The 228,295-nt window shown below is 65.9% G+C and carries 209 protein-coding genes, 4 tRNA genes and 9 pseudogenes (2 of these 222 running past the window's edge); 116 read left to right on the forward strand and 106 right to left on the reverse strand.

Going from position 1 to position 228,295, the window contains the following annotated elements; genetic code table 11:
* The 3 genes from GV044_RS09915 to GV044_RS09925 all read right to left on the reverse strand — a co-directional run.
* A protein-coding gene (locus GV044_RS09915; protein WP_159868858.1) for a LytTR family DNA-binding domain-containing protein crosses the window boundary here: on the reverse strand, positions 1–539 show its 5' portion. It extends 205 nt beyond the left edge of the window; the window shows 539 of its 744 coding nt (coding positions 1–539); its start codon is at positions 537–539; the stop codon falls past the left edge of the window.
* Entirely contained in the window at positions 532–1,815 is a 1,284-nt protein-coding gene (locus tag GV044_RS09920) for a sensor histidine kinase (protein ID WP_159868860.1), read from the reverse strand. The genes GV044_RS09915 and GV044_RS09920 overlap by 8 nt, the downstream gene beginning before the upstream one ends.
* A gap of 209 nt (positions 1,816–2,024) precedes the next feature.
* On the reverse strand, positions 2,025–3,545 hold the full coding sequence (locus GV044_RS09925) for a fumarate hydratase (RefSeq protein WP_159868862.1): 1,521 nt from the start codon (positions 3,543–3,545) through the stop codon (positions 2,025–2,027).
* A 169-nt stretch (positions 3,546–3,714) separates the two neighbouring features.
* On the opposite strand from GV044_RS09925, the gene GV044_RS09930 reads away from it, so the two are divergent.
* The 5 genes from GV044_RS09930 to GV044_RS09950 are packed head-to-tail and all read left to right on the forward strand — an operon-like array spanning position 3,715 to position 7,307.
* Positions 3,715–4,302 carry a protein-L-isoaspartate O-methyltransferase gene (locus tag GV044_RS09930; RefSeq protein WP_236554840.1) on the forward strand — a complete coding sequence of 196 codons (588 nt, stop codon included), beginning with the start codon at positions 3,715–3,717 and terminating at the stop codon, positions 4,300–4,302.
* 2 nt (positions 4,303–4,304) lie between these two features.
* Complete coding sequence (locus GV044_RS09935; RefSeq protein ID WP_159868868.1) at positions 4,305–5,957, forward strand: TolC family outer membrane protein; 1,653 nt, start codon at positions 4,305–4,307, stop codon at positions 5,955–5,957.
* A complete protein-coding gene (locus tag GV044_RS09940; RefSeq protein WP_159868871.1) occupies positions 5,954–6,412 on the forward strand; it encodes a DUF2497 domain-containing protein in 459 nt (152 codons plus the stop codon). The genes GV044_RS09935 and GV044_RS09940 overlap by 4 nt, the downstream gene beginning before the upstream one ends.
* A gap of 59 nt (positions 6,413–6,471) precedes the next feature.
* Positions 6,472–6,906 (forward strand): thioesterase family protein, encoded by a 435-nt coding sequence (locus GV044_RS09945; protein ID WP_159868874.1) that lies wholly within the window; start codon positions 6,472–6,474, stop codon positions 6,904–6,906.
* Positions 6,903–7,307 carry a ferredoxin gene (locus GV044_RS09950; RefSeq protein WP_159868877.1) on the forward strand — a complete coding sequence of 135 codons (405 nt, stop codon included), beginning with the start codon at positions 6,903–6,905 and terminating at the stop codon, positions 7,305–7,307. Before GV044_RS09945 ends, GV044_RS09950 begins: the two co-directional genes overlap by 4 nt.
* A gap of 3 nt (positions 7,308–7,310) precedes the next feature.
* Here the strand turns inward: GV044_RS09950 and GV044_RS09955 are convergent, their stop codons facing one another.
* Positions 7,311–7,604, reverse strand: a complete 294-nt coding sequence (locus GV044_RS09955; RefSeq protein WP_159868880.1) for a hypothetical protein — start codon at positions 7,602–7,604, stop codon at positions 7,311–7,313.
* 150 nt (positions 7,605–7,754) lie between these two features.
* Between GV044_RS09955 and GV044_RS09960 the strand changes: the two genes are divergently transcribed.
* The 3 genes from GV044_RS09960 (at position 7,755) to xth (ending at position 9,395) form a co-directional block, all read left to right on the forward strand.
* Positions 7,755–8,183 (forward strand): CBS domain-containing protein, encoded by a 429-nt coding sequence (locus GV044_RS09960; RefSeq protein ID WP_159868883.1) that lies wholly within the window; start codon positions 7,755–7,757, stop codon positions 8,181–8,183.
* 82 nt (positions 8,184–8,265) lie between these two features.
* Positions 8,266–8,610: an iron-sulfur cluster assembly accessory protein gene (locus GV044_RS09965; protein WP_159868886.1), complete on the forward strand. Its 345-nt coding sequence runs from the start codon at positions 8,266–8,268 to the stop codon at positions 8,608–8,610.
* Between the two features lie 8 nt (positions 8,611–8,618).
* Positions 8,619–9,395 (forward strand): exodeoxyribonuclease III, encoded by a 777-nt coding sequence (gene xth / locus GV044_RS09970; protein ID WP_159868889.1) that lies wholly within the window; start codon positions 8,619–8,621, stop codon positions 9,393–9,395.
* Between the two features lie 43 nt (positions 9,396–9,438).
* Here xth and GV044_RS09975 read toward each other — a convergent pair whose 3' ends face one another.
* The 10 genes from GV044_RS09975 to GV044_RS10020 all read right to left on the reverse strand — a co-directional run bounded on the left by GV044_RS09975 (position 9,439) and on the right by GV044_RS10020 (position 15,895).
* Positions 9,439–10,089: a cell wall hydrolase gene (locus tag GV044_RS09975; RefSeq protein ID WP_159868892.1), complete on the reverse strand. Its 651-nt coding sequence runs from the start codon at positions 10,087–10,089 to the stop codon at positions 9,439–9,441.
* A gap of 189 nt (positions 10,090–10,278) precedes the next feature.
* Entirely contained in the window at positions 10,279–10,611 is a 333-nt protein-coding gene (locus tag GV044_RS09980; protein ID WP_159868895.1) for a DUF1491 family protein, read from the reverse strand.
* A gap of 9 nt (positions 10,612–10,620) precedes the next feature.
* A complete protein-coding gene (locus GV044_RS09985) occupies positions 10,621–11,106 on the reverse strand; it encodes a PaaI family thioesterase (protein ID WP_159868898.1) in 486 nt (161 codons plus the stop codon).
* Positions 11,081–11,542, reverse strand: coding sequence for a PTS sugar transporter subunit IIA (locus tag GV044_RS09990; RefSeq protein ID WP_159868901.1), 462 nt, complete (start codon positions 11,540–11,542; stop codon positions 11,081–11,083). The genes GV044_RS09985 and GV044_RS09990 overlap by 26 nt, the downstream gene beginning before the upstream one ends.
* A gap of 143 nt (positions 11,543–11,685) precedes the next feature.
* Positions 11,686–12,258, reverse strand: coding sequence for a ribosome hibernation-promoting factor, HPF/YfiA family (hpf, locus tag GV044_RS09995; RefSeq protein WP_159868904.1), 573 nt, complete (start codon positions 12,256–12,258; stop codon positions 11,686–11,688).
* Positions 12,259–12,284: 26 nt separating this feature from the next.
* Positions 12,285–12,968: a DNA polymerase III subunit epsilon gene (gene dnaQ / locus GV044_RS10000; RefSeq protein WP_159868907.1), complete on the reverse strand. Its 684-nt coding sequence runs from the start codon at positions 12,966–12,968 to the stop codon at positions 12,285–12,287.
* Between the two features lie 48 nt (positions 12,969–13,016).
* Positions 13,017–13,619 carry a dephospho-CoA kinase gene (coaE, locus tag GV044_RS10005; RefSeq protein WP_159868910.1) on the reverse strand — a complete coding sequence of 201 codons (603 nt, stop codon included), beginning with the start codon at positions 13,617–13,619 and terminating at the stop codon, positions 13,017–13,019.
* Entirely contained in the window at positions 13,616–14,446 is an 831-nt protein-coding gene (locus GV044_RS10010; protein ID WP_159868913.1) for a shikimate dehydrogenase, read from the reverse strand. Before GV044_RS10010 ends, coaE begins: the two co-directional genes overlap by 4 nt.
* Positions 14,443–15,030, reverse strand: coding sequence for a nucleoside triphosphate pyrophosphatase (locus tag GV044_RS10015; RefSeq protein ID WP_159868916.1), 588 nt, complete (start codon positions 15,028–15,030; stop codon positions 14,443–14,445). The genes GV044_RS10010 and GV044_RS10015 overlap by 4 nt, the downstream gene beginning before the upstream one ends.
* Positions 15,031–15,049: 19 nt before the next feature.
* Complete coding sequence (locus tag GV044_RS10020; RefSeq protein ID WP_159868919.1) at positions 15,050–15,895, reverse strand: pyruvate, water dikinase regulatory protein; 846 nt, start codon at positions 15,893–15,895, stop codon at positions 15,050–15,052.
* Positions 15,896–16,258: 363 nt separating this feature from the next.
* On the opposite strand from GV044_RS10020, the gene hemE reads away from it, so the two are divergent.
* From hemE to GV044_RS10040, 4 genes are all read left to right on the forward strand, one after another.
* The gene (gene hemE, locus GV044_RS10025; RefSeq protein ID WP_159868922.1) at positions 16,259–17,284 is read left to right on the forward strand and encodes a uroporphyrinogen decarboxylase; all 1,026 of its coding nucleotides are present in this window, start codon (positions 16,259–16,261) and stop codon (positions 17,282–17,284) included.
* A gap of 182 nt (positions 17,285–17,466) precedes the next feature.
* Positions 17,467–17,907 (forward strand): CopD family protein, encoded by a 441-nt coding sequence (locus GV044_RS10030; protein WP_159868925.1) that lies wholly within the window; start codon positions 17,467–17,469, stop codon positions 17,905–17,907.
* Between the two features lie 297 nt (positions 17,908–18,204).
* Complete coding sequence (gene rho / locus GV044_RS10035) at positions 18,205–19,461, forward strand: transcription termination factor Rho (RefSeq protein WP_159868928.1); 1,257 nt, start codon at positions 18,205–18,207, stop codon at positions 19,459–19,461.
* Between the two features lie 4 nt (positions 19,462–19,465).
* Positions 19,466–20,200: a TerC family protein gene (locus GV044_RS10040; RefSeq protein ID WP_159868931.1), complete on the forward strand. Its 735-nt coding sequence runs from the start codon at positions 19,466–19,468 to the stop codon at positions 20,198–20,200.
* A 124-nt stretch (positions 20,201–20,324) separates the two neighbouring features.
* On the opposite strand, the gene GV044_RS10045 is transcribed toward GV044_RS10040, so the two are convergent.
* The 3 genes and pseudogenes from GV044_RS10045 to GV044_RS10055 all read right to left on the reverse strand — a co-directional run bounded on the left by GV044_RS10045 (position 20,325) and on the right by GV044_RS10055 (position 23,687).
* Positions 20,325–21,293: a quinone oxidoreductase gene (locus GV044_RS10045; RefSeq protein WP_201299045.1), complete on the reverse strand. Its 969-nt coding sequence runs from the start codon at positions 21,291–21,293 to the stop codon at positions 20,325–20,327.
* 25 nt (positions 21,294–21,318) lie between these two features.
* A pseudogene (locus tag GV044_RS10050) lies at positions 21,319–22,904 on the reverse strand (FMN-binding glutamate synthase family protein).
* Between the two features lie 84 nt (positions 22,905–22,988).
* Positions 22,989–23,687 (reverse strand): dienelactone hydrolase family protein, encoded by a 699-nt coding sequence (locus tag GV044_RS10055; protein WP_159868934.1) that lies wholly within the window; start codon positions 23,685–23,687, stop codon positions 22,989–22,991.
* 121 nt (positions 23,688–23,808) lie between these two features.
* Between GV044_RS10055 and GV044_RS10060 the strand changes: the two genes are divergently transcribed.
* The 6 genes from GV044_RS10060 (at position 23,809) to GV044_RS10085 (ending at position 29,645) form a co-directional block, all read left to right on the forward strand.
* On the forward strand, positions 23,809–24,078 hold the full coding sequence (locus GV044_RS10060) for a DUF6489 family protein (protein WP_159868937.1): 270 nt from the start codon (positions 23,809–23,811) through the stop codon (positions 24,076–24,078).
* A gap of 28 nt (positions 24,079–24,106) precedes the next feature.
* Complete coding sequence (mnmE, locus tag GV044_RS10065; RefSeq protein WP_159871212.1) at positions 24,107–25,387, forward strand: tRNA uridine-5-carboxymethylaminomethyl(34) synthesis GTPase MnmE; 1,281 nt, start codon at positions 24,107–24,109, stop codon at positions 25,385–25,387.
* A 61-nt stretch (positions 25,388–25,448) separates the two neighbouring features.
* Positions 25,449–27,299, forward strand: a complete 1,851-nt coding sequence (mnmG, locus tag GV044_RS10070) for a tRNA uridine-5-carboxymethylaminomethyl(34) synthesis enzyme MnmG (RefSeq protein ID WP_159868940.1) — start codon at positions 25,449–25,451, stop codon at positions 27,297–27,299.
* Positions 27,296–27,925 carry a 16S rRNA (guanine(527)-N(7))-methyltransferase RsmG gene (gene rsmG / locus GV044_RS10075; protein ID WP_236554841.1) on the forward strand — a complete coding sequence of 210 codons (630 nt, stop codon included), beginning with the start codon at positions 27,296–27,298 and terminating at the stop codon, positions 27,923–27,925. Before mnmG ends, rsmG begins: the two co-directional genes overlap by 4 nt.
* Positions 27,922–28,698 carry a ParA family protein gene (locus GV044_RS10080; RefSeq protein WP_159868943.1) on the forward strand — a complete coding sequence of 259 codons (777 nt, stop codon included), beginning with the start codon at positions 27,922–27,924 and terminating at the stop codon, positions 28,696–28,698. Before rsmG ends, GV044_RS10080 begins: the two co-directional genes overlap by 4 nt.
* Positions 28,695–29,645 (forward strand): ParB/RepB/Spo0J family partition protein, encoded by a 951-nt coding sequence (locus tag GV044_RS10085; RefSeq protein WP_159868946.1) that lies wholly within the window; start codon positions 28,695–28,697, stop codon positions 29,643–29,645. Before GV044_RS10080 ends, GV044_RS10085 begins: the two co-directional genes overlap by 4 nt.
* 34 nt (positions 29,646–29,679) lie before the next feature.
* On the opposite strand, the gene GV044_RS10090 is transcribed toward GV044_RS10085, so the two are convergent.
* Together GV044_RS10090 and GV044_RS10095 are read right to left on the reverse strand one after the other, a co-directional pair.
* Entirely contained in the window at positions 29,680–30,429 is a 750-nt protein-coding gene (locus GV044_RS10090; protein WP_236554842.1) for a glycine zipper 2TM domain-containing protein, read from the reverse strand.
* 154 nt (positions 30,430–30,583) lie between these two features.
* Positions 30,584–31,066, reverse strand: a complete 483-nt coding sequence (locus GV044_RS10095; RefSeq protein WP_159868949.1) for a GAF domain-containing protein — start codon at positions 31,064–31,066, stop codon at positions 30,584–30,586.
* 60 nt (positions 31,067–31,126) lie between these two features.
* Between GV044_RS10095 and GV044_RS10100 the strand changes: the two genes are divergently transcribed.
* Positions 31,127–32,602: a sorbosone dehydrogenase family protein gene (locus tag GV044_RS10100; protein ID WP_159868952.1), complete on the forward strand. Its 1,476-nt coding sequence runs from the start codon at positions 31,127–31,129 to the stop codon at positions 32,600–32,602.
* A 3-nt stretch (positions 32,603–32,605) separates the two neighbouring features.
* Here the strand turns inward: GV044_RS10100 and GV044_RS10105 are convergent, their stop codons facing one another.
* The gene (locus tag GV044_RS10105; RefSeq protein ID WP_159868955.1) at positions 32,606–33,445 is read right to left on the reverse strand and encodes an ATP-binding protein; all 840 of its coding nucleotides are present in this window, start codon (positions 33,443–33,445) and stop codon (positions 32,606–32,608) included.
* A 51-nt stretch (positions 33,446–33,496) separates the two neighbouring features.
* On the opposite strand from GV044_RS10105, the gene GV044_RS10110 reads away from it, so the two are divergent.
* A complete protein-coding gene (locus GV044_RS10110; RefSeq protein WP_159868958.1) occupies positions 33,497–34,441 on the forward strand; it encodes an L-threonylcarbamoyladenylate synthase in 945 nt (314 codons plus the stop codon).
* Between the two features lies 1 nt (position 34,442).
* Here GV044_RS10110 and GV044_RS10115 read toward each other — a convergent pair whose 3' ends face one another.
* The 5 genes from GV044_RS10115 to GV044_RS10135 all read right to left on the reverse strand — a co-directional run bounded on the left by GV044_RS10115 (position 34,443) and on the right by GV044_RS10135 (position 38,972).
* Entirely contained in the window at positions 34,443–34,769 is a 327-nt protein-coding gene (locus tag GV044_RS10115; protein WP_159868961.1) for a hypothetical protein, read from the reverse strand.
* 135 nt (positions 34,770–34,904) lie between these two features.
* Positions 34,905–35,441: a CarD family transcriptional regulator gene (locus tag GV044_RS10120; RefSeq protein ID WP_159868964.1), complete on the reverse strand. Its 537-nt coding sequence runs from the start codon at positions 35,439–35,441 to the stop codon at positions 34,905–34,907.
* Between the two features lie 296 nt (positions 35,442–35,737).
* Positions 35,738–36,076, reverse strand: a complete 339-nt coding sequence (gene fdxA, locus GV044_RS10125) for a ferredoxin FdxA (protein WP_159868967.1) — start codon at positions 36,074–36,076, stop codon at positions 35,738–35,740.
* On the reverse strand, positions 36,073–36,387 hold the full coding sequence (locus tag GV044_RS10130; protein ID WP_159868970.1) for an RNA-binding S4 domain-containing protein: 315 nt from the start codon (positions 36,385–36,387) through the stop codon (positions 36,073–36,075). Before GV044_RS10130 ends, fdxA begins: the two co-directional genes overlap by 4 nt.
* Before the next feature lie 35 nt (positions 36,388–36,422).
* Entirely contained in the window at positions 36,423–38,972 is a 2,550-nt protein-coding gene (locus GV044_RS10135) for a helicase-related protein (protein WP_159868973.1), read from the reverse strand.
* Positions 38,973–39,233: 261 nt separating this feature from the next.
* On the opposite strand from GV044_RS10135, the gene GV044_RS10140 reads away from it, so the two are divergent.
* From GV044_RS10140 to GV044_RS10175, 9 genes are all read left to right on the forward strand, one after another.
* Complete coding sequence (locus GV044_RS10140) at positions 39,234–40,904, forward strand: M23 family metallopeptidase (protein ID WP_236554843.1); 1,671 nt, start codon at positions 39,234–39,236, stop codon at positions 40,902–40,904.
* A gap of 31 nt (positions 40,905–40,935) precedes the next feature.
* Positions 40,936–41,931, forward strand: coding sequence for a porphobilinogen synthase (hemB, locus tag GV044_RS10145; RefSeq protein WP_159868979.1), 996 nt, complete (start codon positions 40,936–40,938; stop codon positions 41,929–41,931).
* Positions 41,924–42,493, forward strand: a complete 570-nt coding sequence (locus tag GV044_RS10150; RefSeq protein ID WP_159868982.1) for a GNAT family N-acetyltransferase — start codon at positions 41,924–41,926, stop codon at positions 42,491–42,493. Before hemB ends, GV044_RS10150 begins: the two co-directional genes overlap by 8 nt.
* Positions 42,490–44,700: a spermidine synthase gene (locus tag GV044_RS10155; RefSeq protein WP_159868985.1), complete on the forward strand. Its 2,211-nt coding sequence runs from the start codon at positions 42,490–42,492 to the stop codon at positions 44,698–44,700. Before GV044_RS10150 ends, GV044_RS10155 begins: the two co-directional genes overlap by 4 nt.
* Complete coding sequence (locus GV044_RS10160; protein ID WP_159868988.1) at positions 44,697–45,269, forward strand: gamma carbonic anhydrase family protein; 573 nt, start codon at positions 44,697–44,699, stop codon at positions 45,267–45,269. The genes GV044_RS10155 and GV044_RS10160 overlap by 4 nt, the downstream gene beginning before the upstream one ends.
* Positions 45,266–46,261 (forward strand): agmatine deiminase family protein, encoded by a 996-nt coding sequence (locus tag GV044_RS10165; RefSeq protein ID WP_159868991.1) that lies wholly within the window; start codon positions 45,266–45,268, stop codon positions 46,259–46,261. Before GV044_RS10160 ends, GV044_RS10165 begins: the two co-directional genes overlap by 4 nt.
* 36 nt (positions 46,262–46,297) lie before the next feature.
* Positions 46,298–46,426, forward strand: a complete 129-nt coding sequence (locus GV044_RS22520; protein ID WP_256377254.1) for a hypothetical protein — start codon at positions 46,298–46,300, stop codon at positions 46,424–46,426.
* 144 nt (positions 46,427–46,570) lie between these two features.
* Positions 46,571–46,798, forward strand: coding sequence for a hypothetical protein (locus GV044_RS10170; protein WP_159868994.1), 228 nt, complete (start codon positions 46,571–46,573; stop codon positions 46,796–46,798).
* Complete coding sequence (locus tag GV044_RS10175; protein ID WP_159868997.1) at positions 46,795–47,682, forward strand: bestrophin family protein; 888 nt, start codon at positions 46,795–46,797, stop codon at positions 47,680–47,682. Before GV044_RS10170 ends, GV044_RS10175 begins: the two co-directional genes overlap by 4 nt.
* 122 nt (positions 47,683–47,804) lie before the next feature.
* On the opposite strand, the gene GV044_RS10180 is transcribed toward GV044_RS10175, so the two are convergent.
* The 3 genes from GV044_RS10180 to GV044_RS10190 form a co-directional block, all read right to left on the reverse strand.
* Positions 47,805–48,476, reverse strand: a complete 672-nt coding sequence (locus tag GV044_RS10180) for a spermidine synthase (RefSeq protein WP_159869000.1) — start codon at positions 48,474–48,476, stop codon at positions 47,805–47,807.
* Between the two features lie 394 nt (positions 48,477–48,870).
* Positions 48,871–50,862, reverse strand: a complete 1,992-nt coding sequence (gene thrS / locus GV044_RS10185; protein WP_159869003.1) for a threonine--tRNA ligase — start codon at positions 50,860–50,862, stop codon at positions 48,871–48,873.
* Positions 50,863–50,997: 135 nt separating this feature from the next.
* On the reverse strand, positions 50,998–52,419 hold the full coding sequence (locus GV044_RS10190) for a glycosyltransferase family 39 protein (protein WP_159869006.1): 1,422 nt from the start codon (positions 52,417–52,419) through the stop codon (positions 50,998–51,000).
* A gap of 130 nt (positions 52,420–52,549) precedes the next feature.
* On the opposite strand from GV044_RS10190, the gene GV044_RS10195 reads away from it, so the two are divergent.
* Genes GV044_RS10195 through GV044_RS10215 form a run of 5 tightly spaced genes read left to right on the forward strand, consistent with a single transcriptional unit; the run spans position 52,550 to position 57,728 of the window.
* Entirely contained in the window at positions 52,550–53,308 is a 759-nt protein-coding gene (locus GV044_RS10195; RefSeq protein ID WP_159869009.1) for an alpha/beta hydrolase, read from the forward strand.
* Positions 53,309–53,326: 18 nt separating this feature from the next.
* Positions 53,327–54,172: a hypothetical protein gene (locus GV044_RS10200; RefSeq protein WP_159869012.1), complete on the forward strand. Its 846-nt coding sequence runs from the start codon at positions 53,327–53,329 to the stop codon at positions 54,170–54,172.
* The gene (locus GV044_RS10205) at positions 54,169–55,158 is read left to right on the forward strand and encodes an LLM class flavin-dependent oxidoreductase (protein ID WP_159869015.1); all 990 of its coding nucleotides are present in this window, start codon (positions 54,169–54,171) and stop codon (positions 55,156–55,158) included. Before GV044_RS10200 ends, GV044_RS10205 begins: the two co-directional genes overlap by 4 nt.
* Positions 55,159–55,218: 60 nt before the next feature.
* Positions 55,219–56,445 (forward strand): NAD(P)/FAD-dependent oxidoreductase, encoded by a 1,227-nt coding sequence (locus GV044_RS10210; RefSeq protein WP_159869018.1) that lies wholly within the window; start codon positions 55,219–55,221, stop codon positions 56,443–56,445.
* Between the two features lie 2 nt (positions 56,446–56,447).
* Complete coding sequence (locus tag GV044_RS10215; protein ID WP_236554844.1) at positions 56,448–57,728, forward strand: MFS transporter; 1,281 nt, start codon at positions 56,448–56,450, stop codon at positions 57,726–57,728.
* Here the strand turns inward: GV044_RS10215 and queG are convergent.
* Positions 57,718–58,818: a tRNA epoxyqueuosine(34) reductase QueG gene (gene queG, locus GV044_RS10220; protein WP_236554845.1), complete on the reverse strand. Its 1,101-nt coding sequence runs from the start codon at positions 58,816–58,818 to the stop codon at positions 57,718–57,720. The two genes, GV044_RS10215 and queG, sit on opposite strands and share 11 nt — an antisense overlap.
* 46 nt (positions 58,819–58,864) lie before the next feature.
* Here queG and GV044_RS10225 point away from each other — a divergent pair, with 46 nt between their 5' ends.
* The 3 genes from GV044_RS10225 to msrB all read left to right on the forward strand — a co-directional run bounded on the left by GV044_RS10225 (position 58,865) and on the right by msrB (position 61,687).
* Positions 58,865–59,875, forward strand: coding sequence for an ABC transporter ATP-binding protein (locus tag GV044_RS10225; RefSeq protein ID WP_159869024.1), 1,011 nt, complete (start codon positions 58,865–58,867; stop codon positions 59,873–59,875).
* Positions 59,876–59,946: 71 nt separating this feature from the next.
* A complete protein-coding gene (locus GV044_RS10230) occupies positions 59,947–61,119 on the forward strand; it encodes an ABC transporter permease (protein WP_159871224.1) in 1,173 nt (390 codons plus the stop codon).
* Positions 61,120–61,177: 58 nt separating this feature from the next.
* Entirely contained in the window at positions 61,178–61,687 is a 510-nt protein-coding gene (msrB, locus tag GV044_RS10235; RefSeq protein WP_236554846.1) for a peptide-methionine (R)-S-oxide reductase MsrB, read from the forward strand.
* A 25-nt stretch (positions 61,688–61,712) separates the two neighbouring features.
* On the opposite strand, the gene GV044_RS10240 is transcribed toward msrB, so the two are convergent.
* The 4 genes from GV044_RS10240 to GV044_RS10255 form a co-directional block, all read right to left on the reverse strand.
* Positions 61,713–62,261, reverse strand: coding sequence for a PilZ domain-containing protein (locus GV044_RS10240; protein WP_236554847.1), 549 nt, complete (start codon positions 62,259–62,261; stop codon positions 61,713–61,715).
* Positions 62,262–62,523: 262 nt separating this feature from the next.
* Positions 62,524–63,081, reverse strand: coding sequence for a hypothetical protein (locus tag GV044_RS10245; protein ID WP_159869030.1), 558 nt, complete (start codon positions 63,079–63,081; stop codon positions 62,524–62,526).
* Between the two features lie 30 nt (positions 63,082–63,111).
* Positions 63,112–63,196: transfer RNA gene (locus tag GV044_RS10250), tRNA-Leu, on the reverse strand.
* Between the two features lie 82 nt (positions 63,197–63,278).
* Positions 63,279–63,566, reverse strand: coding sequence for an integration host factor subunit beta (locus tag GV044_RS10255; protein ID WP_159869033.1), 288 nt, complete (start codon positions 63,564–63,566; stop codon positions 63,279–63,281).
* Between the two features lie 253 nt (positions 63,567–63,819).
* Here GV044_RS10255 and GV044_RS10260 point away from each other — a divergent pair, with 253 nt between their 5' ends.
* Both GV044_RS10260 and GV044_RS10265 read left to right on the forward strand, forming a co-directional pair.
* A complete protein-coding gene (locus tag GV044_RS10260) occupies positions 63,820–65,475 on the forward strand; it encodes a peptide MFS transporter (protein WP_159869036.1) in 1,656 nt (551 codons plus the stop codon).
* A 67-nt stretch (positions 65,476–65,542) separates the two neighbouring features.
* Positions 65,543–65,995, forward strand: coding sequence for a DUF3429 domain-containing protein (locus tag GV044_RS10265; RefSeq protein ID WP_159869039.1), 453 nt, complete (start codon positions 65,543–65,545; stop codon positions 65,993–65,995).
* 67 nt (positions 65,996–66,062) lie between these two features.
* On the opposite strand, the gene dxs is transcribed toward GV044_RS10265, so the two are convergent.
* The 6 genes from dxs to rpe all read right to left on the reverse strand — a co-directional run bounded on the left by dxs (position 66,063) and on the right by rpe (position 73,413).
* On the reverse strand, positions 66,063–67,985 hold the full coding sequence (gene dxs / locus GV044_RS10270) for a 1-deoxy-D-xylulose-5-phosphate synthase (RefSeq protein ID WP_159869042.1): 1,923 nt from the start codon (positions 67,983–67,985) through the stop codon (positions 66,063–66,065).
* Positions 67,986–68,140: 155 nt separating this feature from the next.
* Positions 68,141–68,806, reverse strand: coding sequence for a peptide-methionine (S)-S-oxide reductase MsrA (gene msrA / locus GV044_RS10275; RefSeq protein WP_159869045.1), 666 nt, complete (start codon positions 68,804–68,806; stop codon positions 68,141–68,143).
* A gap of 2 nt (positions 68,807–68,808) precedes the next feature.
* On the reverse strand, positions 68,809–68,961 hold the full coding sequence (locus tag GV044_RS21835; RefSeq protein ID WP_201299046.1) for a hypothetical protein: 153 nt from the start codon (positions 68,959–68,961) through the stop codon (positions 68,809–68,811).
* Between the two features lie 177 nt (positions 68,962–69,138).
* Complete coding sequence (purH, locus tag GV044_RS10280; protein WP_159869048.1) at positions 69,139–70,731, reverse strand: bifunctional phosphoribosylaminoimidazolecarboxamide formyltransferase/IMP cyclohydrolase; 1,593 nt, start codon at positions 70,729–70,731, stop codon at positions 69,139–69,141.
* 124 nt (positions 70,732–70,855) lie between these two features.
* Positions 70,856–72,745, reverse strand: a complete 1,890-nt coding sequence (locus tag GV044_RS10285) for a heparinase II/III family protein (RefSeq protein WP_236554848.1) — start codon at positions 72,743–72,745, stop codon at positions 70,856–70,858.
* 5 nt (positions 72,746–72,750) lie between these two features.
* Positions 72,751–73,413 (reverse strand): ribulose-phosphate 3-epimerase, encoded by a 663-nt coding sequence (gene rpe, locus GV044_RS10290; protein WP_159869051.1) that lies wholly within the window; start codon positions 73,411–73,413, stop codon positions 72,751–72,753.
* Between the two features lie 265 nt (positions 73,414–73,678).
* Between rpe and GV044_RS10295 the strand changes: the two genes are divergently transcribed.
* Positions 73,679–74,191 (forward strand): DUF2141 domain-containing protein, encoded by a 513-nt coding sequence (locus tag GV044_RS10295; RefSeq protein WP_159869054.1) that lies wholly within the window; start codon positions 73,679–73,681, stop codon positions 74,189–74,191.
* Between the two features lie 107 nt (positions 74,192–74,298).
* Here the strand turns inward: GV044_RS10295 and GV044_RS10300 are convergent, their stop codons facing one another.
* Genes GV044_RS10300 through GV044_RS10310 form a run of 3 tightly spaced genes read right to left on the reverse strand, consistent with a single transcriptional unit; the run spans position 74,299 to position 76,942 of the window.
* Positions 74,299–75,045: a nucleotidyltransferase family protein gene (locus GV044_RS10300; RefSeq protein ID WP_159869057.1), complete on the reverse strand. Its 747-nt coding sequence runs from the start codon at positions 75,043–75,045 to the stop codon at positions 74,299–74,301.
* On the reverse strand, positions 75,045–75,941 hold the full coding sequence (locus tag GV044_RS10305; protein WP_159869060.1) for a hypothetical protein: 897 nt from the start codon (positions 75,939–75,941) through the stop codon (positions 75,045–75,047). Before GV044_RS10305 ends, GV044_RS10300 begins: the two co-directional genes overlap by 1 nt.
* A complete protein-coding gene (locus GV044_RS10310; protein WP_236554849.1) occupies positions 75,938–76,942 on the reverse strand; it encodes an acylglycerol kinase family protein in 1,005 nt (334 codons plus the stop codon). The genes GV044_RS10305 and GV044_RS10310 overlap by 4 nt, the downstream gene beginning before the upstream one ends.
* A gap of 211 nt (positions 76,943–77,153) precedes the next feature.
* Between GV044_RS10310 and GV044_RS10315 the strand changes: the two genes are divergently transcribed.
* The 3 genes from GV044_RS10315 to GV044_RS10325 are packed head-to-tail and all read left to right on the forward strand — an operon-like array spanning position 77,154 to position 79,890.
* Positions 77,154–78,302, forward strand: coding sequence for a CDP-alcohol phosphatidyltransferase family protein (locus GV044_RS10315; RefSeq protein WP_159869066.1), 1,149 nt, complete (start codon positions 77,154–77,156; stop codon positions 78,300–78,302).
* Positions 78,299–78,724, forward strand: a complete 426-nt coding sequence (locus GV044_RS10320; protein ID WP_159869069.1) for an HIT family protein — start codon at positions 78,299–78,301, stop codon at positions 78,722–78,724. The genes GV044_RS10315 and GV044_RS10320 overlap by 4 nt, the downstream gene beginning before the upstream one ends.
* An 11-nt stretch (positions 78,725–78,735) precedes the next feature.
* Positions 78,736–79,890, forward strand: coding sequence for a glycosyltransferase (locus GV044_RS10325; RefSeq protein WP_159869072.1), 1,155 nt, complete (start codon positions 78,736–78,738; stop codon positions 79,888–79,890).
* Between the two features lie 8 nt (positions 79,891–79,898).
* Here the strand turns inward: GV044_RS10325 and GV044_RS10330 are convergent, their stop codons facing one another.
* Positions 79,899–80,639 (reverse strand): sugar phosphate nucleotidyltransferase, encoded by a 741-nt coding sequence (locus tag GV044_RS10330; protein WP_159869076.1) that lies wholly within the window; start codon positions 80,637–80,639, stop codon positions 79,899–79,901.
* A 112-nt stretch (positions 80,640–80,751) separates the two neighbouring features.
* Between GV044_RS10330 and GV044_RS10335 the strand changes: the two genes are divergently transcribed.
* Both GV044_RS10335 and GV044_RS10340 read left to right on the forward strand, forming a co-directional pair.
* Positions 80,752–82,122 (forward strand): lipopolysaccharide biosynthesis protein, encoded by a 1,371-nt coding sequence (locus tag GV044_RS10335; RefSeq protein ID WP_159869080.1) that lies wholly within the window; start codon positions 80,752–80,754, stop codon positions 82,120–82,122.
* Positions 82,123–82,163: 41 nt separating this feature from the next.
* A complete protein-coding gene (locus tag GV044_RS10340) occupies positions 82,164–83,387 on the forward strand; it encodes a M20 family metallopeptidase (RefSeq protein WP_159869083.1) in 1,224 nt (407 codons plus the stop codon).
* A gap of 153 nt (positions 83,388–83,540) precedes the next feature.
* On the opposite strand, the gene GV044_RS10345 is transcribed toward GV044_RS10340, so the two are convergent.
* The gene (locus GV044_RS10345) at positions 83,541–83,861 is read right to left on the reverse strand and encodes a GNAT family N-acetyltransferase (protein WP_236554850.1); all 321 of its coding nucleotides are present in this window, start codon (positions 83,859–83,861) and stop codon (positions 83,541–83,543) included.
* 67 nt (positions 83,862–83,928) lie between these two features.
* Between GV044_RS10345 and GV044_RS10350 the strand changes: the two genes are divergently transcribed.
* Both GV044_RS10350 and GV044_RS10355 read left to right on the forward strand, forming a co-directional pair.
* The gene (locus tag GV044_RS10350; protein WP_159869089.1) at positions 83,929–84,924 is read left to right on the forward strand and encodes a low specificity L-threonine aldolase; all 996 of its coding nucleotides are present in this window, start codon (positions 83,929–83,931) and stop codon (positions 84,922–84,924) included.
* Entirely contained in the window at positions 84,921–85,847 is a 927-nt protein-coding gene (locus GV044_RS10355) for a DMT family transporter (RefSeq protein ID WP_159869092.1), read from the forward strand. Before GV044_RS10350 ends, GV044_RS10355 begins: the two co-directional genes overlap by 4 nt.
* Here the strand turns inward: GV044_RS10355 and GV044_RS10360 are convergent.
* The gene (locus GV044_RS10360) at positions 85,757–86,590 is read right to left on the reverse strand and encodes an SDR family NAD(P)-dependent oxidoreductase (RefSeq protein WP_159869095.1); all 834 of its coding nucleotides are present in this window, start codon (positions 86,588–86,590) and stop codon (positions 85,757–85,759) included. The two genes, GV044_RS10355 and GV044_RS10360, sit on opposite strands and share 91 nt — an antisense overlap.
* A 140-nt stretch (positions 86,591–86,730) precedes the next feature.
* Between GV044_RS10360 and pepN the strand changes: the two genes are divergently transcribed.
* The 6 genes from pepN to GV044_RS10390 all read left to right on the forward strand — a co-directional run bounded on the left by pepN (position 86,731) and on the right by GV044_RS10390 (position 93,481).
* Positions 86,731–89,400, forward strand: a complete 2,670-nt coding sequence (gene pepN / locus GV044_RS10365) for an aminopeptidase N (RefSeq protein WP_159869099.1) — start codon at positions 86,731–86,733, stop codon at positions 89,398–89,400.
* A 27-nt stretch (positions 89,401–89,427) separates the two neighbouring features.
* Positions 89,428–90,192 (forward strand): peptidoglycan editing factor PgeF, encoded by a 765-nt coding sequence (pgeF, locus tag GV044_RS10370; RefSeq protein ID WP_159869102.1) that lies wholly within the window; start codon positions 89,428–89,430, stop codon positions 90,190–90,192.
* A 278-nt stretch (positions 90,193–90,470) separates the two neighbouring features.
* A complete protein-coding gene (petA, locus tag GV044_RS10375) occupies positions 90,471–91,004 on the forward strand; it encodes a ubiquinol-cytochrome c reductase iron-sulfur subunit (protein ID WP_159871233.1) in 534 nt (177 codons plus the stop codon).
* Positions 91,005–91,015: 11 nt separating this feature from the next.
* Positions 91,016–92,332, forward strand: a complete 1,317-nt coding sequence (locus tag GV044_RS10380; RefSeq protein ID WP_159869105.1) for a cytochrome b N-terminal domain-containing protein — start codon at positions 91,016–91,018, stop codon at positions 92,330–92,332.
* Between the two features lie 24 nt (positions 92,333–92,356).
* Positions 92,357–93,205 carry a cytochrome c1 gene (locus GV044_RS10385; protein WP_159869108.1) on the forward strand — a complete coding sequence of 283 codons (849 nt, stop codon included), beginning with the start codon at positions 92,357–92,359 and terminating at the stop codon, positions 93,203–93,205.
* Between the two features lie 78 nt (positions 93,206–93,283).
* Positions 93,284–93,481 (forward strand): DUF1289 domain-containing protein, encoded by a 198-nt coding sequence (locus GV044_RS10390; RefSeq protein WP_159869111.1) that lies wholly within the window; start codon positions 93,284–93,286, stop codon positions 93,479–93,481.
* A 600-nt stretch (positions 93,482–94,081) separates the two neighbouring features.
* Here GV044_RS10390 and GV044_RS10395 read toward each other — a convergent pair.
* Positions 94,082–94,636, reverse strand: a complete 555-nt coding sequence (locus tag GV044_RS10395) for an MmcB family DNA repair protein (RefSeq protein ID WP_159869114.1) — start codon at positions 94,634–94,636, stop codon at positions 94,082–94,084.
* Between the two features lie 75 nt (positions 94,637–94,711).
* Between GV044_RS10395 and GV044_RS10400 the strand changes: the two genes are divergently transcribed.
* A tRNA-Arg gene (locus GV044_RS10400) sits at positions 94,712–94,788 on the forward strand.
* 21 nt (positions 94,789–94,809) lie between these two features.
* Here the strand turns inward: GV044_RS10400 and GV044_RS10405 are convergent.
* The 7 genes from GV044_RS10405 to GV044_RS21840 form a co-directional block, all read right to left on the reverse strand.
* Complete coding sequence (locus tag GV044_RS10405; RefSeq protein ID WP_159869117.1) at positions 94,810–95,232, reverse strand: VOC family protein; 423 nt, start codon at positions 95,230–95,232, stop codon at positions 94,810–94,812.
* An 8-nt stretch (positions 95,233–95,240) separates the two neighbouring features.
* A complete protein-coding gene (locus GV044_RS10410) occupies positions 95,241–96,176 on the reverse strand; it encodes a bifunctional riboflavin kinase/FAD synthetase (protein ID WP_201299048.1) in 936 nt (311 codons plus the stop codon).
* 8 nt (positions 96,177–96,184) lie between these two features.
* Positions 96,185–96,661, reverse strand: a complete 477-nt coding sequence (locus GV044_RS10415) for a dihydrofolate reductase (RefSeq protein ID WP_159871239.1) — start codon at positions 96,659–96,661, stop codon at positions 96,185–96,187.
* A gap of 54 nt (positions 96,662–96,715) precedes the next feature.
* Complete coding sequence (locus GV044_RS10420; RefSeq protein WP_159869120.1) at positions 96,716–97,771, reverse strand: 5-(carboxyamino)imidazole ribonucleotide synthase; 1,056 nt, start codon at positions 97,769–97,771, stop codon at positions 96,716–96,718.
* Positions 97,772–97,967: 196 nt separating this feature from the next.
* Positions 97,968–98,453: a 5-(carboxyamino)imidazole ribonucleotide mutase gene (gene purE / locus GV044_RS10425; protein ID WP_159869123.1), complete on the reverse strand. Its 486-nt coding sequence runs from the start codon at positions 98,451–98,453 to the stop codon at positions 97,968–97,970.
* A 1-nt stretch (position 98,454) separates the two neighbouring features.
* Complete coding sequence (gene gpmA / locus GV044_RS10430; RefSeq protein ID WP_159869126.1) at positions 98,455–99,141, reverse strand: 2,3-diphosphoglycerate-dependent phosphoglycerate mutase; 687 nt, start codon at positions 99,139–99,141, stop codon at positions 98,455–98,457.
* Positions 99,142–99,205: 64 nt separating this feature from the next.
* Entirely contained in the window at positions 99,206–99,382 is a 177-nt protein-coding gene (locus GV044_RS21840) for a hypothetical protein (RefSeq protein WP_201299049.1), read from the reverse strand.
* Positions 99,383–99,498: 116 nt separating this feature from the next.
* On the opposite strand from GV044_RS21840, the gene GV044_RS10435 reads away from it, so the two are divergent.
* The 15 genes from GV044_RS10435 (at position 99,499) to cobA (ending at position 118,234) form a co-directional block, all read left to right on the forward strand.
* Positions 99,499–99,573, forward strand: a tRNA-Thr gene (locus tag GV044_RS10435).
* Positions 99,574–99,781: 208 nt separating this feature from the next.
* A complete protein-coding gene (locus GV044_RS10440; RefSeq protein WP_159869129.1) occupies positions 99,782–100,399 on the forward strand; it encodes a lytic transglycosylase domain-containing protein in 618 nt (205 codons plus the stop codon).
* The gene (locus GV044_RS10445) at positions 100,396–100,710 is read left to right on the forward strand and encodes a TrbC/VirB2 family protein (protein ID WP_159869132.1); all 315 of its coding nucleotides are present in this window, start codon (positions 100,396–100,398) and stop codon (positions 100,708–100,710) included. The genes GV044_RS10440 and GV044_RS10445 overlap by 4 nt, the downstream gene beginning before the upstream one ends.
* A gap of 97 nt (positions 100,711–100,807) precedes the next feature.
* On the forward strand, positions 100,808–101,386 hold the full coding sequence (locus GV044_RS10450) for an ANTAR domain-containing response regulator (protein WP_159869135.1): 579 nt from the start codon (positions 100,808–100,810) through the stop codon (positions 101,384–101,386).
* A 15-nt stretch (positions 101,387–101,401) separates the two neighbouring features.
* A complete protein-coding gene (locus GV044_RS10455) occupies positions 101,402–102,610 on the forward strand; it encodes an ABC transporter substrate-binding protein (RefSeq protein WP_159869138.1) in 1,209 nt (402 codons plus the stop codon).
* 117 nt (positions 102,611–102,727) lie between these two features.
* Positions 102,728–103,474: an HAD-IIB family hydrolase gene (locus GV044_RS10460; RefSeq protein ID WP_159869141.1), complete on the forward strand. Its 747-nt coding sequence runs from the start codon at positions 102,728–102,730 to the stop codon at positions 103,472–103,474.
* 40 nt (positions 103,475–103,514) lie between these two features.
* Positions 103,515–105,149, forward strand: coding sequence for an alpha-D-glucose phosphate-specific phosphoglucomutase (locus GV044_RS10465; protein WP_159869144.1), 1,635 nt, complete (start codon positions 103,515–103,517; stop codon positions 105,147–105,149).
* A 902-nt stretch (positions 105,150–106,051) separates the two neighbouring features.
* Complete coding sequence (locus GV044_RS10470) at positions 106,052–107,440, forward strand: CmpA/NrtA family ABC transporter substrate-binding protein (RefSeq protein WP_159869147.1); 1,389 nt, start codon at positions 106,052–106,054, stop codon at positions 107,438–107,440.
* A gap of 11 nt (positions 107,441–107,451) precedes the next feature.
* On the forward strand, positions 107,452–108,447 hold the full coding sequence (locus tag GV044_RS10475; RefSeq protein ID WP_159869150.1) for an ABC transporter permease: 996 nt from the start codon (positions 107,452–107,454) through the stop codon (positions 108,445–108,447).
* A 12-nt stretch (positions 108,448–108,459) separates the two neighbouring features.
* Positions 108,460–110,139, forward strand: a complete 1,680-nt coding sequence (locus tag GV044_RS10480) for an ABC transporter ATP-binding protein (protein ID WP_159869153.1) — start codon at positions 108,460–108,462, stop codon at positions 110,137–110,139.
* 298 nt (positions 110,140–110,437) lie between these two features.
* Positions 110,438–111,679: an alginate export family protein gene (locus GV044_RS10485; RefSeq protein WP_159869156.1), complete on the forward strand. Its 1,242-nt coding sequence runs from the start codon at positions 110,438–110,440 to the stop codon at positions 111,677–111,679.
* A gap of 228 nt (positions 111,680–111,907) precedes the next feature.
* The gene (nirB, locus tag GV044_RS10490; protein ID WP_159871242.1) at positions 111,908–114,412 is read left to right on the forward strand and encodes a nitrite reductase large subunit NirB; all 2,505 of its coding nucleotides are present in this window, start codon (positions 111,908–111,910) and stop codon (positions 114,410–114,412) included.
* Entirely contained in the window at positions 114,412–114,768 is a 357-nt protein-coding gene (gene nirD, locus GV044_RS10495) for a nitrite reductase small subunit NirD (RefSeq protein ID WP_159869159.1), read from the forward strand. The genes nirB and nirD overlap by 1 nt, the downstream gene beginning before the upstream one ends.
* Entirely contained in the window at positions 114,765–117,443 is a 2,679-nt protein-coding gene (locus GV044_RS10500; protein WP_159869162.1) for a nitrate reductase, read from the forward strand. The genes nirD and GV044_RS10500 overlap by 4 nt, the downstream gene beginning before the upstream one ends.
* Positions 117,440–118,234, forward strand: a complete 795-nt coding sequence (cobA, locus tag GV044_RS10505; protein WP_159869165.1) for a uroporphyrinogen-III C-methyltransferase — start codon at positions 117,440–117,442, stop codon at positions 118,232–118,234. The genes GV044_RS10500 and cobA overlap by 4 nt, the downstream gene beginning before the upstream one ends.
* A gap of 106 nt (positions 118,235–118,340) precedes the next feature.
* Here cobA and galU read toward each other — a convergent pair whose 3' ends face one another.
* The gene (gene galU / locus GV044_RS10510) at positions 118,341–119,222 is read right to left on the reverse strand and encodes a UTP--glucose-1-phosphate uridylyltransferase GalU (protein ID WP_159869168.1); all 882 of its coding nucleotides are present in this window, start codon (positions 119,220–119,222) and stop codon (positions 118,341–118,343) included.
* A 206-nt stretch (positions 119,223–119,428) separates the two neighbouring features.
* On the opposite strand from galU, the gene murA reads away from it, so the two are divergent.
* Together murA and GV044_RS10520 are read left to right on the forward strand one after the other, a co-directional pair.
* On the forward strand, positions 119,429–120,712 hold the full coding sequence (murA, locus tag GV044_RS10515; RefSeq protein WP_159869171.1) for a UDP-N-acetylglucosamine 1-carboxyvinyltransferase: 1,284 nt from the start codon (positions 119,429–119,431) through the stop codon (positions 120,710–120,712).
* 118 nt (positions 120,713–120,830) lie between these two features.
* Positions 120,831–121,085, forward strand: a complete 255-nt coding sequence (locus GV044_RS10520) for a hypothetical protein (RefSeq protein WP_159869174.1) — start codon at positions 120,831–120,833, stop codon at positions 121,083–121,085.
* Between the two features lie 184 nt (positions 121,086–121,269).
* Here the strand turns inward: GV044_RS10520 and GV044_RS10525 are convergent, their stop codons facing one another.
* Together GV044_RS10525 and GV044_RS10530 are read right to left on the reverse strand one after the other, a co-directional pair.
* The gene (locus GV044_RS10525) at positions 121,270–121,686 is read right to left on the reverse strand and encodes a GNAT family acetyltransferase (RefSeq protein ID WP_159869177.1); all 417 of its coding nucleotides are present in this window, start codon (positions 121,684–121,686) and stop codon (positions 121,270–121,272) included.
* Complete coding sequence (locus GV044_RS10530) at positions 121,683–121,907, reverse strand: ribbon-helix-helix domain-containing protein (protein WP_159869180.1); 225 nt, start codon at positions 121,905–121,907, stop codon at positions 121,683–121,685. The genes GV044_RS10525 and GV044_RS10530 overlap by 4 nt, the downstream gene beginning before the upstream one ends.
* A 101-nt stretch (positions 121,908–122,008) precedes the next feature.
* Here GV044_RS10530 and GV044_RS10535 point away from each other — a divergent pair, with 101 nt between their 5' ends.
* Complete coding sequence (locus GV044_RS10535; RefSeq protein ID WP_159869183.1) at positions 122,009–122,482, forward strand: nuclear transport factor 2 family protein; 474 nt, start codon at positions 122,009–122,011, stop codon at positions 122,480–122,482.
* Positions 122,483–122,853: 371 nt separating this feature from the next.
* Here GV044_RS10535 and phbB read toward each other — a convergent pair whose 3' ends face one another.
* Entirely contained in the window at positions 122,854–123,576 is a 723-nt protein-coding gene (phbB, locus tag GV044_RS10540) for an acetoacetyl-CoA reductase (protein WP_159869186.1), read from the reverse strand.
* Positions 123,577–123,713: 137 nt separating this feature from the next.
* Positions 123,714–124,493, reverse strand: a complete 780-nt coding sequence (locus GV044_RS10545) for a hypothetical protein (RefSeq protein WP_236554851.1) — start codon at positions 124,491–124,493, stop codon at positions 123,714–123,716.
* Positions 124,494–124,678: 185 nt separating this feature from the next.
* Here GV044_RS10545 and GV044_RS10550 point away from each other — a divergent pair, with 185 nt between their 5' ends.
* The 5 genes from GV044_RS10550 (at position 124,679) to GV044_RS10570 (ending at position 131,127) form a co-directional block, all read left to right on the forward strand.
* Positions 124,679–125,143: a DUF3576 domain-containing protein gene (locus tag GV044_RS10550; protein WP_159869189.1), complete on the forward strand. Its 465-nt coding sequence runs from the start codon at positions 124,679–124,681 to the stop codon at positions 125,141–125,143.
* 148 nt (positions 125,144–125,291) lie between these two features.
* Positions 125,292–128,021, forward strand: a complete 2,730-nt coding sequence (gene leuS / locus GV044_RS10555) for a leucine--tRNA ligase (protein ID WP_159869192.1) — start codon at positions 125,292–125,294, stop codon at positions 128,019–128,021.
* Entirely contained in the window at positions 128,018–128,518 is a 501-nt protein-coding gene (gene lptE, locus GV044_RS10560) for an LPS assembly lipoprotein LptE (protein ID WP_159869195.1), read from the forward strand. Before leuS ends, lptE begins: the two co-directional genes overlap by 4 nt.
* A 24-nt stretch (positions 128,519–128,542) precedes the next feature.
* Positions 128,543–129,586 carry a DNA polymerase III subunit delta gene (holA, locus tag GV044_RS10565; protein ID WP_159869198.1) on the forward strand — a complete coding sequence of 348 codons (1,044 nt, stop codon included), beginning with the start codon at positions 128,543–128,545 and terminating at the stop codon, positions 129,584–129,586.
* A gap of 140 nt (positions 129,587–129,726) precedes the next feature.
* On the forward strand, positions 129,727–131,127 hold the full coding sequence (locus tag GV044_RS10570) for a sugar transferase (RefSeq protein WP_159869201.1): 1,401 nt from the start codon (positions 129,727–129,729) through the stop codon (positions 131,125–131,127).
* 41 nt (positions 131,128–131,168) lie between these two features.
* Here the strand turns inward: GV044_RS10570 and GV044_RS10575 are convergent, their stop codons facing one another.
* From GV044_RS10575 to GV044_RS10585, 3 genes are read right to left on the reverse strand one after another with little or no spacing between them, the layout of a single operon-like run.
* Positions 131,169–131,669 carry an LptA/OstA family protein gene (locus GV044_RS10575; RefSeq protein WP_159869204.1) on the reverse strand — a complete coding sequence of 167 codons (501 nt, stop codon included), beginning with the start codon at positions 131,667–131,669 and terminating at the stop codon, positions 131,169–131,171.
* Positions 131,666–132,313, reverse strand: a complete 648-nt coding sequence (lptC, locus tag GV044_RS10580; RefSeq protein WP_159869207.1) for an LPS export ABC transporter periplasmic protein LptC — start codon at positions 132,311–132,313, stop codon at positions 131,666–131,668. Before lptC ends, GV044_RS10575 begins: the two co-directional genes overlap by 4 nt.
* Positions 132,314–132,322: 9 nt before the next feature.
* Positions 132,323–132,946 (reverse strand): ribonuclease D, encoded by a 624-nt coding sequence (locus GV044_RS10585; RefSeq protein WP_159869210.1) that lies wholly within the window; start codon positions 132,944–132,946, stop codon positions 132,323–132,325.
* A 53-nt stretch (positions 132,947–132,999) separates the two neighbouring features.
* Here GV044_RS10585 and GV044_RS10590 point away from each other — a divergent pair, with 53 nt between their 5' ends.
* Positions 133,000–133,692 (forward strand): uracil-DNA glycosylase, encoded by a 693-nt coding sequence (locus tag GV044_RS10590; RefSeq protein WP_236554852.1) that lies wholly within the window; start codon positions 133,000–133,002, stop codon positions 133,690–133,692.
* A gap of 143 nt (positions 133,693–133,835) precedes the next feature.
* Here GV044_RS10590 and GV044_RS10595 read toward each other — a convergent pair whose 3' ends face one another.
* Positions 133,836–135,206: a capsule biosynthesis protein gene (locus GV044_RS10595; protein ID WP_371741591.1), complete on the reverse strand. Its 1,371-nt coding sequence runs from the start codon at positions 135,204–135,206 to the stop codon at positions 133,836–133,838.
* Between the two features lie 131 nt (positions 135,207–135,337).
* Between GV044_RS10595 and GV044_RS10600 the strand changes: the two genes are divergently transcribed.
* The gene (locus tag GV044_RS10600) at positions 135,338–136,804 is read left to right on the forward strand and encodes an LTA synthase family protein (protein ID WP_236554853.1); all 1,467 of its coding nucleotides are present in this window, start codon (positions 135,338–135,340) and stop codon (positions 136,802–136,804) included.
* Between the two features lie 7 nt (positions 136,805–136,811).
* Here GV044_RS10600 and GV044_RS10605 read toward each other — a convergent pair whose 3' ends face one another.
* Entirely contained in the window at positions 136,812–137,621 is an 810-nt protein-coding gene (locus GV044_RS10605; protein ID WP_159869213.1) for an SDR family oxidoreductase, read from the reverse strand.
* Positions 137,622–137,777: 156 nt separating this feature from the next.
* Between GV044_RS10605 and GV044_RS10610 the strand changes: the two genes are divergently transcribed.
* The gene (locus GV044_RS10610) at positions 137,778–138,317 is read left to right on the forward strand and encodes a sterol desaturase family protein (RefSeq protein ID WP_236554854.1); all 540 of its coding nucleotides are present in this window, start codon (positions 137,778–137,780) and stop codon (positions 138,315–138,317) included.
* A gap of 39 nt (positions 138,318–138,356) precedes the next feature.
* Here GV044_RS10610 and GV044_RS10615 read toward each other — a convergent pair whose 3' ends face one another.
* The 5 genes from GV044_RS10615 to GV044_RS10635 are packed head-to-tail and all read right to left on the reverse strand — an operon-like array spanning position 138,357 to position 143,744.
* Positions 138,357–139,556 carry a glycosyltransferase family 1 protein gene (locus tag GV044_RS10615; protein WP_159869219.1) on the reverse strand — a complete coding sequence of 400 codons (1,200 nt, stop codon included), beginning with the start codon at positions 139,554–139,556 and terminating at the stop codon, positions 138,357–138,359.
* Positions 139,553–141,235 carry a beta-3-deoxy-D-manno-oct-2-ulosonic acid transferase gene (locus tag GV044_RS10620; protein WP_159869222.1) on the reverse strand — a complete coding sequence of 561 codons (1,683 nt, stop codon included), beginning with the start codon at positions 141,233–141,235 and terminating at the stop codon, positions 139,553–139,555. The genes GV044_RS10615 and GV044_RS10620 overlap by 4 nt, the downstream gene beginning before the upstream one ends.
* Complete coding sequence (locus GV044_RS10625) at positions 141,235–141,894, reverse strand: histidine phosphatase family protein (RefSeq protein WP_159869225.1); 660 nt, start codon at positions 141,892–141,894, stop codon at positions 141,235–141,237. The genes GV044_RS10620 and GV044_RS10625 overlap by 1 nt, the downstream gene beginning before the upstream one ends.
* 43 nt (positions 141,895–141,937) lie before the next feature.
* Positions 141,938–142,750: a manno-octulosonate cytidylyltransferase gene (locus GV044_RS10630; RefSeq protein ID WP_236554855.1), complete on the reverse strand. Its 813-nt coding sequence runs from the start codon at positions 142,748–142,750 to the stop codon at positions 141,938–141,940.
* A 1-nt stretch (position 142,751) separates the two neighbouring features.
* Positions 142,752–143,744, reverse strand: a complete 993-nt coding sequence (locus tag GV044_RS10635; RefSeq protein WP_159871257.1) for an SIS domain-containing protein — start codon at positions 143,742–143,744, stop codon at positions 142,752–142,754.
* 199 nt (positions 143,745–143,943) lie between these two features.
* On the opposite strand from GV044_RS10635, the gene kdsA reads away from it, so the two are divergent.
* From kdsA to GV044_RS10650, 3 genes are all read left to right on the forward strand, one after another.
* Positions 143,944–144,780, forward strand: a complete 837-nt coding sequence (gene kdsA, locus GV044_RS10640) for a 3-deoxy-8-phosphooctulonate synthase (RefSeq protein WP_159869231.1) — start codon at positions 143,944–143,946, stop codon at positions 144,778–144,780.
* A 60-nt stretch (positions 144,781–144,840) separates the two neighbouring features.
* Entirely contained in the window at positions 144,841–145,866 is a 1,026-nt protein-coding gene (locus GV044_RS10645; protein ID WP_159869234.1) for a phytanoyl-CoA dioxygenase family protein, read from the forward strand.
* Between the two features lie 139 nt (positions 145,867–146,005).
* Positions 146,006–146,287, forward strand: a complete 282-nt coding sequence (locus tag GV044_RS10650; RefSeq protein WP_236554856.1) for a hypothetical protein — start codon at positions 146,006–146,008, stop codon at positions 146,285–146,287.
* A 45-nt stretch (positions 146,288–146,332) separates the two neighbouring features.
* Here GV044_RS10650 and GV044_RS10655 read toward each other — a convergent pair whose 3' ends face one another.
* Positions 146,333–146,956: an outer membrane protein gene (locus tag GV044_RS10655; RefSeq protein ID WP_159869240.1), complete on the reverse strand. Its 624-nt coding sequence runs from the start codon at positions 146,954–146,956 to the stop codon at positions 146,333–146,335.
* Positions 146,957–147,451: 495 nt separating this feature from the next.
* Between GV044_RS10655 and GV044_RS10660 the strand changes: the two are divergent.
* Positions 147,452–148,272, forward strand: a pseudogene (locus GV044_RS10660) (transposase).
* Between the two features lie 56 nt (positions 148,273–148,328).
* A pseudogene (locus GV044_RS10665) lies at positions 148,329–148,496 on the forward strand (transposase); the annotation flags it as partial.
* A gap of 48 nt (positions 148,497–148,544) precedes the next feature.
* Here the strand turns inward: GV044_RS10665 and GV044_RS10670 are convergent.
* Positions 148,545–149,234 (reverse strand): annotated as a pseudogene (locus GV044_RS10670) (IS66 family transposase); the annotation flags it as partial.
* 29 nt (positions 149,235–149,263) lie between these two features.
* Between GV044_RS10670 and GV044_RS10675 the strand changes: the two are divergent.
* Entirely contained in the window at positions 149,264–149,485 is a 222-nt protein-coding gene (locus GV044_RS10675) for a transposase (protein WP_236554857.1), read from the forward strand.
* On the opposite strand, the gene GV044_RS22725 is transcribed toward GV044_RS10675, so the two are convergent.
* Entirely contained in the window at positions 149,440–149,565 is a 126-nt protein-coding gene (locus tag GV044_RS22725; RefSeq protein ID WP_371741612.1) for a glycosyltransferase, read from the reverse strand. The genes GV044_RS10675 and GV044_RS22725 overlap by 46 nt on opposite strands.
* Before the next feature lie 833 nt (positions 149,566–150,398).
* On the opposite strand from GV044_RS22725, the gene GV044_RS10690 reads away from it, so the two are divergent.
* A complete protein-coding gene (locus GV044_RS10690) occupies positions 150,399–151,487 on the forward strand; it encodes an IS5 family transposase (protein ID WP_159869252.1) in 1,089 nt (362 codons plus the stop codon).
* A 246-nt stretch (positions 151,488–151,733) separates the two neighbouring features.
* Here GV044_RS10690 and GV044_RS22120 read toward each other — a convergent pair.
* Positions 151,734–151,899 (reverse strand): annotated as a pseudogene (locus GV044_RS22120) (IS3 family transposase); the annotation flags it as partial.
* Positions 151,900–152,418: 519 nt separating this feature from the next.
* Here GV044_RS22120 and gmd point away from each other — a divergent pair.
* The 6 genes from gmd (at position 152,419) to GV044_RS10720 (ending at position 161,363) form a co-directional block, all read left to right on the forward strand.
* On the forward strand, positions 152,419–153,453 hold the full coding sequence (gmd, locus tag GV044_RS10695; RefSeq protein WP_159869255.1) for a GDP-mannose 4,6-dehydratase: 1,035 nt from the start codon (positions 152,419–152,421) through the stop codon (positions 153,451–153,453).
* A 91-nt stretch (positions 153,454–153,544) separates the two neighbouring features.
* Positions 153,545–154,447 carry a GDP-mannose 4,6-dehydratase gene (locus GV044_RS10700; protein ID WP_159869258.1) on the forward strand — a complete coding sequence of 301 codons (903 nt, stop codon included), beginning with the start codon at positions 153,545–153,547 and terminating at the stop codon, positions 154,445–154,447.
* Between the two features lie 879 nt (positions 154,448–155,326).
* A complete protein-coding gene (locus GV044_RS10705) occupies positions 155,327–156,508 on the forward strand; it encodes a right-handed parallel beta-helix repeat-containing protein (protein ID WP_201299050.1) in 1,182 nt (393 codons plus the stop codon).
* A 103-nt stretch (positions 156,509–156,611) separates the two neighbouring features.
* Positions 156,612–158,999, forward strand: coding sequence for an FkbM family methyltransferase (locus tag GV044_RS10710; protein ID WP_236554858.1), 2,388 nt, complete (start codon positions 156,612–156,614; stop codon positions 158,997–158,999).
* Between the two features lie 7 nt (positions 159,000–159,006).
* The gene (locus GV044_RS10715; RefSeq protein WP_159869264.1) at positions 159,007–160,221 is read left to right on the forward strand and encodes a glycosyltransferase; all 1,215 of its coding nucleotides are present in this window, start codon (positions 159,007–159,009) and stop codon (positions 160,219–160,221) included.
* 2 nt (positions 160,222–160,223) lie between these two features.
* Positions 160,224–161,363: a glycosyltransferase family 1 protein gene (locus tag GV044_RS10720; RefSeq protein WP_159869267.1), complete on the forward strand. Its 1,140-nt coding sequence runs from the start codon at positions 160,224–160,226 to the stop codon at positions 161,361–161,363.
* 268 nt (positions 161,364–161,631) lie between these two features.
* Here the strand turns inward: GV044_RS10720 and GV044_RS10725 are convergent.
* A pseudogene (locus tag GV044_RS10725) lies at positions 161,632–162,038 on the reverse strand (DDE-type integrase/transposase/recombinase); the annotation flags it as partial.
* A 173-nt stretch (positions 162,039–162,211) separates the two neighbouring features.
* On the opposite strand from GV044_RS10725, the gene GV044_RS22730 reads away from it, so the two are divergent.
* The 10 genes and pseudogenes from GV044_RS22730 to GV044_RS10770 form a co-directional block, all read left to right on the forward strand.
* A partial coding sequence (locus GV044_RS22730; RefSeq protein ID WP_256377264.1) for a hypothetical protein occupies positions 162,212–162,289 on the forward strand: 78 nt, incomplete at its 3' end.
* A gap of 1 nt (position 162,290) precedes the next feature.
* A pseudogene (gene cysC, locus GV044_RS10730) lies at positions 162,291–162,757 on the forward strand (adenylyl-sulfate kinase); the annotation flags it as partial.
* Positions 162,757–163,497: a 3'(2'),5'-bisphosphate nucleotidase CysQ gene (locus tag GV044_RS10735; RefSeq protein WP_159869274.1), complete on the forward strand. Its 741-nt coding sequence runs from the start codon at positions 162,757–162,759 to the stop codon at positions 163,495–163,497. The pseudogene cysC and the gene GV044_RS10735, both read left to right, overlap by 1 nt.
* Positions 163,498–163,560: 63 nt before the next feature.
* Entirely contained in the window at positions 163,561–164,241 is a 681-nt protein-coding gene (locus tag GV044_RS10740; RefSeq protein WP_159869278.1) for a TetR/AcrR family transcriptional regulator, read from the forward strand.
* Positions 164,242–164,377: 136 nt separating this feature from the next.
* On the forward strand, positions 164,378–165,373 hold the full coding sequence (locus GV044_RS10745) for an MDR family oxidoreductase (protein ID WP_159869281.1): 996 nt from the start codon (positions 164,378–164,380) through the stop codon (positions 165,371–165,373).
* 145 nt (positions 165,374–165,518) lie between these two features.
* Positions 165,519–167,225, forward strand: coding sequence for a class I adenylate-forming enzyme family protein (locus GV044_RS10750; RefSeq protein ID WP_159869284.1), 1,707 nt, complete (start codon positions 165,519–165,521; stop codon positions 167,223–167,225).
* A gap of 45 nt (positions 167,226–167,270) precedes the next feature.
* Positions 167,271–167,738, forward strand: coding sequence for a nuclear transport factor 2 family protein (locus GV044_RS10755; protein ID WP_159869287.1), 468 nt, complete (start codon positions 167,271–167,273; stop codon positions 167,736–167,738).
* Positions 167,739–167,832: 94 nt separating this feature from the next.
* The gene (locus tag GV044_RS10760) at positions 167,833–168,624 is read left to right on the forward strand and encodes an SDR family oxidoreductase (RefSeq protein WP_236554859.1); all 792 of its coding nucleotides are present in this window, start codon (positions 167,833–167,835) and stop codon (positions 168,622–168,624) included.
* Between the two features lie 51 nt (positions 168,625–168,675).
* Positions 168,676–170,166, forward strand: a complete 1,491-nt coding sequence (locus GV044_RS10765; protein WP_159869290.1) for an aldehyde dehydrogenase family protein — start codon at positions 168,676–168,678, stop codon at positions 170,164–170,166.
* 95 nt (positions 170,167–170,261) lie between these two features.
* On the forward strand, positions 170,262–170,912 hold the full coding sequence (locus tag GV044_RS10770; protein WP_236554860.1) for a TetR/AcrR family transcriptional regulator: 651 nt from the start codon (positions 170,262–170,264) through the stop codon (positions 170,910–170,912).
* 164 nt (positions 170,913–171,076) lie between these two features.
* On the opposite strand, the gene GV044_RS10775 is transcribed toward GV044_RS10770, so the two are convergent.
* Together GV044_RS10775 and GV044_RS10780 are read right to left on the reverse strand one after the other, a co-directional pair.
* Positions 171,077–171,904 (reverse strand): enoyl-CoA hydratase/isomerase family protein, encoded by an 828-nt coding sequence (locus tag GV044_RS10775; protein WP_159869296.1) that lies wholly within the window; start codon positions 171,902–171,904, stop codon positions 171,077–171,079.
* A gap of 25 nt (positions 171,905–171,929) precedes the next feature.
* On the reverse strand, positions 171,930–174,119 hold the full coding sequence (locus GV044_RS10780) for an acyl-CoA dehydrogenase (protein ID WP_159869299.1): 2,190 nt from the start codon (positions 174,117–174,119) through the stop codon (positions 171,930–171,932).
* A gap of 189 nt (positions 174,120–174,308) precedes the next feature.
* On the opposite strand from GV044_RS10780, the gene GV044_RS10785 reads away from it, so the two are divergent.
* A complete protein-coding gene (locus GV044_RS10785; RefSeq protein ID WP_159869302.1) occupies positions 174,309–175,076 on the forward strand; it encodes a DUF2889 domain-containing protein in 768 nt (255 codons plus the stop codon).
* Positions 175,077–175,102: 26 nt separating this feature from the next.
* A complete protein-coding gene (locus GV044_RS10790) occupies positions 175,103–176,443 on the forward strand; it encodes an amidohydrolase family protein (protein ID WP_159869305.1) in 1,341 nt (446 codons plus the stop codon).
* 164 nt (positions 176,444–176,607) lie between these two features.
* On the opposite strand, the gene GV044_RS10795 is transcribed toward GV044_RS10790, so the two are convergent.
* Positions 176,608–177,402 carry a helix-turn-helix domain-containing protein gene (locus GV044_RS10795; protein ID WP_236554861.1) on the reverse strand — a complete coding sequence of 265 codons (795 nt, stop codon included), beginning with the start codon at positions 177,400–177,402 and terminating at the stop codon, positions 176,608–176,610.
* Between the two features lie 267 nt (positions 177,403–177,669).
* Between GV044_RS10795 and GV044_RS10800 the strand changes: the two genes are divergently transcribed.
* Positions 177,670–178,647, forward strand: coding sequence for an enoyl-CoA hydratase/isomerase family protein (locus tag GV044_RS10800; protein WP_159869308.1), 978 nt, complete (start codon positions 177,670–177,672; stop codon positions 178,645–178,647).
* On the opposite strand, the gene GV044_RS10805 is transcribed toward GV044_RS10800, so the two are convergent.
* From GV044_RS10805 to GV044_RS10830, 6 genes are all read right to left on the reverse strand, one after another.
* On the reverse strand, positions 178,546–179,973 hold the full coding sequence (locus tag GV044_RS10805) for an amidohydrolase family protein (protein ID WP_159869311.1): 1,428 nt from the start codon (positions 179,971–179,973) through the stop codon (positions 178,546–178,548). The genes GV044_RS10800 and GV044_RS10805 overlap by 102 nt on opposite strands.
* The gene (locus GV044_RS10810) at positions 179,967–181,217 is read right to left on the reverse strand and encodes a CoA transferase (protein ID WP_236554954.1); all 1,251 of its coding nucleotides are present in this window, start codon (positions 181,215–181,217) and stop codon (positions 179,967–179,969) included. The genes GV044_RS10805 and GV044_RS10810 overlap by 7 nt, the downstream gene beginning before the upstream one ends.
* Positions 181,218–181,387: 170 nt before the next feature.
* On the reverse strand, positions 181,388–182,887 hold the full coding sequence (locus tag GV044_RS10815; protein ID WP_159869314.1) for a class I adenylate-forming enzyme family protein: 1,500 nt from the start codon (positions 182,885–182,887) through the stop codon (positions 181,388–181,390).
* Between the two features lie 43 nt (positions 182,888–182,930).
* Entirely contained in the window at positions 182,931–183,221 is a 291-nt protein-coding gene (locus tag GV044_RS10820; RefSeq protein WP_159869317.1) for a hypothetical protein, read from the reverse strand.
* Between the two features lie 27 nt (positions 183,222–183,248).
* On the reverse strand, positions 183,249–184,475 hold the full coding sequence (locus tag GV044_RS10825) for a CaiB/BaiF CoA-transferase family protein (protein WP_159869320.1): 1,227 nt from the start codon (positions 184,473–184,475) through the stop codon (positions 183,249–183,251).
* 25 nt (positions 184,476–184,500) lie between these two features.
* Entirely contained in the window at positions 184,501–185,730 is a 1,230-nt protein-coding gene (locus GV044_RS10830) for a CaiB/BaiF CoA-transferase family protein (RefSeq protein ID WP_236554862.1), read from the reverse strand.
* 331 nt (positions 185,731–186,061) lie between these two features.
* Between GV044_RS10830 and GV044_RS10835 the strand changes: the two genes are divergently transcribed.
* Positions 186,062–186,373, forward strand: coding sequence for a hypothetical protein (locus GV044_RS10835; protein WP_159869323.1), 312 nt, complete (start codon positions 186,062–186,064; stop codon positions 186,371–186,373).
* A gap of 246 nt (positions 186,374–186,619) precedes the next feature.
* Here GV044_RS10835 and GV044_RS10840 read toward each other — a convergent pair whose 3' ends face one another.
* Both GV044_RS10840 and GV044_RS10845 read right to left on the reverse strand, forming a co-directional pair.
* Positions 186,620–187,156, reverse strand: coding sequence for a MarR family winged helix-turn-helix transcriptional regulator (locus GV044_RS10840; RefSeq protein ID WP_236554863.1), 537 nt, complete (start codon positions 187,154–187,156; stop codon positions 186,620–186,622).
* Entirely contained in the window at positions 187,153–188,406 is a 1,254-nt protein-coding gene (locus tag GV044_RS10845) for an acetyl-CoA C-acetyltransferase (RefSeq protein WP_159869326.1), read from the reverse strand. The genes GV044_RS10840 and GV044_RS10845 overlap by 4 nt, the downstream gene beginning before the upstream one ends.
* A gap of 268 nt (positions 188,407–188,674) precedes the next feature.
* On the opposite strand from GV044_RS10845, the gene GV044_RS10850 reads away from it, so the two are divergent.
* From GV044_RS10850 to GV044_RS10860, 3 genes are all read left to right on the forward strand, one after another.
* Positions 188,675–190,330 carry an MFS transporter gene (locus GV044_RS10850; RefSeq protein ID WP_159871277.1) on the forward strand — a complete coding sequence of 552 codons (1,656 nt, stop codon included), beginning with the start codon at positions 188,675–188,677 and terminating at the stop codon, positions 190,328–190,330.
* A gap of 140 nt (positions 190,331–190,470) precedes the next feature.
* Positions 190,471–192,771 carry a TonB-dependent receptor gene (locus GV044_RS10855; protein WP_159869329.1) on the forward strand — a complete coding sequence of 767 codons (2,301 nt, stop codon included), beginning with the start codon at positions 190,471–190,473 and terminating at the stop codon, positions 192,769–192,771.
* A gap of 132 nt (positions 192,772–192,903) precedes the next feature.
* Positions 192,904–193,950, forward strand: a complete 1,047-nt coding sequence (locus tag GV044_RS10860) for a dihydrodipicolinate reductase (RefSeq protein WP_159869332.1) — start codon at positions 192,904–192,906, stop codon at positions 193,948–193,950.
* 38 nt (positions 193,951–193,988) lie between these two features.
* On the opposite strand, the gene GV044_RS10865 is transcribed toward GV044_RS10860, so the two are convergent.
* From GV044_RS10865 to GV044_RS10885, 5 genes are all read right to left on the reverse strand, one after another.
* Complete coding sequence (locus GV044_RS10865) at positions 193,989–195,458, reverse strand: efflux transporter outer membrane subunit (protein ID WP_159869335.1); 1,470 nt, start codon at positions 195,456–195,458, stop codon at positions 193,989–193,991.
* Positions 195,455–198,673 carry an efflux RND transporter permease subunit gene (locus tag GV044_RS10870; protein WP_159869338.1) on the reverse strand — a complete coding sequence of 1,073 codons (3,219 nt, stop codon included), beginning with the start codon at positions 198,671–198,673 and terminating at the stop codon, positions 195,455–195,457. The genes GV044_RS10865 and GV044_RS10870 overlap by 4 nt, the downstream gene beginning before the upstream one ends.
* A gap of 7 nt (positions 198,674–198,680) precedes the next feature.
* Positions 198,681–199,871 (reverse strand): efflux RND transporter periplasmic adaptor subunit, encoded by a 1,191-nt coding sequence (locus GV044_RS10875; protein ID WP_159871280.1) that lies wholly within the window; start codon positions 199,869–199,871, stop codon positions 198,681–198,683.
* A gap of 199 nt (positions 199,872–200,070) precedes the next feature.
* Positions 200,071–201,366, reverse strand: coding sequence for a sodium:proton antiporter (locus tag GV044_RS10880; protein WP_159869341.1), 1,296 nt, complete (start codon positions 201,364–201,366; stop codon positions 200,071–200,073).
* A 190-nt stretch (positions 201,367–201,556) separates the two neighbouring features.
* Positions 201,557–202,096, reverse strand: coding sequence for an Lrp/AsnC family transcriptional regulator (locus GV044_RS10885; RefSeq protein ID WP_236554864.1), 540 nt, complete (start codon positions 202,094–202,096; stop codon positions 201,557–201,559).
* A 59-nt stretch (positions 202,097–202,155) separates the two neighbouring features.
* Here GV044_RS10885 and GV044_RS10890 point away from each other — a divergent pair, with 59 nt between their 5' ends.
* Positions 202,156–205,620 (forward strand): indolepyruvate ferredoxin oxidoreductase family protein, encoded by a 3,465-nt coding sequence (locus GV044_RS10890; RefSeq protein WP_159869344.1) that lies wholly within the window; start codon positions 202,156–202,158, stop codon positions 205,618–205,620.
* 14 nt (positions 205,621–205,634) lie between these two features.
* On the opposite strand, the gene GV044_RS10895 is transcribed toward GV044_RS10890, so the two are convergent.
* From GV044_RS10895 to GV044_RS10920, 6 genes are all read right to left on the reverse strand, one after another.
* The gene (locus GV044_RS10895; protein WP_236554865.1) at positions 205,635–206,333 is read right to left on the reverse strand and encodes a FadR/GntR family transcriptional regulator; all 699 of its coding nucleotides are present in this window, start codon (positions 206,331–206,333) and stop codon (positions 205,635–205,637) included.
* Positions 206,330–207,046 carry an AraC family transcriptional regulator gene (locus tag GV044_RS10900; RefSeq protein WP_236554866.1) on the reverse strand — a complete coding sequence of 239 codons (717 nt, stop codon included), beginning with the start codon at positions 207,044–207,046 and terminating at the stop codon, positions 206,330–206,332. The genes GV044_RS10895 and GV044_RS10900 overlap by 4 nt, the downstream gene beginning before the upstream one ends.
* A 101-nt stretch (positions 207,047–207,147) precedes the next feature.
* Positions 207,148–208,437 (reverse strand): MFS transporter, encoded by a 1,290-nt coding sequence (locus GV044_RS10905; RefSeq protein ID WP_159869350.1) that lies wholly within the window; start codon positions 208,435–208,437, stop codon positions 207,148–207,150.
* Complete coding sequence (locus GV044_RS10910; protein ID WP_159869353.1) at positions 208,434–209,831, reverse strand: FAD-binding oxidoreductase; 1,398 nt, start codon at positions 209,829–209,831, stop codon at positions 208,434–208,436. Before GV044_RS10910 ends, GV044_RS10905 begins: the two co-directional genes overlap by 4 nt.
* A 17-nt stretch (positions 209,832–209,848) precedes the next feature.
* On the reverse strand, positions 209,849–211,333 hold the full coding sequence (locus GV044_RS10915) for a carboxylesterase/lipase family protein (protein ID WP_236554867.1): 1,485 nt from the start codon (positions 211,331–211,333) through the stop codon (positions 209,849–209,851).
* A 17-nt stretch (positions 211,334–211,350) separates the two neighbouring features.
* A complete protein-coding gene (locus GV044_RS10920) occupies positions 211,351–213,642 on the reverse strand; it encodes a TonB-dependent receptor (protein WP_159869359.1) in 2,292 nt (763 codons plus the stop codon).
* 496 nt (positions 213,643–214,138) lie between these two features.
* On the opposite strand from GV044_RS10920, the gene GV044_RS10925 reads away from it, so the two are divergent.
* The 4 genes from GV044_RS10925 to GV044_RS10940 all read left to right on the forward strand — a co-directional run bounded on the left by GV044_RS10925 (position 214,139) and on the right by GV044_RS10940 (position 217,045).
* The gene (locus tag GV044_RS10925; RefSeq protein ID WP_159869362.1) at positions 214,139–215,041 is read left to right on the forward strand and encodes an ROK family protein; all 903 of its coding nucleotides are present in this window, start codon (positions 214,139–214,141) and stop codon (positions 215,039–215,041) included.
* A 2-nt stretch (positions 215,042–215,043) separates the two neighbouring features.
* On the forward strand, positions 215,044–216,519 hold the full coding sequence (locus GV044_RS10930) for a mannitol dehydrogenase family protein (RefSeq protein WP_236554955.1): 1,476 nt from the start codon (positions 215,044–215,046) through the stop codon (positions 216,517–216,519).
* Positions 216,520–216,550: 31 nt separating this feature from the next.
* Positions 216,551–216,724: a hypothetical protein gene (locus GV044_RS10935; protein WP_159869368.1), complete on the forward strand. Its 174-nt coding sequence runs from the start codon at positions 216,551–216,553 to the stop codon at positions 216,722–216,724.
* A 147-nt stretch (positions 216,725–216,871) separates the two neighbouring features.
* The gene (locus tag GV044_RS10940) at positions 216,872–217,045 is read left to right on the forward strand and encodes a hypothetical protein (RefSeq protein WP_159869371.1); all 174 of its coding nucleotides are present in this window, start codon (positions 216,872–216,874) and stop codon (positions 217,043–217,045) included.
* 137 nt (positions 217,046–217,182) lie between these two features.
* Here GV044_RS10940 and GV044_RS10945 read toward each other — a convergent pair whose 3' ends face one another.
* The 6 genes from GV044_RS10945 to infA all read right to left on the reverse strand — a co-directional run bounded on the left by GV044_RS10945 (position 217,183) and on the right by infA (position 221,091).
* A complete protein-coding gene (locus GV044_RS10945; RefSeq protein ID WP_159869374.1) occupies positions 217,183–218,637 on the reverse strand; it encodes a M10 family metallopeptidase C-terminal domain-containing protein in 1,455 nt (484 codons plus the stop codon).
* 221 nt (positions 218,638–218,858) lie between these two features.
* Positions 218,859–218,934, reverse strand: a tRNA-Phe gene (locus GV044_RS10950).
* A gap of 119 nt (positions 218,935–219,053) precedes the next feature.
* On the reverse strand, positions 219,054–219,221 hold the full coding sequence (locus GV044_RS10955; protein WP_159869377.1) for a DNA gyrase inhibitor YacG: 168 nt from the start codon (positions 219,219–219,221) through the stop codon (positions 219,054–219,056).
* Positions 219,218–220,207, reverse strand: coding sequence for a ribonuclease (locus tag GV044_RS10960; RefSeq protein ID WP_159869380.1), 990 nt, complete (start codon positions 220,205–220,207; stop codon positions 219,218–219,220). Before GV044_RS10960 ends, GV044_RS10955 begins: the two co-directional genes overlap by 4 nt.
* Complete coding sequence (locus GV044_RS10965; RefSeq protein WP_159871289.1) at positions 220,200–220,769, reverse strand: nucleoside triphosphate pyrophosphatase; 570 nt, start codon at positions 220,767–220,769, stop codon at positions 220,200–220,202. The genes GV044_RS10960 and GV044_RS10965 overlap by 8 nt, the downstream gene beginning before the upstream one ends.
* Before the next feature lie 70 nt (positions 220,770–220,839).
* Positions 220,840–221,091, reverse strand: a complete 252-nt coding sequence (infA, locus tag GV044_RS10970) for a translation initiation factor IF-1 (protein ID WP_159869383.1) — start codon at positions 221,089–221,091, stop codon at positions 220,840–220,842.
* Positions 221,092–222,089: 998 nt separating this feature from the next.
* Between infA and GV044_RS22125 the strand changes: the two are divergent.
* A pseudogene (locus GV044_RS22125) lies at positions 222,090–223,085 on the forward strand (TonB-dependent receptor domain-containing protein); the annotation flags it as partial.
* A 311-nt stretch (positions 223,086–223,396) separates the two neighbouring features.
* Here the strand turns inward: GV044_RS22125 and GV044_RS22130 are convergent.
* The 5 genes and pseudogenes from GV044_RS22130 to GV044_RS11000 form a co-directional block, all read right to left on the reverse strand.
* Positions 223,397–223,789, reverse strand: a pseudogene (locus tag GV044_RS22130) (biotin synthase); the annotation flags it as partial.
* A gap of 4 nt (positions 223,790–223,793) precedes the next feature.
* On the reverse strand, positions 223,794–224,738 hold the full coding sequence (locus tag GV044_RS10985) for an SDR family NAD(P)-dependent oxidoreductase (protein ID WP_159869386.1): 945 nt from the start codon (positions 224,736–224,738) through the stop codon (positions 223,794–223,796).
* Positions 224,735–225,940 carry a thiolase family protein gene (locus GV044_RS10990; protein ID WP_159869389.1) on the reverse strand — a complete coding sequence of 402 codons (1,206 nt, stop codon included), beginning with the start codon at positions 225,938–225,940 and terminating at the stop codon, positions 224,735–224,737. The genes GV044_RS10985 and GV044_RS10990 overlap by 4 nt, the downstream gene beginning before the upstream one ends.
* Complete coding sequence (locus GV044_RS10995; RefSeq protein WP_236554868.1) at positions 225,933–226,850, reverse strand: alpha/beta fold hydrolase; 918 nt, start codon at positions 226,848–226,850, stop codon at positions 225,933–225,935. The genes GV044_RS10990 and GV044_RS10995 overlap by 8 nt, the downstream gene beginning before the upstream one ends.
* A protein-coding gene (locus GV044_RS11000) for a class I adenylate-forming enzyme family protein (RefSeq protein ID WP_236554869.1) crosses the window boundary here: on the reverse strand, positions 226,847–228,295 show its 3' portion. 51 nt of this gene lie beyond the right edge of the window; only the last 1,449 of its 1,500 coding nucleotides appear in the window; its start codon lies off the right edge, out of view — the gene reads right to left on this strand; its stop codon occupies positions 226,847–226,849. The genes GV044_RS10995 and GV044_RS11000 overlap by 4 nt, the downstream gene beginning before the upstream one ends.

Here is a 228,295-nt window from a genome sequence, read left to right on the forward strand (position 1 = left end):
AGCAGGAAGTTCTGGCCGTTCACATGCAGCCGCACGTAGTCGCGCTCGGCATCGATTCGTTCGACATCGGTGGCGCCGATGCGCACCAGTTCGGAGCGGTGGGGCACCCAGAACTCGCTGAGCCACTGGCTTTCCTGCACCGGCCGCTCGCTGACCTGACCGCGGCGCGAACCGACGCGCTGGATGGCGCGCTGCAGGCGATCGGGCGAGACGGGTTTCAGCACATAGTCGATCGCTTCGAGGTCGAAGGCCTCGACCGCGAACTCGTCGTGAGCGGTTACGAAGATCACCGCCGGCGGGTTGGACTGCGTACCCAGCTTGCGCGCCACAGTCAGCCCGTCGGTGAGCGGCATCGTCATGTCGAGCAGGACCAGGTCGGGCGTCAGCGCCTCGATCAGGCGCAGTCCCGCCTGCCCGTCGCCTGCGGTACCGACGACTTGCACGCCTTCCAGGCGCGCGCAGATCACCTGCAGGCGCTCAACCGCGAGCGGCTCATCGTCGACGATGAGGGTGCGCAGCGCCGGCGCGGGCTCAGTCATGCCGGTGCTCCAGCGGCATGCGCACGACGGTGCGGAACCCTCCGGCCGATGGCTTGCCGAATTCCAGCCTGGCGGTCTCACCGAAGCGAGCACGGAGGCGATGGCGGACGTTGGAGAGCCCGATGCCGCATCCCGGCGTACCCGGCTGCGAGGTGCCTGGGCCATCGTCGCTGACGGTCAGGACCAGATCGTTGCCCTCGGGTCGCGCAGCAATGGTGATGGTGACTTGCGCCTGCGTCGCGGCGACGGCGTACTTGACCGAGTTCTCGACAAGCGGCTGCAGGATCATGCCCGGTACCATGGCGTCGGCGACATCGGCGTCAACCACAATCTCGGTCTTCAAGCGATCCGGGAAGCGTACGGCCTCGATCGCCAGGTATAGCTTCTGCAACTCGATCTCGTCGGTCAGCGCCAGATCGTTGGTCGGATCGCCCGAAAGCGTATGGCGATAGAACGTCGACAGTGTCTGGATCATCTGTTCGGCATCGTCATGCCGCCCGGTCATCACGAGCGCTGACAACGAGTTAAGCGTGTTGAACAGGAAGTGCGGGTTGATCTGGTAGCGCAGCGAACGCAGCTCCGCTTGTTCGGCGGCGCGGCGGTACTCGCCTTCGCGCCGTTCGGCCGCGCGCGCTTCCTCGGCCTTGGCGAGCGCGAAGTAGAATGCCGCCCAGGCCAGTACGAGGAAGTAGCGGCCGAACGCAGTGTCGGCGATCATGCCCCAGCGTTCATGCCCCTCGTCCGCCCCGTCCGCGGCGCCGTCGCGCTTGCCGGAGTTGATGGTGATCGTGCGATTGCCCTCGTCGTGCGTGACGATCGGCACCGGTGGGGGCACTGGAGCGCTGGTGGAGCCAGGCTGCGGCGGAGCGGGCGGCGTCGGCGGGGGCAGGTCGACCAGGATGTTACCCGCCGCATCGCGGGAAACCTTCACGTTGGCCTGTGCGTCCTCGTGATCGCTGATGACCTGGATGTCGGCAAAAATCGCCTCGTTGATGAAGCTAAGGGCCAGGCTCACCGGCAATGCGCCGATGATGACCACCGCCAGACGCGTGCCGAACGACTTGCGGTCGAACAGTTGCAGCACCGGCCACAAGGCGGCCATGACAAGCATGGAAATGATGCAGATCGTCAGCCGGCGCGAAACGATCGGCCAGACGAAATCCAAGCCGAGAAAGATGCCGCGAAGGGTGGCTACCAGGAAATAGCAGGCCCAGAGCGCACCAAGCGAGGCCAGCACCAGGCGTGCCGGCACCCGCGGGTGAGTGAGATCGATCATTGTCGGCCGTGATAGCGCACGTGCGCCAGGCGTAGCCAATGCACCGGTCGACGGGAGTATGCGCTTCGTCGATCCGGGCACGTTTTTCCCTGTCTAGCCCCGCCCGTGTCGAGCGTAGTCGAGACACGGACAACTCAGCACTGCGTCAACATGTCTCGACTAAGCTCGACACGAACGGGGGGGTGCGGCACACCCTCCCCGATCACAAGTCAAACCGTCTCCGCCTCGCGCGCGATGCGCTCCTTCCAGACCAAGGGCGCGAGCTGGTGGACGTTGTTGCCCTGCGAATCGACGGCCACAGTCACCGGCATGTCGGTCACGGTGAATTCGTAGATCGCCTCCATGCCCAGGTCCTCGAAGCCGACGACCCGCGCCTCGCGAATCGCGCGTGCCACCAGGTAGGCCGCGCCGCCGACCGCCATCAGGTAGGCGACCTTGTGCTTGGCGATCACCTGGGTCGCGCCCTGCCCGCGCTCGGCCTTGCCGATCATCGCCAGCAGCCCGAGGTCGAGCATCATGTCGGTGAACTTGTCCATGCGCGTCGCCGTCGTCGGGCCCGCCGGGCCGACCACTTCGCCCATCACCGGATCGACCGGGCCGACGTAGTAGATCGCCCGTCCGCGGAAATCGACGGGCAGTTCCTCGCCGCGAGCGATCATGTCCTGGATGCGCTTGTGCGCCGCGTCCCGGCCAGTCAGCATCGTGCCGTTGAGCAGCAGACGGTCGCCATGCTTCCAACTCTGCACTTCCTCGTGGGTCAGCGTGTCGAGGTTGACCCGCTTGGCCTCGCGGTCGGGCGTCCAAGTGACGTCAGGCCACTCGTCGAGCTTCGGCGTCTCCAGGAAGCTCGGACCCGAACCATCGAGCGTGAAGTGCGCGTGGCGCGTTGCCGAGCAGTTGGGGATCATGGCCACCGGCTTGCCCGCGGCATGGCACGGCCACTCCTTGATCTTGACGTCGAGCACGGTGGTGAGGCCGCCCAGCCCTTGCGCCCCGATGCCCAGCGCATTGACCTTCTCGAAGATCTCCAGCCGCAGCGCCTCGGTGTCCGTCTTGGGCCCGCGCTCCTTGATCTCGTGGATGTCGATCTCTTCCATGAGCGACTCCTTGGCGAGCAGCACGGCCTTTTCCGCGGTGCCGCCGATGCCGATGCCGATCTGGCCTGGCGGGCACCAGCCGGCGCCCATCTGCGGGATCATCTCCAGCACCCAGTCGACGATCGAATCGCTAGGATTCATCATCTTGAACTTCGACTTGTTCTCGCTGCCGCCGCCCTTGGCCGCGACGTCGACGTGGACCTTGTCACCGGGCACGAACTCGACGTTCAGCACGCACGGCGTGTTGTCCTTGGTGTTGCGGCGGGTGAAGGCCGGATCCGCCACGATCGAGGCGCGCAGCTTGTTCTCCGGGTGGTTGTAGGCACGGCGCACGCCTTCATCGACCACTTCCTGCATCGACTTGTCGGAGTCGAGCCGGCAGTTCTGGCCCCACTTCAGGAACACGTTAACGATGCCGGTGTCCTGGCAGATCGGCCGGTGACCTGTCGCGCACATCTTGGAGTTCGCCAGCACCTGCGCCATCGCGTCCTTGGCGGCGGGGTTCTCCTCGCGCTCATAGGCTGCGGCAAGCGCGCGGATGTAGTCCATCGGATGGAAGTAGCTGATGTACTGGAGCGCATCGGCCACGCTCTCGATAAGGTCCTGTTCGCGGATGGTGACCATTTCGGCCATGATCGTTGCACTCCTGATACGCTCTTGCGCGATTCCATAGGCGTGCGACGGGCGTTCCGTCAAAGCGCTTGGCCATGCGTGGACCATGACTTAGAAGGCGCGGCCATGGCATGCCTGCGAAAACGTGCGGGCGCTTGAGGGAACTACGAAGCCAATGACGGTGACTCCAATGACCGAGGAACGGTCAAGCGAAGCAGCGCGCCGGGCCATGATCGACAGCCAGCTGCGCACCAGTGGCGTCAACGAGCCGTGGATCCTGGACGCGATGGGCTCGCTCCCGCGCGAGGATTTCGTGCCCGCCACCATGCGTGAGGCCGCCTATATCGACCGCGCGATCCCGCTCGGAGAAGGCCGCATGCTGGCCGCCCCGATCGTGCACGGCCGCCTGCTGGCAGAGGCGCGTCCGACGCAGGGCGACAAGGCTCTGCTGGTCGGCGAAGCGCAAGGCTACCTTGCCGCACTGCTGCGGCCTCTGGTGGGCTCGCTGGACGTGATCGCGCCCTCTGAAGCGCAGGACGCAAGCGGTTCGGGCGACTACTCGCTGATCGTCATCGACGGTGCCGTCGAAGTGCTGCCTGACCTCCTTGCCGACAACTTGGCAGATGATGGCCGCGTGGTCACCGGCCAGGTGCTGCGCGGCGTGACCCGCATCGCGGTAGGCCGCAAGGCCTCGAACACAATCACGCTGCTCCCCCTGGCCGAGGTCGGCATCCCGATCCTGCCCGAATTCGCCGCACCCAAACGCTGGACGTTCTGACCGTGGCCCGGTTCGCACAGCGTGCCGGGCTTCGGACGGGGGCGGGACTTCTGGCACTGGCACTCGCGGGGGCGAGCGCCGGAGCGGCACAGGCCGATACTCTGACCGAGGCGCTGGTCCAAGCATACCAGACCAACCCGACGCTCGAGTCCTCGCGCGCGCAGCAGCGTGCCAACGACGAGAACGTGCCGATCGCCAAGGCTTCTGGCCGGCCGAACGCCGACGTGACGGGCACATATACCGAGTTCGTCCAGCGTCCCGTCAACGCCTTCACTGCACCCGAGCGGGTCCTGCAGGCGCAGGCGCAGCTCGGTGTGCCGATCTATTCGGGCGGCGGCGTCAAGAACCAGATCAAGGCCGCCAAGTTCCGCGTCGCGGCCGGGCAGGCCGACTTGCGCGGGACCGAATCGTCGCTCTTCAGCAATGTCGTTGCCGCCTACATGGACGTGATCCAGAACCAGGCCATCGTCGGGCTGAACCGCAGCAACGTCGCCGCGCTGGGCACCAACTTGCAGGCGACAAGCGACCGCTTCCAGATCGGCGACCTGACCCGCACCGACGTCGCGCAAAGCCAATCGCGGCTGGCACTCGCGCGGGGTGACTTGCGCAACGCCGAGGCGAACCTCGTCAATGCGCGCGAACGCTACATCCAGCTGGTCGGCAAGGCGCCGATCGACCTCCAGCCCCCTCCCCCGCTCCCCAACCTGCCGGAGAGCGCGGAGACGGCAGTGGCCTACGCGCTGGACAACAATCCCGACTTGGTCGGCGCGCGCGAGCGGGTGAAGGCGTCCGAGAAAGACATTGACGTTGCCGGTGCGAGCCGCCTGCCAACGGTTAGCCTGTTCGGCACCGGTACTTACAGCAACTACCTTGACACCCTGGCCAGCGGAGTCGCCGGCGTCTCGCAAACCGATCGGCAGGCGCAAGTCGGCGCGCAGCTTTCGATCCCCATCTTCCAGGGCGGGCGTCCGGCAGCCCAGCGGCGACAGGCGCAGGCAAACGCATCCGCCACGATGGAGACGGAGATCGCGACCGAACGCGGCGTGATCGCGCAGGTGCGCTCGGCCTATCAGTCGTATCTCGCCGCCAACGAGCTGATCGCGCTCAACCAGACCGCCGTCGACGCCGCTGCGCTCAGCCTGGAGGGCGTTCAGGCCGAAAACAGCGTCGGCAACCGCACTATCCTCGACATTCTCGATGCCGAGCAGGAGCGGCTGCGCGCACAAGTCCAGCTCGTGATCGCGCGGCGTAACGCCTATGTCGCCGGCTTCAGCCTGCTGGCCGCAATGGGACGGGCCGAAGCGCGTGACCTCAACCTGGACGGCGGCGCGCTTTACGATCCACAGGTCAATTACGACCGGGTGAAGCGCAAGTTCTTCGACTTCGACGACGATCCCGCGCCCGTCGCCCGCTCCACGCGCACGGTTGACACGCCGGTGCAGGACGGAGAAATTCCGAACGAGGACGTGCCGGCTCCGGCTATCCAGCCGGGCGATGTGGGCACCGGACCGACGGCGGTCGAAGCGACGGCGCGAAGCCCTGCAACGACGGCCGGCAAGCCGATGGCGGGTACGCCGGCGTTGGGCACGCCCGGATCGGACATGCAGGGAACTGGTACGCAGGCGCCGGGGCCAACAGGGGACACTAGGCGATGAAGCAGAACGGCGAACCTTCGGTCGAGGAGATCCTCGCCTCGATCAAGCAAGTGATCGCGCGCGACAGCCGCGTCGGCAGCGCCTTCGATACTCCACGCCGCGAGACCTCTCCTGCCGAACAGCCGCAGTCGCGCGACGAAGCGGAGGACGTACTCGACCTTACCGAGACAGTAGCCGTCGATCCGGCTGCCGATGTGGCGTCCGCAGAGCCGTCCACGCCGCTCCTCAACGAAGTGGCGCACGCCGCGATGCGCGAGTCGCTCGCCGCGCTGGCCGCCATCTCCGGCCCAGGCGCATCGCCGCAGATCGTCCGCTCGGGTGAGACATCGCTCGAGGGCCTCGTACGTGAACTGCTGCGGCCTGCTCTGACCGAGTGGCTCGACAAGAACCTGCCCGGCATCGTGGAGCGGATGGTGGCAGCCGAAATCGCGCGAATTGTCGGCAAGAAGGCCTAAGGGCTTAGGCTCGGCTCCGGCACTGGACGCCGCCTTCTCCCGCACCTACTTCGTCGGACATGCCAAAACCTGACCCGGCGCTGCTCGATCCGGAGCGCTACCTCTTCACGTGCCGGATCGAACCGCGCTTCAGCGATCTCGACGTCAACCTGCACATCAATAACGTCGCCATGGCCGCATTCCTGGAAGAGGCGCACATCCGCTTCCATCGCGTGAACGGGTATCGCCAGGGTATAACTGGCGGGCTGACCACGATGGTGGCGAGCGTAACGATCGAATACCTTGGCCAGGGCTCCTACCCTGCTCCGATCGACGTCCACCTCGCGATCGAGCGCGTGGGCAGGACCAGCCATGAGATGGTCAAGCTGGTGACTCAGGAAGGCGCGCCCATCGCCTTCTCGCGCACTGTTATGGTGACGGTCGGGGCCGATGGTCCCGCGCCCAACCCCACGGGGTTCACCCAGACTGCTGCGGAGTGGACACTGCGACCATGAGCACCAGCGCCAAGGATCTCGCGCAAGCCCGCGCCGCCCTCGCCAAAGCCGGCGGCACGGGTATCCACAACCACATCTTCCTGTGTGCCGAGCCGCAGAAGGGCGAGTGCTGCCGCCCGGAAGTGGGTGCGGCTGCCTGGAAGTATCTCAAGAAGCGATTGAAACAGCTTGGTCTCGACGGGCGCGGCGGAGTCGCACGGACCAAGGCGGATTGCCTGCGCATCTGCGTCGCCGGCCCGATCGCGGTCGTGTGGCCAGATGGGGTATGGTACCACTCTTGCACCGAAGAGGTGCTCGAGCGCGTGATCCAGCAGCACCTGATCGGCGGGATACCGGTGGAGGAGTTCCGCTTGCGTCCCGATCAGGACCCTCAGGTAGAGCTGCTGCCGATCGAGGATTGAGCCTTAGCGGTTGCGCTCTTCCTCAAGCTTGTCGGCAATCGCATCGTCATGGCCGGTACCGCTCGACAGGAACAGTAGCCCCATCAATGCCGACGTCAGCAGCATGGTGAACCCGATCCCCAGCGCCGCGGCGATGTACATGTGGATCGAGACCATGCCGTTGCTCTTGTAGAGCACCCACAGCGAGCCGGCGACCAGCGTCACGGTGACCAGCATCATCCACCGCATGATCTGGCGGTAACGCGCCCAGGCGTGCGCGGCTTTCTCAGGGTCGTCGAGCGGGGAGCGAGGTATCATGATGCGTCCTATGTGCGCGCAGGCTCGCCTGCTCGCAAGGGCCTGGCGGCCAATCGAGCTCCGGTCGCGAGAAGAACCAGGGCGCACCGGTTTGCGCGCCGCCGGTGCTGTGTTATCCTCCTCGCAACAACAAGATACAGGAGAGCGATAATGACCGTGGGTCGTCTCATCCAAGGCCGCGACACGGCCGTCCTGACTTGCAGCACACAGACTCTGGTCCGCGAGGCGGCCGGCATGCTCGCAGAGCGGCGGATCGGTGCCCTGCCCGTCATGGAGGGCGAGGCGCTGGCCGGCATGTTCTCGGAGCGCGACGTGATCTACGGGCTCAGCCAGCATGGCCCTGAGGTGCTGGCAAAGATCGTCGGAGAGGTCATGACCGCGCCCGCAGTCAGCGTCGAGCCGGATACCACCGTGCTCCAAGCCCTCTCGCTGATGACGCGCCGACGGATTCGCCACCTGCCGGTGCTGACCGGGGGCAAGATGATCGGCTTCGTCTCCATCGGGGACTTGGTGAAGCACCGCATCGACCAGATCCAGTCCGAGGCTGAGGCGATGCGCACTTATATCCAGATGGCCTGAGGGCGAGCGGCCCAGCCGAGGGCGCTCTCGACCAACCCCTCACCTGCTTGCCGCAAGCACAAGCCGGGCCTACATTCCCTGCATGGAAACCGACCTGCAGATCGCACCCGTCACCCTCAGTCCTTCCGCCGCGGCGCGGGTCGCCGCGATCGCGAGCAAGCAAGGCAAGCCGGCGATCCTGCGCCTCTCGGTAGAGGGCGGCGGTTGCTCGGGCTTCCAGTACAAATTCGGCCTGGCTGAGGGGCAGGAACCCGCCGACACAGTGACCGAGACGGATGGCGTGCGGCTGGTGGTCGATGATGTCAGCATCGACCTCGTCGCCGGCTGCGTAGTGGACTACGTCGAGTCGCTGGGCGGTGCGGCCTTTCGGGTCGAGAATCCGCAAGCCAGCGCCGGCTGCGGTTGCGGCTCCAGCTTCGCGATCTGACCGCACCGATGATCAAGGTCGCGTCGTTCAACATCAATGGCATCAAGGCGCGCCTGCCGCGCTTGCTGGAGTGGCTGGAGGAGACCCGCCCTTCGGTCGCCTGCCTGCAGGAAATCAAGACTCAGGACGAAGGCTTCCCCGCCGACGAGTTCGAGAAGTTGGGCTACAAGGCGATCTGGCACGGCCAAAAGGGCTTCAACGGCGTCGCCATCCTGGCGGATGGCGAGCAGCCGGTCGAAGTGCAGCGCGGTCTGGATGGCGAGCCGGAGGACGAGCACTCGCGCTATATCGAGGCTGATGTTTTTGGTGTGCGCGTCGCCTGCATCTATCTGCCCAACGGCAATCCCCAGCCCGGCCCCAAGTTCGACTACAAGCTGCGCTGGATGGAGCGCCTGCGCCGCCGCATGCATGCCATCGCGGCCGAAGAAGTGCCGGCGATCGTCACCGGCGACTACAACGTCATTCCCAACGATTGCGACGTGTGGGCGCCCAAGGCGATGGCCAGCGACGCACTGATGCAGCCTGAGTCGCGCAACGCCTACACGCGGCTGATGCACGATGGCTGGACCGACGCTTTGGCGACTCACAACCCGCGCGGCGGCGTGTGGACGTACTGGGACTATCAGGCCGGTGCTTGGCAGCGAGACCATGGCTTCCGCATCGACCACGCCCTGCTCTCACCCGAGCTGGCCGACCGGCTAGTCGCCTGCGGTGTCGACAAGGCGCATCGCGGCAGGGAAAAGGCCAGCGACCATGCACCGGTATGGGTAGCGCTGCGAGCCTGAAGTCTCACGTCGACCCGGATCAAACCTGGGTCGACGTCTGATCTCAGCGGTAGAACACGTGATTGTCGACCCGCGCCAGGCGAGTCAGGCGCCAGTTGGGCGATACACGTGCGGCGTGGAAGTAGAGGGCGTTAGGCGCCTCACTGCTCCAGCTGCCCTGATCGGCGATGCGAGCGATCGCCATCGCCTCACGCCAGTCCTGCGAGGCGGTGCGTACCGCCGGCATGCTGCGGCCGCGTACGAACGAGAACTGCGAGGGCTGGTAAACGACGCCGCAGTAGCTCGCCGGGAAGCGGCCGGACTTGGAGCGGTTCACGACCACGCGGCCGACAGCCAGTTGGCCTTCCAGCGACTCGCCGCGCGCTTCGAAATAGATGGCGCCGGCAAGGCAGCGCATTTCGGAAGAGAGATCGGCCTCGGTAGGCTGGGCATCGACGAGAGCGTCGAGCGTGCCGGCCTGTCGCGCTGCGGCGAGCTGGGCTTCGGCGTCGGTGCCTGTTCCGGTGCCAGCGCCGACTTGCGGCAGAGGCTGCACCACGGGATTGGCAACGAACTGGGTGGATGTTGTATCCGGCAACACGATGGTCGGGATCATCACTTCGGCTGCTGCGCCTGCGGCTCGGAACCCCAGCAGACCGGTCAACAGCGTTCCGGCAAGCGCCACTGCGCTCGCCGCTCGTACTTTACGTAGCATTTAAGGCGTTCAAAAAGCGGTGAGCATCCGTCGCACACGGGAACGCTTTGCCCCTCAAGCACGTATATATGACGTGCACGCCTGCCGATGGCCCCCCGTCTGCGTGCTAGCTGGTGCGCTGAACTGCGTCCCAAGCCGCTTCCGCATGTGAGCGAGGTGGCCACTGGCCTACCGCAACTGCGAAGTCAATCAGCCTTGCGCCAGCTCTTCGATGAAGCGTTCACCATCACGGACGTCCAGTTCGACGATCCATAAATCGCTATCCTGGTCCTTCCGACGCTCCAGGTATTCACCGAAAGTGAACGGCGCGTTGGCGTCCTGCTGGCGCGACACGGACCAGCGCCGGGTGCCATCGGCCTGCGGCATGCGCTCGTAAGCCGTGGATAAGGAACCGCGATCGTTCAGGACCACCAGCAGTGTTCCGGAGTCGCGATCGCCGCGCGCCAGCACCGTCGCGAAGCCGCCCTCCCCTTCGACCCGGCGGACTAGGGCGCTGACTTCCAGGTGCGTCGGGAGCCGCAACGGGTCCGCTCAGCCCGCCGACGGGGCGGCATAGCCCGGCAGACCAGAGAGCGCGATGCGCGAGCGCATGAAGGTGCCGGTGCCCCGCCCGATCTCCTCGCCCTCTTCATCCACCAAGCGCGATTCGGCCACCAGGACGCGACGCCGGCCGCTTACCCAGTGCCCTTCGGCGACGATGGTACCGCCACGCACCGGCTTGGTCAGGTGGAGGTTGAAGGCGGTGGTCAGCAGGAAACGGTCCGTGACCAGCGAGTTCGCCGCATAGAACGCGGCGTCGTCCAGCATCTTGAAGTACATGGTGCCATGCGCCGCACCCGCGGCATGGAAGACCTCCGGCTCTACCGGAAAGACGATGCGGGCACGCCCTTCCCCAGTGACCGACAATGACGAGCGGAACAGCTGGTTGATCGGTGCGGAGGCGTAGAGACCTTCCAGCGCGCGCCAGTGAACCTCGGCGCCCGAAGCCGCCTCAGGCGGCGTCGCGGTCGATGACATTGGAAAGCAGACTGTAGATCACATCGGTGCCCGATGCGGCCACCAGCGCGGCATGCATGCGCTCGTCCCGCATCATGCGCGAGATCGCAGCGAGCGCCTGGAGGTGAGTCGCGCCCGCGCCATCGGGCGAGAGCAAGCCGAAGACCAGATCGACCGGCATGCCGTCGGCAGCATCGAAATCGACCGGGCGATCCAGCCGGATCACGGCCGCTACCGGGCGAGTCAGACCGGGAATGCGCGCATGCGGGATCGCGACGTGGCGACCGAAGCCGGTGCTGCCCAACCGTTCACGCTCGGTGACGCGCTCCAGCACGAGATCGCGGTCAAGCTCGTAGACTTGCGCGAAAACGTCGGCGAGGCGAGCCAGGATACTGGCCTTGTCGTCCCCGCTCGCCATTGTGACGGCCTCGGGCAGAAGAATGAAAAGAGTACTCATTCAATCATCAATCGTGTTCGAGTCAGGCTGGCCATGCAGGACCACCAGACCCCATGATCGCCGGTCCCACCGGAACCGCGAAACCCCCGGCACTGCCGGGGGCCTCGGCCCACTTCTTCAGATCTGAAGAGCGTGACGCCCGCTCAGGGGGTCGAAGAAGGCTCGACCCAGCCGATCGATCCGTCGCCGCGGCGGTAAACCATATTGTGACGGCCAGTGCCAGCATTTTTAAACAGCAACGCCGTGGTGTTGCGCAAGTCGAGCATCATGACGGCATCCGACACGGTCGCTTCGGGTACGTCGACGCGCGTCTCGGCAATGACCAGCGGCGCGTCGGCCTGCTCCTCTTCCTGCTCGGGTTGCTCTTCGAAGATCGTGTAGGCAGCCTCTTCGGTGGCCATGGCGAACGTGCTCTGCTCATGGCGATCGACGAGGCGGCGCTTGTAGCGGCGCAGCTGCTTGTCGATCTTCTCCGCAGCCTGGTCGAAGGCCACGTGTGCGTCCTGCGCGGCCCCGGTGCCCTTGAGCACCAGGTTCTGCATGACATGCATGATGATGTCACAGCGGAAGGCATTGGCCGGCGCCTTGCCGAAGGTCACGTGGCTCGACAGCGCGCGGCTGAAGTACTTCTCCACCATCGTGCTGAGGCGGTCGCTGGCATGGGTTTGCAGCGCCTCGCCCGTGTCGACCTGATGGCCGGAAACGCGAATATCCATGGGCGTTCTCTCCTCTTGGTTGGAAATCAGTTGGACCAGATCGGCGTGTCCACCGTAGCCAAAAACGCGAGGTGCGCGGCCAGTTCCTCCGCACTGGCGGAATGAGGCCGAGCCGGGCGAAGCGGGCGCTCGCGGCGGACCAATACGGTACCGGCGCTGATCGTTTCCGCGACATCGGCGACAAGCTCGAGCCCGATCTGCCGTCCACCGCGCAGTTCCACATAGACCTGGGCCAGAAGCTCGGCATCGAGCAGGGCGCCGTGCATCGTGCGATGACTGCGATCGATACCGTAGCGCGAGCAGAGCGCGTCGAGCGAGAGCTTGGCGCCCGGGTGCCGCACGCGGGCGAGTGCGACGGTGTCGACCATGCGGGTGCGGCAGACCGGGGGATGGCCGCAGAGGTTCAGCTCGGCATCAAGGAAGCCGAAGTCGAACCCGGCGTTGTGCGCGACCAGCGGGCTATCGCCGATGAACTCCAGCAGTTCATGCACGCGCTCGGCAAAGGCGGGCTTGTCCGAAAGGAACACGTCGGAAAGCCCGTGCACCGCCTCCGCTTCGGCGGGCATCGATCGGCCAGGATTGAAATAGGCGTGAAAGGTGCGGCCGGTGGTGACCCGGTTGACCATCTCGATGCAGCCGATCTCCACCATTCTGTCTCCCGTTCGGGGATCGAGTCCGGTGGTTTCGGTGTCGAATATGATCTCGCGCATTCCACTTCATATCGACGCCCTGCCAGCGGGGCGCAAGAGTGCAGCACCTTATTCGTGCGTGACGAACTCTTGCACGATGCGCTCTACCGCAGCGCGGGTGGCGGGCAGATCGGTGCCGGTATCGATCACGAAGTCGGCCCGCGCCCGCTTCTCGGCATCGGGCACCTGAAGCGCCAAAATCTGCTCGAACTTGGCCTCGGTCATGCCCGGACGCGCCAGCACGCGCTCACGCTGGGCAGCTGCTGGCGCGGAGACAACGGCAACAGCATCGAGCCCCTGCGCCCCACCTTTCTCGAACAGCAAGGGGATATCGAACACGACGAGCGGGCGCGCGGCATTGTCGTGCAGGAACGCTCTTCGCATCTTGGCGACGGCCGGGTGGACGATCCCCTCGAGCCTGGCGAGCGCTTCGGGGTTGCCAAACACGAGCGCGCCGAGCTTGGGCCGGTCCACACCGGCGGCACTGGTGGTGCCGGGAAATGCCGCTTCGATGGCGGGCAGCAATGCACCGCCCGGTCCTTGCAATGCATGCACCGCGGCGTCGGCATCGAAGACCGGTACGCCCAAGTCGCGCAGCATGGCCGCGACCGTCGACTTGCCCATGCCGATCGAGCCGGTGAGTCCCAGGATCTTGGGCCGGCTCGCGCTCACTCGCGACGGCCAGACACGATCCGCTCGCGCAGGCGAGCGTCCTCGACGCGCGGCGGCTTGGTACCAAAGAAGCGTGCGAAGGCGTGGTCGGCCTGGCCGATCAGCATGGCAAGTCCGTCCACGGTGACGAACCCGCGTTCGCGCGCTTCGCGCAGCAGCTCGGTATCGAGCGGACTGGTGACGATGTCGTAGACCACCGCACCGTCCGCCACGTCGTCGAGCAAGTGCGGCAACGGTGGCTGCCCGGTCATGCCCAGCGCCGAGGTGTTGACCAGGAGATCGGCCGGCGGAACTTGCTCACCCAGCGCAAAGGCGTGCCCGGGCAGGCCGAATTCGGCGAGCAGCGCCTGCGCCTTCTCAAGGCTGCGGTTCTGGAGCGAGACCCATGAGGTTCCGACGTCGGCCAGCGCCGCCAGCACGGCTCGGGCTGCGCCTCCCGCCCCGATCACGGTCACCGTTTCGAACCGCGTGGCGCCAAGCGGCTCCATGAAGCCCGGCGCGTCGGTGTTGGTGCCGCTGAGCGTGCCATCGGCAGCACGCACGATCGTATTCACCGCGCCGATCCGTTGCGCAATGGGCTCGATGGTGTCGAGCAAGGGCAGCACAGCCTGCTTGTGCGGCATCGTCACGTTGCAGCCGCGCCAAGCGGCATCGGCGCGCCGCAGTTCGAGGTAGGTCGGCAGGCCGTCCATCGTGACGTGACAATGGTCGTAGCGCCCATCGAGGCCGAGCTCATCCAGCCAGAAACCGTGGATCGCCGGAGACTTCGACTGGATAATCGGATCGCCGATGACTTCGGCGTACGGCTGGGCTGGCGTGTGGCTCACTGCCGCAGCACTCCCAGTTCGCGCAGGAAGGCGAGGACGCTCAGCAACGGCATACCAAGCACGGTGAAATGATCGCCTTCGATTGCGCGGAACAGTTGCACACCGCGGCCTTCAATCCGGAACACGCCGACGCAGGCGGCGACCGCTGGCCACTCGTAATCGAGATAATCCTCGATAAAGCGCTCGGACATGTCGATCGCGTGGAGGCGGGCGACCTTGGCCTCGCCGCACATGACCTCGCCATCGCGCGCCAGGACGGCGGCGCTGTGGAGGTTGAGGACCTTGCCCGAGAAGAAGCGCAAGTGTTCCGCCGCGGCGTCGCGGCTCTCGGGCTTGTCGAAACGGCGGCCGGCGCACTCCACCAGCGAGTCGCTGCCTAGTACCAGCTCGCCGGGCACTCTGGCGCAGACCGCGAGGGCCTTAGCACGGGCGAGTGCCAGCGCGACTTCACCGGGCGCCGCATCAGCAAGCGCAGCTTCAATCGCACGCTCGTCGACGTCGGCGGGCAGGGCGGTGAACGGAACCCCGGCCGCGGTCAGCATGGCCTGGCGCGAAGCGCTCTTGGAGGCGAGGACAAGGCTCATCCGCGGATAGTCTGGCGCATCATATCGGGCGCGGATCGCTGCCGGTCTGGCCACTCACTGCCTGGCGCTCGTTGTAGAGGTTGATCACGGCTGCGGCGGTCTCCTCGATCGAGCGGCGGGTAACGTCAATCACCGGCCAGGAGTTGTCGGCAAACATGCGCCGCGCGTATTTCAGCTCGCTCTCAACCTTATCCTGATTAACATAGTCAGTGTCGGGCGATTGGCTCAGCGAGAGCAGGCGGTTGCGCCGAATGGCGATCAGCCGCTCGGGCGCGGTGGTCAGCCCTACGACCAGCGGCTGCTTCAACTCGTAGAGCAGCGGCGGAGGTGGGCTCTCGACCACAATGGGAATGTTGGCGACCTTGTAGCCGCGATTGGCGAGATAGATGCTGGTCGGCGTCTTGGACGAGCGCGAGACACCGGCCAGCACAATGTCCGCCTCTTCCCAGTTCTCCCAACCGACGCCATCGTCGTGCGCTATCGTGAATTGAATCGCATCTACCCGTGCGAAGTAGGCCTCGTCCAACCGGTGTTGACGTCCCGGCCGCCCCTTGGCTTCCTGGCCAAGCAGGTCTTCCAGCGCATCGGTGACGCCATCGAGCACCGCGATTGCCGGCAGGCCGAGCACCTGGCAGCGTGCTTCCAGCTTGCCGCGGGTCTCGTCGTTGACCAGGGTGAAGAACACCAGGCCCGGATTGGCGGCGATCTCTCCCATGATCCGATCGAGGTGCTGCTGCGAGCGAACCATGGGCCAAAAGTGGCGAACGACTTCGGTATCGTCGAATTGCGCGAGCGCCGCCTTCGCGATCATCTCGAGCGTCTCTCCGGTGGAGTCCGAGAGCAGATGGAGATGGAAGCGCGCCATGAACGTCTCTTCGCGAACCTGTGCTGTCCGCCAGCCCGACTTTTCAATCGCCCGGCAACCCTGTGGATACGCGTGGCATAAACCACGGGAGAGGGCGGGTGACAACTCGACAGCGGGATTCCACCCCCACTGCCAGGCATTTGGCGCCACAGTTACGGACAGGGCAGGGCGGTTCTCGACAGCCTGGGGATATGGCGGACAACCTTTGCTTGACCGCGCTAGGGTCAGGAGTCGGTCATGGCAGCGGGACTGGCCAGCGCCGGACAAATCGGGCAAGGCGCCGCCGTCCCCAGTTTCCACAGGGCCAACAGACTCCATCATCCTTCTAAGAATCTATTATTATTTAAGTGGGACCAAGCCGCGATGCCCGGAACTCTGCTGAACGTGCTCAAGGGCGAAACCTCCAAGAGGCGACCGGTCTGGCTGATGCGGCAGGCCGGGCGCTACCTACCCGAGTACCGCGCATTGCGGGCCGAGAAGGGCGGTTTTCTGGCGCTCGTCTACGACAGCGACGCTGCGGCCGAGATCACGCTGCAGCCGATCCGCCGCTTCGGCTTCGACGGGGCGATCCTGTTCTCCGACATCCTGATCGTGCCCTACGCGATGGGACAGGATCTGGCGTTCCTCGTCGGCGAGGGGCCCCGGCTTTCGCCCAAGCTGGTGGACACGGCGCTGGCCAGCCTTGCGCCTGTGCCCGAGCGCCTCTCTCCGATCTACGATACCGTTACCAAGGTCCGCGCCGCGCTCGGCGAGGAGGCGACGCTGCTTGGCTTCGCTGGCAGTCCCTGGACCGTGGCGACGTACATGGTTGCCGGCGAGGGCAGCCGCGACCAGCACGAAACACGCGCAATGGCATACCGCGACCCGGCGGGCTTCCAGGCGATCGTCGATGCGATCGTCGCGGTGACGATCGAATACCTCTCCGGCCAGATCGCGGCGGGTGCCGAGGCGGTGCAGCTGTTCGACAGCTGGGCGGGTAGCCTCGCCCCGGCCGAGTTCGAGCGCTGGGTGATCGCGCCCAATGCGCGGATTACGGCCGCTATTCACGAGCGGCACCCGGGCGTGCCAGTGATCGGTTTTCCCAAGGGTGCTGGCGAGAAGTTGCCGGCTTATGCCCGCGAAACCGGTGTCGATGCCGTCGGGCTCGACGAGACGATCGATCCGGTATGGGCGGCACAAGCTTTGCCGCAGGGCATGCCGGTTCAGGGCAACCTCGATCCGTTGCTGCTGCTGGCAGGCGGGGATGAGTTGGACCGCCAGACACGCCGGGTGCTCGATACCTTCGCCGGGCGGCCGCATGTGTTCAATCTCGGCCACGGCATTGGCCAGTTCACGCCGATCGAGCATGTCGAGCGGTTGCTAGCGACGGTGCGGGGCTGGCAGGCTTAGAGCCCCGCGTCCGTCCCGGACTTGATCCGGGACCGGGTCCTTCAAGGCGCGATCTGGCGGGAGTGCGCCTTGGCGATAGCTGGCTCGCATTCCGCAACCGGTCCCGGGTCGAGCCCGGGACGACGCGATACTTGCCGCTCGCCAGGGCTGACGTAGCCTCGTAACCGCGCTAAGGCCCGCACATGGACGAGCTTTCCGCAATCTACCTCTGGCTCAAGGCCGGGCATGTCATCTTCGTGATCTTCTGGATGGCGGGGCTGTTCATGCTGCCGCGCTTCTTCGTCTATCACCAGGAAAGCGATGCCGGCTCGGCCGAAGAGGCACGCTGGGTCGATCGTGAGGCCAAGCTGCGCAAGATCATCCTCACGCCTTCGCTGATCCTCGTCTGGATCCTGGGCCTGACGCTGGCGAGCGCGGGTCAGTGGTGGGTCGCCGGCTGGCTCCACATCAAGCTGCTGCTGGTGCTCGTCCTGTCGGGTTATCACGGCTGGATGGTCGGGTATTCGAAGAAACTGGCCAAGGGCGAGCGTCGCCTGTCCGGGAAGGCGCTGCGCCTGTTGAACGAGATCCCAGGCGTCACCGTCGCGCTGATCGTCATCCTGGTGGTGGTGAAGCCGTTCTGAGGATCGCGTCGTCCCGGATTTGATCCGGGTCCGGTTTCGCCACGGCAAGCGTTCTCGTCGAGGTGCCGTCCAGCAAGCTCGTGAGATGGCGAAACCGGTCCGGGTCAAGCCCGAGACGACGCCACGATCTCACACCCTGTCGCGAGTCGATTGACCGTCACGGCGACAGCGCTTATCTAAAACCCGTTCCGGCACAGGGCCGCGAGGGTACCCCCTCGCCTTGCCCGGATCCGCTTTCCCCAAGCCCATCGGTCCGCCGGCCATTCCCCGATCCTCACGGAAACAAGAAATCACACGATGCACCTGAAAGAACTCAAGCAGAAAACCCCGGCCGAGCTGGTCGAAATGGCCGAGGAACTCGGCGTCGAAGGCGCCTCGACGATGCGCCGCCAGGAACTCATGTTCGGCATCCTCAAGGAAGTGGCCGAAGATGGCGAGGAGATCATGGGCCTGGGCACCATCGAAGTGCTCACCGACGGCTTCGGCTTCCTGCGCAGCCCGCAGGCGAACTATCTCGCCGGTCCCGACGACATCTACGTCTCGCCGAACCAGGTGCGCAAATGGGGCCTGCGCACCGGCGACACCGTGGAAGGCGAGATCCGCGCACCGCGCGATGGCGAGCGCTATTTCGCGATCACCAAGCTAACCAAGGTCAACTTCGACGATCCCGACATGGTCCGCCACCGGACCAACTTCGACAACCTGACGCCGCTCTATCCCGACGAGCGCCTGAACCTCGACAGCCTCGACCCCACGGTCAAGGACAAGTCGGCGCGCGTGATCGACCTCATCAGCCCCCAGGGCAAGGGCCAGCGCGCGTTGATCGTGGCGCCGCCGCGCACCGGTAAGACCGTGCTGCTGCAGAACATGGCTAAGGCCATCACCGACAACCATCCCGAGGTGTTCCTGCTCGTCCTGCTGGTCGACGAACGCCCCGAGGAAGTTACCGACATGCAGCGCTCGGTGAAGGGCGAGGTGATCTCCTCGACCTTCGACGAACCCGCGCAGCGCCACGTGCAGGTGGCCGAGATGGTGATCGAAAAGGCCAAGCGCCTGGTCGAGCACAAGCGCGACGTCGTCATCCTGCTGGATTCGATCACCCGCCTGGGCCGTGCCTACAACACCGTTGTCCCCAGCTCGGGCAAGGTGCTGACCGGCGGTGTCGACGCGAACGCCCTGCAGCGCCCCAAGCGCTTCTTCGGCGCGGCACGCAACATCGAGGAGGGCGGTTCGCTCTCGATCATCGCCACGGCCCTGATCGACACCGGCAGCCGCATGGACGAGGTCATCTTCGAAGAGTTCAAGGGTACCGGTAACTCGGAAATCGTGCTCGACCGGAAGGTCTCCGACAAGCGCATCTTCCCCGCGCTCGACGTCGGCAAGTCCGGCACCCGCAAGGAAGAGCTGCTGGTCCCCAAGGACCAGCTCAGCAAGATGTGGGTGCTGCGCCGCATCCTCATGCAGATGGGCACCGTCGACGCGATGGAGTTCCTGCTCGACAAGATGAAGGACTCCAAGACCAACGAGGACTTCTTCGCGACGATGAACCAGTAAGGGCATGGCCGTGGACATCCTCCTCACGCTCGCCGCCGCCGCACCGTCGCTGGGCGGGCCCGCGGAGATCTGGCAGCACATCGTCGACGATTTTTCGAACATCGGCACGCCCTCGGCCTTCGCGGCCTTCGTGCAGGTGTTGATGATCGACCTCGTGCTGGCGGGCGATAACGCCATCGTCGTGGGTGCGCTTGCCGCCGGTCTGCCTGCGGAGCAGCGCAAGAAGGTCATCGTCATCGGTGTCCTCGCGGCGCTGGTGCTGCGCGTCGGCTTCGCGCTGATCGTCACCTGGCTGCTCGGCATCGTCGGGCTGGTCTTTGCCGGCGGATTGCTGCTGCTGTGGGTGGCGTGGAAGATGTACCGCGAGCTTCACACGCATGGTGGCCAGGATGTCCACTCGCACGGCTCGCCCGAAGTCGAGGGCGACGAGCACTCGGGTCTGAAGCCCGCCAAGAGCTTCGCCAGCGCGGCGATCTCGGTGGCGGTGGCGGATGTCTCGATGAGCATCGACAACGTGCTCGGCGTCGCCGGCGCCGCCCGCGAGCATCCCGGCATCCTGATCGTCGGCCTGATCTTTGCGGTTGCCCTGATGGGCTTGGCGGCCAACGTGATCGCCCGCTACATTGAGCGTTTCCGCTGGATCGCGTGGATCGGCCTGGCGGTGATCGTCTACGTGTCGTTGAAGATGATCTACGAAGGCTGGGTAGACCCGCAGCTGGGCGTCGGCACTCTGTTCTGAACTCAGCGTCGTCCCGGGCTGGACCCGGGACCGGTTTCGCCAGCGATGAACCTCGAAGGTGCACGCTGCAGAGCTCGCGACATGACGAAACTGGTCCCGGGTCAAGCCCGGGACGACGTACGGGTCAGGGGATCAGCACCGTGGAACCGGTGGTTTCCCGCGCCTCCAAGGCCCGATGCGCGTCGGCCGCATCGCTCAATGCGAACCGCTGACCGATCACAGGCTTGACCACACCGCGTTCGATCCGGTCGAACAGACGTTGCGCCGTATGCGCCAAGTCGTCGGGCGTGGCGATGTAATCGGCCAACGTCGGTCGGATGACCATCACCGAGCCCGCACGCATCAGGTCGGTCAGCGCCACCGGCGGCACCGCGCCTGAGGCATTGCCATAGCTGACCATCAAGCCACGCTTGCGCAGGCAGGCCAGCGAGGCGCTCCAGGAGGCCTTGCCGACCCCGTCGAACACCACGTCCGCCTTGCGCCCGCCAGTGGCCTGCAGCAGCGCCGTGGGCAGCTCCTCGAAGCTGCAGCTGAGGGCGTGGTCGGCATCGATGCCGGCAGCCTTCTCCGGCGTTCCCGCATGTCCCACGACGATCACGCCCTTGTCGCGCAGCCAGGGCACCAGCAGCGAACCCACACCGCCCGCTGCCGAGTGCACCAGAGCGACGTCGCCGGCTTTCAGCGGAATGATGTCCTCGGCCAGGTAGCAGGCGGTGAAGCCCTTCAGCATCGAGGCTGCAGCCACCTCTGAGCTGATGGCATCCGGCAGTCGAACCGCTTGCCCGGCCTTGATCGTGCGATGGGTCGCGTAAGCGCCTTCGCCCTGCGCACAGCCGACGCGATCGCCCGGCTTGAAGCCGTCGACGCCTTGGCCGATGGCGATGACCCTGCCCGCGCTCTCCGAGCCGAGCGTCATCGGCAGCGGCGCCTGGTAGAGCCCGGTGCGGTAATAGACGTCGATGAAGTTCAGCCCGACGGCTTCCGTCTCGATCAGCAGCTCGCTACGGCCGGGATCGGCGAAGCGGGTGTCCTCGCGCGTGATCGCCTCGGGGCCGCCGTGCTCGCGGATCACCAATCGATAGCCGTCAACCATGCCTGTCCTCACTGCTGGCGCAGTGTCAAAGCACCGCGCGGAAGGTGTCGGCCCGCGAGGTTCGCCAAGCCCGAGCGTAATGTGTGCTTTCGGGATCGTCGATCAACTGCCCAGGCTTGAGGAATTGGTATACCTCGTCGAGGGGTCCGGCGCGGGCGCCATCGATGCGCTGGTACATGTCGTGGTGGCTCAGCTCCCAGGGTGAGTTCAGGCCCATGGCGACGACGATCTCGCGCAGGGAGTGCAGCGTCTCGCGCTGGAACCGTGCCACGCGCTCGGCCTTCTCGTCGACGACGAGGCCGCGCTGCCGCCATTCGGTCTGGGTTGCAACGCCGGTGGGACACGCGCCGGTGTGGCACTTCATCGACTGCACGCAACCCAGCGAGAACATGAACGCACGCGCGGCATTGCACCAGTCCGCACCCAGCGCGAACGCCCGCGCCATGCCTGCGCCCGAGTGGATCTTGCCCGAAGCGCCGAGCCGGACCCGGTCCTTCAGGTTCATACCAACCAGGGCATTGCGCATCAGGATCAGCCCCTCGCGCAGCGGCATCCCGACGTTGTCGGTCAGCTCCTGCGGCGCCGCGCCGGTCCCACCCTCGGCCCCATCGACGACAATGAAGTCGGGCGTGATGCCGCTCTCGTGCATGGCTTTCACCAGGGCCATGACTTCGTGCGGCAAGCCTACGCACAGCTTCATGCCGACCGGCTTGCCGCCCGAAAGCTCGCGCAGCTGCACGATCCACTCGAGCAACCCATGCGGCGTGGAGAAGGTTGAGTGCGCTGCAGGCGAGAGGCAGTCCTTGCCTTGCTCGACCGCCCGTGCCTCGGCGATCTCGGCGGTGACCTTGGGGCCAGTAAGCACACCGCCATGGCCTGGCTTGGCGCCTTGGCTCAGCTTGATCTCGACCATCTTGATCTGCGGCTCGGATGCGGCAGCGGCGAAGGCCTCGGGGTCAAAGCTGCCGTCCTTGTGCCGGCAGCCGAAGTAGCCACTGCCCAGCTCCCAGATCAGGTCACCGCCATGTTTGCGATGGTAGCGCGAGATGCCGCCTTCGCCGGTATCGTGCGCGAAGCCGCCCATCGCCGCGCCCTTGTTGAGCGCTTCGATGGCGTTGGCGGAGAGCGAGCCGAAGCTCATCGCAGAAACGTTCAGCAGGGCCGCATCGTAAGGCTTTCGGCAGTGCTGCCACCCACGCGCACGTGCCAGCTTTCGGGCGCGGCCTCATGCGGGACGATGGAATGGCCCAGCCACTCATACTCGTCCGAATAGACGTCGAGCTCGGTGCCCATCGGGTGCGTGGCGATGTCGCCCTTGGCGCGCGCATAGACCAGCGCACGCTCGTCTATGGTGAAGGGTCGGCCCTCGCGGTCGCTCTCGACGATGTAGGCGCGCAGGAACGGCCGCAGGTCCTCGAAGAACCAGCGCGCGCGGGCGATCAAGGGGTAGTTGCGCCGCAAGGCATGATGGCGCTGCGCAAAGTCCCACAAGGCGAGGGCGAGCAGCGGAACCAGGGCCCACAAGGCCCACCGTCCCGGCGGACTGGCGACTGCCAGGGCGGTGAGTACCACCAGTGCTCCGGGGACCAGATAACGCGGAGCAGGACTCATGGTCGGCCTTCCTCGATCCCCTCGGGCAGCGACCTTAACGGCCGCCGCCCGGCCAGGCAGCATCAATACGCCCGGTGGGGGCGCTCAGCCCAGGTGTTCTGCCAAGAACGCAGCGGTGCGCTCGTCGGCGAGGGTCGCATTGGCCTCGTCACGACGTGAGCCGATCTCCGCCGCGAAGCCGTGGTCCAGGCCTTCGTAGTCGTACAGCGTCACCTTGGGGTGATCGTCGAGTCCCTCGTGGATGGCCTTCTGCGCATCCGGACCGACGAAGTGATCCGCCGTCGGAATGTGCAGCATCAGCGGCTTTGCGATCGCGTGCTTCTCACCCAACATCTGGTCGATCATCACGCCATAGTAGCCCACCGAAGCATCGATGTCGGTGCGCGCGGCGGCCATGTAGGCGACGCGTCCGCCCATGCAGAAGCCGACCAGTCCGACCTTCGGAACGCCGGCCTCGCGGCGGATCCAGTGGATCACGGCCTCGATATCCCTGATGCCGAGATCGAAGTCGTGCTTCATCATGTAGCCGATGGCTTCCTGGAACTGCTCGGGAATGTCAGCGTCCAGCTCGACCCCGGGCTGCTGCCGCCAGAACGTGTCGGGTGCGACAGCGAGGTAACCCCGATCAGCCCAGTCCTGCGCCTTCTTGCGGATGCCGGCGTCCACGCCGAAGATCTCCTGCTGCACGATTACCGCTCCGCACGGCGTACCCTCGGGCTTGATCACCAGAGCAGGGATCTCGCCATCGCCAGCGAGGGTAGGGATCTGGGTGTTCGTCGTCATCGGGCTCTCCTTGATGTGGCGGCAACGGTCTCACGGTTTGCATGGGATTAGGCGGCTGCAATGGACTTTGCCAAGCGTATGTGTCAGCACGGCAAGAGGAAAGCGACGCAGGAGAGCCCCGATGAAGGTCAATGTCGAGGTGGACTGCTCGCCGGAAGAGGCGCGCCGCTTTCTGGGTCTTCCCGATGTGACGCGCGCGAACGACGTCTATGTCGATGCGATCACCAAGGCCATGCAGGGTGTCGGCAATGTCGATCAGCTCCAGGACCTGGCCAAGCAGATGGCGCCTATGGGCCAGTTCGGGCTCAAGCTGTTCCAGCAATTGATGGAAGGTGGCGCGGCCATGGCGATGTCGAAGCCGGGCAACAACCCGAAGCGCGACGACAGCTGACTCCCGAACGAGCCATGTGAACTGCCGCGTGAGTGACACGATCTTCGCTTTGTCCAGCGGGGCGCCACCGGCCGCGATCGGGATCATGCGGATCAGCGGACCGGAGGCAGCCGCGGCCCTGAAGGCGATCGCAAGCGAAGTTCCCAAGCCTCGGTTCGCAAGCGTCCGGCGCTTGCATGATGCGCGCGGTGACCAACTCGATCAGGCATTGGTGCTGTGGTTTCCGGGGCCCGCAACTGCGACTGGCGAAGACCTCGCCGAACTTCATCTACATGGTGGCCGGGCTATCATTGCGGCGGTAGAGCGTGCCTTGGCCGAGATGCCAGGCCTGCGTCGCGCCGCGCCTGGAGAGTTCACGCGTCGTGCCTTCGCAAACGGCAGGATCGATCTTGCCGAAGCGGAGGGGCTAGCCGATCTCTTGACGGCCGAGACCGAACTGCAACGCCGCCATGCCTTGGCTCTCGCAAATGGCAGTCTCTCGTCGCGGGTATACGAATGGCGTGACCGGGTCCTGATGCTATCTGCGCAGGTGGAGGCGGTGCTCGATTTTGGCGACGAGGATGATGTCTCGGACCTTCCCCCGCGATTCGCGGCGCAGGTGGAAGACACCGCCCGAGAGCTAGACACTCTCCTCGTCGCGCCAAAAGCCGAGACTCTGCGCGAAGGGTTCCGCGTTGTGCTGGCAGGTCCACCCAACTCGGGAAAAAGTAGCCTGTTCAATCGTTTGGTCGGTGACGATGCGGCAATCGCGACACCCGTACCAGGAACCACACGCGATGTGCTGTCTCGGCCCGTAGCAATCGATGGCGTGCCGTTCGTCTTTGTCGATACTGCCGGACTGCGGGACGCGACCGATGATACTATCGAGGCAATTGGTATTGAGCGCGCGACACAGGAACTGTCACGTGCCGATCTGGTGCTCTGGATGGGTCCAGAGGCGGAAGGGCAGGGCGTTCGCTTGTGGGAAGTAGATAGCTTCGCCGATCTGCCAAAGGATGTGTCGAAAGCTACGCCGCGCCATCGCGTATCGGCAGCCACAGGTCAGGGCATCGCCGAGCTGCAGAGCGACCTTGTTACCCTCGCCAGACAGGCGCTGCCGGGACCGAGCGATGTTGCTTTAAACCGGCGCCAGCGTGAGTTGTTGGAGGATGCATCGGCCGCCTTGCACCAATCATCGACAGTGACAAACCCGTTGCTGATCGCCGAGCTGCTCCGTACGGCTCGCGCGGCTTTCGACCGCCTGCTAGGGCGCGCGGCGACAGAGGACATGCTCGACACCCTCTTCGGTCGATTCTGCATCGGCAAGTGATGTTCCACGTGGAACAAGCATGCGCTTTGACCAGAGCGGAGCGCTGAGTTAAAAGCCAGCCATGCACACATACGATATCGTAGTCGTCGGCGGCGGACATGCCGGCTGCGAAGCGGCCGCTGTCGCGGCTCGCATGGGAGCACGCGTCGCCCTCATCAACTTCGATCTGAAAACAATCGGCGCGATGAGTTGCAATCCGGCGATTGGCGGTCTCGGCAAGGGCCATCTCGTGCGTGAGGTCGATGCCTTTGACGGTCTGATCGCACGCGCTGCTGACGCCGCCGCAATCCACTATCGTATGCTCAACCGCTCGAAGGGGAGTGCCGTTCAGGGCCCGCGTGTCCAGGCCGACCGTGTCTTGTTCAAGGCCGCTATTCAAAACCAGCTGCGTGCGACCAAGGACCTTGATCTGATTGAGGGTGAAGTCGCAGCGCTGCGGATCGAACATGGCACGGTTCGAGGAATTGAACTCGCCGATGGGCAGGTAATCGACGCGGCTGCGACGATCCTATGCACGGGAACGTTCTTGGGGGGCACGCTCTTCCGGGGTGAAGAACGCCTGGAAGGAGGCCGTATAGGCGAGGCCTCAGCGCATCGTCTCGCCAGGCAACTGCGCGATTATGCACTGCCGATGGCGCGGCTCAAGACAGGCACACCGCCACGTCTTGATGCTCGGACGATCGACTGGTCACGCTTGGCTGAACAACCATCCGATGCGGAGCCTTGGACGATGTCGGCCATGATTCGCCACAGGACCAATCCGCAGGTGTTCTGCGCGATCACTCGCACTACGCCGCAAACGCATGATGTGATCCGCGCGAATCTGCATCGGTCACCCCTGTTCAGCGGAGCGATCGGCGCGAGGGGGCCGCGCTACTGCCCCTCGATCGAGGACAAGATCCACCGCTTTGCCGATCGGGATGGGCACCAGGTCTTCCTGGAACCGGAGGGCCTGCAGACGCACATGGTCTATCCCAACGGCATCAGCACCTCGCTTCCGAGCGACGTGCAATTGCAGATGCTGCGCACGATCGAAGGCTTGGAGCAGGTCGAGATGGCGGTGCCGGGCTATGCCGTCGAATACGATCATATCGATCCGCGCGCGTTGCGCTCCACGCTTGAATTGAAAGACTTACCCGGCCTCTATTGCGCCGGCCAGATCAACGGCACAACCGGCTATGAAGAGGCAGCGGGGCAGGGGCTTGTCGCCGGCATGAGTGCGGCATGCGCGGTACTCGACCGAGACTTGCCCGCGATCGATCGTTCGAACAGCTACCTTGCGGTGATGATCGATGATCTCACACTGCAAGGTGTCAGTGAGCCTTACCGCATGCTCACTGCCCGGGCCGAGTACCGGCTACGCCTGCGCGCGAACAATGCTTCCACCCGCCTGACCGACATTGCAAAGAACATCGGCGCTGTTGGCCAAGAGCGGGCGACATGGTTCGATAAGCGGAAGCAGCACCAAGCGCACGTTGAGAGGCAATTGACGGAGGCGGTCACCGGAGTTGATCTCGCTGCGGAGGGGTTGCCGGTGCGGTCAGACCTGGGCGCCATGCCACTTCGTGAGTGGATGCGCTTCGATGGTGTGGATCTGACGTCCGTAGCCAAATGGCTGCCTAGCATTCCAATCTGTGACGGTAACCTGTTGGAGGAGATTGGCGAAGATCTTGCCTATGCTCCTTATCTTGAGAGGCAAGAGCGCGAACTCCGCGATCTTCGTGCGAGTGAGGCACTACGGCTTGAAGATGCTTTTCCCTACGCTGAGGTTCCGGGTCTCTCGAACGAGATGGTGGAACGTCTCTCCCGTGTTCGGCCGGAGACGCTTGCAGCGGCAGGACGGGTTCCCGGAGTCACGCCCGCGGCGCTGTCGGCCTTGCTGGTCCATGCGCGACGGAAGGTCGCAGCATGAGTGAGGATGAGGCGCAGGAGACGGTCGCAACTATGGCGACCGATTCCGCGCAGATGGAAATGCTCTCGCGTTTTGTCGATCTGCTGGTGGAGGAGAACGAGCGTCAGAACGTTGTAGCGCGGGCTACTCTGCCACTAATTTGGGAGCGGCACATCCTCGACAGTGCACAGCTTCTCCATCATGTTCCACGTGAAACATCGACTTGGCTTGACCTCGGAACCGGCGCCGGCTTCCCAGGGCTTATCATCGCCACACTCAGGCCCAATTGGAAAGTCACCCTTGTCGAGTCGCGGACAAGACGCGTTCAGTGGCTCGCACGAGCAGTGAACGAACTGCAACTCGCTAACGTGGTGATCGAAGGTCGTCGGCTGGAACTTGTCGACACAAGCCCATCCGACGTGATCTCGGCACGTGCATTCGCTCCATTGACCGATCTGCTCAAGTTATCCGCGCGCTTTTCGACAGCGGCTACATACTGGGTCTTGCCGAAAGGAAGGTCCGCAGCGCAAGAAGTGCATGACCTTCACGGATGGCAGCATGCGTTCCACGTGGAACAATCAATGACAGATCCCGAGTCTGGGATAGTTGTCGGTCACTTGTATGGCCGGAAAGGCGCCGCAGCATGATCCGCATCGCTATCGCCAATCAGAAGGGCGGAGTGGGCAAGACGACCACCGCGATCAACGTTTCGACCGCGCTGGCGGCGACGGGATGGAAGACCCTGCTCATCGACCTCGACCCGCAAGGTAACGCGTCAACGGGCATCGGGGTAGGAGCTTCGCAACGCGAGCGGTCGAGCTACGACGTACTCGTGGATCAAGCTTCTCTCGAAAGCTGCATCATGCCCACGCCGATTCCCAAGCTGGACTTGTGCCCGGCCACAGTGGATCTGTCCGGCGCCGAAGTGGAATTGGTCGGCGCCGAGGATCGCGCCTATCGTTTGCAAAAGGCGCTGAGGCCCGATCTCGGCTACGATGTTTGCCTGATCGACTGCCCACCATCCTTGGGCCTGCTGACCCTGAACGCGATGACGGCGGCCGATACGCTGCTCGTACCTCTGCAATGCGAATTCTTCGCCCTCGAAGGGCTGAGCCAATTGCTGACGACGGTCGAGCGGGTGCAGCAGCGGTTCAACGCCGATCTCGGCATCATCGGCATTGCGCTCACCATGTTCGATCGACGCAATCGCTTGACCGATCAGGTCGCCGAGGATGTGCGCTCGTGCCTGGGGAAGCTGGTGTTCGAAACGACGATCCCGCGTAATGTGCGCTTGTCCGAGGCGCCGAGCCATGGCGTACCGGCGCTGATCTATGATCACGCCTGTGCAGGGAGCCGGGCTTACATCGCGCTCGCTAGGGAGCTGATTACGCGCTTGCCTGAAGAGAGGAAGGCCGCATGAGCGAGGAAGTCGGTGTGACGACCGCACCGGTCGCCAAGTCCAAGGCCAAGGGCCTGGGCCGTGGGCTGGGAGCACTGCTCGGTGAGACGCGGCGAGAGGAGCCGGTTGCGACGGGCGCAAGTTCACCCGCAAGCGACGAACCCAGATCGCCGGGGCTGGCGCTTCTCCCGGTGGCCTTGATATCGCCCGATCCTCAGCAGCCGCGCCGTCATTTCGATGAGGACGCGCTGGACGAACTGGCAGCATCGATCGCGCAGCGGGGAGTGATCCAGCCAGTCGTCGTTCGCGCGCTAGACCAAGGCCGCTATCAACTCGTTGCCGGTGAGCGGCGCTGGAGAGCAGCGCAGAAGGCGCAGCTGCACGAGATCCCGGCGCTCATCCGCGACCTAAGTGACCGCGATGTCATGGCGCTGGCTCTCATCGAAAACCTGCAGCGCGAGGACCTTAATCCGATCGAGGAGGCCCGAGCTTACCACCGGCTGGCCGAGAGCGAGGGGCTCACTCAGGCCGAGATCGCCAAGATGGTCGACAAGAGCCGCAGCCACGTGGCGAACCTGCAGCGGCTGCTGGCTCTGCCTGAAACGGTGATGGACCTGGTCGAGCGAGGTTCGCTGTCGATGGGTCATGCACGCGCGCTGATCGGCTCAGACGATGCCGAAGAGATTGCGCAAGCGGCCGTTGCTAAGCAGATGTCCGTGCGCGAGGTCGAAAAGCTGATCCGCCGCAAGTCCAAGGGCGAGGCTGCGCCGCGCCGCGCGCGCACTGCCCGCAACTCGAGCGACGATGCCGACATCGTCGCCGTCCAGGGGCATCTTGAAGAATTTCTTGGCTTGCCTGTCCGTATCCAGAGTGACGCCGATCCGAAATCGGGGCTCGTCACGATCAAGTATACGACCTTGGACCAACTCGACTTGATCTGTCAAAGACTGACCGGTGGCTCGATCTAAGCCACCGGTGGTTGTACTAATGTGATTAGTAACGTTACTTGATCATGACCCGCTTGTCGGGAACGATCTTGACGCGCTTGTCCGGTACGATCTTCACGCGCTTGTCGCGAACGTAGCGACGAGCGCGCGGACGGACCGGCACATCTTCGTAAACGTATTCGACTGTTTCGGTGCACTGCGGCGCCGCCTGCACGGGGACCATCATGACCGGTGCGCCGTTGCAGCATCCGCCGGTATAAGCATAGCCGGGAGCATAAGCCGGCGCGTAGCCAGGGTAGGCGTAGCCGCCATAGCCCGGCTGCGGATAGCTGGCGGTGTAGCGGGCATAGTAGTCGTCGAGATAGGCTTCGCACTCGTCGCGCGCGCGCCCTCGATCCTCGGCACGGTCGATCGCCGCGCCAGCCACGGCACCGACAGCCGCTCCGGCGACCGTACCCACGGTGCGATTGCCGCGCCCGGCGATCCGGTTGCCGGCGACTCCCCCAACGACGCCGCCGATCACGGCACCACCCAGGCCATCGTCGCGCGCGGAGACACGCTGGCGGCAATCGGCGAGCCACGCGTCGCGGGCCCTGGGATCGTAGTTCGGCGCGCGATAATCAGGCCGGCGAGGGTCGGGGTAGGGCGGGGCCGAGGCTTCGGGCGGCGGCGCCTCGCCATACCAGCTGCCGTTGTGCCAGCCCGAGGGCTGATCGCGATGCGAGTCGGCGAACGCAGGTGAGGTGCCAACCGCCAGCATCGCTGCGGCCGTCAGCATGCGTGACAGAGGATAAGCGAGCGCCATGCGCAGTCCTTTCGCGTTCGTCGGGTGCCGGGTCATTCGGCATTAACGCGAAATTTAGCATCTTAGCTCGTTGTAGACCAAGGCTATGGCCTGCTCATTGCAGGTCTGTGCCGATTTGGAGCAGGCGCAAAGCCCAGCGCTAAAAGGGGAAGCGCTAAAGGAATGTCGCCGCAACGCGGGCGACGAGCTCGATCCCCGCTGCGTCTTCCTCGTCGAAGCGAGCGAGTTCGGGACTGTCGAGGTCGATCACGGCTCTGACCTGCCCATGGACCATGACCGGCACCACCAGTTCGGAGCGGCTTTCGGCATCGCAGGCGATGTGCCCTGGGAAGGCGTGTACATCCTGCACCAGCTGAGTCGCTCCGCCGGCTGCCGCGGTGCCACACACGCCCTGACCGATGGGGATGCGGATGCAGGCCGGCTTGCCGATGAAGGGCCCCAGCACCAGCTCGCCATCCACGGCGCGGTAGAAGCCGGCCCAGTTCAGTCGGGGAACCGACATCCAGATCAGCGCAGCCAAGTTGGCCATGTTGGCGACCGGATCACGCTCTCCTTCCACCAGTGCGGCGGCGGAACGGGCCAATGCGGCATAGGCGAGGGGCTTCGGAAGGTCGGTGTCGGGAGCGATGTCGAACATCCGCGCGACATAGCCCGCTCGGCGGTTGTCGCCTAGGGCGCGCCGGACTATCTCGATGGCATGAAAAGCTGGCAGCGCACGGCGCTCATCGTTCTGGTCGTCATCGTCCTCCTGGTGGCGGCACTCTTCGCCTACCTCAACTTCGCCCATCGCTCGGACCGGGACCCGGCCGCGACAACCGGCGTCGATCCGGTCCTGGTCGAGCCCGCTGCGCAGACGCTGCCGAGCGTCAGCCTGGCCAAGCCCTCGGGCTGGGGAGACGATCTGGCGCCGCAAGCCGTGCAAGGCCTCGTCGTCAGCCGCTTTGCCAGCGGCCTGGATCACCCGCGCACGCTGCTGACGCTGCCCAATGGAGACGTGCTGGCGGCACTCACCAATGCGCCGGCGAGCGGGCGTCAGGGCGGCATCACCGGATTTTTCATGAAGCTGTTCATGGGCCGCGTCGGTGCGGCGGATCCGTCTCCCGACACGATCGTACTGCTGCGCGATGCCGCCGGTGACGGCAAGGCGGAGACGCGCTCGGTGTTCCGCCAGGCCGACATGCACTCTCCCTCCGGCATGGCTTACGGCAACGGCAAGCTCTACATCGCCAACCACAACGCCGTGCTGGAGTTCGCCTTCACTCCGGGCGAGACCAAGCTGGTCGGCAAGCCGAAGCAGCTGATGGAGCTGCCGGGCGGGGGCAACCACTGGATGCGCAACCTGCTGCTGAGTCCCGATGGCGCACACCTGTACGCGGCTGTCGGTTCGGCCACGAATATCGCCGACAACGGCATGGAGGCCGAAACCGGGCGTGCGGCGATCTGGGAGATCGACACTGCGACCGGCCGCCGCCGCCAGTACGCGGCAGGCATGCGCAACCCGAATGGCATGGACTGGAACCCTTCGACCGCCGAGATGTGGGCGGTGGTGCAGGAGCGCGACATGCTCGGCCCCGATCTGGTGCCGGACTACCTCACCAACGTGCCGGTGGGCGCGCAGTACGGTTGGCCGTGGGTCTACTGGAAGGACAAGTTCGACGAGCGCGTGACCTGGCCGATGGACACCTACATGCTCGAATACACCCGCAAGCCCGAGTATGCGATGGGCGCGCATACCGCCGTGCTGGGGCTCAAGTTCGCTGGTGCCGGCAATCGGCTGGGGGACAAGTTCGAGAACGGCGCATTCGTCGCTCGCCATGGTTCGTGGAACCGCAAGCCGCCGTCCGGTTACGACGTGGTCTTCGTGCCGTTCGACGCCAATGGCAATCCGCGCGGCAAGCCTCTTGAGGTGCTGACCGGCTTCCTCGAGAAGGGCGGCGACAAGGCGCATGGGCGACCGGTGTGGCTCGCCTTCGACAAGGCGGGCGGGCTGCTGGTCAGCGATGACACCGGCGGCGTGATCTGGCGTGTGATCGCGCCGGGAGCTGCTCCCTCCGCGGGCCCTCGCGCGGTTGTCACCAAGCACATGGAGCCGTCGAAGGAACTGGTCGATCCCACGCAGCCGCGCGGATCGCAGGCGAACTTCAAAGCCGGGCCCGACCGCCTGCTGCCCTGAGCCTCAGAGCGCGACGCCGGCGCGCCCGGCCAGCTCGGCGATGTACTGCCAGGCCACTCGGCCCGAACGTGCGCCGCGCCGCTGTGCCCACTCCAGCGCGTCGGCGGCGTCCCATGCCAGGCCGAGTGCGCTGGCGTAGCCGCCGATGATGGCCAGGTAATCGTCCTGGCTGCAGTTGTGGAAGCCGATCGACAAGCCGAAGCGATCGGCGAGCGCGAGCTTGTCGTCCACGGCGTCGCGCGCATTGATGGGGTCGTCCTGCTCGGTCATTGAGCGCGAGACGATCGCCCTGCGGTTGGCGGTGACGGCCAGGCGGACGTTCGCCGGGCGGGCTTCGACGCCGCCTTCAAGCCAGGAGCGTAGCAGGCGAGGGCCGGACAGGTCGCCTTCCTCAAAGCCGAGATCGTCGATGAAAACTAGGAAGCGCCGGTTCTCGCGGCCCAGGTCGGCGAAGAGTTCAGAAACGCCCGCAAGCGCGTCCTGACCCACCTGAACCAAGGCGATTGCGCCGGGTGCGTCGATCTGTGCTTCGCGGATCGCGGCTCGCAGCAAGGCGGACTTACCCATGCCGCGCGACCCCCACAGCAGCATGTCATGTGCCGCGTGGCCAGCCGCGAGGCGCTGCACGTTGGTGACCACGCGGGCTTTCTGGTTGTCGATGCCTTGCAGCAGATCGAGCGCCGGAGCCTCCAGTCGCGCGATCGGGCGTACACCGCTGGCCGACCAGACGTAGGCAGGGGCGCAGAGCCAATCGACCGCGGGTGAGGGCGGCGGTGCAAGCCGCTCCAGAGCACCGGCGATACGATCGAGAAGGGTGCTGATGTCGGGAGCTTGGGTGGGCATGTGCGGCACTTTTCCTTGGCAAGCAGACCGGTGCGCCTATAGCGGCGAGCCATGACGCCGGCCAGCCGATCCCCTGTCATCGCCGCCGACCCTGACGGAATCCGCCGCGCCGCGCAGCACTTGCGCGATGGCGGCTTGGCAGCGTTGCCGACTGAGACGGTCTACGGCCTGGGGGCACGGGCCGACCGCGATGCGAGCGTGGCCGCCATCTACCGCGCCAAAGGGCGGCCGAGCTTCAATCCGCTCATCGTGCATGTGGGTGGCTTGCAGCAGGCCGAGGGCCTGGCCGAGTTCGACGATCGCGCAAGAGCGCTCGCGGCGGCGTTCTGGCCGGGCCCGCTGACGATGGTGCTGCCTTTGCGCGAAGCGGCGGGGCTCGCGAGCGCAGTGACGGCAGGCTTGCCGACTGTCGCGCTGCGCTGCCCCGCGCATCCGGTCATGCGGGCGGTGCTGGAGGTGGCTGGCGTCCCGATCGCCGCGCCCTCTGCCAACCGCAGCGGTGGCGTAAGCCCCACCACGGCTCAGCATGTCGCGGCTTCGCTCGGCGCTGCGGTCGACCTTATACTCGATGCCGGACCTTGCACGGCGGGCGTCGAGTCAACGATCGTGGCGCTGCGGCCGGATGGCTGGCAGATCCTGAGGCCGGGGCCGATCACCGAAGCTCACATCGTCGCGGTACTCGGCACGCCTTCGCTTGCGACGAGTGGCCACGGCATCGAAGCGCCAGGGCAGCTCGCCAGCCACTACGCGCCTGGTAAGCCCGTGCGCTTGGCCGCCCTGACGGCAGAGCCAGACGAATTCTGGATCGGCTTCGGCTCGGTCGCCGGTCACGCCAGCCTGTCGGCGGGCGGTGACCTCGATGAAGCCGCGTCGCGGCTCTACGCTCTGCTGCACGAGGCGGCGGCAGCGCCTCAACCGCGGATTGCGGTCGCGCCGATACCTGAGCTGGGTGTGGGCAGCGCGATCAACGACCGTCTGCGCCGCGCCGCGGCGTGAATCAGCGCGGCTCGCGCGGCAATCCGGGCAGCAGATCCTGGATCTGGTCGTACTCCTGGCGCGCGATGCCGCAGGCATTCTGGTCGCCATCGTCGCATTGGCGGCGGTGCTTGTCGTAGCTGCGCTGGAGCTTGCCAACCTGAGCCTCGCGCCGGCGTATCTCGCGCCCGCGCTTCTCGTCGGCTTCCGACTGGCTGGTGGTGGTCCAGTCCACGGCCTTGGAGGCGACGCGGACCGGGGCGGTCACCACACCGACAGCGGTTCGCGCCAGGCAGCCGGACAAGGCAAGCATGGCCACAGGAGCGAGCAGGAGGGCAGGGCGCTTCATCCCACCACCGCTGCCACGCGCGCGCTTGCGAGGCAATGAACAACGCGATGGTGCCGAAGCCTCACAACGCAAAAGAGCCGCTCCCTTGCGGGGGCGGCTCCTTCAACCGGCGCCACTTTGCCCGATCCGGTTGGATCAGGCAGCGGTCTCCGGCGTGTCGTAGTACTTGGGTGCATGCTCGTTGAGGATCGCCAGGATCTTCTTGAGCGCTGCCGGCTCGTCGGTCTTCTCCATCGCGGCCAGCTCGCGCGCCAGGCGCGAGGAGGCGGCCTCAAAGATCTGCCGTTCCGAGTAGCTCTGCTCCGGCTGGTCGTCGGCGCGGAATAGGTCGCGAGTGACTTCCGCGATCGAGACGAGATCGCCCGAGTTGATCTTGGCCTCGTACTCCTGCGCGCGGCGCGACCACATGGTGCGCTTAACCTTCGGCTTGCCCGTGAGGGTATCGAGCGCTTCACGCAGCGTCTTGTCCGACGACAGCTTGCGCATGCCGATCGATTCGATCTTGTTGACGGGCACGCGGAGCGTCATGCGCTCCTTCTCGAACCGCAGGACGTACAGCTCGAGCTGCATGCCAGCGATTTCCTGTTTCTGAAGCTCGATGACCCGGCCGACACCGTGCTTGGGATAGACGACGTAATCTCCAACATCGAAGGCATTGGCGTTGGTTGCCATGTAACGTCCTTTCACCTGCAGGTCCCGCCGATGGTGAAGATGGTGCGACCCAATTGAGACCCTGCAAAGACAAGGTCTCGCCGCCGGTCAGATCGCGATCTCAACCGTGTGCTGCTGAACCCTGCCTCATACGAAAACGACTGCCGTATGGGCAGGACGCCCCGGCAGTTGCCCCGTATATAGCACCGCTGTCACAAAATTGCCAGAGCTGAAGCCACTTTGCGTGGCTCAACCCGCCGCGTACCCACGCTGACGATTGGGCCGCTTACCCCGCAAGGGTACGCGGCCGCCGGCGCTCAGTCGCCTTCGCCTGGCTCGGGCGAGAAGAACTTCTCGAACTTGCCCTCGACCGCCTTGAACTCGTCCGCGTCCTCGGGCGAATCCTTCTTCGAGGTCAGGTTGGGCCATTCCGCCGAGTACTTGGCGTTCAGCTCCATCCACTGCTCCAGGCCACTCTCGGTGTCGGGCAGGATCGCTTCGGCGGGGCACTCAGGCTCGCAGACGCCGCAGTCGATGCACTCGCTGGGGTTGATGACGAGCATGTTCTCGCCCTCATAGAAGCAATCGACCGGGCAGACTTCCACGCAATCCATGTACTTGCAGCGGATGCAGGCGTCGGTGACGACATAAGTCATGGCTGCGGAAACCCCTCTTGGAACGCACTGGTTGCGGCGGCTGCTATGGGATCAACGGCAGTGCCGTCAAGCACTCTATAGTGCGACCGTGCTTCGGGTGCAGGGCCGCGGCGCACGGGAATGGCCAGCAGTTCCAGCACCCGAACCTCGCTGCCAACCGCCAGCGTGAGCACGTCGCCGACCACGATCGGCTGGTGCGCGCGCTCGATGCGGCGGCCATTGAGACGGATGTGACCCTCTTGCGCCATGGCTTGCGCGATCGATCTGCTCTTCGCCAGGCGCAAGTACCATAGGACCTTGTCGATCCTCATGGCGCCGCCAGGCCGCTCTGCATGCACGGGCCGGCTCAGCGCACGAGGTCCGACAGCGCGGCAAAGGCACTGTTGCGCGATGGCGCCGGAGCGCTCGGCGCCTCGCGCGATGGGCGGGTCGGGCGCCAGCGCCAGCGCGTCGGCGCCACCGGTCCGTGCATCTCGGGCCCAAGCACGCGCGCGCCGATCGGCTGGAACCCGGCAAGGCGCAGCAACCGCTCGAACGTCGCGAGCGTCAGGCCCATCGAGATCGCCTTTGCGGCATCGAGCACGAAGGGGCGCCGGCCGGTCAGGCTGCGGACCTGGTGGGCTTCGCGCAACAGTTTCTCCGCCAGATCGAGCCGGACCAGCTGCTTGCCGACCGGCCGATAGCCGCGCGGCGCCCCACCGCGCGGCATCGGTAGAGCGGGGGGCATCGTGTCTGTAGCCGAGTGCGACTCGGAGGCAGGCGCTTGTTTGTCCGGCACCAGCGCGCGCCATAGCCTTATCGCATCGGGGCGCAGCATGGCGGGCACGAAGATGTCGAGCGTGCCGACCTTCACGGCCAGCCGCGACAAGCGGACGCGCTGGTCCTTGTCGAGGTGCTCCAGCCCAGACCCGGCGCGATCGACCATGCCGCCAGTATCGACCAGCGCGATCAGCAGTGCGCGAAGTTCCGGGCCCGCTTCGCTGCTGCGGCTCGCCTCGGCGATGCGGCGCAACGGTTCCAGCGGCGCGAGCGATGCCGCAAGCCACTGCTCCAGCACCGCCAGCAACTCCTTGCGCGCGGGCGCAGGCACCATGTCCAAAGTGCGCTCCAGCTGCAGTTGCGGCGTCAGTGGCGAGCGGCCTGGCGCCAGGCGGGCGATGCGCTCGCCATCGAGAGTGACGCCGCCTGCCTCCAGCTTCAGCCCGGCAGCGCCCTGGTGCACGGCTGCGACCAGATCGGCCGCGCGGCGCTCCAGCAATCCGGGCAAGTGACGCTCCGCAGCGGCCAGCAGCAGCTTGCGGTCGGACAAGCGGGCGTTCGGATCGACCTGGAAGGTGAACCCGCGCAGCGATCCGATGTGTTCTCCCTCCACCAGCACTTCCTCATCTTCCAGGCGAACGGACAAAAGCCCCGCGTCGGTGCCGAGCTTGCGCATCAGCACCGCCGTGCGCCGGTTGATGAAGCGCTCGGTCAGCTTGCCGTGCAGTGCGTCGGACAGCCGCGCCTCGACCGCGCGGGCGCGGGCCGCCATTTCGTCGCGGGCGAGCACCCAGTCGGGCCGCTGCGCGATGTAGGCCCAGGTGCGGATCGCGGCGATGCGGCCCTGCAGCGTGTCGATGTCGCCGCCGGTCACGTCCAGCTGCGCGATCTGCTGCGCCATGTAGTCGGCACCGAGCTCGCCATCGCGCAGATCCTGCCAGAGGCGCGAAACAAAGCGGGCGTGCATTTCCGGACCCTGGCTGCGGAAGTCGGGCAGGCGGCACACTTCCCAGAAGCGGCGGACCATGCCCGGCGTGCGCACGCTCGCCGCGACTTGTGCGTCATCGGCCAGCAGCTTGAGCACGGCGAGGTCGATCGCCTCGGGCGCAGCGGCAAGCTCGGGGGTGCGCGGGGGGGCCTCCAGGTCGACGATCAGCGTGCCCAGGCTATCGAAGCGTGGCTCCGGTTCGCGCCAGAACAGCTTGGTCAGCGGCGGAAAGCGGTGCTCCTCGATCGCATAAACTTCCTCGTCGGAGAACTCGGACGCATGGTTGCCGCCCGCGAGGGTGCCGAAGGTGCCGTCCTTCTGGTGACGCCCCGCGCGCCCGGCGATCTGCGCCATCTCGGCTGTGGTCAGCCGGCGTTGGCGCAAGCCGTCGAACTTGGACAGGCCGGCGAAGGCGACATGCTCGACATCGAGGTTGAGGCCCATGCCGATGGCGTCGGTGGCCACCAGGTAATCGACCTCGCCAGACTGGTAGAGCTCGACTTGGGCGTTGCGTGTCTGCGGGCTCAGCGCCCCCATCACCACGGCTGCGCCGCCGCGAAACCGCCGCAGCATCTCGGCGGTGGCGTAGACCTGCTCGGCGGAGAACGCCACGATCGCACTGCGCGGCGGGATCCGGCTGAGCTTGCGCGCGCCGGCATGGCGCAAGGTGGAGAAGCGGGGCCGGGTCTCCACTTCCACTCGCGGGATCAAGGCCTTGACCATCGGCTCCAGGGTGGAGGAGCCCAGGATCATCGTCTCCTCGCGGCCACGCGCATGCAGCAGCCGATCGGTGAACACATGGCCGCGCTCGCGATCGGCGGATAGCTGGGCTTCGTCGATGGCGACGAATGCAAGACGGTCCTGCACGACCGGCATGGCTTCGGCCGTGCAGAGCAGCCAGCGGGCGTCCTTGGGCTCGATCCGCTCTTCGCCGGTGATCAGCGCGACCTGGTTGGGTCCTTTGATGGCGCAAACCCGGTCGTAGACCTCGCGGGCCAGCAATCGCAGGGGGAAGCCGATCGCGCCGCTCGAATGTGCGCACAGACGCTCTATGGCGAGATGAGTCTTGCCCGTGTTGGTCGGGCCGAGAACGGCACGGATGCGGCTCGATCCCGCATCGCGGGCGCCAGCGGTTCGAAGGTCGGCCATCGCAGGTGAAATGTGGCACCGCCGGACCGCACGCACAAGGCGCGTGCGATGTCGTGCTTGGGGAAAGTAAACACATCTCCTAACAAGGGGTGGCTGGGCAGCGTCGATCCACGACTGCGCAACAGAATCAAACAGCTCGTCGCCGACCGCACTCCTCTCGTCGCCCTAGTTCCGCCGAATCTACAAGCTTGGCAGGATGTTAACCTTGCCGGGGCAAAATCCGCTCGTGAACGCCCGTGGGGCCATTCAGCGAGAGACGGCGTGTTCAGGGTTCGGGATCAGTTCGATGACGCGCCGGTGCGAGGGCATAGCCCCGCTGCGCTCGTGGCCGACCAGGTCATCGTCGAAGCGCCCGGCTCTCCCGATCAGTCCGAGCCTCGGCTGGTACGTTGGCGTCGCCGTGTCGAGGACTGGTGCGCCCGCATCGACCTTGCGCCGGATCTCGCCAGCGACATCGGCAGCAAGCGCTGGCTGCGCGGTGCGGGCACGATGCTGGGGCTCAGCGTCTCTGCCATTTCGCTCTGGCCAGACTTCTCGCAAGTCGAGGCCGCAGCCATGGTGCCCGAGCTTCCCGCCGTTCGCGACGAGTTCCGCAGCCAGATGATCATGCCGTTGGCGCTCGGCGCGGACAGTGGGAGGCACATGGGAGCGACTTCGAGCATCCGCCCGCTGAACGGCGCGCCCGAGCGACCGACCTTGCAGCTGGTGGCAACGCTTGGCCAAGGCGACAGCTTCGAGCGCATGCTGGCGCGGGCCGGCGTGGGGCAGGCGGACATCGCGCAAGTCGGCCAGCTGGTCGGCACCGCGATGCCGGCGAGTGCCATCGCTGCCGGGACACAGTTCGACATCAGCCTGGGACGGCGCCCGCAGCCCGGCGCGCCGCGTGTCTTGCAGAGCATCGACTTTCGCGCACGCTTCGACCTCGACCTGACCGTGTCGCGGCAAGGCAGCGGGCTGGCGCTCGTCCGCCGACCGATCGCCACCGATGCGACGCCGCTGCGGATCCGCGGCATGGTGGGCAGCAGTCTCTATCGCTCGGCTCGCAATGCGGGTGCACCGATCGCGGCAATCCAGTCCTACTTGCGCGCCATCGACTCGCAGGTCAGCCTCGAGAGCGAGCTCGCGCCCGGCGACGCATTCGATATCGTCGTCGCCTACAAGCGCTCGGCCAAGGGCGAGCGGCAGCTGGGCGACTTGCTCTATGCCGGGCTAGAGCGGGGCGGAAAGCCCCGGCTTCAGCTGTTGCGCTGGGGCGCGGGTGGCCAGATGGTGGCGGCAGCGGGCCTGCAACAGCCCAGCGAGTCGCGCACGATCGGCGCGCCGGTCGCCGGCCATATCACCTCGACATACGGGATGCGGCGCCACCCGATCCTGGGCTTCACCCGCATGCACGCCGGGATCGACTTCGGCGCCAGCTATGGCTCGCCGATCTTTGCAGTGGCGGACGGGATCGTCTCGTTCGCCGGACGGCACGGCGGCCATGGCAATTATGTCCGGCTGGATCATGGCGGCGGTAACGGCACCGGCTATGGCCACATGAGCCGCATCGCCGTAGCGCCGGGATCGCGAGTCCGCGCCGGCCAGGTGATCGGCTATGTCGGCTCGACCGGGCTCTCGACCGGGCCGCACCTGCACTTCGAGGCTTATCAAGGCGGTCGCACCGTCAACCCGATGGGCCTGCGCTTCGTGGCGCGGCCGCAGATCGATGTGCGCGAGGCTTCGGCCTTCAAGCAGCGCCTGGCCCAGATCCTGGCGATCCGCCCCGGCGCCGCGCTGGGCAGCATCGTCGCGAGCACGCCCGCAGCCACCGGGCACCATGGTGACCGCGAGATCGATCGGCTTGCCGACCAGCGCGACGCTGTTCAGCCGCTGCCGAACGCGGGCACCGCCATCAGCCTTGCCGCAGCCGGGAACTTGCCGAACCACAATTGAAGCCGGTGCCGATTTGCGGCAAGCGGCGGGCATGACCGCAGCCTATCCGCACGCCCGCCTGCGCCGCACCCGCACCACCGCCTGGAGCCGCGCGATGCACCGAGAGACGGTGCTGACGCCGGCCGACCTGATCTGGCCGCTGTTCGTCACCGACGGCACCGGCGTCGAGGATCCGATCTCGTCCCTGCCGGGCGTATCGCGCTGGTCGCCGGACGGCATCGCCGATCGCGCGCGCGAAGCCTTGGCGCTGGGCATTCCGTGCCTTGCCTTGTTCCCCAACACCCAGCCCGAGCGCCGCAGCGAGATGGGCGAGGAAGCGCTCAATCCCGACAACCTGATGTGCCGGGCGATCCGCACCATCCGCGACGCCGTGGGTGACGCAGTGGGCGTGCTGACCGACGTGGCGCTCGACCCCTATACCAGCCACGGCCAGGACGGGCTGATCGACGAAGCGGGCTATGTCCTCAACGACCGTACGGTGGAGGCACTGGTCGGCCAGTCGCTCAACCAGGCCGCCGCGGGTGCCGACATCATCGCACCATCGGACATGATGGACGGACGCATCGCCGCGATCCGTGCCGCGCTGGAGGGCGACAGCCACGTCAACGTCCAGATCATGGCCTATGCCGCCAAGTACGCCTCAGCCTTCTACGGCCCGTTCCGCGATGCGGTCGGCTCGCGCGGGCTGTTGAAGGGTGACAAGAAGACCTACCAGATGGACCCGGGCAACAGCGAGGAGGCCTTGCGCGAAGTCGCGATGGACCTGGCCGAGGGCGCCGACAGCGTGATGGTGAAGCCTGGCCTGCCCTACCTCGATATCGTGCGGCGGGTGAAGGAGCGGTTCGAAGTGCCGGTCTTCGCCTACCAGGTCTCGGGCGAGTACGCGATGATCGAGGCCGCCGCCGCGGCTGGGGCGGGTGATCGCGATGCTCTGGTGCTGGAGACACTGCTGGCGTTCAAGCGTGCCGGCTGCTCGGGCGTGCTGACGTACCATGCAGCCCATGCCGCTCGGCTGCTGAATGGCTGACTTCCGCATCGATACCGATCGGCTGGTGCTGCGCAATTGGAAGCCTGGCGACATCGATCGTTATGCCGCCGTGGCCAATACGCCGGCAGTAACCCGGTGGCTGGGACCGCCCCTGGATGCCGAGGCACTGGCCGCGACCGAGGAGCGCGTCGTGGCGTGCCACGAGCAGCACGGCTACTGCTTCTGGCTGCTCGAGCGCCAGCATGACGGCGGGCACCTGGCCGGAGAAGTCCTCGGCTTTTGCGGCATCAAGCGTGACGATGCGCCCGGTAGTCCATACTTCGGCGGCTTCGAGATCGGCTGGCGCCTGCGTGAGGACGCGTGGGGCATGGGCTATGCGAAGGAGGCGTCCACCGCCGCGCTCGATGCGGCATTCCGGCAGTTCGGGGCGGACGAGGTCATCGCCTATACCGTTATCGAGAACACGCCCAGTTGGGGGCTGATGGAGCGGCTCGGCATGCGTCGGCGCGAAGACCTCGACTACGAGGATCGCCGCTTCGTTCTGCCTGCGCAGCTCGCCTGGACGATCACGGCCGAAGCGTGGAGCACGCGCTCAGCATGACCGGCTCGGCACGGCGGCCGCTGTTTGTCGCGACGATCCTGGCGGGAAGCTTCCTGCTCTTCCTGGTCCAGCCGATGGTGGCGCGCATGGCGCTGCCGCGGCTGGGCGGCGCGCCCAACGTGTGGAATAGCGCCATGGTGGTGTACCAGGCGCTGCTGCTGGCAGGGTACGGCTATGCGCACGGCCTTTCCAAGCTTCCGCAGCGGCGGCAGATCGTGGTGCATCTCGCCTTCCTGGCTCTGGCGGCACTGACGCTGCCGATCGTGCTTGCGAACCTCGCGCCGCCGACGTCCGGATGGGAGGTCCTGTGGGTGCCCCTGCTGCTGCTTGCGACCGTGGGGCCGGTGTTCGTGGTCGTGTCCGCGCAGGCGCCGCTGATGCAGCGCTGGTACTCGGCAGACCCCGCTGCCGGCGAGCCCTGGGCGCTCTATGCCGCATCCAACATCGGCAGTTTCGCCGGCCTGCTCGCCTATCCGCTCGTAGCCGAGCCGCTGCTCAGCCTCCATCGCCAGAGCCTGGTCTGGAGCCTTCTCTACGGGTTGCTCTTCATCTTGGTGACACTAGCGGCCCGCTCTCGCTGGAATGCCGCGCCTACTGCCATTGCCAAGCGTGAGGAAGCGCCGGGTGAGCGCATCGGCGCGCGCCGAGTGCTGCTGTGGCTGGCGCTGTCGGCGGTGCCGTCAGGCCTTCTGCTGTCCACCTCGACTCACCTCACCACCGACATCTTCGCGATGCCGCTGCTGTGGGTGATTCCGCTCGGGCTCTACCTGCTGAGCTTCGTCTTTGCGTTCTCGGATCGGCGCGCGATCGCGCACGTCATCTCCATCCTGGCACCGGCGGCGGTGATCTTCGCGGGCAGCTTTGCGATGGTGTCGACATCGGCCGGGACGATGGCCGCGGCGCTGGCGGCGCTGCTGCTGCTGTTCGAGGTCTCGGTCGCCTTGCATGCGCGGCTCTATGATGCGCGGCCGGGCGCGTCGAAGCTGACCTTCTTCTACCTGGTCATGTCCGCAGGCGGAGCGCTGGGCGGCGCATTCACCGCGCTGGTGGCCCCAGTGGTGTTCGATTGGGCGTGGGAGCACCCGATCCTGATCATCGCCGCCGCCATGCTGCTGCCGCTTCCGGTGCAGCTGGACTGGCGGCGGATGAGCGGGCTCGACCGCGGCATGGCGTGGATCGCGGTGGTCGTCCTGCTGGTGATCGCCTCTGCGCTGGCGGCGCAGTTGTTGTCGCTGGTGAGCGATGATGAAGGCGAACTGGTGCAACTGTTCTTGCTGATCGGGCTGACCGGGCTGGGCCTCCTGCTGCTGCCGTGGCGCTGGGCGTTCATTCTGGTGCTCGCCATGGTGATGCTGGCGCAAGGCGGGATCACCACCTTCAAGGCCTCGCTCGCGGGACAACGGACCCGCAGCTACTTCGGCATCTACAACGTCTATGACAATCAGGTGGAGCACACCCGCCTGCTGGCGCACGGGACGACGCTGCACGGCAAGCAGTCGCTCGATCCGGCACGCCGCCGCGAGGCGACGACCTACTATGGCGACACCTCGGGCGTAGGCCTTGCCCTCGAAGCCGCGCCGCGGCTGTTCGGTCCGCGCGCGCGCGTGGGGATTGTCGGGCTGGGCAGCGGCACGCTGACCTGCCGGCACAAGCCCGGGCAGGCCTGGACGATCTTCGAAATCGATCCCGCCATCGTCCGCTATTCGCGCAATGGCACCTTCACCTTCCTGCAGACTTGCGCACCGGATGCCCGGATCGTGCTGGGCGATGCCCGGCTGGAGCTGGAGAAAACCCCGGCGCGCAGCCTCGACGTGCTGGCGGTGGACGCCTTCTCGTCCGATGCGATCCCGCTGCACCTGCTGACCGACGAAGCCGTGGGCGTGTACGAGCGCGCACTGGCGCCCAATGGCCTGCTGCTGATCCACATCTCCAACCGCTTCATCGACCTGGAACCGGTGCTCTCGGCCATCGCCGCGAAACGCGGGCTGGTGGCGATGATCCGGCGCGACAGTCCGAAGGGCGATCTGACCGTCGCCTCCAACTGGGTCGTGCTCGCACGCGATCCGGCTCGCTTGCGACAGTTGCGCGGCGATAGTCGCGGGCTGGAGTGGAACGCGCTCGATCCGGCGCAAGGAGCGGCCTGGACCGATGACCACGCCTCCGTCCTGCCCTACATCCGTTGGGGCGCCATCATGGGGAAGCTATGACCGATCACACTCAGCGCGGCGACGTGACCATCGCTGCTTTCAACGGCAAGACGCCGCAGATCCACTCCAGCGCCTTCATCGCTCCGGGCTGCCGCATCATCGGCAATGTCGAGATCGGGCCCGACGCCAGCATCTGGTACAACTGCGTGATCCGCGCGGACGTGAACCGCATCGTGATCGGCGCACGCACCAACATCCAGGATGGCAGCGTCGTCCATTGCGACAGCCCCAAGCCGGGCCGCCCGGAAGGCTACCCGACGATCATCGGCGATGACGTGCTGATCGGCCACCTGGCGATGGTCCACGGCTGCGTGCTGCAGGACCGCGCTTTCGTGGGTCTGGGGGCGATCGTCATGGATGGCTGCACAGTCGAGAGCGAGGGCATGCTGGCGGCCGGCGCCATGCTGTCACCCAACAAGACGATCGGCGCGCGCCAGCTGTGGATGGGGCGTCCGGCCAAGTATGCCCGCGATCTCGACGAGGCCGCGGTCGCCGGCCACCGCGCCGGGGTGGAAGGGTATGTCGTCAACGGCCGGCTCCACGCCGCGGCACTTGCGCAGGCAGGATGACAGACGTGACTCCGTTCCAGATGCCGCCCGAGTGGCACCCGCAGCAGTGGCTGTGGATCGGCTTCCCGCACGATCCGGTCGAGTGGCCGGGTTATCTCGATCGCGCGCAGGAGCAGATGGCCGCGTTCGCCAGCGCCGTCGCCGAAAGCGGGCAGGAAGTCCGGCTGCTGGTGCGGGACGAGGCGAATCGCGCGCGGGCCGCATCGCTGTGCTCGGCCAAGGTAAGGCTGGAAGTGCGTCGCTTCGGTGATGTCTGGCTGCGCGACACCGGTCCGCTGGTGGTCCATGGCGGCGGCGGAGCGCAGCGGGCGATGCGCTTCGGCTTTAATGGCTGGGGCGGCAAGTACTTGATGGACGGCGACCAGGAGATCGGCGCCGAGTTGGCCACGAGCGCCGGGCTGGAGATCGAGACGGCAGACTGGATCCTGGAAGGCGGCGCGATCGACGGCGACGGCACCGGCCTTGTCGTGACGACCGAGCAATGCCTGCTCAATGCCAACCGCAATCCGCATCTCTCTCAGGCGGAGCTGGAGCAGCGTCTGCACCGTGACCTCGGCTATGATCGCGTGCTCTGGCTGGGCGAGGGGCTGATCAACGACCATACCGACGGCCACGTCGACAATCTGGCCCGCTTCGTGGCGCCGAACACGCTGGCGCTGCCGCGAGCGACCGGCAGCGACGATCCCAACGCTGCGATCTACGCCGATGCGAGGGCGCGCGCACAAGCGGCAGGCGTGATCGTGCGTGAAATACCCTCGCCCGGGCGGGTCGAAAGCGATGGCCGCATCGAGCCGGCGAGCTACATGAACTTCGCCATCACCTCGAAGCTCGTCATCGTGCCGACCTACGGTACCGCACACGACGAAGAGGGCGTTGCCGCGGTGGCTGCGCTTTTCCCGGATCGCGAGACCGTCGGGGTTCTGGCAGACGCGGTTCTTGCCGGAGGAGGCTCTTTCCACTGCTCCAGCCAGCAGATGCCGCAGCGATCTTAACGGTTCCACAAGGTTGCGCGTGCCATGTCCCCTGGCATGGCCCGAGTCATCCTTCTTGCATCGCATGCGCGCCGCACCGCCTCCGAAACCGTGGTGCTGCGCACGCTGGTGGTCAGCGGCTGCGCCCTGGCGTTGATCCTTGCCAAGGTGCCGCTGTCGCTCTGAAGCATGATGCAGTGCGGCTCGTCGCATATGCTGCACCGCACATGCAGCTGCTGCGCTGCAGCAAAACTATGATGCGAACTGCATATTAAACCGAAAGGTGCCGCTCTCACTTTACGCGCTCTCGCACGTTAAAGGAGAACGACCATGCCCCAGACCGACCCTCACGAGAAACAGCGCATGCGCGAGACCCTGGCCGGCCGCATGCTGTTGCTGGCATTCGGCTTCGCGGTCCTGACCTTCCTGGTCGCCATAGATCGGGCAGACTGGTTTGCGATCCGGCCTGCGACCGGCACGTCCATCGCCATGTCGAACGCGGCCGCGCCCGCAAGCGCCGCCGCCATGGCCAACGGCGAGGCCGCTGCCCCCCGATGATCGTCAATGCCGCCCCCAGCGCCCACCAGATCGTCCGGGAGGTCTGGAAGCCCCTGGCCGTCCTGTTCGTCTGGGACGTGATCGTCACTATCACCTACTACTTCCTGCCGTTCCACGCGCCCGAACTGCCGCTGACCATCTTCGGGTCGGCACTGGCGTTGTTCCTGGGGTTCCGCAGCAATTCGGCGTACCAGCGCTGGTGGGAGGGTCGGGGCCTGTGGGGCCTGATGATCAACGCCAGCCGCAACCTGGCTCGGGCCACGCGCAACTTCATGCCCGACCCGGAAGCCGCGGACATGAAGCGCCGCATCGTCATGCGCCAGATCGCCTACGTGAACGCCCTGCGTTGCCAGTTGCGGCGTCAGAAACCGGACGAGGAGGTGCTGCGGCTCCTGCCGCGCGGGGACGCGGACCTGGCCCTGGCGCGCACCAATGCCGCCAACGGCATCCTCGACGGCACCGGCCGCCGCATCGACGAGGCGCGGCGCAACGGCTGGATCGACACCATCCAGCAGACGCAGATGGAAGCCGTCCTGGTCGACATCGCCAACGCTCAGGGCGGCATGGAGCGGCTGAAGAACACGCCGCTGCCCATCCAGTACCGCTTCCTGCCAACGCTGTTCACGCACCTGTTCTGCCTGCTGCTGCCGATCGGTCTGGTCGAGACGCTGCAGTTCGCGACACCGCTGGGTTCGACGATCGCTGGGCTGATGTTCCTGGCGGTGCTCGCCATTGGCGACGACCTCGTCGACCCGTTCGCCAACACCGTGCACGATCTGCCGCTCAATGCGATGTGCCGGACGATCGAGATCGACCTGCTGCAGGCCATCGGTCAGGATGCTCCTGAGCCGATCAAGCCGGACAAGGAAGGCGTGCTGTGGTGAGAGGGTTGCTGGCGGTCTTCGACAAGCTCAGCCCGGGCGGGGGGAGGTAATTTAGGAGGGGTTCGGCTTAATTAAGACCGCCTAGTCTGAGCTTGTCGAAGACCGCCCGCCGAGGTCGCGGCCTAGCGCTTCCCCGCAAACCAGATCACGTGCTTGGGCCCCTTGCCGTTGCTGCGCGAGCTGACCTTAACCTCTTCCACCACGAAGTCGCACTTCTCCAGCCGGCGCGTGAAAGTCGGATCGGGACCCGCCGACCAGATCGCCAGCACGCCATCCGCCGTCAGCGCGCGCTTGGCGGCACGCAGGCCTGGCGTCGAGTAGAGGATGTTGTTGTCCTCGCGGACCAATCCGTCCGGACCGTTGTCGACATCGAGCAGGATCGCGTCGTAGTCCGCATGGGCGCCGGCGATGAACGGCGCTACGTCCGACATCACCAGCGTCACTCGCGGATCCTCCAGGCAATCGCCGGTCAACTCCGCCATCGGTCCGCGCGCCCACTCGATGATTTCGGGTACCAGCTCGACCACGGTGACGTGCGCGTCGGCCGGCAGCACCTTCAGCGCCGCGCGCAAGGTGAAGCCCATGCCGTAGCCGCCGATCAGGAAGCTCGGCTGCTTGGCATTGCGCACGCGGTCGGCCGCCATCGTCGCCAGCGCCTCTTCCGAGCCCCACTTGCGCGTGCTCATCAGTTCGTTGTGGCCCAGCACGATCATGTGATCGCGGTCGTGGCGGTAGAGCTTCAGCTCCTCGCCGCCCGGCACTTGCGCGGTGGCCAGATGTTCGCGCTGGATCATGGGGCACACGTCTCAGAAGGCGATGTTATCTCTTCAACAGCTCGGTTGTATGAGACAGCATACTTATACTGCGCTGACGCGCACTCCTGATCTGCTTTGGAAGGGGAAAAACTCCAAGGATCTACGCGCGTCATGAAGAAGCGCTGGATTGTTTTGGGAAGTCCATACATGCCATTACAGGTCCGTGATCCGGGATATACAGCGGCTACGGCTGGATCGACTGCGACCAAGTATATCAACGAGGTATGCCCCCGCGATACAGCCACCTTAGCGGCAGCCTTCGGTTCAGAAATCGTCCTTTCTTTGCCGCAGCCACTCACGGCCACCTGCGACGAGTGGCCTGTTGCCGTGCCGATGGCTGCAGCTGCAGCCATCGTAAGAAGCCAAGTTGGCGTCACTTCAAATCCGGCGGCGTCGCCGCGTCCTTCAGCATCGCCAAGGCTTCGTCGACCGAGACGAACTTCTGCTGCTGCTCGCCCAGCGTTCGGATCGCGACGGTGCCTTCCTCGGCTTCGCGCTTACCGACCACCAGCAGGTACGGGACCTTCTGGAGCGAGTGCTCGCGCACCTTGTAGTTGATCTTCTCGTTGCGCAGGTCGGTCTCGACCCGCACCCCGGCAGCCTTGAGCTTCTCGGCGACTTCGGCGGCATAGCCGTCGGCATCCGAGACGATCGTCGCCACCACCGCCTGCACCGGCGCGAGCCAGACCGGCAGCTTGCCGGCGAAATGCTCGATCAGGATGCCGATGAAGCGCTCGTAAGAGCCGAAGATCGCGCGGTGGAGCATGACCGGGCGGTGCTTCTCGCCGTCCTCGCCGATGTAGTGGGCGTCGAGGCGGTCGGGCAGCACGCGGTCGGACTGGATCGTGCCGACCTGCCAGGTGCGGCCGATCGCGTCGGTCAGGTGCCATTCCAGCTTGGGCGCATAGAACGCGCCTTCGCCGGGCAGTTCCTCCCAGCCGTACTCGGGCGTGGCGAGACCGGCCTGGACCACCGCGTCGCGCAGCTCGGCCTCGGCCTGGTCCCACATCTCCTCGGTGCCGAAGCGCTTGTCCGGGCGCAGCGCCAGCTTGATCGCGTAGGTGAAGCCGAAGTCCTTGTAGATCCGGTCGGCCAATGCGCAGAACGCCTGCACTTCGGCGACGATCTGGTCCTCGCGGCAGAAGATATGCGCGTCGTCCTGGGTGAACTGGCGCACGCGCATGAGACCATGCAGCGCACCGTGCGGCTCGTTGCGGTGGCAGCAGCCGTTCTCGTAGATGCGCAAGGGCAGGTCGCGGTACGACTTGATGCCTTGGCGGAAGATCAGCACGTGCGCCGGGCAGTTCATCGGCTTCAAGGCCATCCAGTCCGCATCGTCCGAAACGATCGGGCCTTCATCCTCGACATTGGGGACCTCGTCGGGAATGACGAACATGTTCTCGCGGTACTTGCCCCAGTGGCCGGACTGCTCCCACTGGCGCGCGTCCATCACCTGCGGGGTCTTCACCTCGCGATAGCCGGCCGCGTCGATGGCGCGGCGCATGTAGGCCTCCAGCTCGCGCCAGATGAGATACCCCTTGGGATGCCAGAACACGCTGCCGTGCGCCTCGGCCTGGAGGTGGAACAAGTCCATCTCGTTGCCCAGCTTGCGGTGGTCGCGCTTGGCGGCTTCCTCCAGCCGCGTGAGGTGCGCGTCGAGCTGCTTCTTGTTCAGCCAGCCGGTGCCGTAGATGCGGCTGAGCATCGCATTCTTCTGGTCGCCGCGCCAGTACGCGCCCGAGACGCGCGTCAGCTTGAACGCGGCAGGGTCGAGCTTGCCGGTCGAGGGCAGGTGTGGCCCGCGGCACATGTCGAGCCAGTCGCCACCCGACCAGTAGACCGTCAGCTCCTCACCCTTAGGCAGCTCGGCGGCCCACTCCGCCTTGAAGCTCTCGCCCTGCTGCTGCCAGCGCGCGATCAGATCCTCGCGGCTCCAGACCTCGCGCTTGAGCGGCTTGTTGGCGGCGATGATCTCGCGCATCTTGGCTTCGACCGCGGGCAGGTCCTCTTCGGTGAAGGGGCGGTCTGCGGGTGCGAAGTCGTAGTAGAAACCATCGTCCGTAGACGGCCCGAACGTGATCTGCGTGCCCGGGAACAGCGCCTGCACCGCCTCGGCCAGGATGTGAGCGAAATCATGCCGGGCGAGTTCCAGCGCATCGGCCTCGTCGCGAGAGGTGACCAGCGCCAGCGAGGCATCGCCGGTGAACGGCCGCGAGAGGTCGACCAGCTCGCCATCCACCTTGGCCGCGATCGCCGCCTTGGCCAGCCCCGGCCCGATCGCCGCGGCGACATCTGCCGGAGTCGACCCCTGCGGCATCTCGCGCGAGGAACCGTCGGGCAGGCTGATCTTGAACATCTCGGACATGGGTGGATCGTCTCTCTCGATACTGCCGCGCGCCATGGCACACGGGCGCGCTAAGCGGAAGGTCCGGCGCCAGTCTGAGGGGAGAGTTCGTGAGGTGACGCCAACCGCCCGAACCCGGGCGGCGGCAGCGACCGTTCAGATCGCGACCGTACGCCCCGGGGGTGTCCCGGTGGTAGTGGTCACGGAAGTCGAGCGGGCGTTTGCCATTGCCAGCATATAGCGCACCTTCTTTCCTTCGTCATCCCCGCGTTCGCGGGAATGACGAGGTTGGAGAAAGCGAGCGAGCAGATCAGCCACGAGCCAGCCGCAGGCGAGGCAGACGAACGGCATGACCGGATAGTGGAAACGCGACTGCCCCGAGAACACGACCGCGATCAGCGAAGGGTAGGCGGCGACGCCCCAGGGCAGCAGCCACCAGCCGACCCAGCGCTGGCCTCCTGCTCGCCGGCGCAAGGTCATGACGGCGATGGCAACGGCAAAGCCGAGCATCAGCAGGGCATAATAGGCCTGGTTTGCCAGACGCACCGCTCGATACAGCAGCTCGAAACGGGCGTAGGATGGAGCCGCAGCCTGGTAGGCCCATTCCGCCTCGCCATCGGGCAGCCACAGGCGCGCGAGCTTCCTGGGCGCAAGAGCAAGGAAGCGCCCTGGGTGCTCCTTGATCCACTGCAATCCCAGCCGCTTGGCTTCGGCATCGCGGGTGACTTCGGTCAGATCCTGGCGCGCCATCAGCGCGGTGACGGTCGGGTCGTCGGGCGTGTAGTCGCCTGTGGCGGTGTCGTTGTTGCCAGTCAGCAGGGTGAAGCCGCCGTTGGTGGAGACCGCGACCCAGTGGCCGAGCTGCGCATGGTTGCGCAGGCTCCAGGGAAGCACCGTCAGCCCGGCGATGGCGAGGATCAGCGCGCCTTGGCCGACCAGCTTGGGCAGGCGCCGCCACACGTCTCCCACGCGCAGCCAGTCGATCGCGAAGAGCAGGGGCACCATGACCAGCGTTTGCGCCTTGACCAGCGTGGCGAAGCCGAACACCACGCCGGCCGCGACCAGCCACGGCAGCTCCAAGGAACCGGGGCGTCGCGCGATCACCAGCCAGCAGCCGAGCAGCAGCAGCGCGGTGTAGAACACCTCGGTCAGGCCGAGTGGGACATATGCGATCGCGTTGGGATAGATCGCGAGCAGCAGCAGCCCGAACCGCGCCGCGGCCTCGCTGGCGAACAGCCGCCGCCCCAGCAGCAGCGCGAGCCATCCGGTCAGCACGGCGCTCGCCAGGTTGAACAGCCCGAGCGCCAGCAGCGACGGGCCGGTCACGCGGAACAGCACCGACATCGCCATCGGCCACCCGGCCGGCCAAAACGCGGTCGGCTGGCCGGCATTGTCGAGGTAGCCCTGGCCCGCGGCAAGGCTAGTGGCGCGCAGGATATACCATTCGGCATCCGAACTCGGCGCCACGGGGATCAGCAGGACGAGGAGACGCAGGCCGATGAACACGGCCCAGATCGCCCATAAGGCACGTGGGCTGTCGGCAAAGCGTGCCAGCAGGGGGGCTTGCGCAGGTCTCATCGGTTGCTTGTCCCTCCAGCTCCGGTTGCCGGTGTAGTTAGAGGTCGGCGCTTAAGATCGGATTGATGCTGGATGGCCTCGGGCGGCCTCAGACCTTGTACCTCCTCGAACCAATCGCCACTCTTCTCCCATGGCCGACCTCGCGTATCACACCATGCCTGACGGCCGCCGCATCGCGCATCGCTTCACACTGGGCGCCATGTCCGGGGAGGGACCGACGGTGGTGTTCCTGCCCGGCTACAAGTCCGACATGGCCGGCAGCAAGGCCACCGCGCTGTTCGACGCTGCGAAGGCGCTCGGCCGTGGGGCGCTGTTGCTCGACTATTCGGGCTGCGGCGAAAGTTCGGGCTACTTCGCCGATGGCACGCTCTCCCGCTGGCGTGAGGAAGTGCTGGCCTTGATCGAGAAGCACTGTTCCGGTTCGCTCGTACTGGTGGGCTCCTCGATGGGCGGCTGGCTCATGCTGCTGGTCGCGATCGCGCTTCCGCCCGAGCGGATCGCCGGTCTGGTCGGCGTGGCTCCGGCGCCCGATTTCACCGACTGGGGCACGGCACCGGCCGATCAGGTCCGATTGACGGCGGGCGAGACGCTGCTGGCCGACAATCCCTATGGACCCGAACCGACGCCCACTTACCCCGGCTTCTGGGCCGACGGCCAGGCACAGCGGCTGCTCGAGGGCGAGATCCCGCTCGACTGCCCGGTCCGGCTGCTTCACGGCCAGGCCGATGGTGACGTGCCTTGGGCCATCTCGCTGCGCCTGGCCGAAGCACTGCGTTCAGAGGCGGTGCAGGTCACGCTGATCAAGGACGGCGACCACCGCCTCTCGCGCGAAGCGGACATCGCGCTGCTGCGCCAGGCCGTCGGCGAACTCGCCGGCTGGACGCGGTAGGCCCTCTCGGAGAACCCCATGCTGCCGCTGCTCCTCCCCATCCTGCAACTGGGCGCCTCGGTCACCTCGCTGCCGCCCGAGATGATCGACCAGAAGGCGATCGCCGCCAAGCGCCGCGCGCAGGAGACTGCGGCTTCGAGCGGCCCCGTGCTTCCTTATGCACGCACCGAAGGATGCATCGGCGAGATGGAAGCGAGCCCAGCCGCGGGAGCGCTAGCTGCGCAGAAGGCGCTGGACCGGGCGACCGGTCAGGAACGAGTGCGCGCGGGTCTGTGCCTCGGCGTGGCGCTCGGCACGCTGGGGCGGTGGAGCGAGGCGCAGAACGCCTTCCTGCGCGCGCGCGATGCCGCATCGCCGACGGATAATGCGAGCCGGGCGCGCCTGGGCGCCATGGCGGGCAACGCTGCCCTCGCCGGCGGTTCGGCATCGACGGCCGTGCCGCTGCTCGACGCGGCTGAGGCGCAAGCCAAATCGGCCAACGACGCCGATCTGATCAGCTCGATCGCGCTTGATCGCGCCAGGGCTTACGTCGCCCTCGGGCGGCAGGCTCCAGCCGAAGCGGCGCTCGCCGAGGCGCGCAATGCCGCGCCCGGCAACGCGCAAGCGTGGCTGCTGTCGGCAACCCTGTCGCGCCGCGAGAACAAGCTTGCCGAAGCACAAGCCCAGATCGAGCGCGCCGCGCAGATCACGCCGCAGGACCCCGAAATCGGGCTGGAGGCCGGCGTCATCGCCGTGCTCTCCGGCCGGGACGCCGCAGCCCGTAAGAGCTGGCAGTCGGTGCTTGCCACCGCGCCCGAAAGCGACGCCGCCAAGACGGCGAAGGGCTACCTCGCCCAACTCGATACCGGAGCTACCAAGCCATGACCCCACTTTCCGTCCTGGACCTGATCCCCGTTCGCGACGGCGGTTCGGTGGCCGAATCGCTGACCGAAGCCGCCAAGACCGCGCAAGTCGCGGAAAAGGCCGGCTATGCGCGGTACTGGGTGGCCGAGCATCACGGCATGGACGGCATCGCCGGCGGCGCGACGTCGGTGGTGCTTGCGCACATCGGCGCTGCGACTTCGACCATCCGCATCGGGGCGGGCGGGATCATGCTGCCCAACCACACGCCCTACGTCATCGCGGAGCAGTTCGGCACGCTGGATGCCATGTTCCCGGGCCGCGTCGACCTGGGCCTCGGTCGAGCGCCGGGAGCGGACGGGCGGCTCGCCTATGCCCTGCGCAAGGACATCCGGCAGGCCTCCGACGCCTTCCCGCAGGACGTCGTCGAGCTGCGCGCCCGCTTCCAGGGCCAGGCGCTCCACGGCGTCTCCGCACCGCAAGCCGCCGGCGCCGAGGTCGAGATGTGGATCCTGGGTTCGAGCACGTTCGGGGCGCAGCTGGCCGCGATGCTGGGCCTGCCCTACGCCTTCGCCTCGCATTTCGCGCCGGCGCAGCTCGACCAGGCAGCTGCCATTTACCGCGAGCGGTTCGAGCCCTCCGAAACGCTCGATAAGCCTCACTTCATGGCCGCGATCAACGTCATGGCGGCCGACACCGATGAGGAGGCCTGGTACTTGGCCTCGACCAACGACCAGGCCTTCGTGGCGCTGCGCTCCGGCACGCCGGGTCGGGCCAAGCCGCCGATCCGCGGTTATCGCGACACGCTCCGGCCGCATGAACTCGCCATGCTCGATCAGATGCGCTCGGTCAGCGCGATCGGTTCGCCCGAGACGGTGCGGGCAGGGCTGGAAGCCTTCGTCCAGCGCACCCAGGCCGACGAGCTGATCATCTCTGGTTCGACATACGATCCGGAACAGATGCGCCGCTCGCTGGAACTGACGATGGATGCGGTGCGCCAGCCGGCCTGACGCGGTGGCGCAAATGTGAGCCATTGACGCGCGGACCATTTTCTCCGAACCACGCCCGCCATGGAAACAGCAGACGTCGTCATCGTGGGAGCGGGACATGCGGGCGCACAGGCCGCAATCGCGCTGAGGCAGAACGGGTTCACCGGCACCGTCGTGGTGATCGGTCGCGAGCCGGAGTATCCGTACGAGCGTCCACCGCTCTCCAAGGAATACTTCGCGCGCGAGAAGACGTTCGACCGGCTCTACATCCGCCCGGCGACGTTCTGGGCCGAGAAGGAAGTGCACTTCGAACTCGGCGTGGAAGTGACCAAGGTCGATGCCGCCGCGCACGAGGTCACGCTCTCCAACGGCAACAAGCTGGGCTACGGCAAGCTGATCTGGGCTGCGGGCGGCGATCCGCGTCGCCTGTCCTGCTCAGGCGCGGAACTGGCCGGGGTGCATGCGGTGCGCACCCGGCAGGACTGCGACTTGCTGATGAGCGAGGTCGATGCGGGCACCAACCGCATCGTTGTCATCGGCGGCGGCTACATCGGCCTCGAAGCCGCCGCGGTGCTCAGCAAGCTGGGCTGCCACGTCACGCTGCTGGAAGCCTTGCCGCGCGTGCTGGCGCGGGTCGCCGGCGAGGAGCTGTCCGCCTTCTACCAGAAGGAGCACCGCGATCACGGCGTCGACTTGCGCACCGGCGTCGCGGTTGATTGCATCCTGGGTGATGGGCACAAGGTTACCGGCGTTCAGCTGGCCGACGGTGAAGTGCTGCCGGCCCAGGCGGTGATCGTGGGCATCGGCATCGTACCCGCAGTCGGCCCCTTGATCGTGGCGGGAGCGAGCGGCGCCAACGGCGTCGACGTCGACGAGTTCTGCCGCACCTCGCTGCCCGACATCTATGCCGTGGGTGACTGCGCCGCATTCGCCTGCGACTTCGCCGGCGGCACGGTGATGCGCGTCGAATCGGTCCAGAACGCCAACGATATGGCGACTTGCGTCGCCAAGGCGATCTGCGGCGACGAGAAGCCGTACAAGGCTTTCCCGTGGTTCTGGTCCAACCAGTATGACCTGCGGCTGCAGACTGCCGGCATCAACGTGGGCTACGACAAGGTCGTTGTGCGCGGCGAGCCGGAGGCCCGCGCCTTCAGCGTCATCTACCTGAAGGAAGGCCGCGTGCTGGCGCTCGATTGCGTCAACATGGTCAAGGACTACGTACAGGGGCGCAAGCTGGTGGAAGCTGGCGCCAAGCCCGACATCGCCGCGCTGGCGGACAAGGACAGGCCGCTGAAGGAACTCGTCTGACGGTGACCGTTTTCGGGGTATACCGCCAGCACGGCCGCGTGCTGATCGCCAGTCTGGTCGGCACCGCGGTCGAGTTCTACGACTTCTACATATACGCAACAGCAGCGGCGCTGGTGTTCGGGCCGCTGTTCTTCCCGGCGACCTCGCCATCGGCGCAGCAGCTGGCGGCTTATGCCAGCTTCGGCATTGCCTTCGTCGCCCGTCCGCTGGGCGCGGCGCTGTTCGGGCATTTCGGCGATCGCATCGGTCGCAAGTCGACGCTGGTCGCCTCGCTCCTGCTGATGGGCGGCGCGACGGTGCTGATCGGCGTGCTGCCGACCTATCAGAGCGTGGGCTGGTACGCCCCGCTGCTGCTATGCCTGCTGCGCTTCGGACAGGGCCTGGGTCTCGGCGGCGAATGGGGCGGGGCCGCGCTTTTGGCTGTTGAGAATGCGCCCGAGGGCTGGCGTGCGCGCTTCGGCATGGCGCCGCAATTGGGCGCTCCAGTCGGCTTCCTGGCGGCGAACGGGCTGTTCCTGATCCTCAGCACCAGCATGAGCGAGGCGCAGTTCCTCGCCTGGGGTTGGCGCCTGCCGTTCCTGCTGAGCTCGGTGCTGGTCGGCCTGGGCTTGTGGATCCGCTTCCGCCTGGCCGATACGCCTGCGGCCGCCGCCATCGAACACGATCACCCGACCACCATCCCGTTCTTCGAGCTTTTCCGCACCCATTGGCGACAGACGCTGGCCGGCACTTTCGCGGTCGTGGCGTGCTTTGCGATCTACTACCTGACGACGGCCTTTGCGTTGGGCTACGGCACCACCGAGCTGGCCTACGACAAGCGCGAGTTCCTGAGCGTGCAGCTGTTCGCCATCCTGTTCATGGCGCTGGGCATCGTCGTGGCCGGATATGCCGCCGACAAGCGCAGCTCGCGCGGCGTGCTCATGCTGGGCAGCGGCGTGGCGGTGCTGGTCGGGCTAGTCATGGGGCCGATGTTTGGGAGCGGATCGCTCTCGCTCGTCGCGCTGTTCCTGTGCCTGGGCCTGTTCACCATGGGCCTGGTCTATGGCCCGCTCGCTTCGCTGCTGCCGCAGCTGTTCCCGGCGCGCGTGCGCTACACCGGAGTATCGATCGCCTTCAACGTCGGCGGCATCCTGGGTGGCGGCTTCGCACCGGCGGTAGCGCAAGGGCTTGCCGATCGGGGCGGCCTCGCATTCGTGGGGCTCTACATCTCGGGCGCGGCGGTGCTGACTTTGGTCGGACTCTTGGCGGTTCCGGCACGGACGGAGCGAGAGTTCAGGGTTTGAACGAAGAGGAGGGCTGTGGCTTCGTGTGACTAAGCCGCGCTGCCGCCCACTGCGCAGCGTCGGCCACGACCTCATCCGGATCGTCGCAGAGCGGCACAACCTGCTCCAGCAGCTCCGCCCGACCGCTGTTCCCCGCCGCGTAGAGGCAATTGCGCACGAATCGGTTCCTCCCGATCCGCTTGATCGGCGAGCCGCTGAACAGCTGGCGAAAGCCCGCATCGTCTAGCGTCAGCAAATCGCGCAGCTCCGCGGCAGTCAGTTCGGCGCGCGGCAGGTAGGCGCGGAAGGCATGCGCATCCCGGGCAAACTTGTTCCACGGGCACACCGCCAGGCAATCGTCGCAACCGTAGATGCGATTACCCAGCTTGCCGCGCAGCTCGATCGGCACCGGCCCCTTGTGCTCGATCGTGAGGTAACTGATGCAACGCCGCGCATCGAGGCGGTAGGGCGCGGGAAAAGCCTGGGTCGGGCAAGCGTCCTGGCACGCCCGGCACGAGCCGCAGCGGTCCGTCGTCGGCTGCTCCGGCGGCAGCTCCAAGGTCGTATAGATCTCGCCCAGGAACAGCCAGGAGCCATGGTCGCGGCTGACCAGGTTGGTGTGCTTGCCCTGCCAGCCCAGACCTGCGGCCTGCGCCAGCGGCTTCTCCATCACCGGCGCGGTATCGGTGAACACCTTCACCTGCGGCGAACCCAGGCCATACCTCGGCGCTTCGGCGACCATCCAACGCGCCAATGCCTTCAGCGCCTTCTTCAGCGCGTCGTGATAATCCGCCCCTTGCGCATAGGCGGAGATCCGGGCGCGTTCGCCATGCGCGGCCAAGCGCAACGGGTCGCCTGCGGGCGCATAGCTCATCCCCAATGCGATCACGCTGCGTGCCTCGGGCCAGAGCGCTTGGGGCGCCTGGCGCTGGTGGGCGCGTTCCGCCATCCATGCCATGGTGCCGTGCATGCCCTGCGCTAGCCAGGCGGAGAGCCGATCGCCGTGGACCGGATCGGTGCCCGCCGGCGCAATGCCGAACGCGCAGAACCCGACCGCGCGCGCCTCACGCTCCAGCGCCTCCACGAAGCCGGTTAGGTCGCCCTTAACCACGCTTGCGGATGCTGGTGTTGACGTGCCACGGGGTAGGGGCGCCTGCATGAAGGTCGAGATAGGAGAAGCAAGCTTGGTGGGCAACGCGGCCCTGTCTACACCGGCAGCGCTTTCCTCACGGCCCTTGGCGATCGAGGCGCGCGGCCTGGTCAAGCGCTTCGATGGCTTCACGGCCGTCGACGGCGTCGATCTGTCGGTACCCGAAGGCGCGGTCTACGGCATCCTCGGGCCCAATGGTGCGGGCAAAACCACCACCTTGCGCATGCTGCTGGGGATCATCGACCCCGATGCCGGCACTCGCCGTATCCTGGGCGCCGAGCGGCCGCACGACGTCGCCCGCGCGATCGGCTATCTGCCCGAGGAGCGCGGTCTCTACCCCTCGATGAAGGCCTATGAGGCGATCGCCTTCATCGGCGCCTTGCGCGGATTGCCGCTGAAGGAAGGCCGCCGCCGCGGACGTGAACTGTTGGAGGCGCAGGGTCTTGGCTATGCCGCCGACCGGCAGATCCGCCAGATGTCGAAGGGCATGGCGCAGCAGGTGCAGATCCTGGGCACCCTGGTGCACCGTCCTCGCCTGGTGGTGCTGGACGAGCCGTTCTCCGGTCTCGACGCGCTCAACCAGGGCAAGCTGGAGACGGTGATCCGTGGCCTTGCCGCGGACGGCACCACCGTGATCTTCTCAACCCACGTCATCGCCCATGCGGAGCGCCTGTGCGACGAAGTGGCGATCATCGCGGGCGGCAAGGTGCCCTTCGCCGGCCCTGTCGACGTCGCCCGCGACCGTATCCCACCGCAAGTCCGGCTGGAGACGAGAGCCGAGGACGGCCCCTGGCGCACCGCGCTGCCGGCCACCGCCCGCCGCGAAGGTCGCTACTGGCTCTTCGCTTTACCTGACTCGGGTGTGGAGCCGCTGCTGCGGCGGTTGATCGAGGGTGAGGCTGGCATCCTCTCGCTCTCGATCGAGAGGGCCGGTTTGCACGACGCCTTTGTCGCCATCGCCGGCGAGGCGGCGGCCAAGGCATTGGAAGCCGGCGCGCCCGAGGAGGACGGCAAGTGAGCTCCGGTTCGCCGCGCGCCGAGCGCCTGTCGCTGTTCGCCGCCGCTTTCGTTATCGCCCGGCGTGACTTCATGGCGATCCTGTTCAGCCGCAGCTTCTTTTTCTTCCTGCTCGGGCCGCTGTTCCCGCTGCTGGTTGCGGGGCTTGCCGGTGGCGTCGGCGAGAAGCTGAACGATTCGATGCGCCGACCGCAGCTGGGCGTCGCCATGGCGGCACCCGATCTCGATGCTGCTTTGCGTGCGCAGACTGCCTTGGCCAGCCAGCTGGGCGACGGCGTGCCGCCGATGCTGGTGCTGAAGCGACTCGCGCCGGGCGAGACGTTCGATCCTCGCGCTGCGCTCACGCAAGGCGGCCATGCCGATGTCGCCGCCGTGCTCACCGGCACGCTGGCGCACCCGGTGCTCACCGGCACCAAGGAGCAGATCGCCGATTGGGCCGGCCCGGTCAGCCTAGTCGCCGCCGCAGCAGTCCACGGCGTGCCGGGCCCGGCTCCGCAAGTCGCACTGCAGAGCACGGCGTCGAGCGGCGCGAGCGAGCACAAGGGGCAGATGATGACGGCTCAGGCCGCGCAGACGCTGCTGTTCCTGCTCACCATGCTGCTCGCCGGCATGGTGCTGTCCAACCTGGTCGAGGAGAAGGGCAACAAGGTCATCGAGATCCTCGCAGCGGCGATCCCGATGGATGCGGTGTTCTTCGGCAAGCTGTTCGCGATGCTTGGCATCTCGTTCGTCGGCATCGCCGTGTGGGGCGGAGCGGCAGGGCTTTTCACCTTGGCGACCGGCGGCAGCTTCGCCGCCTTGCCCGCGCCCGCCGTGGGCTGGTCCGCGTTGGTGGCGCTCGGCGTCCTCTACTTTGCGATGGCGTATCTGCTGCTTGGCTCGGTGTTCCTGGCGATCGGATCGCTGGCGGCGACCGTGCGCGAGGTGCAGACGCTCTCGATGCCTGCCACGATGATGCAGCTGGTGGTGTTCTTCCTGGCGACCTACGCGATGACGCAGCCGGGCAGCCCGGCCGAGATCTTCGCCATCGTCTTCCCGTTCAGCTCGCCTTTCGCGATGCTGGCACGCGCGGCACAGGAACCGGGCCTGGGGCAGCACGTGCTGGCGATCGGCTGGCAGGCGCTCTGCGTCCTGGTGATGGTGCGCGCCGGCTCCAAGCTGTTCCGCAAGCGGGTGATGAAGTCGGGACCGGCGAGCCTCAAGCGCCGCGGGCTGTTCGCGTGGGCTAGGCGCGCCCGCACTTGAGGGCAGCCGATCGACACGGCTGATTGACAGGGGCCTTTGCCATGCCGACCTTGGCGGCATGGATAATCCCGTCATGCATGCTCCCGCGCCTTCTCGAAGGCAGATCCTGCGCTGGCTCGGCATCGGCGCCGCGCTCCCGGCCGTAGCGGCGTGCGGCAGCGGCGATGCCGAGGCGAAGACCTATCCGGTACGCTTCACCGCGGCGGAGTGGCGCAAGCGGCTGACTCCGGCCCAGTTCCATATCCTTCGCGAGGAAGGCACCGAGCAGCCGTTCTCCTCGCCCTTGAACAAGGAACACCGCAAAGGCACGTTCTGCTGCGCGGCCGATGGCAACGCGCTCTACGCGTCGAGCACCAAGTTCGACAGCGGTACCGGCTGGCCCAGCTTCTGGAAGCCGCTGCCCGGCGGGGTAGGCACCTCGACCGATTTCAAGCTCGGTTACCCGCGCACGGAGGTGCATTGCACCCGGTGCGGCGGCCATCTGGGCCACGTCTTCGACGATGGACCCAAGCCCACCGGCAAACGCTATTGCATGAACGGCGCGGCGATGACCTTCCGGCCTGGCTGATCGGGTCTGATCGATCTGGGCGGGATTACTCGGCGGCGATCGAACGTTCGGGGCGGTCCATCCGCTCGGCCCGCTGGGCCAGCTCTTCCAGACCCATCAACTGGCCGAATACCAAGCCATATTCCGGCACCCGCCGCCAACACACAGTCGCCTCGAACAGCGGCAGCTCGTCCGCCTCGAGCCAGAACTTCTGCCCGATCGCCAGCTTGGTCGAGATCGCGATCCGCGCGCCCTGGCGCGAGATGTCGAGGATGGTCGCGTCGTAGGACTGGTTGCCCATGCGCACCGTCGCGGGATGCTGCACCCGCAGCCGCAGCGGCCGCTTGGGGTAGGGGCCCGACTCCTTGACGAAGGCATCGACGTCGATCGGCTGCAGGAAGCGAAAGCCTGCCTCGCCATTGGCCTCCCACACCAGCTGCATGGGATAGTGCTGGCCGCTGGCGGTCTCGATCATCAGGATTTCGGCGCGCGGCGCGGCGTGGAACAGCCGCAGCTTGACGCCGGTTTCCGACACGTCGCGGATGATGCAGAGGAATTCGGTGCCGTCGGCAATCAGCTTGGCACTGCGTAGCATCAGCGCGAATCGGGGCGCTCCGCGCATTTCGGCGCCGCTGAGCGTGCCTCTCCCGTATGCTTCGCCTTGTGCAGAGTCCTGCATTGATGCCCCCAGCTACCCCGCAAGTCCTGAGCTGACGACGATCAGCACCGTGAACTTGCAGGTACGCTACCGCATCTACCGCGAGTGTCCCTAAGATTCGGTGAAAACCCACAGCCGAGCCGGTAAAAATGGACTGATCGGGCCTTTTGAATGGCTTAGTGCCGTGGCCGGGCTCACTTCACGGTTCCCACAGGTCGAGCGCCTCGCGATATGCGGCCTTGGCCGCCTCCAACTTGGCGCGCAGCTGCTTCAGCTCGCGGGCAAACCGCGACTCCATAGCGGCGCGCTCGCCGGCCAAAGCGCGTTCGCGATCCTGCATGGCGCGCTCTTCCCGCTCCTGCTCGCGCTCGTGCTGCTCGATCGCGGCTTCGGCTGCGTCGACCTTGGCACGGCTCGGACGCGGTTTGGCGGGCTTCTCCGGTTCGGCTGCAGCCTTTGTCTTGGTCTCGGCCTTGGCGCCTGACTTGGGAGACTTCTTCGCCGGCAACTTGCCCAATGCGGCCACTTGCTCCTTCAGCCCACCACGTGTGCGGTAGACGACTTCGCCCGGCTTATGCAGCGCTTCGGCGCCAAGTTCGGCATCGGTGACCTCCTCGGCCGCCCCGCGCGCGAACAGGTCCTTGTCGGTCCCCCAAGCCCGCAGCGCCGCGGCCCGGCTCGGCGCCGCGACATAGGCGTCGCGAAAGCCCACGGCAGTGCGAAAGACCTTCAGTTTTCTTGGCAGCTTACGTGGCATCGTGGACTCGCATCCTTGCCGCATGAAGCCTGGTGCGGGCGGCGGGACTCGAACCCGCACTGGGAACCCCAAGCGGATTTTAAGTCCGCTGCGTCTACCATTCCGCCACGCCCGCACGGCGCTTCGCCCGCCACGATCAACCGGTCGGGTTACGGAGCATTGGCAGATCCATCATGGGCCGGCAATGCCGCGCCGGCTTACTCGTCCGAGACGTTCAGGCGCTGGCGCATTTCCTTGCCGGGCTTGAAGTAGGGGACGCGCTTCTCCGACACTTCGACAGCTTCGCCAGTGCGCGGATTGCGGCCCTTGCGGCCGTCGCGGTGGCGCGTGGAGAAGGCGCCGAAGCCGCGCAGCTCGACGCGGCCGCCGGCAGCCAGTGTCTCTCCGATCTCGTCGAAGAAGGTGTCGAGCGCGCGCTCGACATCGTCGAGCCGCAGCTCGGGATTTTCCTTTGCCAGCGCCTGCAGCAACTCGGACCGGATCATGAAGCCCCCAGCACAAAGCCGCCCCGAACCCTTTCGAGACCGCCATTCCCACCTTTGTTAAGCTGCCACCTTTTGAATTTCTTCGCAATGGGAGATACTTCGCTGGCGTGAGAAGCATGGAACGGCACGCCCCGGTGCCGCGCAACTGCGGGGCAGGGCAGCGGCGCCGGGGCGCGGCATTGCGCTTTGCTTGGATCGCATCGAGCGCTAACCTGCATGGTTTAGGCGCCTTCGCAGAGCATAAGGACACCGCATGAAGGATATGGGGAGCTGGAACGAGGGCGATTGGATCGCGGCCATCGCCGCGATCGCGCTCTTCGCGGTGCTGGCGATCGGAGGGATCATCTCCACGCGCAAGAGCGAGGAGTTCGCCGGCCATCCCCGCGGCCTGTTCGTGCTGTTCTATGCCGAGATGTGGGAGCGGTTTTCCTACTACGGCATGCGCGCGCTGCTGGTGCTCTACCTTGCCAAGTTCTGGCTGTTCACCGATGGCAAGTCGAACCTGATCTACGGCGCCTACACCGCGCTGGTCTACATCACCCCGGTGCTCGGCGGCTATCTGGCCGACCGCTACCTGGGGCAGCGCAAGGCGGTGTTCTACGGCGGCGTGCTGCTGGCGATCGGTCACTTGTTCATGGCCGTGGAGGGCATGCACGGCGTGACCGACCCCGCCACCAAGCAGGCGGATCCCGCGATCAACGTGTTCTGGCTGGCGCTGTCGCTGATCATCGTCGGCTCCGGATTCCTGAAGGCCAACATCTCGGTCATCGTCGGGCAGCTCTATCGCATGACCGACCCGCGCCGCGACGCTGCCTACACGATCTTCTACATGGGCGTGAACACCGGTGCGGCTCTTGGCACGATCCTGGTGGGCTACCTGGGTGAGACGATCGGCTGGTCGTGGGGCTTTGGCCTCGCCGGCATCGGCATGGCGCTGGGCCTGGTGATCTTCACGCTGGGCAAGCCGGCCCTGCGCGGCAACGGCGAGCCGCCGGTGCCGCTCGCCCGCAGCCGCGAATGGATGCTTTACGGCATCGGCCTTGCCTCGGTCGTGGTGATCTGGCTGCTGGTACAATACCAGGACGTGATCCAGACGCTGTTGATCATCTCGGGCCTCGCGATGCTGGCCTACACCCTGTACGAAGCGTTCAAGCTGCCCAAGGACGCGCGAGAGCGGATCTTCGCGATCCTGTTCCTGATTGCGCTCAATCCGGTGTTCTGGGGTCTGTTCGAGCAGGCGGGCGGCTCCTTGAGCCTCTATACCGACAAGTACGTGGACCGTGGCGGGGTGCCGACCAGCCTGTTCCAGTCGATCAACCCGATCTACATCGTCCTGTTCGCGCCGATGTTCGCGGCCTTGTGGCAGTACCTCGGCCGCAAGGGGATCGAGCCCAGCGCGCCGGCCAAGTTCGGCTATGCGCTGATCCAGGTCGGCCTGTCGTTCCTGGTCTTCGTATGGGGCGCGAACGCGGTGGGGCCGGCGGTGATGACGCCGGTGATCTTCGTGTTCCTGATCTACCTCCTGCAGACCACGGGCGAGCTGTGCCTGTCCCCGGTTGGCCTCTCGGCGATGACGCGGCTTTCGCCCGTGCATCTAGGCAGCTTCATCATGGGCGCTTGGTTCTACATGACCGCTGTCGGCAACTTCGTCGCCGGCAAGATCGGCGAGGCGACGGGCGGCGAGAGCGGCGAGATGAGCAAGGAGCTGACCCTGGCGATCTACTCCAAGATCGGCTGGATCACGATCGCGATCGCGGTGGTGGTGCTGGCGCTCTCGCCCATCGTGAAGCGCTGGATGCACGTCGACACGCTGGAGGATCGCCATCCCGAGGACGACCTTGGCGGACAGGCGCAGGCCGGAATCGACAACCAGGAAGCCGGCTTCCACCCAGCAGTGAAGCCGCACTGATCGTTGCTCGGCACGTACCCTCGGGCAGGTGCGTGAACCGGTAGGGTCGTCTGCGCATTGAGCACGGATGACCCGACCACGCATCGATACGCCCGACAAGACGCCGCTGCTCAGCCTGCTGCTGGGATATGGTCCCGCGCTCGTCATCCTTGTGGCAGGCGCGCTGGCGCTGGCGGACGTGCCATGGGCGCTGACCTTCGGCATGCTCTGGTCGTCCGCGATCCTGATCTTCCTGGCGGGCGTGGTGCGGGGCCTCAGCTTCTTCACCGAAGGCGGCCCACGACTGAGCCAGGTGGCGGTGATGGGGGTGCGGTTCGGCTGTGGGCTGCTCGCGCTGATCCTGCCGCCGGTGCTAGCGGCACCGGTGCTTGCGGTGGGGTACCTGAGCTCGCTGGTCTACGATCCGTTCGCGGCACGCAGCGGCGCCGCGCCGCGCTACTTCGTCAAGCTGCGCCCGCCGCAGATCGGAATCGCGCTGGTCGGGCTGGTGCTGCTGTTTGTGGCAGCGGGTGGGACTTGATCAGGTAGATCGAGGGGGGCGCTGGGAGGCTTCTAGAAGCTCAGCCTGGCCCGACGCAGACGAGGAGCTAAGCCCGCGCCTCGCTGACCCCGGTGCTGTTGTGGCGCAAGGCCTTCAGCACCGTGTCGACGATCTGCGGCGCATTCAGCCCCGCCTCGTCGTACTGCTTCTCAGGCTTGTCGTGGTCCTGGAACACGTCGGGCAGGCGCATGGTGCGGATCTTCAGCCCGCCATCAGTGAGCCCCTCGTCACTGGCCAGCGTCAGCACGTGCGCGCCGAGGCCTCCGATCGAGCCCTCCTCGACCGTGACGACCACTTCGTGGCTGAGCATCAGCTTGCGGATCAGATCCGAATCGAGCGGCTTGGCAAAACGCAAGTCCGCCACCGTGGTCGAGAGCCCTTTCGCCTCGAGCACGTCCGCCGCCTTGAGCGCTTCGGCGAGGCGCGTGCCGAGCGAGAGGATCGCGACCTTGCTTCCCTCGCGCACGATGCGGCCCTTGCCGATCGCGAGCAGTTCAGGCGTCTCGGGCAGCGGCACCCCGACGCCGTTACCGCGCGGGTAGCGGAAGGCGATCGGCCCGGCATCGTATTCGGCCGCGGTGTGGACCATGTGGACCAGCTCGGCTTCGTCCGCCGCGGCCATGACCACCAGGTTGGGCAGGGTGGCCAGATACGTCACGTCGAACGAGCCTGCGTGAGTCGCGCCGTCCGCTCCGACCAGGCCGGCGCGGTCGATCGCGAAGCGCACCGGCAGGTTCTGGATCGCGACGTCGTGCACCACCTGGTCGAACGCGCGCTGCAGGAAGGTCGAGTAGATCGCGCAGAACGGACGCATGCCTTGGGCGGCGAGGCCGGCGGCGAACGTCACCGCGTGCTGCTCGGCAATGCCGACGTCGAACGTGCGCTCGGGGAAGGTCTGGCCGAACTTGTCGAGCCCGGTGCCGCCCGGCATCGCCGCCGTGATTGCGCAGATGCGGCTGTCACGCTGCGCTTCGGCGAGCAAGGCAGCGGCAAAGACGTTGGTGTAGCTGGGCGGACCGCCCGCGCTCTTGACCTGTTCGCCGGTGATCACATCGAACTTCTGCACCGCGTGCAGCTTGTCGGCCGCGGCTTCGGCGAGCGCGTAGCCCTTGCCCTTCTGCGTCACCACATGGATCAGGATCGGGCCGGCGGCGGCGTCGCGCACGTTTTCCAGCACCGGAACCAGCGCATCAAGGTCGTGTCCGTCGATCGGGCCAACGTAGTAGAAGCCCAGCTCCTCGAACAAGGTGCCGCCCATGGCCATGCCGCGGGCGAACTCGTCGGTCTTGCGCGCGGCATTGTGCAGCGGACGCGGCAGCTTGCGGGCGAACTTGCGGGCGAGTTCACGCAGGCCCAGGAACTGGCCCGAGGAGACCAGACGCGCGAGGTAAGCCGAGAGCCCGCCCACCGGCGGCGCAATCGACATGTCGTTGTCGTTCAGGATCACGACCAGGCGATTGCCCGCATCGCGCGCGTTATTCATCGCCTCGTAGGCCATCCCGGCGCTCATCGCGCCGTCGCCGATCACCGCGATGCCGCGGCCCGGCGAACCGGTCAGCTTGTTGGCGATGGCAAAGCCCAGCGCCGCCGAGATCGAGGTGGAGCTGTGTGCGGTGCCGAACGGATCGTATTCGCTCTCACTGCGCTTGGTGAAGCCCGAAAGGCCGCCACCCTGGCGCAAGGTGCGGATGCGGTCACGCCGCCCGGTCAGGATCTTATGCGGGTAGGCCTGGTGACCCACGTCCCAGATCAGCCGGTCGTCGGGCGTGTTGAACACGTAGTGCAGCGCGACCGTCAGCTCGACCACGCCGAGCCCCGAGCCGAAGTGCCCGCCGGTCTGTCCTACCGCCGAGATCATCTCGGCACGCAGTTCGTCCGCCAGCTGGCGCAGCTGTGCCGGCTTCAGCTTGCGCAGATCGTCAGGGGTGTTGACGGTGTCGAGGAGTGGCGTTGCCGGTTCGGCTGTCATGTCAGGCTTCTACACGTGCGTTGTCATGCTGTCGAATAGCGACACGGTGCCTTATGACTGTGATGCCCCGAAGGACAGGAAAAACCGCTAGGCGCCTCGGTGATCCTGGGAGCGTATGCTTCGTCGTTCCGAGGGCCGTGCGCCCGCCCGGATCCTCAACCCCTGGTGAACGCGGCCTTATAGAGCGCCGGGTACGTCTGCTTCAGAGCGGCAACCTTGGGCGCATCCCAGCGGCGGATGTAGCCGTGGTCTGGATTTCGCGCGGCGAAGTCCTGATGATAGCTCTCTGCCGGGTAGAAGCCGCGGAACGGCTCGATGCGCGTCGCGATCGGGCGGGACCACAGGCCCGACTTGCCCAGTTGCGCCACATAGGCGCGGGCGACCCGGGCCTGCTCGGCATTCAGCGGCACCAGGGCGGAGCGGTACTGCGTGCCCACGTCCGGACCCTGGCGATCGCGCAATGTCGGGTCGGCGATGAGCGAGAAGTAGACGCGCAGCAGTTCGTCGTAACGCACCACGCTGGGGTCCCAGGTGACGCGCACCGCTTCAGCATGCCCGGTATCGCCGCCGCTCACGGTCTCGTACTGCGCAGTCGCCTTCGCGCCGCCGCTATAACCGGAGACGGCGCTAGTCACGCCCTTGACGTGGCTGAACACCGCCTCGACGCCCCAGAAGCAGCCGCCGGCGAACACCGCCGTCTCGCGCTTGCCGGTGTCGTGCGAGGTCACTGCGGCGGCTGGCGCCTGCACCACGTCCGCATGCGCGGTCGCGCTGCAGGCGGCGAGCAGCGGCAGGACCACGAGGGCGGCGCGCGAGGCCATGATCAGCGGTGCGCCGTCGCGGCGTGCGCGGGCGGGACGATGCCGTTGGCGATGCCCGTCGCCGCGTCCATACCGAGCGCGCCGAGCACCAGCGCAGCACCACCGGCGAAGCCGAGCACGAAAAAGCGAGTGAATTCGGTCTTGAGGAAGTTCATATGCAATTCCGATCGTGGTCTGTTGCAGCCCGCCGTCCAGACGGGACCTGCTCTCCATGCGATTGCGCTGGCCTGAATGCGGCGTGCAGATCGCCTTCATCTCGACGAACGGCATCGAGTTGGCGATCAATGACAGTGCCGCTACGGCACTGCCTCACCACTGCAACAAAGGTGATTTCAGTGGCGGAAGTGGCGCATGCCGGTGAAGACCATCGCCAGGCCCGCCTCGTCCGCGGCCTTGATGACGTCCTCGTCGCGGATCGAGCCGCCCGGCTGGATCACCGCGGTCGCGCCCGCTTCGGCCGCGGCGAGCAAGCCGTCGGCAAAGGGCAAGAACGCATCGGAGGCCACTGCGCTGCCCACCGTGCGCGGGCTCGCCCAGCCATACGTCTGCGCGGCTTCGGCGGCCTTCATTGCGGCGATGCGCGACGAGTCGCGGCGGTTCATCTGGCCCGCGCCGATGCCGGCGGTGACCCCGTCCTTGGCGTAGACGATCGCGTTGGACTTCACATGGCGCGCCACCGTCCAGGCGAAAAGGCAGTCCTTCAGCTCCTGCTCCGTGGGCGCGCGCTTTGTCACGACCTTGAGGTCGGCTTGCGTGATCGCGCCATTGTCGCGGTCCTGCACCAGAACGCCGCCGGCGATCACCGCCACGGTCTGGCCGATGCGGCGCGGATCGGGCAAGTCGTCGGACAGCAGCAGGCGCAAGTTCTTCTTCTTCGCGAACGCGGCGCGGGCCGCCTCGTCGGCGCCGGGCGCCACGACGACTTCGGTGAAGATCTGGCAGATCGCCTCAGCCGTGGGTCCGTCGAGCGGCACGTTGGAGGCGACGATGCCGCCGAACGCCGAAACGCTGTCACACTGCAGCGCGCCGTTCCACGCTTCCAGCAGCGAGGAGCCTTGCGCGACGCCACAGGGATTGGCGTGCTTGACGATGATGATGGCGGGCGCTTGGCCACGAAACTCGGCGGCGAGTTCCAGCGCAGCGTTGGCGTCGTTGTAGTTGTTGTACGACAGCTCCTTGCCCTGCACCTGCTCGGCCTGCGGCAGGCCTTTGGTGTGCGCCCCCGTCGGCAGGTAGAGCGCAGCGTCCTGGTGCGGGTTCTCGCCATAGCGCAAGCTTCCGGCGAGCACGCGCGTCTGGCTGACCTTGGGGGCGAACTTCTCACCCTGATCGACGCCGGCGAACCACTGGCTGATCGCCGAGTCGTAGGCTGCGGTCGCGGCAAAGGCGCGCGCGGCCAGGCGCTTGCGGAAGTCGAAATCGGTGGCGCCGTCGTTGGTCTCGAGCTGGGTCAGCAACTCGGCATAGTCCGCCGCATCGGTGACGATCGCGACATATGCGTGGTTTTTGGCGGCTGAGCGCACCATCGAGGGGCCGCCGATGTCGATGTTCTCGATCACCTCGTCGCGCTCGGCGCCCTTGGCGACGGTCGCCTCGAAGGGATAGAGGTTGACCACCACCAGATCGATCGCGCCGATGCCATGCTCGGACATCGCAGCAGCGTGCTCGGCATTGTCGCGTACCGCCAGCAGCCCGCCGTGGACCATCGGATGCAGCGTCTTGACGCGGCCGTCCATCATCTCGGGAAAGCCGGTGAGGTCGGAGACGTCCTTCACCGTCAGCCCGGCTTCGCGCAGCGCCTTGGCGGTGCCGCCGGTTGAGACCAGCTCCACGCCCCGAGATGCCAGTGCCTGGCCCAGTTCGGCGAGACCGGTCTTGTCCGAGACAGACAGGAGCGCGCGGCGGACGGGGACGAGCTGGGTCATGGTAGGCTTTCGGAAACGTGGCTTTCGCGCGCGCTCCTAGAACGGGATGGCCTCTTGTTGAAGCACTTCATTTTCGATCGGCACGAACGGGGAGGGGCTGCTCGGCTTGGCCTGGCCGACGATCTCACCCCATCTTCTTGAGCAGCCAACCGAAGTTGCCGCCGCCGCGTGACACCAGCCCCTGAAGCACCAGCTGCTGCGTCGCCACCGGGCGGCCCTGGCCGTCGACCCACAGGCTGTCCTCCAGCGCGATCTCGCAGCCGGAGGCGATGAACTGCCAGTAGCTGCCGTCAGGCAGAGCCAGCCCGGCGCCCTGGCCGTTTTCCGACAGGCCAACCTCGACGTCGGGGCCCAGGTGGAAGCGGATGGCAAAGCCGACCTTGCCGCGCTTGGCCTTGCGGGTGGAAGGCAGCAGCAGGTCCTCGCCACGCAGCTCGGTGCCGTCGTCGCGCAGGATCAGGATGCGGCGATGGGTCAGGCCATAGCGGCCGGCATAGCCGTTGTGACTGGCCTCCAGGCGAGTCGCGGAGGAGCCACCGGCATCGATGGTGCGCCGTTCGATGTCGACTTCCGAAACACCGACGCCGATCGCACCGTTGATCAGGATTGCGGTGGAGTTCGCATCGTCCAGCGTCAGCGTCGAATGCGCCGCGGTGGCGCGCAGGCCTTGCTCGAGCCGCACCGGCACCAGCCCACCGGCTGCCGCGGCGCCGCCACAGTTGACGATCAGCCGCTGGCCCGCATGCGACATCTCGAACGCGAGCGTCGAGGCGCAACCGAACCGCGCGTGGCGGGGCATCGGCGGCGGTGCCGCATCGAACTGCAGCACGGTCCTGGCTGCCAGTACGCGCTGATAGCCCCACTGGCGCACGTCGCGCAAAGGCCGGGTGCGCACGCCGCTCGCTTCGATGAGGGTGACGACCTCGTCCTCCTCGATCGCCCAGCCGCCTTGCCAATTGCCGAGCGCGCTGTCGGAATGGACCAGCGCCAGCAGCGGCGGCACCAGCAACCCGATCATCGTCTCCACGGCCTTGGGCGGCTCGCGGCGGGTGGCGCGGTAGCAGGCGCGCAGGCGCACCAACAGCGCGATCGCGTCCATCTGCGCGATGGGACTGCGCGACAGGACGCCGCCGTCTTCGCCCACCAGTTCGCCCAGCGCCTTGATCAGTCCGGCCTCGCCATAGAGCCGGCGCGGCTTGCCGTCCGGCAGCAGCAGCCCGGCCGCGACGATCGCCGCCCAGCCGCCGAGTTCGGCAAGGCCGTCCTCCGCATGGCCGACGTTGCGATCCAGCCAGCGCGCGGTCTCGTTCATGGCGCGCAGCGCGCGGCTGCGCAGCGCCTTGTCGCCCGACAGGATCAGCGGCGCATGCACCAGCCAGGCGAGCAGCCGCATGCCGGTGTTGCCCACCGTCCAGGCCGGGCCCTTGCCCGGGCGCGCGGGCGGCTTGGGGTTGGCGTTGAGCCAGGTGTTGAGGATGCGCTCGGCAATCGGCGTGACTTGCGCGCGCGGGGCGCTGGCCTCCAGGTCGGCAAGCCAGGAGAAGCCGTGCACCACGCGTTCGAGCGGCGGAGTGAAGCGCGATGCGCCGGCATAGTCGACTTGCGCGATCGGCGTCTTGGCGCCGTGGATCAGGAAGTGCCCGGCCCGCAGCGCGGTGCCCGACACGCGATTGCCGGGCAGCGGACTGGTGACGGTCGCCAGCAACCGCAGCTTGGCCTTCTTGCCCATCGGCGAGACCAGCATCGAGCCGGGCACGCCGATGCGATAGGCGAGCCGGATCAGCCGCTCGCCCGTGCCGATCTCGGGCGGTGTGAAGTCGGTCAGCGCCAGGGCGCGGCCAGGCTCGATTAGTTCGCCGTTGGCGGCGGTGACGTGCGGCTCGCCGTCAAGGGAAGTGCCGCGATCCTCGTCCTCCAGCACGCCCTCCTCGGTCTTCGCATGGAGCGGTATCGCCCGAGGCTCGCTGCGGTTCCTTGCGACCGGGCGGGTTCTCGTGCGCACCTCCTGTTTCACGCCGGTCAGTCCAGACCCTTGAGCGTGCGGATATTGGCGGCGTAGCGTTCTGGCCCACCGCGGAACGTAGCGGTTCCGGCCACGAGGACGTCGGCGCCGGCATCGACGCAGGCGGATGCGGTGGTCGCATCCACTCCGCCATCGACCTCCAGCCGAATGTCGCGGCCGGCCTTGTCGATCATCTTGCGCACGGCCTCGATCTTGCGCAGCTGGCTGGAAATGAAGCTCTGCCCGCCGAAGCCCGGATTGACGCTCATGATCAGCACCAGGTCGATGTCGTCGATCAGGTAGTCGAGCATCTTGGCGGGCGTGGCGGGGTTAAGCGAAATGCCGGCCTGCTTGCCCAGGCCCTTGATCGCCTGCACCGTGCGGTGGATGTGCGGCCCGGCCTCAGGATGAACGGTGATGATGTCGGCCCCGGCGGCGGCGAATGCCTCCAGGTAAGTGTCGACCGGCGAGATCATCAGGTGGACGTCGAACGGCTTGGTCGTGTGCGGGCGCAGCGCCTTCACTACGGCCGGGCCGATCGTGATGTTGGGCACGAAGTGTCCGTCCATCACGTCGACGTGGATCCAGTCGGCCCCGGCTTCGTCGATCGCGCGGATCTCTTCACCCAGGCGGGCGAAGTCGGCAGACAGGATGGAAGGGGAGATAAGTGGCACGGGCATGCGTGGAAATGTCCTTTATGGGCGATTAGACCACCATATCTTGTGCGGACAAGCTGGCGCCATCGCGTTCTCCACAAGCGATGGTGCGGCCGGCAGGTATTTGTCCCAGGAGCACCCGTTCAGGATGCGGTACCGCGCGCGTGACTGCCAATTCAGTCCGGATTAAGCGGCCTTGCGGCAAGACGAAACGAAGGCGAACGGGGCTCACGACACACCGGCGGCTTGAACATGCGGCATGCGTCGGCCGCGGAAAGACAATCAGGACATGATCAACACCAGTTTCTCTCGACCTTTTGCAACGACCCTGGCGGGCGCGGCGCTGGCCGCCTTCGCTTTGGCGAGCGCTGCTCCGTCGGCGGCGCAGTACAAGCAAGAAGTGCGCAATGACATGCACCGCTGCGAAAGCGGCGACGGGCCGGCTGTGCTGGTGAATGTGGAGGGTGTGAAGAGCTCTGCCGGCAAGGTGCGCATCCAGACTTACCGCGGCACGTCGGCGGATTGGCTGCAGAAAGGCCGCTGGCTCTCCCGGATCGAGGTGCCGGCGCGCGCGGGGCGGATGACGTTCTGCCTGCCGGTGCCGGGCGCGGGCTCCTACGCGGTGGCCGTGCGCCACGATGTCAACGGCAACGGCGGTACCGACATCCGCACCGATGGCGGCGGCATGTCGAACAACCCGAGCATCAACATCTTCAACCTCGGCAAGCCGAGCGTGAGCAAGACGGCATTTCCCGTCGGCAACGGCGTGAAGGCGATCCGGATTGAGATGAAGTACTTGTAAGCGGCAGAAGGCTCGTCACTCGTGCGATGGTGCGGGTCCACCGCCTGAGCATGCGCCAGACGGACCAGCTGGAGATGTAGACCCGCCTTCCGGGGGTATGACGAAGGCTAGCCGATCAGCGCGCGCACTTGCGTGAGGTCGCCGGGCTTGTCGACGTCGACCGCCGCCAGCCCGTCGCGCGCGGGCACGGCAGCGGCGGCGATGCCGATGCGCTGGCCGAGGCGGCCGATTGCCTCCGCCATCGTCAGCTTGCCCAGCCCGTAGCGCCACAAGGTTCCGGCGCCGAGCCGCGCGGCGATGCGCCAGGGGCGCTTGCGGTCGGCCTCCACTGCCGCCCAGGTCGCGATCGCCGCCTGCGCGTGCGCGTTCGCCAGCAGGAACAGGTTGCAACCCGACCAGCCGCCATCGGCCAGCTTGAGGTAAGTCCTTCGCGTGCCCGGCAGCGCGCGCTTCACGACATCGCGATGGGCCAGCAGCACGGCGACGTCGGCGGTCGGGGGCGCATCGGCCAGGAAGTCGTGCACCCACTCGGGCCGCAGCAGCGCATGGTCGGCGGTGGTCACCAGCATCGGCGCACCCAGCAGAGCGAACGCCGCCGCAACGCTGGCGCTCGGCCCGGGCCCGGTGGGCGCGACCTTGCAGCCGAGTGTCTCCGCCAGGGCGACCACGGCGGGTTCGTTGGCGCTGACCGCGATCGTCTCGCAGCCAGCCTGGCGCAGAGCCTGGACGACCCGGGCCAGCATCGGCACGCCGCCGACCTCGATCAGCGCCTTGTGCGCCACGTTCTCGGCAAGGGCGAGGGGATCGGGCGCGCCGGGGCGCGAGCCGGCGAGCACCAGAGCGGCAGGCGCCATCAGCGCTCCGCCTGCCGCGCGCGCCAGACCTGCCACAGCACGGCCGGGGCGGCCAGCACCGGGTGCTTCTCTCGCCAGGGGGTCAGCTTGACGGGTATGCCGGTGTGCCGCTCGATCTTCCACGCACCATAGCGCGCCGCGCCTTCGAAGGTGGTCGATGCGCGTACCAGACGTACCAGGTTGTAGGGCTTGCCCAGGCGTTGCCGCCGCTGCCACCAGCGGAGCAGGGCTGCCCGGCGTGCCGGCGCCAGGGCAGGGCGCAGCGTTCCATCAGCGTCCCGCGCGAAGGCCACGCCTTGCGCCTCCAGCGCCAGCGGCAGCAAACCATCGAAATGCGCAGCGTTGGCGGCCAGGATCGACTCCTCGCGCCCGCCACGCTCGATGCGGAACTCCGCCGCGTAGGTTGCGCGGAACAAGGCGCGCCAGTACGCGTCGGCCGTGCCCTCTTCCGGACCGAGCGCGACGGCCAGCCGCGCCGCCGTCCGGGCGGCCTGTGCGAACGCATCGCGGATCGCCAGCGCGGAAGCGTCGTCACGGCTCCAGGCGAGTGCGCTGGGCTGAACGAAGCGTGCCCAGATCGTGGTGTCGATCAGCTGGCCGGCCGCGGCGGCCGCGAACGTCGCGAGCGTCATGGTCGCCACTTTCGCGCGCAGTACCGTGCCGTCGCGCTCCCATTCATGGTAGCTGACGCGGGGCCAGATGCCGCGCTCGATCGGTCCGGTGGTGAGTACGTAGAAGTCGAGCACACCCTCGGTTAGGCCGGTGCGCAAGTTCGAGCCGTAGAACAGCACGCCCTGCGCCTCAGGATTGACGAGGCGCTCGGCAAAGGCGCGGACCTCGGGGATCACGGGCCGGCCAAGCGCCGCCTCCACGCGCGCGGCGAGGGTCTCCCTCATGGCACCACGAAGGTGAGCTGCGGCCCTTCTTCCAGCACGTAGTGACCCGAGGGAAACTCTTCGCCATCAAGGATGAAGGCGCCGCCCAAGTCGAAGTCGAGCGGGCCGGAGGCGACCCGATGCGCGCCAGCGCGCTGCATGAACCTGGGCAGGAAGCCCAGCAGGATCATCGGCAGCAGCATCAGCACCCAGCGCACCGGCGCGTCGAGCACTGCGAGCTTGAGCCCAGGCGGCGGGTTTTTGCCGAACAGCCGCAGCCCTAGCGGAAAGCGCTCGAATGTGGAGGCGACCGCCAGGAAGCGCTCGTCGGGCTTGCCGGGTCCGCGTCGGGGCAGCTCGCGTCCCGTCACCAGGTTGCGCACCCGCATGCGCGTGCTTGCCCGGAACGGATTTCCGGCGCGGCCGAACACGATCTGGATGATGCACCAGGCGATCGTCAGGCCTACGGCAAAGCTGTTGAAGGCGCCGCGGCGGTGGGCGGCCTGGCCTGCTCCAGTGCCGATAGTGAACACGCCCGAGCCGAGGAAGAAGCCGAGTATGCTGCTTTCTGCGCTTTCACGTCCGCCATCACGCCCGGCTCCACGCGAACTGATTCGCATCGGCCGACGCTGGATCACGCTGCCGCTGCGCGCCGCGACCAGCGCCTCGGCCAGGCTCCAGTGGTTGGGCAGGCCCAGGTCGACCGCCAGCGCGTTGGTCTTGCCCTTGGGCAGAACGATCAGCGCGGGCCATTCCTCGCCGAAGATATCGGCGCCGCACGTCAGTACGTCACGCACGGTGCCGTCGCCGCCGTCGATCACCAGGTAGTCGATGCCGCGCGCGGCGAAATCCTGGAGGCTGACGCGCAGTGCCTCGCGGCTGCGGGGAGCCTCGGTCAGGATGTTGGAACAGTCGGCAAGCTCCGCTTCCAGGCCCTTGTTGCGGTGGCTGCGGGGATTGCGGACGATGCCGACCAGCGGAACCGCGCGGGCACGCGGCGCGTAGGGCGCCGATCGAGACACCGCTGCAGGCCCTTGTCGCCCAGTTCGGGGAAGGGTTTCGAATTCGTAGATCGTTCCGTGCACAACCCCGCCTACTTAGGGACCGCCACTGCGGAAATCACCTGCAAATGGCGGTCCGTTACGATCCTGCTACAGTTTTGTTGAAGGCACAGGCGCCTGCCACGCCGCTCCTGCATTGCCGCAGCGCGGCCGCTCGATTAGGGCCGCAACGATGGTTGAGACCCACACGACGCCCGCTTTTGCGACCATCGGCAGCAACGCCACGTCCCTCTGGGGCCTCAGCGTCGAGGAGCGCGTGCGGCGGATCGCCATCGCCGCGAAGCTGGCGCCGCGGCAGGACCAAGCGGCCCCGGTGGTGCTCGCCAACGCCGCCTATGCCTTCGATCCGGCCTGGTTCCGCCATGTCGCGGCGCAGACAGGCCTCGTACTGACGGTGGGCGGCGTGCCCGTGCTCGCGCACGCTCGCGACGGCGCGGAGGCCGACGCGATCCAGGCTGCCATCGAAGGCGAGCAGCCGCTGGCAAATGCCGGCACGCTCCATGTGCTCGCCTACGAGGACGGCCCGACGATCGAGAACAAGGCGCTGCGCAAGCGCGAGACGCCGTTCGTCATGCCGCTGCGCGCGAACACGGTGCGGGCGATCGAGCGCGCCAGCTACTTCGGCGCCTACAAGGGCGTCACCGACATCCTGACCAAGTACTTGTGGCCGGAGTGGGCGCTGGTGCTCACCCGCATCTGCGCGAAGCTGGGCCTGACGCCCAACATGGTGACGACGATCGGTGCAGTGCTGTGCGTGCTCGCCACCTGGTGCTTTGCCGAGGGGCGCTACTGGCTGGGCATGCTGCTGGGGCTGGGCTTCATGGTGCTCGACACCGTGGACGGCAAGCTGGCGCGCTGCACCATCACCTCCTCGGCGTGGGGCAATGTGTTCGACCATGGCATGGACCTGGTCCATCCGCCGTTCTGGTGGTGGTTCTGGGCGACCGGGCTGGTCCACTGGAACCTTGGTTACGACGATACGACGTTCTGGTGGGTGCAGGGCGTGATCCAGCTCGGCTACTGGGTGCAGCGCCTGATCGAGGGCGTGTTCATGCGCCAGAACGGGATGATGCACATCCACGTGTGGCGCCGGTTCGACAGCCGGTTCCGCCTGATCACCGCACGGCGCAATCCCAACATGGTGATCCTGTTCGTATCGATGCTGTTCGCCCGGCCGGACCTGGGCCTGATCGTGGTCGCCTGGTGGACCGCGATCTCGTGCCTTGTTCATGCCATTCGGCTGGTCCAGGCATGGCTCTTCCGCAGCCGCGGCGGCACGATCGTCAGCTGGCTGTCCGATGAAGGAGCTGCCGCGCGATGAACGCTACGATCCAGAAGTTCGGCTATCCCGCCACGCTGGTGGCCGAATACGCGCACTGGGTGGTGCTGCTGCGTCCCGCCCAGCCGACGCTCGGCAGCTTGGTGCTCGCCGCCAAGTCCGATGCTACAGCGTTCGGTGACTTGCCTGCGGAAGCGCATGCCGAACTCAAGACCGCCACCGCTGCGATCGAGCGCGTGCTGGGCGCGTTCGTCGGATATGCCAAGCTGAACTACCTCATGCTGATGATGGTCGACCCGCACGTCCACTTCCACGTGATCCCTCGCTATGAGGGCACGCGCGAGTGGCAGGACCTCAGCTTCCCCGACGCCGGCTGGCCCAAGGTGCCCGACCTCAACGCAGCCGTGGCGCTGGAACCTGGGGTAATTACGCAGATGGTTGGGGAGCTTTCCGCCGCCTTCTGAGTTGTGGCTGGGTGGCCGCTCTCACGATTTTCCTTCACCAGCTTGCTGCGACCGGTGTCGCGCGCAACGCGATCGCCATCGCGCACCACATGAACGCAGCGGGTTGGCGCGTCGCCCTGGTGACGGTCAAACCCGGTGGCGATCTGGCCGAGCAGGCGCACGGCCTCGATCATGTCGTGCTCGGCGGCCCGCATCTGCCGCGCAAGCTGGAGCTGCTGCGCGCGGTGCCGGCTCTTCGCCACGAGATAGAGCGGCTCGCCCCCGATGTGCTGCTCTCGGCGGGCAACCACGCGCACCTGGCGGCGCTGACCGCCATGCAGAGCCTGCCGGCCGGCACTCGGCCCGCGACCGTCTACCGCATCAGCAACGACCTGGCGCACAATGCCGCGACCGGCGATCCACTATCGGCTCTCAGCATCAGGCGCCTGATCGCTCATCGGGTGGTACGTGACGCCACGCGCCTGGTGCTGGTCTCGCCGCATCTTGCCGCCGATCCGCTGCTGACCAAGGCGCTGGTGAGCGGCAAGGCGCAAATCATCGCCAACGGTGTCGACGTCGACCACGTCCGCGCTCGTGCGGACGAGCCTTGTCTGCATCCGTGGGGCGGCGAAGCGATACCGATCGTCCTCGGGGTCGGACGCCTGGCGCGCCAGAAGAATTTCGCCAGCCTGGTGGAGGCCTTTGCCCAAGCCCGCGCGCAGCGGCCCTTGCGGCTGATCCATGTCGGCGGAGGCGCCCCGGCCGAGTGCGAACGGTTGCAGGAGCTAGCGACCAAGCTGGGCGTTGCGGCCGATGTCGCGTTCGTCCCTCGGACCAGCAATCCGTTTCCGTACTTTCGCGCTGCCTCGGTGCTCGCCCTGCCGTCAGTCTGGGAAGGCTCGGCCAATGTCCTCCTCGAAGCGCTCGCCTGCGACCTGCCGCTGGTCGCCTCGCGTCTCGCGGGCAACGCCGCGGAGGTCCTCGGCCATGGCCGCTACGGCGTGCTGGTCGATCCGTACGATCCTGCCGAGATGGCGCGTGCTATCCTTACTCAGACCGATCCGGCCAGCGTGGTACGTCCGGCGGGCCGCGCGGCCGCTTACGATCGCTCGCGTGCCTTGGGCGACTACCAGGCCCTGTTCGAGGAGCTAGCCTGTTTCGCGACGGAGCGCACCGCCAGCCGCTGAGGGAAAGCTCAGGCCGCGGCCCAGCGGTCCGTCAGCGCGGTCGCGATCTCGATGTCGTTGAGGAAGTCGACTTCCGCCCACTCGCCACCTTCGATGGAGACGGTGCCGACCTTGCCGGTCGGCGCGATGCTGTCGATCACCTTCAAGTACCAGTGCTGCACCCCCTCGGGCGTGCGCATCGCCTTGCGCACCGTCTCGCGGAACAGCTCCACGCCTTCACCGCGAAAGGCGAGGAAGCCGATCGATTCGGCGTTCGACTGCGCCGCCGTCAGCGTCTTGCCGATGTGGACCAGACGCTCACCGTCTCGCTCCACCTTCATGTCGTCGCTGTCATAGGCGTCCTTGACGTCGACCGTGACAGCGATCGGCCAGCCCCGATCCTGCTGGACCGTGCGCACGATCTCTTCCGATACCAGCGTGTCGCCGTTGAGGATCAGGAAATCCTGCGCCATCTGCTCGCGCACGATCCAGCATGAGCCCAGGTTGTCGGCCACTTTGTAGAACGGATTGAAGCGCGTGGTGATCGTCACTCGCGGGTCGTCGATCCGGGCGACGACTTCGTCGACCATGTCGGTCATGAACCCGGTGACGACGTCGATGTGCTTCACGCCGCCGCGGGCCAGCATCTCGATCTGCCATTCCAGCAGGGTGCGGCCCGAGAAGTCGATCAGGCACTTGGGGCGCTCGGCGGTGAGCGGCAGCATGCGCGAGCCCTGGCCCGCGCTGAGGAGAATGGCGTGTTCGATCATCGCTGCGCTCTACCTGCCTCTGGCCCCGAGCGGAAGTCGCAGCGTGTATCAGTGTCGGGTTCGCGACTCGCCCGGCTTGCCAGCTTTGGGGGAAAGGCGCAAAGGAGCGGCGATGCCCGCCGGTCGCGCCAAGTCTAGCTCAGCCTCCAGCTCGCCCCCTAGTTCACCCATTGCGCGGATCCTGGCCAACACCGCCTGGCTGCTGGGCGGCAAGGGTTTCGGCGCGCTGTGCTCGATCGTCTACCTGGCGATCCTGACGCGCACGCTGGGCTTGAAGGGTTTCGGCCACTTCTCGCTGATCTTCGGCACCGCGCAGGCATTGATCGCGATCGCTGGGTTCCAGACCTGGCGCGTCGTCGTGCGCTATGGCGCCAGCCATGTGCATGAGAAGGATTGGGCCGCGTTCGGCCGGCTGGGCATGTTCGCTGGCGTGCTCGACGCGGTGGGTGCCTTTTGTGGGTGCCTGATCGCCGCGGTCGTGTTCTTCGGCTTCGCGCACTTGCTGGACCTCAACCAGGACTACATCGTACCCGGCTTCCTGTTCTGCTGCGCGCAGCTGTGGGCGTTGGTGTCGGCGCCCACCGGCATGGTGCGGGCCATGAACAAGTTCCAGATGGCGGTCTATGTCGAGGCGGTGGTGCCGGTCGGCCGCCTGGTCGGCGCGGTTGCCGTATGGCTGCTGGCGCCCAGCGTAGGCTGGTTCCTGTTCGTCTGGGCCGTCGTCGACCTCCTCGAGGCGGTGCTCTACTGGGCCATGGCCAAGCGGCTGTGCCCGGAAGCCGTGCAGATGGCGCACCTCAAGGGTTATCGCCGCGCACTGGACGAGAACCCGGGGCTCTGGCGTTTCTTCCTGGTGACTTTTGCCGGATCGACGCTCGACGCGCTGACCAAGAACGGGCCGCTGCTGATCGTCGGCGGCATCGTCGGCACGCGCGCCGCCGGTCTCTACCGCCTTGCCAGCCAGCTCAGCCAGGCACTGAGCAAGTTTTCGACCATGCTGACCCGCGCCGTCTATGCCGAAGTCTCGCGCATGCGGGTCGCTTCCAGCCTGCAGGAATTCCGCAAGCTGGCGGTGCAGACCAGCCTCATCGCCGGTGCGGGCGGGCTCGTGGTGGTCGGCATCGCGCTGGTCGCCGGGCGCGGGTTGCTGGGCCTGATCGGCGGCACGGCCTTCGAAGGCGGCGCGGCGATCCTGGTGCCGCTCGCGCTCGCTGCCAGCTTCGATTTGGCGAGCGTCGCGTTCGAACCGGTGCTGCACTCAACCGGCAAGGCGCAGCTTTCGCTCACCGCCCGGCTGATCGGGCTGGCGGTGCTGGGGATCGCCATGGCCCTGCTGATCCACACCGGCCCGAGCGGCGCGGCCTGGGCGGTCGCGCTGGGGTCGGCGGCGCTCTACGTGGTCATGGGGCTGATGGCCTTCGTCACGCTGCAACGCATGAAGGGTGACGAGCCACTCCAGCCGGCCGAGCAGTCCAGCCTGTAAGCCACCTCGACATGGCACCGTGGCGCCCTATGCTGGCGGGCATGACCACAACGCTCGTCGCCGATGCCGTCGGCCTGGCGGACCGGATCACCGGTTTGCGCCGCGCCATCCATGCCGAACCCGAGATCGGCCTGCACACGCCGAAGACTCGCGACAAGATCCGCGCCGCGCTGGCGCACCTGCCGCTGACCTGGCGCGAGGGACCCTCGACCACCGGCCTCGTCGCGACGCTGAAAGGCGGGGCGGGAGCCGAAAGCTGGCAGGCGCGCTCGGTGCTGCTACGCGGCGACATGGACGCTCTGCCCATGCCTGAGGAGACCGGGCTCGACTTCGCATCCCGAGTGCCCGGCGTGATGCACGCCTGCGGCCATGACGCGCACGTTGCCATGCTGGCGGGCGCGGCCGAGCTGCTCTGTGCGCGTGCGGGCGAGCTGCGCGGCGAAGTGCGCTTCATGTTCCAGCCCGGCGAGGAGGGCTACCACGGCGCGCGCTTCATGCTTGAGGACGGCCTGCTCGGCGGCGGTGACGACGGCGTGCCGCTGCCCGACGCCGCTTTCGCGCTACACGTCATGCCCAATGCGCCGCATGGTGTGTTCGGCGGGCGAGCCGGCGCGCTGCTCGCCTCGGCCGACCAGATCGGCATCCGCGTGATCGGGCGCGGCGGCCATGCCTCGATGCCGCACGGCACGCTCGATCCGATGCCGGTCGCGTGTGAGATCGTGACGGCGCTCCAGGCCATGGTGACCCGCAAGTTCAGCGTCTTCGACCCGGTGGTGGTGACGATCGCCAAGATCGAGTGCGGCACCGCGCACAACGTCATCGCCGACACCGCACAGCTGACCGGCACGATGCGCTCGCTATCCCCCGCCAGCCGCGCCCGACTGCGTGAAGAGGTGCACAACCTTGCCGCGGGGATCGCCGGCGCCCACGGCCTGACGGCCGAAGTGACGATCCAGGAGGGCTTCCCCGTCACCCTCTGCGATGCCCGCGCCGTCGACTTCGGCGAGCAGGTGGCCCGCGATCTGTTCGGCCACTTCCTGCGTTTGCCGGACCCGATCATGGGCGCCGAGGACTTCGCCTATGTGCTGGAGAAAGTGCCCGGTGCGATGTTCTTCCTGGGCGTCAGCCACGAAGGAGAGGACTGGCAGCACTGCTGCGGCATCCACTCGACCCGAATGCGCGTGGACGAGAGCACGATGCCCTTGGGTGCGGCCTACCTGGCAGGCTTGGCCGAGCGGTACTTGGCCGAGGGGTTTGGGGCTTAGGGTGAACCCGGAGGTGGGCTGGCGGGCTTCGACAAGCTCAGCCCTGGCGGTGTAAAAGTAAACCGCATCTGCGAGGCTGAGGCCTTACACTACACCGCCAGGGCTGAGCTTGTCGAAGCCCGCCCCCAACGGTGCGATTTACCCAAGCCAAGCTCAAGCCCGCAGGTCTTCCCACTCCGGGTGCCGCTTGAAGGCCACCGCGACGTAGCTGCACATCGGCTGGATCTTGAACCCGCTCTCGCGCGCATCGGCCACCAGCGCCTCGACCAGCCGGGCCGCCACGCCGCGGCCGCCGATCTCGGGCGGGACCAGCGTGTGGTCGGCGATGTGGACGCCGTCGCGCTCCACCCAGGTCAGCCGACCGATCGAGTCGCTATCGGCCAGATGCGCCTGGTACTCACCCGCACCACCCCGGTCGTGCTTGGTGATGGTGAGGCCCAATCCGTTCTGTTGGGGTTCGCTTTCCTGGGCCACGTTGCGCTCCTGTCCTGCGGGGCGCGGGACTTGACGCGCCATCCATCCGGTAACAGGCGATATGGCCATGCAGTTTCTCTCCGACAATGCCGCCGCCGTCCACCCTGCCGTGTGGAGCGCGATGCTCGCCGCCGACGCGCCTGATTCGCCCTACGACACCGATGCCATCAGCCGTGAGCTCGACGCCGCCTTCTCCGCGCTGTTCGGGCGCGAGTGCACCGCCTTGTGGGTAGCGACCGGCACCGCGGCGAACTGCCTGGCGCTTGCCGCGATGGTGCCTCCGCACGGCGGGGTCGTCTGCCACCGCGAGGCGCATATCGAAGTGGACGAGGGCGGCGCGCCCGGCTTCTACCTTCATGGCGCCAAGCTGATGCTGGCCGAGGGAGCCAGCGCGAAGCTGACGCCCGATGCCATCGCTGGCGTCATCGACCCGATCCGCGACGACGTGCACCAGGTCCAGCCCCACGCCGTCTCGATCACCCAGGCCAGCGAATATGGCTGCGTCTACCGGCCCGCCGAAGTCGCGGCGATCGCGGATCTCGCCAAAGCCCGCGGGCTGAAGCTCCACATGGACGGCGCTCGCTTCGCCAACGCCGTCGCGCACATGGGCTGCACGCCGGCAGAGGCGTGCCAGGGCGTCGCCGCGCTCAGCTTCGGCTTCGTCAAGAACGGCGGCCTGGGTGCCGAGGCGATCGTGTTCTTCGACAGAAGCCTTGCCGATGTCGTGCGCTATCGTCGCAAGCGCGCCGGCCACTTGCAGTCCAAGGGCCGCTTCCTCGCCGCACAGATCCTCGCGATGCTGCGGGACGACCTGTGGCTGCAGAACGGGCGCGCCGCCAACGCGGCGGCCGCCGAGATCGCCGCGGCCGCGAGTGAGCGTCTGTTGCATGCCGTCGAAGCCAACGAGATCTTCCTGACCGTCTCGACGCAAGAGCGCGCCGCGCTGCGCGCGCAAGGCTTCTCGTTCTACGATTGGGGCGCGCAAGGTGCGCGGCTTGTCACGTCGTGGAACGCCGATGCCAGCCACGTCGATGCCCTTGCCCGGGCAATCCGCGCGCTATGAGCACCGAGGCGCCAGCGCCGCCGCCGCATGCACTGCTGCGGCCAGGCATCGCGATCCCGTTCCTGATCGTGGCGCTGATCTGGGGTTCGACATGGTTCGTGATCCTGGGGCAGAACACCGCCGCGCCGGTGGGCTGGTCGGTGACCTGGCGGTTTGTGATCGCGACGCCGGCGATGTTCGCGGTGGCGCTGGCGATGCGCCGCTCGCTCCGGCTCGGCGCGGCAGGGCAGCGGCTGGCGTTCTTCGTCGGGCTGACCCAGTTCTGCGGCAACTACAACTTCGTCTATCGGGCCGAGGAGTATCTCACCTCGGGCATCGTCGCGGTGATGATCGGGCTGCTGCTGGTGCCCAACACCCTGTTCGCGCGCGTCCTGCTGGGCCAGGTGATCACGCGCCGGTTCGCCATCGGCAGCGCGATCGCCATCGCGGGCTTGAGCCTGCTGCTGCTGCACGAAGCGCGCATGGCGCCGCTGGGCGGGCATGTGCCGCTCGGCGTGTTCCTGGCGCTGATGGCGATGCTGTGCGCCTCGATCTCGAACGTCATGCAGGCGAACGAGACGGGGCAGGGGCTACCCGCGGTGAGCCTGCTCGCCTGGGCAATGCTCTATGGCACGGGGTGCAATGCGGCGCTGGCCTGGGTGCTCTCCGGACCGCCGGTGATCCCGGCTGACGGGGCCTATTGGGCCGGCACCGCCTACCTGGCGATCGCAGGATCGGTGGTGACTTTCCCGATGTACTACACGCTGATTCGCCAGCTTGGCGCCGGCCGCGCGTCCTACAACGGCGTGGTGGTGATCGTCATCGCCATGCTGATCTCGACCGTGTTCGAGGGCTATCGCTGGTCGCTGCTGGCGGCGATCGGCGCGGCGCTGGCGATGGCGGGATTGGTCGTGGCCCTGAGGGCGCGCAGGCCGGTGGCGTAATCGGGGAAGCGCGGAGCCCAACCCAGCACGCGCTTCGCCTTGCCGTTGGCGACGCGCCGGTTCTCGGCATAGAAGCCGCGCGCCATCGGAGAGAGCTGCGCCGCCTCCAGGCTGAGCAACGGCGGCGGTGCCTGGCCGAGCAGCCGGCATGCTTCCTCCACCAGCGTGTTCTGGCTGCAGGGCAGGTCGTCGGCGAGGTTGTAGGCGCCGGCGGGTCCGTCCAGCCCTGCGAGCACGCCGGCGGCGATGTCCGCGACATGCACGCGGCTGAACACCTGCCCGGGCAAGTCGATGCGGTGCGCCCGAGCCTTGGCGATACGTTCGAACACGCTGCGGCCCGGACCATAGATGCCCGGCAGGCGATAGACCCGCGCGCCGCGTGCGAGCCACGCCGCATCCGCCTCCGCCCGCGCAGTCCGGCGCCCGGTGCCGACCGGTGCGCTCTCGTCCACCCACGCGCCGCCGGTGCCGCCGTAGACGCCGGTCGAGGAAAGATAGCTCAGCCGCTTGCCGGCCAGTGCGGCGCCATAGCGATCCAGCACCGGATCGAGCCCTTCGCCGCCGGGCGGCACGGAGGAGAGGACATGATCGCTATCGGCGAGCGCCAGGCGCACGTTGCCCTCGTCTTCGAAGGAGAGCGTGCCGGCGCTGCCGGTCGAGACGATCTCCCATCCGCGCGCTTGCAACGACTGGGCGATATGGCTGGCGGAGTAGCCAAGGCCGAAAATGAACATGCGAGGCATGACTCTTCCCCTATCCGTTCGTGTCGAGCGAAGTCGAGACACGCTGGCCTGGCGCTGACGTGTCTCGACTTCGCTCGACACGAACGGAGTTGGATTGTCGCTGGCTTACAATCGCACTCCAAAAGCCTAAGTACAGCCGCATGGACATCGCCAGCAGACCCTCCGAAGCGCCCGAGAACCCCTTCACCGCCGACGCCGCGCCGCCGCCGCATGCGCCGCAGGTGATCCGGCGCGAGGACTACCAGGCACCGGCCTGGCTGGTACCCGAAGTCGCGCTCGATTTCGCGCTGGGCCTCGATGCGACCCACGTCACGTCCAGGCTCAGTGTGCGCCGCAATCCGCAGGGCAATGGCAGCGGGACGCTGCGCCTCAACGGCGACGGAATCGCCCCGATCGCCGTGCGCGTCGACGAACAGGCGGTGAATGACTGGCGGCTCGATGGGCCCGACCTGCTGCTCCCGCTTCCGGGCGAGGCGCACGAGGTGGAGATCGAGACGCAGCTCAATCCCGCTACCAACAGCCAGCTGATGGGGCTCTATGCCTCGCACGGCATGCTGTGCACCCAGTGCGAGGCGGAAGGCTTTCGCCGGATCACCTTCTTCCCCGACCGCCCCGATGTGCTCTCCACCTATCGAGTGCGGATGAGCGGCGACAAGGCGGCGTTCCCGATCCTGCTCTCCAACGGCAACTGCGAGGCCACGGGCGGGGGCCCGAACGGTGCTCACTGGGCCGAGTGGCACGATCCCTGGCCCAAGCCGTGCTACCTCTTCGCGCTGGTCGCGGGCGACCTGGTCGCCAACCACGACACCTTTGTTACGCGCTCCGGCCGCCAGGTCGACCTCAACATCTGGGTCCGCAAGGGTGACGAAGAGCGCACCCACCATGCCATGGATTCGCTCAAGCGCTCGATGAAGTGGGACGAGGAGGCTTATGGGCGCGAGTACGACCTCGACCTGTTCAACATCGTCGCCGTGTCCGATTTCAACATGGGCGCGATGGAGAACAAGGGCCTCAACGTCTTCAACACGCGCTACGTACTGGCCGATCCGGAGACCGCCACCGACGCCGACTACGACGCGATCGAAGGCGTGATCGGGCACGAGTACTTCCACAACTGGTCGGGCAACCGCGTGACCTGCCGCGACTGGTTCCAGCTCTCCTTGAAGGAAGGCTTCACCGTGCTGCGCGACCAGATGTTCAGCGCCGACATGGGCAGCCCCGCGGTGAAGCGGATCGAGGACGTGCGGGTCCTGCGCGCGGCGCAGTTTCCCGAGGATTCTGGCCCGCTGGCGCACCCGATCCGCCCTGATTCGTATCAGGAGATCAGCAACTTCTACACCGCGACGATCTACAACAAGGGCGCCGAGGTGATCCGCATGATGCGCACCATGGCCGGCCCTGAGCGGTTCCGTGCCGGCACCGACCTCTACTTCGACCGCCATGATGGTGAGGCCGCGACCTGCGAGGACTTCGTGCGCGCGATCGAGGATGGTGCCGGGCTCGATCTCCAGCAGTTCCGCCTGTGGTACTCGCAGTCGGGTACGCCGCAGGTGACCGCCACGACCGAGCACGCGGGCGACACGCTGACGCTCAGGCTTACCCAGGTGGTGCCCTCGACACCGAATCACGATGGTGGTGGCCAGCCTGAAAAGCAGCCGATGCCGATCCCGCTCAAGCTGGCGCTGTTCGATCGGGAGACCGGTCGCCACCATGGCGAGCAGCTGGTGGTGCTCGACCAGGCCGAGCAGAGCTTCACATTCACTGGCTTCGCGCAGCCGCCCGTGTTGTCGATCAACCGCGGCTTCTCCGCTCCGGTCGCCATCGACTTCGAGCGTCCGGCGGAAGACCTGGTGTTCCTCGCCGCCCACGACGACGATGCCTTCGCCCGCTACGAGGCGATGCAGAGCCTGGTCATGCGCCACCTGATCGCGGCCGTGAGCGGCAACCTTCAGGAGCAGGCGCGGGCTGAGGAGCGTGCGGCGATCGGGCAGGCACTGCGCTCGATCCTGCTGGACCCGGCGCTCGACGACCTGATGCGCGGCGAGCTGATGATCCTGCCGGCCGAGGGCTATCTGGCCGAGCAGTTCCTGGTCGCCGACCCGAGCGCCATCCACGCCGAGCGCGAGGCGTTGAAGGCCTGGCTCGGCACCGAGCTCCGCGCCGATCTGCAGGCGCTGCACGACCGCGTCAGTGCAGTGCCCTACTCACGCGATGCGGCCGCCCGCGGTGCGCGCAAACTCAAGACCCAGGCGCTCACCTACCTGGCTGCCGGTGTCCCGGACGAGGCGCGCAAGCGCGCCATCGCGCAGTACCGCGCTGCCGACAACATGACCGACCGCCAGGGCGCGCTGATGGTGCTCGCAGGGCTGGACGGGCCCGAGCGCGGCGAGGCGCTGGCCGACTTCCACGGCCGCTACGCCGGCAACGCGCTGGTGATCGACAAATGGTTCTCGCTCCAGGCCGGTTCGCTGCACCCCCAGGTGCTGGAGCATGCCAAGGCACTGGCCGCACACCCCGATTTCACCATGAACAACCCCAATCGCGTGCGCGCGCTCTATATGGCGCTCGCCGTGAACCCGCAGGCGTTCCATGCGGCCAGCGGCGAGGGCTATCGCATCATCGGCGATCTGATCCGCCGGCTCGATCCGATCAACCCGCAGACCGCGGCACGCTTCGTGCCCTCGCTCGGCCGCTGGCGCCGGATCGAACCGGCCCGCGCCGCGCTGATGCGCGCCGAACTGGAGCGCATCGCCGCCGAACCCTCGCTGTCGCGCGACGTGCTCGAGCAGGTGACCAAAAGCCTTGGTTGAGGTGAGCAGCGGACGACCTTCAGCGACATGACCGACGTGTTAGCGATCCACTCCCCGCTTCTGGGAGATGCGCACCACGGCTTTCTCGGCCGCATCGGCGGGGTTTCGCAAGGCGTCGTCGCCGGGCTCAACGTCGGGCTCGGGTCGGGCGACGACCCTGTGCACGTCGCCGAGAACCGACGCCGCGCCGTGGCTGCGGTTGCTCCAGGGGCGCAGCTCGCCACCGCGTACCAGGTCCACTCCGCCCAGTGCGTGGCAGTGACGGAGCCCTGGCCCGATGACGAGCGCCCCCATGCCGATGCCCTGGTCACCGACCGGCCCGGCGTAGCGCTGGGCATCCTCACCGCCGATTGCGCACCGGTCCTGTTCGCCGACCCTCAAGCGCGCGTCGTCGGTGCCGCCCACGCCGGTTGGAAGGGCGCAATCGGCGGCGTGACCGATGCGACGATCGCCGCCATGGAAGCGCTCGGCGCGCAGCGCTCACGGATCGCCGCCGTTGTCGGCCCCTGCATCGCGCAGATCAGCTACGAGGTGGATGCGGCCTTCCGGCAGCGTTTCCTCGACCAGGACATGGCGCATGCCCGCTTCTTCGTGCCCGGCGCTGCGGAGCGTTGGCAGTTCGATCTCGAAGGATACGTGGTGCAGCGCCTGCGCCAGGCCGGTCTCGCGCATGTCGCGGGCCTCGGCCTGGATACTTACGCCGCGCCCGATCGATTCTATTCCTTCCGCCGGGCCACGCACCGCAGCGAGCCCTCATATGGCCGCCAGATCGCGTTGATCGCGCTGCCCTGATCGGGCGAAACCCGCGCCCTCGCCCTCGTCCGAACTGCCCAAAAATGCGGTTGGCATGTGGGATATTCGCAGCTATCAGCGCGCCAAGTCGGCATCGGCCCGGGGTGCCCGTGCGCCCGGCGCTTTGCCGGCACGGGGGGATTCCAGGCAAAGATTGACTAGGAATTCAGCCTGCGCCGTTCGGTCGCGGGTCCAAGAAGAACTACGAGAGTAGGGCAAGGGCGAACATGGCAGAAGAAGCGGTCACGGGTTCTCCGGATCAGGGTACCGGGCCGGACCTGGTCCACGCAGACGGCGTGCGGCGGCGCGATTTCATCAACATCGCCGCAGTCAGCGCGGCCGGCATCGCCGGCGTCTCGATCCTCTACCCGCTGATCAGCCAGATGTCCGCTTCGGCCGACGTCCTCGCCGCCTCCTCGACCGAGATCGACATTTCCTCGATCAAACCGGGCCAGGCGATCAAGGGCGTGTTCCGCAAGCAGCCGGTGTTCATCCGCAACCTGACGCCCAAGGAAATCGCCGAGGCCAACGCCGTTTCCGTCTCCTCGCTCCGCGATCCGCAGACGCTTGAGGAGCGGACCAAGGAGGGCAAGGAGAACTGGCTGATCACCATGGGTGTCTGCACCCACCTGGGCTGCGTGCCGCTCGGCGCCGGCGAGGGTGAGACCAAGGGTGAGTTCGGCGGCTACTTCTGCCCCTGCCACGGCTCGGTCTACGACACCGCCGCCCGCATCCGTAAGGGCCCCGCGCCCAAGAACCTCGAGGTTCCGGAATACGCATTCACGTCCGACACCGTCGTCAAGATCGGCTGAGGTAAGAGATCATGAGCTTCCCCTGGGCCAAAGAGTATAAGCCGACCAACCCGTTCATGCGGTGGATGGACGAGAAGCTGCCGCTTCCCCGTCTGGCCTACAACGCGGTGGGCGCCGGCTATCCGGTGCCGCGCAACCTGAACTACTTCTGGAACTTCGGCATCCTCGCCGGCCTGTGCCTGGGCCTGCAGATCGTCACCGGCATCATCCTGGCGATGCACTATGCCGCCAATGCCGGCGTGGCGTTCGACAGCGTCGAGCACATCATGCGCGACGTGAACTGGGGCTGGATGCTGCGCTATGCGCACGCCAATGGCGCCTCGGCGTTCTTCGTCGTCATCTACATCCACATCTTCCGCGGCTTCTTCTACGGTTCGTACAAGGCCCCGCGCGAGATGGTGTGGCTGCTGGGCGTCACCATCTTCCTCCTCATGATGGCCACCGCCTTCATGGGCTACGTGCTTCCCTGGGGTCAGATGAGCTTCTGGGGCGCCAAGGTCATCACCGGCCTGTTCAGCGCCATCCCGCTGGTCGGCGAGCCGCTGCAGCAGTGGCTGCTGGGTGGCTTCGCGCCGGACAACGCCGCGCTCAACCGCTTCTTCTCGCTGCACTACCTGCTGCCGTTCGTGATCGCCGGCGTGGTTATCCTCCACATCTGGGCGCTGCACATCCCCGGCTCGTCGAACCCGACCGGTGTCGAGGTGAAGAGCGAGAGCGACACCGTGCCGTTCTACCCCTACTTCGTCGCCAAGGACGGATGGGCAGTCGGCGCGTTCGCGTTCCTCTACTGCGCGGTGCTGTTCTTCTTCCCCAACGCGTTGGGCCACCCGGACAACTACATTCCGGCCAACCCGATGAGCACGCCGGCGCACATCGTGCCCGAATGGTACTTCTGGCCGTTCTACGCGATCCTGCGCGCCTTCACGGCCGACTTCTTCTTCATCCCGGCCAAGCTGATGGGCGTGCTCGCCATGTTCAGCGCGATCCTGGTGTGGTTCTTCATGCCCTGGCTCGACCGTTCGCCCGTCCGCTCGGGCGCTTACCGTCCGCTCTACCGCAAGTTCTTCTGGATCCTGGTGCTCGACGCTCTGGTCCTGGGTTACTGCGGCGGCGCGCCGGCCGCGGAACCCTACGTCATGATCAGCCAGATCGCCGCGATTTACTACTTCGCGCACTTCCTGATCATCGTGCCCGTGATCTCGGCCATCGAGCGTCCCGATCCGCTGCCGTTCTCGATCACCGAAGCCGTTCTCGGCAAGGACGAGAACGTGCCGCTGAGCGCCAGCCCGACCGCGCCGTTCCCCGGCACCCAGCACAGCAACGCCTGACCCGAGCGAGACGGAACGAAAGCCATGATCCGCATCCTATCCATCCTCGTCGGGCTGTTCTTCACGGTCGCGCTGGCGTGGTCGTTCGGCAACGGCGCCTACCAGCAGATCACCGAGCCGCCGCCGGTGACTGCCGAGCATGAATTCCACCTGCATCCCAAGGAAGTCAGCTTCTCCAGCGATGGCGCGTTCGGCAAGTTCGACCGCCAGCAGCTGCAGCGCGGCTTCCAGGTCTACAAGGAAGTCTGCTCGGCCTGCCACTCGCTGAGCCATGTCGCTTTCCGCGACCTGACGCAGCTGGGCTACACCGACGCCGAAGTGAAGGCGATCGCCAAGGGTTTCCAGGTCCCCGGCACCGACCCGAACACGGGTGAGGACGCCATGCGCCCGGGCATGCCGACCGACTACTTCCCCAAGCCCTTCGCCAACGACATCGCCGCACGCGCCGCCAACAACAACGCGGTTCCGCCCGATTTGTCGCTGATGACCAAGGCTCGCCATGAGGGCGGCCCCTACGTCTACTCGCTGCTGACCGGTTACCAGAACCAGCCGGCCGCGCTGCTGAAGGAGTTCCCGGACGCGAAGACGCCAAACGGCCTGCACTACAACCCGTACTTCGCGAACCTCAACCTGGCGATGCCGCCGCCACTGACCAGCGAAGGCCAGGTCTCGTACTCGGACGGCACCAAGCCGACCGTCGACCAGATGGCCAAGGACGTCAGCGCGTTCCTGATCTGGACGGCGGAGCCGAAGCTGGAGAAGCGTAAGCAGACCGGCTGGCCGGTCCTGGGCTTCCTGCTCTTCGCCACGGTGCTCGGCTTCCTGTCGTACAAGAACATCTGGCACGACAAGAAGAAGCACCTGCACGCCTGATCGGCGTCCCGGACGAGCTCATGCAGCGCCCCTCCATCCACAAGATGGCAGGGGCGCTTTGCATTGGGAGATCGCGTGATGCGGGATGACCTCCCTTCGCCATGTACGGGCGTGTGCCGGCTGGATGTCGCCGGTGAGACGTGTGTCGGCTGCTGGCGGACCCTCGACGAGATCGCCGGCTGGGCGCGCTTCTCTGCAGAGGAGAAGCGGCAGGTACTCGATGCCTTGCGCGCGCGGGCAGACAGGGCGGAGCTGCGGCTGACAGATCAGACGTGAGATACGGCGGCTGAAGCTCGGGCCTAGTGCACTATCGCTGACAGCCTTCGACCGGCTCCGGTTAGAGCGCGAACACGTTAGAGCGTCATCACGCTCAATGACGCCATCTGCTCCTCCTCCCTTAAGGGAGGAGGTTGGGCGTTGGGTGTACAACCGTAAGCATGGACACGCTGCCTGCCGGCAGTGCTCCCCCCATTGCTCAATGCGCCCGAGTACGAAGACTCAACTAAGGATCGTCATGCTCGAGTCAGTGTCGGGTTTGCGGCTGTCTTTGACTCTGTGTCGAGTTTTCGGCTCGCGATCTCTATTTCGATGCCTGCTAGAGGCCGAACAACTGCTGCCCACTGTGGAACTGGCGTTCATCATGCCCCCAACTCTGGCACGGACCGTGGAAGCTCCAGCTAATGTCGCGACGCAAACCAGCGGGCTCGTCTCACCAAGGCCCTCCGCTAGGCTGAACTTGTGGATGGCTGCCATCCAACCGGAGGCTACCCTCAACCCAGGATCAAGCCGACCTCAGTGCGTAAAGAAGATGCCACGCCTGCGCCAGGTCACACGCCCCAACGCGGTACATCTCACCCATGCAGTCCAACGCTGTGCCTACCCGTCCTGCCTGCCCCACTGCACCGTATGCGGGTCCGCTCCCGTCACCAGGCGCCGCAGCGAAGCACGCGCCAGCCGCTCGGTCTCTACCTTGCGTCGAGCCGCCGCGAGCTTGCGCGTCGGAGCCGGGCGCAGGATCTCAGCATCGTAGCCATCTGCAACGATCACACCGCAGCAATCCGGCATGAACGGGTCGGTACCCAAACACGCGCGATCGAGATCAGGCGCAAGACCCCAGTAAAAGCGGTCGCAGTAATCGAGATAGTCGGGCCACTTGGCGTCCCCGAGCAGATCCGCCCGGCTGACCTTCACCTCGACAATGACGATATCGCCCTTGGCATCGATGCCCATCAGATCGGCCCGCCGCCCGCAGCGCAACGGCATTTCCGGCAGGCACCAGATGTCGTTGCGCGCGAACAGCCGGCAGATCCCCCGCACCACGTCGGCAGCGACGACCGGTGACCTGGCCCCGACGGGACGGACGTTCGAATCAAGAGCGTGCATCACCCCACCATAGGAACATACCAGGAACTGGCAAGCCTCCCGCGTCATGCGCGCCCCGGCCAAGTGCGCCCCACGAAATGCCACTGGCATGCCCACGCCACCTCTGCTAACCGCGCCTGCACTGCACCCGTAGCTCAGCTGGATAGAGCGCTGCCCTCCGAAGGCAGAGGTCACAGGTTCGAATCCTGTCGGGTGCACCATCCCCTTTCAAGCGCACGCAGTCAGGTGGCGAACAGCTGCGTCAGGTCCTCGAAGGCCTTCATCTCGATCGCGTTGCCGCTGGGGTCGCGGAAGAACATGGTCGCCTGTTCGCCGGGCTCTCCGGCGAAGCGGATGTGGGGCGCGATGGCGAAGTGCACGCCGGCCGCGACGAGGCGGTCGGCCAATGCCTGCCAGTCCGCCATGGCGAGCACGATCCCGAAGTGCGGCACGGGCACGTCATGGCCGTCCACCGCGTTGCCGCCGGCATCGGGCGTCGCCCAGCCGGATACGAGGTGCGCGACGATCTGGTGGCCGTAGAAGTCGAAGTCGATCCACTCGGCGCTGCTGCGCCCCTCCGGGCAGCCCATCGTGCCGCCCCAGAAGGCGCGCGCGGCGTCGAGATCGTGGACCGGGAAGGCGAGGTGGAAGGGACGCAGCGCCATGGTTTGGCTCAGGCCGGGACCGATGTGAGGAGCCGCCGCGCCTCTTCGCAGTCGCGGTCCATCTGCGCGGTCAGCGCGTCGAGGCTGTCGAACTTGGCCTCGGGGCGCAAGAAGTGGTGGAAGGCCACTTCGATCTCCTGGCCGTACAAGTCGCCCGAGAAGTCGAAGAAGTAGGGCTCGAGCAGTTCCTTGGGCGGATCGAAGGTCGGGCGCACGCCCAGGTTTGCGGCCCCGAGCAAGGTGCGGCCGTCCGCCAGCCGGCCGGTCACGGCGTAGATGCCGTAGCGCGGGCGCAAGTAGCTGCCGAGCGCGAGGTTGGCGGTGGGATAGCCGATGGTGCGGCCCAGCTTGTCGCCGTGCTGCACGTTGCCGCGGATCGCGAAGGGGCGTGTGAGCAGCCCCGTCGCAGTCTCGCAATCGCCGGTTTTCAGCGCTTCTCGGATGCGGCTCGACGAGATCGGGCCTTGCGCGTCGGAGACGCCCGGCACAGCGCGGGTGGCGATATCCAGCGGCTCGCCCAGCAGGCGTAGAGACGTGGCGGTGCCGCTGCGGTCCTTGCCGAAGACGAAGTCCTCGCCGGTGGTGACGCCGCTTGCTCCCAGGCGTGCGTGGATCATCTCGCGCACCCAGCGCTCGGCGGGCATGCCGGCGATCGCGTCGTCGAAATGGAACACCAGCATGGCGTCGGCGCCGGCGGCGGCGAACAGTTCCTGGCGCTGGTCCAGGGTGGTCAGGCGGAATGGCTCCGCGTCTGGGCGAAAGAAGCGGACCGGGTGCGGGTCGAAGGTTGCGACGATCGCGGGGCGGCCTTGCTCGCGCGCCCAGCGCACCGCCTCGCCCACGACGGCCTGGTGGCCCTGGTGGAAGCCGTCGAAGTTGCCCAGCGCCAGTATCGCGCCGCGCAAGGCTTCGGGTACGGGCTCGCGGTGGTCGAGGTGAATCATGCTTTGCGCTATAGGTGGCGCGAGAGCGTCACGAAAGCGTAGCCGGGCCGCCCGTCCGCGGGGGCATGCTCCTCGCGCGCCACTTCGTGCCAGTGCGAGCCGGGTGGGGGCATGGTGGTGTCGCCCGGGTACTCGGCGTGGATCTCAGTCAGTTCGATGCGGTCGGCGCGGGCGTCGAACAGAGCGAAGACCTCGGCGCCGCCGATCACGGCGATCTCGCCTGGGCTCGCGAGCTCAAGCGCCTGTTCGGGCGTGTGCGCGACTTCTGCCCCCTCCGCCTGCCAGCCGATATCGCGGGTGAGCACAATGTGCCGGCGGCCGGGAAGTGGCGCGGGGAAGCTGTCGAAGGTCTTGCGGCCCATGATCATCGGCTTGCCGGTGGTCAGCGCCTTGAAGTGGCGGAGGTCGGCCGGCAGGTGCCAGGGCAGGGTGCCGTCGCGGCCGATCACGCCGTTTGCGGCGCGTGCGTAGATGAGGGTGACGATCCGGCTCACGTCATCTCGACCACGGGCTCAATCCACGGAGAAAGGGTGCGGGGATCACAGGATCAGCCGCGTCACGTGGCCCATCTTGCGGCCCGGGCTCGCATCGCCCTTGCCATAGAGGTGGAGGTAGTTGGCGGGATCGGCGAGGATCGTCAGCCAGCCCTCGGCCTCGTCGCCGATGAGGTTGCGCATCTCGGCGCCCTTCGCGGCGAGCGCCGGGTCGCCGAGCGGCAACCCGCAGATCGCGCGGATGTGGTTCTCGAACTGCGAGATGACCGCGCCCTCGATGGTCCAGTGACCGGAGTTGTGCACGCGCGGCGCCATCTCGTTGAACACCGGGCCGGCCTCGGTCGCGAAGAACTCGAGCGTGAGCACGCCGACATATCCGAGCGCCTCGGCAACGGCAGCGGCGAGCTCGCGTGCGGGCGCGATCTGGCTGGCGATCGGCTCGCCGGCGGGCACCGTGGACAGCGCGAGGATGCCGTCCTCGTGAACGTTGCGGGCCGAATCGTAGAACTGGATCGCGCCGTCGGCGCCGCGACACAGGATCACAGAGAACTCGGCCAGGAACTGGACAAAACCCTCGTAGATCAGCGGCTGCGCCGGCAGGTCGAGTGCGTCCGCGTCCGCGGCGGACTGGATGCGCCATTGGCCCTTGCCGTCGTAACCTTCGCGCCGGGTCTTGAGGATGCCGGGCGTGCCGATCTCGGCGATGGCCGCGTCGAGCTCGGCCAGGGTGTCGACCGGCGCGAAGGGAGCAGGAGTGCCGCCCAGGCCTTGCACGAACTGCTTTTCGGTCAGGCGGTCCTGCGCGGTTTCCAGCGCGCGGGGGTGGGGCAGGAGAGGCACCGTGCCCAGAGCCAGCAAGGGCGTGACCGGCACGTTCTCGAACTCGTAGGTGACGACGTCGCAGGCGCGCGCGAAGTCGGCCATGGCCTCGGCGTCGGACCACTCGGCCCGGGTAAAGGCGTGGGCGACTTCGGCGGCGATCGAGTCCGCCTCGGGCGCGTAGATGTGGCAGCGGTAGCCCAGCTGTGCCGCGGAGGTGGCGAGCATTCGGCCGAGTTGCCCGCCGCCAAGGATGCCGATCGTGGAGCCGGGGGGGATCATGCGCGCAGCGCTCGCACAAATACAGCCTCGTCATTCCCGCGAAGGCGGGAATCCATCTCCAAAGACTTCGGCTTGCTCAAAGCTGCCAGGGTCGCGGCCCCTGTTGGCACACCCTGTCTCAGCCTTCGCCGCTGTGCGGGTCGAAGCCGCAGGAGATGGATTCCCGCCTTCGCGGGAATGACGAAGATGGTAGGCATCAAGCCGGCCGCTCGGCCACGCTCGCCGTCTGCTCGGCGCGGAAGGCCTTGAGCCGTTCGGCCAGGGCATCGTCGCTCGTCGCCAGGATCGCAGCGGCGAGGAGGCCTGCGTTTGCCGCGCCGGCCTCGCCGATCGCCAGCGTGCCCACCGGGATTCCGGCCGGCATCTGCACGATCGAGAGCAGGCTGTCCTGCCCCGAGAGCGCCTTCGACTGCACCGGCACGCCCAGCACCGGCAGGTGCGTCATGCTGGCGACCATGCCGGGCAGATGCGCCGCGCCGCCGGCACCGGCGATCACCACCTTGAACCCTTCGTCCGCCGCGCCCTGCGCAAAGGCGACCAGGCGCTCGGGGGTGCGGTGGGCCGAGACGATGCGCGCATCATAGGCGATGCCCAGCTTGTCGAGCATCTCGGCGGCGCGGGTCATCGTCGGCCAGTCCGACTGGCTGCCCATGACGATTGCTACCGGAACCGCCGCGGTCATCTCACCGCTCCGAAAGGTAGTAGCGGTCCTGCACGGCGAGATCGTCCTCGAGGTCGTAGACGATCGGCTGGCCGGTCGGGATTTCAAGGCCCGTGATCTCGTCGTCCGAGATGTTCGACAGGTGCTTCACCAGCGCGCGCAAGCTGTTGCCGTGCGCGGCGACCAGCACGGTGGCGCCGGCCTTCAGGTGCGGCACAATCGAACCTTCGTAGTACGGCAGGACGCGCGCGATCGTGTCCTTCAGGCTCTCGGTGTTGGGAATCGGAATGCCGGCGTAGCGCTCATCGGCGGCGAGGTCGAACTCCGAGCCGCTTTCCAGGACTGGAGGCGGAATGTCGAAGCTGCGGCGCCAGATCTTGACCTGGTCGTCGCCATGCTTGGCCGCGGTCTCGGCCTTGTCGAGACCGGTGAGGCCGCCATAGTGCCGCTCGTTCAGGCGCCAGTCCTTGGTCTCGGGGATCCACAGGATGCCGGCGGCTTCCAGCGCATAATGCAGCGTCTTGATCGCGCGGCTCTGGAACGAGGTGAAGGCCACGTCGGGCAGGATGCCCTTGTCCTTGAGCAGCGCACCGGCAGCGCGGGCCTCGGCCTCGCCCTTCTCGGTCAGGTCGACGTCCCACCAGCCGGTGAAGCGGTTCTCGAGATTCCACTGGCTCTGGCCGTGGCGGACAAGGATCAGACGAGGCAAGGGGGCAGGCTCCTTGGCTGTGGCCCTCCTGTGCGAGGACCCGTTGCGCTTGGTGGCGCAGGCCCTAGCTTTCCGAGGCCGGGTTGGAAAGAGCGGCCGAGTCGTTTTCGGAGGTGCTCGCGGCCGAACTCGATGCATCCGAGTTGAGCGCACGGGCCTGCGCCTTGCGGCGGTGCAGGTTCTCGCGCAACTTGGCGGCGAGGCGCTCCTCGCGCGATTGCGGGTCTTGTCGCTTGGCCATGCCTGCCGCCATGCCGTGAGCCTGCGTAAGCTGCAAGCCGCACTTGACATTCCGGACGCCCGAGACGATAGGGCGCGCCTGCCTGGCGGACCCCATTCGTGGCCCGCTGGATGCACGCTGCTGTAGCTCAGTGGTAGAGCGCACCCTTGGTAAGGGTGAGGTCGGGAGTTCAATCCTCCCTAGCAGCACCATCCTTTTTTCCATCGGTGGTGTTTTCGGCGCGTGCGGTGTCGCGCCTTGGCGGCTGCGTTCGCGCTTGAGGCGCTCGGTATTGCTACGACCCGGAACCACCGGAGCCCTGACGCAACCTGCCGTTAGCCACTTGAGTCCCATGGCGCCCCTGCGGTATCTGGGCCGCGGGATCGAATGGCGGACTGGGGACGCATTCCTTTGAAGAGCATGCATGTCATTGCGGCCGCGCTCGGCCTGACGGCGCTGGCGGCGCCGGTCGCGGCCTGCGCCGACGTCCTCCAGATCGAGCGCGAGGGCGCGCGCTGGGTCGCCGGCGGTCCAGTCATGCCGGAGCCGGCACTGGGCGCGGCCACTATCGACGCTGACACGCTGGAGATGCTGTCCGACGGCACCGGCTTCCATCCCGCCTCGTTCACCGGCGTCGCCGAGGCCGCGGGGCCGGAACGATTCCGCGCCCGCGTGGCCGAGCTTGCCGCCAAGTATGACATCAGCCCGACACTGCTCGAAGCGGTGGTCTGGCAGGAGAGCCGCTGGAACACCGCCGCGCGCTCGCCGGTCGGCGCGCGCGGGCTGACGCAGCTGATGCCGGGCACCGCGCGGCAGATGGGCGTCGACCCCGCCGATCCGATGGCCAACCTGGAAGGCGGGGCCCGCTATCTGCGCATGCAGCTCGATGCGTTCGGCGGCGATATCGAGCGCGCACTGGCCGCCTACAACGCCGGACCCGCCCGTGTGCAACGGGCCGGCGGCATTCCCGCGATCCGCGAGACGCAGATGTATGTGGCATCGATCATGTCGCACCTGACCGATCCGGTGCGCAAGTGAACGGGCGTCGTCTTCTCGTGGCGGTGGCAGCGTTGGTCGCGGCCGCGCCCCATTCGGCGCTGGCGCAAGCGGCGGTGCGCGATCCTGCGGGCAGCGGGCCGATCGTGGCCGCGCTGGGCTGGCTGCAGGGCACGCTGCTGGGCAATGTCGCAACCGCAGTAGCGGTGATGGCGGTCGCTGCCGTCGGCTTCATGATGCTGACAGGCCGGATGAACTGGCGCTTCGGGGCGACCGTGATCATCGGGGTGTTCATCCTGTTCGGCGCGGGAGCGATCGTCTCGGGCATCCAGTCGGCGGCACTGGGGAGCTAGCGCTCTCGCCGAGGAAGCATCCCCTCCTCCGTTCGTGTCGAGGGTCACGTGACACTCACCCCTTGCCCTCAGCGATGCTGCACTGCACAAAGCGCCTATGCGAATAGCCATCATCGATGAAAGCGCTGCCCGCGCATCGGTGATCCGGGAGGGTCTGGCCTCGCTCCCCGAATGCGAGATCTTCGTCCTCACCGAACGCCGCGGCATGGTCGCGCGGATCGGCGAGATCGCGCCCGACATCGTCCTCATGGACCTGGGCAACCCCAGCCGCGACGTGCTGGAGGAATATTTCGCCGTCAGCCGCGTGCTCGACCGCCCGATCGCGATGTTCGTGGACGAGAGCGACAACGAATCGATCGCCGCCTCGGTCGAGGCCGGCGTTTCGTCCTATGTGGTCGACGGGCTCTCGGCGAACCGGATCAGGCCGATCCTCGACTTGGCCGTCACCCGCTTCAACGCCTTTGCACGCCTGCAGAAAGACCTGGCCGATGCCAAGGGCAAGCTGGCCGAGCGCGAGACCATCGACAAGGCCAAGCGCATCCTGATGGACAGCCGCGGCCTGCCGGAACCCAAGGCCTATGCCGAGATGCGCAGCGCGGCGATGAGCCAGAGCAAGCGCATCATCGACATTGCCGACGCGATCATCACCGCGCACCGCCTGATGGGCAATGGCTGATGGGAGGCGCCTGACATGTCCCAAGAGCTGACGGTCGGCTTCCTGCCGCTGGTCGACGCGTGCCTGCCGATCCTGGCGCACGAGCATGGCTTCGCCGAAGAGGCGGGCGTGAAGCTGCGCCTGGTAAAGGACATGAGCTGGGCAACCGTGCTCGACCGGTTGCTCTATGGCCACTCGGACGCGGCGCACATGGTCGCGCCGCTGGCGCTGGCAGTGACGCTGGGACGCGGGCGGCCGGCGCAGCCGCTGTCAGTGCCCTTCGTGCTCGGCCTCAACGGCAATGCCATCACCATGCGGCCCGAGATCGCGCAGCGGGTGCGGCCGAACAACACGCTGGGCAGCGCCGCCCAAGTCGGCGCCGAACTGCGCAAGATCGCCGACGAGCGGCGCGCGACCGGGAATCGCCTGCGGTTCGGTGTGGTCCACCGCTACTCCAGCCACAACTACATGCTGCGTTATTGGCTGGCGGGCTGCGGCGTTCGTCCCGACCACGATGTGGAGATCACCACCGTGCCGCCGCCATTCTGCGCGGACGCCCTGCGCGCCGGGGAGGTCGACGGCATCTGCGTGGGCGAGCCGTGGAACAGCGTCGCGGTGGAGCAGGGCGCTGGCGAGATCGTGCTCGCCACCGCGCAGATCTGGCGCCGCGGCGTGGAGAAGGTCCTGGCGCTGAAGGAAAGCGTGCTCGAGGAGAAGATCGACGCCGTGCGCCTGCTGATTCGCGCCTTGTGCAAGGCGGCGGCGCACTTCGTCGACCCGGTGAACTGGGACGCCAACGCCGCGATCCTGGCCCGGCCCGAATACCTCGACGGCAGCGCCGAGCTGATCCGCCGCGCGATCTCGGACCGGCTGCTGCTCTCGCAAGGCGGGGCGCTGGTGCATTATCCCGATTTCATGTTCCAGTACCGCGAGGCGGCGAACTTTCCTTGGGTCAGCCAGGCCGAGTGGCTCTACACCCAGATGGTGCGGTGGGACGGCACGCCGTTCGATGCCGACGAAGCCCGCCGCGCCGCACGCGTGTTCCGGCCCGACATCTATCGCTCGGCGCTGATGGGCACCGGCGAGCCCTTGCCGGGCGCCAGCTCCAAGGTCGAAGGCAGCCTGATGCAGCGCACCGCGGTGAGCACCCAGCAAGGTGCGATGGTGCTGGAGCCCAACCGCTTCTTCGACGGCGTCGCCTTCGATCCGGCGCATCTGGAGGATTACCTCAAGAGCTTGCCGTAGACGGCGCGGGGCTTGCCTTGCCTCGCGAATGCGGCACAAGCAGCGTCGCACAACGGCAACCAAAGCGCCGCATAAGCGTCCTAGGGCGAGCCGAAGTTTTTGAACCGGGGGTTTTACATGAAGCAGTTGGTCGCTTTCGACCTTGATGGAACGCTGGCCGAGAGCAAGCAGGCGCTGCTGGAGCCGATGGGTGAGGCGCTGGCCGACTTGCTCGACGTCGCCCACGTCGCCGTGATCTCTGGCGGCGACTGGCCGCAGTTCGAGAAGCAGGTCGCGAGCCGCCTGCCCGAGCGCGCGGACCGCACCAAGCTGTGGCTGATGCCCACCACCGGGACCAAGCTCTACCGCTATCAGGATGGCACCTGGCAGACCGTCTATGCCGAGCTGTTCGACGACGCGCAGAAGAAGGCGATCCTGGAGGCGTTCGACGCTTCGCTGGAGGCGACCGGCTTCGTGCCCGAGCAGACCTGGGGCGAGCGGATCGAGGATCGCGGCAGCCAGATCACCTTCTCCGCACTTGGCCAGCAGGCGCCGATCGAGGCCAAGGAGCACTGGGATCCCGATTTCGCCAAGCGCAAGGTGATCCAGGCCGACCTGAAGCAGCGCCTGCCGGGCCTGTCGATCAACATGGGCGGCGCCACCTCGATCGACATCACCCGCGAAGGCGTCGACAAGGCCTATGGCCTCAAGAAGCTGAGCGCGGAGAGCGGCATTCCCTTGGACGCGATGATGTTCATCGGCGATGCCATCTTCCCGGGCGGCAACGACTATCCCGCGCAGCAACTGGGTCTCGACGTGGTGCGGGTGAAGAACCCCGACGGCACGCTGGCGGCCATCGCCGGGATCGTCGGCTGCTTGAAGTAATCGGACTGCAGCCGCCCGCCTCATAACCGGAGTTCACGCCTTGCCCCAGATCGTCAGCGTTCCGACCACTCCGTTCGAGGGCCAGGCGCCCGGCACGTCGGGCCTGCGCAAGAAGGTGCGGGTGTTCCAGCAGCCCGGCTATGCCGAGAACTTCATCCAGGCGGTGTTCGACGTGGTGCAGCCCGAGGCGGGCACCACGCTGGTGATCGGCGGCGACGGGCGGTTCCACAACCGCACGGTGATCCAGCAGGCGATCCGCATGGCCGCGGCGAACGGCTATGGCCGGGTGCTGGTGGGGCAGGGGGGCATCCTCTCGACGCCCGCCGCCAGCCACGTCATCCGCAAGTACGGGGCGAGCGGCGGCCTGATCCTCTCGGCCAGCCACAACCCCGGCGGCCCGGACGAAGATTTCGGGATCAAGTACAACATCGCCAACGGCGGACCCGCGCCCGAGAGCGTTACCGGCGCCGTCCACGCCCGCACTGAGGCCATCGACCGCTGGCTGACGGTCGAGGCGGCGGACGTAGACCTCGATGCGATCGGCGAGACGCAAGTCGGCGGCATGACCGTGTCGGTGATCGATTCGGTCGCCGACTACGCCGACCTGATGGAGACGCTGTTCGACTTCGCCGCGATCCGCGCCGCGGTCGCGTCGGGTTTCACCATGCGCTTCGACGCGATGGGTGCGGTCACTGGCCCTTACGCGACCGAGATCCTGGAGAACCGCCTCAGCTTCGCGGCAGGCACGGTGGTGAACGGCGTGCCGCTGGAGGACTTCGGCGGGCACCATCCCGATCCCAACCTGATCCACGCCAAGGACCTCTACGACCTGATGATGGGTCCCGACGCGCCGGACCTTGGCGCGGCATCGGACGGCGATGGCGACCGCAACCTCATTATCGGGCGTGGACGCTTCATCACCCCGTCCGATTCGCTGGCAATGCTCGCCGCCAACATCGAACTGGCGCCCGCCTACAAGGGCCGCCTTGGCGGTATCGCCCGCTCCATGCCGACCAGCGCTGCGGCGGATCGCGTGGCTGAAGCGCTGGGCATCCCGATCTTCGAGACGCCTACGGGCTGGAAGTTCTTCGGCAACCTGCTCGATGCGGGGCAAGTGACGATCTGCGGCGAGGAAAGCGCAGGCACCGGCTCCGACCACGTGCGCGAGAAGGACGGGCTCTGGGCGGTGTTGCTCTGGCTCAACATCCTGGCCGCCCGCAAGCTCAGCGTCGATGCCATCGCGCGCGAGCACTGGGCGCGCTTCGGCCGCAACTACTACGCCCGCCACGACTACGAAGGCATCGAGACTGTCGGCGCGAATGCGCTGATGGACGGCCTCAAGGGCAAGCTCGCCGATCTTGCCGGCCAGAGCTTCGGTCCGCTCACCGTCGCGGTGGCGGATAGTTTCGCGTACACCGACCCGGTCGACGGCTCGGTTAGCGCCAACCAGGGGCTGCGTGTGCTGTTCGAGGACGGCAGCCGCGTGGTGTTCCGCCTCTCTGGCACCGGCACGCAAGGCGCGACCTTGCGGGTCTATCTCGAGAGCTATGTGCCGCCATCGGGCGACCTGGATGCCGAGACATCCGCCATGTTGCAGCATCAGATCGCCGCGGCCGAGGCGATCGCCGGCATCGCCCAGCACACCGGCCGGACCGCGCCGGACGTCATCACGTAAGGTTCAGCTTGACGTTCTGAACCATATTGGTTATATGGCCCAGCACCGGAGCTTGTGAAAGCATGGTCCGGTACACGGCGGGTGCGGGCAGGGCAGAGACGTTTGCCGTGTCGTTCACGCGCCAGCGGTCGGCGTTCCGACGGGAACTCCAACCGGTACGAGGCATCATCCGGCAATAAGCCTGAACCGGCGGCCAGCTGCGAGCCCGTCCCGCCGGTGCTTAGTACCCCAGGGTCGAGCTTGGCGGCTCGCTTGCGTGTTCCTCCGCCAGCCGTTCGCAACAACGGAACCCGAGCCAAGCCTGTCGCGCCAGGTCCCGCCGACCGCAAAGTCCGTGGTGTGTTTTCGCTAGGCATAATCCCGCACTCGCCAGCGGAGGTACAGCCGTGCCTAGATCCTCCCCTGCAAGGGGAGGTGGCGCGCACGTAGTGCGTGACGGAGGGGTGTCACCGCCAGCCTAAGTGCTCGACCGAGAGGGTTACACCCCTCCGTCAGTCCTCCGGACTGCCACCTCCCCTTGCAGGGGAGGATCTGGGAAGGTCGCAGCATCGGCTGGCATGCTTCGACAAGCTCAGCATGGCGGCGTGGGGTGAGGTCGCAGGCTCTGGCTAGAATGGCAGCGGCCCACCCCAACACCGCCCAGGCCGAGCGTGTCGAAGCCCGCCAACGGCCCTCTGGATCCCTCTCCCACGCTGCACTGCAAAAAAACCGCTTTACGCGCCCGCCCCGAATCGCTTACTCATGTTGCGTCGCGGTTCGCGCAGCTTCCCAAGGAAGGGCGGCATCAGGACGCACCGCAAACACTTCAACAACTCGTGGCAACGCAGCCGCCCGACCTGGTCTTCGGACCTCATGTCGTGGCGGCTTTTTCGCGTTTGTCGCATGGCGATACGGGGAACAGCATGGTTCGGGTTCGGGGGAACGGGTTCAAGTCGATCGCGGTGGTCTTGCTGGCCAGCGTCGCGCTGACGGCATGCGGCAGCAGCAAGGCGCCGACGGAGAACAAGGCGGCCACCGCCAACGGCATCGAGAAGCCGAACCTGAAGCTCGGCTTCATCAAGCTGACCGACATCGCGCCGCTGGTCGTCGCCAAGGAGAAGGGCTTCTTTGCCGAGGAGGGCCTGAACGTCACGCTGGAGCCGCAGGCGAACTGGAAGGTGCTGCTCGACGGCGTGGTGTCGGGCGATCTCGACGCTTCGCACATGCTGGCCGGACAGGTGCTCGCCTCAGGCGCGGGGATCGGCGCCAAGACCAAGCTGATCACGCCCTTCAGCCTCGACATCAACGGCAAGGCGGTGACCCTGTCGAACCAGGTCTACCAGATGATCGCGGCGAGCGTGCCCAAGGGCCAGCCGGTCTCGGCGGCGGTGCTCAAGCCCGTGGTCGCCAGCTTCAAGGCGCAGGGCAAGCCGTTCAAGCTGGGCATGGTGTTCCCCGTCTCCACCCACAACTACATCCTGCGCTACTGGCTGGCGGCGGGCGGGCTCAACCCCGGCTTCTACCTGCCGGGCGACACCGCGGGCACGACCGGCGCCGAAGTGCAGCTCTCGGTCACCCCGCCGCCGCAGATGCCCGCGACGATGGAAGCGGGCACGATCAGCGGCTACTCGGTGGGCGAGCCGTGGAACCAGGCCGCGGTCGCCAAGAAGATCGGCGTGCCGGTCGTGGTCGATCCAGACATCGCCGGCACCACCGGGGACAAGGTCTTCGGCATGACCGAGGCCTTCGCGCAGAAGAACCCGAAGACGGTGCAGGCGCTGCTGCGCGCCCTCATCAAGGCCTCGATCTGGCTCGACGCCGATGGCGGCAAGAACCGGGCCGAGGCGGTGAAGCTGCTCGCCAGCTCCAAGTACGTCGGAGCGGATGAGAAGGTGCTGCTCGCCTCGATGACCGGGCACTTCACCTTTGGTCCGGGCGACACCCGCTCGACGCCGGAGTTCAACCAGTTCTTCGCCAACCAGGCGAGCTATCCGATGTACTCGGACGGCATCTGGTACCTGACGCAGATGCGCCGCTGGGGCCAGATCGCGCAGGCCAAGCCCGACCAGTGGTACTTGGACACGGTGAAGTCGGTTTATCGCCCCGACCTCTACGACCAGGCGGCCAAGGCGCTGGTCGATGGCGGCAAGGCCAAGGCCGAGCAGTTCCCCAAGACTGACGGCTTCCGCATCCAGACCCACAAGGCGATCGACGGCGTCGCCTTCGATGCGCACCACCCCGCCGCCTATACCGCCGGTTTCGAGATCGGCCTGAAGGACGGCCAGAGCGTCACCCCCGCAGGCGTGAAGTGAGGACCCCGACCATGAACGCTGCCACTCTCCGCAAGGATGATTTCGCAATGGCCGAGCCGGTTGCGGCTCCGGCCGAGATCGCCCCGCCGCCGCCTTCACCCGCTGCCGAGCGAAAGGCTCCGTTCGGGCTCAAGCTGCCGAGCGGCAAGGCTGCCTTCGAAAGCGCCTGGCCGCCGCTCGCCGGCGTCGCGGTGTTCCTGACGCTGTGGGCGCTGCTGGCCCCGCTGGTGCAGACCTCGCTCGGCGCGCTGCCCGGCCCGCTCGACGTGTGGCACGCCTTTACCGGCCTGCTCGGCGAATACGCCGCCGCCCGCGCCGAGGCTGCTACGGTCGAGGCCGCCGGCTCGGTCTACACCGGCCCGCCGACCTTCGTGGACCAGATCTTCACCTCGCTGAAGACGGTCGGCATGGGCTTCGTGCTCGCCTCGATCGTGGCGGTGCCGCTGGGCCTCGTCGCCGGCATGTCGAAGCGGATCAACGCCGCGATCAACCCGCTGGTGCAGATCATGCGCCCGATCAGCCCGCTCGCCTGGTTGCCGATCGTGACCATGGTGGTCTCCGCCTCGGTCACCAGCGACGATCCGACCCTGCCCAAGAGCTTCATCATTTCGGCCATCGTCGTGATGATGTGCTCGCTGTGGCCGACCTTGATCAACACCGCGGTCGGCACCGCCTCGATCGACAAGGACCTGATCAACGTCGGCCGCGTGCTCAAGCTCGGCTGGTTCGCGCGGCTGACCAAGCTCGTGCTGCCGAGCGCGCTGCCCTACATCTTCACCGGCATGCGCCTGTCGCTGGGCGTGGGCTGGATGGTGCTGATCGCGGCCGAGATGCTGGCGCAGAACCCGGGCCTCGGCAAGTTCGTGTGGGACGAGTTCCAGAACGGCAACGAGCAGTCCTTGAGCCGCATCATGGTCGCGGTGGTGGTGATCGGCCTGATCGGCTTTTTGCTCGATCGTGTGATGATGCTGCTCCAGCAGCTCGCCAGCCGCAACCACGCGGTTTGAGGGAGGGAAAGCATGGCTACGATCCTCTCGCTTCAGAACGTTACCAAGCGCTACACCGGCAAGACTGGCGCAGTGACCCAGGTGCTCGACCAGGTCAGTCTCGATGTCGAGGAGGGCGAGTTCATCGCGATCCTTGGCTTCTCCGGCGCGGGCAAGACCACGCTGGTCTCCGCCATCGCCGGGCTGATCGAGCCTGATCAGGGCCGCATCCTCCTGCGTGGTGAGCCGATCGACGGGCCGGGCAAGGAGCGGGGGCTGGTGTTCCAGTCCTACTCGCTGCTGCCCTGGCTCACGGTCGAGAAGAACGTCGCGCTGGCGGTCGACGCCGTGCACAAGGACCGCTCCGCCGCCGAGCGCGCGGCGCTGGTCAAGCAGAAGATCGAGCTCGTCGGCCTGGGCCATGCGATGGACCGCAAGCCCGCGCAACTGTCGGGCGGCATGCGCCAGCGCGTCTCGGTCGCCCGTGCGCTCGCCATGGAGCCGGAGATCCTGCTGCTCGACGAGCCCTTGTCGGCGCTCGACGCGCTGACCCGCGCCAAGCTGCAAGACGAGATCGAGCGCATCCGCAAGGAAGAGCGGCGCACCATCATTCTGGTCACCAACGACGTCGACGAGGCGCTGCTGCTGGCCGACCGGGTGGCGATCCTGACCCCCGCCCCGGCGGCGCGGATCGGCCGGATCTTCACCGTCGACGTGCCGCGCCCGCGCGACCGCGAGGCGGTGAACGACGACGTGCACTTCCAGGCGCTGCGGCGCGAGATCGTCGGTTACCTAGGCATGCTGAACGCGGGCGGCACCGCTGGCGACAGCGCGGTGGCACTGCCGACCGTCGCGCCGATCGACCTCTCCGCGCTGCGCCTGCCCAAGGCCTACACCGATGCCGCCAAGTCGGCAGTGGAGCGGCGCTACCTGGAGTTCTTCAAGCTCCACAAGGTCTACCCCACGCCCAAGGGTCCGCTGACCGTGGTGGAGGACTTCAACCTGCTGATGGACAAAGGCGAGTTCGTCTCGCTGATCGGCCACTCGGGCTGCGGCAAGTCCACGGTGCTGACGATGGCGGCGGGGCTGAACGCGATCAGTTCGGGCGGCATCGTCCTCGACAACCGCGAGATCAGCACGGCGGGGCCGGACAAGGCAGTGGTGTTCCAGGCGCCCAGCCTCATGCCCTGGCTCACCGCGCGCCAGAACGTCGCCCTGGGCGTCGAGCGGGTCTATCCCCACGCCACCAAGGGCGAGCGGCGCGACATCGTCGACTACTACCTCGACCGGGTCGGCCTGTCGGACAGCAAGGACAAGCTCGCGGCCGAGATGTCGAACGGCATGCGCCAGCGCGTCGGCATCGCCCGCGCCTTTGCCCTATCCCCAAGGCTGCTGCTGCTCGACGAGCCCTTCGGCATGCTCGACAGCCTGACCCGCTGGGACTTGCAGGACGTGCTGGTCGAGACCTGGAACCGCACCAAGGTGACCGCGATCATGGTGACGCACGACGTCGACGAGGCGATCCTGCTGGCCGACCGCGTGGTGATGATGACCAACGGGCCCAACGCCACCATCGGCAAGGTGCTCAAGGTCGACCTGCCGCGCCCGCGCGACCGCAAGGCGCTGCTGGAGGATCCCAAGTTCTACCAGTACCGGCAGGAAGTGCTGCACTTCCTGGCCGAGTACGACCATGGACCGGCCAAGGCGGCCTGAGCACCTGAGATCCTCCCCTGGAAGGGGAGGGGGACCGCCAGCGTAGCTGGTGGTGGAGGGGTGTCACCGGCGGCGAAGTGCTCGGACGAGAGGGTTACACCCCTCCGTCAGCCGCTTCGCGTCCGCCACGTCCCCTTGCAGGAGAGAAGAAAACATACCTGCCGCGGGCACCGTCGCCCGCTCACCAGGCAGCGCAGACCGGGCGTGAGGGAGCGCCCAATCGCGGCAGGCATCGTCGCCTGCCTTCCACAGCCTGGCGGAGTGCCGAGAGCGCCCGCCGTGAGGGAGGCAAGTACCTATGAAGACCGTATCGACCCTGGCCATCGCCGCCGTTGCGCTGACTCTGACAACCCCGGCCCACGCCAAGCCCGGCGACCCGGTGAAAGTCAGCGACACCCTCACCATCGATCCGATCATCGAAGGCCGGCTGCGCTACGAGCACGTCGACCAGGACGACCTCAACCTTGATGCCGACGCGGTCACCATGCGCCTGCGCGCCGGCGCGGAGTTCAAGTTCGACCATCTGTCGCTGCTCGCCGAGGGCGAAGGCACGCTGGCGATCGACAACAACTACAACGCCTTCCCCTTCGCCAACCCCGCTTCCAACCAGCGGCGGCCCGGCTACTCGGTGGTACCCGACCCGCAGAACGTCGAACTCAACCGGCTGCAGCTGGCCTACAAGGTCGACGGCAGTGGCGTGACCGTGGGCCGCCAGCGGATCAATCTCGACGACCAGCGCTGGGTCGGCTCGGTGGGCTGGCGGCAGAACGAGCAGACATTCGACGCGGTGCGCGGCGAGGCGAAGCTCGGCCCGGTCATGCTCGACGCGACGTATTCGTGGAGCGACCGAACGATATTCGGCGAGGATGCCGGTCCGCGCCAGGCTTACGATGGAAGCTTCTGGTTTCTGAACGGCGGCGTGAAGGCCGGGCCGGTGCAACTGAAGGGCTTTGCATACCTGCTCGACTTCGACGACCCACTGCAGGTCGCCAATTCCAGCAAGACCTTCGGCCTGCGTGCGACGACGGTGCTGCCGCTGACGCCCAAGGTGAAGCTGGATCTCACCGGCTCCTACGCGCGCCAGTCCGACTGGAAGGCGAGCCCGCGCCGGTTCTCCGCCGACTATGCCTATGCCGAGGGCGGGGTGACGTTCTCAGGACTGCGGGCCGGTGGCGGCTGGGAGCTGCTGGGCTCCGACAATGGCTTTGCCGTGCAGACCCCGTTCGCCACGCTGCACAAGTTCAACGGTTGGGCGGACGTGTTCCTGACCACGCCGGGCCAGGGCCTGCAGGATGCCTGGGGCTCGCTGGGCTACACATTCGCGAAGGTGAAGGCGGTGCCGGGGCTGAATGCGCAAGTGACCTACCACCAGTTCGACAGCGATCAGGGCGATATCGAGTTCGGCACGGAGTGGGATGCGCAACTGGGCTTCAAGCTGGGGCAGGTGGCGATCCTGGCCAAGTACGCGAACTACCAGGCCGCCAATACGCGCACGAGCGACAAGGAGATCCTATGGCTGCAGGCTGAGTTCGCCTTGTAGGCGCGCATCTTTGCTGCACCGCAAAAACACCCTTGCTCCCAGGTAAGCGAATCGCTTACACTCGACCCAAGCGAACGAGCGCCGTCCGACGATGGACGACCAGCGCCTCGCCCACCAACTGACAGACGCGTGGCAATGAAGCCGCCCGTGATCCTCTCCAAGAAGGATCGCTGGCGGCTTTTTTCGTTGTGCGCGTGTCCGAGACGGAGACGTGACGTGAATGCACCGATGACCTTCGACACAGGAGCAGGTCCGACACCCGGGAGCCGCGAAAGGCTGGTGGTGATCGGCAACGGCATGGCCGGATGTCGCGCCGTCGAGGAAATCCTGGCCCGCGATCCGGGCCGGTTCGACGTCACCATCTTCGGCGCGGAGCCGCGGGTGAACTACAACCGCATCATGCTCTCGCCCGTGCTGGCCGGCGACAAGAGCTTCGAGGAGATCGTGATCAACGGCGCCGACTGGTACGCCGACAACGCGATCACCTTGGTTTCGGGCGACCGCGTCGACCACATCGATCGGGCGCACAAGTGTGTCGTCGCTCGCTCCGGTCGGGTCGAGCCCTACGACAAGCTGCTGATCGCCACCGGCTCCGATCCGTTCATCATTCCCATCCCCGGCCATGACCTCGACGGCGTGGTCACGTTCCGCGACTTGGACGACGTGGAGAAGATGCTCGCCGCGGCCGAGAATGGCGGCGATGCGGTGGTGATCGGCGGCGGCCTGCTCGGGCTGGAGGCGGCGCATGGGCTCAGCTTGCGCGGCATGAAGGTCACCGTCGTCCACCTGATGCCGACCTTGATGGAGCGCCAGCTCGACGAGGCGGCGGGCTACCTGCTCAAGACCGAACTCGAACGGCGCGGCCAGACCATCCTCACGGGCGCCAACACCAAGGTGATCCACGGTATCGACGGAAAGGTCGTCGGCATCGAGCTGGAGGACGGCACCAAGGTCAAGGCCGACATCGTCGTCATGGCCGCGGGCATCCGCCCCTCGACCGGGCTCGCCAAGGCGGCCGGGCTGGAGTGCGAGCGTGGCGTGCTGGTCGACGACCACATGGTCACTTCCGACCCCAGCGTGCTGGCCGTCGGCGAATGCGTGCAGCACCGCGGCCTGTGCTACGGCCTCGTCGCCCCGCTGTGGGAGATGTGCCGCGCGCTGGCCGACTACGTGACCGAAGCGCCCACCGGCTACTTGGGTTCGGTCACGTCGACCAAGCTCAAGGTCTCCGGGATCGACTTGTTCTCCGCCGGCGACTTCTCGGGCGGAGAAGGCTGCGAGGACATCGTCATGCGCGACGCCGCACGCGGCGTGTACAAGCGCGTGGTCCTGAAGGACGACAAGCTGATCGGCGCGGTGCTCTACGGCGATACCGCCGACGGCAACTGGTACTTCGACTTGCTCAAGAAGGGCGAGAGCGTTTCCGAGATCCGCGAAGGCCTTATCTTTGGCCAGGCTTTCGCTTCGGGGGGCGCCCTTGCGGACCCTAACGCCGCCGTTGCCAACCTCTCGGACGAGGCCGAGATCTGCGGGTGCAACGGCGTTTCCAAGGGCACGGTGGTGAAATCCATCCTCGACGGTGCCTGCTCGCTCGACGCGGTGCGCTCCACTTGCAAGGCCTCGGCCTCTTGCGGATCGTGCACCGGCCTCGTGGAGTCGCTGCTCGCCCTCACCATGGGCGAAGACTACGGCGGCGCGCGCGAGGTGAAGACCTTGTGCAAGTGCACCAGCTTCGGCCACGACGACGTGCGCCGCCTGATCCTGGAAAAGAGCCTGAAGGCGATCCCCCAGGTCATGCAGGAGCTGCACTGGTCGACTCCCGACGGCTGCGCCTCGTGCCGCCCGGCGCTCAACTACTACCTGCTCTGCGCCTGGCCCGGCGAGTACGTCGACGACCAGAAGAGCCGCTTCGTCAACGAGCGGATGCACGCCAACATCCAGAAGGACGGCACCTATTCGGTGGTCCCGCGCATGTGGGGCGGCCTGACCAACCCCCGTGAACTGCGCGCGATCGCCGACGTGGTGGAGAAGTTCAACGCGCCGATGGTGAAGGTGACAGGCGGCCAGCGCCTCGACATTTTCGGCATCAAGAAGGAGGACCTGCCTGCGGTCTGGGCCGATCTCAACGCCGCTGGGATGGTCTCGGGCCACGCCTACGGCAAGAGCTTGCGCACGGTGAAGACCTGCGTCGGCTCGGAGTGGTGCCGCTTCGGCACGCAGGATTCCACAGGCCTCGGCGTCAAGATCGAGCAGATGACCTGGGGCTCGTGGATGCCGCACAAGTTCAAGATCGCGGTGAGCGGCTGCCCGCGCAACTGCGCCGAGGCGACGATCAAGGACTTCGGCGTGGTCTGCGTCGACTCGGGCTACGAGCTGCACGTCGGCGGCAACGGCGGCATCAAGGTGCGCGCCACCGACTTGCTCTGCAAGGTGAGCACCGAGGAAGAGGCGATGGACGTCTGCGCCGCCTTCACCCAGCTCTACCGCGAGGAGGCGCACTATCTGGAGCGCACCGCGCCGTGGATCGAGCGGGTAGGCCTGGATTACGTCAAATCCAAGCTGCTCGATGATCCCGACGCCATCCGGCTCTACGCCGCGCGGTTCCGATACTCGCAGCAGTTCTCGCAGGACGACCCCTGGGCCAAGCGCGCCCAGGGCGAGCGCCGCGACTTGCACGCCCACATCGCGACGGTCCGCCCGATGGTCGTCACGCCCGAAATGGAGACTGTCTGATGATCGGCGATTGGCTGGATATCGGCCCCAAGACCCAGATCGAACCCGGCACCGCGCGCACTCTGCCGGTCGAGGGCGGCGAGGAGATCGCCGTCTTCCACACCATGCGCGGCGAGTTCTTCGCGCTGGTGAACGCCTGCCCGCACAAGCAAGGGCCCTTGAGCCAGGGCATCGTCCATGGCGACGTGGTGACGTGCCCGCTGCACAACTGGAACATCTCGCTGCGCAGCGGCAATGCCCTGGGCGCGGACGAGGGCTGCGTGCCGACGATCCCTCTGAAGGTCGATGCGGGGCGCATCTACTTGAAGCGCTCGGCGGTGCTCTCGCCGCGGATGGAGGAGGTGAGGGCCGCGTGAACGCGATCCGCACCACCTGCGCCTACTGCGGCGTCGGCTGCGGGATCGAGGCCAGGGTCACCGGCCCCCGCTCCGTCGCGATCAAGGGCGACGCCGAGCACCCCGCCAACCACGGCCGCCTGTGCTCCAAGGGCACGCACCTGGGCGAGACCGTCGGCCTCGAAGGCCGCTTGCTCCACCCGATGATCGGCGAGGACCGCGCCAGCTGGGACGAGGCACTGGACCTCGTCGCTGGCCGTATGCGCGACTGCATCGCCGAGCATGGGCCCGATTCGGTCGCGTTCTACGTCTCGGGCCAGCTGCTCACCGAGGACTACTACGCCGCCAACAAGCTGATGAAGGGCTTCGTCGGCTCGGCCAACATCGACACCAATTCGCGCCTGTGCATGGCGAGCGCCGTTGCCGCCCACAACCGCGCGTTCGGTGAGGACGTGGTGCCGTGCTCGTACGAGGACCTCGAGCAGGCGGACCTGATCCTGCTGGTCGGCTCCAACACCGCCTGGTGCCATCCGGTGATCTGGCAGCGGATCGAGAAGGCGCGCGAGGAGCGCGGCACCAAACTGGTGGTGATCGACCCGCGCCGCACTGAGACGGCCGAGCAGGCCGACTTGCATGTACCCGTTGCGCCCGATGGAGATGTGGCGCTGTTCAATGCACTTCTGGCAGAGATGCACGAGCGCGGGCTGGTCGATGAGGCGTATCTGGCCGAGCAGGTGGAGGTGGACGCAGAGTTCTGGACCACCCTGTCCCCCTCCCGCCTGCGGGAGGAGCTAGGGGAGGGCTTGTCCCCCGCGAACCTGACGCAAACCGGCAGCGAACAAGCCCTCCCCCGACCCCTCCCGCAAGCGGCAGGGGTCGGGGGAGGTGTGCCTGCGGGCACCTTCGACCACCTCGTGGAGCTGGTCGCGTCGGCCCCCCGCACCGTCACCCTGTTCAGCCAGGGTGCCAACCAGTCGGTCTGCGGCACCGACAAGGGCAACGCGATCATCAACCTCCACCTCGCCACCGGCCGCATCAACACGCCCGGCGCGGGGCCGTTCTCGATCACCGGCCAGCCCAACGCCATGGGCGGGCGCGAGGTGGGCGGGCTGGCCAATACGCTCGCCTGCCACCTCGGCTTCTCCGAGGACGAGCGCAGCGCCGTTGCGGCGTTCTGGGACGCACCCAACATCTGCTCGGGTCCGGGCCTCAAGGCCGTCGACCTGTTCCGCGCCGTGCACTCGGGCGAGATCAAGTTCCTTTGGGTCATGGCCACCAACCCCGCGGTGTCGATGCCCGACAGCGGCTTCGTGCGCGAGGCCTTGGCCCGCTGCCCCACGGTGGTGGTCTCCGACGTGATCGCCGACACCGATACCGGCCGCTTCGCCCACGTCCGCCTGCCCGCGCTCGCCTGGGGCGAGAAGGATGGCACCGTCACCAATTCCGAGCGCCGGATCAGCCGCCAGCGAGCGCTGTTCCCGCCGCCGGGAGAGGCGCGCGCGGATTGGCGGATCGTTGCTGAAGTAGCGACGCGGCTGGGCTGGGGCGAGCACTTCGCGTGGGAGTCGCCCGCTGGCGTTTTCCGCGAATTCGCCGCCATGACGCGCCTCGGCGTCGCGCGCGGCAAGGCGCTCGACCTCACCGCACTCGCGGAGATCGACGACGCGGCCTACGAGGGGATGGCGCCGTTCCAGTGGGGCGGCGCCTATCCGCTCGCTCGCGGCTATCCCACCGCCAATGGCAAGGCGCGGCTGGTTGGCGTCACGGCGCCCGCGGTGCAGGCCGATAGCGCCTATCCCCTGCGGCTCAACACCGCGCGTTATCGCGACCAGTGGCACACGATGACGCGCACCGGCCTCTCGCCCACGCTTTCGCAGCATCGGCCCGAGGCGCTGCTCGAGGTGCACCCGCAGGATGCGCTGGCCCAAGGCTTGTCGGACGGCGGGCTCGCCCGCGTCGAGAGCCCGAGCGGCGCCGCCGTGTTCCGCGTCCGCGTCACCGCCGCCCAGCGGCTCGGCGAGATCTGCGTGCCCATGCACTGGACCGACGCGATGGCCAACGGTGCGCGCGCCAACCGCCTTCCCGGGCAGGCGGCCGATCCGGTCTCTGGCCAGCCGGGCTTCAAGAACGCGCCCGCCCGCGTCGTGCCGGTCAAGCCCGAGTGGCGCGCGTTCGTCGCCAGCCGCGACGCCATCGCACCCGCTGGCCTGCTCTACTGGAGTCGCTCGCGCGTGGCCGGCGGCTGGCTGACCGAGCTTGCCGGGGCCGGCGCGGTGGATCTCGCCGAGCTGCTGCCAGCTGGCGAGCGCGTCGAAGTGGTCGACATCGCGCGGGGCATGCGCCGGATCGCGGTGCATGCCAGCGACGGCAGCCTCGCGGCGGCGCTCTATCTCACCCGCTCGGGAGAACTGCCGCGGCGTGACTGGATCGCCGCGCAGCTCGGGGGCACCGACGCCCAACCGGCCGAGTGGCTGGCGGGCCGGCCGTCGACGCCGATGGTGGATCGCGGCGCGATCGTCTGCGTCTGCCATGGCATCGGCGAGAAGGACATCGTCACGGCCTTCACGGCAGGCGCAGCCACTGTCGCGGCGGTGGGCGTAGCGACCTGCGCCGGCACCAACTGCGGCAGCTGCCGTCCGGCGATCGCGCGGCTGCTCGACGCCTGTAACACCCGCGAGAAGGAAGCCGCCGAATGACCCATGTGGATTTCCCGCTCGGCTCCGTCTGGCTGGTCGGCGCCGGCCCTGGCGATCCCGAGCTGCTGACGCGCAAGGCCGAGCGGCTGATCGGCGCCGCCACGGTGGTGTTCTACGATGCGCTGGTCGGGCCTGAGGTGCTGGACATGGCGCGGCGCTCGGCGCGGCTGGTGCATGTCGGGAAGCGCTCGGGCCGCCATTCAAAAGATCAGAAGACGATCGACGCGCTGATCGTCGAGGCGGCGCTGGCCGCTGGCCGAGTCGTGCGGCTGAAGGGCGGCGATCCCTCGATCTTCGGCCGCGCGACCGAGGAACTGGATGCCTGCCGCGCCGCGGGTGTGCCGGTTCGGATCTGCCCGGGCGTCACCGCCGCGAGCGCGGCAGCCGCGAGCCTGGGCGCTTCGCTGACCTTGCGCGGCCTCGCGCGTAAGCTGACCTTCGTGACCGCGCATGCCCGCGCCAGTGAGCCGCTCGACCTCAATTGGACGCGGCTGGCTGACCCGGAAGCGACGCTGGCGCTCTACATGGGCAAGGCCGCGGCTGGAGAGGTATCGGCACGGCTCATGGCCGAAGGGCTTGCGGGCGACACGCCGGTGGCTCTGGTCGAGTCGGCCAGCCTGCCGGAGGAGCGCTTGTTCCTCACCCGACTCGACCTGCTGGCACTCAGCGCGAAAACGGCGCTAGGCGATGGTCCGGCGCTGCTGCTGATTGGCGAGGCGCTGCGCGCGGCGCAATCCCATCCTCTCCCCGCCGGGGAGAGGACATGGGTTCTTGAGAGCGCAGCGAACTAGCCGAAGTTGGAGAGGGTTGAGCGCCCACGCTGCCCTCTTCAAGCTGCGCTAGCTCATCTCGGACCAGGCTTCGCTATCCTCTCTCCAGCGGGGAGAGGAGCAAAATTTACCCCAGCAACTTCGTCGCAATCTTGCGCACGTCCTCGCCCATATCCTCGCGGTCGAGCGCGATCGCCAAAGTCGCCTCGACGAAGCCGAGCTTTGAGCCGCAGTCGAACCGCCGGCCCTGGAAGGTTACCGCGTGGAAGGGCTGAGTGTCGATTAGCTTGGCCATCGAATCGGTCAGCTGGATTTCCCCGCCTGCGCCCTTGTCCTGCGTGGCGAGCAGACCCATGACTTCGGGCTGGAGAATGTAGCGGCCCGAGACGATCAGGTTGGAAGGCGCCTCGTCCACCTTGGGCTTCTCGACCAGTCCCTTGACCTCGGTCAGGGCACCGCGGCTTTCGCCGGGCGCGATCACGCCGTAGCTGGAAACCTCTTCGCGCGGGACTTCCAGGACCGAAATCAGGTTGCCGCCCACTTCGTTGTAGGCCTCGATCATCTGCGCCATGCAGCCGGGCGAGCCGTACATCAGCTCGTCGGGCAGGAAGATCGCAAAGGGATCGTCGCCCACCACGGCGCGCGCGCACCACACCGCATGGCCTAGGCCCAGCGGCACCTGCTGGCGCACGGTGGTGAGATTGCCCGGCTTCATCCGCGTCGATTCGAGCGGCTCCAGCGACTTGCCGCGCCCGGTCATCGTCGCTTCGAGTTCGTAGGCGGTGTCGAAGTGCTCGACAATGGCGGTCTTGCCGCGCCCGGTGACGAATACGAATTCCTCGATCCCGGCCTCACGCGCCTCATCCACCGCGTACTGGATCAGGGGACGGTCGACGATCGGCAGCAGCTCCTTCGGGATGGCCTTCGTTGCGGGAAGAAATCGCGTGCCGAGGCCAGCGACAGGGAAGACGGCTTTCTTGACTGGCTTGCGAAACTGGTTGTCGGACATCGGCGCTTCAATCCCCCATTATGCTGCACTGCAACTTAGAGCGGCATCGTCTTAGCAACGCAATTGCTTGCAGACGATGGTTGCGATTGAGTGAACGTGCCGGGAGATCGTCCGTTTCGGAGCGGCCAACCGCACCGGAGAACGGCCCGGCTTCCCGCACCGCCGCGCTCGCTTGCTGCCCGTCGCAAACGCGCTAAAGGGCCGGGATGGACAAGATCATCATCGAAGGCGGCAAGCGCCTCTCTGGCACCATTCCCGTTTCCGGCGCCAAGAACGCAGCGCTCACGCTACTGCCCTGCGCACTGCTCACCGACGAGCCGCTGACGCTGCGCAACCTGCCGCGTCTGGCCGACATCGACGGCTTCCAGCACCTGATGAACCAGTTCGGCATCTCGACCACGATCGCCGGCTCGCGGCCGGAGGACTTCGGGCGGGTGATGACCCTGGCGGCGACCCGCATCACCAGCTCGGTCGCGCCTTATGAGCTGGTGCGCAAGATGCGCGCCTCGATCCTGGTGCTCGGGCCGATGCTGGCCCGCATGGGCGAGGCGACCGTTTCGCTGCCCGGCGGCTGCGCCATCGGCAATCGCCCGATCGACTTGCATCTGAAAGCCCTCGAGGCTTTGGGCGCGACGATCGAGATGGCAGCCGGCTACGTGCGCGCGATTGCGCCGGACGGCGGCCTGCCGGGCGGGCGCTACTCATTCCCGGTGGTCTCGGTCGGTGCGACCGAGAACGCGCTGATGGCGGCGGCGACCGCGCGCGGCAAGTCGACGCTGCACAACGCGGCTCGCGAGCCCGAGATCGTCGACTTGTGCAACCTGCTGGTCTCCATGGGCGCGCAGATCGAAAGCATCGGCTCCAGCGACATCACGATCCACGGCGTGCCCCGCCTTCACGGTGCCACCTACCGGGTCATGCCCGACCGCATCGAGGCGGGCAGTTACGCCTGCGCCGCCGCGATCACCGGTGGCGAGGTGACGCTGACGGGCACTCGCATCGAGGAGATGGATGCGACCATCCAGGCGCTGCGCAGCGCCGGCGTCCACGTCGAGCCACGCGGCGACGGCCTGCACATCGCCTCGGATGGCAAGCTGCGCGCGGTCACACTGGCGACGGCCCCGTACCCCGGCGTCGCCACCGACATGCAGGCCCAACTCATGGCCCTCTTGTGCCTGGCCGAGGGCTCCAGCGTGCTGACCGAGACGATCTTCGAGAACCGCTACATGCACGTGCCCGAGCTGAACCGCATGGGCGCGCGGATCGAGACATCGGGCCGCACCGCCATCGTTCACGGCGTGCCCAAGCTCCATGGCGCCGAGGTGATGGCTACGGACTTGCGCGCCTCGATGAGCCTGGTGATCGCCGGCCTCGCTGCCGAGGGCGAGACGCAGGTCCACCGCCTCTATCACCTCGATCGCGGTTACGAGCGGCTGGAGGAGAAGCTCTCCTTGCTTGGCGCCCAGGTCGAGCGCGTCGGCGGCGAGTAGAGTCTGTCCGCATTAAGCGGAAGCGTGGGCCGGTGCCGTCTCGACAGCACAGAGGCCAAGCCGGAACCGCTGTCTGCTCTCGCGCGTTCCCCATGGGAATTCCGAGAGGAGCAGACACATGGGTTTGATCAGGTTGGCACTCGCCGGCGGTGCCGGTTACGCTTTGTACAAGTACGCCACCCGTGAGAACACGGGCGGTGAGAGCCAGGGCCAGGCGGCGTTCGCTGGTGGGACCGGCGGCTCGACCGACAACTTCTCGCAAGTGCGCGACGCCGGCCCGCAGGAGATGGCCAACGCGCCCAAGACCTGGAACAAGGTCGACGAAGCCAGCGACGAGAGTTTCCCCGCAAGCGACCCGCCCGCAAACTACTGAAGCCCTGAGAGGATCGCCAACGAAATGGGCGGCGGGCACGTATCCGCCGCCTTTTCGTATGTGCGTACCGTAGGCAAGATGGCTGGGTTCGTCACTCCGAGGGTGGCGCTGCAATCCAGCATGCCCAAGTCACCTTTGATTACCGTGGACCTGCGGTCCTCGCCTTGACGATGGTGTAGCGGCTTCAGCCTAGCGTTCGTCCCATCGAGATGCGTGGTTCCTCGTCGAAGCCGAGCTTGCGGTAAAACGCAGCCACGGTCGCGTTGCCCGCGCGCACTTGCAGGTTCACCTTCACGCAGCCGAGGTCCGCCAGGCGACGGCATGCCTCTTCCACCAGGGCGTGGCCGATGCCGCTGCGCCGGAGCAATGGGTCACTCGCAACGGCATAGAGCCATCCACGGTGTCCATCATACCCCGCCATCACGGTGCCGATCACCGCGCCTGACGCGTCTTCGGCAACCAGCAACAGGCCATCACCCAGCGCCAGTTTGGCCGGGATCGCCGCCGCCGCACGATTGCGCGGCGGATCGCCCGGAAAGCACGCCCGCCAAAGCGCATCCACACCGGCGAAGTGCCGATCCTCGTAGCTGACCACTCTCATGCCGACACCAACCACACCCGAATCGCGCCTGCGAGGCCAGGAGGCGTGTCGGCCTCGATCCGCGCCGCATCGATCCGGGCGACGAGGGCGTTGATCGGAATGCCCTCGGCGCTCGCCCGCGCGCGCAGCATGTCCCAGAACACCGGCTCCAGGCTGATCGAGGTCTTGTGTCCGGCGATCTCGACCGAGCGCTTGACGGGCGGATGGAAGGGCACGGCCATACAGCCACGGTAGCGCGCCGGGCGGTGCGGGCAAGTCTCTGGCGGCGCACCCACGCTTCCGGCATGCTGGCCGTAATAATCGGTGCACAGGGGGCTTGCCCATGCGGTTCGGATTGTTGTTCGCCAGCACGGCGCTGGTCTTCGGCGGGGTGCCGGCTGCGGCTCAGACCTCTCCCAAGGCTGGCTTGCCGCCCGAGATCGGCAAGGCCTATGGTCAGCTCGGCAAGGCGATCACCACGCACGATGCCGCGGGGGTGAAGGAAGTCTGGGCCGAGGACTTCGTGGTCAACGCGCCCAGCAACACGATCCTCCATCGTGACGAAGTCATCGCGGCGATGGGCAGCGACCTGCTCGACTACAAGGATTTCAAGAAGACCATCGGCGCCGTCAGCGTCCAGCCAGATCTGGTGATCGTGATGGGGCATGACACCATGGTGCCGCTCAAGGGGCCTGGCGCAGGCAAGCAGGTGTTCCGGCCGTTCACCGATGTCTGGGCCAAGCGCGGCGAGCGCTGGTGGCTGGTGGCGCGGCAGGCGACGATCGCGGCGGAGGGCCCGATCGTAGTCCAACGCTGAGCTGCCCAGGGCACGTCCCTACGCCTGTAAGCGACGTTCATGTTCGACTGAGTCCCCTCCCCGGCGGGGAGGGGTCGGGGGTGGGGGAGCGATGCCGCAAGGCAGCGCGTCCACGCTGGCGTGAGTACACCTACTCGCGACCTCCTCCCTCAAGGGAGGAGGAGCAGATCGTGCAATCGAAATCGATCATGCCTAGGGATTGAGGGCGTAGAGCAGGCGGCGGCAGAGCCGCCGCCATGACGTCGGACGGGTTCGGCGGACTTGCGGGTCCGCCGCCCCGCCGGCCGATGCCGATGGCTGCCGCCGTTGGCGGCACCGGCGGCTAAGTTGCCGTTCGCTTTGCGAACGCCTGCCTTAGCCGCCTGCCATCGTCAGTACATATGCTGTCCGCCATTGATGCTCAGCGTCGACCCGGTCACGAAGCCCGCATTCTCGCTCGCCAGGAACCCGACCGCGCGGGCGATCTCGTAGGCGTTGCCGAGGCGGCCGACCGGGATCTTGGCGACGATCTTCTCCAGCACCGGCTCCGGCACCGCGGCGACCATATCAGTGTCGATATAGCCCGGCGCGATCGCGTTCACGAGCACGCCGAACTTGGCGCCTTCCTGTGCCAGCGCCTTGGTGAAGCCGTGGATGCCCGACTTCGCCGCGGCGTAGTTCACTTGGCCGTACTGGCCGGCCTGGCCGTTGATCGAGCCGATGTTGATGATCCGGCCCCAGCCGCGGTCGCGCATGCCGCCGAACGTGGCCTTGGCCATGTTGAAGCAACCGCCGAGGTTGATCCGCATGACCTCGTTCCAGTCCTCGAAGGTCATGCGGTGCAGCGTGCCGTCGCGGGTGATGCCTGCATTGTTGACGACGATGTCGATCGGCCCGACGTCCGCCTCGACCTGCTTCACGCCGGCAAGGCAGGCCTCATGGTCGCCCACGTCCCACTTGTAGGCCCGGATGCCGGACTCCTCGGTGAAGGCCTTGGCCTTCTCCTCATTGCCCGCATAGTTCGCGACGACGGTGTGGCCGCGGTCCTTGAGTGCGAGTGAAATGGCCGCACCGATGCCTCGGGTGCCGCCAGTAACGATTGCTACGCGTGCCATTAAGCTGCTGTCCTCGCCAAGCGTCCTCACTCCAACACCTTGCTACGGATAAGAGCGGGACAGCACAAGTTGCTCAAGGTGCAGAGTCCGCATGTACCGGGTTCGAAAATTGCACCCAGTGGTGCACTGCGCACGGCTCAGAAGCTGAACTGCGTACCCACGTAGACGGCCTGGCTGTCCTGCTTCCCATCGGTCAGCGGGGTCAGGCGCTCGCGTTCCTGCGAATAGCGGACGCCAGCCGTGACGTTCAGGTTGTTCGTCACACGGAAAGCACCGCCCAGGTCCACTTCGCTGCCATCGACTGCGAACGTGCGCGGCGCGCGGCCGGTGGTGGCTTTCTCTTCCAGGCTGATCCGGGGCGAGAAGCGCGAGCCGTCGCCATTGGTCCGCGACGGCGCCAGGCTGTACTTGTGCAGATCCGGCAGATCCATCGCGGTCTTTGGCGGCGCCGCCTGCTGGCTGATGTCCTGCGCGAAATTGCGATACCCGCGCGAGACGCCCAGGCTGAACCCGGTGGGCGCGATACGCAGGTGCGTGTCGCTATCGGGCTGCGGCAGGCTGCGTCCGCGGACCGTGATCGCGCGCGCCGCCTCGCCATCCACGCGTACGGCCACGGTAACCGCACGTTCGGACTGGTTGGCGATCCCGGCGGGCGTGAACGGGAAGAGCTGTCCCTTGGCGAGCGAACGAATGGCGAGCGCGCGCGACAAGCCGTGGGTCGATTCGCCAGCGGGCGCAGGCTCGATGCTGGGCCCGGCTTCGTCCTTGGCACCGAAATCGGCGGTAAACGCGAGCACGGCGCTGGGCAGCGCAAGCAGCGTCACGGCGCCCGCCAGCAGCACCGATGCGGTTCCACCCTTGCGATCGCGCCCCGTCTGCGTCTGCACCTGCCCCATCGTCCCTCTCACACGGTCCATGGCTTGCATCATTGCCAGACCGGACCTGTCGTGTTGCTGACCGCCTAGCACATCACGATCGCGAGCGACAGCATGAGGGTCGCACTTGCCGGGCAGGCGCGGCAGCGATAGAGGCGGATGCCAAGCGGACGTGCGCACCTGCGCGGCAAGCCCCACTGCAAGAACACAGGAAACTGGGAACGACGATGACAGTCCGCACCGCCTCAAAGATCGGCTCGACTCTCTCCCCGGTGCTGCGCGCCGGCCTCGGCCTTGCGCTGGTCGCAAGCCTCGGCGCGTGCGGCGGCAAGAAGGAAGTCCGCAAGGAAGTCGCACCGACTCAGGTCACCACCATCGGCGTCAACAGCTACCTGTGGCGCGCCAGCCTCGATGCGCTGTCGTTCATGCCGCTGCTGCAGACCGACAGCAACGGCGGCGTGATCGTGACCGACTGGTACTCCAACCCGAAGAACCCGGGCGAGCGCGTGAAGGTCTCGGTGACTATCCTCGACGCCGATCTGCGGGCCGACGCTCTGCGCGTTGCCGCCAGCCGCGAAGTGAACCAGGGCGGTGGCTGGGTCGCCGCGCCGATCCAGGCTGCCACAGTGCAGAAGCTGGAGGACATCATCCTCACCCGCGCCCGCGACCTGCGCCGCAACTCCGTAGGCTGAGGCTCTACCTACCTTCGTCACTCCCGCGAAAGCGGGAGCCCATCTCCTGACGTCGCGTAACCAATACCACCCGGAGATGGATTCCCGCCTTCGCGGGGTTGACGAAGCTGTGTAAGTGGCGCGCATGCCCGCTGGAGATTTTTAAGCAATGACCGAGCGGTTCGACCCCGCCACCGCCGACACGCGCTGGCAGCGTGTCTGGGACGAGCGCGCGTGCTTCGCCGCCGACGACGCCAGCCCCAAGCCTCGCTCGTACGTCCTGGAGATGTTTCCCTATCCCTCGGGGCGCATCCACATCGGGCATGTACGCAACTACACGATGGGTGATGTGCTGGCCCGCTACAAGCGGATGACCGGCCACGAAGTGCTCCACCCGATGGGCTGGGACGCCTTCGGCATGCCGGCCGAAAACGCGGCGATGGAGAAGGGCGTCCACCCGGGCGGCTGGACCCGCGAGAACATCGCCAACATGAAGGCGCAGCTGAAGCGCCTGGGTTTCGCGCTCGACTGGAGTCGCGAGCTGGCGACCTGCGAGCCCGAGTATTATGGCCACGAGCAGGCGCTGTTCCTCGACTTGTACGACGCGGGGCTGGTCTATCGAAAGGAAAGCTCGGTTAACTGGGACCCGGTCGATCAGACCGTGGTCGCAAACGAGCAGGTGATCGACGGCCGTGGCTGGCGCTCGGGCGCACTGGTCGAGAAGCGCAAGCTCAGCCAGTGGTTTCTGAAGATCACCGACTTCGCCGAGGAGCTGCTCGAAGGCGTGCAGGGCCTCGAGAACTGGCCCGACAAGGTCAAGCTGATGCAGGAGAACTGGATCGGCAAGTCGCGCGGCCTGCAGTTCCGGTTTGCGCTCACTTCCCCCCTCCCCTTCAGGGTAGGGGCCGGGGGCGGGGGCTCTCAACCTGAAGCCTCACTCGGCGGCGAGAGCCCCCACCCCAACCCCTCCTCTGAAGGGGAGGGGCTCGCAGGCACCATCGAGGTCTACTCGACTCGCCCCGACACCATCTTCGGCGCCAGCTTCGTCGCCGTCGCGGCCGAGCACCCGGTGGCGCAGGCAGTCGCTGGGGGTTCGCCCGAGGCTCAGGCGTTCATCGAACTGTGCAAGCAGGGCGGCACCACTGCGGCCGAGCTGGAAACGGCCGAGAAGCTGGGCTTCGACACCGGCCTCAAGGTGCGCCATCCGTTCACCGGCGCCGACCTGCCGGTGTGGATCGCGAACTTCGTGCTGATGGACTACGGCACCGGCGCGGTCATGGGCGTGCCCGGCCACGACCAGCGCGACTACGAGTTCTCGACCAAGTACGGATTGCCGATCGTCCGCGTGGTCGCGGCCGATCCCGCGGAGGCCGATGCGCCGTTCAAGGGTGAGGCCGAGGCCGGCGACGGCGTGCTCGTCAACTCCGACTTCCTGACCGGCATGAGCGTCGCCGATGCTAAGGCCGCCGTCATCGCCCGCGCCGAGAGCGAAGGCTGGGGCGAGGGCAAGACCGTGTGGCGCCTGCGCGACTGGGGCGTCAGCCGCCAGCGTTATTGGGGCACGCCGATCCCGTTCATCCACTGCGACGCGTGCGGCGTGGTGCCGGTCCCCAAGGACCAGCTGCCCGTCGTGCTGCCCGAGGACGTCGATTTCCAGACACCCGGCAACCCGCTGGTGCGCCATCCCACCTGGAAGCACGTCGACTGCCCGAGCTGCAAAGGCCCGGCCACGCGTGAGACCGACACGCTCGACACCTTCGTCGATTCGTCGTGGTACTTCCTGCGCTTCGCCAGCCAGCCGGCCGACAAGCCGTTCGACCCTGAGGTCATCAAGCAATGGCTGCCGGTGGAGCAGTACATCGGCGGCATCGAGCACGCGATCCTGCACTTGCTCTACGCCCGCTTCTGGACCCGCGCGCTCGCCCGGATCGGCAAGATCGAAGTCCAGGAGCCCTTCGCCAGCCTGTTCACGCAGGGCATGGTGACGCACGAGACCTACGCATCAGGCGTAAATTTCTTCGCCGCTGGCACCAGCTTTGTTCCGGAGCTCGTGGAGTTCCGCGAAGGCGTGCCTTTCTTGGTCGGCAATGACTTGGCGCTGGATGTTGAGCCGATCGAACCCGGAGCTATAAGCTTTTACGTTCCGCCGGACCGAGTTGAGAAGCGCGGCGGACAGGCCTACTTCGCTGGCACCGACTACCCGATAATTGTCGGGCGCGTCATCAAGATGTCGAAGTCGAAGAAGAACGTCGTCGACCCCGACGCGATCGTCGCCACCTACGGCGCCGACGCGATCCGCTGGTTCATGCTCTCCGACAGCCCGCCAGAGCGCGACCTGCCGTGGTCGGAAGCCGGGATCGAAGGCTGCTGGCGCTTCGTCCAGCGGCTGTGGCGCCTCTTCGCGCAGCACGACGCGAGCGCCACCGGCGAAGACAAGGTGATCGACCGCAAGCGCGATCAGACCGTCGCGCTCGTCGCCCAGGACATCGAGGCACTGTCGTTCAACAAGGCCGTCGCCCGCATCTACGAGCTGACGAGCGTGGTCGAAAAGGCCGCGCCCTCGGCCAGCCGCTCCGCCGCGATCCGCACGCTGCTGCTGCTGGTCGCGCCGATGATGCCCCACCTGGCCGAGGAAGCTTGGAGCGCGATCGGTGACGATCTGGTCTCACTCGCCCCTTGGCCGCCGGTCGACCCGGCACTGCTGGTCGAGGACGAGGTGACCATCGCCGTCCAGGTGAAGGGCAAGCTGCGCGACACGCTCACCGTGGCCAAGGGCACCTCCAAGGACCAGCTGGAGGCGCTTGCGCTCGCCAGCGACAAGGTGCAGCGTGCGCTCGACGGGGCCGAGATAAGGAAAGTCATCGTGGTGCCTGACCGCCTGGTCAACCTGGTCGCATGAGGCTCCTCGCTGCCGCCTTGTGCGCGCTTTTGCTGTCCGGATGCGGGCTGCAGCCGATGTATGCGGGCGGCGGCAACGGCACCGTCGCGCGCGGTCTGGCAGGCATCCAGATCGCCGCCATCGAAGGGCGCGCCGGCTGGCTGGTGCGCAATGCCCTGAACGACAAGCTCGCCAGTGCGAACAATGAGGCGCCGCGCTATCGGCTCGACGTGCGGCTCGACGATCAGCTCGAAGCCTTCGGCCTGCTCAGCGACGATACCGTCAGCCGCGAGCGGCGCACCTTGCGCGCCCGCTACCAGCTGGTTGATCTCAGCGACAACGCCATCCTGCTCGACGCCACCGCCGGTTCGGATGCGGGCATCGACGTGATCTCGTCCGACTACGCGACCGTGGCCGCCGAGCAGACCGCGCTGGAGAACCTTGCCAAGGACGTGGCCGACCGCATCGTCACCAACGTGGCGCTGCAGCTACGCAAGAGCCAGGCGCCGTCACGCTAAGCGTCTCGCCGAGGTGATCTGGCCATGAAGGCGACTCAGAAGGACTTCGCGAGCCTGGCGCCCAAGGCGGCGTCGTCCGCGCGCGTGTTCTTCTTCTGCGGGCCGGATGAGGCCGGCGCTGCCGATGCCGCAGCCCGGATCGTCTCGCTGCTGCCCGATCCGGGCGAGCGGATCGAGTTCTCCGGCGCCGAACTGCGCCGCGATCCCGTCCGCCTGGGGGACGAGGCTCGCTCCACCTCGTTGTTCGGCGGCACGCGCCACATCTGGATCCGCGCCGCCGGCGACGATGCGCACGATGCCGTTGCCAACCTGATCGAGGGCGACGTGGATCCCTGCCCGGTGCTGATCGTGGCCACTGGCGCCTCGGACAAGTCCCGCACGGCGAAGTTGCTGGCCGTCAGGCCCGATGCGCTGGTCGCGATGTTCCATCCGCCCGATCTCGGCTCCGTGACCGCCAGCGTGCGCAACCAGGCCGGCGCAGCAGGCTTGCGCCTCACCAGCGAACTTGCCGAGCGAATCGCCCGCGGCGCCGGTCTCGACACGCGGCTGGTCCGTTCCGAGATCGGCAAGCTGGCGCTCTATTGCGACGCCAGCCCGGGAAGCCCGCGCACCGTCACCCAGGACGATCTCGACGCAATCGGCGCGCAGACTTCGGACGACGATTTCGCGCCGATCGTCGATGCGGTGATGGGCGGAAAGCGCGAGCGGCTCGGTCCGGAGCTGGCGCGCATGCGGGCGATGCAGATCTCGCCGGTCGGCTTGCTGCTGGCGATCGAGCGCCGCGTGGCGCAACTCGCCGCATTGTCCGCCCGGATGGGGCCAGGCCAGAACCTCGCGCAGTTCCTGGACGCTGAGGCGAACGCGCGGCGAATCTTCTGGCGCGACAAGGCCGTGCTGGGCGACCAGCTCCGCGCTTGGCGAGGGCCCAGACTCGAGCGCCTGGTGCAACGCATCCTGACCCTTCACCAGACCATGCTGGGCAACAGTGCGGACAGCGAACTGCTGTTGGCTCAAGAGCTTGCGACGATCGCCCGGCTCGCCGGTTCCGAATTGGCACGCAAACGATAAGGCGGCCACACGCAAAGCATTGCGCAAGAAAAGTTACGGGATTATACCTGTTGCACTGCAGCATTGGCAGTGTCGATGTGGCCGAATGGGAAAACATGACGGCGCTGCGGGGTGAAACCGGTTCAGGGAGCCAACAGCGAATGAATGCACCGTTCGCAGTGCGCCCGCTAGCGGGCACCGAAGCCGTCGCCGAAGAACTGGTCGTCGCCCCCTCGCTCGAGCGGCGAAGACTGCAGTGCTACCTTGCGCTGATGGTCGGCGACATCGTCTCGATCTTCGCCGGCTTCGGCCTTGCAGGGTACTTGTTCTCAGGGTGGGACGGGCTGTCGGACGCGCTGGTGCAGAGCGAACTGCTGCTGCCGGTGTTCCTGACGATCGCGCTCTACAATGGCTCGTACTCGGTTGCCGCCTTGCGCGACTCGTGGATCGGCATCTTCCGCTCGCAGGCGGCCTTGCTGCTTTCGGTGGCAGCGGTGGTCTTCATCGCCTTTTTCGCCAAGGCCTCGTCCGACTTCTCACGCCTGGGCTTCAGCAGCGGCACCATCTGCACCATCTTGCTCCTGCTATGGATGCGGCTGCAGATGCGCAGCTTCACGCAAGCTCGCTGCGGGGCGAACCCGTACAACGAACTTGTGATCGACGATGGCGGACCGCGCGTCGACATCCCCGGCGCGATCCGTGTGTCGGCCAGCGCAATGGGCCTCAAGCCCAACCTCAACGATCCGCACATGCTCGATCGCATCGGCCTGGCGCTGCGCAACATCGACCGCGTGATTGTCAGCTGCCCGGCTGCGCGCCGTGCCGACTGGGCGATGATGCTGAAGGGTGCCAACGTCGACGGCGAAGTGCTCGACGACGAAGTCGCGCGACTCGGCGCGCAAGGCGCGCGCGTCCACAGCGGGCACGGGTTGCTGCTGGTCTCGGCCGGCCCGCTGGGCCTACGAGACCGCATCATCAAGCGTCTGCTCGACATGGCGTTCGCCGGCACCGCGATCCTGCTGCTCTCGCCGCTCCTGGTGGCGGTCGCCGCCGCGATCAAGCTGCAGGACCGGGGCCCCGTGTTCTTCGTGCAGCGCCGCATGGGCCGCGGCAATCGCTTCTTCAACATGTACAAGTTCCGTTCGATGACGGTGGCGCTGTGCGACAGCGAGGGCAACGTCTCGGCCTCAAAGGACGACCAACGGATCACCCGCGTGGGCAAGTTCATCCGCGGCACCTCGATCGACGAACTGCCGCAGCTGTTCAACGTGCTGCTGGGCGACATGAGCCTCGTCGGCCCTCGCCCGCACGCGATCGGCTCGCAGGCCGGCACCAAGCTTTTCTGGGAAATCGATTTGCGCTACTGGCAGCGCCACAGCCTGAAGCCGGGCCTCAGCGGTCTGGCGCAAGTGCGCGGCTTCCGCGGCGCGACGGAGAAGGAGACGGACCTGACCGACCGCCTCCAGTCCGACCTCGAGTACCTCGAGGGCTGGACGATCATGCGCGACATCAAGATCATCTTCCTGACCTTGCGCGTCCTGGTCCACGATCGGGCGTTCTGAGGCTCCCTGATCCTCTCTCCGGCGGGGAGAGGATATGCTGCCTACTGCTTCTTGGGAACGCTGAAGGTGCCCGTCACCCGGCCTTCGGCCGAGGACACCCCGCTGTTGAGGTCCACCACGAAGCGGTTGCCGTGCAGGGTATCGCCGCCGCCGCGCTTCAGCGAGGCGTTGCCGACCATCGTGATCACTCGGCGGTTGAAGTCGTAGATACCGACATCGCCCGTCGCGATTTCATCGTTGCGGGTGACGGTCACGCCGCCGGTCGCAGTGATGCGCTGGATCTGCATCGAGCCCTGGTTGGTGAAATCGACCACCGTGCGAGCCGCGCGCAGGCGCAGCTCGGCCTGTTTGACGTCGACGTTGCCCGACAGGACGACGCGGTTCTGCTTGTCCTGCAGCTCGATCCGATCGGCGGCGTAATCCACCGGCGCATTGCTGTTGTGGCCCGAAATCGCCTGCGCACCCAGCTGCTGCGCGCCAACGATGCCAAGGCTCGCGACGGCACCGGCCAGGATCGCGCTGCGGAGGCGGTTGCGCGTCATTTCGGGATCCTCAGCTTGCCGGGCGTCATGCGTAACCGGGCGTTACCTTCGAGCTTCACGGTGCGGTCTTCCAGGTTCGCCTCGATCCGGTCGGCCCGAAAGGTGCCGGTCGGGACCGATCCCGAGACGCCGCCCGCCCCCACCGCGTTCTGCGACTTGATGTCGACCGCGACGTTGTTGGTCTGCATCCGGTAGCCGTCCGCAGCGGTGAAATCCACCGGTCCATCGACGGCGATCTTCTCGGTGTTGTAATTGTAGGCGCCGGTCGGCGCGCGGATCTCGGCCGGACCGTCGTTCAGCTTGAGCCGGGCGATCAGGTCGTTCAGCCGTACCACCGGCACTGCGGCCGTCTGCTGCACGGCGCTGCCGGCGGTGAGCACGAAAGGCCGGCCCTTGTTGTCGGCGCCTTTGTAGGCTGCGTCGGCGACTTGCACGCGCTCGTTGGTGATCGCCACCTTGTTGCGGTCGAGCAGGAAGCTGATCTCGCCGCGGGGGCTGAGCGGTACCAGGATCATCACGGCCGCCATCAGGCCGATGCCGGCCGGCAGGGCCTTGCCCAGGAAGCCGACCATGCGGTCGTGCGATCCGCCGGGCGCCGCGAACTGGCGCCGGCGGTTGCGGACCTGGGTGGCTTGGAGCGACATGGGATTGGCTCAGGCCGCTTCGTGGCTGAAGATGTCGTGTTCGGGCCAGCCGGCCAGGTCGAGCCGGGCACGGTGGGGCAGGAAGTCGAAGCAGGCCTGCGCCAGCTCGGTCCGGCCCTCGCGCGCTAGGCGCTCGACGAAGATGTCGCGCATGGCGTGCAGGTAGCGCACGTCGCTTGCGGCATATTCGCGCTGTGGTTCCGATAGTTCGCCCGCGCCCCAGTCGCTCGACTGCTGCTGTTTGGAGATCTCCTTGCCCAGCAGCTCGCGCACGATGTCCTTGAGGCCATGCCGGTCGGTGTAGGTGCGCGTCAGCTTGCTGGCGATCTTGGTGCAGAACACCGGCGCTGCCGTGGTACCCATGTAGTGCTCGATCGCGGCCAGGTCGAAGCGCGCGAAGTGGTAAAGCTTCAGGCGCTCCGGATCGCCCAGCACCGCGCGCAGGTTCGGCGCGGCATAGTCGCTGCCGACACGGAAGCGCACCAGGTGCTCGTCCCCTCCGCCGTCGGAGATCTGGACCAGGCACAAACGGTCGCGCGGGGTGATAAGCCCCATCGTTTCGGTATCGACGGCAACCGGGCCCGGCGCCAGGACGCCTTCGGGAAGATCTTCTTCGTGGAGATGGACAGCCATAAGCCTGGGATGCTTAAGGCTTGGCCCAAGCTTTCGCAATGGGCGCATCGGCCATGACCACCCACGATTCCGCCCGCTTGCTGCCTGACAGCTGGCGCAGAGCGCTGCAGCCGGTCCTCGAGCGGCCTGAGACGCAGGCGCTGCTGGCTCTCCTCGATGCCGAGGAAGCGGCCGGCAAACGCATCTACCCACCACGCGAAAGCCGGCTGCGGGCCTTCACGCTGACGCCGCTCGATGCGGTCAAGGTCGTGATCCTCGGGCAGGACCCCTATCACGGCGCCGGACAGGCCCATGGCCTCGCGTTTTCGGTGCCTGACGGGGTAAAGGTGCCGCCTTCGCTGCGCAACATCCGCAAGGAGATCGCGGCGGATCTGGGTCTCGCAGTACCGGCTGGCGGCAATCTCGAGCATTGGGCCGAGCAAGGCGTGCTGCTGTTGAACACCTCCCTCTCCGTTGAGGAGGGCAAGGCGGGCTCGCACGCCAAGCGCGGCTGGGAGGCTGTTACGGACGCGGCTGTTGCGGCTGTTGCGGCTCAGGCTCAGCCTTGCGTATTCATGCTGTGGGGTGCCCATGCGCAGAAGAAGGCCGAGCAGGTCGACGGTCGGGCGCAAGGTCCGCACCTGGTGCTGACCGCGCCGCACCCCAGTCCACTATCGGCGTGGACTGGGTTCTTCGGCTCGCGCCATTTCAGCCGGGCGAACACGTTTCTTCAAGCGAACGGGCGTGGGGCGATCGATTGGAGCTAAGCCGCCGCGTTGGCGTGCTTCGACAAGCTCAGCACAGGCGCTGTGCTGAAACCTGTAAAAGGCGAGGTTATCCAGTATCAATGCTTAGGCTCAGTTGCTGGACGAGAAGACCGAGCGATCGCAGCCTGCATTACGCTAATGCGCTACTCGGGCAGCAGTGCACGCCCCTCCAAGCGCGCCACCGCGTGCCGGACGACCTTGTCGAGCGCTTCGTTCGAGAAGAAACCGCCAGGGATAAGGCACCGGTCCACCAGGACCCGGCGCAAGGCAGCGAAGGTTTCGGGGTCGGGCCGGGCCGGGCTTGTCCAAAAGGCATCTAGGCCATTCTGGAAGGTGACGTCGGCAATATCGTAAACGGCGTGGCCCAGGGCGACAACGGGCACGCCTTCCGCCAGGGCGAGGGTTCCGCTAGTGCTGTTGATGGTTACCATCCCCAGCGCGCGGCGGGTGACCGGCACGATGTCCCCAGCAGGCAGGTAGTCGACCCGATCGGCGACACCCGCTTGCGCCGCGATGTCGGTGGTTTCCTGGGACCAGTCGCGCACGCCGTTGTCCAGCGGATGCTCTTTAACCACCAGGCGGGTATGCGCGGGGGCATGGGCGGCAAACGAGCCGATCACTAGCTTCAGCGCATCGGCAATCCCTGCGAACGGCGAGTGCAGGCGGATCTGCGCGTCGGAGTCGAGTTGCAGCGGGAAGATGAAATAGGTCGCGTCCCTATCTCGCAGACGCTCCAGCAGCATATCGCTGCGCCGCTGGTCGTCCTTGCGCCGGCGCAGCTTGCGAGCCCAGCCCATCCCTTCGATCAAAGGATGCCACGGCCGGTGGTTGGTCCAGTGCGGGTAGTGCCAGCGGGTGAAAACGTCCGCGGCGTTGTACAGCAGGCCCTCGATCGCGCGACGGCGGAAGGAGGAAGGAACTTGCGCGTGCGGCGGCACCGGGGGAAGGGCGGCCGCGGTTTCGCGGTACCATACCGGATCGCGCGGCAGCGAGGAGTGGCCGTTCACGCCGCCCAGCTCCAGCGTCACCCAGTCAGGCCGGATATAGCCTTCCTCGAACACGTGGACCAGCACGCCCATGTCGCGGCAGAGGCGGATGGCGGGCATGTGATGGTCCCGGCAGTCACCGAACAAGGTGACGTCAGTAACGCCATGCTGGCGGATCACCCCTTCCAGCCAGGCGGGCCATTCCTCTAGCGAACCGCGATAGTCGATGCCGCCGGGCAGGCGCCAGAACAGCCGGTCGCCGCCGTTGAAGTTGATCTTGTGGACATCGTGCCCGGCCCGGATCAGCTCCTGGCCAAGGCGCCGGAAAAGCGGCCCCATCAATCCTTGCAGCAGCAGTATCGATTTGCGGCCTCGATCGACATGGGGGCTGGAGGCGGGGCGGGGGGCACTCTGAAGGTGCTCTGACATGAAGACGGTTTTTCTGTTCCGGAACAATGGCGGCCAAGGGACAAGCGGCCGATAGAGTGTGGTTTCCTTGTCGATAACGCTCGCGCGCCGGGGCGACAAGCCCGTGCTAATCCGCTTCCCCTGAACACGGACTGTGCTGCTGGTGACAGTCCGTGCCTTGGCCGTTATGGCCCTGCGTCCGCCCGATCACGAGCACGTGCCGGCGCCGAGGAAGTGCCAGGGAAGAATAAGTGGCGTCAGCGTCCTACATTGCAGCGTGCCTGGGCGGGCTTGCGGGAGCGGTCCTGGTGGACATGCTCGCCCGGCCACGCGGATGGCGCAGCGGCGCGGGGCTGTGGTTGCTGGCTTGCCAGGTCATCGCGCTGTTCGGCGCCATGCTGGCGCTGTGCGGAAGCGTGGGCGTGTCGGTCGCCTTCGTGCTGGCCGTGCTGGCGCTGCTGGTGATTGCTTCCAACGCCAAGCACGCGATGCTGGGCGAGCCGCTGGTGTTTTCCGACCTGGCGCTTATCGCCTCGATCTTCCGTCATCCCCAGTTCTACTTGTCCGCGGTGGCGCCCTGGCAGCGGGTGGCCGGCGCGGTCGTCGCGCTGGCGTTGCTGTTCGTCATCGCGTGGCTGGCAGTGGCCGATCTGGCCCCCCACGCGGCGGGGCTGGCCACCATGCTGGGTGCACTGGCCTTGCTGGCGGTGAGCGTGCGCGTTTCGCTGAGGCACCTGGCCCGTGAGCCGCGCAACGAGGCGGACGTGCGTTGCCTGGGCCTGACACCCACGGTCATGCTGTACTGGCGGCGCTGGCAGCAGAGCCGGGACCCCGAGCCATGTCCGTCGGTCATGCGCCGCAGCCCGCACGCAGCGCCCGAGCAGGTGGTGATCATCCAGTGCGAGAGCTTCGCCGATCCTGCCGCGCTGTTCGGTGACCCGGCCTTGGCACTTGCGGGCCTAGAGGCGGCGCGGGGCCATGCCTGGCAGTACGGCAACCTGCATGTCAGCGGCTTTGGCGCTTACACCATGCGCACCGAGTACGCCGTGCTGTTCGGGCGCGAGGAGCACGAGCTCGGCTTCCGGCGCTACGACCCGTTCCTGACGGCGCTCAGCGAAGCGAGCTATGCGCTGCCGGCTAGGCTCGGGCCGCGGTGGCGCAGCCTGTTCGTCCATCCCCACGACATGCGGTTCTACGGTCGCGATGCGATCATGCCGGCCGCAGGTTTTGGCGAGCTGGTGGGAGAGGACCGGTTCGTGCCGCCGGCGCCGGGCGAGGGGCGCTACGTCACCGACACGGCGATGGCCGACGTTATTCTCGCATCGGCTCGGGCCGCGCAGGAGCCGAGCCTGCTCTATGCCGTGACGATCGAGAACCATGGGCCCTGGGCTCCCGACCGGACGTCTGAAACCGGCGACTTACCGGGCGATCTCACAGCCAGCTACTTGCGGCTTGTGCGGAACAGCGATGCGATGCTGGCGCGGCTGATCGCGGGCCTGGCTGATCTCGGCCGCCCGGCCATGCTGGTGTTCTTCGGCGATCACCGGCCCAGCATACCAGGAGCGACTAACCCCGCCGGCGATCGCCACACGCCCTATGTCATCATGCGCTTCGATACGGAGGGGCGGGCCATGCTCGGTGAGAAGCGATGCATCGACCTGACACCGGCAGGGTTGCACCACGTTGTTCTCGACCTGGTGCTCGGCGAGCCGGCTTAAGGCTGCTCTAAGCCGGCGGCGTGAGCGACAGCAACAAGCGGTCGCGCAAGGGGGCAGGGAGGAGCCGATCGAACAGGCGTAGGAGCGCGAAGGGCCAAGGCAGGATGAGGTGTGCCTGCCTACGCTCGACAGCCCGTACGATCCGCGCGGCCACATGATCGGGCTGCAGCGCCAATGGGCGAGCTTTTCCGTTTTGGTGCAATTCTGCCGGGTCGATGAAGCCGGGAGATACCAGCGTCACCGACACGCCATGCGGCCGCAGGCTCAGCCGCAGCGCCTGGGCGAATCGCGCGAGCCCGGCCTTGGTGCCCGAATATGCGGCGGCAAAGGGCAGGGCATGAAATGCCGCGGCCGAGCCGATGAAGACCAGCGCGCCCCTGCGACGTGTTGCCATGCGCTCGGTCAGGGCAGCCCCGATCGCAGCGGGTGCCGTGAAGTTCACGGTGCCAAGCCGCCTGACGAGCTCGGCCGATTCGACGAGGTCGCCCGCACCCCGGGTCTCGCCAAGTCCCGCTACCAGCAAGGCAATGTCGAACGGTGCGGCCGCGTCTTCAGCGCGAGCGGCTTCGAGCGCGGCGGGCACATCCGCGATGTCGAGCGATCGGGTGTCGACCTTCGCACCTGCAGCAAGGCACGTCGCACCGATGGCGGCCAGGCGCTCGGGATCGCGTCCCCATAAGGAAAGATGGGCGCCAGGCCGCGCGTAAGCGCGCGCGAGCGCGCCTCCCAGCTCGCCCGATGCCCCCGTCACCAGGATCCGGGTGGTCGTGGTCGGGGGCTGGGTAGGACCATCATTCGCCGCCACGACTATCACCATTCCGCTGCACCTGCGCTCAATTCATCCTATTGAAATCTATTGTTGCTTGACAGGTGAGCCGCGCTACTCTCCACGGTTATCGCAATGCCTTCTAGTATTTCCAGCTTGCCTCGGGCCCGTTTGTTCAAGAACGCGTACTTGGATAAGCTGACGTTGATGTCGCCCCGCACCTTCCTCGTAAGCTGGGCGCTGCTGCTCCCGGCGATCGCGTGGGTGGGCTGGGGTTCAGCCGATCTTTTGCAAGGGATCGGCCTGGTCGCCGCGGGCCTGCTGGCGTGGACCTTGTTCGAGTACGGGATGCATCGCTATCCGTTCCACTTCACGTCGAAGCAGCCGCTGCTGCGCCGACTGGTGTTCCTGATGCACGGCATCCACCACGAGAGCCCGAACGACCCCATGCGCAACCTTATGCCGCTGCTGGTCAGCCTGCCGATCTCGGCAGTGGCCTGGGGCAGCAGCCTGGCGTTGCTCGGCTCGGCGGGAACCTGGCTGTTCCTGGGCTGGATGACCGGTTACGTCATCTACGATCTGCTGCACTACGCCTGCCATCAGTGGCCGATGCAGAGCAAGCTGGGTGCCGCGCTCAAGCGCCATCACATGCTTCACCACCACTTCGACGAGAGCGGCAACTATGCGATCTCGGCGATCTTCTGGGATCGCGTGTTCGGCAGCCGGATCAGCTCGCTCAAGCGCTGAGCGCCTGCCGTTCTCTGCAGCGAACGGTCTTACCGCATCTCAAGCGCGTCCGTGCAGCCGGGCGATCGCCTCAGCCACGATCGCCATATGCTCTCCCCAAGTCGGCGCATGCCAGCGGGTGAGTCGCTCCAACTGCGCGGCGTAGCGGGGTCCCCGCGCGGCGTGGTCGAGGATCGCCGCCGCCCATCCCGGCCCGTCGAGCGGGTCGAGGTATTCGGGTACGTCGCCGCCTACTTCGCCCAGCGCTGCGATGGTGCTGCAGATCACCGGCGTTCCGACCGATAGGGCTTCGGCTACCGGCATGCCGTATCCCTCGGCGAAGGACGGCATCAGCAGCGCGCGCGCGCCGCGCAGCCATCTGGCAAGGCTCGCATCGGAACAGCCGCTCAACTCTTCGACATGGCCGACGAGCGCAGGACAGCGCTCCAGCATGTCGACGATCTGTTCGTTTTCCCAGCCTCGGCGGCCGATGACGACGAGGCGCGGAATCTCCGCGGGTGGCAGCGTCTCAGCGAAATGGCGCCATAGGTGCAAAAGCAAGAGATGGTTCTTGCGCGGCTCTATAGTGCCGAGGCAGACGAAGTAGGGGCGTCCGTCGCCCTGCGCCGGAGCGTTGCCGGCCCGCAGGGGCTCGGTGCCGAGCAGCGCGACATCGATAGTCGGCCGGCGGTTGCCGCGATCGAGCCAGGGCTGCACCGAGCGCGCCGTAGCCGCGGAGTTCACGATCACCGCGTCGGCGGTCGCCGCCACCGTTTCGATCCGTCGTTGGTGCAAGGCTGCGCCGCCGGGCCGGGCGTATTCGGGAAATTCGATGGGGATCAGGTCGTGCACCATGCACAGGAACCGGGCCTGCTCGCGAGCGAGGATGCGCTCGACCTTGGCCAGGTTGATCAGGTGGTGCGGCGAGGCCTGCACGTAGACCGCATTGGGCAGCACCGCCTTTGCGCGCGAGGGCAGCAACTTCGCGAGTTGCGGCATGACCGAGAGCAGCGAACGCTGACGCGGGTGCTCGTCCTGGCTTGACCATCGTTGGTCGAGTTCGTCGAGGTAGGCGAGGGCGGCCTTGCGGGGTAGTCGTCCGTAGAGGCCTGAGGGATGGACCGCCGCGAAGGTGAGCGCATCACCATAGTGCGCCAGCAGCCCGCGGGCATATGCCATCTCCACCCGGTCCACGCCCGAGGGCGTCGAATAGCGGACGCGCGAGATCAGGCGCGAGATGTCGAGGATGACTGCGCTCATCGCAACGCTCCAGTGACCCGGCGCATGATCCGGCCCTGCCAGCGGCGCAGCGGTTCGACCCACTGCAAGCGGTTGGGGGCATCGGCGTTGGACATGCGGGAAATCAGCACTTCGGGAGGGCAGGGCAGCTTGGTCACCGGGTCGAGGTAGCGCGGGTACAGGATCAGCACGCCAGCCACGAGCGCGTCGAGCGACAGCGCTCGCCCCCGCCGCGAGGGCAGCGCGCCAAGGTCGTGGGTCAGCCCCCATCCCGCATAGAACGGGGTGCCGTGGCAGGTCACGGCGCACCCGCGCAGCAGCGCCTCGAAGCCGGTGAGCGAGGTGATGACGTGGACGGCATCGACCGCGCCAAGCAGCGCAGCCATGCTGGGGCCGCGCACGATACGGTTTGCGATCTGGAGGATATCGGCGTCTGGCACCGAGCCCTTGCGATGCCCCGCGTCGACGTCCGGATGCGGGCGGAACCAGATCTCCGCGTCGGGTTCCAACGCGCGGGCGCGGCGCAGGAGTTCGAGGTTCGAGGTCAGCCCGCCCCCGCCGGCGAGCACCGACATGTCGTCTTCCACTTGCGCGGCAACCAGCACGAGGCGGCGTCCTGGCTGTCGCTCGGGCACCGGCTCGGCCGACCCGGCGGCGTACTTGCTGATGCCAGCCGCGACGATGGTGTCGCGCAAGGCGCGTGCGCGTTCGAGCAGGCGCTGGGAGAACTCCGTCGCGGCGAGGATCTGCTCCAAATCGCTCGGCTCGCGCGGATCGAAGTGGATGCCCGACGCATCGACCACCACCGATGCCGGGGGCACCAGATGCACGCCCAGGCCGACCGAGCGGACGAAGCCATCCTCCACGCGCACCAGCGGCACGTGGGCAGCGCGGCTGCGCGCGATCAGCTCTGGCGAGACACGCGAAGGCCAGATGGCGAGGGCGCCACCCGCGCGCTGTGCCGCGGCGCGTGCACGGTCGGCGCTGCGGAACATCCGCAAGCGCCGCTGCGGGTGCCACAGGAAGCGCCGGATTTCGGCCCGCTTCCACCAGGCCATGCCGCAAGCGGCGGCGATCGAGCGATTCGCCTCCAGCATCGCGCGCCAAGCGGCGAGCAGCTCGATGGTGGCTTCGATTGAGGACGGCGCGCCGGTGAACGGATCGCGCCAGTATGCGGACGTCAGCGCCGCGGCGGCGAGCGCGTCCAGCCTCGGTCCGTCATCACCCGGTGCGCCGAAGCGGCCGGGCGAGAGCACGCGCACTGTGACGCCGCTGATCCGCGCAATTGCGATCCACTCGTCGTCGCCATGGGCGACAAGGGACTGGGCCCCGTCCAAAGCGGACCATGGATCGACGTCACCACGCCATTCTCCCCCTCCGGCCGCGACGAGCCGCGCGAGCTTGCGCGTGATCCTTCGATCGGCGGCAATCCAGACCGTCGATCTGCGCTCGGCCGGAGCCATCGCAGTCGAAAGCTTCGTGGCGTCGCGGGTGTTGCGTGGTCGCACGACTGTCTCGGGAGGTGACGCGAGATACGCGCAATCGGCCCAGAACCGCCCGCCGACTCGCGCCCGGCGCACAAGCGCGAAGAGCTCGACCGCATGTCCGGGCGGCAGGCTCAATGTCTCGCCAGGCGTCGACACGGCGCCATCGGCGGCAGGGAAGGGCGGTGCGCGCAGCAGCGGAACGGTGGCCGGCATCACGGTCGTCGACCCCAGACTGGGACAGACAGCCCGCCATTCGCGTCGCGCAGGATCGTGCCGTAGCCTCCCGTCGGCAGCTTCAGCGATGCAGTACCGGAGATGGCGGCAAGCAGCTCGGGACGGGCGAGCAGCTCGGGACGGGCGAGCAGCTCGGGACGGGCGAGCAGCTCGGGACGGGCGAGCAGCGCGAAGCGGGCCGCGCCGTTGCTGGTGACGATGAGCGTCGGGCCATCTCGCGGCTCTGCGAACAGGGCGCGCCAGGCGGCGAGTCGCATCGGGGCCTCAACTATCCAGTCCGGCGGCGGCTCGGCGCGACTGTCCCATGCATCGAGCGCAGCCTGGCCGACCCGCGCCAGGACCGCGCTCTCGGCCATGTCCTCGTCGGGACCGTGGTCGATCTCGCGCAGCCAGTCGCACGATTCGGGAGCAGGGCTGGCCTCGAGGCATGCGGCGATCGTGCCGGCGGTCTGGCGTGTGCGCAGGAGCGGGGACACCAGAATGCGTGCGAAATGAAAGCCATGATCCGCGAAGTGGCGGCCAAGCGCCTCGGCCTGCGCCACGCCGCCCTGGGTCAACGGCAAGTCGGTGCGTGCTCCGATCCGCCGCGGCAGTTCACCAGGCTCAAATGTATTTCCGTGACGCACGATAACGAACATGGCGGCGCCATAGCCGGGCTGCGCACCGGAAAGCCAGTCCGGCTTAGGCAGGAAAGGGGTCGCCGAGCCGGGCGATCGCGGCCTCGGCCAGGGCGAGGTCGGCTGGTGTGTCGATGCCCGACATGGCGTGGACAGGCTGCTCGACCTCGATCGTGGCGATGGTCTTGCCGCCCTCGAGGAAACGCAGCTGTTCCAGTCCTTCGAGCTTTTCGTAGCGGCTCTGGGGAGCGGCGGCGAACCAGGCGAGCGCGCCCAGGCGGTAACCGTAGAGCCCCAGGTGCTGCCACACCGGAGAGAGCGTCCCTGCCTCGCGCAAGGCCGCTTCGTCCCGGATCGCCGGCAGGATCGCCTTGGAGAACCACAGCGCGCGGCCCCCTTCGTCCCGCACGCACGTAGTGCCGCTGAACGGCGAGGTCTGCTTGTGCTGCCGCAATCGGTCGAGCCGGTCCCAGGTCAGCTGATAGACCGGCGTCGCGACGTCGGCGCCGCTGCTGCGCAGTGTGGCGACCAAGCCTGCCACCACGGCGGGAGGAACGAAGGGCGCATCGCCCTGCAGGTTGATCACGAGCGCCGGAGCGGACGGCCGCGCGCAAGCTGCGGCATAGGCCCGCGCGGAACCCGAATCGAGCGCCGCCTCGGTCAGCGCGACTTCGGCGCCGAGTGCCTGCGCATGCTCGGCGATGCGCGCGTCGTCGGTAGCCACGACCACGTCGCAATTGCCGGCCTGCTCAGCGGTCGTACGGGCGATAGCCACCACACGCTCCAGCAAGGTGCGTCCGGCGATCTGCAGTAGCGGCTTGCCTGGCAGGCGGGTCGATCTGAATCGAGCCGGAACGACGATGAGGTCGCGAGTCACGTCAGGCGACAACACCTGCCCGGATGATGTCGTGCATGTGCACGATCCCCGTCAGCTTGCTGGTGTCGTCCACGACGAACAGCACCGACACGGCGTTCTCGTTCAGCAGCCGAAGCGCCTCAGACGCCAGAGTCGCCGATGTGACCGTGACCGGCCGCGCGGACATGTGCAGGCCGATCTTATCGTTAAGGTCATGAACGGCGATGCAGCGGCGCAGATCGCCATCGGTAAAGGCGCCGACCAGGACATTGTCCTCATTCACCACAGCGGTGCAGCCATAGCGCTTGAGGCTCATCTCGATCGTCGCGCTTTTCAGCGAGGCATCGCGATCGACTCGCGGCACCGACTCGCCCGTGCCCATGATCTGCCCCACTTCGCAGAGCTGGGCGCCCAGGCGACCGCCGGGATGGAAGGCGCGAAAGTCCGAGGGGGTGAAGCCGCGCGCCTCGATCAGCGCTACGGCCAGCGCATCGCCCAACACCAGCTGCAAAGTCGTTGACGAGGTGGGCGCCAGCTCATTGGGGCAGGCCTCGCGCACCTGGGGCATGATCAGGCAGATGTCGGCGGCGCGCCCCGCGGTGCTGTCCGCCTGCGACGTCGCGACGATCAGCTTGATGCCACGGTGCCGGCAATAGTGGAGAATATCGCCCAGCTCGGCCGTCTCGCCCGACCAGGTGATGGCCAGCACGATATCGTCATCGGTGATGATGCCGAGGTCGCCGTGGCTGGCTTCGCTAGGGTGAAGGTAGAGTGCCGAGGTGCCCGTCGACCGCATGGTCGCGGCGATCTTGGACGCGATCTGGCCGCTCTTGCCGATGCCGGTGACGATGACCCGGCCCCGCGTCGCGACAATGGCCTGCAGAGTGGCCTCGATGGCTCCGCCCAGCTGGGGCGCGCTCATGGCGTCGCGCAGCCGCTCCAGCGCTTTCATTTCTATGTCGAGGGTCTTGAGCGCCGATGCGGATGACCGCGACGATACCAGTTCCGGAGACATTTGCATGATTTCGTGCTTCTGACAGCTTGCGCAAAAGGTTACGGCGCGCACCCTCGATAAATGATGCAGTGCGGGATTGCCAGTCGTTTGGTTTGGTCCCAATGAGTCGTGCTGGCGCAAACCGGCCAGCCAGCGTCTGCCGCTTTCCGCAGGTTACGCCATGAATCAAGAACTTAGCTGGCTGCGAGGGTAGTAAAGAATGATCTTTGGCAATCGCCAAATTGGAGCAAGTTCACCGCTGTTCGTGATCGCCGGTCCCTGCGTGATCGAGAGCGAGGAACTGGTGCTGTCTGTAGCCCGGACTCTTGCCGAAGTGGCGCAGCGCCGTGATCTGATGATCGTGTTCAAGAGTTCGTTCGACAAGGCGAACCGCAGCTCAGACCGCTCGTTCCGCGGGCCCGGCATGGACGAAGGGCTGCGCATCCTCGACAAAGTCCGCAAAGAGACCGGGCTGCCGATTCTCACCGACGTGCACGAAGCATCGCAAGTCGAAGCCGTAGCGCAAGTGGTGGACATTCTCCAGACCCCGGCATTTCTCGCTCGCCAGACCGATTTCATCGCTGCGGTCGCCGCCTCGGGCAAGCCGGTGAACATCAAGAAGGCGCAGTTCATGGCGCCCGCCGACATGGCGCAAGTCGTCGCCAAGGCCCGCAATGCGGCCACCGCCGCCGGCTGCGACGCCGACGCGTTCATGGTCTGTGACCGGGGTACGTCCTTCGGCTACAACAATCTGGTCTCCGACATGCGGGGCCTGGCGATCATGGCGCAGACCGGCTGCCCGGTGGTGTTCGACGCGACTCATTCGGTGCAACAGCCCGGCGCGCTCGGAGAGAGCTCCGGCGGGCAGAGCGAGTTCGTGCCGCTGCTGGCGCGCGCGGCCGTAGCGGCAGGCGTCTCGGGCGTGTTCATGGAAACGCATCCCGACCCGGCCAAAGCCTTGTCGGATGGGCCGAACGCTTTGCCGCTCAATCGCTTCGAGGCACTGGTGGCGCGGCTCCAGGCTATCGACATGGTGGTGAAGTCTGCCGCAGACTGACGCGGCGTGGAACCAGCTTGGCGGCAAGCGGCGCGCGATGGATCCCGACGGCGAACGACGATGAACATCAGGACGGCTTTCCTCGCGCCATGGTGGGCGGTGCAACTGCTCACCGGGGCCAAAAGCTTTCTCGATAATCCCATCATCGGATCGCCGCGGATCAACGGGCTTGGGCTTCACGTCGGCCGGGTGCGGATGGCGGCGCGGCTGACGGCTTGGCGTCGCCGGCGCCTGGCCGGCAAGGTTCCCCCCGCATGGCGCGAGGCGTTCGACCGCGACGGCTTCGTCGTCATCCCCAATGTGGTTCCTCCGGAGCAGTTCGCCGCTTTTCGGGCGGCAATCCTCGGTTATCAAGGCCCTGCCCGAGAGATGCGGCAAGGTGATGCGATCACGCGTAGGCTGGCGATCGACCCGGCCATGCTCGCCGCCGTTCCGGGCTTGCGGGCACTGCTGAGGCGCAAGGACCTAGTCGCGCTGTTCCACTACGTCGCCAGCTTCCGCACGACGCCGCTGCATTATGTGCAAACTATCGTCAGCCGCGACGGTGCGAGTGAGGCCGACCCGCAGGAAGCGCTTCATGCCGACAGTTTTCATGCTTCGTTGAAAGCGTGGCTGTTCCTCAATCCCGTGAGCGAGGAGCAAGGCCCGTTTACCTTCGTGCGTGGATCGCACCGCTTCACGCCGGAGCGGCTGGCTTGGGAAAAGCGGCGCAGTCTCGCCGAACCGACGAGCATCGACCGTTTGTCGGCGCGCGGCTCGCCCCGCGTGTCGCCCCAAGACCTGCAAGCGATGGACCTGTCGGATGCCGAGGCGGTGACGGTCACGGGAAACACACTGGTCGTGGCTGATACGGTGGGGTTTCACGCGCGCGGCGCTGCGGTGCAGGCCGGCGAGCGTGTGGAGCTGTGGTCCTATGCGCGGCGCAACCCGTTCCTGCCATGGCTCGGGGGAGATCTGCTGAGCATTCCCGGTCTCGCCGAGCGGCGTATTTCCTGGCTCTGGAGCTTGCGCGATCGGTGGGAGGCGCAGATCGGCCAGCCTTGGCGATCTGTCGGCGTCCGCACACCGACGGACATGGAGACATGAGGGTGGGGCGCAAGGGCCGAGGCAGGCTATCCGACCAGCTCCGCAGGGACGCTCTCAGATGGTTTGCGCCGAATACCTGGATGCCACCGGTCCATGAACGGTACGGTGCTTTGCCATGATGTACCTTGAGCACGCGCTTGTGGCGCTGGCCGTGCAAGCCATCGTCGGACTGCTGACGGGTCGATGGTGGACCGGAGCCGCGCTGGCGTCAGGCTATTTCATCGGGCGCGAAGTGGCCCAGGCCGAATACCGCTGGATTGAGCTCTACGGCGCCGGCTTGCGCGCGAACATGCCACGGTGGGCGGTGTTCGACGTCCGTGTCTGGCCAAAGCTGGACCAGACCATCGATTGGGTCGGACCGGTGCTGGCGACGTGCGGTCTTGCCAGCATCATGAACGCCGATTTTATCAATCGGAAGTGAGAAGCCCGCCCGGTGCCGTGGTGTACCGGGCGGCCTTCACAATGCTTACTTGAAGCGGATGCCAATGCCGCCCATCACGCGCTGGGCGGACGAGTGACCGTGGAAGTTCGAGTAGACGTACTGCGCGTTTACGTAGACCGGCGCACGACCCTGGGTGAGGGTGAACTCGGCGCCGCCGCCCAGTTGGTAGCCGTCGGCATTGTAGTGGTCGTAGACCAGCTGGGTGCCGGTCGGGCCGTCGATGCGCTTGCGCTGCTCGCGGTTAACGTAGCCACCCTTGCCGAACAGCAGGAACTGCGGGGTGACAAGATAACCAACGCGAACAGCCGCGCCGATTTCCTGAAAACCCTTGTGGCAGATGCTGTTGTTGTTCGGCAGGCCGGTGCAGTTCTCGTTGCCCTTGCCCGGTACCCAGTAGCTGCCCTCGGCACCGATCACAACGCGATCGCCCAGCGTGCCATCGAAGCCGATGGTTCCGCCATAGCCGAACTTGTCGTTGTGCTCGCCCTCGGACATGAAGCGGTCGCCGCCGGCATTGGCCTCAAGGCGGACGCCGCGGAACGAGGTTCCGTTGGCAGCCACTTCGGGAGCCGTGTCCTGTGCGAACGCGGGCTGCGCTGCGAAGCCTGCTGCGACGATCGCTGCGAGCGTGAGAGCCTTGGTATTCATAATCACTCCTTGAGCATCTAATTTCGAGTGCGGGAACGGCCCTTGGACCTCGAAGGTTGCAATGGGAACACCACCACCTAGCAAATTGTGAGCAGATGTGACGATTGTGCAACATGGCGGGGGTACGGCAGACGTACCCTCGTTAAGCGCTTCCGCTCACCTTGTGTGCGACTGTCTCACTAGCCCTGTGCTCAGAGGAAGACGGCGGCGATGCTTGGAGGACGGGGCAGCGTCCGTATGCGAGATCATCTACAGGGCATGGGCGGCCGCGAGTAGCAAATTAACATCCGCGAGCGGTTAATGTGCGGGAGGTTCTGCAAAATCCGTTGAGGATCTGAGCGGCCACGGCAGGCTGGTGATGTCTGACTTCACCAACTCCGATGGAGCCCCACCATGACCAGGAATGAGAATAAGCCATAGACCGCTGCCGTCAAAGAGCTGATGGGCGCGAACCACGACGCGTTGCGCAAGATCGTCCAGGATCTGCTGCAGGCAATGCTCGAAGCAGAGATGATCGGGTCGCTTGGCGCTTCGAAGAGCGAGCGCGCGGACGGCCGGGTCGGTTATCGGTCTGGGCATTACAACCGGACGCTTGTCACGCGCGTCGCAAGCTCGAGTTGCGAGTGCCCCAAGGCCGTGACGGGCGGTTCTCGACCGAGTTATTCGAGCGCTATCAGCCGTCGAAATAGGCGCTCGTGGCATCGCTGGCAGAGATGTACGTGCAGGGTGTTTCGACCCGCAAGGTAAAGGCAATCACCCAAGCTGTGTGGCCACAGCTTCTCCGCCTTGACGATCTTGGCGATCAACAAGCAGTTGGACGAAAGCCTGACGGCGTTTGCCCGACGCCGGCTGGATGAGCCGTCCGCCTGTCCCATCATCGCCGCCAAAAATGAGAAGGTCCGCCAGGCAGGCGTCGTTCGCTCATGCGCGGTGCCCATCGCGCTTGGCGTCGATTGGAAGTCCGGCGACAGATCCTCGCGGTTGAGCTCGCGAATCGCGAGAGCCGCTCGTCGTGGAAGGATTTCCTGGTCGGCCTCAAAGAGCGTGGTCTACAGGGCGTTGAATATATCGTTGCCGACGATCATGCCGGCTTGCGCGCAGCCGTTCGCGAGGTGCTCCCCGACGCCTGGTTCCAGCGCTGCTATGTCCACTTCCTGCCCAACGCTCTCGACCATCTTCCACGCAAAGCAGACGACGATTGCCTTCAGGAGCTGCCATGGATCAATGACCGCCGCGCGCCGCCAGAGGCGAAGAGCGACCTCGCTGCCTGGCTGAAGAAATGTAAGCGGCGCCTGAGCCCCACCTTGCGCGTATGATCGGGTGGCCGAGTCTCGCCGCCTTTGATCGGGGTGAAGAGGCTGGTACTATGACGATGTCATATGACGATGCTGGTACTAGCGGGGCTCAGCGGCTTGAGATCTTCAACGGGGCAGGAAAGCGCCGGAATTGGCTACCTGAGGTAAAGGTCTCGATCATCGCTGAGAGCTACTCGGGTCAAGAGTCCATCAGCGCTGTGGCGCGCAGGCATGCGATGTGCCTCTCACAGCTATTCACTTGGCGCCGTGAGCTGCGCAAGCAGATGCTCGACGCGGCCGTCGCGGAACAGCTCGTTGAAGCCGGCAAACCTGTCGACCTGGAGGATCCCGCTGTACCCGGCCAGATGTGCCCGCGGATGCTCGCCCTTGTGGTTACGCGAGTAGTAGCACAGCGCCACCGGCGGTGCCGGGCCGCTAAACGGGCGATCGTCGCGGATGTAGTCCCAGATCCGCGCTACCTCGGCCTTGTGCTTGGCGAGCAGCGGTACTGTGGTGTCGTCGGCGTGCAGCCGATCTGCCGCAAGCGCGTGGGGCTCCAGATGCAGGAACAGCGGCTTCACCGCCACGCAGATCGCCCCGATCTGATCCGCCAGCGTCGAGAGGCTCAAGGAAATGCCCTCTCGCTCGAGGCGGTCACGCCGGCTGTTGAGAGGCTGATGCAGCCCGTGTTTTTGGGAAGCAAGGCTTGCCAGGAAGTGCGGGCCGAACATCCCGCGTGGGGTTACGTGGAACGGTGCCGGAGGCTGGCCCATCTTCTCGCAGCGGCGGCAGGAGACTTTTTCCCGCACGGTCTGGATCACCTTATGGCGAGCCGGCACTCGCTCGAGCGTCTCGGTTATGTCTGCGGGCAAGTGGCTCAGATCGTCCGAGCCGCAGCACGGGCAGGTCTCGGGTGCAGGGATCACGACCCTTTCGCGCGGCAGATCGGCAGGGAAATCCCAACGCGTGCTCCGCTTGCGGGTGCCGTGCAGGTGAGCGAGCGCTCTTAAGCATGCTCTTAAAAGTACGCGTAGGAGTTGGTGTGGGCCAGGTGACGGTTTTTGGCGGCCCAGCGCGGCGGCGAGGGTGGAGCGACGAGGAGCGGGTGCAGATTTTGAGCGAGGCGTTTGCGCCAGGCGCTTTGGTGGCGCAGGTCGCGCGGCGGCACGATGTTTCGACGGGTTTGATCTACACCTGGCGCCGTAATTTCCGCCGGCGTGCTGCGGCAACATAAGATGCAATGACAGGTGTTCCGCACGCCAAGCTTTCCAATACGGACATTGGACCGCCTTCATTGATGGCGGGAACGAGTATATAGACCTGTAGAAATCAGGTAACTTGTCTTCGTCGATATTCTGCGCCGGGCCACGCCATCCTTCGCCAGTGAAATGCCATTCGATATCTGGCACGTCCGTCACTGCGCGGACCAGCGCATCACCCTTGCGGCCGGTATGGTAGGTCCGGCCAACGACGCCGATGCGGACCAAAGGCCTGAACAGATCAAGTTCAACGCCAGGCGATATGCAGATGCTTTTACTAACGCCCATATATGCAATGATCTTATCGGTTGTGTTCGACATCGATATGGCGACATCGATCTCTCGCGCTGCACGGTTAAATCGCTCAGCCGCCGCGGGTTCATGTTCCCTGTGCGTAAAAAGTGCCAATTCTTTGGGTGAGACTCCCCTGTTACGGCACCCGTATGTAATATAATACTGGACTTTAGCAGATGGGTTAGGGGCCCTTGAATAAGTTACATAGTCAAGTCTTTTAGTTGTTCCTGCAGAAGAGTTCTCAAGGTTCATCCGTATTCGGAAGTTACTATATGAACTTTTAACCGCTACATGCAGTTTTCGCACCAGATTGATTAATCTAATTATAACATTTTATAAGGAGAGTCGCAGTGATCACTGGACGGGCTGATCGAAGTCGACAAAAGTGGCTTACTTCATTTTGAATGCCTTTGACGTTTAATGGACGGATCGTCTGCGGTTTGGTTGTTCGAGCTGCCGCTTGCGGAGAGATAACCCGCAAGTCGATGCAAAAATCACTCTGCAAGGCCGGTAGCAGATTGGACACCTCGAAAAACTCGTGGCGTGTGACGGCGTGAAGTGATTCACTGCCTTTGCGCGATAGCGGAGGCGATGATGGCAGGGCAGCCGGGTTTCTTCGATCGTTCGTACCGATATGAGGCATTGAGCGCGGCGGGCGATCCGCTGGAGCGTCTGGCGGCAGTGGTGGACTTTGAAGTTTTCCGAGGACCGCTGGTCGCGGCGCTGCGCCATAGTCCTCGCGGCAAGGGTGGCCGCCCGCCGCTTGATCCGGTCCCCATGTTCAAGATCCTCGTACTCCAGGCGCTCTACTCGCTTTCGGACGAAGCCACCGAGTTCCAGATCAAAGATCGCCTCTCTTTCCAGCGTTTTCTGGGGCTTGGCCTGGATGGCACGGTACCCGACGCGACGACAGTGTGGCTGTTTCGGGAGCGTCTGGTGAAGGCCAAGGCGATCGACAGGCTATTTGCCCGCTTCGATGCCGCGCTCACAGACCGAGGGTACCTTGCCATGGGCGGGCAGATCATCGACGCGACCGTAGTGCCGGCCCCGAAGCAGCGGAACACCGAGGAGGAGAAGGCGGCTATCAAGGAGGGCCGGATACCCGAGCGCTGGAAGGATAACCCTGCGAAGATCCGGCAAAAGGATCGCGATGCCCGCTGGAGCGTCAAGTACACCAAGGCGAAGGTCAAGGAAGGCGCGGCCCCCAAGGCCTTCAAGCCGGTCGATCTTGCCATCCCCATGTTCGGCTACAAAAACCACATAGGGATCGATCGCGCACATGGCTTGATCCGCACCTGGGATGCCAGCGCCGCCAATGCTCATGATGGCGCAAGGCTGCCGGTGTTGATCAGTCCAGATAACACGGCCTCGGGCGTCTGGGCCGATACGGCCTACCGATCAAAGAAGAACGAGGCGTTCCCGGCCAAGGGCATGTTCACCAGCCACATCCACCAGCGAAAGCCGCATCGCCGCCCGATGCCCGAGCGTATTGCACGGGCCAATGCGAAGCGGTCGGTGGTTCGCTCCGCCGTCGAGCACGTCTTCGCCGGGCAAAAGCACCGCATGGGCCTTGCGGTACGCACCATCGGCATCGCTCGCGCCCGCATCAAGATTGGGATGGCGAATCTCGCCTATAATTTGCAGCGACTGGCTTGGCTGGAGGGGCGAATTGCGACCGCATGACGCCGAAAACGGCCTGTGCTCTCGGATCCGTTACGGAAATCAGCGGATCAGCCCCAAAAACTGAGGCGCCCAATTCGTCCGCGCGCCTTCACCTTGCCATCATGCCGAAATCAGACGGTTCTTCGAGGTGTCCGATTGTTAAAGTAGGTTTGATCGGGCGAATAGGCACCACGGCTCGAAGGAGGCCTCCGGGCGTTGTAGGACCCAAATGTCGGCTAATCGGACTGCGGCTCCCACTGACCGATGCAGATATACTTTCACGTACTTCACTGAACGCCACAGGCGCTCGATCATGGCATTAGCCCACCAAGGCACCCCGGCCATCCATGCTGATGGAAATCCCTTCGCGCCGGAGTGCGCCGGTGGAGGCTTGGCAGGTGAATTGGCTACCCTGATCTGTATTGAAGATTTCCGCTTGCCGTAGCGCGCCAAGGCTTCCACGGGTACTTCGATGCAAAGCCGGCTTTCATCGTGATCGATATCCCGTGACTAAGGTTCTTGCGGCTGACGCTTCATTGGCACCGTGTGGGACCAGTTTATCATCACTTTCGCTCGGCAACAGACCTGCTTTGCTGAGCGGGCCTTCCAAAAAATCATTCGCCAGCGTCATTCTCGCCCTTAATCGCGGCAAGCGGCACCTTAGCCTTGGAAAGCCAGACTGTGGTTGCGCCGTGGTCGATTGCTCATTCTGCTCTTGTCTCGCAGCCCCTCGCTGCTCTCAGGAAAAAATTTAATTTTCTCAGTACTCAGATTCTCCAGACCACCTCCAATAGCATGAAGCATCCGCTAGCTACCTCGTGTCCTTCAGATATCCTTTTCTAATTGTAAACTCGATGCTCGGAGTTGCATCCGGCGTAAGGATGGACGACACAGCCGCTCGGATCGCTTTTGCCGGCCTGACGCCGGATGTTTGTGTCACATGAGGGAACATATGAAGACCGCGATAGTAACGGGAATTTCCGGCCAGGATGGTGCTTATCTGGCCGAACTGCTGCTGGGCAAAGGGTACAAGGTCTACGGCACCTATCGCAGGACGAGTTCCGTGAACTTCTGGCGGATCGAGGAAGTTGGCGTTGCCAATCACCCCAATCTGACCTTGGTGGAATATGATTTGACGGATTTGTCTTCCAGCATCCGGTTGCTGCAGACTACAGGCGCCACCGAAGTATACAACCTTGCCGCGCAGAGTTTTGTCGGCGTGTCTTTCGACCAGCCTGTCACAACCGCCGAAATCACCGGCATTGGCCCACTCAACCTGTTGGAAGCGATACGGATCGTTGATCCCAAGATCCGTTTTTACCAGGCGAGCACGTCGGAGATGTTCGGTAAGGTGCAGGCCGTGCCACAAAAGGAAGACACGCCTTTCTATCCGCGCAGTCCCTATGGCGTTGCCAAGCTCTATGCGCACTGGATCACGGTTAACTATCGTGAAAGCTACGATATCTTCGGATGCAGCGGCATTCTCTTCAACCATGAAAGCCCACTGCGGGGCCGCGAATTCGTAACCCGCAAGATTACCGACAGCGTCGCCAAGGTGAAGCTCGGCAAGCTCGATTGCCTGGAACTGGGCAATCTCGATCCGCGGCGTGACTGGGGCTTTGCCAAGGAATATGTCGAAGGCATGTGGCGAATGCTGCAGGCTGACGAACCCGACACCTATGTGCTGGCGACCAACCGGACAGAAACCGTCCGCGACTTCGTGCAGATGGCGTTTAAGGCAGCGGATATCGACGTTGAATTTTCCGGCAAGGAAGACCAGGAAATTGCGGTCGATACCGCCACTGGCAAAACGGTTATGAGGGTCAATCCGCGCTTCTATCGCCCTGCGGAAGTCGACCTGCTGATCGGTGATCCGGAAAAGGCGACGAGCAAGCTGGGCTGGAAACCGGAAACGACGTTGGAGCAGCTCTGCAAGATGATGGTCGATGCCGACATCCTGCGGAACAGCGTGAACGCATCCTTCTGACCTCCCTGACAGGAAGTCGGTCGAGTAAATAGCGAGGTGTAACCCAGCGGTGCTTGCCGCCGCCGGGTAGCACACTACCAGCGACGGTGAGATGGTTATGAGCAAAATATTGATTACCGGCGTGGATGGCTTCACGGGCCGCTATCTGGCGACGGCACTGGCAGGGCGGGGGCATGAGGTGGTTGGCATCTCGCATAGCGCCATTACCACGCCGATCGAAGGCTTGGCCTCCTCCCACATATGCGATCTTACCGACGCGCAGGGCCTTAAGGAAGTCTTTATCGCCGAGCAGCCCGACAAGGTCGCACATCTGGCTGCGATCGCTTTCGTCTCGCACGGTATAGTCGAGGACATCTACCGGACCAATGTCGTAGGCAGCCGCAATCTTCTGGAGGCGGTGAGTGCCGCAGGCAGCGCCGATGCAGTGCTCCTTGCGTCCAGCGCCAATATCTATGGCAATCGCGTCAGTGGCGCGATCGACGAGACCGTCGCGCCCGATCCGATTAACGATTACGCGGTCAGCAAGCTGGCGATGGAGTTTGTAGCGCGCCTCTACCAGGACCGGCTTCCAATTATCACCGCAAGGCCGTTCAACTATACCGGTGTCGGGCAAGCAATCAATTTCGTCATTCCCAAGATCATCGATCACGTCCGACGCGGCGCGACGACGATTGAACTAGGAAATCTGGATGTAGCGCGCGATTTTTCTGACGTGCGCGACGTAGTGCTTTCTTACGCCGCACTGCTGAACGATCCTCAGGCTATTGGCCAAGTCTTCAACATCTGTTCTGGCAAAGCGCAGACGCTGCGAGATGTGATATCGATGATCCAGCAAATTTCAGGTCATGATTTTGATGTCACCGTCAACCCCGCTTTCGTCCGAGAGAACGAGGTAAAAACGTTGTGGGGCGACCGCAGCAAGATCGAAAATCTGACTGGACAGCTGCCCGCCCACGAGTTGCACGACACGCTGTCTTGGATGCTTGGTGGATAATAAGACATGCTTGGCGATGTGAATATTATCCATCATCGCCAAGCATGAATAATTGGTAAGTAGGGGATCATCTGGTGAGCAAACGTATTTGATGCATGTTTGCTTTTCAATTTGATGAAGTAATAGAGATTTCTCGGTCTTCTATGGTCGATAGCACAGGCCTAGCCACGCTATGTGCGCTAAAATACCCAGAGTTGCAGCAGAATTTAAAGGTCCGTTGCGTTGTCCGAACGCTTAATAATCTTGATCGACAAAGCATCATGACATGGGACTTTCCCGGGCCTTACGACTAAACTCGATGCTGATGGGCATCCTGGTACCTGCGACTGATGGGCGGCAGGGTCGCGATGCGTGCGAAGCTGAAGCGCTGATTGAGGTCGCTCCAAACGGTGCCTCCGCTCGGCGACGAAGCTATGCAGCACCGCCATTCACAAAGCCGCCGTGGTCAGAAATATCAGGGCTACCATTCCCAACACTCCACCACAAGCAGCGCCTTGGCTTCTCGTTATGGCTCTACCGCCAGATCAATCTCGTGCACTTTTTGAACGGGCTAAAACGGTTCCGGGTTTGATCGCCACCCGATATTAGAACGTCGCCAATCTCTTCGCGGCTATAAAGTTCATCTGCGCGCGCCGTTTGTACATTGCGTATAACTAAGCTCGTGTGGCCTTACATCGTACCCAGACGACCCGGAAGCTGTTCAACGACCTGGCCGATGCCCATGAGACACTGGTCATTCTAGACTACGACTACCACAACGTTTGGCTTCCTCGTGGCTAAGGAGCCGACGCCTGCCTCTGCGCGCGCGAGATGCTTAATCGCAAGACTCTCGTTATAATCAAGCAACTTTAGCGCGAGTTTCCACAACAAAGGATTACCATGAAAATCGCTTTTACGATATTTATTTTATCGTTACCATCCTTCTTCCAAATCACCTCCCCCTCCTCATCTAAAAATATCGATTGTCCTATTGAAAAATACAAGAACGAAAGTATAGATGCTTCAACTACATTAAATGACTGCATCGATAATGCTGAAAAAGGCGCAGTTATAGAAATACCGCCAGGCAAATATAAAATCTCACAGCAGCTTAAAATAAGAAGCTCTATAACTATAAAAACAAAGGTTATAAGGGGATCAGCACCATGCTCACACAAAGCCGAAGAAAGCTGTGCAGTATTGTTGGTGGGTATGCTGCCATCCTCGGAATCAGGGAAAATGCCTATTGAGATTGAAGGGCACAATGTTGTCCTACAGTCGCTTATTATTCAAGGAGGGGTGGATCGGAGCAAGGTTTGGGAAAAGCGTATTTGCTTGAATGATATACACCGTCCGCTTGCCGGGGGAATTCGCGTGAAAGGCGATAGCTTTCACATGGCCAATGTGGTGCTTAGGAATTTCAGTTGTTACACAGCGCTCGAGGTGATGGCCGGGGTGAAAGGGTTGTCTGTGACGGACAGTTTGATTGGTCCCAATGGGCAGCACGATACCCTCATGATGTGGGCGGATGGCATCACCGTCCACGATGCTGCCAGCGCGGTGATCCAAAACAACACCTTCTTAGATAATACCGACGTCCAACTTATCTTTGGAGGATGCACGGAGTGCATCGTAAAAAACAACAGCTTTAGACACTCATCCTCATTCAAACGTGCATCATTTGCCGAATTGATGCTCCATGCATGGAGCAACACCAGTGGCAATTTTTCTGGCAGCGTTACGTCTCAAAACAAAATCGATTGTGGCCGTTCTCGGCGTTGTGGCTATGGGATAATGATTGGCGGCGAACCGTGGTATCCCGCAAAAACATTCGGCGGTACCGTATCAGCCAACAAGGTGAGCAACGCCCAACTGGGCATAAACGTGGACCACCTCACCGGAGGAATGACCATTCAGGGCAATTCGGTTACGATGTCAGGCGGAATGGCGAATTCGGACTGCGGGCATAGAGTCTGGCCGGCGATAAATGTCTCCAAAGAATCGCGTAATTTTCTAACGACGGATATTAAGGATGAGGTAAATATAGAGACTCGTGGCTGCCTATTAAATAGAAATCAATAGGACATTTCCACTTCAAGGTTGATATCTCGTGATTCTAAACATTTCAAGTAAAAACGGATTGATATCTTAGAATCTTTTTCATTTTGTTTCGGCGTTAGATATTATGACGAATGGAAGATCAATTCTATCTTACTCTCAGAATTTTGAAGATGTACTGCTGTGGAGGGCTCTCCGGCATGTACAGAATGGCGCCTATGTTGATATCGGCGCCCAGGATCCGGTGGTCGATTCCGTAAGCAAAGCCTTCTACCTACGGGGTTGGAGGGGGGTGAATGTTGATCCGAACGTCACTTACGCCGACGCCCTGAGAAACGATCGCCCTGAAGACTTGGTCATCCAGGCTGCAGTGGGGACTTCGCAGGATCCCATCACATTTTTTTGCATCCGCGGCACCGGCCTTTCTACAGGGATTGCCTTGATTGCCGAAGAGCACCGCCAGATCGGGTATGAGGTGGACGTTACCACCGTCCCCGTAGTCACCTTGGCCAGTGTACTACGTTCCGTCACGGCAGACGACATTCATTGGCTGAAGATTGATGTTGAGGGCATGGAGGCCGACGTCTTGGACAGCTGGGGCGAATGTAACGTTCGACCCTGGATACTCGTGATTGAGGCTACGCATCCAAACAGCCAGCGGAAGACGGAAGCTGCATGGGTCCAGAAAGTTAGCGTTCGCGGCTACCATGAAGTGCATTTTGATGGGCTAAGTCGCTTTTTTGTCTCGGATAGCCATTCGGAGCTCGATGCAGCTTTCGAAACACCGCCAAACGTGTTTGATGCATTTCAAGTAGCTTCGCATCACTTTTCGGTGGGCGAAATATGCCGAGAACACGAGAACGATACCCTTCGGCTTCAAGCTGCCGCGGCAAAGGCGGCTGAGGCAGCAACGCAAGCCAGAACAGCTAGCGCCAAGCTCCTTGAGAATTATCAACATGTTGAGAGCCAAAAGCAGGAATTGGAAAGGGCAGTTCAAGCATTAACCTTTGATCGAGAGCACACCGCCACTTTACTTGATGAACGTACGTCCGCATGGGCGAGGGATGTTGCCTCGCTGCAAGCGAAAATCTTGTTGGCCAGTGAGAAATGCGATCGTTACGAAAAGCTACTCCACGAGGAACGGCAAACCTCTTCAAACACCCGTGAAAAGGCCGCTTGGACAATCGCGGCATTAGTCTCGCGAGTGGAAAGTGGCGACCGCAATGCCGTCGAATGGGCGAAACGGGAAGAAGCGGCACGAAAACAATTTTCCGAACTTACCGATAAGCACATCGACAGTGTCGCAGGATATGAAAGGCTGCAGGCTGAGGTACGTGTGCAGCTTGAGCGCGCTGACAAGGAACTAAGCGCGCGCCTCTCCGCGTGGGAACTTGACCGGATTGAGTGGGAAGATCAGATTTTCGATGCCAAACAAAAAGGCGAGAGATTAAATGCTCTTCTTGAGAATGCGCGTCAGGAACTTGCACGTAAAAGCAGTGAGACTGACGCAACGATCATGGCGCTGACTTCCCGCATTAGCGAATCCGAAAGCGTGATTTCCGATATGCTCGAGCAAATAGCTCTATCTCAACAAACCTTAAGCAAACTTTACGATGAGCGTAAACAACTTCTGCTCCAATCTGATAAGATTATTTTGAATTTAGAAAACACCAAAGCAGGGTATGAGGCTCTTGTTTGCGCTGTCCGTCAACAACGAAGCACGGGCTTAGCTGGACGTGTTCGACGGATGGCGTCCAAACTAGGTCTATATGATATGTCGTCATGGGAACGTGATATTTCAGTACGATCTTCCAGTTACCTTGCGCGGAATAAGGGTGAAATGAAACATTTTCGAGAAGCGATATTTGAAAACTCAGAAGTTTCGGTAGATAGCACAAAGCCAGCTTCTAATTTGCAATCTCTGCTGTCCTTGTCAGGGGTATCGTTTTTAAGATGTGCGTACCTTACGTTATTAGGTCGTCTTCCTGACCCGGACGGAGAAAATTATTATATATCACGCCTTAGATCTGGCTGGACGAAAGCTTCTATTCTCAGCCAATTGCGAAGCTCGCGCGAAGGGCGGAGATACAAGGTAGAAGTAGATGGCTTGAGTCATATGATTGCTCGTCACAGACGCACTCACTTACCATTAGTAGGGTGGATTTTTCGAGCGTTCTATGACCAAGATGGTGATTCTACTATGGAAAGAGCGGTACGCCGTGTCAATTATTCTGTCATTGACATGAGTATTCGCCTTGATGAAGTTGTCACTTCAACTGAAAACCTTAGATCTACTTTCGAAAAAGTAACGTGCCGCATGGATAATTCCAATTTTGAAGTAACTCGGCGCATTGATGAGGTTATTGGTTTAATCGTTGAAATAGAAAACGGCGTTCACCATAATTGTGATTTGGCGGAGCGGCATTATCACGCACTTATAAATAACCAGACAAAAGCTGAGAGTCAAACTAAACTGTATATGACTGTCGAAGACATCTTAAAAATCGCAGAATGAGGTGGTCGTGAAAGTTTTTATCAGCGATGCAATTGGCCATGAGCGACTACCATTCTCCAATTCTAAAGAAATAGTTTACGGGAAGGCACATTATTCATGGAAACTTATATCGAAGATGTACCACGAAGCTCTAGAAAAGATTCACATTCACACATGGAATATCTCAGCACCTGACATTTATCAGTCGGAAGAGGCGCGTCATCTCGCCCATATTTCTGCTGAAGACATCCATATAGCCGTAAAACCAATCGAACATATCCGCCCTATGTTCGGTGTTAGAAATTTCTTTGTATGCGGCTGGGAATTTCCGGAATTTAGCAAAGAATGCTTAGATGGAAATCCAAACAATAATTATGTCGCTATTATGAAGCGTGCCGAACGGGTTATGTGCTGGTCTTCATTCAGTGCAAGCAATTTAAAAAGGTACGGAGTTAGAAGTGCAGTCGCACTACCACCGCCGGTGGTGGCTTTGATGGATAAGCGTCACGAGTTCTCAGGCGATATTGTTTGTTGCCACTACGCTCCTAGCGAACCGCATAATTTTGCTTATTCATCTCTCGGAGCAGTGCGGGAGAATTATCATCACGTGTTTTTCATCGTTATGAACCCATGGGATCGCCGGAAAAACTTTGCATCGTTGGTTCAAGCATTTACAAAATATAAAAGTAGCATTGGGAAAAGCAAAAAATCTGCTTTAGTCATTAAGCTTGTAATCGATAATGTAACTACACTCGCAGAACATTCTATAGAGATTTTGGAAAAGCATTTTGGTACTGAAAATATATCTGAAGACATATACTTTTTTGGAAAAAATATTTTATCGTCCCAGATGGTTGGTCTTTATAAAAAGTTCGATTTCTACATTTCATCATCCTCAGCAGAAGGCCTTAACCTCCCGTTGATAGAAGCCATGGCTGTTGGAATGGTCCCAATCAGTTCGACCGCTACGGCAATGGGCGACTATATCACCGAAGAAAATGCACTTGTTCTTCCGACAAGCTCTGCGACCGCGGATGCGCATTTTAGTGCTCTGGCGGGCAGTCTCAAGCTAACGCACTTTCCTCCAGAGCAGGAGGAACTAATGACATCGTTCGCCAAGGCAACAGATATGACTTCCGCAATGCGCAACGCAAAGAGCGCCAGAGCCCGTCAGACTGTGGAAGAGCGTTACGGACTTTCTCGTTTTGACCAGGATTTCAGGAAAGTGGCGGGAGTTCAGTGAAAATGTTTCACAAAGCACGCTCCAATTTAGTCATCGACATTGCCCCCTTGTGGGAAGAACAGTTCACAGGCATATCAAACGTGGTTTGTGAAGTGGCGTCTCGAGCATTGAGCGTCAGGGAAGATGATTTCCACTATCAGTTTAGTGCATTCCAGCACATCGTTGACCCTACGGTTATCGAAAGTTGTGTTGAAGAACGCCATGGCCGCAAGCTTCGTGAAGCTTTCGCCGCAAACGCGGTTAAGCCTGTAGGTCAATGCCCATCTGTCGATCCGGCTAAAGATTTAGCCTTGTTTCTTCATGTTAAACCGGCTTTCCGTCGGTTTCGCAAAGAAGCCCATCTCTATTATGACTTGTCGTACCTTAGCGTTCCGGAAACCCACGCTGACGATACAATTCGGTTCCACTTGAACGAACTCGCTGCGCAGATTGAAACGGCAGACCAGTTCTTCACGATATCAAAGTCGACGGCACTCGACCTGCAGTGGTTCTTCGATGTACCGGAGAAGAAGATTCAGGTAACGTACTTGGGTCACAACACCGATCTCGCTCTTGCAAATGAATTCATCTCTCGCAGCTTTGACAGAACAGCAGAACCATACATTCTGTGTCTTGGAACCATAGAACCACGTAAAAACGTTTCCCTTTTACTGGCTTGGTTGCAACAAAATCCTGGAGTTCTTGATGCTTGCCGTTTCGTATTCTGCGGGCGCGACGGCTGGGGGACGTCTTTTTTTGATCAGGTCAGACATCACGAGCTGGAATGGGCGATACAGTCGGGGCGCATAGTTCACTTCGGCTTTGTGTCACAAAAGCAAAAGGCAGCTTTGTTGTCGGCGGCCCAAGCACTGGTGTACCCATCGCTCTTTGAAGGTTTTGGCTTACCGGTGCTTGAAGCTATGGCCCAGTCAGTTCCGGTTCTCGCAAGTTGCAGCACCTCGATCCCTGAGGTGATGGGTGAAGACGGAATCTACTTCGACCCGCACTCCATCGCCTCGTTCACGCAAGCGTTTTCGCAGTTCACGCAAGAGCGCCGCAACGGAACTCTTGCTGCGCGCGTAGCGCGTCTGCGGGACCGATCGGACACGTTCACCTACGACAACATGTTCAAGGAAATGATGGATACTATGCGCACGTTATGAACCCGGTCTAGACGAGGTCTCATGCCCGCCATTGACGAAAACGGTGGAGGAACAATCGTCCACGTATCAAGGGAGCTGCGACATTAGCTGCGAGACGTGCTCCCCGGATTTTTTCCGGCTAGAAACATGGTGACGTGACCCCTTTGACCCTGTCCCAGTTCTGCCACCGGCCAGAAGGAGAGATCCGGCTGTTCATCGGCCGGGGTCAACCCGGCCGATGAAGCAAATTCGGCCGGTGTCATGAACCCAGGGTTGTGTGAGGTCAGGTCTCGTTAAAGTCCGTTCGCCACGCCTCGATCTTGCTCCTGGCGTCGTCCAAAGACAAGAATCAGTGCGTGTTGAGGCATCATCGCGCAGCCGACCGTTGAAGCTTTCCACAAAGGCATTGTTCGTAGGCTTTCCCGGCTTGCTGAAATTGAGCGTGACGCGGTTGATGTAGGCCCAATGGTCGAGGGCCCGAGAGATAAATCCCGGGCCGTTGTCCACCCTGATCTTGGCAGGTGCATCGTCCCGCTCGAACAGCAGGCGATCCATGACGGCCAACACCTGCTCGCCCTTGATACCCTGATCGACATGGATCGCCAGGCATTCGCGGGTGTACGCATCAACGACGGTCAAGGCGCGGAAGCGCTTTCCATTGAACAGGGCATCGGACACGAAGTCCATCGCCCAGACTTCGTTCCTGCACGACGGCAGCGGCGTTAGCGCTGCGAGCGCCCCACATGGACGGCAGCGGGCGAGCGCGTGAGGAGGCGTCTCCTGGTTTAGGAGATGAGCATGACGTTTGTGGGTGATGCTGATGGTGGTGACGAGCATTCGCACCATGCGCCAGAGGGTGCGAGTTCGAATTGGGTCAGTGTGCCGCATGGTGCGAAAGCGTCAGTTCCTGGCGAGGTGCTGCGGTCGCGGCGGACCAATCGCAGGTGNTCGCCAACCTGGTCGAGAAGAAGCTGTACCGCATGAACCGGCACACCTTCCTGCTCGATGGCGACAACGTGCGTCACGGCCTCAACAAGGACCTGGGCTTCACCGAGGCCGACCGCATCGAGAACATTCGCCGCGTCGGCGAAGTCGCCAAGCTGATGACCGACTCCGGGCTGATCGTGATCACCGCGTTCATCTCGCCGTTCCAGGCCGAGCGCGACATGGTGCGCTCGATGCTGCCCGAAGGCGAGTTCATCGAGGTGTTCATCGATACGCCGCTGCGCGTCGCCGAGAGCCGCGACGTGAAGGGCCTGTACAAAAAGGCGCGCTCGGGCGAGCTGAAGAACTTCACCGGGATCGACAGCCCCTACGAAGCGCCGCGCAATCCCGAGATCCGCATCGATACCCAGGCGATCACTGCCGAACAGGCCGCCGACCTGATCATCGACCGACTGCTCGGAGACGCTTGATGCCGATCGAAAACGATGGCGATCTCGCCGCGCATCTGGCGGAGCAGGCGGGCAAGATCCTGCTCCAGGTCCGTGCCTCGGGGGTGTTCGGTGGCAAGGCTCTCGGAAAGGCGGGCGACCAGACGGCCAACCAGTTCCTGGTCCATGCCTTGCGTGAGCAGCGGCCGGACGATGGCCTGCTCTCCGAGGAGGAAAAGGACAACGCCGAGCGCCTGGCGCAGAGCCGCGTGTGGATCGTCGATCCGGTCGACGGCACGCGCGAGTACGGCGAGGAACGCCAGGACTGGGCGGTGCATGTCGGCATGGCGGTGGACGGCCAGCCGGTGCTCGGCGCCGTGGCGCTGCCTGGGTGCGATGCAGTGCTCCGCTCCGACCAGCCCGGCGAGGTGCCACCCGCGCCCGAGACGTTGCGCATGGTGGTCAGCCGCACGCGTCCCGCGCGCGAGGCGACCCAGGTGGCCAAGGTCCTGGGCGCCGAGTTGGTGCCGATGGGTTCGGCTGGTGCCAAGGCCATGGCGATCCTGCGCGGCGAAGCGGACATCTACCTCCACTCGGGCGGGCAATACGAGTGGGACAGCTGCGCGCCGGTCGCAGTCGCGCTCGGCTGGGGGCTGCACGCCTCGCGGATCGACGGCTCGCCGCTGGTGTACAACCAGCAGGACGTCTATATGCCGGACCTGCTGATCTGCCGGAAGGAGCATGCCGAGCGCGTGCTGGCGGAGGTCGCAGCGCTCGGATAAGCGGCACCGCCTTCCTATCTGATCAACATTGTCGATTAGTGCTTTGGCGGCTATGCTTCAGCGATGAGCGCAGCCGCATCCGCCGTCGAAGCCAAGACCCGCCGCCGAGTGCGCGATCCTATCGCCACGCGTGAGACCATCCTCGAAGCGGCGAGCAACCTGCTTGCCAAGGATGGTCCCGAGGGCGTCAGCCTGTCCGCAGTGGCGCACCTGGCAGCGGTCAATCGCGGCACCGCCTACCAGCATTTCGAGACGCGCGAGCGCTTGATCGAGGCGACCGTGCAGTGGGTGTCCGACAAGCTGTTCCGCGCCGTCTTCGGCGATCCCGCGACGATCGGCGAGCGCCGCGTGGAGGAAGTCGATCCGCTCGCCATGGCCGAGCGGTTGTGCGACTTCGCGATGGACAATCCCGACATGTGCCGCGTCTGGCTGCAGCAGGTGCTCGCCTCGCCGGACCCGCGCCAGGATCCGTTCTGGCGTGAATACTCGGGCTCGTTCGGTCGGTTCGCGCGAACCAACATGGCCGAGCCGGGGATCGACGTCGACGTGCTCTCGGTCGTCAACCTCGCCGGCGTGTTCTTCTGGCCGATCCTGGCGCGCGCCCATGCCCATACGCCCAAGCAGCGGCTCGAACTCAGCCGCCGCTTCAGCCAGGAGATCGTGCGACTCTCGCTGTTCGGCACCATGCGTGTCGAGGCATTCGCCGAGATTGCCGAGCGGGTGCGGCCCACCGCTGCAAAGTAACGCCTTCGCTCGGGCGATGAGCGCTGCCAGCGTCATTGACGCGACGCGGCACATGCCGCTTGTGCAGGCGCACAGGTTTGATAGCCCTTTGGGGGCGTAGTGCCGGGGCTCGGCGCCGGCCAGCGAGGAGAATGCGATGTTTTCGGCAATCGTGATCGACAAGCCAGGCGGCGATCCCAAGGGGCCGCAGACGGTCGAGCTCCAGCAGCTGGACGACGGCGCTCTGCCTGAGGGTGATGTCACGATCGACGTTGCCTACTCGACGCTGAACTTCAAGGACGCGCTGGCGATCACCGGCAGCTCGCCGATCGCCAAGAAGTACCCGATGGTGCCTGGTATCGACCTTGTCGGCACGGTCAGCGAGAGCACCGGAACCGAGTTCAAGGCGGGTGACACCGTCGTGCTCAACGGCTGGGGCGTGGGCGAAGGTCACTGGGGCGGCCTGGCGCAGAAGGCGCGGCTCAAGTCCGAGTGGCTGATCCCGCTGCCAGGCGCCTTCTCGCCTGAGCAGGCTATGGCGATCGGCACCGCCGGCTACACCGCCGCGCTGTGCGTCGATGCGCTGGTCGACTGGGGCGTGACGCCAGAACAGGGCGAAGTGTTGGTCACCGGTGCCACCGGCGGCGTCGGCTCGGTGGCGATCATCCTGCTGAAGAAGCTGGGCTTCTCGGTCGCGGCGCTGACCGGCAAGACCAGCGAGGAGGCCTACCTCAAGGACCTGGGTGCCGAGACGATCATCGACCGCGCCGAGTACGCCGAGAAGGGCCGCCCGCTCCAGAAGGAGCGCTGGGCCGGCGTCGTCGACACCGCCGGCAGCCACACCCTGGCGAACGCCTGCGCGCAGACGCGCTACGGCGGCGCAGTCGCGGCTTGCGGTCTGGCGCAAGGCTTCGACCTGCCGGTGACGGTGATGCCGTTCATCCTGCGCGGCGTGTCGCTGCTCGGCATCGACAGCGTCAACGCACCCAAGGCCAAGCGCCTGAAGGCCTGGGACCGGCTGGCCAAGGACCTCGATCCGGCCAAGCTCGACACCATCGCGCAGACCATCGGCTTGGGCGAAGCGATCGAAACCTCGAAGAAGTTCATGTCGGGTGAGGTGAAGGGCCGCTACATCGTTGATGTGAACGCTTGATCGCGAGCATAGCCAGTCCCCTCCACCACTGACCTGCTGTCAGCGGGACCGCTCGCGGAGCGAGTGGTGGAGGGGCCAGCAAGTTCGGCGTAACGAGACGAGGGCTCACGCAAGAGCCCCATCGACATCGGAAAGGGGAGAAGCGATGACGCAATTGGCTGAGATCGTCGGCGGCGTGTCCGAAGTGCGCGGCATTCCGCTTTCCGAAGAGGAAGGCCTGGGTGCGCTCACCCTTGCCGGCTTTGTACGCGAGATCGCCGAGCGCTATGGCCCGCGCGAGGCCGCGGTGCTGCACTTGGGCGACCGGGTGATCCGCTGGAGCTATACCGATCTGCTCGATCGCGCGATGGAGGTCGCCAAGTCGCTGGTGGCGCTAGGTATGGGCAAGGGCACCCGCGTCGGCATACTGATGACCAACCGCCCCGAGTTCCTCGCTGCCGCCTTCGGCGCGGCACTGGCCGGGTGCGTGCCGACGCCGATCAGCACCTTCTACACCGCGACCGAGCTCGACGTGGTGCTCAAGGCATCGGGCGTGTCGTGCCTGCTGCTGGAGCGTAGCGTGCTCAAGAAGGACTTCGCGCAAGTCCTGCTCGAGCTGGAGCCGCTGGCGAAGGATGCGGCGCCCGGCGCCCTGCAATCCACCAGCTATCCGTTCCTGCGCTATGCCGCGATGATCGATGGCGAGGAGCCCCTCGGCATGATTGAGGGCTGGAGCGCCTTTCTGGCACGCGGGCGCGACATCGCCGATGCTACCGTGAACGCCCGTGCCGATGCCGTCGCTCCGGCGGACCCGGGCATCCTGCTGTTCTCCTCCGGCTCGACCGGCAAGGCCAAAGGCATCCTCAACGCGAACCGTGCGGTCTGCCTGCAGATTTGGCGCTGGGCCAAGTGGTACGCGATCGACCCTGCGCATCCGCCGCGCACCTGGTCGGCCAACGGCTTCTTCTGGTCGGGCAACTTCACCATGGCCTTCGGCACCACGCTCTCGACCGGGGGCACGCTGCTGCTGCAACGCTGGTTCGATGCAGCCGAAGCGCTGGAGATCATGGAAAAGGAGCGTTGTAACCTGCCGATCGCCTGGCCGCACCAGTGGCCGCAACTGGCGGCGGCGCCCAACTACCTCGATGTTGACTTGTCACCGATGCGTTACGTCGACAAGCGCATGCCGATCGCGCAGCACCCGACCATTCACAGCGAGTGGATGGAGCCGGGCCAAGCCTACGGCAACACCGAGACGTTCACGCTGATTTCGGTGTTCCCATCGGGTGTTTCGCCAGAGATTGCCGGAGACAGCCACGGCATTCCCACCGCCGGTTCCACCATCAAGATCGTCGAGCCGCTGACGGGCAAGACCGTACCGGTCGGCGAGCGCGGCGAGATCGCGGTGAAGGGGCCGACGCTGATGCTGGGATACATCGGCATCCCGCTCGACGAGTCGCTCGACTCCGAGGGGTTCCTCCGCACAGCCGATGGCGGCTTCGTGGACGAGCGCGGGCGGCTGCACTGGGAAGGCCGGCTGAACGACATCATCAAGACTGGCGGCGCCAACGTATCTCCGCTGGAGATCGATGCGGTGATCCGTGACCATCCGGAGGTCAAGGTCTCGCAGACCGTGGGCGTGCCGGACGAACTGCTCGGCGAACTGGTGGTGACCTGCATCGTTCCCGTTGCCGGTAAGTCGCCCAGCGTCGAGGCGATCAAGGCTTTCGCCAAGGAAAAGCTCGCCAGCTACAAGGTCCCGCGCCGCGTGCTGTTCGTGGCCGAGAGCGACCTGGAAACCACCGGCAGCGCCAAGATCAAGACCGCCGAACTGCGCAAGCTCGCCGCTGAACGGCTGGAGGCGGTGGTGTAGCAACCACCCCTCATCAGAGGTCGGGACTACAGCAGAGGAACCCTCATGACCGATTTTGCCGACTGGCTCGCGATCTGCAACGTCAAGGCGGACTACTGCTACCTGCTCGACACCAAGCAGTGGGACGCCTGGGCGCAGCTGTTCACACCCGATTGCATCTTCGACACCACCGAAAGCGGCGGCACGCGGGTGGAAGGCGCCGCGCAGATGGCGGGTTTCGTGCGCGAGAGCCTGGCCGGGGCTAAGACCACCCACCACGTCCATCAGCCGCAGATGACCTTCGACGGTCCGGATGCCGCCGTCGTGATCTGGGCGATGCAGGACCGTGTGATCAAGGACAGCTTCGACCTGCTGGGCACCGGCCACTACCACGAGCGCTATGTGCGCACGGCAAAGGGCTGGCGCATCGCCTTTCAACGCCTCACCCGCCTGATCGTCGACATGCGGCCGGGAGCCGCGGCGGGTGATGCGCCGGCTCAGGATGATGCTGGCGAACCTTCCTTGCGAGGGTAACGGCGAGCGCAAGTCGGCTACCGCGGGAACGCTGTTCCCGATTTCGCACGAACCATCGCCGATGCGATAGGCAGTCTCTTGTTCTGGCGATATGGTGAGCGCAAATCCAGCCCGGAACCTGGCGGGCCAGAACATTGCGGGAGAGAGTGTGGCCAAGACGATCGTCATCACCGGAGCAGGTCTAGGACTCGGGCGCGCGCTGGCGCGGCGGTTCGCCTCGGAGGGAGAGACGCTGGTGCTGCTGGGCCGCACCTTCAGCAAGGTACAGGCGCTCGCACAGGAGCTGGGCGACGCGCATCTGGCAGTGGAGTGCGACGTCGCCTCGCCGGATTCGGTGCGCGCTGCCTTCGCGACGATCGCGGAGCGTTTTCCCAAGATCGACGTGCTGATCAACAACGCCGCGATTTACGAGCCGTTCAAGGTGGTCGACGCGACGGACGCGCAGATCGCCGGTTCGGTGGCGACCAACCTGGCAGGGCCGATCTATTGCTGCCGCTCGGCAATCCCGATGATGGCCGCCGGTGGCCAGATCATCAACATCAGCAGCGAGTCGATCGCGGTGCCCTTCGCCATGCTCTCGCTGTACCAGAGCACGAAGTCCGGGCTGGAGCGCTTCAGCGAGGCGCTGGCCGCCGAAGTCGAAGAACTCGGCATTCGCGTCACCACCGTGCGTGCGGGGCAGATGTACGAGATCGGCAAGGAGCCGCCGGCGTGGGATCCCCAGGCTGCGCAGGAGTTCTACCAGCGCTGCATGGCCAATGGCCTGAACTTGCGCGAGCGGCCGATCTCCAACTGCGAGAACGTGACGGGCGTGTTCCGTGCGCTGCTCGACCTGCCTGCCGACGTCCAGCTGCCGCACATCTCGGTGAGCGCCAGCAAGCACTGACTCTTTCGTTTGCCCGAAAACACCCCTAAGCGAATCGCCAAGGACCCGATCATGACCACACTTCCCGAAGCCAAGCTCTTCATCGACGGCGAACTGCGCGGGGCGACCGGCGGGGCCACCTACGATCTCACCAGCCCCTGGACGGGCGAGCCGGTCGGCAAGGCAGCGAATGCGACGGCGGACGACGTCGAGGCCGCGATCGCTGCTGCGCGCAACGCCTTCGACAACACCGATTGGTCCTCGGACGAGAACCGCGAGAACCGCCTGGCGATCGTGACGAAATACCGCGAGCTGTTCGAAGCCAACCGCGAGCGCCTGGCACAGCTCGCCATCCACGAAGCGGGCGCTGCGCAGGGTGCCGTCATCCGCGCCCACGTCAACATGGCGCTCGATGGCTGGGACGATTACCTGGCCGTGTTCCCCCGCGTCGAATGGGAGAAGGACTACGGCGAGAAGGAAGCCTTCGGCTCGATCCACAAGCGCGTCGCGGTGCGCGAAGCGATCGGCGTGGTCGGGGCAATCACGCCTTGGAACGTGCCGCTCTACGTCAACATCGGCAAGGTCGTGGCGGCGCTTCTCGCCGGTTGCACCGTGATCCTCAAGCCCGCCCCGAACACTCCCGGCATGGGCGCGATCTTCGGCGAGTTGGCGAACGAGGCGGGCATTCCCAAGGGCGTGTTCAACGTCGTGTTCGGCGAGGATCCGGCGCTCGCGGGCGAGATGCTGGTCACCGATCCGCGCGTCGACCTGATCTCGTTCACCGGCTCGACGGGTGTCGGCAAGCGCATCATGGAGCAGGGCGCGCAGACGCTGAAGCGCGTGTTCCTGGAGCTGGGCGGCAAGTCGGCCAAGATCGTGCTCGACGATGCGCCCAACTTCGCGATGGAAGTCGGCATGACCATGCTGGTGTTCCACGCGGGCCAGGGCTGTGCGGTGCAGAGCCGCCTGCTGGTCCCGCGCAGCCGCTACGAGGAAGCCAAGCAGATCCTGAAGGGTGCCTACAGCAACTTCGGCGACAACTGGGGCGATGTCGAGCATCCGCAGCACGTCATGGGCCCGGTCGTCTCCAAGCGGCAGATGGAGCGCGTGCTCAGCTATATCGAGATCGGCAAGCAGGAAGGCGCCACGCTGCTTCACGGCGGCAGCGCACGCCCGGACAAGGGCGGCGGCTGGTTCATCGAGCCGACCGTGTTCGTCGATGTCACCAACGACATGCGCATCGCCCAGGAAGAGATCTTCGGCCCAGTGCTGGTGGTGATCCCCTACGAGGACGATGAGGACGCGATCCGCATCGCCAACGAGAGCAACTATGGCCTCTCGGGCGGCGTCAGCTCCGGCGACCATGACCGCGCGGTGCGCGTCGCCAAGCGCATCCGCACCGGCTCGGTCAGCGTCAACAACGGCATGTGCATCTCGGGCGACATTCCGTTCGGTGGCTATAAGGCCAGCGGCGTCGGTCGCGAATGGGGTGTCGAGGGCATCGAGGAGTACACCGAGCTCAAGATGCTCGCCTGGCCGGTGCGCCAGGCCGAACCGGCCTGATCGAATAGATGGCCAGGGGGGCGGCCGCAGCAAGACAGATCGAACCGGCCTTCCCGCCGGCGCTTGCTGCCGCCGTCTCCATCGCCTGCGATGCGGTGAGCCATAACCTTGCGGGCCAGAAACTGGGCCGCAAGGGCCGCGTCACGCGCGAGCGTATCCTCGCCGCCGCGCTCGAGCTGATCGAGGACAACCAGGACGAAGCCTTCACGCTGAGCGGCGTCGCGCGGCGCGCCGGGTTGGGGATGTCCTCGCTCTACAACTACTTTTCCGACCAGACCGAGCTGCTGCTGGCAGTGCTCGAACCCGTCATGGCGACAGCCGAGGCAGCCTACATGGCGCAAGTGCGCCAACGGTGGAGCGACGAGGAACTGGCTGCGCGCACCCAGGTCTTCGTGCGCGCCTACCACGAGTTCTGGGCGCGGCATTCGGGCCTGCTTCACTTGCGCAATACCCTGGCAGACCAGCTCGACGTGCGCATGATGCTGCACCGGATCAACTCGACACGTCCGCTGATCGCGCTGATCGTCCGACAAATGAGCGGCCGCGACCGCGAACCGGGCACGCCCGAGACGTCGATGGCGACGGTGCTGATGACCGGCATCGAGCGCTCGATCACGCTGTCCACGGACAAGCGCTTTCCCAAGCTGACCGGGCTGCCGTTCGATCGGGACGAAGAACGCTACCTCAGCTGCAGCGCGCGGCTGCTGGAAATGGCGATCCGGGACATGCGGGGCGAGAACGTTTGATCCACGCGTCGTCCCGGGCTTGACCAGGGACCGATTTCACCAGGTCGCGAGCTCGCGGTAAGGCGCTTGCACTCAGAGGTTCGGCGCTGCCGGAACCGGTCCCGTCAGGCCCGGGACGACGCTGGTCCGACACTCCGCGTAAAGCAGGTCGCTGGCGGCAAAGCTTACCCCTTCTTGCCGCCGACGCCCTTCAGGTACTCCTCCATGCCCTTGATGTAGTCCGGGTTCAGCATGAGCGCGGAGTTTGCCATGCGCTCGACATGGCGGCCCTGTTCGCGCCCGACTTCGGAGCACAGCTCGATGGCGATCTTGGCCGCGCCCATCTGCTCACCGTTCTGCTTGGTCAGGTGACGGCAGAACTCCATGACCTCCTCCTCGAAGGTCTCGTCGGGATAGACCTGATGGACGAGGCCCATGGTGAAGGCCATGTCGGCATCAGCCTTCTTGTTGGCCATGATCAACCAGCGCGCCCAGTGCGGGCCGCACATGCGCGCCAAGCGCGAGACGCCGCCTGAGGCCGGGAGCACGCCGAACAAGCCTTCAGGGAAGGCGTAGCCCGCGCTCTTGGCGGCGAGGCGGAAGTCGCACGAGAGGCTCATCTCCAGCCCGCCACCGACGCACATGGCATGGTGCGCGACGACGATCGGCTTTTCGATGTGCTCCATCTCGTCCCACAACTGCTGCATGTTGTTGAGGTTGAGCCGGTGGTTCTCGCGGATGCCGCGCGCCGACGAGCTGTCGTAGACCGGCGCGATCACGTTCTGATTGCCGCCGCGCAAGTCGGCGCCGGAGCTGAAGTAGCGTCCGGTCGAGCGTATCAGCATGACCTTCAATTCGGGCGTGTCGCGCAGCCGCAGTACGGCCTGCGTCAACAGGTCCATCATCTGGCGCGAGATCGCGTTCAGCTTGTCGGGTCGGTTCAGCGTGGCGACGAGGATCGTGCCATCGACGACCTCGGTTAGGAGATGCGGAGCTTCGGCGTCTTCGGTCATGGTCTTGTTCCTCTCCCTTGTCCGATCAGCCGCGCGTGCGGGGCATGCCGAGGCCGCGTTCGGCGATCATCGAGCGGTGCACTTCGCTGGTGCCGCCGTAGATGCGGGTGCCGTGTGCGTGTCGGTAACTCTGGTTGATGAGTTGCAGTGGCCCCTCGCGCTTCGACAGCGAGGCGGGGGCCGTCAGCTGCAGCATTTCGCGCGCGTCGACCAGGAACACCTCGGACGAATACATCTTGGCCATCGGACCGTATGCGAGGTTGGGCTTCTTCTCGACGCTGGCCCACATCGAGCGGAACTCCAGCATCTCGGCAGTGATGATGTGCGCGCGGATGCGCGCCAGGCGCTGCTGCACCGACGGATCGGAGAGACGGCCGGCATCCTCCAGCACCTCCTCGCAGGCGTCCAGCGTCTCTTCGATGGTCTTGGAGAAGCCGCCGCCATGCTCCAGCTCCAGCGCGGCTGCCATCACCTTGGTGCCGCCGTCGACCGGTCCCAGGCGCCAGGTGTCCGGCACTTCGACGTTGTCGTAGAAGGTGACGTTGGTGCGCTCGTCTTGGAACGTGTAGATCGGCTGCACTTCGACGCCCTGCGCCTTCAGCGGCACGATGAACATCGTCAGGCCCTTGTGCTTGGGCACGTCCGGGTTGGTGCGGGTGAGCATCAGCACGTATTCGGACAAATTCGCGCCGCTGGTCCACATCTTGGTGCCGTTGATGCGCCAGCTGCCGTCCTCGACTTGCGTCGCGCGGGTCTGTGCGGCGAACACGTCCGAGCCGCAGCTGGGCTCCGAATAGCCGAGCGAGGTGATGCATTCGCCGCGCTTGATGCGGTCGAGCACCTGCGCCTTCAGCTCGTCGGTGCCGTAGTGGACCATCATGTAGCCCACCATCTCGGTCACGCCCGCCCCGGGGTTCGCATACCCGTGCTTGTTGAAGCACTCGCGCGCGTACTTCTTGGCATAAGGCCCGAGCGCCCGGCCGCCCATCTGCGGATTGCCCAGGAACAGCAGGTTGGCGTCCGAAAGCTTCTTGTGGACAGACGGTACCCAGCCTTCCCAGCTGTAGTGGAACTGGCTGCGCTCTTCGTCGGTGATCTGCGTCTCGAAGAAGGCGTCCACCTCGGCACCCACGGCGCGCGCTTCCTCGCCGATGTCGAACTCGATCGGCAGCTCGCCGACCTCGGGCAAGTGCGCTGTCTCGTTGCCGTAGAAGCGACGCCCGGCTTCGGCGAGCAGGTCCTGCACGTCGCCGCGCACCAGCGCCCAGGCATTGGCGCGCAAGTTGTAGAGGTGGATGTCGTACTCGGTGGTGAGGCCGTAGCCGCCGAACGTCTGCAGCGCCTGGCTGACCGCGGCGGCCGCAGCGGTGGCGCAGTGCCACAGCACCAGCGACACGTTGCCGGCCGCGTCCTCGTGCCCGTCGGCGATCTCGCGGAGCGTGCGCCAGACCATCAGCTTGCCGCCATCGACTTCGCACAGACGGTCGGCAAGAGGGTGCGACACGCCCTGGAAGGTGCCGATCAGCTGCCCGAAAGCCTTGCGCTCACAGGCATAGGCAGCACCCAGCTGCAAGGCTTGGCGGCCAAGGCCGGAGAGTGCGGCCGCCATCAGCAGCTTCCACTCGTCCAGACCGGCGGCGAAGGTCGCCAGCGCGGCATCGCCCGAGCCGAGGACTTGCGACTCCAGCGAGCCGAGTTCGATCTCGGCGATGGGTGTGGTGGCAAGCGTCTCTTCGGCTTGGGCGGTGCCTTCGGGGATCGTGACCAGCACGACGTCGTCACCCCGACGCGCCACGACGGCCCGGGCGTGCGTGCCGCCCGCGATCCACTGCTTGGGCCGGTCGGCAATGTCGTGGAAGGCAATGGTGACGAGGCTCTCGCCGCCAATGGCACTCTCCAGCAGTTCTTCGGCGCCGCCCAGCTGGCCGAGCAGGCGCGCGGCAACCAGCGCTTCGGCGAGCGGGCCGGAAGCGAGGGTGCGCCCGGCCTCTTCCATCACCACGACCGCGTCGAACAGGCCCAGGCCCATGCCGCCCGCCTCTTCGGGCACGCGGATCGCCAGGGCGCCCAGTTCCGCAAGGCCGGCCCACAGCTCGGCATCGAAGCCATGCGTCTCCATCGCCTTGCGCACGCGCGCACTGGTGGAGTTCTCGTCCAGGAAGCGCGCGAAGGTGTCGCGCACCATGGTCTGCTCTTCGGTCAGGTCGAAATTCATGGGTGTGCCGTTCCAGGAGTTATGTTGTCGTTGAAGGCGCATTCGCCTTTGCAGCAATCCTGATCATATCCCGGTGGGCGGTTCAACTTCCCAAATGGGGCCATCGCGGGTGCGATCCTCTGGCGCCGCGATTGGTGCGCCAGTGCGGCGGTGGTACGCTGGAATCCTCGCAGCCGATCGGGAGAGAACGTGGCGCGATTGGAGAGCCTGGACGATCAGACCGATGCCACGCTGGTGGCGGTACCCGGCTATCGTCGGCACATCCGCATCGTGCCGCAGCCCGGCGCCGTTCTCGCGCTGTTGGAGGACGACATCCACGCCATGGCCGTGCGGCTGCGCCACCACCTTGGGCGTGTGTCTGCCGTCGATCCGCTGCTCGATCGCATGCCCTGGACGACGTGCCCCGGGGCTGCGGCGGTGCTGGTCGACACGTTCACCGGCCTGCCGCTCGCCGAAGTCAGCCCGAGGCTGGCGCGCCGGGCGAACTGCACGCACTTGCATGACCTCGCCGTGCTCGCCGCGGCGCACGCCGATGACGCGGCCGAGACCCGCTACGACATCGCCGTCAGCGATCCCGTCGATGGCCGGCGCGAGCTGACGTTGTGGCGCAATGGAGAGCCGATGCTGCGCTGGATCGAGCAGGATGGATTGCTGTCCGCTCCCGCCGAGTTGGCCGGGCGCGCACTGCCGATGCTGCGGGACCTGATCGCAGCCATGCCCACCGATCGTGCCGAGGCGGCGCGACTGTTGCAGTGGGCGGGCCTGGTCGCGCACGGGCGCACCATCCCGTTTGCCGAGCAGAGCGACGCCGCGCGCATCTCGCCCAATTGCTACACCTTCCAGCCCAAACGCGCCGCCGTAACGCGGCGGGTGGGGCAAGTGTTCGACTTCAGCATGACCGGCAGGACGCCCGGTCAGGACTTCAGCCGCCGGCTCGGGCTCGTCCCGACCGAATAGAACCAGACAAGCACGGGAGAGCGACAATGGAAATGAATGACATGGTGATCATCTCGGTCGACGATCACATCAGCGAACCGCCCGACATGTTCAAGAACCACTTGTCGGGGGAGGCGCTGGAGACCGCGCCCAGGCTGCTGAAGGACGAAGCCGGCAAGGACGTGTGGCACTACCAGGGTCAGACTTTCGCCTCGGTGGCGCTGAACGCCGTCGTCGGCCGACCTTTCGAGGAATACGGCATGGAGCCGACCTCGCTCGACCAGCTGCGTGAGGGCGTCTACGACGTGCACGAGCGGGTGAAGGACATGGACGTCAACGGCGTTGCCGCCTCGCTCAACTTCGGCTCGGTATTCGATTTTGCCGGTGGGCGCCTCCACCGCGTGCCGGACAAGAAGATGGCGGTCACTCATATCGCCGCCTACAACGATTGGCACATCGACGAGTGGTGCGGTGCCTACCCGGGCCGCTTCATCCCCTGCGCCATCCTGCCGACCTGGGACATGGACGCGACCGTCGCCGAGCTGAAGCGGGTGACCGACAAGGGTTGCCACACCGTCTCGATCAGCGAGAACCCGACCTGCCAGGGCCTGCCCAGCATTCACAACGAATACTGGGATCCGTTCTACAAGGCGATCAACGATCTCGACATGACGATCTGCCTCCACATCGGCGGCGGCAACCCGGCACCGCATGCCTCGATGGAAACGCCGATCGAGGCGTGGATCTCGACCATGCCGATGACGATCGCCTATGCCGCCTCGGACTGGCTGCAGCTCGACGCGCTGAACACCTATCCCGACATGCGGATCGCGCTTTCGGAAGGTTCGATCGGCTGGGTGCCTTATTTCACCGAACGCGCCGACTTCTCGAACTCGCGCCACAAGTATTGGACCAACTCGCGCTTTCAGGACAAGAAGCCGAGCGAGATGTTCCGCAAGCACTTCCTGAACTGCTTCATCGACGATGCGTTCGGGCTGCAGAACATCAAGTTCATCGGTGAGGACAACATTGCCTACGAGTGCGATTATCCGCATTCCGACACGCTCTGGCCCGAAGTGCCCGAGCGCCTGTGGCCGACGATCAACCACCTGACCGAGACGCAGATCGACAAGATCACGCACGGTAATGCGATGCGCTGGTTCCGCTTCGATCCGTTCCAGCACCACAAGCGTGAGGAACTCACCGTTGGCGCGCTGCGGGCTAAGGCGGCGGCGGCGAACGTCGACATCACGCCCAAGTCGTCGCTCGGCGAGCGGCCGTTGGAAGAGGGCGACGTGCGTCCGGTCACCTCGGGCGATATCATGAAGATGTTCATGCGCCATGAGGACGGTGACCGCATGTCGCGCGTGGTGACGCAGGACGCTTGATCCGGCGAAAGGTTGGCCCCCCTCCGCGGCGGGGAGGGGGGCGTCGCCGAAGGCGGCGCGTCTACGCCCGCATCGAAAACCCCCACCTGTCTCCGCCTCCCCAAGGGGGTGGGGCCTGGTTGTGCTGAGCCTCTAAACAGTTGGCGTATTCTGCCGCCAAACCTTTAAGCAGCGGTCTTCTGCAGCGCCTCGACATTGTCGCTGTCGGGATCGGGCAGGCAAGCGCGCATGGCTTCGCCGATGCTCTGCAGCAGGCCTTCGGTGTTCACCTTGTCCTCACGGCCGTAGACCAGCGAGATCACCAGCGGGTGGTCTTCGGGCTGCCGAGGAACGAGCGCGCACAGCGACTCGGCTTCCGAGCCGAAGCCCACCGGGCCGAACGCATAGCGCCGCTCACGCAGGGCCTCGATCCGCGCGAGCATCTCGGCAGCCGAGAACTTGTGCGCAGCGTCCGCTTCCGCGTTCAGGCGGCGGACCATGCCTTCGCAGCGCGAGGCGGACACCGTCGACAGCATCAGTTGACCGGCGCTGTTGCGGGCCAGCGGCTCCTTGCAGCCGCCGTAGAGGTCGCGCGTGCAAACCGGCGCGCGCGGGCCATGGCGCCACACGATGACTTGCGAGTCGAGGCCGACCATGCCCATCAGCGAGATCGAAAGTCCCGTCTGGGCGCTCAGCCGGTCCATCAGGCGCACCAGGCGTCCATCGCGCACCACTTCCGACTGGCCGGCATTGCCGAGCAGCGCGGCGCGCGGCGTCAGGCAGTACGAGCGGGTATACGGGTCCTTGTGCAACAGGCCCAGCTCCACCAGGCTCGACAGCAGTTCGGACGTGCTGGACTGCGGGCGATTGTAGCGGCGGACGATGTCCATCACGGTCGCTTCGCGATGGCTGTCATCGAAGAATTCGAGCACTTCGATCACGCGTCTGGCGATCTTCGCCTTGTTAGAGCCTGCGGTCATCGTGGGCATACGCATCTCCTCCAACCCGCCATTCAATCGTGACGTGGGTGCCAACATCAGCCGCTTGGCGCCGCGCGTCAACGAGAAAACGAGCAGGTCTCGTTTTTTCCTTACCTTGCTTAGCTTTGAGTCGCGGAATGCTCAAGAGGAGATCATGCATGGCGCCGCCTCACAAGGGAGAACGGTATTGAGATGCGGCGTGACGAGGCGCGGCCGATTCGCGAAAACCGCATGACAAGCGCGTCTGATCGGCCAAGGACAGGCGCAATGGATCTCGCTTCGCTGACCATCACGCCGGCGCGTCTCTCACGGCTGGAAGAGCCCTGGACTCAGCCGCTGGCGCTGGTTCTGCTGACCGGAGAGAGCTACGCCACCGACCTGTATCTGCCCGCCTGTCCGGTGATCGGGCTCGGTGCGGCCAACCATCCGCTCGGCACCCAAGTAGACGTTTTGCTGGAACCTGGGGCCAATCCGGCGCCATTGGCCGCGGCGATCCTGGCCCAGCCGCATGCCGCTGCCACGCTGGTGGAAGTGCTGCGCGTGACCGAGACGATGCCCCCGCTCGATGCGCTGAGTGTCGAATCCATGGCCTATGCCATGCTGCAGGGCAGCGCGGCGCATGGGCAATGGAAGGGCGCACGGGAGACGAACGTCGGGTCAGTGGAAGGCCGAGTCGCGCTCAGCCGCATGGGCGAAGCGCTGGTGATCACGCTGGATCGTCCCCAAGCGTCGAATGCGATCGACCGGTCGATGCGTGACGGTCTGTTCGAGGCCTTTGCCCTGGCCGCCGCCGATCCGGATGTGACCCGCGTGGTGCTGCAAGCGCATGGCAAGGCGTTCAGCCTCGGTGCGGACCTTCAGGAGTTTGGCACCACGAACGATCCCGCAGCCGCGCACGCGATCCGCATGGCGACGCTGCCGGCGCGTTCTGCAATCGATTGCGCGAACAGGCTGGAGGTACGGATCGACGGGGCTTGTGTCGGGGCCGGCCTCGAACTCGCCGCCTTCGGCCACCGGATCACCGCGACTGCGCGGGCCTGGTTCCAGCTGCCTGAGCTGGCGATGGGGATCATCCCGGGGGCCGGTGGCTGCGTGTCCATCCCTCGCCGCATCGGTCGGCAGCGCGCGGCGCTGATGATGCTTTCAGGCCGCCGGCTCGGCGCGCGCCAGGCGCTCGCCTGGGGGTTGATCGACGCGATCGTGGACCAGTTCCCCGGCGATGATGGTGGCGACGACGTCGGCTGAGGACAGGCGCTCGCGTGCTTCGCGCCACGGTCGATCCAGCAGCACGAGGTCCGCCGGCTCACCCACCGCGATGCGGCGCGTCCTGGTGAAGTCGAGCGGGTCGGCGAGGTATAGGGCGAGGGCTTCGTCCGGCGACAAGGCCTCCTCGCGCCCGAGCGCGACGCCCGAGGACGTGCGCCGCGAGACGGCAGCAGCCATCGCGGCCCAGGGATCGGCAGTGCCATAGGGAGCATCGCTGCCGCCCGCGAGGGGTATGCCGCGATCCACAAGCGCACGCAGGCGATAAAGATCGCCTTGATGGCGTGGCTCGACGTCGGCGAGATAGCGATCGCCACGCTCATGCACGAAGCTGGGCTGGACGCAGGCGTGCAAGGCCAGGTCGGCCATGCGGTCGAGCAGGCCGAGCGTCGCTACCGAGACATGCTCGATCCGGTCGCCAAGCGATGGTCCCGCTTCGGCGATCGCGGCCAGCGCGAACACCAGCTCCACCTCGCTGACGCAGTGCACGGCCACGGGGCGGTGCTGCCGGTGCGCGTCGTGGATGAAGGCGACGGCGGCATCGAACTCGGGAAATGCGGCTTCGTGCAAGTGCAGCTTGGCCGGGCCTGGCGTCCATCCCACTGGCGCAGCGTCCGCCAGCGACAGCGCGCCTGCCAGGACGCACCGCTGGCGCAAGCCGCCGCGCGCGCGCTCTGACGCGAAGTGCGCGGCCATGAAGGGATCGTTGCGCGGCGAGATCTCGGTCACGCCGGTCACGCCATGGCGCGCCAGTTGCGCGCTCACGCGGTCTAGCCGTGGCGGCGTGCTGGCGAGCGCGCTCTGCAGCCAGGCGTCGGCGTCGAACAGGCGGCCGGTGAAGCGACTACCCGCCTGCTCCAGGCCTGCAGGCGGCTCCGCTGTCGCGAGCAGGCGTTCCAGCGCTTGGGTGTTGAGCAACCACATGCGGCCGGAGCGATGCTGGATGCGCAACGGCCGGTCGGCGACGAACTGGTCCAGCGCTGTCGCGTCAGGCAAGTGGCCCAGGACGCTCTCGTGATAGCCGATGCCGCGGATCCATCCATCGCCCGGCGCGGACTGCAAGGCTTGGGCAAGGTCGGCGGCGTCCACCACTTCGGGCGGTCCGCAGGCTATCGAGGCATCGCGTGCGGCGAGCGCGGCGAGGTGCAGGTGATGATCGTGCAAACCGGGGAGCAGCGCGCCGCCCCGCGCAGCGACCACGCGCTCGGTGCCTTGCGGATCGAGGTGGCCGATCGCTGCGATTGTGCCTTGTGCGATCCGCAGGTCGCAGCGGCCGTGACCCCATACCTCGGCGTCGCGGATCAGCATGAGAGGTAGCGCGCGTTATCTGCACCGATGGCGTGCACCGGGGCGAGCAGCGGCCGACGAGGAACTTGCGGGAAGCGCTCGCCCTTTGCCGCGCTCCACGCGCGCAATTCGCGTTCGAGCGCCTCGGGATCGTGCGCGCGTTCCTCTGCCAGAGCTTGTGCAACGATGGCGCTCATCGACAGGCCGATGCGTTGCGCCCGGCCGCTACGCAGCGCGCGCCAGCCTTCCAGCGCGGCGGTGATGCCGGTGAGCGGATCGGCGATCGCGTCTCCCACATAGCCGATCTCGCCGGTGCTGTCGGCCAGTGCGCGGGCAAGGCCGCCGGCCACGGCGCAATCGTTGCCGATGCCGGTCCAGTTCGCTGCCTCTCCGCGCGCGCCGTGCCCGGTCACTGACAGCCAGACGAGCCCCGGCACCTCGCGCACCAGCGCCTCGGCATCGATCCCCAAGTGCTTGAGCGCACGCGGACGCGACGATTCGATCACGACGTCGGCGCGGCGGATCAAGGCGATCAGCGCGGCTTTCTGCGTCGAGTCTGCAAAGTCGACCACGACGTTTGCCTTGCCCTGGTTGATCAAGTCGAACGTCGCCGGATCGTCGCGGCGGATGAGGTCGGGGCGGGTGAGGCTTTCCACCTTCACCACATCGGCGCCGGCCAGCCAGAACAGGTGGCCGGTGAGGGGCCCCGCCCAGATGGCGGACATGTCGATCACCAGCAACGGCTCGGCAACAGAGCGCAGCCGCGTGGGGCCATGCACCAGGATCTCGACAGGTGGGCTCACGGGGACTTCGTCCGCCGAGGCCACCGGCAAGCCCAGGTCGCGTCCGCGAGCGACCAGTTCCGCGCAGTCGTGGCAAAGCGCGGCTGCGGCGATCGCGTCGTTGTCGTGGATGGCCAAGTCGGCCTCGCCGAACAGGGCGGGGAGCAAGTCACGGTCCTCGGCGCGGATCAGGGTGAGCGCGAACCAGCCCCCATCGCGCGTCGGCATCAAGCGGCTGCCGCCCAGTCCGGCCGAGACCTGGCCGTTGATCCGGTAATCACCGTTGGAGCCGCGCTCGCCCACCAGCGTGGCGCCGGTGAGTTCGGCCAAGCGGGCGCTGCCAGTTTCGGTTGCGAGCTGCGCAAGCCGGCGATCGGCCCATCGCGCGAGCGGAATGGCTGGCGCGCCAGTGGACACGTCTAGCGGCGCGTTCACGCAAGTCTCGGCTTCTGCAGTGCCTGCCACATTGCGATCAATCATCATCACCCCGAACTTGTTTCAGGGTCCATCGGGCCGCGTCAATCGGAAGTCTGGTTCACCTGTGGCCATGTGGTTTGCGGGATCACACGGAGGGGCGGGACGACGAATGGACACTGAAACGAGTTCAGGGTGACGAGGGAACCTGCCTCCATCGTCCAAACCGGTGGTGCCGGTCAGGCCGCGAGCACGTCCTTGACCTTGCGGCGCAGCAGCTTGCCCATTTCGTTATAGGGCAGCTCGGTCACGAAAGCGATGCGCTCGGGCACGCGGCTGGAGCGCAGGCGGGCCCGGATCAGCTCCTTGAGCTCGTCCTCGGCGGGCGGCTCGTGACCCTCGCGGGTGACCACCGCGACGCCGACCGCCTCGCCCCATTCGACCGAGGGCACCGCGCAGGCGCAGGCATCGGCCACGGCCGGGTGGGTCAGCAGCACGTCCTCGATCTCGCCGGGACTCATGTTCTCGCCGCCGCGCACGATCACGTCGTCGGCGCGGCCCGAGAGGAAGAGGTATCCCTCCTCATCCATGTAGCCGGCGTCGCGGGTGGGGAACCAACCCTCGGCGTCGAGCGCCGACTTCTCCTTGTATTCGCCCGAAACCTGGTCGCCGCGTACGTAGATCTCGCCCGCCTCGCCAACGGGGAGCACTTGGCCGTCCTCGCCACGGATCTCCATCTCGACCGTCGGGATCGGCTTGCCCACCGAGGTCAGGCGCGCGCGCACCTTCGGGTCGTCAGAGGCAAGCGCGGCGCGGTGCTCGTCGGGGCCGAGCAGGGCGACGGTGGAGCTGGTCTCGGTCAGGCCATAGGCATTGGTGAAGCCGCTTGTGGGGAACAGCTCGAGCGCCTTGTGGATCACCTCGAGCGGCATCTTGCCGCCGCCATAGGCGACCGCGCGCAAGCTGGAGACTTCGGCCGGCGCGCCCTTCTCGATGGCGTCGACGATGCGCGCCAGCATGGTCGGCACGACAAAGGCGTTAGTAATGCGCTCCTCGCCCACCAGCGAGAGCCAGCTCTCAGGCGAGAAGTTGGGCAGCATCACGATCTTGCGCTGCGCGTAGATCGAGGAGAGCAGGGCGGAGATGCCGGCGATGTGATAGGGCGGCACGACGACCAAGGCCGCGTCGTCCTCGTCGGCCGAGGCGAACTCGACAGTGCCCAGGATGTAGCCCAGCAGGTTGGAGTGGCGCAGGATCGCGGCCTTGGGCGCCGCAGTGGTGCCGCTGGTGAACAGCTGGATGGCCACGCCTTCGCCTGCATCGGCCTCGCGCGTGTCTTCGCTCGGGACCGTCTCCTGGACCTTTTGCGTGAACTCCTCCCGGCTGAGGATCGTATGGCCCTGGTCGGCGGCGACACGGATCACCCGCTCCTCGTCGCCGATCACCAGCGCTGGCGCGATGCGGCCGAGCAGGGCGGAGAGGTCGGCGTCGGGCAGGCGGTAGTTGAGCGGGCAGTAGGGCACGCCGGCCAGCGCCGCACCGAAAACCGCGATCAGCGCGGCCTCGCTGCTCTCATCCAGCAGGGCGACATACTGCGCGTCGCTCTCGACGATCAGCTCGAACGCGCCGCGCGCCGCGCTGAGCAGCTCGCCATAGGTCCAGCGCTTGCCGTCGCAGACGAGACCGATGCGATCGGGCGCGGCTTCGGCCGCCATTTCGAGGAGAAGCGCGATGTTCATGGCAGTATGACGGCCCTTCTTGGGTCGAGGGTGTGTAGGTAGGTCAGTCGGACGCAGGAAGCGGCTTGGCATCCTTGGTGACGAGCGCGATGCCGTCCACCGAGAGCGAGCCCTTGCCCGGCTTCACGCACAACAGCTCGTAAGCGCCGTCGGCGTCGACATAGCGCTTGCCCATCAGGGTGCCGGCCGAGAAGTCCGCGGCGAGCGGCAGCAGTTCGGCGGGCTTGCCCTCGGCCATCGGCGCGCCACCGCATTCAATCGTGCCCCCGCCGGTGCGGATCACCATGACCTCGGTGTCGTCGGCTTGGCTCTTCAGTCGGGTACCGGGCTTCATCTCATCATCCTCGTGCTGATCTGGTGTTCAATTTATCGCGCCACTTGCCTTTAGGCGCGCGATGTCGTCCCATTCAAGGCCGAGTTCCAGCAGGATCAACTCGGTGTGCTCGGACGGTTGCGGCGCGCGGCTCGTGGTGAAGGGCTGGTGATCAAACTGGACCGGGCTGCGCACGATGCGCATCGGCGCGGAACCGTCGATCGGCTCGACTTCGATGAAGGTGTCGTTGGCGATCGCCTGGGGATCCTCACCCAGGTCCAGCAGGCTCTGCACTGCGGCCCACTGGCCCTTCATCGTCTTGAGGTGCTCGCGCCAGTAGGCGAAAGGCTGCGCCGCGATGGCAGCGGTGATGATCTGGCTGGCGGCGGCACTGTTTTCCATCAGCGCGCGTGCCTCGCCGAAGCGCGGATCATCGGCCGCTTCGGGTACGCCCAGGTGCGCGAAGGTGTCGCGGATGTAGGGGCCGGGTACCATGATGAACAGGCTGATGACGCGATTGTCGCTGGTTAGGAAATGGCCGATGAACGGGTTCACCAGCGCGCCGCCGGGCGCGGGCATGCCGACGCGCATCATCTTGCCGGTGTGCAGGTACGGCGCGAGGACCATGCCCGACATCCACATCGCCGAATTGAACAGCGACACGTCGACTTCGGTCGCCTCCCCCGTGCGCTCGCGATGGAGCAGGGCGGCGGCGATCCCGCCGGCGAGATACATGCCGCTCTGCGAGTCGCCCATGCCGCCGATGCCCATCGTGAGTGGGACTGCGGACTCCTGCGGCGTCAGCGCATGCGCCACGCCCGAGTGGATCCAGAATGCAGTCGCATCGAAGCCGCCGCGGTCGCGATCGGGCCCCTTGTCACCGAAGCCAGAGCCGCGTGCGTAGATGATATCCGGATTGACCGCCCGGATGTCCTCGATATCGATACCGAGTTTGCTGCGCACTGAGGGCAGGTAGTTGGTGATGAACACATCGGCGGTCTTGGCCAGTTCGAGCACCAGTTCACGACCCTCGGGCGTGGCGATGTCGATCCCGACCGAACGCTTGCCGCGATTGGGGTGCTCGATCATCGGGTTGACCACCGGGTCCATGGTCGCGCCCGCGATCGTCAGCATGCCGCGCTGGGCATCACCGCGCACCGGGTGCTCGACCTTGATGACGTCGGCGCCCCATTCGGCCAGCACGGCACCGGCCGCAGGCACGAAGACGAACTGGGCCACTTCGAGGACCCTGATGCCCTTCATCACCTGCGTCATGCCGACGTGTTCCCGTCCAGGCTGATTACGCGATCGCGCCCTTGGCTTTCAGCTCCTCGATCTTGTCCCACTCGACGCCCATTTCCATGAGCACGAGCTCGGTGTGCTCGCTCGCCTGGGGCGCGCGGGTGGTCTCGGTCGCCTCACCGTTCCACTGAACCGGGTTGCGCACCAGCTTGATCGGTTCGCCACCGTCAGACGCCTCGACTTCGATGATCGTGTCGTTGGCGATCGCCTGCTCGTCGTTGGCAAGCTCGATCAGGTTGAGGATCGGGGCCCACTGGCCCTTCAGCGTTTTCAGATGCTCACGCCAGTAGGCGAAGGGCTTGGTGGCGAAGGCTTCAACCAGGATGTCGCTGGCCGCCTTGGCGTTCTTCATCAAGCTGAGCACGTCGGCAAAGCGCTCGTCGTCCGCGTATTCGGGCTTGCCGATGTGCTCGAACGTGTCCCGGATCAGGCCAGTGGGACTGACCATGCACAAGTTGATGGTGCGCCCGTCCGAGGTCCAGAAGTTGCCCATGAACGGGTTGGTACCCGCGCCGCCCGAACTGGGCATCGAGTTCTTGGTGATGATCCCGGTCTCGAGCGCCTGCGCGATGTTGGCGCCAGAGGCCCAGGCTGCCGTGCTCATCAAAGAGACGTCGAGAACCGCAGCTTCACCGGTGCGTTCACGATGGAATAGCGCGGCCGAGATGCCGCCGGCGATGAACATGCCGCCGATCGAATCGCCGAATGCAGGCATGCCCTGCGAGAGCGGGCCAGGGAGTTCAGGCGGGGTCATGCAGTCGGCGATGCCGCTGCGCGACCAGAACGCGGTGCCATCGAAGCCGCCCTTCTCACGCTCGGGACCCTTGTCGCCCCAAGCGCTGCCGCGCGCATAGATGATGTTCGGGTTGGCCGCCTTGATATGCTCGACGTCGAACTTGTTCTTCTGCCGCACTTGGGGGAGGAAGTTGGTCAGGAACACGTCGCACTGCTTGGCCAGCTCATAGAGCAACTCTTGGCCTTCCGCCGTGCCTAGATCGATGCCGACCGAGCGCTTGCCGCGATTCGGGTGCTCGATCAGGGTGTGCCGCAGGGGATCGAGCTTCACGCCGCCCATGTTGAGGAACCCGCGCTGCGTATCGCCGCGCACCGGGTGCTCGATCTTGATGACGTCCGCGCCCCAATCGGCGAGGACGGCGCCGGCAGCCGGGGTAAACGTGAACTGGGCGACTTCCAGCACCTTCACGCCCTGCATCACCTTGGTGGCCATAGTCTTGTTTTTCCCTGCTGTGCCCGGCCGAAACGAAGCCGGCTCCCGTAAGCTCCGGTTTGCGCGGATTTGCAGGGTGGATCAACTGCGCAGGCCATCGTGACGACGATGATCTGACGCAGCTGACAGCCGATCTGGAACGCGTCTTCCGCAGCTGCATACTGCCTTAACCGCGGTTCAACAGGGACGCTAAGGAAGTTGAGTAAATCTACTTCGCGCTTGCAACATTCGCAATTGACTTGCGCGACATGCAATCCTAACCTAGGTGAGTAAGGCAAGCAGATAGCTTCAGCCTACCGGGTCACCCCCGATGCATATCGGAGAATACGTCATGAAGAAGATCATCGCTCTCGCTGCCGTCGCCACTGTCGCCACCTTCTCGGTTCCGGCCGCTTTCGCCGAGACCACCCAGTCGGTCCGCGAAGTCACCGAGGAAGCCGCTCCGGCTGCCAAGCTCAACGCCGGCCAGATGCTGTACAGCAACGGTGCGCGTCTCGCCCCGATCTACCGCGTCAACGCTGAGGGCAACCCGCAGATCATCCTCGCCGGCAAGCTGGTGACCGTTCCCGCCTCGACCATCACCTCGGTCGGCGGCAAGGTGACCACCTCGCTCAGCAAGAAGGAAGTCGCTTCGGCCAAGTAATCGGCCCAAGCTGATTTTCGAGAAAGGGCGGTGCCGGGGGGCGCCGCCCTTTTTGTTTGTGGGGGTGAGCCTAAACCCGTCGGCTGAAACGCACCGTTTGGTGACGTGCTTCGACAAGCTCAACACAAGCGGTATGAGGACGGGCCGGATCTCGCTGGTTCCGTGTGGCCATTGGCAGGTCAGGGCGCTTTACCCCAACACCGGCCAGGGTGAGCTTGTCGTAGCTCACCCCTTACGATGCTCGGCTCAGCCGCGACTCACGTTGTCGTAGATGCGGTCCAGGTAGCTGCCCAATGCGTCCAACTCATCCTGGCTGAAACCCTTGAACATGCGCTGCTCGCTGGCGCGGGCGATCGAGGCGAGCTTTTCCAGCAACGGCTCGGCAGCTGGGGTAAGGTACACCGCTCGAGCGCGGCGATCGTCCCGCCTGTCGCGGCGTTCCAGCAGGCCGTCTGCGCAGAGGCGATCGATCAGGCGTCCGGCCGAGGCCTCCGACATCTCGAGTGCCTCGGCGATGGTGCGCTGGGTGGCGCCGGGCACGCGCGAGACCACCGCGATCATCGCCCACTGCGACCGCGTGACGTTCAGGTTGACCACCTGCCGGTCGAAATTGTTGCGCAGCAGGCGTGCGATGATCGTGAAGCGCAGGCCGATATGGCGGCGCGCCTCATGCGCCGAGTCGGGACCGGCCGGTTCTACCGACTGGCCCTTGGTTCCCGGCAGGAGGTCGCCCGATACCGTGACGGCCGAGACCTCTACAGCGGTGCCGTCCTCGTTGGTCACACGCGCTCGATGATCATGGCCGGCGCCATGCCGCCCGCAGCGCACATGGTGATCAGCGCATAGCGGCCGCCGGTGCGCTCCAGCTCATCCAGCGCAGTGCCGACGAGAATGGCACCGGTCGCGCCGATCGGGTGGCCCATCGCGATCGAACCACCATTGGGGTTCACCTTGGCGCGATCGAGATCGAGGTCGCGGATGAACTTTTCGACGACGACGGCGAATGCCTCGTTGATCTCGAAGACGTCGATATCGTCCTTGGTCAGGCCGGCTTTCGCGAGCACCTTCTTGGCTGCGGGCACCGGCGCGTTGAGCATCAGCGTCGGATCGTCACCGACGTTGGCCGTCGCCACCACCCGCGCACGCGGCGTCAGGCCGTGCTTCTCGGCATAGTCCTTCGACGCAAGCAGCAGGCCCGCCGCGCCGTCGACCACGCCAGACGAAATGCCGGCGTGGTGTATCGGCGAGAACTCCAGGTCGGGGTACTTCTGCTTGATCAGTTCGGCGTACGTCGGGCCGTCCTTCTGGCTCGGCATGTTGTAGAACATCTCAAACGCTGGCTTCAGCGTTGCCAGCGATTCCTTGGTCGTCTCGGGCCGCGGGTATTCTTCGTGATCGAGGATCACGTTGCCCTCGTCGTCCTTGACCGTGATCGTCGACTTGTCGAAGCGGCCTTCCTGCAGGGCCACGGCGGTGCGGCGCTGGCTTTCCGCGCCCCATTCCTCCAGCTCCTCGCGGGTGATGCCTTCCATCGCGGCGATCGCGTCGGCCGCGATACCCTGGTTGGTCTGCGGGTGCTTGGCCTGAAGCCGCGGATTGCCCACGCCCATGCCGCCAGAGCCCAGTCCGGCCTCCCGCATCTTGCCGCTATAGTGGTTGACGTAGCTCAGCTGCTCGGAGCCGCCGGCGATCACCAGGTCTTCCATGCCCGACATGATCTGCGCGGCGGCGAGGCTGGTGGCGGTCAGGCCCGAGCCGCAGTAGCGGTTAAGGTTCACGCCACTGGCGCGCACATCATAGCCTGCATCCATCGCCGCCATGCGGCCGATCGCGCCGCCCTGCAGGCCGAGCGTCGCCGAGGTGCCCCAGATGATGTCGTCAACGTCCGCTGTGTCGAGGTTGTTGCGCTCCTTCAGCGCGGTGAACACGGTGGCGGCGAGATGCTCGGGATGCATGGTCGAGAGCGCTCCCTTGCCCATCTTGCCAAGGCCCCGGGGGGTGCGGACAGCGTCGATGATATAGGCGTCTGCCACGGTGGTCTCCTGCGCAATTCGAGTGTGCCCGGGACATGCGAGGTAGCCTGGGAAAATGCAATCCGACAGGGCATCGCGGGTGCGATTGCTTTCAAAGGTTAGCATATTGGAACGCCGCTGCGCTATCCAGATTGTGCGAGTGGACTGTGCCGCGAACTCGCCTTGTGCGGGTTGTGCCGCGTGCGGGCCCATGCCAGCTTGACGCGCAGATCGGCCATATCAAAAGCCATGGCCAGCAGAACAGAGTGGGGGACACAACTTGGGCACTATCGCGAACGGAGGTCAGGAGAGACCGGGCGGAGCGTTCGCGCCGCTGCGCGAACCGGTGTTCCGCCGGATCTGGAGCGCCAGCTTGCTCTCCAATTTCGGGCAGTTGTTCCTCGGCGTTGGCGCGGCTTGGGAGATGACGCGGCTCAGCAACTCGCCCACCATGGTGGCGCTGGTGCAGACCGCGCTCATGGTGCCGCTGATGTTCGTGACGCTGCCAGCCGGCGCGATCGCGGACATGTTCGATCGCCGCCGGATCGCGATCTCCGGTCTCACTTTCTCCGCCGTGGCCGCCGCCGTTCTGACGACGATCGCTTATCTAGGCCTCACCACGCCCTGGTTGCTGCTGCTGTTTTGCGCGCTGATCGGCGCGGGCGTGGCGCTCTACTCGCCGTCGTGGCAGGCCTCGATCCCCGAGCAGGTCTCGCGGGAGAACCTGCCCGCCGCTGTGGCGCTGGGCACCATCAGCTACAACGTCGCACGCAGCTTCGGCCCGGCGCTGGGCGGCGTGATCGTGCTGGCGGCCGGCGCGCAAGCGGTGTTCGGGCTGACCTCCGTGCTCTACCTGCCGCTGCTGTTCTCGTTCGTGCTGTGGAAGCGGCGCCACACGCCTTCACGCCTGCCGCCCGAGCGCATCGACCGGGCGATGATCGGCGGCGCACGCTTCGCGCTGCACTCGCCAGGGATCCGGACCGCGCTGACGCGCATCTTCGCCTTCGGTTTGTGCACGGCGACGGCCGCCGGTCTGGCGCCGCTGGTCGCCAAGGAGCTGCTGCACGGTGATGCGGCCGTCTACGGCATCCTCTTGGGCGCGCAGGGCGTAGGCGCCGTGCTGGGCGCGCTGTTCGTCTCGCAGATCAAGCAGCGCTTCACCACGGAGGCAGCGGTGCGCTTGTTCGCCGTCGCGACCGGCCTAGCGCTCGTGGTGATCGGGCTGAGCACGCACACCGTGCTCAGCTGCGCCGCGTTCTTCGTGATCGGGATGAGCAACATCCTGACGGTCGCGATCCTCAACGTGACGGTGCAGCTCTCGGCTCCCCGTTGGGTGACGGCGCGCGCTCTCTCGCTCTATTCCTCGGCCATTACCGCCGGCATCGGCATCGGCGCGTACGCCTGGGGCGAAATCGCCGGCGTGACCGGAGTGTCGCTCGCCTTTGTCGCCTCCGGCGTGGCGGTGGCGGCCACAGTGCTGCTCGGCTTCGTCCTGCCGCTGCCCAACGAGGACAGCGACACCTCGATGGTCGAGATCGGTTATGAGCCTGAGGTCGCGCTGGCACTCACCCTGCGCTCGGGCCCGATCGTGGTCGAGGTGGAGTACGACGTCGACCCGGACCAGGCACGCGAGTTCTACGACACGATGATGAACCTGCAGCGCGTGCGCAAGCGGCTCGGCGGGTTCGACTGGTCGCTGGCGCGCGACATCGAGAATCCGGCGCTCTGGACCGAGCGCTACCATTGCCCGACTTGGGGCGACTACTTGCGCATGCGCGATCGCTACACCGCGCCCGAGTACCAGCTTCAAGCAGATGCGGACGCGTTCAACCGGCAGCGCGGCCGCCGCGTCACCCGCCGCTTGGAACGACCGTTCGGATCGGTCCGCTGGAAGGCGGAGTCGCTCGACCCACGCCAGGAGACGGTCGGATACATCGGGCCCTGACCCGGGCACCATCCCGGGCAGTGTTGCATCCCTGCGGCAGCGCGCGAGACTTTTGACAGTCGTCCAATTCTCCTCTGGATTTGTCTGCGCGGCGCGCTAGAAATGCCGGCAAAGAGCAAATCGAAACAGGGGAGAGAGACATGCTGAAAGAGCAGCTTCGCGCGTCCGCGGCAATCGGAGCCATTCTGGTCGGGGCCACGATCGTAGCCAATCCGGCCTTTGCGCAGGCCGGTGCGGCCGGTGCCCCGCAGGACGCAGCGGCATCCGACAACGACGTGATCATCGTTACCGCGCAGCGCCGCGCCGAGGCGCAGGTCGACGTGCCGATCTCGATCACCACCCTCTCGTCCGACGCGCTCGACACCGCCAACGTCCAGCAGCTGTCTGATATCGGCAAGGTGACGCCCGCCCTGCGCTTTGACTTCGCCGGCGGCTTCTTTCAGCCGACCATCCGCGGCATCGGCACGGCGGTGGCGACCTCTGGCGGCGGCGGTAACGTCGGCATCTACATCGACGGGTTCTATTCGCCCAACCCGCTGGCGGCCGACTTCGACTTGATCAGCGTCAGCAGCATCCAGGTCCTGAAGGGCCCGCAAGGCACGCTGTTCGGCCGGAACACCACCGGCGGCGCGATCTTGGTCTCCACCCGCGAGCCCAATACTAACGCCAACTCGTTCGAAGGCCGTGCCAGCTACGGCCGCTACAACGAGGCGCGCATCGAAGGGATCGGCAACTTCGTCATCTCCGACCGGGTCGCGCTCAGCGTCGAGGGGCAGTACCGCCGCGGCGACGGCTGGCAGCACGATATCTCGACCGATCGCGATGTCGGCAAGTACGAGAACTGGTCTGCGCGCGTCAGCCTCAAGGCCGACCTCACCGATGACGTCTCGCTGCTGCTGCGCTACAAGCACGGTCAGGTCGACGATCCCTCGCCGTTGCTGGTCTCCAGCTACGTGGACGACCAGATCGGTGTCGGCGCTCCGTTCGGTGGCATCCCCGGCACCTTCACCACGCGCAAGAACGAGATCGCATCGGGATCGCAGCCGGAGTTCTTCCGCTCGAACTCGGACGTATTGCAGGCGACGTTGACCGCGGATCTGGGTTTCGCGAACCTCACCTCGTACTCGCAATACCGCAACGAGAAGGTAAATTCGTCGCTTGAGCTCGACTACTCGGGCGCGGATATTTTCCAGCTCGGACTGCCCAACAATAACGAGACCTGGAGCCAGGAACTCCTCCTGACGTCCAAGAGCGGCCCCAAGCTGCAGTGGACCGCCGGCTTGTTCTATTTCGAGAACACCGACCAGTACATTACGGGAATCGACACCGGCGGCGCTGCCAATCGCATTCGCCTAGGCGGCTCCAGCACCACCGTACGCAGCTATGCCGCTTTCGCGGACGCCACTTACGAGATCACGCCCAAGCTCTTCCTCACCGGCGGCTTGCGCTACGCCTACGACAAGGTGGACGACGCCTACTACAACACCCGGTTCCTCAATCCGGCACCGATCACGTTGCCGAACGGGACTACGTGCTCGGCCACTGGCGGACGCGTCTACCTCAAGGATTGCGACCCGGGTGCGATCAAGTTCGCTGATAGCGGCCGCCTGACGCCGCGCGCGGTGATCCGCTTCAAGCCCGACGATCGCTCGAGCATCTACGCCTCGTTCACGCGCGGCTACAAGGCGGCGGTCGTGGACGTCGGCGGCTCTTGCCAGAACGCGCCCTATGTCTGCAGCCGGGTAAGTCCCGAAAAGGTCAATGCCTACGAACTGGGCTTCAAGTACGAAAAGCCTGGTTTCTCGCTGGAGGGCGCGGGCTTCTATTATGACTACAGCGACCTGCAGGTCTCGATCTACGAGGCCGGCACGGCGCGGATCGTCAACGCCGCCCAGTCGGAGATCTACGGCCTGGAAGGCGCCGCGCACGTGCGGCCGGTGCAGGGTCTCGATCTGTCTGCCGGCGCGTCCTGGGTGCACGCACGCTACAAGGACTTCAACAATGCACCGATCTACACGCCGTGCGCCTCGCTGGGCGCTGTTGCTGCCGCAGGATGCGCTGCCAACGGAGTGACGTTCCTGGTGCTCGGTCAGAACCTCGACAACGTGACCATGCAGCGCACGCCCGAGTTCACCGGCTACATCGGTGCGCGTTACGCCACGCCACTGGCGAGCGGCGAACTCGCGCTGTCCGGCAACCTGTCCTACTCGTCGAGCTTCTTCTTCGGACCCTCGGGCATCCAGTTTAAGCAGGGCGGCTACGAGACTCTGTCGCTGCGCGCGCAGTGGACCGCTCCCGACGATCGCTGGTACCTGGCGGCCTATGGCGACAACGTGACCAACAGCCGTTACCTGACGCAGGTGCAGTACTCCAACTTCGGCATTGGCGCGAACTGGAGCAAGCCGACGACCTTCGGTGGCGAAGTCGGCTTCAAGTTCTGATGGGAGACCGGTGTTCCCAGACGGGTATTGTCTGGGAGCGCGGGACTAGCAAGAATGACACGCGACGCCGGGGAGGGAATGTCCTTTCCGGCGTTTCGCACGTGGCCATAGAGCCGACGAGGAGAGCCTGACATGACCGAACGCCGCAAGTACCGCGTGATCCAGTGGGCGACCGGAAACGTCGGCAGCCGCGCGTTGCGCAGCGTGATCGAGCATCCTGAGATGGAGCTCGTCGGCCTGTGGGTCAGTTCCGAGGGCAAGGTCGGCAAGGACGCCGGCGAACTGGCAGGCCTCGGTAGCGAGACCGGGGTCAAGGCCACCAACTCGGCGGCAGACCTGATCGCGCTCGATGCGGACTGCGTGCTCTACATGCGCCAGGGCACCGACTGGGACGAGCTGGTGTCGATCCTGGCGTCGGGCAAGAACGTCGTGACCACGCGTGGCGACTTCCACCATCCCGGGACGATCGAGCCGGCCAATCGCAAGCGTATCGAAGACGCCTGCCAGCAGGGCGGAACCTCGATCTACAGCACCGGCTCGAGCCCTGGCTTCGTTACCGAGGCGCTGACCATTCCGCTGCTGTCGCTCGCGCGCCGGCATGACCTCATCACCATCGACGAGTACGCCGACGTCTCGAGTCGCGACTCGCCCGAAATGCTGTTCCAGATCATGGGTTTCGGCGAACCCGTCGGCCCTTACGACCAACGCCGGGCCGAGCACCTGAAGGGCGACTTCGGCAGCTCGCTCTCGCAGATCGGCGAAGCCATCGGCCTGCCGATCGACGAGATCGAGGCGTTCGGCGAACTCTCCGGCACCAAGGAGACGCTCCACATCGCCGCCGGTACGGTCGAGGCGGGCACGGTGGGCGCAATGCGGACGACGATCACCTGCAAGCACCAGGGTCGCTCGGTGCTTCGCTTCCGCGCCAACTGGTACGTCACCACCGATATTCAGGACGAAGGCTGGAACCTGCGCGATTCGGGCTGGCGCATCCAGACCGAAGGCGACACGCCGGTGCTGGTCGACATTCACTTCCCGGTGCCCGAGGAGGACTATGCCGCGTTCACACCGGGTCTGACCGCGCACCGCCCGGTCAATGCCATCGCCGCAGTGTGCGCAGCGGAGCCGGGCATCCGGACCACGGTGGACCTGCCGCAGATCGTGCCGGTATTTGCTTGAGCCCTAACCCTCTCCCCTTGAGGGGAGGGGGTTCTGCATTACCGCCGGGACGGCAGCGCTGCAGTCGCCGTCGCGGCATCGCCGCCGAGCACGCGGTAGAGCGTCACGCGATTGCTCGCCTGCGCCAGACGAGTGGCAATCTCCGACTGCTGTGCCCCATACAGGCTGCGCTGCGCGTCGAGGCTGGCGAGGAAGCTGTCGACACCGAAACGATAGCGCGCCTCGGTCAGCTTGGCGGTGTCCGCGGCAGCGGCGGTGTTGGCGGAGGCGGCGCGCAGCCGCTCGGCCAGGGTGCCCTGGTCGGCCAGGGCGTCGGAGACTTCGCGGAAGGCCACCTGGATGGCGCGTTCGTAGCTGGCAACGGCAGCGTCGCGCTGAGCGCGGCTGACCTCGACATTGGCGACACGGCCGCCTGCGTTGAACAGCGAGTACGAGGCGTCGGCGCCTGCCGACCAGCTGAACGCACCGCCGCTGAACAGAGAGGAAAGCGCAGAGCTCGCCACGCCGAGCAGGCCCGTCAGGGAGATGGACGGGAATAGCTGCGCACGCGCGACGCCGATGTCGGCATTGGCCGCGCGCAGCTGGTACTCGGCCTCAACCACGTCGGGACGGCGCAGAAGCACTTGCGAGCTGGTGCCGGCGGGCAGGGTGGCGAGCGTATTGTTCACTTGCGCGATGCCGGCGGGGAGCAGCGCCTGGTCGAACTCGGCTCCAATCAAGAGGCGGATGATATTGGCGTCCTGCGCCAGCGCCGTCCTCTGCTGGGCAAGGTCGCCGCGCGCGGTTTCCAGCACTTGTTCGGCCTGGCGCAAGTCGGTGCGCGGGGCGACGCCGCCGTTCAGGCGCAGGCTGGTCAGCTCGACGCTGCGCTGGGCATTGGCCGCGGTCGCCTCGGCCAGCCTGAGCAAGTCCACGTCCGAGCCATACGTCGCCCAGGCTTGCGCCAGGTCGGCGATCAGCCCCAGCCGCACGGTGCGTGCGGTCGCCTCGGTCGCGAGCGCCGTGTTCCGCTGGGACTCCGTGGCATTCGCGTAGCGGCCGAAGAAGTCGAGTTCGAAGCTGGAGACGCCGCCTTGTAGGCCATAGGACCAGCCGCTGCCCGAGCTTCGGGTGGTTCCCGTGCCCGAGCCCGTACCCGACCCAGTGTTGCCTGTAGTCGAACTCCCCCGGTTGGCGTAAGTGGCCGAGGCGCTGACGCCGATCGCCGGGAACTGATCGGATCGGACGACCCGCACTTGCGCGCGTGCCGCCGCAAGGTTGGCCGCGGCGACGCGCAGGTCGCGGTTGTTCTCCAGCGCCTGCGCGATCAGCTGCTGCAAGCGCGGATCGCGGAAGACCTCGGTGTAGGAGACCACCGGCAGGTTCGCCTCGCTCTGCAAAAGGTAGGCGTCCCCAGCAGGCCAGGTCTGCGGCACCGGCGGCGTGGGGGCGACGTACTTGGGCGCGAGCGAGCAGGCACCCAGCGCCAGGGCCGAAACCAGCGAGAGGGTCAGACGCACGCGGGTCATGCCGGTTCTCCATCGCTCTCGCGCGGTTCCTCGTCGCGACGGCTGCGATAAGGCGCGATCCGTGCTCGCGCTGCGCGCAGCCCGTCACGCACGCCACGGCGGACGAGTACGAAGAACAGCGGGATGTAGAAGATCGCCAGGATCGTCGCGGTGAGCATGCCGCCGACCACTGCCGTACCGATCGCGACACGGCTGTTGGCGCCTGCGCCGGTCGCCAGGGCGAGCGGGAGCACGCCGAAGATGAACGCGAAGCTGGTCATCAGGATCGGGCGCAAGCGGATTCGGGCGGCTTCGATGGCGGCATCGATCACGCGCTTGCCCTGCTTCTCGGCTTGCTCGGCGAACTCGATCATCAGGATCGCGTTTTTGGCGGCGAGGCCCATCGTGGTCAGCAAGCCGATCTGCAAGTAGACGTCGTTCTCCAGCCCACGCAGCGTCACCGCAAAGATCGCGCCGACGAGGCCGAGCGGGATGACGAGCAGCACCGCGACCGGAATGGACCAGCTCTCGTACAGCGCGGCCAGGCACAGGAACACGACCAGCAGCGACAGGCCGTAGAGCAGCGGCCCTTGGCCTGAGCTCAGCCGCTCCTGATACGACTGGCCCGCCCAGGCGACGGTAGTGCCGGGGATCTTGCCCGCCAGTTCCTCCATGATGTCCATCGCCGTGCCCGAGCTGACGCCCGGCGCTGCCTGGCCGCTGAACTCGTACGAGGGAATGCCGTTGAAGCGCGAGGTCGTGCTCGGCACCGTGGACCAGCCGGTCTGCGCAAAGGCCGAGAAGGGCGACATCGCGCCGCTGCTGGACCGCACGTACCACTGGCCCAAGTCCTCGGGCCGGCTGCGATAGGGCGCGTCGCCCTGGACGTAGACGCGCTTGACGCGCCCTTTGTCGATGAAGTCGTTGACGTATGTGCCACCCCAGGCCGTGGCCAGGGTGTCGTTGACGTTGCCAGGCGTGAGACCGAAGGCGGTCGCGCGCTGCTGATCGACGTTGACCGACAGGGTGGAGACATCGGGCAAGTCGCTCAGGCGCACGCCGGTCAGGCGCTGGTCGGCGTTGGCGGCGGCGAGCAGCTGGTCACGCGCCTCGATGAACTTCTCGCGGCTCATGCCGCTGGCGTTCTGCAGCTCCATGGTGAAGCCCGAGGAGGTGCCCAGGCCGCGCACCGCGCCGGGCACCAGCGCGAAGACCTGCGCGTCGCGCAGCACCGACAGCGAGCGCGAGGCGCGCTGGACGATGCTGTCGGCATTGTTCTCCTTGCCCGGACGGTCGGCCCAGTCCTTCAGCTTGACGAAGCCGTTGCCCGTGTTCTGCCCGGCGGCACCCTGGCCGCCGCCCGAAACGGTGAACATACTGGAGATGTTGCTCTTTTCCTGCGTTAGGAAGTAGCGTTCCACCGCCTGCTGCACCTTCTGCGTGCGGCCGAGCACGGTACCGGCGGGCAGGCGGTACTGGACGATCACCGTGCCTTGGTCCTCGGTCGGCAGGAAGCCGCTGGGAAGGCGCAGGAATAGCAGCGCCATGATCGCGACCACGACTGCGTAGATCACCAGGAACAGCCACTTGCGATCGACCACGCGGGCCACCGTGTCGGCATAGCGCCCGCTCAGGCGATCGAACCGCTCGTTGAAGCCGTGGCTGAAGCGCACCAGACGATCGCCGACAGCAGGGAAGCGACGACGCAGCAGGCCGGGCTTGGGCTCCTCGCTCTTGGGCTTGAGCAGCGTCGCGGTCAGCGCCGGGCTAAGGATCAGCGCCACCAGCACCGAGAGCACCATGGCGGTGATCACGGTCAGCGAGAACTGGCGGTAGATGACGCCGGTCGACCCACCGAAGAACGCCATCGGCAGGAACACCGCGGAGAGCACCAGCGCAATGGCGACCAGCGCGACGGTGAGTTCGTCCATGGACTTGATCGTCGCCTCGCGCGGGCTCATGCCGGGGTTCTCCTCCAGCAGTCGCTCCACGTTCTCGACCACGACGATGGCATCGTCCACCAGCAGGCCGATGGCCAGCACCAGGCCGAACAGGGTCAGCGTGTTGATCGAGAAGCCGACGACGTAGAACACGGCGAAGGTGCCGAGCAGCACGACCGGAACCGCGATCGTTGGGATCAGCGTGGCGCGCCAGCTTTGCAGGAAGACGAACATCACGACCACGACCAGCGCGATCGCCTCGAGCAGCGCTTTTTCGACTTCCTCGACCGAGAGCTTGATGAAGTCGGTGGTGTCGCTGCCGTAGACGTATTCCAGCCCCTCCGGCATGTCGCGGGTGAGGTCCTTCATCTGCGCCTTGACTGCCTCGGCCGTGCGCAGCGCGTCGGCACCGGGGGACAGCGAGATCGAGATACCGGCACCGGGATGGCCGTTGACGCGGCTCACCACCGAATAGCTCTCCGCGCCGATCTCGACCCGGGCGACATCGCCGACGGTCACGGTGGAGCCGTCGGTCTGGGTCTTGATGACGATCGCGCGGAACTGCTCGGGTGTCTGCAGGCGGGACTGCGCCGTCACGGTGGCGTTGAGCATCTGCTCATCGGGCGAGGGCACGCCGCCCACTTCGCCCGCCGCCACTTCCGTGTTCTGCGCGCGAATGGCCGTGACCACGTCGTTGGGCATCAGTGCTACCGCCGCCAGCTTGCGCGGGTCGAGCCAGATGCGCATTGCGTGCGGCGCGCCGAACACGTTCACTTCGCCGACGCCGTCGACGCGCGATAGCGGGTCCTGGATGTTCGAAGCCAGGTAGTCCGAGACGTCCTGGTTCGAGCGGGTGTCGGTCGCATCGTAGACCGCCACCAGCATCAGCTGGTCGGGGTTCGACTTGGTGACACGCACGCCCTGCGTCTGCACCTGCTGCGGCAGGCGGGCGAGCGCGCTCTGGATCTGGTTCTGGACCTGGACCTGTGCGATATCCGGGTCAGTGCCCTTGGCGAATGTCGCGCTGATGGTCGCGCGGCCACGGTTCGAGGACTGCGAACTGAAGTACAGTAGCCCGTCGATGCCGGTCAGCTGCTGTTCCAGCACCTGGGTGACGCTGTTCTCGATCGCCTGGGCTTGCGCGCCGGGGTATGTGGCAGAAATGTTGACCTGAACCGGCGCGATGTCTGGATATTCCTGGTTCGGCAGCATCGTCAGCGCGCCGGCGCCGGCGAGCATGACGATGATCGCGAGAACCCAGGCGAAGATCGGCCGATCGATGAAAATGCGTGACATCGGGCGATCAGCTACCCTGCTTCGAGGGTGCACCCTGTCCGGCGCCGGACTTGCCGCCCGCGCCACCGCGGGGCGCCTTGGTGGGGTCCTGCGGAGCACTGGCCGGAACCGGGACGATCGGCGCGCCCTGCTTGAGGCCGTTCAGCCCCTGCATGATGATGCGGTCGCCGCGGACTAGGCCCGAGGTGACGACCCAATTGGCGCCGAACGTGCGCGTGGCCATGACCTTGCGGCGCACGGCCTTGTTCCCCCCCGTCTTGTCTTTGGGCCCGACCAGCATGACGTAGGCCGAGCCGTCGAAATCGCGCTGGATCGCCTGTTGCGGGACGAGGAAGGCGTTGGTCTCGATCGCCTGGTTAAATACCGCGTTCACGAATGTGCCCGGCAGCAGCATGCCCTGGGGATTGGGGAAGCGCGCGCGCAAGGTGACGGTGCCGGTGTCCTGGTTAACGGTCACTTCGGAGAACTGGACGGTGCCGGTCTGCGGATAGTCGCTGCCGTCCTCCAGCTTGAGCGTCACTTGCGTGCTGCCCGCCTCGATCCCGCCGGTACGCAGCTTGCGGCGCAGGGCGGTGAGGTCCGCAGCGGATTGCTGCATGTCCACGAACATCGGATCGGTCCGCTGGATGACCGCTAGCGGCGTGGTCTGGCTGTTGCTGGCGAGCCCGCCCACGGTGACGAGCGAGCGGCCGATGCGCCCACTGATCGGCGCAGGTACTGTAGTAAAGCGCAAGTTGACGCGGGCGGTTTCCAGCGCGGCGTTGTTCTGCGCCACGGTCGCGCGGGCCACGCGTGCCTGTGCGGCAGCGTCAGTGTAATCCTGCGCGGCGACGGCCTGCATCTCGGCCAGTGGCTTGTAGCGCCGAGCCTTGGCCACTGCAGCGTCGGCACTGGCGCGCGCGCTGGCGAGATTGGCCTGCGCCTGGTTGACGTCGGCGCGGTAGAGGCTCGGGTCGATCTGGAACAGCGGCTGCCCGGCGCGCACGTAGCTGCCTTCCTCGAACAAGCGGCGTTGGATGACGCCTGCGACTTGCGGGCGCACTTCGCTGGTCTCGAACGCTACGGTGCGGCCACCCAGCGTGACCGGTTGCGGCACCGCGCTGGGGGCGGCGACGACAAAGCCGACCTTAGGTGGGGGCCGCTGCCCCTTCCCCTTGTCTTCCGACTTGCCACAGCCGGCGAGCACCACCACGCTCATGAGAGCGAGCACGGGAACGATGCCGCGCGCGGAGTTCCGGCGCAGGCCAGGCAGAGGGCAAGCTAACGTCAATTCTGTCGCCTTGGTCCAAGTAGTTGGTCTGGCCTATCCGACCTTTGTTTGCGCCTGCAAGCTGCGATCTGACGAGTGCGACATTTTGCGACCGGATTGCCCTTGGGGGAGCCTGCAGGGTAGGCGCTCAAGCCGGCGCGCCGACCGGATCGGGTCTGGCCTCCTCCTCGTCAGGATCGCGGCCGTGCAGGCGATCAAGCGTGCGCATGATTGGCGTCACCGTCAGCCCATGCAGCAGGATCGATAACAGGGCGACCAGTCCGACGATTGCCCACAAGCGGTCGCCATCGGCGAACTTGCCGTGGTTCAGTGCGTAGGCGAGATAATAGAACGAGCCGACCCCGCGGATGCCGAAGAAGGCGAGCGTCAGGCGCTCCGACAAGTCCGCCTTCAAGCCGGTCATCGCGATCATGCCCGCGATCGGCCGAACCACCAGGATGATCGCGATCGCAGCGAGCCAGTCCTGCCAGCCGAGCGGGCTCAGCAGTCCGTTCACCACTGCGCCACCGAACAGGATCAGCAGCACCATCATGGCGATGCGTTCGACCTGTTCGGTCAGAGCATGCATCTGGTAGTTGAAGTCGTGGTCGCGGTGCGAGCGACGCAGCGCCAGCGCGGTCACGAAGACAGATAGAAAGCCGTAGCAGTCGAGGATTTCGGCAACGCCATAGGAGATGAACGTCGCCGCGATGGCGATCAGTCCGTCGCCGGTCTGCGCAAGCCTGGTCTCGGCCGGCACATGGAAGGTCAGCCAGCCGAACAGCCTGCCGATCAGCCAGCCGACCAGGATGCCCGCCGCGATCTCCCACACGACGCTGTGCAGCACCCATTCCTTCAGCCACGGCTCGCCTGTGCTCGCCGCCAGGGCCAGCGCCATCGCCAGGTTTACGAACGGGAACGCCAGGCCGTCGTTTAGCCCGGCTTCGGAGGTGAGGCCGAAGCGCACTTCGTCTTCCTCGCCCGACTTGGGCGGGCCGACCTGTACGTCCGCCGCGAGCACGGGATCGGTCGGCGCCAGGGCAGCGCCCAGCAGAAGCGCGGCGGCCCAGCCCAGGCCCAGGCCCCACCCGGCGATCAGTGTGATCGCGCCGATGCTGAGCGGCATGGTGACCGCGAGCAGCCGCCACGTGACGCTCCAACGCCGCCACTTGAACGCGCGGTCGAGCTTCAGGCCTGCGCCCATCAGCGCGATGATGACGACGAACTCGGTCAGCCGCTCGGTCGCCTTCGGCATGTCCATCGGGAACGGCCGCAAGGTGACCGCCGGCAGGGAGAACAGGATCGCACCGATGGCGATGCAGATGATCGGCAACGACAGCGGCAGTCGCTTCAACGCAAGTGGCAGCCAAGCGACGAGGGCGATCAGTACGCCCGCCCCGGCCAGCCAGACGATATAGGGTTCGGGCAGCGAGAGGCCGAGCATGGAAGCGCAACGGTTGCCGCAGTGCAGCGTTCCGAAGATAATTCAATGAGATGCGGATCGCAGACCATTTTCCGCGGCTTGCCCTTCAGCACTTACGACGCGGTTGGCTCGCAACTTTCGTAGCCCCGTGAACAGCGGCTGGATGGCTTGCATGTCGCGCGGGCTGCGGCACAACCGATCGAACGGGCTTCTATTGCATGCCAGAAAGTGCCGGTGCGGGACGATTGATAAAGGATTTCAGCGCGAAGCTGCTCTGGATATGCGCCACCCCGGCGATCTGGGTGAGGCTCTCCAGCAAGTCGCGGTAGTGATCGAGATCCCTGACGACCGCCCGAAGCAGGTAGTCCGCGCCGCCCGTCATCAGGAACCCGCTCATCACTTCCGGAAGGTCGCTGACCTTCGCCTCGAACTGCTCGAGCGCTTCACGCACCTGGCGCTCCAGCGTGACCGAGATGAACACGATCATCGTCCCTGCCAGCCGACCTTCATCGAGCCGCGCCGCGTAGCCGGTGATGTAGCCGGCGTCCTCCAGTATCCGCACCCGGCGGATGGTCGGGGTAATCGACAGGCCGATCTCCTCGGCCAGGTCGCGCCAGGTGATGCGCCCGTCTTCCGTGAGTCTCTGCAGGATGCGGAGGTCATAGCGATCGAGTACAGGCGGTAGCATAATAACCCACTGGAGTCTGCAACGATGGCGGTATCTACTCTCCAGCCGCGCATCTGCAAACACCTTTGGTGCCTTATGCCGCCTCACGTGAGCTATACCTGCTCCCTCAGAGGAGCCATGCCGTGAAGATCGATCGCATCACCAGTCTCGACGCCATCTACAACGCCGAGAGTGGTCCCGCATTCATGACCGGCATCCAAGCGCTAGTCCGCTTGCCGCTGATGCAGCGCCGGCTGGACCGGCGGCGAGGGCTGAACACCGCCGGCCTGATCTCCGGCTATCGCGGCTCGCCCGTTGGCGCCTATGATCAGCAACTATGGAAGGCGCGGGCCTTTCTCGATGCGCACGACGTGGTGTTCCAGCCCGGGCTGAACGAGGATCTCGCCGCCACGGCCTTGTGGGGCGCGCAAATGCATCGCGCATACGGCCCGACCAAGGCCGATGGCGTGTTCGGGATTTGGTACGGCAAGGGCAATGGCGTCGACCGGACCGGTGACGTGTTCCGAAACGCCAACATGCTGGGCACCTCTGCCCTGGGCGGAGTGTTGGCGATCGGCGGCGACGACCACAGCGCGCAATCCTCTATGTTCCCGCACCAGACCGACGGCATCTTTCAGTCGGTGATGATGCCGGTGCTGCAGCCAGCGGACGTGTCCGAGATCCTGACGCTGGGCCTGGCGGGCATCGCCCTGTCGCGCTTCTCTGGCGTGTGGGTGGCGATGAAGACGATCGCCGAAGTGGTCGAGAGTGCGGCGACGTTCGACTTGCCCGACGCTTTCCCCAATTTCGTGTCTCCACCCGAGTTGGTGCCCGCGCATGGCCTGAACTGGGATCCACGCATCAGCTGGCCGGCCGAGCGGTTCGAGTACGAGCGCCGGATGATCGAAGAGCGTATCCCGGCGGCGATCGGCTGGGCTGCTGCCAATCGCATCGATACGCCGGTGTTCGCCGCCTCTCGCAAGCGCATGTGCGTGGTCACCGTGGGCAAGGCGCATCAGGACCTTATGCAGGCGCTCGCCAACCTGGGCATCGGCGAGGACGAGGCCGACGCACTCGGCCTGTCGATCTACAAGGTGGCGATGAGCTGGCCGCTTGCGACCGAGCCGCTGCTGGCGTTTGCCGGCGAGGCCGAAGAGATCTTCGTGGTCGAGGAGAAGGCCGGCACTGTGGAGGCGCAGATCAAGTCGGCGCTGTTCAACCGCTCGGGCCCGCGTCCTCGCGTCACCGGTAAGACCGACGATCGCGATGGCAAGCTGCTTCCGATCGTTTCCGAGTTCACGCCGCTGATGGTCGCCCGCGCGCTTGTCCGTCGATTGGGTCAAGGTGGTCCGATCGATATCGCGGCTCGTCTCGCCGCGATCGAGACGGCAGCGGATCGCGGCACGGTGGTGCCGTTCCCGGCGCGCAAGCCGTTCTTCTGTTCGGGCTGCCCGCACAACAGCTCCACGCGAACGCCAGAGGGTTCGATCTCGGGTGGCGGCATTGGCTGCCATGTCATGGCGCTGTCGCAGCCCAAGCTGAAGACCGCGACGTTCAGCCAGATGGGCGGTGAGGGCTTGCAGTGGGTCGGCGCCGCGCCGTTCTCTCAGACCGGCCACGTCTTCCAGAACATCGGCGACGGCACTTACCAGCACAGCGGCTTGCTGGCGGTCCGCGCTGCGGTGGCGGCGGGCACCAACATCACTTTCAAGATCCTCTACAACGATGCGGTGGCGATGACCGGGGGGCAGCCGGCCGAAGGTGCGATCGCGCCGCGCCGGGTGGTGGAGCAGCTGCTGGCTGAAGGCGTCGGCCAGGTCCGTCTCGTCAGCGACGATCCCGATCGTTGGCACGGCCAGATGCCGGCAGGGGTCGCGATCCATCACCGCGACGACATGGATGGCATACAGCGCGAAATGCGTGAGATCTCCGGTGTCACCGCCATCGTCTACGAGCAAACCTGCGCGGCCGAGAAGCGCCGCCGCCGCAAGCGCGGAGCGTTCCCCGATCCCGACCGTCGCCTGTTCATCAACGCCGCCGTTTGCGAGGGCTGCGGCGATTGCTCGGTGCAGTCCAACTGCATCGCGGTCGAGCCGCTGCCGACCGCCTACGGCACCAAGCGGCGGATCAATCAGTCCGCCTGCAACAAGGACTTCTCCTGCGTGAAGGGGTTCTGCCCCAGCTTCGTCGAGATCGACGGCGCCGCGGTGCGCAGGCCGGAGGCATCGCACATCCTCGCGATGGAGGAGGCGCGCTTCGGCAGCCTTCCCGCACCCGAGCCGATGCAGCTGAACGGCGTCTACAACATCTATGTCGCCGGGATCGGCGGCTTGGGCGTGCTGACCACGGGCGCGCTGCTGGGCACGGCGGCGCACTTGTCCGGGCTGACCGCGACTGTGCTGGACTTCACAGGCCTTGCGCAGAAGAACGGCGCGGTCGTCAGTCAGGTGCGGATCGCGCCGCAGGGCTCACCGATCCATGCCGTGCGCATCGGTGCGGGCGAGACGGATCTGCTGCTGGGAACGGACTCGCTCGTCGCCGCCAGCCCCGATGCCTTGCGCAAGTTTGCCCAAGGGCGCGGCGCCATCGTGCTGAACGGTGATGAGACGCCGACGGCGGACGTCGTGACCGATCGCGATGCCAAGCTGCCGACCGGCCAGATCGTGCAGACGCTGCTCGGACGCGCGGCCGACCGCGGCTTCCTGCTCCGTGCCACGCAGATCGCCGAGGGTCTGTTCGGTAACAGCGTTGCCGCCAACGTGCTGATCGTCGGGTATGCCTGGCAGAAGGGGCTGCTGCCGCTGACCGCCGAGGCGTTCGAGGCGGCGATCGAGGCGAACGGCGCGGCCGTGCCGCTCAACAAGCGGGCGTTTGCCTGGGGTCGCCTGGCCGCGATCGATCCTGATGCGGTCGACGCCATAGCCGGGATCGCCAAGGCTCCGGCCGTGGTGGAGGAGACGGTCGAGGCGATGATTGCGCGCCGGATCGCCGACCTGACGCAGTACCAGGATGCAAGCTACGCCGCGCGCTATGCCGAGCTGATGCAGCGGGTGGATGCAGCCGCCAAGCGGTTGGGGGATCGTGCGCTGGACTTCCGCCGTGCGGTCGCCGCGAATGGCTACAAGCTCATGGCGTACAAGGACGAGTACGAGGTGGCCCGCCTCTATGCCGACCCATCGTTCCGGCAGTCGCTGGAGGCGCAGTTCGCCGATACCAAGCGGATCTCGGTGTGGCTCGCGCCGCCGTTGCTGTCGCGCACCGACCCGCGCACCGGGCGCCCTGCCAAGCGCAAGTTCGGACCCTGGGCGTTCACCGCGTTCCGCGCGCTGGCTGCAGCGCGGCGGCTTCGCGGCACCTGGGCGGACCCGTTCGGCTACACCGCCGAACGCAAGGCCGAGCGGGAGCTGGCTACGCACTACGAAGCCATGATCGCCGCACTGTGCGACACGCTGGACGGCGCTTCGCTCGATCGTGCCACACGGCTGGCCGGCTTGCCCGATCAGGTCCGCGGTTACGGGCCGGTCAAGGAGGCTGCGATGGAGCAGTACTACGTGCAGGTCGCCGCGATCCAGGCGGAGCGACCGGCGCTGGACAGCATGGCCGCCTGAGCGGCCGCAGGAGGTCAGATGACGCGCTGGATCGAAAGGTCGAAGTGCGAGTTCATCGCCGCCTGCGCTGCCCCGGCGTCGCCCGCCGCGATTGCGGTCGCGACGGCGAGGTGATGGTCGAGCATGGCCTGCTTCTGCGCGTCGGTCACGCGGGTCTTCCAGGCCGTCGGCACCGCCACGTGCATCAGGATCTCGAACGAGCGGACGATCTGCTGGAACAGCACGTTGCCACTCGCCTCGGCGATGGTCTGGTGAAAGCCGATGTCCTGCTCGGTGATGACCGACAGGTCGCCATTGGCGGACAGCATGGCCTCTGCGTGGCGAAGAATGCGATAGGCTTGCGATGGTGCACGGTTCAGGGCGGCCAGCTCGACCGTGCGCAGCTCCAATGTGCGGCGCACGTCCCACACTTGCCGGACGGTGATCTGCTCGGTCGAGACCGCATGCTGTAGAGAAGTCGCCAGCACCGAGCCATCAATGGCAGCCACCCTCGGCCTGCGACCATTGCCCACATCGATCAGCCGCAGCGCGGCGAGCGCCCCGAATGCCTCGCGCATCACAGCCCGGCTCGCACCCAGAGCGTTCGCGAAGTACTGTTCTCCCGGCAGGACGTCACCGACCTTCAGCTTGTTGGCGGTGATATGCTCACGCACCATGCGCATGGCCTGGTTCACCAGCGATTCTGGCGGCAGCATCGAAGCAGGCTGGTTCACGCGGCGAGAACCCCGCTTGCCCGTAGCGAACTGGGTGCCGTTCCGAAGCGGCGAGAGAACGCGCGGGTGAACGCCGCGTTGTTAAGGTAACCGCAGCGATAGCCGATCGCTGCGATCGGCAGGTCGGTGGCGAACAGCATCTTGCGCGCGCCGCTGAGACGGTTCTCGGCGATCGCATCGGCGATGGTGCAACCGAAGATCAGCCGGAAGCCCCGCGTCAGCTTGGCGCGGTTGACGCCGCAGGCCCTGGCGATCGAGTCCACGGTCAGCTTCTCGTGCCAGCGCTCGTCTATCATGCGCCGCGCCGAGATGATGCGCTGGGTGTCGAGCTCGCACAGCTCGCCTCCGCCATCGGCGCGGACCAGCCGCCCGCTCGCAAGATCGGTGGAGAGGGCGCAGAGCAGCTCCACGGCCTTGACCGTGCGCAGCGTCTGCCCGGCGGGTTCGGGCAGGCTGCACTGCAGGATTGCCATCACCATGGCGCGCTGCTCGCTGGGCAAGTGCCACTCGCCGGTGGCATCCGGAACGACACCGATAACCTCTTGGCAACCCGCTCGGTCGACGATGAAGACCATGTCGCTGGCGCCTTCGCAACCATGGTCGCCGATCGTCAGTGTCGCTTGTCCGTTGCGCCCAAGATCGAAGAGGATGCGGATGGCGTCTGGCTGGATATCTGTCTCGGGTACTTCGCCCGGTCCCATGTACACTTGCATCCTGATGGATACGTCCAGACGCGCCTTGAACTGCATACCCTCTCCATCGCCGCCGAACGGTCTACAGGCGCAGTACTGCTATCTGACAGGCAGCACAAGACCTATCCGATAGGTGTGCGCATCTTGGCCACAATGAAGCACCAGCAGGCGAGCACGCTGACCAGCAAGCCGACTGCTGCCAGCGCGGTCCCGAGATAGGCCTCGCCGCCCAGCATCGTGCTGACTGCCGTGACCAGGGTCGGGCTCACACCGAAGGCGACCAGTCCCGAGACGGCGAGGAACAAGCCGACGCACAAGCCGCGCATGTCGTTGGGAACGGTAACGGTGATCGCGGTAGCGGTGATCAGGCCTGTGATGGTTCCACCGGTCAGCAATACGCTCAAGGCCACGCCGAACAACACGGGGGAGGGGGCAATCGGGAACAGAGTGGCGGGGATCGCGATCGCCGACGCGATCACCGCACCGATGAGGATGCCGCCTTGCTTACCGCCGCGCACGCCCCAGTCCGCCGCGACGCCGCCAAGGATCGACCCAGTGACGCCCGATCCGAAGATCACCAGCCCCATCCAGCCGGCGAACTGATCCGGCGTCAGCCCGAACTCGCGCGAGAGGACGGGGGCGGCCCAGATCGCTGCGGCCGCATCGGCCATGACGACGCCGACCTGACCGCCGAACAGCGGCGCCAAGAAGCCGCGCATGCTCCACAGGCGAGAGAACACGGCCTTGATCGGCAGCGGCTCGACGCTGCTGCGCTCCGCGCGAGGCGGCTCGCGCAAAGCTAGCAACGTGAGGATCGCCGCACCCGCGCCGATCGCAAGCGCCAGGTGTACGCCGCGCCATGGCGCGAGACCAGCAAAGGGCGATGTGCCAAAACGGCCGAACAGCCATCCGCCCAGTGCGAATGCGGCGGCGGTGCCCAGCCACTTGCCAAGTGTCAGGATCAGCATGGACCGGCCGCGCTGCGCCGGCGGACACATGTCGGCGGCCAACGAGATCGCCACGGTCACCGCCGTGCTCGCACCCAGGCCCGCCAGCATGCGCGCGACGAACAGAAGCGCGAAGCTGTGGGTATAGGCGGTCAGGGCCGAACCGATCACCCAGCCAATGGCCATGACGATCAGGATGCGGATGCGGTGCACACGATCGACCAGCAGCCCCAGCGGCACCGACAGCACCGCCAGCGGGATCGAGGTGGCAAGACCCTGGACCAGGCCCAGCTGGGTGTCCGTCAGATGCAGGTCGGCCTTGGCCGCTTCCTGCACAGTCGAGAACACACCTTGCAGGGCGCTGCCACTGGCAACGGTGATCGCCAGCAGCAGCAGCGCCGGCAGCGCCGCCGAGAACCGTCGTGGCTCCAGGCCAGGCGCAGCCGCGAGGGTCGCTGCCGTCATAAGGCGAAGATCTTGCCCGGGTTGAACAAGTCCATGGGATCGATCGCGCGCTTGATCGTGCGCATCACGTCGACGGCTTCGCCTAGTTCGGCGACCAGCCAGGGCTGCTTGCCAAGCCCGATGCCATGCTCGCCGGTGCAGGTGCCCTCCATGTCGAGCGCGCGCTGCACCAATCGGGTGTTGATCGCCTCGACCTCCTCCATCTCCGCAGGGATGTTCGGGTCGATCGAGAAGATGACGTGGAAGTTACCGTCGCCGACGTGGCCCAGGATCGTTGCCGGCATGCTGGCGCCGGCAAGGTCCTGCTTGGTCTCGGCGATGCACTCGGGCAGCCGGCTGATTGGCACGCAAACATCGGTAGTCCAGCCGACCGCTCCGGGACGCAGGTTCACGGCGGCGTAGTAGGCTTCGTGACGCGCCTTCCACAGCTTGCTGCGGTCCTCGGCCAAGGTGGCCCACTGGAACTCGCCGCCACCGTTCTCCTGCGCGACGGAGCCGACCATCTCGATCTGCTCGGCGACGCCCGCGGCAGAGCCATGGAACTCGAAGAACAGCGTGGTGACTTCGGCGAGGTCCATCTTCGACCAGCGGTTGACGGCGCGGATCTGCATGTCGTCCAGGATCTCGACCCGCGCAAGCGGAACGCCGAGCTGGATCGACTGCACCACCGTCTGCACCGCGCCTTCCAGAGTCTCGAAGCCGCATACGGCCGAGGAGATGACCTCCGGGATTGGATGCAGGCGCAGGGTCACCTCGGTGACGATCCCCAGCGTGCCTTCCGACCCGATGTACAGCCGCGTCAGATCGTATCCCGCGGCCGACTTGCGGGCGCGCCGGGCGGTGGTGATCACCTTGCCCTCGGGCGTCACGACCTTGAGGCTGAGGACCGCCTCGCGCATGGTGCCGTAGCGCACGGCGTTCGTGCCGCTCGCGCGGGTAGATGCCATGCCGCCGATGGTGGCATTGGCGCCGGGATCGATCGGGAAGAACAGCCCTGTATCGCGCAAGTGCTCGTTCAGTTGCTCGCGCCGGACGCCGGCTTCGACCACGCAGTCGAAGTCTTCGGCATTGACGGCGACGATGCGGTTCATCTCGGAAAGGTTGACGCTGACGCCGCCGCGCACCGGTACGGTGTTGCCCTCGATCGAGGTGCCCGCGCCGAAGGCGACGATTGGCACGCCGGCCGCGACGCAGAGGTTGACCAGATCCACCACGTCTTGCGTCGAGCGGGCATAGACCACCGCGTCGGGCAGGACGGGGGTGAAGTGCGACTCGCTGGCGCCGTGCTGTCCGAGGATGGCATCGCTGGTTGCCAGCTGTTCGCCGAAGCGATCCTGCAGCCGTGCCAGGAATGCCGGATCGATCGGCGAGCGGGCGATGGGTTCGTGGTGCACGCGCTGGGACCTTTGCTTCAGGGCAGGAACGGAGCCGCGGGCATCGGCGGCTCGTGGATGGTGCGATCGGCGGCGAGCTGAAAGACGTTGCGCTGCTCTCGCGTGAACTCGGGCCAGGACAGGGTGCCGTCCGTCGCATAGCGGACCCAGATGGCGTGGATCCGGTCGGCGAGGTCCTGGGGCGGCATTGTGCCGGTCAGGCCTTCGGGCACGGCGGTGGTCTCCAGCGTGTCGAACACGAACGGCAGTTCCATTCCGTGCGCTGCGCCAAGCTCGCCATCGAAGCGCGGCGAGCGCCAGTCGAACTCGTACATGTGCGTGCGGCCGCGATGCTCTTCGGCGAAGCGGCGTGCCGGCCAGCGGAACACCAGGTCATTCATTGCCCGGTTCAGCGCCACGCCCGGCGATACGCCGCGCTGGCCCATCCCGTAGGCCTTGAGCACCCGCCAGGCACGTGGCTGCGACTTGCGCAGCGCCAGCCAGGCAAGCAGCCGGCCGACCTTGGCGCGCGCGCCGGTGGGCACGAGGTAGAGGTTCATCTCCTCGGCATTGCTGCCGATCAGCACGTCGATCTGGGCGCCGGCGCCTTGCTTCAGCGCTTCAAGCGGCGCGAGCGGCAGGACGTCGTCGCCGTGCACCGGCACGAAGCGGCTGATGCCGAACACGGGCTCGCGTCCCGTCGGGTCGCGAAGGTCGATGCGAGCGGTGGGCGCGCTCACCTTCTCGATGGCGTCGAAGGTGGCTTCGGGCGTCACCGCGGCAAAGCCGTCGCGAGTGGGCGAGATCCCGAGCAGCGAGGCGAGCTTGGTCACCAGCTTGCGCGCGATCCCGACATCGCGGGTCATCGCGCCATGGCCGCTCTGGATGATCGCGCGCCGGAACAGCCCCTGCGCCCGCGGCGCGGTGACGAGATCGCCGATCGACATGGCACCGGCAGATTCGCCGAACACGGTCACATTGCCCGGGTCGCCTCCGAATGCCGCGATGGTGTCGCGCACCCAGGTCAGCGCGGCAATCTGATCACGCAGGCCCAGGTTGGTCGGCACGCCGGGGATGGGCAGGAACCCATCGACGCCCATGCGGTAGTTGATTGCCACGCAGACGATCCCGTCACGCGCGAAGGCTGTGCCGTCACTGACCGAAGCGTCCTTGCTGCCCAGCAGGAAAGCGCCACCATGGATGAACACCATGACCGGGCACTCGCTGGCATTCTCCGGCGCCCAGACATTGAGCGTCAGGTAATCGTCGCCCGGAACCCAGCCATGACCGACGAGCGGATGCAGTTCCAGCCCTGGCATCTCCCGTACCCGTTGCGGAGCGTTCGGGCCGGACGTGGTTGCCTCGCGCACGCCGTCCCAGGCTGGTGCCGGCTGCGGTACTGCGAACCGTCGTTCCCCGACCGGGGGCGCTGCATAGGGCACCCCCAGGAAGGTCCTGATCCCACCAGCCGCGGACCCACGCAGAGTGCCCGCCGGGATTGTGACTTCGGTTTCGCGTGTCATGGCGCTGCCCTGTCGCATCAGAAGCGGAACGCCGCCTCCGCGCCGATCGTACGCGGCTGGATCACGGCCGCGCCATAGACCTGGCCGGCGGTGGCGCTGGGGGCGAGGCCCTGCTGTGCGAGGACCAGCACGCCGCGCTTGTCGCCGATGTTCTTGGCGAACACTGACAGGCTGAAGCGCTCGTCCTCAAGTCCGGCGCGCAGGTCGAACGTGGTGTAGGCGGGCAAGCGCTTGGAGAACCGATTGCTGTAGTCCGACTCGCGCGAGCTGGTGTGGTTGACCGCACCGCCGATCGTGGCGTTGAAGTCGCCGAATGCCGGCGTCTTGTACTCCGCCGTCAACGATCCCTGCAGCTTGGGCACGTAAGGCAGGCGATCGCCATCGATGCCTCCGGCCGCCGGCGCATCGGACGCCAGCTTGGCAAGCGTGTAGCCGGCATTGAGGCCGAGCGAGAGCCCGCGCGTCGGCATGACCCGCAGCGTGACCTCGCCGCCCTTGCTGCGCGCCGAACCGCCGTTGACGAAGAAGTTGAACCCGCCGGCGCTGGTCTGGATCTGGATGTCCTTCCAGTCGGTGTAGAACAAAGCCGCGTCCAGCGTCACCTTGCGGTCCAGGAACGATGCCTTGTAGCCGATCTCGTAGCTGGTCAGCTTGTCGGGATCGAACTGCAGCGGCGCATCGGGGTAGACCGACGGCGGCGGCACCGCGTTGGGGCCACCCGGGCGATAGCCGGTGGAGACCCGGCCGTAGATCATCATGTCCGGATTGATCTTGAAGCGCGGGCTCACGAGATAGGTGAAGATGTTCGCCTTCTCGTCGCCGGTGTTGATCCGCCGGCCGCCGACCAGAAGCCCGGCGTAATCCTGCGCGTAGTCCTGCTTGTCGTGGCTGTAGCGGATGCCGCCCAGCACATCGAAGCGATCGCCCAGGTGCAGGGTCACGTTGCCGAACACCGAGTATTCCTCGTACTTCGACAGGATAGAGGCGGTGACGATGTTGGGGAGCGGCAGCGGGGCGCCGGTCGAGGGTAGCAGCGGATCGTAGCTGGGAACGCGGTTGGAGTCGTCCTCGTGCGTGTAGTAGAAGCCCAGCTGCGCATCGAAGAGGCCGTTCGCGAGGTTCGTGCCCGTGGCGCGCACTTCCTGCACCCAACGCTCCGAGTAAGTCGTCTGGTTGGCGCGCAAGCCGATGCCGCCCGGGATGCCGAGCAGCGCGCCGAGCGCGACGCCCAGACCGCGCGAGGCGTCGGCCTGCTGGTTGAGGCGCGTATGCTGGTAGGTCGTTGAGGAAACCAGGCCGATCTGGCCAAGGTCGGCGCGCACGGTGGCGTTGTAGAGGCGGAACTTGACGAAGCCGGTCTCCCGCACTTGGCGGCGCTGCTTCAGATCGCCCTCGATCGGCTGGAGCGTCAGCGCATCGACGTCGACCGAGTTGGTGCCGTCGGTCTTGGTGTCCTGGCCGATGGCCTGGATGTCGAGCCGCACGTCCGGACCGAACTTGGCGGACAGCAGCCCGCGGAAACCGCGGACACGCGCGCCATTGAGATCGTCCTTGGCGAGCCGCGGCGTCACGTTGTCGATGAAGCCGGAGTCGCGGCGGTCGAAGCCGCTGACGCGCAGGACCAGTTCGTCCTTGGCGAGCGGGATGTTGATCAGGCCGCGAGCGGAATAGCCGACATCGCCCTTCTTCACCGAGGTGACGCCGCCGGCGATGCGGCCGGTGACGTTCTCGAAGTCGGGCTGGCCGGTCACGAACTTCAGCAGCCCACCCACTGCGCCAGCGCCGTAGAGCGTGCCTTGCGGGCCCTTGAGCACTTCGATCTGCGCGAGGTCGGAAGGATCGAGGTCCGGGGTGGTCGAGCTGCCGCCGGTGTAGGCGTTGACCGAGCCGATCGGCGCCTCGTCGACATAGTAGCCGGTCGAGGAAGCGGACTGCGCCGCACCGGTGGTGATGCCGCGCAAGGTCACTTGCGCCTGGCCGGTGCGCACCGACGTGAAGGTGAGGCCGGGAACGCGCGTCGCGTAGTCCTCGAAGCGGACCGCGCCCTGCTTGGTCAAATCCTGGGTGCTCAGCACGGCGACGGAGGCGGGGACATCCTGCAGGCGCTCGCTGCGCTTCTGCGCGGTGACGACGATCTCGGAGACGCCGGCGCCGTCGCTGGCAATGCCGCCGTCGCTCGGCTCCGCGGGCTGCGGCTGCGCAGTCTCGGACGTGACCGTCTGCGCCTGCGCGCCGTGCGACAGCAGCGCCAGCGAGGCGCCACCCGATAGCAGAACGCTGCGGATCACCGCCTTGTTGAACCTTGTCATGTTCTCTCCCTCAATCCCGAGACCCGGGTGCGTTTCGCCGCACCACGTATCTGATAGCTACCATTCTCCTATCCGATAGGTTGGATGAGTGGCAGGGGCGATCAGTATGCCGATCCGCTCGAACGCTGTGCCGGATCAATCCGGTCACGAAGCCACGGCATGCTCATCTGCTATGAGCACGACCGCAGGCTACGAAAGCGGGGCTGCGGGGCGACGCGGCGGCACAGTGTCTCTGTCAGGCGGCAAAGCCATTACGCTAGGGTGCGCAACCTAGGCAGCTATAGCGCGTGGAACAGTTCAACATGCTTGGCATCAAGGGAGCGGACAATGCGGAGGCGGACCGTCATCAAGGCCGCAGCCGCCGCTGCGCCTGCCAGCCCGGCGTCGCAAGACCTTCGTGCGGACGCCCAAGCCCAGTGTTGATCACCTTGGCCGCATCGCCCGCAACGGAACGATCTGAGCCACCGCGGCTTTGCCGACCGAAAGGGGAGTTGCGATGACAGACGCACCGCTGATCGCCGGAGTGGAGCTGGGCGGCACCAAGATCAACTGCATCCTCGCACGCGGGCCGGATGCGATCGCGGAGGAGGTGCAGATACCCACTACTAGTCCCGAACAGACTCTCGCCGCGATCGAGGCGGTGCTGGAGCGCTGGCGTGGCTTCGCAGCGCTCGGGATCGCCAGCTTCGGTCCAATCTCCATCGATCGTTCCTCCGAGCACTACGGGCACATCACCGCGACGCCCAAGCCTGACTGGGCGAACACCGACGTCGCAAGGCGCCTGGCGAGACAGACCGCGGTTCCCACCGGCTTCCACACCGATGTCGTCGGCGCCGCGCTGGCGGAGGCGCGCTGGGGCGCGGCTGCCGGCCTGGCGGACCTCGCCTATGTAACCGTTGGCACCGGCATCGGCGTCGGCCTGATTGCCGGCGGCAAGCCGCTGGACGGGCTGACCCACAGCGAACTCGGCCACATCCGCGTCGCTCGTGTTGCTGGTGACGCATGGCCCGGCGTGTGCCCGTTTCATGGCGACTGCCTGGAAGGGCTCGCTTCGGGGCCGGCGATCGCGGCGCGAGCAGGCAAGCCGGCCCAGATGCTCTCGTCGGAGGACCCTGCCTGGGACGGAGTGGCGCATGCGCTTGGTCAGCTCCTTCACACGCTGGTGCTGACCGGCGTGCCGCGCCGCATCGTCATGGGCGGAGGCGTGATGGTCGGAACCGCGCACCTGTTCCCGCGCGTGCGGGCCGCCATGACCGCAAGCCTGGCCGGCTACGTGTCGCTAGACGAGGTCGCGCAGGCCGACACCTACATCGTTCCTCCGGGCCTCGGCGACAGAGCAGGGCCGCTCGGCGCCATCGTTCTAGGTGAGCAGGCGCTGCACGGCGGATCGCCTTCTTGAGCGTGGTGCCTCTATCGCGCGCTAACCTGCGCAAGCTCCCCGCGGGGGTGATCGGCCCCGCATACGATCCCAGTTCAGTCGTGCCGGGGATCGTTCATATCGAGCTCGGCGGCTTTCATCGCGCCCACATGGCGCGATACACGCATGCGCTGATGAACGTTGAGCCGGCCGCGTCCGAATGGGGCATCGTCGGCGTCGGCCTGCTCCCCGCCGATCAGCGCATGGCCGACGCACTGCAGCCGCAAGACGGCCTCTATACCCTCGTCGAGCGGCAGGATCAGGACGAGAGCGCTACGGTCATCGGCTCGATCAGCCGCGTCCTGTTCGCCGGTGCATCCTCTGCCGAGACCCTGGCGACGATCGAGGATCCCGCAATCCGCATCGTGAGCCTGACGGTCACCGAGAACGGCTATTGCCTGGACTCCGCGACCAAGCAGCTGGACCTGACCCATCCGGCGGTCGTCCACGATCTGGCGGATCCACAGCGGCCGCGCTCAGCGATCGGCATCTTGGTCGAGAGCTATCGTCGCCGCAGGGACCGCGGCTTGCCGGTATTCACTGCGCTGAGTTGCGACAACATCCAGCACAACGGTGCGGTCCTCTCCCGCGCGGTGCTCGCACTGGCCGAGCAGCAGGACCCGCAGCTGGCCGAGTGGATCGCCGAGAACGCCGCTTTTCCCAGCACGATGGTCGACCGCATCACGCCCGTGACCACAGCTGCGGACATCGACGACTTGGCGCTGAACTACGGGGTTGCCGATCGCTGGCCGGTGGTGTCGGAGCGGTTCACGCAATGGGTAATCGAGGACACGTTCGTTGCGGGGCGACCGGCCTGGGAGCGTGTGGGCGCACAGTTCGTCGCCGATGTTCAGCCCTATGAGATGATGAAACTGCGGCTGCTCATTGCCAGCCACCTGGCGATCGCCGGGCTTGGCCGCCTGGCCGGCTACACGCACATCGACCAAGCGATGCGGGACACGGACTTGCGCAGTTACATGCGCGTCCTGATGGATCTCGAGACCGGGCCGACGCTGCCCCCGCTGCCCGGCGTGGACATCAACGCGTACAAGACAGAGCTGGTCGCGCGGTTCTCGAACAGCCGCATCAAGGACACCGTCGACCGGGTCAACGCGGACGCACCGATCAATCTCCTGCTTGATCCTATCCGCGACCGGGTGGCGACCGGCGCTTCGATTGATCTCCTCGCGCTTGCCTTGGCGGCGTGGCTGCGGCGTGTGCGTGGCGAGGACGAAGCCGGCGAGCCTCTGGCCGTCTCCCACCCTCTCGCCAATGAGCTGAGCCGGAAAGCGTGGGAGGGCGGCGCCGATCCCCGTCACTTACTGGGGATCCGCTCGCTCTTCGGCGATCTAGGAGAAAATCCCGTCGTGCTGCGGCCGGTCACGCGATGGCTGGAGAGCCTCTATGCCACCGGCGCGCGGGTCACTCTGGCTACAGCGCGCGAAGAGCTGAACTTCTGACGCCTCTAGCTACCCAATCGAGACCACACTTATGGGTGCCTTTCGCACGCTCGCCACGATCACCCTGCTGGGCTTGGGGGCATGCGCTTCGGCAGCGCAGGCCCTATCCTCAGTGCATGCAGCGCTACGCCTCACCGCTCGGATCAAGCAGAACACCGGCACCGCGGCGACATCGGTTTACTTGCGCGTGCCCGACTATCCTTAAGGTGGCGCCGGGCTGGTGAGCACCGCGCGCGACTACGAACGCCTTTCTGCACATGCTGCTGGATGAGGCCAGGCTCGGTCGCAAGCGCATCCTGAGCGCGGCCACTGCCAGGCTCGCGCGCTCTATCTGATACCGCCAGGCGTGGTCATGAAGGGTCCCGCGCCGGTGGCTCCCGGCGAAGCATACGGCTTTGGCACGGGCGGTTTCGTGGTGACGAGCGATGTCGATGGATTCGGCCGCGCCGAGGGCACTTATGGATGGGACGGCGCAGCCGGAACCCAACTTGGGTCGACCTCCAACGCCGCCTCCGCGCGACGTTGATGATCAACGTGTTCGGATCGGTGGGCCTGGGCAATGCCTTCGACAAGGCCGTGGCTCAGGACATGGCGGGCTACTCGCCGGGGCGGTAGTGCTGCGCATGGCCGCCGTATTCGGATCAGGCGGTCGGCACGGCCCGATCAGTTTGGCCGCAGGATCGCAGCCTTGCCATCGATGTAGGGCTGCAGCCTTTCGTCGCCCGGCTGCGGCACCAGCACGAAGTCCGCCATCGTCAGGCGCCTCAGCCCCGTCACCTCGATGAGGAAGTCTGCAGCGGGGTCGCGATCCACGTTGCCGGCGATCCACGTCGTTGCACCGTCCGACCACGTGGTGACTTGTCCCGGCGGGGTGAAAACGCGCGAGGAAACCGGCGTGAATGGCTGGCGGCCCTCCTTGGTCGCGTCGGCATCCATGCGCGAGAGATCGATGCGGTCGCCTGGACCGAAATCCAGGATCTGGTCTGCCGTGTCCGCGCCAGGGCGGCTGTCGGTCGGCCTCAGGAACACGAAGCGGTCGTTTCCTCCGCCACCCCGCAGGCGATCGCGTCCGCCGTGTCCGGCGATCCAGTCGTCTCCCGATCCGCCGGTAATCGCATCGTCGCGGGCACTTCCCTCTACCACCAGTGGCAAGCTGCCGGGCGGGCCGTACTTCGTGTCCTCGCCGGCGCCGGTGATGAACAGCTTGCTCACCCTGGCGATGCTCGCTGCCTTCTGGCCCGGCGTGAGCCAGTCGGGTAAGCCCAGGCTTGTCATGTAGGCCGTCGGCCAGTGCGCCGCGACGACGTTGAACATCGAGCTGAAGCCCGTAGGGCCGGTGAGCGGCGGCAGGAAGTTGGAAATGCCGACGCGATCGGTGCCGCCGTTGGTGATGACCGGGTCGTTCAGCGCCGTATAGCCGGTGAACACGGCATCGAGGGCACGAGGGCTGAGGCGGAAATACCGTGCCGACTGCGGCGCCCAGTTGGGCACTCCGAACGCAACGATGCTGAGCCGCGAAGCGACTGCGTCCTTTCCGTGCCTGGCGACCGCGTCCATCCCCGCGAAGATCGCGTAGCCGGCGCCCAGCGAGTGGCCGGTCACATGGATGCGGGCATGGGCATAGCGTGGATCCTGCCAGATCCTCTCCAGCAACACGGCGGCCCATTTCGGCTCTGCCAGAACGCGGCCATGGGCGAGGGCCTCGCCCTGGATGAAGTCTCCCGCCGCTTGTGCGCCGCCAAAGGCGAGAACCACGTCGCTAACATTGCCTTCCCGGTCGAGCCGATCAACGATCCCCGCGAAGAACAGCCCGTCGCCCGTCCGCTCGACCCTTGCGTTGGTGTAGCCGGCGCCGAGCACGAGCGGCGGCGCTCCGACCTGCTTGTTCAACATCTGCCAAGCGGCGCCAAAGTACACGAGGTCCGGCAAGGTGACCGGAGCCGAAGTTGCCCGGAGAACCACTCCGCCGGTATCGCCACCGACAGGCGCGCCTTGAACCGCAGGCTCGAGCACGGTGGTCGGTGGCGCCGTGCTGCCTAACTTCAACCCGATCAGCAGCAGGATCGCGGCGGTGGTTCCGCCAGTCGAAAGCAGCGTTATCTTGAGCGCTTTCTTCACCGTGGCATCCTGCCCGTGTTCATCCGACCGGTGCGAAATCGCTACCGCATCGAAACAGACTTTGCCGCCCATGCTCGATCTACGCCAGCACCAGACCTGTGCCGACAGACAGCCGTGGTATGCCGCTCGCTATGCGGAGTGCCACGTCAAGTCAGACGCATGTTCTGCGACCTGCGATTGCACGGCGCCGCGCGATGTCACGCGATCATGGCGCTTGGCAGTGGTGCCCGGGGACGGAATCGAACCGCCGACACCATGATTTTCAGTCATGTGCTCTACCAACTGAGCTACCCGGGCATCGCTTCGGCGGCGGCCCCGAAAGGCCGGCGAGCGGTTGGAGCAGCGCCTATGGCGAAGCCGATCCAGCTTGGCAACCCTGTTTCTTGGCCTGATTTTGGCCCCTGTCGGGCGGGCCGTTATTCTTCCTCGGCATCCTTGGGCGGAGCAGCGCGGCCGGGCACGGCGTAGCCTTCGTCGAGCCACTGCAGCAGGTCGCGGTCGCGACAGCGAGTGGAGCAGAAGGGGCTGTGTTCGGCCACGCGGGGCTTGCGGCAGATGGGGCAGGGGCGATCGGTGCGACTCATGATGCCAGTGCCTGCGCGAAGCCGCCGAGCGGTGCAAGCGTGGGGTCGGCTTGCCAGGCGATGGCGCGGCCGGTGCGGCGTACCGCCTCATCGCGCCACTCCGGTTCGACTGCGGCGATCACACGCGGGTGGGCTTGCGCAAGGAGGCTGCCGGGGCGGCTCTCGTCCTCCAGCCGACGCAGCAGCAGAAGCGCGCCGGCGCGCCACGGACCTCCTTGCACGGTGGCGAGTAGCGAGGGGCGCTCCAACCGCGAGATAAGTTGCACGAAGCCGAACCCGTTCATCGCCGTGCGCTGGTGTGGCCAGGTTGCCAGCGCATCGGCCAGCGCCTGGTCGAGCGCGCGCCGGTCCTCTCGGCTCTCCAGGCTGGGAAAGTCGATGCCGATCGATCCGGCAAGATCGAAGCGGCCGATGGCGCCGGCAATCACCGGGACCGCCGCGCGCGCTAGGGCAGGCGGAGGCAAGGTGCCGTCGATGTCGATCAGCGTCATTGCCGGTGTGGGGCTGAGGAGCAGGCTGCCGCTGGGGAAAGCTACGGTGCCGTCCAACACTTCGTTCAGCAACTCGGGCCAGGGGTCTTGCGGGAAGCGGCGAACGGTGCGCACCGGCAGTCCTGTTGCGCGCAAGCCATCAGCCAGGGCAGGGGCGGCACGCGGGCGCGCATCGGTGGGCCGCGCCTGGGCTCGCTTGTAGCGCCCTTTCTCCGCCAGACGCGCACGCGTGACCTGGACGCGCACGGGCGCGCCCTCGCGGGCGTCGGGCGGCAGGCCGTCGACGAGCGCTTCCTCGCCGGTGTCGAACAGCACAGTGCCGCGACGGGCACCGCGCGCGCGCGCGATCAGCTTGGCGTCGGCGATCAATCCGGCGTGGAGGCCGTCGTGGCGCTGCAGGCGAGCGGCCAGGATCTCCCCGCTGTCAACAAGGCCGCCTTCGACAAGGATCGCGCGATCCTCACCGATGCCCTGTTCGACTAGCCACTCAGGCAATCGCGAACCCGGCGGCACGCAGCAGGGCGCGCGTCTCGAACAGCGGCAGGCCGACCACGCCCGAGTGGCTGCCCGAGATCCACGCGATCAGCCCTTCGGCCGCGCCCTGGATGGCGTAGCCGCCTGCCTTGCCCTCCCACTCGCCGCCGGCAAGGTACGCAGCGATCTCCGCGGCGCTGAGCTGCTTGAAGCGCACTGCTGTTTCGGACAGGCGCTCACGCACTTTGCCGTCGGGCGAGCGCAAGGCTACGGCCGAAAGCACGCGGTGGCGGCGCCCGGAGAGTAGTTCCAGGCATTTTCGCGCGGTCGCCTCATCCTCGGCCTTGGGCAGGATGCGTCGGCCAACGGCGACCACCGTGTCGCCCGCGAGCACGCAGGCGTCCTCGCTCGGCACCGCGGCCGCCTTCTCGCGCGCCATGCGCCGCGCGTAAACGCGTGGCTCCTCGCGCGTCGCCGGTGTCTCGTCGATGTCGGCGGCAGCCACGATGTCGGCGGCCAGGCCGAGGCGACCCAGCAGTTCACGCCGCCGCGGGCTGGCCGAGGCGAGGATCAGGCGAGGCATGGGCGACACGTCGGCGATCGAAGTTTCCGCAGGAGCGTTCACGTCGTGGCTCCGGATCGGACGTCAGGAACTAGTAAGCGCCAGGTCCGGGACCACCTCGGCCGGGCATAAATCGATAGGTGATGCGCGCCTTGGTGAGGTCGTAAGGTGTCAGCTCGCACAGGACCTCGTCGCCGACCAGCACGCGAATGCGGTTCTTGCGCATCTTGCCGGCGGTGTGACCAAGCACTTCGTGGCCGTTTTCCAGCTCCACCCGGAACATCGCGTTAGGCAGCAGCTCGACTACCTTGCCGCGCATCTCGAGGAGTTCTTCTTTCGCCATCGGCGATCAGTTTCCGTTTTTCATGTTCATCATCGCGGCGCGACATAGCTACGGCGCATGCAAAAGGGAAGTGTCGCTGGAATCTAGCGCCAGGGTGCTGACTTGCGGGAACTTGTTCGCACTTGCGACAATTTGGTGCACTCCGCGGCTTGTCCCTCGCCCGGCCTGCACGGCAAGGGCTGGTTCACGGCAAATCCGCAGAGAAGTCTGCAGGTCTTCGGAGAACTGGCGTGCGCTCCCTTCTTACTGCTTCCCTACTGGCCGGGGTCTCCCCCGTCGCGGCATTCGCGCAGGATACGGCGCAAGTGTCGCCTCCGGCGGTGCAGTCCCCTGGCAATGACGAGGACGACGAGGAGGACGAGGAACTGCGCAGCGGTGTCGACGCTTCGGGCGAGATCGTCGTCGTTGCCGGGCGCATCAAGGGCGAGGTGCAGACGCCGCAGCAACCGGTTGCCGTTTTCGACGAGGAGGAGATCGCTGCCTATGGCGCGGCCTCGATCGACGAGCTGCTCGACGCGATCTCGCCGCAGACCGGCAGCGGGCGTGGACGCGGCGAGGGGCGGCCCGTGATCCTGCTGAACGGTCAGCGCATCTCCAGCTTCCGCGAAATGCGCTCGATCCCGCCCGAGGCGATCCGCCGCCTGCAAGTGCTGCCCGAGGAAGTGGCGCTGCGCTTCGGCTATCCGCCCAACCAGCGGGTCGTGAACATCATCCTCAAGGACAAGTACCAGAGCAAGCAGGTCTCGGGCGAGTTCAACTATCCCACGCGCGGCGGCTATTCGAACTACGAGGTCGAGGCCGGCACCTTCCGCATCGATGGCCAGCGGCGCACGACGATCGAGACCAAGATCACCGACACCTCGCTGCTCACCGAAGCCGAGCGCAACGTGATCCAGGAGCCTGGTACGGTGCCGACGGTGGCGGGCGATCCCGATCCAGCGCGCTACCGCAGTCTGGCGGCATCGAGCCGGGTGATCACGCTGGGCGGCACCTCGGCGATGGGACTGGGCAAGGACGGTATCGGCGGCGGCCTGACGGTAAACGGCGCCTATACGCGCACCGACACCCGCTCGCTCTCCGGTCTCGACACGGTGCAGCTGACTGCGCCCAACGGCACCACCGCGCTGCGCAGTCTAGACGATCCGCTGCGTACGCGGGCGGCGTCTGACGCCTTCCAGGCCGGGCTTGCCTACAACCGTCCGCTGGGTGCCTGGCAGCTCACCGGCACGGTCGACGCGGGCTATACCGATGCGACCACCAAGGTGGACCGGCGCCTGACCTCCACACAGCTGGCCGGCCTGCGCGATGCGGCGGCGGCGGGTACGCTGGCGATCGCCGGGCCGCTTCCCAGCCTAGCGGACAACGGCTTCGATACCGCGCGTTCCAAGGACCTGACCGCCAGCTCGCTCGTGACCCTGGCCGGCAACGTCCTGCGCCTGCCCGCTGGCGAGGCCGCCGCCACCGTGCGGGCCGGGTTCGACTACAGCCGCAGCGACAATCGAGACACGCGCAACGACTTCGGCTCGGTGGTGCTCGATCGCAGCGACGCCTCCGCCGGCATAAACCTGGCGCTGCCGCTGACCAGCAAGCGCGAGAACGTGCTCGGCGCGATCGGCGACTGGACGCTGAACCTCTCTGGCGGGATCGACCACCTGTCGGACTTCGGCACGCTGACCGACTGGAGCGCCGGCCTGACCTGGAACCCGACGAGCAAGCTCAGCTTCCAGGCGAGCTACATCGTCAACGAAGCGGCGCCTTCGCTAAGCCAGCTGGGCAGCCCCAACGTGCTGTCCTACAACGTCACCACGTATGACTTCACCCGCGGCGAGACGGCGCTGGTGACGGTGACCTCGGGCGGCAATCCCGATCTGGTCGCCGAGAAGCAGCGCGACATCAAGCTCTCGGCGAACTGGCAGTTGCCGCTGTTTCAGCGCTCCAACCTGGTGGTCGAATACTTCCGCAACCGGTCGAGCGACGTGACGCAGTCGTTCCCGCTTCTGACGCCGGCGATCGAAGCCGCCTTCCCCGGCCGAGTGACGCGCGACGCCTCGGGTCGCCTGGTGTCGATCGATCGTCGTCCGGTGACCTTCGACGAGATCGCCAGCTCGCGCATGCGCTGGGGCCTGAATTTCGGCGGTCGGCTCGGCAGCGCCGAGGCGCAAGGCGGGCAAGGCCGTGGCGAGCGGGGCGGGGCGATGGGTATGCTGGGCCAGGCGCTCGGCGGCCCGGGCGGGCCTGGCGGACCTCCGCCGCCACCGCCAAGCGGTGGCTCGAACGCAAGCGGCGGTGGCGGCGGCCGGGGAGTGCAGGTCTCCATGCCCATCGAGCGCACGCCCTTCACCATCTCGATGATGGCGGGCATGTCGCGGTCCTTGGGGTTGCGCCAAGCAGCACCCATGCAGAAGCGGGTCGAGCCCTGGTCACGCGCCTGCGCGGCGCGCTGCAGCACCTGCTGCACTTCGAGCAGCTTGGTCGCCTTGACGCCCGAGTTCGCCGAGACGGACTGCGAGCAGTAGCCGCAGTCCTCCACACAGCCGCCGGTCTTGATCGACAGCAGCGTGGAGAGCTGCACTTCGGCGGGGTCGAAGCTCTGCCGATGCACCTCGGCGGCGCGGTAGACCAGTTCGGTGAACGGCAGGTCGAACAACGCGGCGATCTCGTCGCGGGTCCAGTCGGTGCGGGGCTGCGTGTAGGTCATCGGGTCAGGCCTGTGCGAAGAGGGGCGGAATGGCCGCGAGTTCATCCGAGGTGCTGGTCGGGTCGAGGTAGTCGCCGAGCTTGCGGATCTGATCGGCGTGGGCGGCAAGGTCCTCGGGACCATGGTCAGGGTCGAACCATCCCTCGCCAACCACAAACCCCACTCTCGCGACCTTGCCGGAGGAGCTGGAGAAGACCTCGCCGTTGATGGTCGTATCCCGATGGGCGAGCCAGAGAACGGTCGGAGTGACGGCCGCAGGCGGTCCCATCGGCACGCGACCGCCGCGGATATCGGCCTGCCAGTCGTTGCCGCTTGCCTCCTTGCCGTCGAAGAAGGCGTCGCGGTTCATGCGCGTGACCGCCATCGGAGCGACCGCGTTCACGGTAATGCCGGTGCCCGCGACTTCTTGTGCCAGGCACTTCGTCAGGCCAGCGACGCCCAGCTTGGCAGCGCCATAGGCGACCAGCGTCTCGTTGCCGGCGAACCCGGCGTTCGAGGTCGTGTTGACTATGCGGCCGTATCCTTGCTGCGCCATATGGGACCAGACGGCGGCACACATGTGGAAGGTGCCATCGAGCGTCACCGCCTGCATGGCGCGCCAGTCCTCGTCGCGGATCTGCGGCAGCGGCGCGAAGCTGATGATGCCAGCATTGTTGACCAGCACCGTGACCTTGCCAAACGCGCCGAGCGCGGCTTGCACGATCGCCTCCGCGCCGGCGCGGGTTGCGACCGAGTTGCGGTCGGCCACGGCGCGACCACCCTTCGCGACGATCTCGTCGACGACCGTCTGGGCGACGCCATGTTCGGCACCTTCCTCGATGCCGGGATCGTTGACGACCACCGCCGCTCCGCGCACTGCGAAGCCGAGCGCGTGTTCGCGGCCGAGACCGCGACCGGCCCCGGTTACGATCACGACATCGTCGTCGAAGCGCATTTCGCGTTGGCTCACTGCGGGATCTCGAACAGGCCCGCCGCACCCATGCCGCCGGCGATGCACATCGACACTACAGCATAGCGCGCGCCGCGACGCCGCGCCTCGAGTAGGACGCTGCCGGTCATCCGGGCGCCCGACATGCCGAAGGGATGGCCAAGCGCAATTGCGCCGCCGTTCACATTGATCTTCTCCGGATCGATGCCGAGCGTGTCGCGGCAGTAGAGGTACTGACTGGCGAAGGCCTCGTTGATCTCCCAAAGGTCGATGTCGGAGACCTTCAGACCGGCGCGGTCCAGCAACTTGGGAACGGCGAAGACCGGGCCGATGCCCATCTCCTCGGGCCCGCAGCCAGCAGCCTGGAAACCGCGGAAGATGCCGAGGATGTCCTTGCCTTCGGCCTCGGCGGTGGCGCGATCCATCAGGATCTGCGCGGCAGCGCCATCCGATAGCTGGCTCGCGTTGCCAGCCGTGATGAAGCGGCCTTCCTTGATGATCTGGCCGTCCTTCCACACCGGCTTGAGCTTCGCGAGGCCCTCGGCGGTGGTTTCGCCGCGGATGCCCTCGTCGGCCGCGAGCGTCACGGTTTCCGTGCCGGTGACGCTACCGTCCTTGGCGATCACGTTCTTGGTGACGGTGATGGGCGCGATTTCGTCGGCGAGGCGACCGGCTGCCGTAGCATCAGCCGCGCGCTGGTGGCTCAACGCTGCGATCTCATCCTGCGCTTCGCGGCTGATGCCGTAGCGCTCGGCGACAATCTCCGCGGTTTCGATCATCGCCATGTAGGCGTGCGGCTGCTGGTCGATCACGACCTGGGGCTGGCCGCGGTAAGTCGGCGCATGCGCGTTGCGGGTGTGCGTGATCGACTCCGCACCGCCGGTCAGCGCGACGTCGATATCGTTCGCCATGATGCTGCGCGCAGCAAGGGCGAGGGTGGTCAGGCCCGAACCGCACTTGCGATCGAGCGTGGTGCCCGGAATAGTCAGCGGCAGGCCCGCGGCGAAGCTGGCGGTCCGGGCGAGATTGCTGCCCTGGGTACCCCATTGGGTGCCGACGCCGACCAGCACGTCGTCGATGCGGGCAGGGTCGATATCCGCGCGGCGGATCGCCTCGTTCATCACGTGGCCCATGAACTCGGGCGCATCAGTGTTGTTGAACGCGCCCTTGAATGCCTTGGCGACGCCGGTGCGGGCGGTGGAGATGATAGCGGCTTCACGCATGAACTAGTCTTTCGTTGGTGATCGTGCCGACCGGGTCGGCGAGGAAGGTGTCCACCAGCGCACAGAAAGCCTCTCGGCGTTGGTGGTGGAGCCAGTGGCTGGCGTCGGCGAAGCGGACGAGGCGGTGCTGGCGCAGGCGCGCGAGCCGCTCGGCCGGAGGGCGCGGGATCCAGCTGTCGTCCCCGTAGGCGAGCAGCGTGGGGCATGCGACGGCATCGAGGATCTGGTCCAGGCCGGTGCCGCTTTGGTCCTCGGGTGGACGCAAGCGGCAGGCGAGATCGTACTTCCAGCGGTAGCCGTGCACCGGATCCTGAATCACCCCGTAACGGGTGAGGTGAGCGACGGTAGCGGCATCGATGCCGGGGTTGGCCGCCGCCATCCGCTCCTGCGCAGTCTGGAGGTCCGGGTAATAGCGCTTCGAGACCGTCTGGCGCTTGGCCTCGTCGCCGATCCACTTGCGCACGCGCTGCGGATAGGGCGTCGGGCTGGCGCGCTCGTCGCGGACCAGGGGCAATTCGATGCACTCGATCAGCAACTGGCTCTCGACCCGTTCGGGGAAGCTGGCTGCGTAACGCAGGACGATGTGGCCGCCGAGCGAGTGGCCGACGATCTTGATCGGCTCGGACGACAGGGTGTCGACGATCTGCGCGAGATCCAGCACATACTGGGGCAAGCCGTAGTTGCCGTCGCGCATCCAGTCGCTGTCGCCATGGCCGCGCATGTCGGGTGCGAAGACGTGGTAGTGGTCCGAAAGATGCGCGCCGACCCAATCCCAGCTGTGCGCGTGGTCGCGCATGCCGTGCTGGAGCAGGACGATCGGCGCGCCCGGCTCGCCCCACTCGAGGACTGCGCGCCGGCTGCCCTGGATGTCGATAAAGCGGAGGCGGCCAGGGATCGGAGTGTCGGTCACGCCGTCGCCCCCTCGAACTGATCGCGCAGCGCGCGGCGCAGGATCTTGCCGGTGGGACCCTTGGGCAGCTGCGGCAGGATCTCGATCGCAGCCGGCACCTTGAAGCGGGCGAGCTGTTCCTGACAGTGCGCGATCAGGGCCCCCGCGCTGGTGGAGCAGCCATCGGCGAGCGCCACGAAGCCCACAGGCACTTCGCCCAACATAGCGTCGCCGCGCGCCACTACCGCGACCTCGGCCACGCCAGGCGCCTGGTAGAGCACTTCCTCGATCTCGATCGGGTAGATGTTCTGGCCGCCGCGTATGATAACGTCCTTCTTGCGGTCGACGATGTAGGCATAGCCCTCGGGATCGATCAGGCCGATGTCGCCGGTGCGCAGCCAGCCGTCGCGCAGTGCCTCGTGGGTGTCGACCGGCGAGCGGTAGTAGCCCGCCATCAGATTGGGGCCGCGCACGACGATCTCGCCGGTCTGACCGGCTGGGACCTCCAGGCCAGTATCGTCGTGGATGGCGAGTTCCATGCCATCCAAGACCCGGCCGATGGTCCGGCCCCGCTCGATCTCGCCATCGGCATCCAGCCGCACTTGCGTGAGCGTGACTAGCGCCGTCGCCTCGGTGAGGCCGTAGCCGGTCAGGACCTCCACATCAGGAGCCGCGCTCAGGATGCGCTTGAGTAGGGCGGAGGGCACCGGCGCGCCGCCGGTCATGATCAGCCGCAGGCTTTGCAGCGAGGCGGTGCGCGCGTCGGGATGATCGAAGACCTTCTGCAGCATCGTCGGCACCGCAGGCAAGAAGGTGCAGCGGTGCCGCTCGATTGCGGCGAGGCAGGCGGCGGCGTCGAACCTGTCCAGCAGCACCATCGTGGCACCGGTCACCAGCATGGCATTGATGCACTGGTTGAGACCGAAGGTGTTGTAGAGCGGCAGCGCGCAGAGGATCACATCGTCCTGGCTGAGCCCAAGCCAAGCCGGTGTGCGGTCGTAGTTGGCGGCGAGGTTAGCCCCGGTCAGCGCGACGCCCTTGGCCCTGCCAGTCGTCGCGCTCGTCAGCAAGTGCATGGCCGGCGCGGCGGGATCGACGTCAGCCAGTGCGGCAAGCGGCTCGTCGTTGCCGCTATCAGGGCCGACGAGGATTACCGCGGCATGAAGCGCCACCGCGTCGAGAGGCTCGGCCAGTTCTGCCGTGGTGATCAGGAACGCCAGATCGCAACTCTGAGCCGCATGCGCGATCTCGCCGGCACGATAGAGGGTGTTGAGCGGCGTCACCGCCGCGCCGAGTGCGAACAGCGCTTGCTGCACGATCACGAACTGAGGTGACGACGGAAGCAGGATGCCGACGTGACTGCCTTCGCGTACGCCATGGCGGGCAAGCATGCCGGCCATCAGCAGCACTTCGCGCGCCAGTTCGGCAAAGGTGATTGCCCGATCCGTGAAGATCATCGCTGGTTT

Source organism: Novosphingobium sp. 9U, assembly GCF_902506425.1.
Taxonomy (GTDB): Bacteria; Pseudomonadota; Alphaproteobacteria; order Sphingomonadales; family Sphingomonadaceae; genus Novosphingobium.

Coding starts and splice junctions, on each gene's coding strand:
- GV044_RS09920 (WP_159868860.1), bottom strand. CDS start 1,815: ATGATCGATCTCACTCACCCGCGGGTGCCGGCACGCCTGGTGCTGGCC.
- GV044_RS09925 (WP_159868862.1), bottom strand. CDS start 3,545: ATGGCCGAAATGGTCACCATCCGCGAACAGGACCTTATCGAGAGCGTG.
- GV044_RS09930 (WP_236554840.1), top strand. CDS start 3,715: ATGACCGAGGAACGGTCAAGCGAAGCAGCGCGCCGGGCCATGATCGAC.
- GV044_RS09940 (WP_159868871.1), top strand. CDS start 5,954: ATGAAGCAGAACGGCGAACCTTCGGTCGAGGAGATCCTCGCCTCGATC.
- GV044_RS09945 (WP_159868874.1), top strand. CDS start 6,472: ATGCCAAAACCTGACCCGGCGCTGCTCGATCCGGAGCGCTACCTCTTC.
- GV044_RS09950 (WP_159868877.1), top strand. CDS start 6,903: ATGAGCACCAGCGCCAAGGATCTCGCGCAAGCCCGCGCCGCCCTCGCC.
- GV044_RS09955 (WP_159868880.1), bottom strand. CDS start 7,604: ATGATACCTCGCTCCCCGCTCGACGACCCTGAGAAAGCCGCGCACGCC.
- GV044_RS09960 (WP_159868883.1), top strand. CDS start 7,755: ATGACCGTGGGTCGTCTCATCCAAGGCCGCGACACGGCCGTCCTGACT.
- GV044_RS09965 (WP_159868886.1), top strand. CDS start 8,266: ATGGAAACCGACCTGCAGATCGCACCCGTCACCCTCAGTCCTTCCGCC.
- xth (WP_159868889.1), top strand. CDS start 8,619: ATGATCAAGGTCGCGTCGTTCAACATCAATGGCATCAAGGCGCGCCTG.
- GV044_RS09975 (WP_159868892.1), bottom strand. CDS start 10,089: ATGCTACGTAAAGTACGAGCGGCGAGCGCAGTGGCGCTTGCCGGAACG.
- GV044_RS09985 (WP_159868898.1), bottom strand. CDS start 11,106: ATGTCATCGACCGCGACGCCGCCTGAGGCGGCTTCGGGCGCCGAGGTT.
- GV044_RS09990 (WP_159868901.1), bottom strand. CDS start 11,542: ATGAGTACTCTTTTCATTCTTCTGCCCGAGGCCGTCACAATGGCGAGC.
- hpf (WP_159868904.1), bottom strand. CDS start 12,258: ATGGATATTCGCGTTTCCGGCCATCAGGTCGACACGGGCGAGGCGCTG.
- dnaQ (WP_159868907.1), bottom strand. CDS start 12,968: ATGCGCGAGATCATATTCGACACCGAAACCACCGGACTCGATCCCCGA.
- GV044_RS10015 (WP_159868916.1), bottom strand. CDS start 15,030: ATGAGCCTTGTCCTCGCCTCCAAGAGCGCTTCGCGCCAGGCCATGCTG.
- GV044_RS10020 (WP_159868919.1), bottom strand. CDS start 15,895: ATGGCGCGCTTCCATCTCCATCTGCTCTCGGACTCCACCGGAGAGACG.
- hemE (WP_159868922.1), top strand. CDS start 16,259: ATGCCCGGAACTCTGCTGAACGTGCTCAAGGGCGAAACCTCCAAGAGG.
- GV044_RS10030 (WP_159868925.1), top strand. CDS start 17,467: ATGGACGAGCTTTCCGCAATCTACCTCTGGCTCAAGGCCGGGCATGTC.
- rho (WP_159868928.1), top strand. CDS start 18,205: ATGCACCTGAAAGAACTCAAGCAGAAAACCCCGGCCGAGCTGGTCGAA.
- GV044_RS10040 (WP_159868931.1), top strand. CDS start 19,466: ATGGCCGTGGACATCCTCCTCACGCTCGCCGCCGCCGCACCGTCGCTG.
- GV044_RS10045 (WP_201299045.1), bottom strand. CDS start 21,293: ATGGTTGACGGCTATCGATTGGTGATCCGCGAGCACGGCGGCCCCGAG.
- GV044_RS10055 (WP_159868934.1), bottom strand. CDS start 23,687: ATGACGACGAACACCCAGATCCCTACCCTCGCTGGCGATGGCGAGATC.
- GV044_RS10060 (WP_159868937.1), top strand. CDS start 23,809: ATGAAGGTCAATGTCGAGGTGGACTGCTCGCCGGAAGAGGCGCGCCGC.
- mnmG (WP_159868940.1), top strand. CDS start 25,449: ATGCACACATACGATATCGTAGTCGTCGGCGGCGGACATGCCGGCTGC.
- rsmG (WP_236554841.1), top strand. CDS start 27,296: ATGAGTGAGGATGAGGCGCAGGAGACGGTCGCAACTATGGCGACCGAT.
- GV044_RS10080 (WP_159868943.1), top strand. CDS start 27,922: ATGATCCGCATCGCTATCGCCAATCAGAAGGGCGGAGTGGGCAAGACG.
- GV044_RS10085 (WP_159868946.1), top strand. CDS start 28,695: ATGAGCGAGGAAGTCGGTGTGACGACCGCACCGGTCGCCAAGTCCAAG.
- GV044_RS10090 (WP_236554842.1), bottom strand. CDS start 30,429: ATGGCGCTCGCTTATCCTCTGTCACGCATGCTGACGGCCGCAGCGATG.
- GV044_RS10095 (WP_159868949.1), bottom strand. CDS start 31,066: ATGTTCGACATCGCTCCCGACACCGACCTTCCGAAGCCCCTCGCCTAT.
- GV044_RS10100 (WP_159868952.1), top strand. CDS start 31,127: ATGAAAAGCTGGCAGCGCACGGCGCTCATCGTTCTGGTCGTCATCGTC.
- GV044_RS10105 (WP_159868955.1), bottom strand. CDS start 33,445: ATGCCCACCCAAGCTCCCGACATCAGCACCCTTCTCGATCGTATCGCC.
- GV044_RS10110 (WP_159868958.1), top strand. CDS start 33,497: ATGACGCCGGCCAGCCGATCCCCTGTCATCGCCGCCGACCCTGACGGA.
- GV044_RS10115 (WP_159868961.1), bottom strand. CDS start 34,769: ATGAAGCGCCCTGCCCTCCTGCTCGCTCCTGTGGCCATGCTTGCCTTG.
- GV044_RS10120 (WP_159868964.1), bottom strand. CDS start 35,441: ATGGCAACCAACGCCAATGCCTTCGATGTTGGAGATTACGTCGTCTAT.
- fdxA (WP_159868967.1), bottom strand. CDS start 36,076: ATGACTTATGTCGTCACCGACGCCTGCATCCGCTGCAAGTACATGGAT.
- GV044_RS10130 (WP_159868970.1), bottom strand. CDS start 36,387: ATGAGGATCGACAAGGTCCTATGGTACTTGCGCCTGGCGAAGAGCAGA.
- GV044_RS10135 (WP_159868973.1), bottom strand. CDS start 38,972: ATGGCCGACCTTCGAACCGCTGGCGCCCGCGATGCGGGATCGAGCCGC.
- hemB (WP_159868979.1), top strand. CDS start 40,936: ATGACCGCAGCCTATCCGCACGCCCGCCTGCGCCGCACCCGCACCACC.
- GV044_RS10150 (WP_159868982.1), top strand. CDS start 41,924: ATGGCTGACTTCCGCATCGATACCGATCGGCTGGTGCTGCGCAATTGG.
- GV044_RS10155 (WP_159868985.1), top strand. CDS start 42,490: ATGACCGGCTCGGCACGGCGGCCGCTGTTTGTCGCGACGATCCTGGCG.
- GV044_RS10160 (WP_159868988.1), top strand. CDS start 44,697: ATGACCGATCACACTCAGCGCGGCGACGTGACCATCGCTGCTTTCAAC.
- GV044_RS10165 (WP_159868991.1), top strand. CDS start 45,266: ATGACAGACGTGACTCCGTTCCAGATGCCGCCCGAGTGGCACCCGCAG.
- GV044_RS22520 (WP_256377254.1), top strand. CDS start 46,298: ATGGCCCGAGTCATCCTTCTTGCATCGCATGCGCGCCGCACCGCCTCC.
- GV044_RS10170 (WP_159868994.1), top strand. CDS start 46,571: ATGCCCCAGACCGACCCTCACGAGAAACAGCGCATGCGCGAGACCCTG.
- GV044_RS10175 (WP_159868997.1), top strand. CDS start 46,795: ATGATCGTCAATGCCGCCCCCAGCGCCCACCAGATCGTCCGGGAGGTC.
- GV044_RS10180 (WP_159869000.1), bottom strand. CDS start 48,476: ATGATCCAGCGCGAACATCTGGCCACCGCGCAAGTGCCGGGCGGCGAG.
- thrS (WP_159869003.1), bottom strand. CDS start 50,862: ATGTCCGAGATGTTCAAGATCAGCCTGCCCGACGGTTCCTCGCGCGAG.
- GV044_RS10190 (WP_159869006.1), bottom strand. CDS start 52,419: ATGAGACCTGCGCAAGCCCCCCTGCTGGCACGCTTTGCCGACAGCCCA.
- GV044_RS10195 (WP_159869009.1), top strand. CDS start 52,550: ATGGCCGACCTCGCGTATCACACCATGCCTGACGGCCGCCGCATCGCG.
- GV044_RS10200 (WP_159869012.1), top strand. CDS start 53,327: ATGCTGCCGCTGCTCCTCCCCATCCTGCAACTGGGCGCCTCGGTCACC.
- GV044_RS10205 (WP_159869015.1), top strand. CDS start 54,169: ATGACCCCACTTTCCGTCCTGGACCTGATCCCCGTTCGCGACGGCGGT.
- GV044_RS10210 (WP_159869018.1), top strand. CDS start 55,219: ATGGAAACAGCAGACGTCGTCATCGTGGGAGCGGGACATGCGGGCGCA.
- GV044_RS10225 (WP_159869024.1), top strand. CDS start 58,865: ATGAAGGTCGAGATAGGAGAAGCAAGCTTGGTGGGCAACGCGGCCCTG.
- GV044_RS10230 (WP_159871224.1), top strand. CDS start 59,947: ATGGCGATCCTGTTCAGCCGCAGCTTCTTTTTCTTCCTGCTCGGGCCG.
- msrB (WP_236554846.1), top strand. CDS start 61,178: ATGGATAATCCCGTCATGCATGCTCCCGCGCCTTCTCGAAGGCAGATC.
- GV044_RS10240 (WP_236554847.1), bottom strand. CDS start 62,261: ATGCTACGCAGTGCCAAGCTGATTGCCGACGGCACCGAATTCCTCTGC.
- GV044_RS10245 (WP_159869030.1), bottom strand. CDS start 63,081: ATGCCACGTAAGCTGCCAAGAAAACTGAAGGTCTTTCGCACTGCCGTG.
- GV044_RS10255 (WP_159869033.1), bottom strand. CDS start 63,566: ATGATCCGGTCCGAGTTGCTGCAGGCGCTGGCAAAGGAAAATCCCGAG.
- GV044_RS10260 (WP_159869036.1), top strand. CDS start 63,820: ATGAAGGATATGGGGAGCTGGAACGAGGGCGATTGGATCGCGGCCATC.
- GV044_RS10265 (WP_159869039.1), top strand. CDS start 65,543: ATGACCCGACCACGCATCGATACGCCCGACAAGACGCCGCTGCTCAGC.
- dxs (WP_159869042.1), bottom strand. CDS start 67,985: ATGACAGCCGAACCGGCAACGCCACTCCTCGACACCGTCAACACCCCT.
- msrA (WP_159869045.1), bottom strand. CDS start 68,806: ATGGCCTCGCGCGCCGCCCTCGTGGTCCTGCCGCTGCTCGCCGCCTGC.
- GV044_RS21835 (WP_201299046.1), bottom strand. CDS start 68,961: ATGAACTTCCTCAAGACCGAATTCACTCGCTTTTTCGTGCTCGGCTTC.
- purH (WP_159869048.1), bottom strand. CDS start 70,731: ATGACCCAGCTCGTCCCCGTCCGCCGCGCGCTCCTGTCTGTCTCGGAC.
- rpe (WP_159869051.1), bottom strand. CDS start 73,413: ATGCCCGTGCCACTTATCTCCCCTTCCATCCTGTCTGCCGACTTCGCC.
- GV044_RS10295 (WP_159869054.1), top strand. CDS start 73,679: ATGATCAACACCAGTTTCTCTCGACCTTTTGCAACGACCCTGGCGGGC.
- GV044_RS10300 (WP_159869057.1), bottom strand. CDS start 75,045: ATGGCGCCTGCCGCTCTGGTGCTCGCCGGCTCGCGCCCCGGCGCGCCC.
- GV044_RS10305 (WP_159869060.1), bottom strand. CDS start 75,941: ATGAGGGAGACCCTCGCCGCGCGCGTGGAGGCGGCGCTTGGCCGGCCC.
- GV044_RS10315 (WP_159869066.1), top strand. CDS start 77,154: ATGGTTGAGACCCACACGACGCCCGCTTTTGCGACCATCGGCAGCAAC.
- GV044_RS10320 (WP_159869069.1), top strand. CDS start 78,299: ATGAACGCTACGATCCAGAAGTTCGGCTATCCCGCCACGCTGGTGGCC.
- GV044_RS10330 (WP_159869076.1), bottom strand. CDS start 80,639: ATGATCGAACACGCCATTCTCCTCAGCGCGGGCCAGGGCTCGCGCATG.
- GV044_RS10335 (WP_159869080.1), top strand. CDS start 80,752: ATGCCCGCCGGTCGCGCCAAGTCTAGCTCAGCCTCCAGCTCGCCCCCT.
- GV044_RS10340 (WP_159869083.1), top strand. CDS start 82,164: ATGACCACAACGCTCGTCGCCGATGCCGTCGGCCTGGCGGACCGGATC.
- GV044_RS10350 (WP_159869089.1), top strand. CDS start 83,929: ATGCAGTTTCTCTCCGACAATGCCGCCGCCGTCCACCCTGCCGTGTGG.
- GV044_RS10355 (WP_159869092.1), top strand. CDS start 84,921: ATGAGCACCGAGGCGCCAGCGCCGCCGCCGCATGCACTGCTGCGGCCA.
- GV044_RS10360 (WP_159869095.1), bottom strand. CDS start 86,590: ATGCCTCGCATGTTCATTTTCGGCCTTGGCTACTCCGCCAGCCATATC.
- pepN (WP_159869099.1), top strand. CDS start 86,731: ATGGACATCGCCAGCAGACCCTCCGAAGCGCCCGAGAACCCCTTCACC.
- pgeF (WP_159869102.1), top strand. CDS start 89,428: ATGACCGACGTGTTAGCGATCCACTCCCCGCTTCTGGGAGATGCGCAC.
- GV044_RS10380 (WP_159869105.1), top strand. CDS start 91,016: ATGAGCTTCCCCTGGGCCAAAGAGTATAAGCCGACCAACCCGTTCATG.
- GV044_RS10385 (WP_159869108.1), top strand. CDS start 92,357: ATGATCCGCATCCTATCCATCCTCGTCGGGCTGTTCTTCACGGTCGCG.
- GV044_RS10390 (WP_159869111.1), top strand. CDS start 93,284: ATGCGGGATGACCTCCCTTCGCCATGTACGGGCGTGTGCCGGCTGGAT.
- GV044_RS10395 (WP_159869114.1), bottom strand. CDS start 94,636: ATGACGCGGGAGGCTTGCCAGTTCCTGGTATGTTCCTATGGTGGGGTG.
- GV044_RS10405 (WP_159869117.1), bottom strand. CDS start 95,232: ATGGCGCTGCGTCCCTTCCACCTCGCCTTCCCGGTCCACGATCTCGAC.
- GV044_RS10410 (WP_201299048.1), bottom strand. CDS start 96,176: ATGATTCACCTCGACCACCGCGAGCCCGTACCCGAAGCCTTGCGCGGC.
- GV044_RS10420 (WP_159869120.1), bottom strand. CDS start 97,771: ATGATCCCCCCCGGCTCCACGATCGGCATCCTTGGCGGCGGGCAACTC.
- purE (WP_159869123.1), bottom strand. CDS start 98,453: ATGACCGCGGCGGTTCCGGTAGCAATCGTCATGGGCAGCCAGTCGGAC.
- GV044_RS21840 (WP_201299049.1), bottom strand. CDS start 99,382: ATGGCCAAGCGACAAGACCCGCAATCGCGCGAGGAGCGCCTCGCCGCC.
- GV044_RS10440 (WP_159869129.1), top strand. CDS start 99,782: ATGCATGTCATTGCGGCCGCGCTCGGCCTGACGGCGCTGGCGGCGCCG.
- GV044_RS10450 (WP_159869135.1), top strand. CDS start 100,808: ATGCGAATAGCCATCATCGATGAAAGCGCTGCCCGCGCATCGGTGATC.
- GV044_RS10455 (WP_159869138.1), top strand. CDS start 101,402: ATGTCCCAAGAGCTGACGGTCGGCTTCCTGCCGCTGGTCGACGCGTGC.
- GV044_RS10460 (WP_159869141.1), top strand. CDS start 102,728: ATGAAGCAGTTGGTCGCTTTCGACCTTGATGGAACGCTGGCCGAGAGC.
- GV044_RS10470 (WP_159869147.1), top strand. CDS start 106,052: ATGGTTCGGGTTCGGGGGAACGGGTTCAAGTCGATCGCGGTGGTCTTG.
- GV044_RS10475 (WP_159869150.1), top strand. CDS start 107,452: ATGAACGCTGCCACTCTCCGCAAGGATGATTTCGCAATGGCCGAGCCG.
- GV044_RS10480 (WP_159869153.1), top strand. CDS start 108,460: ATGGCTACGATCCTCTCGCTTCAGAACGTTACCAAGCGCTACACCGGC.
- GV044_RS10485 (WP_159869156.1), top strand. CDS start 110,438: ATGAAGACCGTATCGACCCTGGCCATCGCCGCCGTTGCGCTGACTCTG.
- nirB (WP_159871242.1), top strand. CDS start 111,908: ATGACCTTCGACACAGGAGCAGGTCCGACACCCGGGAGCCGCGAAAGG.
- nirD (WP_159869159.1), top strand. CDS start 114,412: ATGATCGGCGATTGGCTGGATATCGGCCCCAAGACCCAGATCGAACCC.
- cobA (WP_159869165.1), top strand. CDS start 117,440: ATGACCCATGTGGATTTCCCGCTCGGCTCCGTCTGGCTGGTCGGCGCC.
- galU (WP_159869168.1), bottom strand. CDS start 119,222: ATGTCCGACAACCAGTTTCGCAAGCCAGTCAAGAAAGCCGTCTTCCCT.
- murA (WP_159869171.1), top strand. CDS start 119,429: ATGGACAAGATCATCATCGAAGGCGGCAAGCGCCTCTCTGGCACCATT.
- GV044_RS10520 (WP_159869174.1), top strand. CDS start 120,831: ATGGGTTTGATCAGGTTGGCACTCGCCGGCGGTGCCGGTTACGCTTTG.
- GV044_RS10525 (WP_159869177.1), bottom strand. CDS start 121,686: ATGAGAGTGGTCAGCTACGAGGATCGGCACTTCGCCGGTGTGGATGCG.
- GV044_RS10530 (WP_159869180.1), bottom strand. CDS start 121,907: ATGGCCGTGCCCTTCCATCCGCCCGTCAAGCGCTCGGTCGAGATCGCC.
- GV044_RS10535 (WP_159869183.1), top strand. CDS start 122,009: ATGCGGTTCGGATTGTTGTTCGCCAGCACGGCGCTGGTCTTCGGCGGG.
- phbB (WP_159869186.1), bottom strand. CDS start 123,576: ATGGCACGCGTAGCAATCGTTACTGGCGGCACCCGAGGCATCGGTGCG.
- GV044_RS10545 (WP_236554851.1), bottom strand. CDS start 124,493: ATGGACCGTGTGAGAGGGACGATGGGGCAGGTGCAGACGCAGACGGGG.
- GV044_RS10550 (WP_159869189.1), top strand. CDS start 124,679: ATGACAGTCCGCACCGCCTCAAAGATCGGCTCGACTCTCTCCCCGGTG.
- leuS (WP_159869192.1), top strand. CDS start 125,292: ATGACCGAGCGGTTCGACCCCGCCACCGCCGACACGCGCTGGCAGCGT.
- lptE (WP_159869195.1), top strand. CDS start 128,018: ATGAGGCTCCTCGCTGCCGCCTTGTGCGCGCTTTTGCTGTCCGGATGC.
- holA (WP_159869198.1), top strand. CDS start 128,543: ATGAAGGCGACTCAGAAGGACTTCGCGAGCCTGGCGCCCAAGGCGGCG.
- GV044_RS10570 (WP_159869201.1), top strand. CDS start 129,727: ATGAATGCACCGTTCGCAGTGCGCCCGCTAGCGGGCACCGAAGCCGTC.
- GV044_RS10575 (WP_159869204.1), bottom strand. CDS start 131,669: ATGACGCGCAACCGCCTCCGCAGCGCGATCCTGGCCGGTGCCGTCGCG.
- lptC (WP_159869207.1), bottom strand. CDS start 132,313: ATGTCGCTCCAAGCCACCCAGGTCCGCAACCGCCGGCGCCAGTTCGCG.
- GV044_RS10585 (WP_159869210.1), bottom strand. CDS start 132,946: ATGGCTGTCCATCTCCACGAAGAAGATCTTCCCGAAGGCGTCCTGGCG.
- GV044_RS10590 (WP_236554852.1), top strand. CDS start 133,000: ATGACCACCCACGATTCCGCCCGCTTGCTGCCTGACAGCTGGCGCAGA.
- GV044_RS10605 (WP_159869213.1), bottom strand. CDS start 137,621: ATGGTGATAGTCGTGGCGGCGAATGATGGTCCTACCCAGCCCCCGACC.
- GV044_RS10610 (WP_236554854.1), top strand. CDS start 137,778: ATGTCGCCCCGCACCTTCCTCGTAAGCTGGGCGCTGCTGCTCCCGGCG.
- GV044_RS10615 (WP_159869219.1), bottom strand. CDS start 139,556: ATGAGCGCAGTCATCCTCGACATCTCGCGCCTGATCTCGCGCGTCCGC.
- GV044_RS10620 (WP_159869222.1), bottom strand. CDS start 141,235: ATGCCGGCCACCGTTCCGCTGCTGCGCGCACCGCCCTTCCCTGCCGCC.
- GV044_RS10625 (WP_159869225.1), bottom strand. CDS start 141,894: ATGTTCGTTATCGTGCGTCACGGAAATACATTTGAGCCTGGTGAACTG.
- GV044_RS10635 (WP_159871257.1), bottom strand. CDS start 143,744: ATGTCTCCGGAACTGGTATCGTCGCGGTCATCCGCATCGGCGCTCAAG.
- kdsA (WP_159869231.1), top strand. CDS start 143,944: ATGATCTTTGGCAATCGCCAAATTGGAGCAAGTTCACCGCTGTTCGTG.
- GV044_RS10645 (WP_159869234.1), top strand. CDS start 144,841: ATGAACATCAGGACGGCTTTCCTCGCGCCATGGTGGGCGGTGCAACTG.
- GV044_RS10655 (WP_159869240.1), bottom strand. CDS start 146,956: ATGAATACCAAGGCTCTCACGCTCGCAGCGATCGTCGCAGCAGGCTTC.
- GV044_RS10675 (WP_236554857.1), top strand. CDS start 149,264: ATGCTCTTAAAAGTACGCGTAGGAGTTGGTGTGGGCCAGGTGACGGTT.
- GV044_RS10690 (WP_159869252.1), top strand. CDS start 150,399: ATGGCAGGGCAGCCGGGTTTCTTCGATCGTTCGTACCGATATGAGGCA.
- gmd (WP_159869255.1), top strand. CDS start 152,419: ATGAAGACCGCGATAGTAACGGGAATTTCCGGCCAGGATGGTGCTTAT.
- GV044_RS10700 (WP_159869258.1), top strand. CDS start 153,545: ATGGTTATGAGCAAAATATTGATTACCGGCGTGGATGGCTTCACGGGC.
- GV044_RS10705 (WP_201299050.1), top strand. CDS start 155,327: ATGAAAATCGCTTTTACGATATTTATTTTATCGTTACCATCCTTCTTC.
- GV044_RS10710 (WP_236554858.1), top strand. CDS start 156,612: ATGACGAATGGAAGATCAATTCTATCTTACTCTCAGAATTTTGAAGAT.
- GV044_RS10720 (WP_159869267.1), top strand. CDS start 160,224: ATGTTTCACAAAGCACGCTCCAATTTAGTCATCGACATTGCCCCCTTG.
- GV044_RS10735 (WP_159869274.1), top strand. CDS start 162,757: ATGCCGATCGAAAACGATGGCGATCTCGCCGCGCATCTGGCGGAGCAG.
- GV044_RS10740 (WP_159869278.1), top strand. CDS start 163,561: ATGAGCGCAGCCGCATCCGCCGTCGAAGCCAAGACCCGCCGCCGAGTG.
- GV044_RS10745 (WP_159869281.1), top strand. CDS start 164,378: ATGTTTTCGGCAATCGTGATCGACAAGCCAGGCGGCGATCCCAAGGGG.
- GV044_RS10750 (WP_159869284.1), top strand. CDS start 165,519: ATGACGCAATTGGCTGAGATCGTCGGCGGCGTGTCCGAAGTGCGCGGC.
- GV044_RS10755 (WP_159869287.1), top strand. CDS start 167,271: ATGACCGATTTTGCCGACTGGCTCGCGATCTGCAACGTCAAGGCGGAC.
- GV044_RS10765 (WP_159869290.1), top strand. CDS start 168,676: ATGACCACACTTCCCGAAGCCAAGCTCTTCATCGACGGCGAACTGCGC.
- GV044_RS10775 (WP_159869296.1), bottom strand. CDS start 171,904: ATGACCGAAGACGCCGAAGCTCCGCATCTCCTAACCGAGGTCGTCGAT.
- GV044_RS10780 (WP_159869299.1), bottom strand. CDS start 174,119: ATGAATTTCGACCTGACCGAAGAGCAGACCATGGTGCGCGACACCTTC.
- GV044_RS10790 (WP_159869305.1), top strand. CDS start 175,103: ATGGAAATGAATGACATGGTGATCATCTCGGTCGACGATCACATCAGC.
- GV044_RS10795 (WP_236554861.1), bottom strand. CDS start 177,402: ATGACCGCAGGCTCTAACAAGGCGAAGATCGCCAGACGCGTGATCGAA.
- GV044_RS10800 (WP_159869308.1), top strand. CDS start 177,670: ATGGATCTCGCTTCGCTGACCATCACGCCGGCGCGTCTCTCACGGCTG.
- GV044_RS10805 (WP_159869311.1), bottom strand. CDS start 179,973: ATGCTGATCCGCGACGCCGAGGTATGGGGTCACGGCCGCTGCGACCTG.
- GV044_RS10810 (WP_236554954.1), bottom strand. CDS start 181,217: ATGATGATTGATCGCAATGTGGCAGGCACTGCAGAAGCCGAGACTTGC.
- GV044_RS10815 (WP_159869314.1), bottom strand. CDS start 182,887: ATGAACATCGCGCTTCTCCTCGAAATGGCGGCCGAAGCCGCGCCCGAT.
- GV044_RS10820 (WP_159869317.1), bottom strand. CDS start 183,221: ATGAAGCCCGGTACCCGACTGAAGAGCCAAGCCGACGACACCGAGGTC.
- GV044_RS10825 (WP_159869320.1), bottom strand. CDS start 184,475: ATGACGCAGGTGATGAAGGGCATCAGGGTCCTCGAAGTGGCCCAGTTC.
- GV044_RS10830 (WP_236554862.1), bottom strand. CDS start 185,730: ATGGCCACCAAGGTGATGCAGGGCGTGAAGGTGCTGGAAGTCGCCCAG.
- GV044_RS10835 (WP_159869323.1), top strand. CDS start 186,062: ATGAAGAAGATCATCGCTCTCGCTGCCGTCGCCACTGTCGCCACCTTC.
- GV044_RS10855 (WP_159869329.1), top strand. CDS start 190,471: ATGCTGAAAGAGCAGCTTCGCGCGTCCGCGGCAATCGGAGCCATTCTG.
- GV044_RS10860 (WP_159869332.1), top strand. CDS start 192,904: ATGACCGAACGCCGCAAGTACCGCGTGATCCAGTGGGCGACCGGAAAC.
- GV044_RS10865 (WP_159869335.1), bottom strand. CDS start 195,458: ATGACCCGCGTGCGTCTGACCCTCTCGCTGGTTTCGGCCCTGGCGCTG.
- GV044_RS10870 (WP_159869338.1), bottom strand. CDS start 198,673: ATGTCACGCATTTTCATCGATCGGCCGATCTTCGCCTGGGTTCTCGCG.
- GV044_RS10875 (WP_159871280.1), bottom strand. CDS start 199,871: ATGAGCGTGGTGGTGCTCGCCGGCTGTGGCAAGTCGGAAGACAAGGGG.
- GV044_RS10880 (WP_159869341.1), bottom strand. CDS start 201,366: ATGCTCGGCCTCTCGCTGCCCGAACCCTATATCGTCTGGCTGGCCGGG.
- GV044_RS10900 (WP_236554866.1), bottom strand. CDS start 207,046: ATGCAAGTGTACATGGGACCGGGCGAAGTACCCGAGACAGATATCCAG.
- GV044_RS10905 (WP_159869350.1), bottom strand. CDS start 208,437: ATGACGGCAGCGACCCTCGCGGCTGCGCCTGGCCTGGAGCCACGACGG.
- GV044_RS10915 (WP_236554867.1), bottom strand. CDS start 211,333: ATGACACGCGAAACCGAAGTCACAATCCCGGCGGGCACTCTGCGTGGG.
- GV044_RS10920 (WP_159869359.1), bottom strand. CDS start 213,642: ATGACAAGGTTCAACAAGGCGGTGATCCGCAGCGTTCTGCTATCGGGT.
- GV044_RS10925 (WP_159869362.1), top strand. CDS start 214,139: ATGACAGACGCACCGCTGATCGCCGGAGTGGAGCTGGGCGGCACCAAG.
- GV044_RS10935 (WP_159869368.1), top strand. CDS start 216,551: ATGGGTGCCTTTCGCACGCTCGCCACGATCACCCTGCTGGGCTTGGGG.
- GV044_RS10940 (WP_159869371.1), top strand. CDS start 216,872: ATGAAGGGTCCCGCGCCGGTGGCTCCCGGCGAAGCATACGGCTTTGGC.
- GV044_RS10955 (WP_159869377.1), bottom strand. CDS start 219,221: ATGAGTCGCACCGATCGCCCCTGCCCCATCTGCCGCAAGCCCCGCGTG.
- GV044_RS10965 (WP_159871289.1), bottom strand. CDS start 220,769: ATGCCTCGCCTGATCCTCGCCTCGGCCAGCCCGCGGCGGCGTGAACTG.
- infA (WP_159869383.1), bottom strand. CDS start 221,091: ATGGCGAAAGAAGAACTCCTCGAGATGCGCGGCAAGGTAGTCGAGCTG.
- GV044_RS10990 (WP_159869389.1), bottom strand. CDS start 225,940: ATGCGTGAAGCCGCTATCATCTCCACCGCCCGCACCGGCGTCGCCAAG.